This is a genomic window from Streptomyces sp. Root1310, from assembly GCF_001426425.1.
Taxonomy (GTDB): domain Bacteria; phylum Actinomycetota; class Actinomycetes; order Streptomycetales; family Streptomycetaceae; genus Streptomyces.
This window is the reverse complement of sequence record NZ_LMEQ01000001.1, coordinates 55274-283529: the sequence shown is the minus strand read 5'-3', so window position 1 is coordinate 283529 and position 228256 is coordinate 55274. Positions and strand designations below refer to the sequence as shown.

The window sequence follows — 228256 nt, the reverse complement described above, 5'->3', positions numbered from 1 at the left end:
TCGTCGTACTCGGTGCCGATGCCGTAGGTGAAGACGGTGAGGCCGAGGCCGAGGACGGCGACGATGATCAGGATCTCGGCGTAGGAGGGCAGGGTGCCGAGGGGGCGGGCGGTGCCGCCGGCGAAGGCTGCCTTGGTGGTGTCCCGGCCGGTGCGCAGGCGGTGGCGGACGAGGTCCCAGCCGGTGTCGTCCGGGTCGTGGGGTTCGGGTTCGGGGCGCTCGAAGGGGAGGGCGAGTGCGCCGAGGAAGGCGGCGAGGCTGGCGAGGGCGGCGATGTAGCCGCCGGGCTCGAGGTTGACGACGCCGCCGAGGTCGACGGTGATGGCGATGACCGTGTACCAGACGGTGGCGAAGGCGGCGAGGGCGGCGAATTTGATCGCGCCGTCGGAGCCGGCCGGGGTGAGCCAGCGCAGGCCCTTCACTCCGTAGGAGGAGAGGCCGAAGAGGGTGGTGAGGGCGCCGCCGATGAGGGCGAGGACCTGGAGGCCGCCGGGGTAGCCGTAGACGGTGAGGTCGCCGGGGAAGGCGGAGGTCCAGGTCCAGGCGAGGAAGGTGGAGACGACGGTGAGTGCGCCGCCGCCTGTGGCGAGGGCGCGGCCGAGGTGCGCCGGGATGCCGATGAGGCCGGTGGCCGGCCCGGAGGCGGGGGTGCTCGGGGTCTCGGGTGCGGTGGTCTGTGTGGTCATCGGTGTCACGCCCTGTCCGCGACGCGCTCGCCGAGCAGGCCTTGTGGCCTGAACAGCAGTACGAGGATGAGAAGTACGAAGGCCCAGACGTCGGCCCAGGACTGGCTGCCGAACTTGTCCATGCCGGGGATGTCGGCGATGTAGGCGGTGGCCAGGGTTTCGGCGATGCCGAGGACCACGCCGCCGATCATGGCGCCGTAGATGTTGCCGATGCCGCCGAGGACGGCCGCGGTGAAGGCCTTGAGGCCGAGGATGAAGCCCATGCGGTAGTCGATCTGGCCGTACTTGAGGCCGTAGGCGACACCGCCGATGGCGGCGAACACGGCGCCGAGGGCGAAGGCGATCACGATGATGCGGTCGGTGTTGACGCCCATGAGCTTGGCGGTGTCCGGGTCCTGCGCGGTGGCCTGCATGCCGCGTCCGGTGCGGGTCTTCATGACGAAGTAGGCGAGGACGGCCATGCTGATGGGGGCGGCGGCGAGGAGGAAGATGTCACCGGTCTGGATCGTGACGTCGCCGATGTGGAAGGGGCCGCCCTCGATCTGGGGGAAGGTGCGGGCCGAGGTGGCCTCGGGGTACCAGGCCCAGACCGCCTGCTGGAGGGCCAGGGAGAGGCCGATGGCGGTGATGAGGGGGGCGAGGCGGGGGGCGCCGCGCAGGGGGCGGTAGGCGAACCGTTCCGCTCCGATGGCGACGAGGACGGCGACCAGGATGGCGCCGATGAGCATGAGCGGCAGGGCTATCCACATGGTCGTGCCGTTCGGCAGTACCCAGAGGTAGACGGAGAGAGCCCCGAATGCGCCCGTCATGAAGATCTCGCCGTGGGCGAAGTTGATGAGCTGGACGATGCCGTAGACCATTGTGTAGCCAATGGCGACCAGCCCGTACATGGATCCCAGTAGCAGGCCGTTGACCAGCTGCTGCGGCAGTTCGTTCACCGCATGTCCTCCGAGACGTTCGGATAATTTCGACGTGTGTGTCCGGATGTGAGTTCGCGCGGGGCGCCAGTGGAACAGCGCCCCGCGCGGCTCGTGTGATGCGGGGTGGGTCAGCCGGAGTAGGTGCCGGACTTGACCGGCTTCCAGGCACCGTTCTCGACGGCGTAGACGGTGAGCTGCTTGTTGGTGGCGTCACCGAACTCGTCGAAGGAGACCTTGCCGGTCACACCGTCGAAGGAGACGTTCTGCATGGCGGCGGTGACCTTGGCGCGGGCGTCGTCGGGAAGCTTGCCGTCGTTGTCGGTGACGACCTTCTTCACGGCCTCGATGATCGCCCAGGCCGAGTCGTAGGAGTAGCCGCCGTAGGCCTCGTAGGCCTCCTTGTAGCCCTCGGTCTTGTAGTTGGCGACGAACTCCTTGGCGGAGGGGAGCTGCTCGACCGGCGCGCCGACGGAGGTGGCGAGGTCGCCGGTGGCGGTGGCGCCGGCGAGCTTGATGAAGTCGGCGCTGTAGATGCCGTCACCGCCGACCACGGGGATCTTGGCGCCGGCGGCCTTGATCTGCTTGCTGAGGGGGCCGGCCTGCGGGTATTCGCCGCCGTAGTAGACGACGTCGGCGCCGGAGTTCTTGACCTTGGTGGCGATGGCCGAGAAGTCCTTGCTGTCCGGGTTGATGTGCTCGGTGCCCGCCACGGTGCCGCCGAGCTTCTTGAACTCCTCGGTGAAGGTTCCGGCGAGGCCGGCGCCGTAGGTCTTCTTGTCGTCGATGACGAAGACCTTCTTCTTCTTGGCGTCGTTGATCAGGTACTGCGCGGCGAACGGGCCCTGGATGGCGTCCGTGGTCGCGGTGCGGAAGTACGACTTGTAGACGCGCTTCTTGGAGGTCGCCCAGTCGGTGCCCTGGGTGAGCGCCGGGTTGGTGTTGGCCGGGGAGACCTCGACGAGCTTGGCGTCGTCGAAGACCTTCTGCATCGACTCGGCGACGGAGGAGTTCAGCGGGCCGACGACGCCGAGGACGGACTTGTCGGCGACCAGCTTGGTGGCGTTCTGCTGGCCCGAGGACGGCTGGGCCTGGTCGTCGAGCGCCTCGATCTTGAAGGTGACGCCGTCGACGTACTTCTGCTTGTTGGCCGTCTTGGCGGCGAGGTCGACGGAGTTCTTGATGCCGAGGCCCAGCGCGGACAGGTCGCCGGTCAGCGGGGCGTCGATACCGATGGTGACGGTGGTGCCACCGCTGTCGGAGCCCTTGTCGTCGCTGTCGCGCGAACCGCAAGCGGTGAGGGTGAGTGCTCCTGCGGACAGCGCGGCGGTAATGGCGATGAGCGAACGTTGACGCACGTTCCAGTCCTTTCCCTGGGCGGCCCTCCCCCCTGGAAGAAGCCGAGTCGAGCGCTGGGCCGAAGGGGTATTCCAGCCGCGCGGTGACTGGGCGTGACTCTAAGCGGGTGAAGCTGACGTGGAGGAGGGTCTGACCGATGCTGTGACGCTCTTGTTATGACACGAGGTAATGCAGAGCGGTACTTGGTGGGTGGAACAGCTGAATTCAGGCCGATTCGCCCTGTCCGCATGGTGAGAACGTGCAGGACGAACCCGGGTACGTTCAGGTGTCTCAGGCGTTTTGGTGATGACCGGATTCGTTGCTACAGGCGACTTGTACGGCCGCGGACAGGTCGTGCGCATAGCGCGCGCCGAGGATGAAACTGTGGACTTGTATTGCGCGCGCATTACGTAGAGTTACGTCCACGAAAGGGAGTCCGACGTTCTTCGGCACTTTTCCGCATTCCGTTACCCGCATGGTGATGACGACCTTGCGGGCGGAACCCGCTTTTGTCCTGAAGGGCGCCCGGGGAGCGGAGGTCAGGGAAAGTCCGGTGTACGGCTGGGCGAGCCGGGTCACGGTGACCGGCGGGCCGGACTCCACGCCGAGCACGATGTCGAAGGCGAAGGTGAGAGGGCGGGCGCCGGGCGGTACGGCGACCTCGCCGAGGTAGCCGACGTCCACCACCTGGGACGGGAACGGCGGTGCGGAGGCCGCCGGTTGGGCCTCGTGCGGCCGCGTCGCCCAGAGGTAGCCGCCGCCCGCGAGGAGGACCGCCGCGGTGAGGACGGCCGACACCGCCCGGCGGTGCGCGGCAGGGAGGCGGCCGAGCCCACGGAGCAGGCGGGCGGCGGGAGTCGGGGCGGCCGCGCCGAGGGCTTCGGCGGGGCCGGGCGCGGCCGCGGTGCTGCGGCCGGCGTCGGGGGCCTCCCACGCGTGGGTGCCCTCGCCGGGCTCGACGGGGCCGACGCCGCTCACTGCCAGGGACCCTCGGTCGGGCCGCCGGAGCGGTACCGGTCCGCGCAGCCCTCGGCCGCCTCGCGGCCGATCAACTCGTCCGCCGCGTCGGCCCCTTGACGCTTCTTCACGGTCCGCGCGGCGTCCACGACGGTCCGCAGGATCTCGTACTGCCCGTTGGACAGCCCCATCGACTGGTAGTCCCCGTAGGCGGTGCTGTCCAGGACCTCGCGCGACCAGTGGGCGACGACACGGGTGCACAGTTCCTCGGGTGAGGCGGTGGACGTGGACGGCGACGGGGGTGCGGACGGCGACCGGGTGCCGCTCGCGCCGGCGCTCCCGGAAGCTCCGCAGGCGGTCGCGAGCAGGCCCGCCAGCAAGGCCGCCAGCGCGGCCGCCGCCGGTAACGCCGGTCCGGGCCGCCGCCCCGCCGCCCCCGCCCGGGGGGTTCCTCCCGTGGTCATGTCCCGACGCTAGGCCGCCGCGGTGGCGGTGGGCAACGGCCGCGCGCGGGTGACTCTCCGGAGCGTGCGCCTGCGGAGCGCCGGTACCGTCACTGAGCGGCGCGCGCCTGCGCGCCGTCGCCGGCCCGTACGTCCCGCAGCAGACAGGTGAGCCGCGCGGTGCACACGCGCCGCCCCTCCTCGTCGCTGATCACGATCTCGTACGTCGCCGTGGAGCGCCCCTGGTGCACGGGCGTGGCCACGCCGGTGACCAGGCCGGAGCGGACCCCGCGGTGGTGGGTGCAGTTCAGGTCGACACCGACGGCGATCTTGGTGCTGCCGCCGTGCAGCATGGACCCGACCGACCCGAGGGTCTCGGCGAGGACCGCGGAGGCGCCGCCGTGCAGCAGGCCGTAGGGCTGGGTGTTGCCCTCGACCGGCATGGTGCCGACGACCCGGTCGGCGGAGGCCTCGACGATCTCCACGCCCATGCGGTTGCCGAGGTGTCCGGCGGAGAACAGGGCCAGGATGTCGATGCCGAGGGCGTCGTACTCGTCGATGACCTCTTGCGGGAACTTCACGTGCTGCTGCTCGCCCATGGGGCCCGGCTCCGTTCGTCGATCACACGTCGGTGTGACTTAAGCAAACGCTCAGTCGGTTGCCGATTGTTCCAGACGGACGACGACGGACTTGCTGGCCGGGGTGTTGCTGGTGTCGGCGGTGGCGTCCAGCGGGACCAGGACGTTGGTCTCCGGGTAGTACGCGGCGGCGCAGCCCCGGCTGGTCGGGTACACCACGACCCGGAAGCCGGGCGCCCGGCGCTCCACACCGTCCCGCCACTCGCTCACCAGGTCCACGTACGAGCCCTCGGCGAGCCCGAGAGCGCGCGCGTCCTCGGCGTTGACCAGGACCACCCGGCGGCCGTTGCTGATGCCCCGGTAGCGGTCGTCGAGGCCGTAGATCGTGGTGTTGTACTGGTCGTGCGAGCGCAGCGTCTGCAGGAGCAGGCGGCCCTCGGGCAGCCGGGGGTACTCGACGGGGGCGGCGGTGAAGTTGGCCTTGCCGGTCGTCGTCGGGAAGCGGCGCTCGTCGCGCGGGGCGTGCGGCAGGGTGAAGCCCTCGGGGCGGGCCACGCGCGCGTTGAAGTCGTCGAAGCCGGGGATCACGCGCGCGATGCGGTCGCGGATCGTCGCGTAGTCCTTCTCGAACTCCTCCCACGGCACCTTGCTGTCCTCGCCGAGCACACGGCGCGCGAGGCGGCACACGATGGCGGGCTCGGACAGCAGGTGCGCGCTCGCGGGCGCGAGGCGGCCGCGTGAGGCGTGCACCATGCCCATGGAGTCCTCCACGGTCACGAACTGCTCGCCGCCGCCCTGGAGGTCGCGCTCGGTGCGGCCGAGCGTGGGCAGGATCAGGGCCCGCGCGCCCGTCACGACATGTGAACGGTTGAGCTTGGTCGACACGTGCACCGTCAGCCGGGCGCGCCGCATGGCCGCCTCGGTGACCTCGGTGTCCGGGGAGGCGGAGACGAAGTTGCCGCCCATCGCGAAGAACAGCTTCGCCTCGCCGTCGCGCAGCGCGCGGATGGCGCGGACGACGTCGAAGCCGTGCTCGCGCGGGGGCGCGAAGCCGAACTCCTTCTCCAGGGCGTCCAGGAAGGCCGGCGCGGGCCGTTCGAAGATGCCCATGGTGCGGTCGCCCTGCACGTTCGAGTGCCCGCGCACCGGGCACACGCCCGCGCCCGGACGGCCGATGTTGCCGCGCAGCAGAAGGAAGTTGACGACCTCGCGGATCGTCGGCACGGAGTGCTTGTGCTGGGTGAGGCCCATGGCCCAGCAGACGATGGTGCGCTCGGAGGCGAGCACCATGCGCAGGGTCTCCTCGATCTCCGCGCGCGTGAGGCCGGTCGCGGTGAGCGTCTCGTCCCAGTCCGCGGTGCGGGCCGCGTCGGCGAACTCCTCGAAGCCGTGGGTGTGTTCGGCGATGAACGCCTCGTCGAGCGCGCCGTCGGTGTCGAGGACGAGCTTGTTGAGGAGGCGGAAGAGGGCCTGGTCGCCGCCGATACGGATCTGGAGGAAGAGGTCGGTGAGCGAGGCGCCCGCGGTGAGGCCCTTGGCGGTCTGCGGGTTCTTGAAGCGCTCCAGGCCCGCCTCGGGCAGCGGGTTGACGCTGATGATCTTCGCGCCGCCCGCCTTGGCCTTCTCCAGGGCGGACAGCATGCGCGGGTGGTTGGTGCCCGGGTTCTGCCCGGCGACGATGATCAGGTCGGCCTGGTAGAGGTCCTCGAGCAGGACACTGCCCTTGCCGACGCCGATGGTCTCCGACAGGGCCGAGCCGGACGACTCGTGGCACATGTTCGAGCAGTCCGGCAGGTTGTTCGTGCCGAGTTCGCGGGCGAAGAGCTGGTAGAGGAACGCGGCCTCGTTGCTGGTGCGGCCCGAGGTGTAGAAGACGGCCTCGTCGGGGGAGGCGAGGGCGGCGGTCTCCTCGGCGATGATGTCGAAGGCGCGCTCCCAGGTCACCGGCTCGTAGCGCTCTCCGCCCTCGGGGAGGTACACGGGATGCGTGAGGCGGCCCTGCTGGCCGAGCCAGTAGCCGCTGCGGCCGGCGAGGTCGGCGACCGGGTGCGCGGCGAAGAACTCGGGGGTGACCCGGCGCAGGGTCGCCTCCTCGGCGACCGCCTTCGCACCGTTCTCACAGAACTCGGCGGTGTGCCGGTGCTCGGGTTCGGGCCAGGCGCAGCCGGGGCAGTCGAAGCCGTCCTTCTGGTTGACGCGCAGCAGGGTCAGAGCGGTGCGCCGCACCCCCATCTGCTGCTGGGCCATCCGCAGGGAGTGCCCGACGGCCGGCAGGCCCGCCGCCACGTGCTTCGGCTCGGCGACCTGCGGAGCGTCCTGGACCGGATCGGCCTTGGGCGGCTTCGTTGCCATCGCGCGCTCTCCTTCGCTCGCCTGTGCCACACACCTCCACCGATCCTCGCACGGGGCACCGGCACCGTTCACGTGCGGGCCGGTCGGCGGGCGGCAGCAAAGCTTGCGGCAGGCGGCGGACCGCCCGCGGAACCCCGTGCGCCGCGGCGGCCGGGACCGAGTGTCAGTGGGGCGTGGCAGGATCGGGGGCGTGGCAGAGACAGCAGCGAAGCAGACCGACACCCCCGCCGGCAGCCGGCCCCGCCTGATGCTCATGGACGGGCACTCGCTGGCCTACCGCGCGTTCTTCGCGCTGCCCGCGGAGAATTTCACCACCGCGACGGGCCAGCCGACGAACGCGATCTACGGCTTCGCGTCGATGCTGGCCAACACCCTGCGTGACGAGGCGCCCACGCACTTCGCGGTCGCGTTCGACGTGTCCCGCAAGACCTGGCGCTCCGAGGAGTTCACCGAGTACAAGGCGAACCGTTCCAAGACACCGGACGAGTTCAAGGGCCAGGTCGAGCTGATCGGCGAGCTGCTCGACGCGATGCACGTGTCCCGGTTCGCGGTGGACGGCTTCGAGGCGGACGACGTCATCGCCACCCTCGCCACCCAGGCCGAGGCCGCGGGCTTCGAGGTGCTGATCGTCACCGGCGACCGGGACTCCTTCCAGCTGGTGTCCGAGCACACCACGGTGCTCTATCCGACGAAGGGCGTCTCGGAGCTGACCCGGTTCACGCCGGAGAAGGTCGTCGAGAAGTACGGGTTGACGCCCGCCCAGTACCCCGACTTCGCGGCGCTGCGCGGCGACCCGTCCGACAACCTGCCGGGCATCCCCGGCGTCGGTGAGAAGACGGCCGCGAAGTGGATCAACCAGTTCGGTTCGTTCGCGGACCTCGTCGAGCGCGTCGAGGAGGTCAAGGGCAAGGCCGGGCAGAACCTGCGCGACCACCTGGAGGCCGTCAAGCTCAACCGCCGCCTCACCGAGATGGTCCGCACCGTCGAGCTGCCGAAGACGGTCGTCGACCTGGACCGCGCCCCGTACGACCGCACGGCCGTCGCGATGATCCTGGACACCCTGGAGATCAGGAACCCGTCCCTGCGCGAGCGGCTGTTCGCCGTCGACCCCGGCGGCGAGGAGGCCGAGGCGACGCCGGTGATCACCGGCGGGGTGGAGCTGGACGGCACGGTGCTGGGCACCGGCGAGCTGGCCGGCTGGCTCGCGGAGCACGGCACCGACACCCTCGGCGTCGCCACCGTCGACGCATGGGCACTGGGCGCCGGCTCGGTCGCCGAGATCGCGCTCGCCGCCGCCGCGGGAGCGGCCGCCTGGTTCGACCCCGCGGAGCTCGACGAGGCCGACGAGAACGCGTGGGCGGCGTGGATCGGCGCCGAGGACCGCCCCAAGGTCCTGCACAACGCCAAGGGCGTCATGCGGGTCTTCGCCGAGCACGGCTGGTCCGTCGCCGGCGTCGACATGGACACGGCGCTCGCCGCCTACCTCGTCAAGCCGGGCCGCCGCTCCTTCGACCTGGACGCGCTGTCGCTGGAGTACCTGGGCCGTGAGCTGGCCCCGGCCGCCGCGGCCGACGGCCAGCTCGCCTTCGGCGCGGACGACGGCGCCGAGGCCGAGGCCCTCATGCTGCAGGCCCGCACCATCGTCGACCTCGGCGAGGCGTTCCGCGGCCGGCTGGCGGAGGTCGGCGCGGCCGACCTGCTGCGCGACATGGAGCTGCCGACCTCCGCCCTCCTGGCCCGCCTGGAGCGGCACGGCATCGCCGCCGACCGCGCCCACCTGGAGGCCATGGAGCAGATGTTCGCGGGCGCCGTCCAGCAGGCCGTGAAGGAGGCGCACGCGGCGGCCGGGCACGAGTTCAACCTCGGCTCGCCCAAGCAGCTCCAGGAGGTCCTCTTCGGAGAACTGGGCCTGCCGAAGACGAAGAAGACCAAGACCGGCTACACCACCGACGCCGACGCCCTGGCCTGGCTCGCCGGCCAGACCGACAACGAGCTGCCGGTCATCATGCTCCGCCACCGCGAACAGGCGAAGCTGAGGGTCACCGTCGAGGGCCTGATCAAGACGATCGCCGCGGACGGCCGCATCCACACCACGTTCAACCAGACCGTCGCCGCGACCGGCCGGCTGTCCTCCACCGACCCGAACCTCCAGAACATCCCCGTCCGCACCGACGAGGGCCGGGCTATCCGCCGCGGCTTCGTCGTCGGCGAGGGCTTCGAGTCCCTGATGACGGCCGACTACAGCCAGATCGAGCTGCGCGTGATGGCCCACCTGTCGGAGGACGCGGGCCTCATCGAGGCGTTCACCTCCGGCGAGGACCTGCACACCACGGCCGCCTCCCAGGTGTTCGGCGTCGAGCCCGCCGCGGTGGACGCGGAGATGCGCCGCAAGATCAAGGCGATGTCCTACGGCCTCGCCTACGGCCTGTCGGCGTTCGGCCTCTCCCAGCAGCTGAACATCGACGCGGGCGAGGCCCGTGGCCTGATGGACGCCTACTTCGAGCGCTTCGGAGGAGTGCGGGACTACCTGCGCCGCGCCGTCGACGAGGCACGGGCGACCGGCTACACGGCGACGCTCTTCGGCCGCCGCCGCTATCTGCCCGACCTCAACAGCGACAACCGCCAGCGCCGCGAGGCGGCCGAGCGCATGGCCCTCAACGCGCCGATCCAGGGCACGGCGGCGGACATCGTCAAGATCGCCATGCTCAAGGTGGACGCCGCCCTGCGCGCGGCGGACCTCACGTCCCGCATGCTGCTCCAGGTCCACGACGAAATCGTCCTGGAGATCGCCCCCGGTGAGCGGGCGGCGGTCGAGGAGCTGCTCCGCCACGAGATGGCCCACGCCGTCCAGCTGAGGGCGCCGCTGGACGTGTCGGTCGGCGCGGGCGCGGACTGGGAGTCGGCGGCGCACTAGCCCCCGTGGGGGGACGCGGGCCCGCCGCTCTCGCGCAACGGCCGAAACGGCCGGAACAGCTGGTATGACCGGTACGGCCGGTATGGCTGGAACAGCTGAAGGGGCTCTGCCGAGACCGGCAGGGCCCCTTTTATGCCTTGCGGGAGCCGATCCCGTATACGAGCCGGTCCCTTCGCGAAGGCCCGGTCACCGGCGGTACGTCCCCCGAAGGGTCCTCACCCGCGTGGCCCCCGAGAACAGGCCCCTGCCGGGTCCGGGCCACCAGGATGCCGCCATGGGTATACGCATGCTCCACCGCCGGAAGGCCCACGCACGCGTTCAGGCCACGGCGGCCGCGGACACGCGGTCCGGGCCCGGCACGGCTTCCCGGCGACGGCCGCGTCCCGCCCTCGCGCCAGGCGCCGTCACCCCCCGCATCCCGTGGACCCCCGGCACGGCCCTGCGTGCGGCCGCCGTTCGGCTCCGCGGTCCGGGGCTCACCCGGTTCCCGCCCCGGATTCCGCTCCTGGTCCCGACCCGGTTCCTCGCCGGGTCCGTTCCCCGGGACGACGGCCGGCGGCGCCTGTGGGCCGAGGCGGTACGCGCTCACCTGGCGCGGGCGCTCGGCGTCCTCGGCCGGCTCCGCGGCCGCCGTACGGTCCGCCGCATCCCCCTCTTCGTCGCGACGGCGCCCCCGGTCACCGAACGCCCGGGCGACTCCGCCGCACACTGACCCCGTCTGCGTCTGCGTCTGCGTCTGCGTCCGCGTGTGCGTCCGCTTCCGCTCCCTGCTGCCCGGCACCGGCATCCCGGGTGAGGGCCGGATGAGCCGTGCGCGCCGGACGAGCCGGGCGCCACAGCCGCACGCCGACCGCGTACAGGAGCACCCCCAGCACCAGCCCCGCGCCCGCCCCGAAGCACAGGGTCGGGACGAGTTCCCAGGGCTTCGCGTCGCGCGCGCTCCAGTACTCCCACCATCGCGTCGCCCGCCGTACCGCCGCGACCAGTGCGCAACCGCCGATCACGGCACCCGCCCACCACCGGTCCCGCGCCGACAGCACCGCGACCCCCACCGGCTCGCCGGCCGGCGCCCGGCGCAGCGCGTACGTGACGAAGACGGCGAGCACGACCGCGGCCACGGCCGAACCCCCGTACTGGAGGTACCAGTACAGAGGTGAACCGGCGATGTCCTCGCCGAGGACGGGGAACAGCCGCATGCCCCAGCGGTCGAGGTGCGTGAACGCGTCCCACACCACATGGGTCAGCGCGCCGAGCGCCGCGGAGACGTACCACCACAAGGCGGTGGACGGCCGTACCCGCGCGTGTGGCGCACCGCAGCGGGTCAGCGTGGCCGTCCGGCCCTGCCGGGACCGCGGCAGCAGTGCCACCAGCGGCTCGCGCACCAGCAGCCAGAGCCCCACCAGCACCCAGGCGACGAGCACGTCCACCGTGAACACGCCGGGCAGGGAGTGGGTGACGTCGCCGAACTCCATGGCCCCGGACAGGACACTCGCCGCGTAGTAGGTCATGTCGGGAGCGAAGGAGCCCGCCACCAGGGCGCCCGGGACGAGTCGCCCGCGGCCGGTGCCGTCGGTGCGCACGACGGGCAGCACGGCCGCCGCGTGACTCAGCGTGAACGGCAACGGGGCTCCCGGGGGCGGACGTTGACGGGCCGGGCGGCCCGGTGATCTACGACGTCCAGTATGCGGGGCGCGGTTCCCGGCCGACGGTGCGTGGCGGGCTGGTGAAAACGGCACCCGAACGGGTGCCGGTGCAAAAGAAGTTGTCGTAGGGTCGCCTGGGTCGGCGTGCCCCCGGGCACGCCGAACAGCAGAGCAGAGCAGGGCAAACCGCCCATGAGTGCAACCGTCGGGGCGGGTTGATCGTCACACCGGTGACGGCGGCGGCACCGGCAACGGCCACAACCGTGGCAACAGCCGCAGCGGCAGGGTGCAGGCGAAAAGACGGGCGTAACGCGTCCACGGGAGGGTTTCACTTCATGTCGGCGCATTTCGGCACGAGGCTGCGCAAGGGAGCGGTCAACACGACCGTGGCCGCACTGGCGGTAGCGGCTCTGGCCGCGTCCCAGGCACCGGACGTCACGGCCGACGGCCACGGCAGACAGACCGCCGCCGACACCCCGTCCGCCGCCGACAACGGCAGCGGCATCGGTGACAGCGCCACCGGCAACTCGCCGTACTACACGGACCTGCCGCCGCTGAAGAGCCCGAACCCCGCGCCGAGCGAGAGCTCCGCCACCACCCCGGCCGCCACCGGCACCACGGAGTCGGGCATCCCGGCGACCGTCCTGGACGCCTACAAGAAGGCCGAGGCGGAGCTGGCGCGGTCCAAGCCGGGCTGCAACCTGCCCTGGCAACTCCTCGCCGCCATCGGCAAGGTCGAGTCGGGCCAGGCCCGCGGCGGCAACGTGACCGCCGACGGCACCACCGTCTCGCCGATCCTCGGCCCGGTCCTCAACGGCGTCGGCTTCGCGAACATCAGCGACACGGACAACGGCGCGTACGACGGCGACAGCACCTACGACCGTGCCGTGGGCCCCATGCAGTTCATCCCGTCCACCTGGGCGTGGGCGGGCCGTGACGGCAACGCCGACGGCAAGAAGGACCCCAACAACATCTACGACGCCGCGCTCGCCGCCGGCCACTACCTGTGCCGTTACGACTGGGACATGTCGGCCACGTCCGGGATGCGCAGCGCGATCCTCAGCTACAACAACTCGACGGACTACCTGAACACCGTCCTGTCGTGGCTGGAGTACTACCGCAAGGGCACGCACGAGATCCCCAACGGCACCGGCACGGTGCCGGACAACCGCAGCGACGACGGCACCGGCTACACGCCCACGTCGCCGTCCACCCCGTCGTCGCCCAGCACCCCCAGCACCCCCAGCACGCCCGCCACGCCGAGCAAGCCGTCGACGCCCGGCAAGCCCACCACTCCGTCGACGCCCGCCACCCCGACACCCACCCCGACGCCGACCGAGTCGGTCGGCCACCTCGAGGACGCGGGCACGGCGAGCCTCACCGCCATGGCGGGCGACACGTTCACCGAACGCATCGGCACCCGCGCGGAGACGGCGGCCGGGAAGGCCGTCGCCAAGGTCCGGATCCGTTTCACCGTCGTCGGCGACACCGACGCCACCTTCACGGGCGGCGAGCGCGTCGCCACGATCGTCACCGACGCCAAGGGCGTCGCCCTCGCGCCCGCCCTCCAGGCCGGCGAGAAGACCGGCGGTTTCACCGTCCGCGCCACGGTCCTCGGCCGCACGCTCTCCGCCCTCGACTACAAGGCCACGGTCACCGCCCGCGCCGCCGACGCCCTCGCCCGCACCAGCAGCACCGCGCTGACCTGCACCGCCGGCGGCGAGTTCGCCGACGGGGTCGAGGTGAAGGCCACCTACAAGGGTGCCGTCGCGGACAAGGTCGCGGCCACCGCCACCCTGATCAAGTCGGCCGACGACGCGACCGCGAACGACAAGGGCCCCTACTTCAAGGACGCCGCCGGCAACCCCGTCCGCACCCTGGACCTCCAGACGGACGCGAACGGCCTGCTGGCGCTGCCCAAGCTGTACGCGGACGACACCGCCGGCACCTATCTGCTCCGCATCACCACCACGGGCGGAGCGACCCTGACGGTCGAACTCACCGTCACGGCGGCCGAGACCTCGACGCCCAGCCCGACGCCCAGCGAGTCGGAGTCGGCGACCACCGGCTCGTAACCCCCTCCCGCGGCCTGCGAGCTCCACTCCGGCCTCCGAATCCCACTCCGGCCTCCGAGCTCCGGTCCGGACTCCGGTCGTAGCGCACGACGGCGGCGCTCCTGTCTCCACAGGGGCGCCGCCGTCGTGCGTTACGTGTTCTCATCTCGCCCGCCCGTTGCTACGGTGCCCGACCTGACGTCCCGTCAGCTCCAGGAGGACCGTATGCGTGCCCTGATCGCCGCCGCGACCGGTCTCGCCGTCGCGCTCGCCCTGGTCCTCACGCTCACCGCACTGGGCACACCGGCCGGCCGGACCTCCCCGAAGCCACTGCTGACGACGGTCCCCGCCCACCCCTAGCCCGCACCGCCCGCCGGTTCCGCCCGCGAAGGAGGCCGAGATGCGCCGCAAGGCCGCCCTGATTCTGCTCGCCCTCGCCGTGTTCTTCGCGGCGCTGTCCCCCCTCCTGCGCTGGTACGCCTACCCGCGCCTGGCCAAGATCCCGGCGAACGAATACCAGACCATGGTCCTGGAGGCGAAGAACGCCACCCTCCTCGACTACGGCAGCATGACCGCCCGCACCGTCCCCAAGGTCACCATCGTGCAGACCCTCAAGGGCGACGTGGAGGCCTCCGAGAAGATCGAGAAGACGGCCGGCCGGGACGTCGTCGTCTGGGACGGCCTGTCCTACGTCCAGGGGCCCGACGGAAAGATGGTCTCCAAGGTCCCCGAGCGGTACATCTTCGACGCCCACACCCAGGAGCCCGTGCACGCCACCGGCGAGATGGTCGACGGCGATCCGGTGCACCGGGAGGGCATCGAGTTCAAGTGGCCGTTCCTGACGGAGAAACGGGACTACGAGTACTTCGACGCGCAGACCCGCACCACGGCCCCCATCCACTACCAGGGCACCCGGACCTTCCGAGGCCTGGAGGTCTACTACTTCGAGCAGACCGTCCCCTGGACCAAGGTCGCCATGCCCAGGACGATGCCGGTCGCGGGCATCACCCCGCAGACCGTCGCCAAGACGGGCACCACCCGCTGGTACACCACGGTCCGCAAGTTCTGGGTCGAACCCGTCACCGGCGCGCCCGTCTACGGCGAGGAGATCCACCAGGAGGAACTCCGCGGCGGCACCCTGCTCGGCGGCCGCGCGAAGGTCACCGCCTTCGCCGGGCACGTGAAGATGCGCGAGGACTACATCGAGCACACCGTGTCCGTCATCAAGGCCAACCGCACCCTGGTCCTGCTGCTGACCGCCTACCTGCCCTGGGGCTTCCTCCTGCTCGGCGTCCTCCTGATGTGCCTGTCCCTCTACCTGGAGGCCCGCTCCCGCCGCCCGGACGGACCCACCGCCGCCGAGCCCGCCGCACCGCGGCCCGTCACCGCCTGAGCCGCGCGTTGGTGAACCGGGTCGGCTCGGCGGCGGCCGGATCCTCGGGCCAGGGGTGCTTCGGATACCGGCCGCGCAGCTCCGCCCGCACCCCCTTGTAGCCGTCCTTCCAGAAGGAGGCGAGGTCGGCGGTGACCGCCGCGGGCCGCCCGGCGGGCGACAGCAGATGCACCAGCAACGGCACCCCGGCGACCCGCGGCGACTCCTGGAGTCCGAACATCTCCTGCAGCTTCACCGCGAGGACCGGCCGCTCAGGGTCGGCGTAGTCGATCCGGATCCTGGACCCGCTCGGCACGGTGATCCGCTCCGGCGCCAGCTCCTCCAGCCGGGCCGCCTCGCCGGAGGCCCAGGGCAGCAGCCGTCCGAGCGCCTCCCCGGCGCCGATCCGCCCCAGATCGCTCCGCCGCCGGGCCCGGCTCAGCTCGGGTTCCAGCCACTCGTCCACGCGCGCGTGCAGCGACGTGTCGGAGACGTCGGGCCACGGCTCTCCCCGATGCCGTCGCAGGAACGCCAGCCGCTGCCGCAGGCCCTCCGCCTCGGGCGACCACCGCAGCAGCCGCAGCCCATCCTTCGCCAGCCCCTCTACCAGCGCACCGCGTACGAGCCCGGCGTCGGCGTCGCGGAGCGGACGCACCGCCAGCTCCACGGCCCCCAGCCGCTCCACCCGCCGTGCCACGACATCCCCGTCGGCCCAGTGGACCTCGTCCCGCTCGTCGAGCAGGGCGCCGGCCGCGAACCGGGCGACCTCCTCGTTCACGACCGCGGCGAGCTGCACGCGCGCGTGCCCCTTGCCCACCGGCCGGTCCGCGACGGCGACCGCGAGCCAGGGGGCCCCACGCAGATCCGTGCCCTCGCGGACCTCGGCCCGGGTGCCGGAGACCATCAGGTAGGAACCCCCGTCGGCCCTGGCGAGCCGCTCCGGGAAGGCGAGGGCGACGACGAGCCCGGCGAGGGCGTCCGAACCGGCAGCATCCCCGCCGCCGTCCCCTCGGCCGCTGTTCCCCCCGGTGCTGCTTCCGCGAGTGCCGTTCCCTCCGCCGCCGCTTCCGCGGGTGCGGGTTCCTCCGCCGCCGCTTCCGCGGGTGCGGGTTCCTCCGCCGCTGCTTCCCCGGGTGCTGTTTCCTCCGGTGGCGGGCCCGGTCGGGATCGAGCCCTCGGCGACGGCACGCAGCCGGCGCACCTCGGCCCGCCACCGCGCACCATAGGCGTCACCCCCACGCCGCGCCGACCGCAGAGCCGCGGCCAGATCGTCGCCGTACTCCCGCGGCGCCTCCTCGCTGAGCAGCGCGACCACCTCGACGGCCCGCTCCATCCCCACCGACGCGGCCCCGTCCAGCAGCGCCCGGCCCAACCGGGGATGCAGCCCCAGCCGGGCCAGCCGCAACCCCCGCTCGGTGGCCCGGCCGACGGAGTCCACCGCCCCGATCGCCGTCAGCAAAGACCTCGCCGCCGCCATCGCCCCACCCGGCGGCGGGTCCAGCAACGCCAGCCCGGAAGCGTCGGGATCCCCCCAGCACGCCGCCTGCAGGGCGAACGCCGTCAGGTCGGCCACCCTGATCTCCGGCGCCGGGAACGACGGCAGACGGGCGTCCTCCGCCTCCGCCCAGCACCGGTACACCGCACCCGGCGCCTCCCGCCCGGCCCGCCCCGCCCGCTGCCGGCCCGCCGCCTGCGAGGCACGCACCGTCGCCAGCGCGCTCAGCCCGCGCGCGTGGTCCACCCGCGGCTCCCGCGCCAGCCCCGAGTCGACGACCACCCGCACCCCCGGCACCGTCAGCGAGGACTCCGCGACGGAGGTCGCCAGGACCACCCGGCGCCGCTCCCCGGGAGCCAGCACCGCGTCCTGCACGGCCGCCGGCGCCCGCCCGTGCACCTGGAGCACGTCCACCCCGGCCGGCGTACCGAGGAGCCCCGCGACCCGCGCGATCTCCCCGACACCCGGCAGGAAGCACAGCACGTCCCCCGACCGCTCGGCCAGCGCCCGCCGCACCACCGACGCGACATGCGCCAACAACGCCGGATCCACCCGCATCCCGTGCGGCGGCCGCACCGGACGCGCCGGGGGCGCCCAGACCACCTCCACACCGAAGACGGAACCATGCGCCTCCACCACCGGGGCCCCGCCCAGCAGCCGCGCCCAGCCCGCCGTGTCCGTCGTCGCCGAGGCCGCCACCAGCCGCAGCTCGGGCCGCAGCGTCTCGCGCACGTCCCACAGGAAGGCCGCCGAGGTGTCCGCGTCGAGATGCCGCTCATGGCACTCGTCCAGCACCACCACGTCGACGCCCGACAGCTCCTGGTCGCGCTGAAGACGCTGGAGCAGCACACCGGTCGTCACGACCTCCACGCGCGTGTGCCGCCCGACGACCCGCTCCCCGCGCACGGTGTGGCCCACGTTCTCCCCGGGCCGCTCACCCAGCAGCCACGCCATCCGCCGGGCCGCCGCCCGCGCCGCGATCCGCCGCGGCTCGGCCACGAGCACCCGGCGCGCCGGACCCTCGCCCAGCAGCCCGGCCAGCGCGAGCGGCACCAGCGTCGTCTTGCCCGTGCCCGGTGGCGCGGCGAGGACGGCCGTGCCGTGCCCGTCCAGGGCGTCGTTCAGGGCGGGCAGGGCGGCCCGTACGGGCAGCGCGTCCAGGGCGTCGTCACGGGGGATCACGCACCCAGTGTCGTACGCCCACGAAAACCACCCCGCACGCGCGCGTGCGTGTGCGGGGTGGGAGGGGCGGGGCGGGCGGGAGCCGGCTAGTCCCGCTCGCAGACGAAGACGGCCGTACCCGGGATCAGGTTCCCGCGCAGCGGGGACCAGCCACCCCACTCCGAGGAGTTCCAGGCCGGCCACTCCGGCTCGACCAGGTCCACCAGCCGGAAACCGCCCGCCACGATGTCGCGGACCCGGTCGCCCAGCGTCCGGTGGTGCTCCACGTACACCGCCCGGCCCTGGTCGTCCTGCTCGACATAGGGAGTGCGGTCGAAATAGGACGAGGACACGGTCAGCCCCTCCGGGCCCGGCTCGTCCGGGAACGCCCAGCGGATCGGGTGGGTCACCGAGAACACGAAACGCCCCCCGGGGCGCAGGACCCGCCGCACCTCCTTCAGGACCAGCACCGGGTCGGCGACGAAGGGCAGCGCCCCGTACGCCGAGCAGGCCAGGTCGAAGGAGGCGTCCGCGAAGGGCAGCGCGCCCGCGTCGGCGCACACCAGCGGGAACGCGCCGCCGATGCGCAGCGCGTGCTGGAGCTGGCGGTGCGAGAGGTCCAGGGCGACCGGACGCGCGCCCTGCGCGGTCAGCCAGCGGGCGCACTGCGCCGCGCCGGCGCCGATCTCCAGGACCGACTTGCCCTTCAGCTCCTCCGGCGGGCCGAGCAGCTCCGCCTCCACCTCGTCCAGACCCTCGGGACCCCATACGAAGCGGTCGTCGCCGAGGAAGGTGCCGTGCTCGATCTGGTATTCGTCCGCGTTGCGGTCCCACCAGCCCCGGTTGGCCCGGGAGCTCTCGGTGACGTCGGCGTCACGCCGGGTGGCTTCCGGCTCGAAGACCGGCTCGGACGATTCAGGCTCTTGGATGATCGGCTCCCTCGTCGTACTCTTCCGTGCAACCCGCCCGTCGGTGCCACCCGAGGTGTCACCGGTGAGGCTTCCTGCGGCCTGCGTGACCTCAGGAGAAAGGTTGTGTGCCGGGTATGCGGCGATCCGCCCCGGGTGTGCGCCTTCGCGCATTGACCCCGCCCGGCTGCCCCCGTATGCTACAAGTTGCGCTGCGGGCCTGCGCACCTCAGACGTAGCAGGCTGCGCTCGCATCTGTTGTTGTCCCCTCGGTTCTCGAGGTGTCATCACCGGTTCTCCGGTGGGGCGCTTCCTAAGCTGTCCGGCTTCTTCAGAGCGATCACGGGCTCCCGGCGTAGCAGTACCTACGACTCACTGTCCGTACCGGAGCCCTTTCCCACATGACGAGCAGCACCGAGACCACCTCTACCACGCCGCAGGTAGCGGTCAACGACATCGGTAACGAGGAAGCCTTCCTCGCCGCGATCGACGAGACGATCAAGTACTTCAACGACGGCGACATCGTCGACGGCGTCATCGTGAAGGTCGACCGGGACGAGGTCCTGCTCGACATCGGTTACAAGACCGAAGGCGTTATCCCGAGCCGCGAGCTCTCCATCAAGCACGACGTCGACCCCAACGAGGTCGTCGCCGTCGGTGACGAGATCGAGGCCCTTGTTCTCCAGAAGGAGGACAAGGAAGGCCGCCTGATCCTCTCGAAGAAGCGCGCCCAGTACGAGCGCGCCTGGGGCACCATCGAGAAGATCAAGGAAGAAGACGGGATCGTCACCGGTACCGTCATCGAGGTCGTCAAGGGTGGTCTCATCCTCGACATCGGCCTCCGTGGCTTCCTCCCGGCGTCCCTCGTCGAGATGCGCCGCGTCCGCGACCTCCAGCCTTACGTGGGCAAGGAGCTCGAGGCCAAGATCATCGAGCTGGACAAGAACCGCAACAACGTGGTCCTGTCCCGCCGTGCCTGGCTCGAGCAGACCCAGTCCGAGGTCCGCCAGACGTTCCTCACGACCCTCCAGAAGGGTCAGGTCCGTTCCGGCGTCGTCTCCTCGATCGTCAACTTCGGTGCGTTCGTGGACCTGGGTGGCGTCGACGGTCTGGTTCACGTCTCCGAGCTTTCCTGGAAGCACATCGACCACCCCTCCGAGGTTGTCGAGGTCGGCCAGGAAGTCACCGTCGAGGTCCTCGACGTCGACATGGACCGCGAGCGTGTCTCCCTGTCGCTGAAGGCGACCCAGGAAGACCCGTGGCAGCAGTTCGCCCGCACGCACCAGATCGGGCAGGTTGTCCCCGGTAAGGTTACGAAGCTCGTTCCGTTCGGTGCGTTCGTGCGCGTCGACGAGGGCATCGAGGGTCTGGTCCACATCTCCGAGCTGGCCGAGCGCCACGTGGAGATCCCGGAGCAGGTCGTCCAGGTCAACGACGAGATCTTCGTCAAGGTCATCGACATCGACCTCGAGCGCCGCCGCATCAGCCTCTCGCTGAAGCAGGCCAACGAGTCCTTCGGTGCCGACCCGGCCTCGGTCGAGTTCGACCCGACCCTGTACGGCATGGCCGCGTCCTACGACGACCAGGGCAACTACATCTACCCCGAGGGCTTCGACCCCGAGACCAACGACTGGCTCGAGGGCTTCGAGTCGCAGCGTGAGGTCTGGGAGAACCAGTACGCCGAGGCGCAGACGCGCTTCGAGCAGCACCAGGCTCAGGTCATCAAGTCCCGCGAGGCGGACGAGAAGGCCGCTGCCGAGGGTGGCGACGCGGCTGGTGCCGCTCCGGCCGCGTCCGGTGGCGGTGGCGGTGGCTCCTACTCCTCCGAGGGTGCCGACACGTCCGGCGCGCTGGCCTCGGACGAGGCGCTCGCCGCTCTGCGCGAGAAGCTGGCCGGCGGCCAGAGCTGAACTCCCCCGGCGGGGGTGACCCCAGCCGCTGAGGTTTAGCAGTGTGTCGAGGGCCCGCACCTTTCGAGGTGCGGGCCCTCGGTGCTGCCCGGAAACGGGACCGGACCGCCGGACCGCCGTTCACCCCATGACCACCCGTGACCACCCTCGCGCGCCCCGACCCGGCCGGACCTCACCCGCTCCCGGCTCCCCTCACCCGTGAGAAACCCGCCCGAGTCATTTGATCAAGGCGCGTGGACCGGGAATGCCGACGGTCCGGCGGGCGTTGGACAGAAGGAACACGAGGGGAGCGGTCCAAGTGCTTGATCCGCAGGGTTTGTACGCATGGGAGCCGAAAGGCCTGGCAGTCGTCGACATGGCGCTGGCCCAGGAGTCGGCCGGACTTGTCATGCTCTACCACTTCGACGGATACATCGACGCGGGCGAGACCGGTGACCAGATCGTCGACCGGCTCCTCGACTCGCTGCCCCACCAGGTCGTCGCCCGCTTCGACCACGACCGGCTGGTCGACTACCGCGCCCGCCGCCCGCTGCTGACCTTCAAGCGCGACCGGTGGACCGAGTACGAGGAACCGACCATCGAGGTGCGGCTGGTGCAGGACACCACCGGAGCACCCTTCCTGCTGCTGTCCGGGCCCGAGCCGGACGTGGAATGGGAACGCTTCGCCGTCGCCGTCAGGCAGATCGTGGAGCGACTCGGCGTCCGCCTCTCGGTGAACTTCCACGGCATCCCCATGGGCGTCCCGCACACCCGCCCCGTGGGCCTCACCCCGCACGGCAACCGCACGGACCTCATGCCGGGCCACCGCAGCCCCTTCGACGAGGCCCAGGTCCCCGGCAGCGCCGAGGCGCTCGTCGAGTACCGCCTCATGGAGGCCGGACACGACATCCTGGGCGTCGCCGCACACGTCCCGCACTACATCGCCCGCTCGGCGTACCCGGACGCCGCCCTGACCGTCCTGGAAGCGATCACGGCGGCCACCGGCCTCGTCCTGCCGGGTATCGCGCACGCCCTGCGCACGGACGCCCACCGGACGCAGACCGAGATCGACCGTCAGATCCAGGAGGGCGACGAGGAACTCACCTCCCTCGTCCAGGGCCTGGAGCACCAGTACGACGCCGCGGCCGGCGCCGAGACCCGCGGCAACATGCTCGCCGAGCCCGTCGACATCCCGTCGGCGGACGAGATCGGGCAGGAGTTCGAGCGCTTCCTCGCCGAGCGCGAGGGCGAAGCCTGAGCACTCCACCCGGGCGTCGCGGCTCAGCAAGCCGAGCAGACAGGCAGACAGACAGCCGAGCAGTGCAGTCAGTCAGTCAGTCGGTCAGCACAGCCGAGCAGACAGCACACAGGGGCCTGTCGGGTGCATCGTCACCGGCAGGCCCTAAGCTTCCGCTCATGCTGACAGTGGGCCTGACCGGCGGGATCGGCGCCGGCAAGAGCGAGGTGTCACGGCTGCTCGTCGAGTGCGGGGCCGTACTGATCGACGCGGACCGCATCGCCCGCGAGGTCGTCGCCCCGGGCACCCCGGGACTCGCGGCGGTCGTGGACGCCTTCGGTGTGGACGTCCTCGCCCCGGACGGCAGCCTCGACCGCCCCCGCCTGGGCTCGGTCGTCTTCGCCGACCCCGCGAAACTGGCGCTCCTCAACTCGATCGTGCACCCCCTGGTCGGCGCCCGCTCCCGCGAACTCGAGGCGGCCGCCCCCGAGGACGCCGTCGTCGTCCACGACGTCCCCCTCCTCACCGAGAACGCCCTCGGCTCCCTCTACGACGTCGTGGTCGTCGTCGACGTGCCCCCCGAGACCCAGCTCGACCGGCTCGTCCGGCTCCGCGGCATGACGGAGAAGGACGCCCGCGCGCGGATGGCCGCACAGGCGACCCGCGACGAACGCCAGGAGATCGCCGACATCGTGATCGACAACGACGTACCGCTCGCGGAACTCCACCGGCGCGTGAAGGACGTCTGGGCCGACCTCACGCACAGAGCCCGCACGCCGCACGGGACCGCTCCGGAATAGCGGCCCTCGCTCCGCGCGTTGAACCCGTTGAGCAAGGGAAGGATTTTTCCGTGCCCGATACCAGCGGTTCGACCGGACGTACTCCGGAGACAGACGTCATCGACTTCCGTGCCGCGGAGCATCTGCTCGCCGCACGGGACCCGCGGGGCGCGGTGAAGTTGCTCGACGGAGTCATCGCCGCACACCCCGACAACACCGCCGCCCGGCTGCTGCGCGCGCGTGCCTTCTTCGCCGCCGCCCAACTACGGCCCGCCGAGCTGGAGTTCACCATCGTCCTGGAGCGCGAGCCGGACAACGCCTTCGCGCACTTCGCGCTCGGCCGCACCTATGAGCGGCAGGGCCGGGGCGACCAGGCCAAGCGCCACTTCCGCCTGGCCGCGGCACTGGACCCGAACCCGCAGTACCTCAAAGCGGCACGCTTCGAGAGCTGAGAACCGGCCGGCCACCGAGGCTCCGGACTGCCGGGCCTTCGGGCAGGCCTTCCGTGCGGGCCTTCGGGCCGCCGGGCTCGGGGCTGCCGGGCTCAGGGCTGCCGGGCTCGGGGCTGCCGGGCTCAGGGCTACCGGAGCTCAGGGCTGCCGGGCCTTTGCGTCGCTGGGGCACTGGGGTGCTGGGGTGCTGAGGCTTCGGGTCGCCCTGTGGCCGGGCCGTTGGACCTTCAAGCTTGTGGATCTCCCGGCACCTCCGGGCTTCCGGGCCTCCCGCCTCCGGGCTTCCGGGCCTCCTGGTCTCAAGGGTGGCGGTGCTCGGGCGGCAGGTAGGGCGGGATGTCGCGGCCCGGCTGGTAGTGGGGACCCTGGCGCCGATGCCTGAGGATCATCGTCAGATCGACCGTGATCACCAGCCACAGCACCCCGCACGCGAGCGCCCAGCCCGGACGCCCCACGACAGCGAACGCGACCGTCCCGAAGATCGCCCAGGCCAGACCCCACAGGGCCAGCCACAGACGCATCCGCAGCGCACTGCGCGCTGTCATCGGCTCACTGCCCGTACGCATCCCGATCACCGCTCCTCATTGCAACGTACTCCCTGGTCAGGACGTTCTCCAGGGGGCCAAGGTCCTCGCCTCCGACCCGGCTCGAACAGAGGGGTCATCGCTCGAACGGGTGAACCGACGGCGGTGGGGAACGGCCGTACGGGAACGGGCCGTTGAACTGGCATGAAGCTGAAAATGCGAGACGGACACAAGGGAACCGGTCCCGGTGCGATCACCCCGGACGGCTGCGCGGTCGAGCTCTACTCGCGCCTGCCCGTGGGGAACGAGCCGGAGGTCATCGCCGAGGCGGTGCCCCCTGGCACGCACATCCTCGAGCTGGGCAGCGGCGTCGGGCGGGTGACCCACGCCCTGCTGGAGCGCGGGTTCACGGTCACGGCGGTGGACGAGTCCGCCGAGATGCTGGAGCGCGTCCGCGGAGCTCGCACGATATGCAGCCCCATCGAGGATCTCGCCCTGGGCGAGACGTTCGACGTGGTGATGCTCGCGTCGTTCCTCGTGCACACGGCGGACGTCGAGTTACGCCGAAGAATGCTGCGGGCCTGCGCACGGCACCTGGCGAAGGGCGGCTGTCTGCTGATCCAACGGGAAGGAGAGGACTACCACTCGAACGTGCCGCGCGAGCGCGTCGACCCGAGCGGCTTCACGATCCGGATCGTGTCGACCGAGCCCGTCGGGGACGGCGTCCACTCCGTACGCGCGGAGTACGACTTCCCGGACGCCGCGTGGACCCAGACGTTCCGGTCCCGACCGCTGACCAAGGACCAGTTCGAGGAGGCCCTGGCGGAGGCGGGTCTGAGGGTGGAGCGGTATCTCACGGAGGACCGGATATGGGTGAAGGCGGTGGCGGTGGCGGAGTAGAGAACGGGCCGGAGAGGGGAGAGCGGCGGCGGTAGGACCGGAGCGGACCGTAGTTGGGAGGGAAGGGCGGCGGCGGGGGCGCTAAGGGAGCCAAGGACGGTAAAGCGGGGGTTCGAGAAAGCCCGGCGGGGCGCGATGAGTTCGCTGACGGAGGTCGGTCTACCTCCCTGACAGCACAACGGACCGCTCACCGCAGGAGACCCTCATGTCCGAGACCACGGCTTCCCTCGCCGCCACCACCGCGGCCGCGCCCCCGCCCGCATCCGCGATCGCCCGGGGCCGCCGCGCCCGGATCGCCCTGCGAGGCTTGCAGGTGCTGCTCGCGCTCTTCTACGGGATCGCCAGCGCGCTGCCGAAGCTGATCGCGCACCCGTCGGCCGCGGATGCCTTCGACGAGATGGGCTGGGGCAGCGTGGGCATGTACACCATCGGCGCGCTGGAACTCGCCGGCGCGATCGCCCTGCTGGTTCCGGTGCTCCAGTCCGTGGCGGCGGTGGCGCTGGGTGCGCTGATGGTGGGCGCGTTCGTCGTCCAGGTGGTCGTCTTCGACGGCCAGAACGCGGCGACGCCGCTCATCCTGCTCGTGCCACTGGCGCTCATAGCCTGGAAGCGGCGGGAGTCGAACGCGGAGCTGCTGCGATTGGCGCGGCGAGGGGCATGACCAGGGGCATGACGAGAGGCGTGACGAGTCGGGCGGGCAGGGGACGGGGGGAGGGGGGAGGGGGGAGGGGAGGGGGAGGGGCCCCTGATCCAGCCCCCTGTCCTCCACCCCTCCGGACCCAGTCGGCTCGGATGGCTACGGCGTGGTCCTACCGTGGAGGCATGGACGCCTCCACGGCCCCCTCCGCCTCCACGGCCCCCTCCGACTCCGCGGCCTCCGCCTCCGCCCTGGCCATGCTCGACCGGAGGGTCGGGGGCTGTCGGGCGTGTCCTCGGCTGGTGGACTGGCGTGAGGAGGTGGCGCGTACCAAGCGGGCGGCCTTCGCGGACTGGACGTACTGGGGTCGGCCGGTGCCCGGCTTCGGCCCGGCGGACGCCCGGCTGCTGATCGTCGGGCTGGCCCCGGCCGCGCACGGCGGGAACCGTACGGGGCGGATGTTCACCGGGGACCGTTCCGGCGATGTGCTGTACCAGGCGTTGTACGACGTGGGGCTGGCGTCGCAGCCCACCGCCGTCTCCGTCGACGACGGGCTGGAGCTGTACGGCGTGCGGATCACGTCGCCCGTGCACTGTGCGCCGCCCGCCAACAAGCCCACCCCGGGGGAGCGGGACACCTGCCGGCCCTGGCTCGTGCAGGAGCTGAGGCTGCTGCGGCCGACGTTGCGCGCGGTCGTCGTGCTCGGCGCCTTCGGTTGGCAGGCCGCGCTGCCCGCGTTCGCCGAGGCGGGCTGGACCGTGCCCCGGCCGCGACCCGCCTTCGGGCACGGGACCCGGCTGACGCTCGACGGCCCTGCCCGCCCGGACGACCCGGAGCCCCCGGAGCGCCCGGACGATCCGGAGCCCCCGCACCACCCGCATCACCCGCACGATCCGGACGGCCCGCGCGATCCGGACGGCCCGGATCACTCGGGTGGGTCGAGCGCCGCCGATGGCCTCGATGTCTTCGGCTGTTTCCACGTCAGTCAGCGGAACACCTTCACCGGCCGGCTCACCCCCGGGATGCTGCGTGATGTGCTGCGCACGGCCGCGGGGGTGGCGGGGCTGCCGTGAGTTCCGGTCAGACGATGCGTGCCGCGGTGACCGGCCGTGACGTGACGGGGTAGGCCTTGTCGCGGGCGGTGTTGACGCTCCAGCGGTAGCGGGAGAACTCTCCGGTGGTGCCGGCGGCGTAGAACATCATGTGGCCGATGCCGACGCCCTCGAACTGCTCCTCCGCGAGGAGGCCGACCATGCGGGTGTCGGGATACTTGGGGTAGTTGGTCAGGGCGTACACGCCGTGTGGCTCGGCCGTGCAGTCGACGACCTCGACGGCGTACTGGGTCTCGCCGGTGAAGTCGGCGACCCCGCTGAAGACGCCCTTGACGTCGCGGACCATGACGATGTGGCCGGTGTTGCCCTCGACCTGGCCGCTGTAGTCCACCGCGATCAGATCGCCGGGCCGGAGGTCGGCGACCTTGCGGATCTGCTGGAAGCGCGGGCCCGCGGTGCCTTGGGCGAACGCCTGGCGGTAGTCGGCGGCCTCGGGGATGCGGTCCTGGAAGTACTGGGTGAAGTAGGCGTCGGTGGCCCATCCGTAGGTGTGCTTCAGCACCCAGGTGACGAAGGACGAGCAGCGGGCCCGGGCGATCCAGCTCGGCAGGTCGTCGGGCGTGCCCCAGGTGACGGTCGACGGGGAGCCGATCAGATAGACGTTGTTGAGGCCTGCCGTGCGGCCGCTGATCAGGGAGATCTCGTCGGCGCTCAGGGCGCGGCCGTAGGCGCGCACATCGTCGACGGAGCCCTTGAAGTGGTTGACGTAGGCGCCGTTCCAGCGGGCCCGGCCTATGTTGAGGCCCTGGGTGGCGGCCCAGGACAGGGTGGCGTCGGCGGTGCCTTCCGGTACGCCGTTCACGTACAGGTGGACTCGGTTGCCGTCCCACACTCCGGTCAGGTGCGTCCATTTGCCGGGTACGGGGGCGGTGGTGGCGAGGGCGGAGATCTTGGCGCCCTGGTCCTCGGCGCGCACCTTGAACGCCCAGGCGCCGGCGGTGTCGTCGTACTGGAGCAGGAAGCGGCTGCAGCCGGTGCCGTCCTGGCTGACTGCCGTGTACATGTTGGTCAGGACGGCGTCGTCGGCGAGGCGTACCCAGGCGGAGACGGTGAACGGGGCCGTGGTGTCGAGCACGGAGGCCGTGGCGGCGTAGGACGCGTCCAGGGTCAGTTCGCCGCCGGCTCGCAGGGTGGTCCAGCTCGCGCCGGTGCCGAGGGTCAGGGGGTGGTCGTGGCCGGAGAGGTCGGCGCCGGAGCCGTCCAGCGGCCAGTGCCCCGTGAGGCCGGTGGGCAGGTAGCCGGCGGCCAGGAGGCGCTGGTACTGGACCATCTGCTCGGCCTGGGCGAGATGGGGTGCGGCGACCGGTGTGAACGGGGTGTCCAGTGGGGTGTCGGCGGCCGCGTTTGTGGCGGCGCCGAGTACGCCGGTCATCGCGCCCGCCCCCACGAGTGCGGCTCCGCTCAGCAGTCCACGTCTGCTCACCATGGTCGTTCTCCCCGTTCCGTTCGCTGTGTGTGCGCCTTCGGGCACCTGTCCGAAGGGTCAGGGGATTCTAGGCGGAGCATGATCGGGGGAGGGCGGTGCCTGCGGAGGGTTCGTCTCCCCGAACAGGTGCCGGACCGTGGAGCGGTAGTTGGCCTGGACGTGGTTCAGGGCGTGGGCGCGGGCGCGGGCCGGGTCGCCGGAGGCGATGGCGTCGTACAGGTCCTGGTGTTCGGTGAGGAGTTGGGGCCATTCCTCGTTGCGTCGGGTGAGCCATTGCAGGCGGCCGGCGACCGGTTCCATGACCGAGATCAACAGGGTGTTGCCGGCCATGGCGAGGAGCCGGTCGTGGAAGCGGGTGTTGATGTCGGTGATCGCCTCGGCGTCCCCGGCGGCGGTGGCGCTCGCCGCGCTCCTCAGGAGCTCCCGTAGTCCGGCGAGGTCCTCCGGGGTGGCCCGGGTGGCGGCCAGTCCGGCCGCGTACACCTCCAACGCCTCGCGCAGTTCGAAGAGTTCCTTGACGTCGGTGGGGCTCAGCGGCCGTACGACCGTCCGGCGCGGGGTCTCGAACAGGACGAAGCCCTCGGCGACGAGTGCCCGGATGGCTTCCCGGACCGGGACCCTGGAGACGCCGAACCGGTCGGCCAGTTCGCGCTCGACGAGCCGGTCGCCGGGACGCAGCCTGCCGGCGATGATCTCCTGCCGCAGGGACCCCAGGACGCGCTCGCGCACCGCTCCGAGGGGTTCGATCTTCGTCATGGGGCCATCCTCGCCGATGCGAGGGTGCTTTTACGGAGCCGTAACGGGACGGACATCGGTCGGAACGCTTGACGACGGGACCATGTCCGCAGTTTGGTATACCAAACGGTCCGGTCAGTAGTCCTCCTCCGTTCCCTCGCCCATGGAGGCCCCGTGTCCCTCGCCGACAGCGCCGAAGCCACCGGCGCACCAGCGTTCGTCCCCGACCCACGGCTCACCAACGAAGACCTCGCACCCGCCGAGAAGCGGAACTGGAAGGTCTTCGACCTCTTCGCGATGTGGATGTCGGACGTCCACAACCTCGGCAACTACACCTTCGCCGCCGGACTGCTGGTCCTCGGCATGAACGTGTGGCAGATCTTCACCTCCCTCCTCGTCGGCTTCGTGCTCATCTATGTCGGCATGAACTGGATGGGCCGGATCGGCCAGCGCCACGGGGTGCCCTTCCCGGTGGTCAGCCGCATCAGCTTCGGCGTCTGGGGAGCCAACATCCCGGCTCTCATACGGGCCGTGATCGCCATCATGTGGTACGGCATCCAGACCTACCTCGCCTCCGTCGCCGTCAACGTGATGCTGCTGGCGGCCTGGCCGGGCCTGGAGTCCTGGACGCACAACTCCTTCCTGGGCCTCGACGCACTGGGCTGGCTGTCCTTCGTGTCCCTGTGGCTGGTCCAGGCGATGATCATCAGTCAGGGCATGGAGTCCGTGCGCAAGTTCCAGGACTTCTGCGGCCCGGCGATCTGGCTGGTGATGATCGCGCTGGCGGTGTGGGTGCTGTCCAAGGCGGGCTGGACCATCTCGCTCACCTCCACCCCGCACCCGGTCTCCGTGGGGGAGCAGTGGCGGCAGTGGTTCGGTGCGATCGGTCTGATCCTCGCCACGTACGGCACGCTGATGCTGAACTTCTGCGACTTCTCCCGCTTCGCGCCCGACTACCGCACGGTCCGCCGCGGCAACTTCTGGGGGCTGCCCCTCAACTCGACGGCCTTCGTGGTCGTCTCCGTGATCGTCACCGCTGGGTCGCTCGAGGTGTTCGGCGAGGCCATCACCGACCCCGCGGAGCTGGTCGCGAAGGTCGGCAACACCTGGGTACTCGTCCTGGGCGCGCTCACCTTCGCCATCGCCACCATGGGCGTCAACATCGTCGCGAACTTCGTGTCGCCGGCGTACGACCTCGCCAACGTCTGGCCGCAGAAGATCACTTTCAAGGTCGGCGGCATGATCAGCACGGTCGCGGCGCTCGTGGTCACCCCGTGGAACCTGTTCTCCAACCCCACGGTCGTCAACTACTTCCTCGGCGGCCTCGGCGCCTTCCTCGGTCCGCTGTTCGGCGTGATCATGGTCGACTACTACTGGGTCAAGCGCGGTCGCGTCGACGTGAACGAGCTGTTCGACGCCACCCCCGGCTCCCGCTATCACTACCGCAAGGGCGTCAACCCGAAGGCGCTGTGGGCGTTCCTCCCCTCCGCGGCGGTCGCGGCGGTGCTCGCGCTGGTGAAGGCCTTCGGCGATGTGGCGCCGTACTCCTGGTTCATCGGGACGGCCCTGGGGGCCGGACTGTACGTGCTGCTGTGCCGTGCCGAGCGGGCCGCCGGGTCCGCGGTCGTCGCCGAGAAGCCCGTGGAGGTCTGAGGAGCGTGCGGAACGTACGGATCGTCGTCACCAACTGCAACACCACGCAGGAGATGACCGAGGAGATCGTGCGAGGTGCCCGGGCAGCGGCAGGCCCGGGCACCACCGTGACCGGACTGACCCCCGCCTGGGGCCCCGAGTCGGCCGAGGGCTGGCTCGACAGCCTTCTCTCCGCCGCGGCGGTCATGGACGCGCTGCGCACCTATGACGGGGCCCCCTACGACGCCGTCGTCATGGCCGGCTTCGGTGAGCACGGACGGGAGGGCGTACGGGAGCTGGTGGACGTGCCCGTGGTCGACATCACCGAGGCCGCGGCACATCTGGCGTGTCTGCTGGGGCGCCGGTACGGGGTCGTGACCACGCTGGAGCGGTCCTGCGGTCAGATCGAGGACAGCCTGGAGCTGGCCGGGGTGGGCCGCAACTGCGCCGCCGTCGTGGGCACCGGGCTCGGCGTCCTCGATCTGGGGGACCGCGGCCGCGCCGAGGCGGCCTTTCTGGCGGCCGCCGAGCGGGTCCGGGCGGCGGGGGCCGAGGTGCTGGTCCTGGGGTGTGCCGGGATGACGGGGCTGGAACGGATGGTGGGGGACAAGCTGGGCCTTCCGGTCGTCGACGGGGTGGGCGCTGCGGTGAAGCTGGCCGAGGGGCTGGTCGGGCTGGGGCTGACGACCAGCCGGGCGGGGAGTTACGCGAAGCCGGTGCCGAAGCGGAGGGTGTGGGGGGCCGGGTAGCCGGGCGGCGGGATTCCCGGGACGGCGAGGCCGCGGATCACGGGGTCTCCTCGGGGTCGCGTGTCCGTGGGGCGCGCCCTGTCCGCGACCCACCGACAATCGCCGTGTGGCCGATAACCGTTGGACAACCCCGGGCCGTACTCGCCACGCTGCTGCCCATGCGCAGCGAGCATCCGGGCCGATTCACGGCGGCGGACTCCTCAGGGCCTCGCCGGAGATTCCGGCGGCCCCCGGAGGTCTGCCATGTCCCGTACCGTCCATCACGTCCGCCTGCGCCACCGCGTCCGGCCCGATGACCGGCCGTCGCAGGGCCGGGGCTGGAGCACCGGCCACCGCATCGGCGAACTGCGGTACAGCGAAAGGGAGCTGGCCCGGGCGCGGCGCGAGCGGCGTCGGCCGGTACCCGTCCCGCTGGTGCGCGCGTTCCGCTCCTACACCTTTCCCCGGTCCCTGAACGCGCAGATCGACGGCCCGTACGAGTCCCGTGCGCGTGCCGCGCTGACCGTGTTCCGCGCCACCGCCCGCAACCGGCTCCGTGCCGTCCCGACGGGTGCGCTGCTCCTTGCGGCCGAGGAGCTGGACCATCCGCCGACCCGCCACCGTCACCAGAACGTGTGGGACTGCTGATCGGAACCCGCCCATGCCTCGCGACTCCGACTCCGCCGCCTCCTCCTCCTCCAACTCCTCTTCCACCGCATCGGGTTCCGCCATGTCATCCGCCGCCTCCGACTCCGCCGCCTCCGACTCCGCCCGCTCCTCCACCGCCGCCTCCTCCTCCGCCTCCGACTCCGCCCGCTCCTCCACCGCCGCCTCCGCCTCCTCCGCCGCCCCCGGCTCCTCCTCCGGCTCCCCTTCGCCCTCCGGTGACGACCGGGACTTTCTCGGGGATGTGACCTTCCGCCTCGCCGGTCTCCCGCACGTCCGCGCGGTCGCCCTCGGTGGTTCCCGTGCCCAGGGCACCCACCGGCCCGACAGCGACTGGGATCTGGCCGTCTACTACCGGGGCTCCTTCGATCCGGCCGGTCTGCGGGCGCTCGGCTGGGAGGGGGAGGTGTCGGAGGTCGGCGGCTGGGGCGGCGGGGTGTTCAACGGGGGCGCCTGGCTGACGATCGAGGGGCGGCGGGTCGATGTGCACTACCGGGATCTCGACGTCGTCGAACACGAGTGGGCGGAGGCGGCCGAGGGCCGGTTCCGGGTGGAGCCGTTGCTGTTCCATCTCGCGGGGATCCCGAGCTATCTCGTGGTCGCCGAGCTGGCGATCAACCAGGTGCTCAGCGGCGAACTCCCGCGCCCGGACGGCTATCCGGACGCACTGCGCCGCACGGCGGGCGAACGCTGGCACGGGACGGCCCGCGCCACCCTCGCCTACGCCCTGGCCCACCACGCCCCGGCCGGCCGTCTGGCGGAGGTCGCCGGCGCCCTCGTCACCGCCGCCGTGCAGGCGGGCCACGGTGTGCTCGCGGCCCGGGGGGAATGGGTGACGAACGAGAAGCGGCTGCTGGAGAGGGCCGGACTGCGAGGGGTCGACGACATCGTCGCCGGGCTGCGCGGATCCGATCCCGCCGCTCTGGAAGAGGCGTTGGGAAGGGCCGGCCGTCTCTTCGGTCGACAACCCTTCGGGGTGATGGTGCGGAAGCCATCGCCGGTTCGAGTCCGGCCCGCGCAGCTCGATGCGCGATGGTCCAGTGGCAGGACGCGACGGCATCCCGACTGACCTGGGTCCTCAAGTGCGCCGGTGCGCGACTTGGGTGGCTCCGCGGGGGCCGGGGCAGGCCACGCCCCGGCCCCGCTCCCGTTTCCGGCCTTGCGTTCATAAAGAACGCGGGATTCCGGCCAGGCGTCACCTGGCCGAAACGTAACCGCCCCCGTCTCTCCAAGACCGCGCAGTACCGTGGACACCACAGCTCACAGCTGACCAGCCCCGGCCACCGTCGCCCGAAGGCACACCCCCGCCCTCGCCCGACAGGAGCTCCGTGTTTCCGCGCCCGCACCTTCCCGCTCGCGCATTCCGCCCGCTCGCCGCTCTTCCGCCCTGGCTCGCCCATGCCCTGCGCGCCCAGCGCGGGCCCGTGCCGTGGAGCGCGGTCACACGGGGGGCGCTGGCCGCCGGGCCGCTGCTCCTCGTGTCCGTCCTCGTCGGCCGGACCTCTCTCGGGGTGGTCGCCGCCATCGCCGCGATGCTCGCCGGGATCAACGACCGGCCCGGCAGCAGGCGGACCGCGGTGAAGCGGCTCGGGGCGCCCGCCCTCGTGGGTGCGGGAGGGCTGCTCGTCGGGACCTATGTCGGGGATCACGTCGGGGCCGTCGCGCTGACGGCCGTCCTCACCGCGCTCGGGCTCCTCGCCGGCGGGATGAGCGCCATCGGTCCTGTCGCGTCCGGCGGCGGCACACAGCTGCTCGTCGCCTCGGCGATCGGGGCCGGGATGCCGGTCGCGGAGCCCGGATGGGCGCGGGCCCTCGCCTTCCTCGCCGGGGCCGGATGGCTGCTCGCGCTGCGGCTCGCCCTGCCCACGCCCGGCGCGATGACCGGCGACTTCCGGTTCGATGGCGAACGGGACGCGGTGGCCCGGGTGTACGACGCGGTCGCGGAGCTGCTCGACGCGACGGGGACCGAGCACGCCACCGCCCGGCGCGCCGCGCTCACCGCGGCCCTCGACCACGCCCAGGACGCCCTCGCCGGACCGCGGCTGCGGCGCTACGCCAGCTCCTCCTCCGAACGCCGGCTGCACGCCCAGTACGCCGCCGCCCTGCCCCTCGCCGAGGCGGCGACCGCCCTGGCCTGGGCCGCGGAGCCCCTCTCCGAACGGGCCTCGGCCGGGCCCCGGCGGCTCGCCGCCGCCGTCCGCGACAACACCCACACCGGGCCGTTGCCCGCGCCCGCCCGGTCCGCCCCCGCGCTGCGCGCCCTCGACGACGCCCTGCTGCACGCCGCCGACGCCTTCGACCAGGGCGGCGGCGGTGACCTGCACGCCCGCCGGCACGGCGTGCGGTACCTGCTGCGCACCGGGTTCGGCGCGGGCGGCCGCGAGTACGGGCTGCGGGTCGCGCTCTCCTTCGGGGCGAGCGCCGCCGTCGCGCAGGCCCTCTACCACTCCCAGTGGTACGGCCGGCACACCCACTGGTACTGGCTGCCCGCCACGGCCGTCTTCCTGGTGAAGCCCGATCTCGGGCCCCTGGTGTCCCGGGTGTTGTGCCGGGCCGCGGGGACCGTTCTCGGTGCGCTGCTCTTCGCGGGTTTCGCCGCCGTGCTGCCCCGCCCGGAGGGGCTGGTGGCGCTGGTGGCCCTGTGCGGAGCGCTCATCCCCGTGTCCACCCGGCACTTCGCCGCCCAGACGGCCGTCGTCACCGTCCTCGTGCTGTCGCTGGTGATGGTCGGCGGAGAGCCCCAGGCCTCGGCCGGCCGGATCGTCGAAACCCTGCTGGCCTGCGGGATCGTCCTGATCGTCGGGCATCTGCCGATGTCGGGGAAGCGCGGCGGCCAGGTGCGCGCCCGGCTCGCCGCCGCCGTGCGCGCGGCGGACGCCTATCTCACCCATGTGCTCGACGGCTCCGAGGACCGCGCCGCCCGCTGGGCCCTGCGCCGTGAGGCCTACCGCGCGCTCGCCGAGGCCCGCACGGCCATCGCCCTCGCCGCCCACGAACTGCCCGCGCTCGCCCGGCACACGGAGGGCACGGACGAGGTCGCCGCCGTCCTCGAACGGCTCGTCGACACGACCACCGCCTGCGCCGTCCACCTCGACGACACCGGACGGCTCACCGCACGGCACCGGGAGCGGCTCGCGGAACTCCTCGACGAACTCGCTGCGGGGCGCGACCGGGTGGGGCTGCAGGCGCCCGTGCCGGATCTGCCGGTGGCCGGGTAGCGCCGCCCCGCGCGTCAGTCGATCCGAACCCACACCGGGGCGTGGTCCGAACCCGGTTCGTTCCTGCGCGCCGCCGGATCGCCCCCCACCGACGGGAGGCGCGGCTCCTTCCGCGGCCCCGGTCCGGTATCCGTGCCCGTGCCCGCCGACGTCAGCCGGTGGACCAGGCGATGGCTCGTCAGTACGTGGTCGATCAGCTCGCGGCGACCGGAGTTGATCCGCGAGTAGCGGTGCTCGGCCGGGATCAGCGGGGCCACGTCCCACAGGCGGGCCGCGTCGCCCTGGTCGGGCGACTCGAACCCGCGGGTGCCGAGCTCCGAGCCGGGCGGGCCGAGCAGGATCTGCGTGGTCGCCGCCTGGACCTCGTCGTTCAGGTCGCCCAGCACCGCCACGTCCCGCTCGCGGCCGTCGCCGGCCAGGAGATCGTCGGCCAGGGCGCGCAGCGCCGTCGCCTCGGCGGCCCGCCGGTAGAGGGCGTAGGCGCCGTAGCGGGCCCGTTCGCCCTCGTCGCGCGGGAAGAAACGATCACCCGGGTACGACAGCAGCTTCGACTTCAGATGGGCCACCGCCACCCGCAGCGGCCCGGCCGGCGTGACCGTCTCCACCGCGAGGAAGCCACGGCCGGACCCGTCCGAGGTGGCCCCCGAGTCGTCCGCCTGCACGGGCCGCAGCCTCGCCGGGTACGCGCGCGTGTCGGCCAGTACCTCCAGAGGCGTACGGCTGATCACGCCGACCCGGATGCCCCGGCCGTCGGGGTGCGCGGACAGCGCCGCGTGCCAGGTGCCGCCCACCGACTCCAGGAGGTCCGCCAGCGCCTCGGGCTCCCCGACCTCCTGGACGCCGAGCACGTCCGGGTCGAGCGCGGTGACGACGGCGGCGAGCGCGGCGAGCTTCGCCTCGTAGGCGGCCTTGTCCCGCGGGCCGAACGGCCCTCCGGGCCGGTACAGGTTCTCGAGGTTCCAGGTGCCGAGGAGCATGCGGGGCCCCCTCCGGGGAGTGTCGTGGCGCCAGGGTGCCCGCCCGCCGGGCCCGGCGACAGCTTCGGGACAAGATGCGCGCCACGGCTCACTCGCGGGCACGACCCCGTCGTACGTTGACGCGATGACACCTTCTCGGCCGCCCTCCCCGGAGACCGGGCCCCTGGAGCCCCCGGAGCCCCAGGAGCCCGCAGAGCCCCCGGAGTCGTCCCGTACCGCCGATCTCGTCATCACCGGCTGCACCGTCCTCACGCACGACGCGGAGGAACGCGTCACGTTCCGGGAGGACGCGGCGATCGTCGTCCGCGACGGGGCCGTGGACGAGGTGACGAGCAGCGCCGGGGCGGCCGGGCTGTCCGCCCGCGAGCGCATCGACGCGCGCGGCCAGGTCGCGCTGCCCGGCCTCGTCAACTGCCATACGCACGCGCCGATGGTCGCCCTGCGCGGCCTCGCCGAGGACCTGCCCACCGAGGAGTGGTTCAACGACGTCGTCTGGCCGGTCGAGTCCAACCTCACCGAGCGGGATGTCGCTTCGGGCGCGCGACTGGCGTGCGCGGAGATGATCCGCGGCGGCGTCACCTGCTTCGCCGACCACTACTTCGCCATGGACGCGGTCGCCGCCGTCGTCACCGACTGCGGTGTCCGGGCGCACCTGGGGCAGGCCTACTTCTCCTCCCAGGGCAGCCGGGGCCGCGAGGAGTCACTGGGGTTCGCGCTGCGGCACCGCGGCGGCGCCGGCGGCCGGATCACCACCGCCCTCGCCCCGCATGCCCCCTACACCGTGACCGACGCGGACCTCGCCGCCACCGCCGAACTGGCCCGTGAGCACGGCCTGTCCGTCCATCTGCACGCCGCCGAGAACCGCGACCAGGCCGACACCAGCCTCGCCCGGCACGGAGTCACCCCGATCGAGGTCCTGGAACGCACCGGCATCCTCGACACCGACGTCCTGATCGCCCACGGCACCGGCATCCTCGAACGCGACCTGCCCGTCCTCGCACGCGCGCGGGGCCGCACGGCCGTGGCGAGCGCACCCCGCGGCTACCTCAAGTTCGCCTGGCCCACCACCACGCCCGTCCGGGCGCTGCGCGAGATCGGTGTCGCCGTCGGTCTCGCCACGGACGGGGCCGCCTCCAACAACTCCCTCGACGTGTGGGAGGCGATGGCGCTCACCGCCCTCGTCCAGAAGTCGGCCACCGGCGACCCCCGCTGGCTCACCTCGCGCCAGGCCCTCCACCACGCCACCCTGCAGAGCGCGCGGGCCGTCGGACTCGACGACCTGATCGGCCGCATCGCCCCCGGGCGGCGCGCCGACATCATCCTCGTCGACCTCACCGGACCGCACACCCAGCCCGTCCACGACCTCGCCGCCACCCTGGTGCACAGCGCCCGCTCCTCCGACGTGCGCACCACGATCGTCGACGGACGCGTCCTGATGCGCGACCGCGAGCTGCTGACGATCGACGTACCGGAGGCCGTACGGGAACTGGGCCGGCGGATGCCCGCGCTCCTCGACCGCAGCCACGGCAGACGCGTTCAGGAGTACGACACCTGACCTACGTTCCGCGCCGCCGATGAGTTCCGTGCCGCCCGCGAGTCACCCCTGTGACGGACCGTCGTACAGGAGGGGCAGCCATGGCGCATCCGGAGCTTCCGGAGATCGTCTCGCGCGAGGAGTGGCGCGCCGCGCGCGAAGAACTGCTGGTCAAGGAGGAGGCGGTGACCCGCGCGCGGGAGGCGCTGGGCGCCGAGCGGCGCGGACTGCCCATGGTCGAGGTCGGCAAGGAGTACGTCTTCGAGGGCGGTGCCGGCAAGGCCCGGCTCCTCGACCTCTTCGACGGCCGCCGGCAACTCGTCGTCCACCGCTTCATGTTCGCCCCCGAGTGGCGGACCGGCTGCCGCTGCTGCTCGGCCTTCCTCGACCAGGTCGGTCAGCTCGCGCACCTGAACGCCTGCGGCACCTCGTTCGCCGTGGTGTCCAGGGCGCCGTTCACGAGGATCCTGCCGTTCAAGGCGCGCATGGGCTGGACGGTGCCCTGGTACTCCTCGTACGACGACGACTTCAACGGCGACTTCGAAGCGACGGTGGGACAGTCCGGCGGATTCGCCGACCGGCCCGGGGTCAGCTGTTTCCTCCGGGAGGGTGACCGGGTCTTCCACACGTACTCGGTGTTCGACCGCGAGCTCGACCGGCTCGGCCCGGCGATGAGCTTTCTGGACCTAACGGCGCTGGGGCCGCCGACCCGTGTGCAGGTCCGCTACCACGACGAGTACGAGTTCTGACACGGAGCGTGCCGGATATGTTCGTAAGGTGACCGGTTTCTCACACTCCGCGTTGAACGCGTGTCAACTACGTCTCAGTCCCGCAACCAGTCGAGGCCTACTCCACCCCCAGAGCGTTAACTCCTACAAGTACGACGCTGAACGGAGGTGCGAGATGGTGAACGGGCGGACCGTGCTCGAGCGCTTTCCCGCGGGTGGGCCGCGGGGCTCGTGGCCGGCGGAGGAGTTCGCGCAGGCACGACGCATGGAGGGGCTGGCCGCCGAGGTCGTCATGGACCTCGCCACCGACACGTTCCTGGTGGTCGTGCGGGGCGGTGACACCGCGCGGTGAGCCGTCAGCCCGCCTGTGACGGGGCGGGCACCTGCGCCGTGAACTGCTCGGCCTGCAGCGTGTACAGCTCGGCGTAGACACCACCGCCCGCCAGCAGCTCGTCCGGGGTTCCGGACTCCACCAGCCGGCCCTGTTCCAGGACGTGCACCAGGTCCGCGTGCCGGACCGACGCCAGCCGGTGTGTGATCAGCACGACCGTCTGGCCGCTGCCTGCCAGCGCGCGGATCTTCTCGAAGACCTCCAGCTCGGCCCGGGCGTCCAGGGCCGCCGTCGGCTCGTCCACAATCAGGATGCGCCCGCGCCGGTACGCCGCCCGGGCGATGCCGAGGCGCTGCCACTGGCCGCCGGACAGCTCGTGACCGCCGCTGAAGTGCCGGGCCAGCAGGGTGTCCAGGCCCCTCGGCAGGTCCTCGACCACCTCCTGGGCGCCCGCCTCTGCGACCGACGTGGCCAGGCGTTCCTCGGTGAGCGGCGTGGCGGAACGGCCGATCGCGACGTTGACCCGGGCCGTGAACGGCCAGCGCTTGAAGTCCTGCGCCACCATCGCGACGCGCTCGGCCAGCTGGTGCCGGTCCGCGCCCGCCGCGTCCACGTCGTCCCACAGGATCCGCCCCCGGTCCGGCTTGTAGAGCCCCGCCAGCAGCTTCACCAGTGTCGTCTTGCCGGAGCCGTTCTCGCCGACGAGCGCGATGATCCGGCCGAGGGGGAGCGAGAGGCTGATGTCGTCGAGGGCCGGACGGGTCGACTCGCCCGGATAGCCGAACGTGACGTTCTCGAAGCGGATCTCGCGCGGCTCGTCCGGCAGGGCCGTGCCGCCCACCGGGATCGCCCGTTCGGCCGCCTCCACGTAGAGGCGCTGGAGGTCGCCCACGAACAAGGCCTCCTCGTGCAGCTGGTTGACCTCCAGGACGAGGGTGTTCAGGCTCGCGGAGCCGCTGCGGATCGCGATCACGGCCGTGCCCGCCACCGCCAGCGCCATCGTCCCGGTGAGCAGCAGCCCGCCCAGCGTGGCGTACGTCGCCAGCGTCGCCAGGCCCGTCCAGGTCGCCGCGAACAGCCCGGTGCGGGCCGCGAGCCGGGCCAGCCGGGCCTGCTCCGCCTCGGCCGTCTCCGACATCGCGCGGAAGTGCCGCAGCAGGAAGGGGCCGACGCCGTGGACGCGTATCTCGGGCGCGGCCGCGGGCTCGGTGAGGAGACCGGCGATCAGGTGACCCGCGCGCGCGTGCTGCACCCAGGTGTGGAAGGACTCGTAGCGGCGCCGGGCGTTGGTCAGGGCGCTCCAGGCGCTCGGCAGCGTCATCGTCACCAGCAGCGGCAGCAGGAGCGGGTGCAGCACGGTGAGGACGCCCGCCGACGCGGCCAGCGAGATCATCGCGTTCACCACGCGGGTGCCGTGACTGATCATGTAGCGGCTGGACCGGGCCCCGTACTGCGCGGTGTCCAGCAGTTTGTGGAAGGCGTGGTCCTCGATCGCGGCGAGCTCGACGGCGGCCGCCCGCTCCAGATACAGCTCGGTCGCCACCCGCTCCACCTTGGGCTCGAGCCGCCCGGTGGCGTACGTCGACGCGGCCCGCAGCAGCGCCCCGATCAGGAGGACGACGGCCATGGCGGCCAGGGCGGGGGCGGCGCCGCGCAGCCGGTCCTCGATCGGGCCGCCGGTGATGAGGCGGCCCAGCACGGCGTTCATCGCGAGCAGACCGATCGCCTGCGCCACGCCCCGGGCGATCTCGGCGGACAGCACGATCCGGGCGGCTTGCGGGTCGGCCTGCCGGGCCAGCCGGAGGCTGGTGCGCAGGAGGGACGGCAGCCGGGTGACCATGGCGCGGAAGTTCAGCTCCAGAAAGGCGTCCCGGTGCTGGTTCCAGCCCATGTCGTAGCGGAGCGGGCCGCCGAAGAGGAGCCGCTCCGACTCGGACACGTCACGCTCGTCGGGACCCTGCGGTTTCCGTGCCTTTCCCGCCTCCCGTGCCCTTTCCGCCCCCCGTGCCCTTTCCGCCCCCCGAGCCGTGCCCGGCCCCTGTGCCGTGCCCGCCTCTCGTGCCTCTCCCACCGTCGGCCTCCCCCGGTCGCGATAGTCGACGAACGGCCACTATCGCGGGGCGAGACGGGTGAGGGCAGGGCGCGGGGCGGGATGGCCGGGACGCGCGGGCGTGCGCCGGGACGGCCCCGGGACCGGCTCGCCCAGGGGCGGCGGGCTACGCGCTGATCGCCCGTGACCAGGTGGGCGTCGTGCCCGTGAGCCGGCACAGGGCGAGGTAGAGGGGGATCGGCGGGGTGTACGGAAGCGTGCCGTCCGGCAGGTGGATGAGGCCGGGCACGTGCGGGGAGTCCGGCAGGAGGGCGCCCGTGGCGTAGTGCGCGGGGGCGGGCCACTCCAGGGCGTAGTCGGAGTCGGAGGGCACCAGCCACCACCAGCGCGCCTCGTCGGCGTAGACGCAGCCCACGCGCGGCAGGCGCGGCATGAGCAGCGGGCCGAGTCGGGCGGGGACGGAGACGGCGTCGCAGCCCAGCGGGGCCGTCATGCCGTCGGGCACGGCCAGTCGGCGTGGCGGCTCGGGGGTGTGCGCACGGCCGGGCCCGCGCTTGAGGCGGACGAGCGTGTCGAGGGTCAGCAGGGGAGCCCGACCGGAGACCGCGCTCATGCCCTTCCCCGCTCGCGGCCGTGCTCGAGCGGGAAGACTCCGGCGGGGTGACCGGCCGGCCGGCCGTCGCGGCCGCTCTCGTATCCGCCGTGGCCGCCGGGAGCGTGACCGCCGGCAGCGCGGTGCCACTGCGGGGCGACGCGGGGGGCCAGACCGTCGGATGCGGATGCGGATGCGGATGCAGGTGAGGGTGCGGGCTTGGCGGAGGTCGTGGCGGGCGCGGTCGGCGGTGGCACGGGGTGTGGTCGTCGGGCGGCCCGGCCGGCCATGGCGCGGTACCACTGCTCGGCCTGCTCGTCCTCGTCGGCCGGACCGTCGGCCGGTCCCGGCTTCGGGCGGGAGCCCCAGCCGAGGTCGTTGCGGGGCACGGCCGGACCGGTGTGCGGCTCCGCGGGACCGTCGTGGAACTCGTCCAGCGTGTCGAGGAGCTCGCCCAGGTCGGCGTGGTGCGGCGCGGCCGCGTCCAGGCTGTTGCAGGGCTCGGCGGGGTCACGGGGAGCGTCGGCCTTGCGGGTCAGGTCGGCCCAGACCAGCAGGCCGGGCCCGTGCTCCTGGGCACCCCAGGCGTGACAGAGGGCTTCGACGAGGAGCAGTCCCCTCCCGTGCTCCTCCTCCGGACGCTGCGGGGAGGGATGGGGGTCACCCGGCGCGCACCCCTCGTCGCGCACGGCTATCCGGACCAGGTCGTCGCCGTCGTGCAGCTCGCAGACGACGACGTCGCTCGCGGTGTGCACGATCGCGTTGGTGACCAGCTCGGATATGACCAGGGCGGCGGTGTCGCAGGTGTCCTCGCACACCGACCAGCCGGTCAGCCGGGCCCTCGTCAGGCGTCTGGCCTGGGCGGGGGAACCCGGATGGGCGGCCAGTTCGAATCGGAACCGGCGCTCGGCAGCGGCCTGGTCGGGGCCTGCTCCCGCGCTGGCACCGAGACCCTGGGGGCGGCCTGCGGCGGCGTCTGTTCCTAAGGGCGCGGACGGAATCACGCTTGCCACTATCTCCCCGCCATGAACACTTGGCAAGTGTCACTCTGAAAAATGCAGAGTGCTGTGTGACGCGGTGGGGGGCCGTGGCACACTGCTCGCAACAGCACGTTGAACGGCGCCAATTGGGATCGGCGAAGATCCATACGTATGCGTACAGATCTTCGAACCGATCTTCGAGCGGCGCCGTAAGGCTGTCGGGATTCTTTTCGTGACCGGCCGGGTCGGGGCTCGTGCGGCCCCCCGCGTGACCGGCCGGCTCTTCGTGGAGGTGGAGCGTGAGCGAACCGCGGTCCGCACCGACGGTCGGACAGGTCGTCCTCGGTCGGCGCCTTCTGGACCTGCGGGAACGCGCCGGGCTCAAGCGCGAGGAAGCCGCCCGCATCCTGCGCGTCGCGCCCGCCACGGTCCGTCGTATGGAGATGGCCGAGGTCAGCCTCAAGATCCCGTACCTCCAGCTGCTGCTGAAGGCCTACGGGGTCACCGACGAGGAGGCCGAGGGCTTCGTCCGGCTCGCCGAGGACGCGAACAGACCGGGCTGGTGGCAGCGGTTCCACGACGTCCTGCCCGGCTGGTTCTCCATGCACGTCAGCCTCGAGGGCGCCGCAGCCCTGATCCGCCAGTACGAGCCGCACTTCGTGCCCGGCCTGCTCCAGACCAAGGAGTACGCGCGCGGTGTCCTGGAGTCCGGAGCCATCGGCCAGACCCGCCCGGAGGACATCGAGCGCCTCGTCGACCTGCGCATACAACGCCAGGACCTGCTCACCCGTCAGGACGCCCCCCGACTGTGGGTCGTGATGGACGAGACGGTGCTGCGTCGCCCGGTCGGCGGCCCGGAGGTGATGCGCGCGCAGATCGACACCCTGCTCGAGGCCGCGAAGCTGCCCAATGTGACGTTGCAGATCGCCCCGTTCGAGAACGGGCCGCATCCGGGCACGTACGGGCCCTTCGTGCTGTTCCGATTCGCCATGCCGGAGCTTCCGGACATGGTCTACAGCGAGTACCTGACCGGCGCCGTCTATCTCGACGCCCGCAGCGAGGTGGCGACCCACCTCGAGGTCATGGACCGCATGGCGGCGCAGGCCGCTACAGCACATCGCACGAAGGAGATCCTCCGGGATCTCCGCAAGGAGTTGTGAATGAATCACATCAGGACCCAGTCCAGGCCGAGGGTCCGCGCTCAGCGGATCTACAACGGCATGCCCGCCCGGGAACTGGGCAGCGAGGGCTGGCACAAGCCGTGGAGCGGCGGCAACGGAGGCAACTGCCTGGAAGCGATGAAGCTCGCCGACGGCCGGATCGCCGTCCGGCAGTCCACCGACCCCGACGGACCGGCGCTGATCTACACCTCCGACGAGATGACGGCCTTCATCGAGGGCGCCAAGGCGGGGGAGGCCGACTTCCTGCTGTCCTGAACGGACCTGTCTGGCACTTCTTGCTCACCTCACCCCCCACCCGTTTTCGTCCACCTGCCCTTGTCTTCGCTCGACTTCCTTAATTTGGTACTGACTTGAACATCATCCGCGTCTCATGCTTACGGAGTGCCTCATGACCGGGCAGGACCCCACCGGAGCCGTCGAGATCGACACCAGCAAGCCCCATCCCGCCCGGATGTACGACTGGTACCTCGGCGGGAAGGACAACTACCCCGTCGACGAGTGGGGGTACCGCCCACGTCCTTGAGGCAGTGGGGGAGGGCCGGCAGATGCTCGCCCTCGACCCGCGCGTGCCGGTGATGGCACGAGTCAACCGGGCCTTCATGCACCGCTCCACCCGCCGGCTGGCCGCGAACGGCGTACGGCAGTTCCTGGACGTCGGCACGGGCATCCCGACCGAGCCCAACCCGCACCAGGTCGCCCAGCGGATCGCGCCGGACGCCCGGGTGGTCTACTGCGACAACGACCCGATCGTCCTGGCCCACGCGGCCGCCCTGCTGCGCAGCACGTCGGAGGGCGTCACGGAGTACCTCCAGGCGGACGTCCGCGACCCGGACGCCATCATCGCGGGGGCCGGGAAGATCCTGGACCTCGACCGTCCGGTGGCGCTGTCCCTGGTCGCGCTGCTGCACTTCGTCTCCGACGAGGACGGCGCCCACGACCTGGTGGACCGGCTGCTCGCCGCGCTGCCCTCCGGCAGCTGTCTGATGATGACCCACGCCACCGCGGACTTCTGGAGGAGTCGGCGGCGGCCACGGCGAAACCGAAGGCGGCGGGCGTCACCCTCGCCCTGCGGTCCCGCGAGGAGTTCACCCGCTTCTTCGACGGACTCGACCTGGTCGAACCCGGCGTCGCGGTGGTGCCCGAGTGGCACCCCGAGCTCGGCGAACCGGTGCCGGGACAGGACGACGGCGTGATCCCGGGCTACGGGGCGGTGGGCCGCAAGCTCTGAGGCCACCGCCGCATCCGGGGACCCGCGCGCCGTGGGACGTCCGTGGGACGTCTCGCGGCGCGCCTTATCCGGGGGCGGGGCCGCGCCGCCCGTCCGGCGGCGGCAGGATCCGGCACAGGGCGTCCAGGGCCGCCGCGTAGGCGTGCTCCGGCGGTGTCGCGTAGCCGACGACGAGCCCGTCCTCCGGCGCCATGTCGGTCGCCGGATGCCGGAAGGCGGCCAGGCCGTCCAGGGCGACGCCCTGCCAGGCGGCCGCCTTGAGCGCGGACCGCTCGGTGCCGGGCGGCAGCCGCAGCACCGCGTGGAGACCGGCCGCGACTCCGGTGACCTCGACGTGCGGCGCCTGCGCGGAGAGCGCCTCGACCAGCCGGTCCCGGCGGGCGCGGTAACGCTGCCGCATGCGCCGTACATGGCGGTCGTACGCCCCGGACGCGATGAGGTCGGCCAGACTCAGCTGATCCGGGGCGCTCGCCCAGGCCTCCCGCTCGCCCTTGGCCGCGAGGACGCCGTCGACATACCGCTCGGGCAGCACCATCCAGCCCAGACGCAGCGCGGGCGACAGGCTCTTGCTGACCGAGCCGAGGTAGATCACCCGCTCGGGATCGAGCCCCTGGACGGCCCCGACGGGCTTGCGGTCGTAGCGGAACTCCCCGTCGTAGTCGTCCTCGAGCAGGACCCCGCCACGCGCGCGTGCCCAGTCGATCACGGCCGTCCGGCGGCTCGCGTGCAGGGGGCCACCGGTCGGGAACTGGTGCGCGGGGGTGAGCAGCACCGCCCGCTCGCGGTCCAGCCGCTCCACGAGCGCGCCGTCCGCGTCCAGGGGCAGCGGAGTCGTCCGCACGCCCGCCGCCGCCAGCAGCCCCCGGTGGAAGTCCAGGCCGTACGCCTCCACGGCCAGCGGACCGCGCGGGAGCCCGCTGCCCGGGCCGAACAGGAGCCGCAGCGCGTGCGCGAAGCCCGAGCAGATCACGATGCGCCCGGGCTCGGTGCGCACGCCACGCGCGCGTGCCAGGTACTCGGTGAGCGCCTCCCGCAGTTCCCGGCGGCCGGCCGGGTCGCCCGGACCGAACACCTCGTTGGGCGCCTGCTGGAGAGCCCGCCGGTAGGAGGCCAGCCAGGCCGCGCGCGGGAACGACGACGCGTCCGGGGTGCCCTGCCGCAGGTCGTGCCGGGGGCCACGCGCGCGTGACGGTGCCTTGACGGGGGTGCGCGCTGCGGGCCGCAGGGGTTCCGTCCGGTCGGCGACCCGCGTACCCGATCCCTGCCGGGCGGTCAGCCAGCCCTCCGCGACGAGCTCCGCGTAGACGTCGGCCACCGTGTTGCGGGCGACGCCCAGGTCGGCGGCGAGCGAACGGTACGGCGGCAGCCGGGTGCCCGGCGGCAGGCGCCCGCCGCGCACGGCCTCGCGCAGCGCCCGGATCAGCGCGGCCCGCCGGCCGCCCGGACCGGACAGCTCCACATGCAGGTCGGCGCCGATCCGCTCCGCGGAATTGACCCACGAATCCACCATGGAAATGCACCCTACAGGGGGTCTTTCCGACCCGTAGGTTGAGGGACATGACGCAAGACATGACAACGAGCGACGCGGGTACCGGCGAGGCGGCGGCGGTGGTCGGACGGCCCCGCCTCGACTTCGGGAAGACCGCGGGCAAGGCGTTCCGCGCCCTCATCGGCTTCGACGCCGCCGCCCGCGAGGGCCTCGACCCCGCGCTCGTCGAGCTGATCCAGATCCGCGCCTCGCACCTCAACCACTGCGCCTACTGCCTCCACATGCACACGAGCGACGCCCGCAAGGCCGGCGAGAGCGAGGAGCGGCTGCACATGGTCGCCGTCTGGCGCGAGGCCCGCCACTTCTTCACCGAGAAGGAGCAGGCGGCCCTGGCCCTCACGGAGGCCGTCACGCTGGTCGCCGACGGCGGCGTCCCGGACGACGTCTACACCGAGGCCGCCGCCCGCTTCGACGAGCGCGAGCTGGCCCAGGTGCTGGCCCTGATCTGCGCGATCAACACCTGGAACCGGGTCGCCCTGGCGACGGGCAAGGTGGCCGGGACGGACGGGCGCCGCTGAGACGGGCGCCGCCGACCCGGGCGCCGCCGAGACGGGGCTGCTTGAGACGGGGGCCGCCGAGACGGGCGCCGCTGGGCCGGGCCGTGCTGGGGCGGGCGCCGCCGTGGAAACGAGGGCCGTTCGAACGCGGGCCGCTGGAGCGAGGGCGGCTCAAACGGGGGCCGCTGAATCGAGGACGGCTGAATCGAGGACGGCTGAATCGAGGGCCGCTGAATCGAGGGCCGCTGAAACGATCCGGCCCAGGGTTGTCCCGGACGCGACGTGGGCGGGTGCCCTCTTCCGGACGTCCCGGTCTAGCTGCTCATCGGACGGTCGTACGGGCCGATCGGCGCCGGCAGCCGCGAACTTCCCGTCAGATGGCGGTCGACGGCCGACGCCACCGCCCGCCCCTCCGCGATGGCCCACACGATCAGCGACTGCCCGCGCGCCGCGTCCCCCGCGGCGAACACGCCGGGGACGTTCGTCGCGAAGTCGCCGTCCCGAGCGATCGTGCCGCGCGTCTCCAGCGTCAGCCCCAGCTGCTCGACGAGCCCGTCCTCCCGGTCGGGCCCGGAGAAGCCGAGGGCCAGCAGCACGAGGTCGGCGGGGAGCGCCCGCCCGGTGCCCTCCACCGGCCTGCGTCGCGCGTCGACCTCGACGAGGTGCAGCGACCGCACGTGTCCCGTGTCGTCACCGGTGAAGCGGAGCGTGGACGCCGCGAACAGCCGCGCGTCCGCGTCCGCCGCCGGCGCGGACTCCAGATCACGCGCCTCCTCGTGCGCCGCCGAGAGCCGGTAGATCTTCGGATACGTCGGCCAGGGGTCGGTGTCCTCGTCGCGCTCGGGGCCGGGCTGCGCGTAGATGTCCAGCTGGGTCACGGACGCGGCGCCCTCGCGCACCGCCGTGCCCAGGCAGTCGGCGCCCGTGTCACCCCCGCCGACGATGACGACGTGCTTGCCGGCGGCCGACATCGGGGACGACTCCAGGTCCCCCTCGCCCACCCGGTTGGCCAGCGGCAGATACTCCATCGCCTGCTGTATGCCGGTCAACTCACGCCCCGGAACATGCAGTTCACGCCATTCGGTCGCCCCGGTGGCGATCACCACGGCGTCGTAGCGGGCCCGCAGATCCGCGGCCATGACGTCCCGCCCGACCGTCGTCGAGGTGCGGAACTTCGTCCCCTCGGCCCGCATCTGCTCGATCCGCCGCTCCAGGTGGTGCTTCTCCATCTTGAAGGAGGGGATCCCGTACCGCATCAGTCCGCCGATCCGGTCGTCCTTCTCGTAGACGGCGACCGTGTGACCGGCCCGCGTCAACTGCTGTGCCGCGGCCAGCCCGGTGGGCCCGGAACCGATCACCGCGACCGTCTTGCCGGACAGCCGGTCCGGGGGACGCGGCGGCGTCAGGCCGTCCGCCCAGGCCCGGTCGGCGATGGCGGCCTCGACGTTCTTGATGGTGACGGCGGGCTGGTTGATGGCGAGGACGCACCCGGCCTCGCACGGGGCCGGGCACAACCGGCCGGTGAACTCGGGGAAGTTGTTCGTCGCGTGCAGCCGGTCGCTCGCCGCCCGCCAGTCCTCCCGGGACACGAGGTCGTTCCACTCGGGGATCAGGTTGCCGAGCGGACAGGCCTCGTGGCAGAACGGGACGCCGCAGTCCATACAGCGGTCGGCCTGCTTGCTGACGATGGGCAGCAGCGCTCCGGGGACGTACACCTCGTCCCAGTCCCGCACCCGCTCCTCGACCGGCCGCCGGGGCCAGTCCTCGCGGGGCGTGGTCATGAATCCCTTGGGATCGGCCATGGGCGTCTTCCTCGCGTACGCGTACGACAGGCCGAGCGTCATCGGGCGGCACTCTTTCGGCCACGATACGTCGCGTCGGGCACCCACGCAGAGTGGCGGACAGCGCTTTCCGCAGTGGGCGTCCGGTGCCCCGTCGCATGTCCGTGCGCGGTCAGGCCAGAGCCAGGACGTACACGACTGCCGAGACCCCGGACGCGACCGCGCGCACGTGGTTCCACCGCGTCCACTGACGCAGGTAGACCGGCCAGTACGTGACGGCCTCCGGCGTGCCCGGCTCCAGCTTCGCCAGGGCCTCGTTGCGCGGCACGTTGGCCGCCACGGTCACCCCGAACGCCCCGCACAGGTACAGCGCGCTGCCCAGCAGCAGGTGGACCGTCCCGTCGTCCGGCCACAGCACGAAGGTCACCACGGCGATCACCGCGCACACCACCGCCGCACCGAGGAACAGGACCATGAACGCCGGCGTCATCGCCGAGGAGTTGATCGCGTTCATCGCCGCGACACCCTGCGCGGGCGGCAGCGCGGCGAGACCCCGCATCACCAGGACCGAGAAGGCACAGAAGACCCCGGCCATCAGCCCCGTCGTCACCGTGCCCACCATCGCGAGCACCTCATAGGGTCCATCGATCATGACAACGTCAACTCCCACCCGTAGTGCGGAGATCTTGCCCGGGTCCGTCCCTCACCTCAAGTGAAATCCTGTTCATGATCGGTGACCATGGCCGAAACGCGCGAGGACATGCGCGGCCGTCCACCAGGCTGCCGTCCGCGCCCGGGGGCCGTCCCGTCCGTCCCGCCGGCTCCGTCCCGCCACCCCCGTGTCCGGGCCTCCACGTCCGGCGCGATCCGCCGGCGCGCCTCGTACCGGGGCACCCCGCTCATCAGCAGCCGGTCGTACGGCGTGTCCAGATGCCGTACGGACGCCACGACAGCGGAGACGACGGCCCCCTCGGACAACGCCCGCCCGGCGGCGCTGCGTCCCACCCGGCCACTGCCCCGCACGGAGGCATGCGCGGCGATCCCGCGCGCCCGCTCTCCCGGGCAGCCGGGGAACAGCCGCAGGATCTCCGCCGCGAACGCCTCCGCGAAGCGCTCGTCCTGTGCCGCCCTGCGCCGCGCGTCCCGGATCCGGCGCCGCTGCCGTGCCTCGGCGTCCGCCAGGCACCGTTCCTCGGCCCGGGTGAGCGCCACCTCCTCGACCAGCACACCCTGGCGTTCGTAACGCCCCTTGCGCCGGTTGAAGCGGACCACCACCGCCGACAGCCCGCTCTCCTCCCGCGACCTGCGGGTCAGCGCCGCGTCCCCGCGCGGCAGGAACACCAGGTGCCCGAGATCGGCGCAGTCGAGGCAGCGCGGCGCGGCGTCCTCCAGGACCAGCATCGGCAGCGGCCCGCGGCGGCACCCGGCGCAGTGCTTCCGCCTGAGCGGCTGGACGACGACGAACCCGGTGCGGGGCGCGGAAGCGGGGAGGGCTGCGGCTGCCATAGGGCCTTCATGCCCCCTGGCGGACGCGGTGGCACCTGGCCGCCGGCCCGTGGGCGGGAGGGACCTCCGCCGACGGGCTCGGCCCGCACCGGGGCCGGGCGGCCGGACCGGCGCCTGGCGCATCATGGGCCGTGTGCGACTCGAAGCGATCACCTGGGAACGGCTCGGCGACCTCCTCGCCGAGCGGCTGCTCGACCTGAAGCCCGACGACGGCATCCGTTGGCCGCGCATCGCCTTCGACGGGGCACCTGCGGCCCGTCCAGGAGACCTCGCCGAGCGGGTCGCCGAGGCCCTGCGCACCCGCGGCCGCCCCTCCCGCGTCGTGGACACGCACGGCTTCCTGCGCCCCGCCTCCCTCCGCCTGGAGTACGGCCGTCACGACGTGGACGCCTACTACGACGGCTGGTTCGACACCGGCGCCCTGTGGCGCGAGGTGTTCGATCCCCTCGAACCCGGCGGCGACGGACGGATCCTGCCCGATCTCCGGGACCCCGTCAGCGACCGCGCCACGCGCAGCCCCTACGTCCCGCTCCCGCCCGGCGGCTTCCTGCTGCTGCACGGCCCGTTCCTGCTGCGGCACTGGTTCCCCTTCGACCTGACCGTCCACGTCCTCCTCTCCCCGCCGGCCCTGCGCCGGCGCACCCCGGAACCCGACCACTGGACGCTGCCCGCCTTCGAGCGATACGTCCAGGAGACCGATCCGGCCGCCGCGGCCGACGTGCTCGTCCGCGCGGACGACCCCCGCCACCCGGCCTGGGGCGGCTGATCCCGCGCCGGGCCGGACGGCCCGAACCACGGGACGGCGCCGCGTACTTGCGCGGAGCGCCCCGGAACCCCGTGGAGCGCCCGGGGTGCTGTGCGACGGCGGGCCGGGCGGCGCGGTGGCGGGCCTGGCGTGCCGCACGCTCCGGGTGCGGGCCTCGGGTCACGCGGCAAGAATGTAGGGCGCCGGGACTAGCGGTGCCCCTTCCCGCGCCGCGCCGGCCGTCCGGCACCGGGAGGTACCGCATGACCACCGCCGGAGACATCATGCACCGGGGCGTCCAGTGGATCCCCGCCCACGAGACCCTCGACCGCGCCGCCCAGCTGATGCGCGAACTGAACGTCGGCGCGCTGCCCATCAGCGACGAGAACGAGCGGCTCTGCGGGATCCTCACGGACCGGGACATCGTCGTCGGCTGCGTGGCGATGGGGCACGATCCCGCCAAGGTCACCGCCGGCGAGATGGCCCAGGGCACACCGCGCTGGATCGACGCGGGCGCCGACGTCGGCGAGGTGCTCCACGAGATGCAGGAACACCAGATCCGCCGGCTGCCCGTCATCGAGAACAAGCGCCTGGTGGGCATGATCAGCGAGGCCGACCTCGCCCGGCACCTGCCCGAGGAGCAGATCGCCACCTGGGCCGAGACCGTCTACGCCAGGTCCGGACCCGCCCGGCACTAGAGCCCTGACAATTCTCAAAGCTCCGGACGGCTTCGGGCGGCTCCGGGCTGCCGTGGGCGTCCGCGGGCATCTCCGGCAGCTCTGAAAGTGCTGCCGGTCCTGGGCCCTGGGCAGTTCTGGTGGCGGCGGGAGAGGTTGCCGGGGCCGGGCCGGTGCGGTCGTTCAGAGCCAGCCGTTGCGGCGGAAGCCGCGGTACAGGACCCAACAGGCGACGGATATCACGCCGACGACCAGCGGGTAGCCGAACCTCCAGTGCAGTTCCGGCATGTGCTCGAAGTTCATGCCGTACACCCCGCACACCATCGTCGGCACGGCGATCACCGCGGCCCAGGCCGTGATCTTGCGCATGTCCTCGTTCTGCGCGACCGTGACCTGCGCCAGGTGCGCCTGAAGGATCGAGTTGAGCAGCTCGTCGAAGGCGGCGATCTGCTCCGTCGCGCGCAGCAGGTGGTCGGAGACGTCCCGGAAGTAGGCCTGTATCTCCGGATCGACCACCCGGACCGGCCGGTCCGCGAGGTCCAGGAGCGGACGACCGAGCGGCACCACCGCCCGCTTCAGTTCGAGGAGTTCACGCTTGAGCTGGTAGATGCGACCCGGATCCGCCCGTGCGCCGTTCGCCGCGAAGACATCCGTCTCGACCTTGTCGATGTCCTCCTGCACGGAGTCGATGACGTTGAGGTAGTCGTCCACCACATGGTCCGCGACCGCGTGCAGCACCGAGGACGGCCCCTTGGCCAGCTGAGTCGTGTCGGACTCCAGCTCCTCGCGCAACGGGCCAAGCGACCCGTGCCGGCCGTGCCGCACGGTGATCACGAAATCCCGGCCGACGAACACCATGATCTCGCCGGTGTTGACCACCTCGCTGGTCGCCGTGAGCTCCTCGTGCTCGACGTAGCAGACCGTCTTGAACACCGCGAACAAGGTCTCCCCGTACCGCTCGACCTTCGGCCGCTGATGGGCCTCGACGGCGTCCTCGACGGCCAGCGGATGCAGGTCGAAGAGCTCGGCGATACCCGCGAACTCGTCGTTCGTCGGCTCGTGCAGGCCGAGCCACACGAACCCGTGGCCCTGCTTGCGCACCCGCTCCACCGTCTCGACCAGATCGCCGCCGCGCGGTGCGCGGACACCGTCCCGGTACGCCACGCAGTTCACCACCGAGGAACCCAGCGGGGACCGCGCGGGGTGACTCAGGTCGACCCGCGGCCGCCGCCGGGCCAGCCGCGCCACCCTGCGCAGGCCGCCGACCCTTCCGAGGCCGGTCACCTTCCGCAGATTCCCCGCCATGGTCATCTGGGTCTCCTTGCGTGTATCTCTGCGAGCCGCGTTCCCGCGTCCTGGCGCGCCAGTCTGCCAGGCCCGCGCATGCCGCGGGTAAGCCTGTGGACAGGGCCGGTTCCGCTTTGTTCCCGCCTGTGGACGACGGATGCCCCGGCCCGCTCACGAGACCGGTGGGCCCCCGTTCCCGGTACGGGTTCCCGGCGTCGCCGACCGCGTCCGGGCCGGTGGTCCCGTCCCCGTCCCGGCCGCGTCGCCGACCTCCGGCGAGCGGGACAACTGGGATGATCGGGGCATGACGCGAACCGACGGGTACCTTCTCGACAACCGGCAGCCCGAGGCGGGGGAACGCTTCGACGCCCTTGCCGCCCTCTTCGATGCCACGACGCTCCGCCACTTCGAGGCGTTCGGGGTCGGGCCCGGCTGGCGCTGCTGGGAGGCCGGCGCCGGCGGTACCTCCGTGGTGTCCTGGCTGGCGAAGAAGGTCGGTCCGACGGGCAAGGTCCTCGCGACCGACATCGACACCTCCCGGCTGACGTCGGTCGCCCGCCCGCCGGTCGAGGTACGCGTCCACGACCTCGGCACCGAGGCACCGCCGATGGAGGGCTTCGACCTGGTGCACGCCCGGCTCGTGCTGGTCCACGTGCCGGACCGGGAGCGGGCGTTGCGGTCGATGGTCAAGGCGCTGCGACCGGGCGGACGGCTCCTGATCGAGGACGCCGACCCGGCCCTCCAGCCCCTGCTCTGCCCCGACGAGCACGGCCCCGAACAGCAGCTGGCGAACCGCCTGCGGCACGGCTTCCGCAAGCTCCTGGCCGGCCGGGGCGCCGACCTCTCCTACGGCCGCAGGCTCCCGCGTCTGCTCCGCGAGGCCGGGCTGCGCCGGGTCGAGGCCGACGCCTACTTCCCCGTCACCTCACCCGCCTGCGCGGTCCTGGAGTCCGCGACGGTCCGTCAGATCCGCGGCGAACTCGTCGGGGCGGGCCTCGCGACCGACGAGGACATCGACCAACACCTGGCGAACGTCGCCTCCGGAATCATGGACCTGGCCACGGCGCCGATGATCTCGGCGTGGGGACGGAAGGAGTAGCGGCGTGAGCGGGCGGGCGGCGGGAGCGGCACGCGGCGTGAGCGGCAGAAGGTGTCAGCGGTGGGCGGCGTGAGCGACAGGAGGCGTCAGCGGTGGCAGGGGTGGAGCACGTCCGCCCCGCGCCGGCGGCGCCGAGCGCGGCCGCCGACGCCGTCGCGGTGATCGGCAGGTCCTGGCGCCTGCCGGGAGCGGCCTCGCCCGAGGAGGCGGGAGCCCGCCCGGCGTGGTGTCCTCAGCCTGCGTGGGCGCGGTAGGTCGCCGCCGCCGCGCCGTCGCCCCGCGCGGGAGGTCTGCCGCCCACCCGTTCCACCGCCCGGGCCCCCGCCCGGCACCCCTCCGCCGCCGCGGCCCCGGCATCGGCGCCCGAGAGCAGCGCGGCGAGGAAGGCTCCGGTGAAGGCGTCACCGGCGCCCGTGGTGTCCAGGGGTGTCGCCGGAGCGGCGGGGACGCGGACGAGCACCGCGCCGTCACGGGCCACCAGCGCCCCGTCGGCCCCCTCCTTGGACACCACCAGCGGGACCAGACGGCTCAGCGCGGCGGCGGCGCCCGCCCCGTCACGCAGCCCGGTCAGCAGACAGGCCTCGGCACGGCTCGGCAGCAGCACGTCCACTCCCTCGACGAGGGACAGGAAGCGGTCGACGCCCAGGTCCACCAGGAAGCCCGCCGACGCGGGATCGAGACTCACCGGCACTCCGCGCGCGCGTGCCGCCGCCGACGCCGTGCCCACCAGCGCGCGCCCGGACTCCGAGAACAGCAGGTAGCCCGACAGGTGCAGCCGGCCGACCCCGTCCAGGAGGGCGTCCGACCAGTCGCCCGGGTCGAGCCGCAGGGACGCGCCGCTGTCGGTGAGGAACGTCCGCTCGGCCGAGGCACCGGTGTCGACCAGGCAGATCACCGTCCCGGTGGTCGCTTCCGGGTCGACGACGAGCCGTGGCCGCACCCCGCAGGCGGTCAGCTCCCGTTCGTGCCAGGCCGCCGAGTCCGCACCCACCCGGCCGAGGAGACGCACGTCCGCACACCCCCAATGCGCGGCCCAGCACGCCACGTTGGCGCCCGCGCCGCCGGGCAGGGTCCGGATCACCGAGACCGTGTCCGTACCGGAGGCCAGCGGGCCCCGATGGCGGGCGACGACATCCGTCACGACGTCCCCGACGACCAGCAGCGCCCCGCTTCCCGACCCGCCGACCCCGAAACCCCCGGGCACCCTCCCACCCGGCTCGCAACTCGTTCCCGTTCCCGGTCCCGACCCCGGTCCCGGCCTCGATCCCGTTCCCGACCTCGGTCCCGGCTCCCATCCCGGCCCCGGCCCCGGCCCTGATCCCGGCCTCGGCCCCGACCTTGATCCCGGTCCCTGCTCCGGCCCCGACCCCGGCTCGGAACTCGACGCCGGCCTCGTCCCCGGCCCGGATCCCGGCCTCGCCCCCGATCCCGCATCCCGGATCGGCTCGTCGGCGTCGTCCGGACCGCCGTCCGTCCGGACCGGTCGGGCGGTCATGCCTCGGCCCACGCCGTCGCGATCCGCGCCGCCAGCCGTACATTGCCGCGCACCGCCGCCAGATTGGCGCTCAGGGACGCGCCGTCGGTGTGCCGGACCAGGTAGTCGAGCAGGAACGGTGTGACGCCCTGGCCGGTGACGCCGGCCTCCTCGCACGCGTGCAGCGCGTCGGCGAGCACACGCGCGTGCAGCCCGGGATCGAGCTGCTCCTCCTCGGGAACCGGGTTGGCGACGATCAGCGCGGACTCCGGACCGCCGAGCGCGTCCTGGGCCCGCATCACGTCGGCCACCTCGCCCGGGGTCCGCACCGTCCAGTCCACGGGATGCCCCGAGTCGGACAGGTAGAACCCCGGAAAGCGCTCGGTGTCGTACCCGGCGACGGCGACGCCCAGAGTCTCCAGCCGCTGGAGGGTCGCCGGCACGTCCAGAATCGATTTCACTCCCGCGCACACCACCGTGATCCGGGTGCTCGCCAGCAGCCCCAGGTCGGCCGACTCGTCCTGGGTGACCGTCCACTCCCGGTGCACCCCGCCGAGCCCGCCCGTCGCGAACACCCGCACCCCCGCCAGCGCCGCCAGCAGGGCCGTGGCCGAGACGGTGGTCGCCCCGCTCGCCCCCGAGGCCACGGCGAGCGGCAGGTCGCGATGGCCCAGCTTGCGGAAGCCGTCCTCGTTGGCGACCCGCTCCAACTGCTGCTTGTCCAGGCCCACATGGGGCCGCCCGTCCAGCACGGCGATCGTCGCGGGTACGGCGCCCTCCGCGCGTACGACCTCCTCGAGCTCCAGCGCCACCTGGAGGTTGCGCGGGCGGGGCAGCCCGTGCGAGATGATCGTGGACTCCAGGGCCACCACGGGTCGACGCGCGTCGACCGCGTCCCGCACCTCTTCCGACACCACCAGCACCACGCGCCCGCCTCCTGTCCGTCGGTCTCCCCTCATCTCTGGCGGGCGGCGCGCCCGGTCAAACCCTTGCGGCCTGTGGAGCAGGACACCAGCCTGGGAGGTATGACGGACAACACGACACGTCTCGACCATGTGGTCCTGTGGGTACGCGACCCGATAGCCGCCGCCGACTTCTACGAGAAGGCCGTCGGCCTGGAGCCCGTACGGCTCGCCGAGTTCGCCGCCGGAGAGGAACCGTTTCCGTCCGTACGCGTCAACGCGGAGGCCATCCTCGACCTCATGCCGCTGTCGATGGCCGAGCGGATGAGGATGCTCCCGGGTGCCGCCGAGAGCGCGGGGCATCCCGTGAACCACGTCTGCCTCGCCCTGCCGCGGGGCGACTTCGACACGCTGCTGGCCCGCCTGGAGGAGCGCGCCGTCCCCGTGTCGGACGTCTCGCACGGCTCTTTCGGCGCCCGCGGCGAGGCCACGCGCAGCTTCTACTTCCGCGACCCGGACGGCAACGTCATCGAGGCACGACACTACGACTGACCTGGCCACCACTGGCGTACGCAGGCCGGCGTACCTACGACTGCCGTACCTACGACTGCCGTACGCCAGGCGGGCTGTCCTCCGCAGCCGTGCTGGAGCTGCCGTCGTTCCCCTTGCCGTTCCCGTTCCCGTTCCCGTTCTTGGTCCCGGTCCGGGTGAACAGCACCAAGGCGGCCAGCGGGACGAGCAGAGCCGCCGCGGCGGCATTGAGCCACGCGTAGCTCGCCTGCGCGACGATCAGCCCGGCGATCGCTCCGCCGAACCCCGCCGAGGTGTTCATGGTGAGATCGGAGATCCCCTGGGCGGCGGCGCGCGCGGACTGCGGCACCGAGTCCGTCAGCAGCGCGGAGCCCGACACGAGGCCGGCCGACCAGCCCAGCCCGAGCACGAAGAGCCCGGCGGCGGTCTGCCCGTGGTGCTCGCCCGCCGTCCCCGCCAGGAACATCGCGACGGCCAGCAGCCCGGCCGCGAGTCCCGCCACGGAGAGCCTCCCCACCCGGTCCGCCAGCCGTCCCATCAGCGGAGCGAACGCGTACATGCCCGCGATGTGCCCGCTGATGACCAGCCCGATCAGATCGATGCTCGCGCCGTGGTGGGTGAGGTCGAGCGGGGTCATCGACATGACCGAGACCATCGCCGTGTGCGACACGGCCACCGTCACGAGGGCGAGCCGCGCGCGGGGCGAGGCGGCGACGGCCGCCAGACCGGCACGCAGGGAACGGGCCTGCGGGGACCGCTCCTCCAGCGGCGCGAGCGCGCGGGCCGTCAGCAGCGGGTCGGGGCGCAGCAGAACGGCCACCAGAACCGCCGCCAGGACGAAGATCCCGGCGGCCCACAGGAAGGGGCCCGCGGCCTCGGGTATGCCGAGTCCGGCGACGCTCCGGCCGGCGGGCGCGGCGATGTTCGGGCCGAGGACCGCGCCGATGGTGGTCGCCCACACCACGTTCGAGATGGCCCGGGCACGCCGCTGCGGCTCGGCCAGGTCGGCGGCGGCGAACCGCGCCTGGAGGTTCGCGGAGGACGCCGCGCCGAACGCCGCCATGCCGCACAGCAGCAGCGGGTAGTTACCGGCCCGCGCCCCCACCACGACGACACAGGCGCCCAGGGCCCCCACCAGATAGGCCAGTACCAGCCCCGGCCGGCGCCCGCGCGCGGTCATCAGCGCGGCCATCGGCACGGACAGCACGGCCGTACCGGCGACGGTGGCGGTGGGCGCGAGGCCGGACAGCGCCTCGGTGCCGCTGACCTGCCGGGCCAGCACGGCGGACAGGGCGATGCCGGTGGCGACGCCGAGCCCGCCGAGGATCTGGCTCGCGACCAGCACCCCGGTCGTGCGGCGCCGCAGTGCGGGCAGGAGGGCGGCGTCGACGGGCGCGGACCCGGCGCGCTCGACGGCGGTCACGGCCCGCGCCGGACCGTCGCGCGGCCGTGGCGACGGCCGGGGGATGTGGTCACCGGCGCAGTGTCCCCTCAGAACAGCGGCTCGGGTAGTACCCCTTCCAGCGCGAGCAGCTTCCGCTTGGTCTCCAGACCGCCCCCGAAACCGCCGATGCCGCCGTTGCTCTCCACCACCCGGTGGCAGGGCACGACGACCGGCAGCGGATTGGCGCCCATCGCCACTCCGACCGCCTGCGCCGCCAGCGGCTGTCCCACCCGCCTGGCGAGATCGCCGTAGCCGACGACCGCCCCGTACGGGACGCCGGACTCGAGTTCGCGGAGCACCTGCCGGTTGAAGCCCGAGATCAGCGACCAGTCCAAGGGCAGCTCGAAGGCCCGTCGCTCACCGGCGAAGTAGGCCTTCACCTGGCGTATCGCCTCGGCCAGCAGCGGGGAGCCGGGTGCCTCGACGGGCTCGGTGCCCAGTCGGGCCGCGAGCCGGCCGAGCGCCTGGTCGCGTACCGCGTCGGTGGCGTGGAACACGACGTTGAGCAGGCCCTCACCGGTCGCGGCCAGCAACAGCGGACCGATGTCGGTGCCGACGACGGTCCATACGACCCGCTGCTCTTCCTGCCCGTGGCTGTCCATGCGCCCACCGTACGACCTGGCACCGACAACGCCCCGGGAGGTCGGCACGGCCCCCTCCGCACCGCGCCCCGGGGCTGCCGGCGTCAGTACCCGTACAGGGCCCGCCGCACCACGTCGGGCTTGTTGGTGATCACGCCGTCGACGTCGTACGCGGCGACGGCCTCGGCGGTCGCGGGGTCGTCGACGGTCCAGGCGAAGACCTTCATCGGCTTGCCGTGCGGACCGGTGAGCGCGTGCACGGCGGAGACGTACGCGGGGGAGAGGGCGGTGTACGACGGATTGATCAGGTCGGCGAAGCCCGCGAACCGGGGCAGGTCCGAGACGGCCGGCCTCCCGAGCAGACCGGTCCGCACCCCGGGCTTCAGGTCGTGGAGGGTCCGCAGGCTGTCGGCGCTGAAGCTCTGCACGATCAGCCGGTTCGTGAGGTGCCGCCGGTCCAGCCAGCCCTCGTTGGCCAGCAGCTTGAGGGTCTGCTGCTCGATCCCCGGATACAGTTCGGGGTTCTTGACCTCCAGGAGCAGCTTCTGGTGGTGCCGCTCGACCCGCTCGACGTACTCCTTCAGCGTCGGCACCCGCGTACCGGTGTACGCGGCGCCGAACCAGCTTCCCGCGTCGAGCCGGGCTATCTCGGCCGCCGTGAAGTCCCCCACCTTCCACGGGGCCCGGCCGGGGAAGACCTCCTCGGCGTCGGTCGTACGGTGCAGGGTGTCGTCGTGGATCACCACGAGCTCGCCGTCCTTGGTGCGCTGGACGTCGTTCTCCACCCACAGGATGCCCAGCGAGGCGGCCTCGTCGACGGCGTCCAGGGTGTTCTCGGGGGCGTGGGCGGAGGCGCCCCGGTGGGCGATCACCGCCGGCCGGAAGGCGCCGCCCGCGCGGGCGTCGTGAACGGGGAGCAGGAGGGCGACGATGCCCAGGACCGCGGTGGCGGTCGCGGCAACTACGCGCGCGTGCATGCGTACTCCTCGCGTCGGGCCATCACCTACAGCTCAACAGTGACAGCAGAGGGTCGACGCCGGAGGGGTACAGGATGACCACAGAACGAAGGGAGACCCCGGAGGCCGCTCACCGGTGCCGCACATGTGCGACAAGGGCGTGTTTCTTTGCCGGAAAATCGTTCGACCATTCCGGTGGGGGTCATACTCTCTCTCAGCCTTGACCGCGCTCAGCGGTCCCGGGGAGGGGCGAGTTTCAGAAGATCAAGCAACAGGGCGAAGGGCTACCGCGCATGCACGGCACGGTCGACGGTTTCAGCTACGGACTCGTCACACCGCTGGTGGCCTACCTCATGGCCTGCCTCGGCGGGGCTCTCGGTCTGCGCTGCACCACGAGAGCCCTGCTCGTCGCCCAGTCCTGGCGCCCGGGATGGCTCGCCCTCGGCTCGGCGGCGATCGGTTCCGGCATCTGGACCATGCACTTCATCGCGATGATCGGCTTCACCGTCGACGGCGCCCCGATCCACTACGACAAACCGATGACCTACGCGAGCCTGGGCGTCGCCATCGTCATGGTGGGCGTGGGGATCTTCATAGTCGGCTACCGGGGAGCGAGCGGAACGGCGCTGTTCACCGGGGGCACCATCACCGGCCTGGGCATCGCGTCGATGCACTACCTGGGCATGGCCGGAATGCGCTTCAACGGCACCTTCGAGTACAACACGCTCACCGTCGCCACCTCCGTCGCCATCGCCATGGCGGCCGCCACCGCCGCCCTGTGGGCCGCCGGACAGGTCAGGGGCTTCCTGTGGAGCGTGGGCGCCAGCCTGGTCATGGGGCTGGCCGTGACCGGCATGCACTACACCGGGATGGCCGCCCTGAGCGTCCATCTGCACACGGGCGCCCCGACCGCGGGTGACTCTCCCGCCGCCCTCCTCGCGCCGATGCTGATCGGTCCCCTCGCCTTCCTCTGCCTCGCGGGCGTGGTCGTGATGTTCGATCCGCTGATGGTCATGGGCAAGCCCGACTGGACCCCCGCCGAGCACAAACCCGGCGTCCCGGCGCACCCACCGGCCCCGCACCCGACGCGGCGCTCCCAGCTCCGCAGCCGCCGGAAGGTGCCGCACCGCGAGTCCCGGACCCCGCAGAACCGCTGACTCCCGCACCCGCGGGCCCACGGGGGCCGGCCCTCGCGAAACCGCTGATCGGACCCCGTTGTCAGTGGGGGGTCGTACGGTGGATGGCATGCGGCCCGTTTCTCACATCGAACGCACGGTGGCGCCTTTCGAGGTCGTCAGTCCCTACCAGCCCAGCGGCGACCAGCCGGCGGCCATCGCCGAGCTGGCCAAGCGCGTCGAGGCAGGTGAGAAGGACGTCGTCCTGCTCGGCGCGACCGGCACCGGAAAGTCCGCGACCACGGCGTGGATGATCGAGAAGCTCCAGCGCCCCACCCTGGTGATGGCGCCGAACAAGACCCTGGCCGCCCAGCTGGCGAACGAGTTCCGCGAACTGCTGCCGAACAACGCGGTGGAGTACTTCGTCTCGTACTACGACTACTACCAGCCCGAGGCGTACGTCCCGCAGTCGGACACCTACATCGAGAAGGACTCCTCGATCAACGAGGAGGTCGAGCGTCTGCGCCACTCCGCGACCAACTCGCTGCTCACCCGCCGTGACGTCGTCGTGGTCGCCTCCGTCTCCTGCATCTACGGCCTCGGCACCCCGCAGGAGTACGTGGACCGCATGGTCCCGCTCCGGGTCGGCGACGAGGTCGACCGGGACCAGCTGCTGCGCCGCTTCGTCGACATCCAGTACACGCGCAACGACCTGGCGTTCAGCCGTGGCACCTTCCGGGTGCGCGGCGACACCATCGAGATCTTCCCGGTCTACGAGGAGCTCGCCGTCCGCATCGAGATGTTCGGCGACGAGATCGAGGCCCTGTCCACGCTGCACCCGCTCACCGGCGAGATCATCAGCGACGACCAGCAGTTGTACATCTTCCCGGCCACGCACTACGTGGCGGGCCCCGAACGCCTGGAGCGGGCCGCCAACGACATCGAGAAGGAGCTGGGCGAGCGCCTGGCCGACCTGGAGAAGCAGGGCAAGCTCCTGGAGGCCCAGCGGCTGCGCATGCGCACCACGTACGACCTGGAGATGCTCCGCCAGATCGGTTCCTGCTCGGGCGTCGAGAACTACTCGATGCACTTCGACGGCCGTTCGCCGGGCTCCCCGCCGAACACCCTGCTCGACTACTTCCCGGACGACTTCCTGCTCGTCATCGACGAGTCCCATGTCACCGTCCCGCAGATCGGCGCCATGTACGAGGGGGACGCCTCCCGTAAGCGCACCCTCGTCGACCACGGCTTCCGGCTGCCCTCCGCCCTGGACAACCGCCCGCTGAAGTGGGAGGAGTTCCAGGAGCGCATCGGGCAGACCGTCTACCTGTCGGCGACCCCCGGCAAGTACGAGCTCTCCCGCGGGGACGGCACCGTCGAGCAGATCATCCGTCCCACCGGTCTGATCGACCCGGAGGTCGTCGTCAAGCCGACCGAGGGTCAGATCGACGACCTGGTGCACGAGATCCGCACGCGCGTGGAGAAGGACGAGCGTGTCCTGGTCACCACGCTCACCAAGAAGATGGCCGAGGACCTCACGGACTACTTCCTGGAACTCGGCATCCAGGTGCGCTACCTGCACAGTGACGTCGACACGCTGCGCCGGATCGAGCTGCTGCGTGAGCTGCGGGCCGGCGAGTTCGACGTCCTGGTCGGCATCAACCTCCTGCGGGAGGGACTCGACCTGCCCGAGGTGTCCCTGGTGGCGATCCTCGACGCCGACAAGGAGGGCTTCCTGCGCTCCGGCACCTCGCTGATCCAGACCATCGGCCGCGCGGCGCGCAACGTCTCCGGTCAGGTCCACATGTACGCCGACAAGATCACGCCGGGCATGGAACGGGCCATCGAGGAGACCAACCGCCGCCGGGAGAAGCAGGTCGCCTACAACACCGCGAACGGCATCGACCCGCAGCCGCTCCGCAAGAAGATCAACGACATCGTCGCCCAGATCTCCCGCGAGGAGGTCGACACGGAGCAGCTGCTCGGCTCCGGCTACCGCGCGAAGAAGGACGGGCGGGGAACCAAGGCCCCGGTGCCCTCCCTCGGCGGCAAGGCGGCCAAGGGCACCAAGTCCAAGGCGGCCAAGGGCAGGTCCGAGGAGACGGTGCCGACGGACCGTCCCGCGGCCGAACTCGCCGGGCAGATCGAGGAGATGACGGAGCGGATGCGGGCCGCCGCCGCCGACCTCCAGTTCGAGGTCGCTGCCCGGATCCGCGACGAGGTCTCCGAGATGAAGAAGGAACTGCGCCAGATGAGGGAGGCGGGTCTGGCCTGACGGACGCCTGCGGTCGTCGTGCCCCGCCCCGCACGCCCTGTGTTGCAAGACCGACACAAAGTGCGGGCCTGGGTACGGCACCGTCAGTGCCTTTGCGTAGGGTTTCCGTCAACCGCGGGCTCGCGGCAACAGGGGACAGCTCGAGAGGGGAATCAGCGCGTGACCGTCAACATGACCAAGGGTCAGGCCATCAGTCTTCAGAAGAACGACGGGGGCAGCCTGACCGCGGTGCGCATGGGTCTCGGCTGGCAGGCGGCGCCGCGGCGCGGCCTGTTCGGCTCCCGGACGCGGGAGATCGACCTCGACGCCTCCGCGGTCCTGTTCGCCGACAAGCAGCCGGTCGACGTCGTCTTCTTCCGTCACCTGGTGAGTGACGACGGCTCGGTCCGTCACACCGGTGACAACCTCGTCGGCGGTGTCGGCCAGGGCGGCGACGACGAGGCGATCCTCGTCGACCTCGCGCGCGTGCCGGTCCACATCGACCAGATCATCTTCACGGTGAACTCCTTCACCGGGCAGACGTTCCAGGAAGTGCAGAACGCCTTCTGCCGTCTGGTCGACGAGACCAACGGCCAGGAGCTCGCGCGCTACACGCTGGCGGGCGGCGGCGCCTACACCGCCCAGATCATGGCGAAGGTGCACCGGGTGGGCGGGGGCTGGAACATGACGGCCCTCGGCGCTCCGGCCAACGGCCGCACCTTCCAGGACCTGATGCCCGCGATCCTGCCCGCGCTGTAGGGCGGAGAGCGGCACCCGAGACAACACCACACGCGACGCAGGGGGACGACAGGCGATGACGGCCGAGCTGGTGCGGGGGCAGAACCACCCGCTCTCCCAGGTCCGCCTCGAGATCCGGGTCTCGGCCGGCAGGCCGGTCATGGCGGTTGCCACACTCGGTGACGAGAGCGGCAAGGTCCCCGGCGTCGAGTGGGTGGCCCACCCCGGCGTACCCACACTGCCCGGCCTGGAGGTCTCCCGGCAGGCGGCCGCCGACCACCGTCTCGCGGTGGACCTGGACGCCGTGTCGGCGGCCGTGCACCGGGTCAGTGTGCTGCTCGCGCTGCCCACGGGCGTCGGCGGGCCGGTCAGCTTCGGCTCGGTCGCGGCCCCCTTCGTAGCGGTCACCGGTCTCGACGGCACGGAGGTCGCCACCTACACCATCACCGGTCTGGACGCGGAGTCGGCGGTCATCGCGCTGGAGCTGTACCGGCGGCAGGGCGCCTGGAAGGTGCGCGCCGTCGGCCAGGGCTATGCGGGCGGCCTCGCCGAACTCCTCACCGACCAGGGTCTGACGCAGGCGCACCGCCTCGCGGCCGGCATCAACGACGCCGTGGTCCAGGGACTGGCCCGCTCGGTGCAGGCGCCGCCGCGTACCGCCGACGGCGACCGCTCCCGGCAGGCGGCCGCGTCCGCCCTCGGCCCGGACCAGAGCGGCTCGCCGTACGGCACCCAGGGCACCCAGGGCGGTGCCGGCCCGTACGGGGCGACCCAGAACCCGCAGGGCCCCTCGGCCCCGGGCTACCCGGCGGGCGCCACACCGGCGGACCCCGACGCCACCCAGCCGACGCCACCCACGGCCGGTGGCCCGATCGACTACAGCCATCCGCGTCGGCAGAACGCCGCTCCGCCCCCGCCTCCGCCCACCGCGCCTCCGGCCCGGCCCGGAGAGCCCGCCCGGCCCGTCGCCGGAGACGCGACCGGCTGGTCCATGGAGGAGCGGCTCTACAACCAGGTCTGGGGGATGTTCGAGGACCTGGCCCGCAGCACGGCCGCGTACCGCAGCGCCGTCGACTTCGCCGACACGCGGATGGAGAAGGAGCTGGACCAGGTCCTGTCCGATCCGCGCAGCAGGATGGGCGGCCAGGGCGACGCGGCCCGCGAGGCGGCCCAGGCCAAGCACGTCCAGCTCGTCGACCAGGCCCGGGAGGCTCTGGACCGGGATCTCGTCCAGCTCGGCGCCGAGGCCGATGTGGTCGAACCGGCGCTGCCCGCGGCGTACGCGCGCTGGGACAACCCCGTCTGGCACGCCTACCGCGTCCCCATGGAGATGCCCATGGCCGTGCGCCTGGGCGATCTGCACCTTCCCGAGAGCGACCCGCTGCGCATCCCGATGCTGGTGAGGCTCCCGCTCGAGCGCGGTCTGTGGATCGACAGCGGGCGGTCGGGCCTGTCCGACGGGTCGTTCGCCGACTCCCACGAGCTGCGCCGCCTGGCCATGGAGTCGGCCGTGGCGCACACGGCCCGGCTGCTGGCGGTGCATCCGGCGGACGAGTTCACCGTGCACGTGGTCGATCCGGCCGGTTCGGGTGCCCGAGAACTCGCGCCACTGGTGCAGAGCGGCGTGCTCGCGGCCCCGCCCGCGGTCGGCGCGGCCGGAGTCGCGGCGGTTCTGGGACGGCTCACCGAGCGGGTCGACCTGGTGCAGATGGCCGTGCGCGGCGGGATGGCCGACTCGTTGCCGCCCGGCTTCGACACGGCCCAGCAGCTCCTGGTCGTCAACGACTTCCCGCACGGCTTCGACGACCGTGCCGTGACCCAGCTGCGCTACCTCGCGGACGAGGGACCCGGCGTCGGTGTCCACCTGATGATGGTCGCGGACCGGGAGGACGCCGACAGTTACGGTCCGTTGCTGGATCCGCTGTGGCGTGCGCTGCTGCGGCTGACACCGGTGGCCGAGGATCACCTCGCCGACCCCTGGGTGGGGCATGCCTGGACGTACGAGCCGAGCCTTGTGCCGCCCGGCAGCCAGGTGCTGCAGCAGGTCCTCGCGCAGGTCGCGGCAGCCCGCGCCAAGTACTAGTAAAGTCCTCTGACCAGGAGATTTGGCTTTTCTTTTACCAATCGCTTTACCTTCTCTTGGTGGTTGGGGTACTGTTTTCCTCACGGAGGGGAGTACTCCTGCTGCGGCGTACCCGTCAATACGGATCAGACATGATCCCGGGGCGCCGGCCCGTTCAGGGTGGAAGAGACCTCCGGCAGCGCAACGACGCTGATTACCTGCCGTTACGTACTGTCGGAGGCGCAGTGAATGTTTCCCTGGCCCTGTGGGTCCTCACCATCGTGGGTCTTGCCGCCCTGATCGCGGTCGACTTCTTCATCGGCCGTAAGCCGCACGACGTGTCGATCAAGGAAGCGGGCATCTGGACCGTCGTCTGGATCGCTCTGGCCGGGCTCTTCGGAGTCGGGCTGCTCGTCTTCGGCGGCGGTGAGCCGGCCGGCGAGTTCTTCGCGGGCTTCATCACCGAGAAGTCGCTCAGTGTCGACAACCTCTTCGTCTTCGTCCTGATCATGGCGAAGTTCTCGGTGCCGTCCCAGTACCAGCAGCGGGTCCTGCTCATCGGTGTCCTCATAGCCCTGGTCCTGCGGGCGATCTTCATCGCGGCGGGCGCCGCGATCCTCGCCAGCTTCGCGTGGGTGTTCTACCTTTTCGGCGCCTTCCTGATCTGGACCGCCTGGAAGCTCATCCAGGAGGCCCGTGCCGACGAGGAGGACGAGGAGTTCGAGGAGAACAAGCTGCTCAAGGCCGTGGAGAAGCGGTTCGGCGTCGCCGACCGCTATCACGGCACGAAGCTGTGGATCGAGCAGAACGGCAAGCGGGTCATGACCCCGATGCTGGTCGTGATGCTCGCGATCGGCACCACCGACGTGCTCTTCGCCCTCGACTCGATCCCCGCGATCTTCGGCCTGACGCAGGACCCGTACATCGTCTTCACCGCCAACGCGTTCGCGCTGATGGGTCTGCGACAGCTCTACTTCCTCATCGGCGGCCTGCTGAGGAAGCTGGTCCACCTCAGCTACGGCCTGTCGGTCATCCTCGGATTCATCGGCGTGAAGCTGGTGCTGCACGCCCTGCACGAGTCCGGGGTCCACGTGCCCGAGATCAGCATCCCGGTCTCGCTCGGTGTCATCTGCTCCGTGCTGATCGTCACCACGATCACCAGTTTGCTGGCTTCGAAGAAGCGGGCGGCGGCCGAGGCGGCGCGTACCGAGAGCGAAGGCGCTCCGAAGGACAGCATCGAGGCCTGACCACGGAGGACGTAGGAACAACCATCCCCGGGAGCGGTGCGCGGCGAATTGCCGAGCACCGCTCCCGGTGCTTCGTTGGAGCGGGGCGTCTCCACCCGGGGACGCCGGTTCCGGGTGGAGGCACGATGGGCACATCGCAGAGGTTCGTCCAGATCCTCGAGTTCGAGACCGACCGCATCGACGAGATGCGCGCGCTGGCCGAAGAAGGGGACCAGCGCATCACGGGCCGGGCCGACGGCCCGACGCGCCGCCTCGTCCTCAAGGACCGCAACCAGCCGAACCGCTACCTCGTGGTGATCGAGTTCGACTCCCACGAGGAGGCCATGCGCAACAGCGACGACCCGGAGACGGGCAAGTTCGCCGAGCGGATGGCCGCCCTCTGCACCCGGCCCCCGTCCTTCACCGACTGCGACGTCCAGGACACGACCGAGTTCAGGTGACGTCAGCCGCGCACCCGCCCGTCCTGCCCGTCCTGCCCGCACGGGCAGGACGGGCACGACGGGGCCGCACGCGGGCGGGACGGGCCGGAATGCGGAGCCCGTACGCCTCTGCGACGATCACTGCATGATCGCTCGGCTCAGGTCGGTCACGACCCGGTGGACAGCGCTCGTGCCGGTGCTGGCGGTCGTCCTGCTGGCCCTGACCTGGGGACGCGACCTGCCCGGCGCGGTCGTCGTCGTGGTGACGCTGGTCCTCGCCGGAGCGGTTCTGGCCGCCGTGCACCACGCGGAGGTCGTCGCCCACCGGGTCGGTGAACCCTTCGGATCCCTCGTTCTCGCCGTCGCCGTGACGATCATCGAGGTCGCCCTGATCGTCACCCTGATGGCGGACGGCGGGGACAAGAGCTCGACCCTGGCCCGGGACACGGTCTTCGCGGCCGTGATGATCACCTGCAACGGCATCGTCGGCCTCTCCCTCCTGGTCGCCTCGCTGCGCCACGGCACGGCGATCTTCAACCCGGAGGGCACCGGCGCGGCGCTCGCGACCGTCGCCACCCTGGCCACGCTCAGCCTGGTCCTGCCGACCTTCACCACCAGCAAACCGGGCCCGGAGTTCTCCGCCGTCCAGCTCACCTTCGCCGCCCTGTCCTCCCTGGTCCTGTACGGCCTCTTCGTGGCGACACAGACCGTCCGGCACCGCGACTACTTCCTGCCGGTCACCCGGCAGGGAGACGTGATCACCGCCGACGACCACGCCGGAGTCCCCACGGCCCGGACCGCCATGATCAGCCTGGGGATGCTCGGCCTGGCCCTGATCGGTGTGGTGGGCCTCGCCAAGGGCGTTTCGCCCACGATCGAGTCCGGAGTGGAGGCCGCGGGACTGCCCCAAGCGGTGGTCGGTGTGATCATCGCGCTGCTCGTACTGCTCCCCGAGACGATCGCCGCGCTGCGCTCCGCCCGCCGCGACCGGGTGCAGACCAGCCTCAACCTCGCGCTCGGCTCCGCGATGGCCAGCATCGGCCTCACCATCCCCGCGGTGGCCCTGGCCTCCCTCTGGCTCTCGGGACCGCTCGTCCTCGGGCTCGGCCCCACCCATATGGTGCTGCTCGCGCTGACCGTCGTGGTCAGCTCGCTGACGGTGGTCCCCGGACGGGCCACGCCGTTGCAGGGCGGCGTCCACCTCGTGCTGTTCGCCGCCTACCTGGAGCTGGCGGTCAATCCGTAGCCGGCCGCACGGCGGCCACCCGCACCGGCCGGGTGTCCGGCAGCAGCGCGAAGCAGCCCAGACTGAGCAGCGCGATCCCCGTCAGATAGGCGCCCACACCCCACGGGACCCGCCCCGAGCGCTCGGCGAGGGCGGTCGCCACGATCGGCGTGAGCGCACCCCCGAGGACACCGCCCAGGTTGTAGCCGACCGCCGCACCGGTGCAGCGCACCCGCGGCGCGTAGAGCTCCGGCAGATACGCCGAGATCACCGCGAACATCGTGACGAAGGCGAGGAGCGCTCCCAGAAATCCGAGGAACATCGGCAGCGGCTCGCCGGTCGAGAGCAGCGCGACCAGCGGGAACATCCACAGCGCGGCCGCCGCGCAGCCCACGAGGCACAACGGCCGGCGGCCGAGGCGGTCGCCGAGCATCGCCATCACGGGAGTCAGCGAACCCTTCACCACCACGGCGGCCATGATGCAGACCAGCATGACCGTGCGGCTGACCCCGAGCCGTTCCGTCGCGTACGCCAGGGACCAGGTCGTCACGGCATAGAAGATCGCGTACCCGGCGGCGAGCGCCCCGGCGGTCAGCAGGACGAGCCGCCAGTGGTCGCGCACGACCTCGACGAGCGGCACCCGCGCGTGGTCGTCGATCTCCAGGAACCGGGGGCTCTCGGGCAGCGACGACCGCAGCCACAGCCCGAGCACGGCGAGTGCCCCGGCCGCCCAGAAGGGCACCCGCCACCCCCACCGCGCGAACTGCGCCTCCGTCAGCGCCACCGACAGGACCAGCACCACCCCGTTGGCGAGCACGAAGCCCACCGCGGGCCCGATCTGCGGGAAACTCGACCACAGCCCGCGCCGCTCGGCGGGCGCGTGCTCCGCGGTCAGCAGAACCGCGCCGCCCCACTCCCCGCCGAGCCCCAGCCCCTGGAGGAAACGCAGGACGAGCAGCGACAGGGGAGCGGCCACCCCGATCGTGTCGTACGTCGGCACGCAGCCCACCGCGACCGTCGAGGCACCCGTCAGCAGCAGGGAGACGACCAGGACCGGCCGGCGCCCGCGCCGGTCCCCGAGGTGCCCGAACAGCACCGAGCCCAGCGGCCGCGCCACGAATCCCACGCCGAACGTCGCGAACGCGGCCAGTGTCCCCGCCAGCGGCGAGAACGTCGGGAAGAACAGCGGCCCCAGGACCAGCGCGGCCGCCGTCCCGTAGACGAAGAAGTCGTAGAACTCGATGGCCGTCCCGGCGAGCGAGGCGGCCGCGAGCCGCGGCATGGAGGGCGCCTTCACGGTGTGTACGTCGTGCATGCCGCGTCAACTACCCACAGTGACCGCGGGTTACGGGGGCGTGCGGGGGCGCGGACCGCCGTGCGGGGGCTCAGTAGGTCACGGTGATGCGCCGCGCGGGACCGTCGACGCGGATCGTGCCGCCGTAGGGGACGACGAGCTGTGGGTCGGTGTGGCCGAAGTCCACGTCGAAGACGGCCAGGGTGTCGGGCGCGTACACCCGCAGCGCGCGTTCCACCGCCGCGCGCTGCTCGGCCGCGTAACGGGCGGCCTCCTCAGGGCTGTTGGGGCGCTCGAAGGACCAGCTCTTGGCGCGGGCCATCAGCAGCGCGGGGAAGCGCCGCAGCAGACCGCGCTCGCCCATGTTGCGCAGGATGCGGAAGACCTCCGTGGCGCTCGGCAGTTCCTCCGACGTCTCAAGGATCAGCACCCCGCCGTCGTACGCCGCGGGGTCGCGGGCGATCTCGCGGTCGGCCATCAGCAGCCAGGAGAGGATCTCCAGGTTGCCGCCCCAACTGCGGCCCTCGACCACGCGGTCGGCGTTGACCCAGCTCCAGCCGGCGCCGGGCCGGCTGCCGGGCTCCGAAGCGAAGGTCGCCGGGTCGCCCCAGTCGCCGCCGACGTCGTTCCACCGCTCGGCGGGCCGCAGCTCGTAGGGGCCCGAGGTGAACAGCGCGGCGCGCAGCGAGTCGGCGGTCAGCGGGTGCATGGCTCCGGGGCGTCCCAGCTCGCACATCACGCTCGCGCCGTGATAGGCGACGACACCGGAGTTGTACAGGAACGCCAGCAGGTTGGTGTTGTCGCTCCACCCGAAGAACGGCTTCGGGTCGGCGCGCAGCAACTCCCGGTCCAGCAGCGGCAGTACGGTGATCTGGTCCTCGCCCCCGATCGACGCGATGACCGCCCGCACACTCGGGTCGGCGAACGCGGCGTGGATGTCGTCGGCGCGCTCCTGCGGCGTCGCCCCCATCCTGCGTGTCGTCGGGTACTCGACGGGCTCCAGACCGAACTCCTCGCGCAGCCGCTCCAGACCCAGCTCGTACGGGCGCGGGAAGAGCCCGGGCAGGCCCGCGGAGGGCGAGACGACGGCTATGCGGTCACCGGGCGACGGCTTCGGGGGATAAGAGGGCGGGATCATGCCGGGAGGGTACGGCCTGCTGCCCTGCGGTTTCACCGTGATAAACCGGTATGAGCGGTGGCCTTGGACGGGCCGCCCACGAACGGACCGGAGGAACCGTGCCCCGCAGCCTGGCCAACGCCCCGATCATGATCCTGAACGGCCCCAACCTGAACCTCCTGGGCCAGCGGCAGCCGGAGATCTACGGTTCCGACACGCTCGCCGACGTCGAGGCGCTGTGCGTCAAGGCGGCGGCCGCGCACGGCGGCACCGTGGACTTCCGGCAGTCCAACCACGAGGGGCAGCTGGTCGACTGGATCCACGAGGCGCGGCTGGGCCACTGCGGCATCGTGATCAACCCGGGCGCCTACTCGCACACGTCGGTCGCGATCCTGGACGCCCTCAACACCTGTGACGGTCTGCCGGTGCTGGAGGTCCACATCTCCAACATCCACCAGCGCGAGTCCTTCCGGCACCACAGTTACGTCTCGCTGCGCGCCGACGGCGTCATCGCGGGCTGCGGGGTGCAGGGATACGTGTTCGGCGTGGAGCGCGTGGCCTCGCTCGCGGGGTCGGGCAAGGCGGACGCGTAAGCGCCACCCTTCAGGCGGGCGCCCCTTACCGCACCTCTCAGAGGCGGCCCGCCTCCACGATCCGCCGCAGGAAGCGCCGGGTGCGTTCCTGCTGCGGGTCGCCGAAGAGCTGCTCGGCGGTGCCCCGTTCCAGCACGACGCCTCCGTCCAGGAAACAGACCTGATCGGCGACCTCGCGCGCGAAGCCCATCTCATGGGTGGCGAGCACCATGGTCATGCCGTCCGCCTTCAGGTCGCGGACGACGTTCAGGACCTCGCCCACCAGCTCGGGGTCGAGGGCCGCCGTGATCTCGTCGAGCAGCAGCAGCCGGGGACGCACGGCCAGCGCGCGCACGATCGCGACCCGCTGCTGCTGGCCACCGCTGAGCCGGTCGGGATACTCGCCGGCCTTGCCGGCCAGCCCGAGCCGCTCCAGCAGCTCCCCGGCGTGCTTCTCGGCCTGCGCGCGGGAGACGCCGTGCACGCGTCGCGGGGCGAGCGTGATGTTCTCCAGCACCGTCATGTGCGGGAACAGGTTGTACGCCTGGAAGACCACGCCGATCCGGCGCCGTACCTCGTCCTGGTCGACGCGCGGGTCGGTGATCTCCTCGCCGTCCAGCCAGATCGCGCCGTCGTCGATCTCCTCCAGCAGGTTGGCGCACCGCAGCAGCGTGGACTTGCCGGAGCCGGAGGCGCCGATCAGCGCCGTCACCGTGTGCGGGGCGACCTCCAGGTCGACGTCCCGAAGGACGACGGACCCGCCGAAGGTCTTGCGGACGGACTCCATCCGCAGCACCGGAGCCGGGGGTGCCGGAGTCCGCGGTGCCGGAGTGTCGCTCATGTCGTTCCTCCCTGGGCCCGCTGACGGTCCATCCGGGCCGTCACCCAGTCCGTGAAGCGGGTCATCGGGATGGTCAGGGCCACGAAGACCAGTCCCGCGACGACGTACGGCGTGTAGTTCAGGCTGCGGCCCACGATGATGTCCGCCGCGCGGACGGCGTCGATCGCGCCGCCGATCGAGACGAGGCCGGTGTCCTTCTGGAGCGACACCAGGTCGTTCAGCAGCGGTGGCACCTGACGGCGCACGGCCTGCGGGAGGACGACGTAACGCAGCGCCTGCCGGTTGTTCAGGCCCAGCGAGCGGGCCGCGGCGCGCTGGGAGGGGTGTACGGACTCGATGCCCGCGCGGAACACCTCGGCGACGTAAGCCGAGTACGTCAGGGTCAGTGCCGTGCCGCCCAGCAGCACGGGGTCGACGGTCACGCCCTGGAGCCGCAGCGCGGGGACGCCCAGTACCACGATCATCAGGTTGATGATCAGCGGCAGGCCGCGGAAGAAGTCCGTGTACGCCGCCGCCAGCACCCGCAGCGGGAAGAACACCGGCCCGCGCAGGGTGCGGGCCACGGCGATGAGCATGCCGAGGACGAGCACGGCGGCACCGCAGACCAGCAGCAGTCTGACGTTCAGCCAGAGCCCTTCGAGGACCTTGGGGAACGCCTCGCGCGCGTACTGCCCGTCGAAGAAGGTCTCCTTGGCGCGCGGCCAGCCGGGCGCGCCGACGACGATTAGGTAGAGGACGGCGCCGGTGACCAGGGTCGACAGCGCGGCGATCGCGGTGGCGCGGCGGGCACGCCCGCGCCGGTGGCGCTCGCGCTCCAGCCGCCGCGGTGAAGGGACGTAGCCGTCGTCGGGGGCGCCCCTGCCGCCCCCGGACCTGCCCCCGCCGCCCGGTTCGTCCGCGCCTTCCCGGCCGGACTCGTCCTGGGTGAGCGTCACTTGAGCACCGGCGCGTCGACGGCGTCGGAGAGCCACCGCTGCTCGATCTCGGCCAGGGTGCCGTTCTCGCGGAGCGCGTCCACGGCGCCGGTCACGCAGGAGGTCAGCGCGCTGCCCTTGTCGAGGACCAGCCCGAACTGCTCCGGTGTGCCGCCCTGGTTCTCGAACTGGCCGACGATCTCGGCGTCCGTGACCTCGGCGGCCGTGATGTAGAAGGCGGTCGGCAGGTCGGTGACGATGGCGTCGACCTGCCCGTTCTTCAGCGCGGACTTGGCCTGGTCGTTCTTGGCGTAGACGGCCGCGTCCGCGGTCGGCTTCACCACGTCGTCGATGTAGTCGAGGCTGGTCGTGCCGACCTGGGCGCCCAGCTTGAGGCCCTTGAGGTCCGCGATGCTCGTCGCCGCGGCCGCCTTCGTGCCCTTCAGGGCGATGACGGCCTGGCGCACGTCGTAGTAGCCGGACGAGAAGTCCACGGCCTTCTTGCGCTCGTCGCTGATCGACACCTGGTTGATGTCGAAGTCGAAGGTCTTCTCGCCGGGCGCGTAGGCCTTGTTGAACGGCACGCTCTGCCAGACCACGGCGCTCTTGGCGTAGCCGAGCTGCTCCGCCACGGCGTAGGCCACCGCCGACTCGAAGCCCTCGCCGTTGGCGGGCTTGTCGTCCTTGAACCACGGCTCGTACGCGGGCTCGTCGGTCGCGATCGTCAGCTTGCCGGAGGTCTCGGTGGCCAGTTCGCCCTTGGCGCAGGTGCCCGCGCTCGAACCGGAGGGCGTCGACGCCGCCTTGTCCTCCGGCTGCGGGGCACAGCCGACAGCGGTCGCGAGGAGGGCGACGGTGGCGCCGGCGACGGCGCGGCGCAGTACACGAGGGGCGAGGTGCATGGCCGGAGAGTGGCAGCGAAAACCCCGGTTTGTCGAGGTCACACCATGAGTTGTCCGCATACTGGGAACGGGTGTTGCGTTCTCGTGAACAGGCTCTGCGGACCCGCCTGGGCCGCCGGCCGAGGGCGGGGATCGTAGACCGGCGGCCCGATCCGCGCCGGAGCCGTCATCCCGCGCGGAACTGCTGCCAGTTGACCGCGCAACCACGAGTGCGGGGAGCGCGCGTGAGGAATCGGCGCGTGCGCGCGATTCACACGGGGCGCGCGTTCGACGACGCGCGCCCCGCCCGGTGAGAACTCACCACCCGCGCGCGTGCCACTCCGGAAGGTGCGGCCGCTCCGCGCCCAGCGTGGTGTCGTCGCCGTGCCCCGGATGGACCCAGGTCTCGTCCGGCAGCACGTCGAAGATCTTCGTCTCGACGTCGCGGATCAGACTGGCGAACGCCTCCGGGTCCTTGCGGGTGTTGCCCACACCGCCGGGAAACACCACAGCACGCGCCAACACACGAGGTCACGGCGGCGCGTAAACCTACCGGCCGTGCCTCCGCGATGTCGAAGTGGGGGACCGCATCAGATGCCTGTGCAATGAGGCCTGCCGTGCCCTTGTCAGTGGTGGCGCGGGCGAGGCAGCAAGGCGAACGCGGTCTCCGCGATCGAGGTCAGGCGGTCGGGACTGTGGCCGTACGCGCCTACGACATCGGTCCCGCGGATGATGGTCAGCATGAGGTAGGCGAGGTCGTCGGGGTCCGCGTCGGGGTCGATGTCGCCATTGCGCTGGGCCGCTCGTACGCACTCGGCCACCGCCGTGCGGACTACGGAGAAGCAGTCGCTGGCCAGGCGTTTGACCTCGGGGTCGGAGGCGCCGATCTCCAGGGCCATTTTGGCGGCGAAGCAGGCTGCGGCCGTCCGGTCGGGGGCGGGAGGTACGTCGGGGGCGAGTGGCACTCCGTGGACGGCGCGGAGCAAGTAGGCGTGCAGTCGTTCCAGGGCGCCCTCGTCCGGTCCGGCGAGCATCTTCCGCGGACCCTGCGCCAGCCGGGCGAAGTAGCCGGCCATGGCCTGCAGCAGCACGCCGTGCTTGCCGTCGAACGCGGCGTAGAGGCTGCCGCGGCCCAGGCCGGTGGCGGCGCTGATGTCGTCGACGCTCGTGCCGTTGTAGCCCGAAGTGCGGAACTGCCGCTCGGCGGCGTGGAGGACGTGGTCGGGGTCGAAGCTTCGTGGTCGCGCCATGCATCGAAGGTAAAGCCGACCCAACGTATTTGACAACCCAGTACAGAACCGCCTAGGTTTCTGACTGTTCAGTACACAACGGTCCTGGGCTCACCGGACAGGCTGCGTGCACGCCTGGCGCGATTGAGGGCAACCCATGCCTTTGAACTCCTCCGCGCCGCCCGGCGTTGCGACGCCTTCCAGGCCTGCAAGGCCCGGTCTGACCCTCGCGATCCTGGCGACGGCGAGTTTCATCGCCGGACTGGATCTGTACATCACGGACGTCGGGCTGTCCTCGGCGCGGGGCACTTCCTGCACCTCGAACAGCTCAAAACGGTCGCCGATCACATCCTGGGCTTCCTGAACGCCTGACCCCTGCAACCACCCGGAACTCGAAGGGCTGACCGAACCATGACTGACAAGGAAAGGCAGGAGGCCATGGCTGTGGCGACTCCTGCGTACGCGAGCGACGCACTGGCCGAGGGGACCGTCGACGCGGTGGTGATCGGCGGGGGTGCCGCGGGGCTGAACGGTGCACTGATCCTCGCCCGCTCTCGCCGCTCGGTCGTCGTGATCGACAGCGGCTCCCCGCGCAACGCGCCTGCGGAGGCCATGCACGGCTTCATCGTCCTGGACGGCACCCCGCCCTCCGTCATCCTTCGACGGGGCCGGGAGCAGGTGCGCCAGTACGGTGGACGCGTCGTGTTCGGCCAGGTGGTCTCGGCCGAGTCCGCCGCCCCGTCGGCGGACGGGGACCTGCGGTTCACCGTCACCCTGGCCGACGGCCGCAGCATCACCGCCCGCCGCATCCTGGTGGCCACCGGCCTCACGGATGTGCTGCCACAGGTACCCGGGCTCGCCGAGCACTGGGGGCACAGTGTGGTGCACTGCCCGTACTGCCACGGCTGGGAGATGCGCGACGAGCCCATCGGCATCCTCGCCACCGGCCCGGCCTCCATCGGCCACGCGTATCTGTTCCGCCAGCTGACCGAGGACCTGACCTACTTCACCCACGGCACCGACCTGGACGAGGACAGCCGCGCCCGCTTCGCCGCCCGCGGCATCCGCATCATCGACATCCCTGTCGCCGAGGTCGTCAACGACGAGGCCGGTGCCCTCGCCGGGGTGCGCCTGGCCGACGGTCAGGTCGTGGCCCGCCGCGTCCTCGCGGTCACCCCGCAGATGCAGGCCCGCACCCAGGGCCTGGAAGGTCTGGGCCTGCCGGTGCAGGACCTGCCGAACAACATGGGCCGCGGTTTCGCCTCCGGCACGGCCGGCACCACCGAGGTGCAGGGTGTGTGGGTGGCCGGCAACGCCACCGATCCGGTTGCCCAGGTCGGGGCCTCCGCAGCGGCCGGCGCACTGGCCGGCGACTACATCAACAGGATGCTGGCCACCGCGGACACCGACGCGGCCCTCCAGGGGATCGCCGAGGCAAGCCCACACCGGGCCACAGGATGATCTCGAAGCCCTGAGATCTCAGCCCGTCGCCCGCTCCCCTCACTGGCAATTAAGTGATTCCGCTCGTCCGCCCCGTCCCTCTCAGGAGCTACTGATGCCCTTCCTTGCACATACCCCCGTGGAGAAGATGACCGGGCCTTACGCGCGGCGCTGGTGGGCGCTGCTCGTGCTGTGCCTGAGCCTGCTGATCACGGTGATGGCGAACACGTCGCTGATCGTCGCCGCCCCCGACATGACCACCGACCTGGGCCTGAGCAGCAGTGATCTGCAGTGGGTCGTCGACTCCTACACCGTTCCGTACGCGGCGCTGATGCTGGTGCTGGGCGCGATCGGCGACAAGTACAGCCGGCGTGGCGCGCTGGTGCTGGGTCTGCTGATCTTCGCCGGCGGTTCGGTGATGGGGAGCATGGTCGACGAGACCTCGCTGGTCATCGTGGCCCGCGCGATCATGGGTGTCGGTGCCGCGGTCGTGATGCCGGCCACGCTGTCTCTGGTGGTCGCGACCTTCCCCCGCAGCGAGCGGGCCAAGGCCATCACCGCCTGGGCCGCGACCTCCGGGGTGGCGGTGGCCGTCGGCCCGCTGGTCTCCGGCTGGCTGCTTGAGGACCACGCCTGGGGCTCGACCTTCCTGATCAACGTGCCGATCGCCGTCCTCGCCGTGTTCGGCGCGCTCGCCCTGGTACCGCCGTCCAAGGCGCAGGGCATGGGCCGGATCGACTATGTCGGTGGTCTGCTGTCGATCGTCACGGTCGGCTCCCTGATCTACGCCGCCATCGAGGGCCCGCACGCCGGCTGGGGCGCCGGCCCCGTCACCGCCGCCGTGGTCGCCGGTGTCGGTCTGGTCGCCTTCGTCGCCTGGGAGCTGCGGCACCCGCACCCGATGCTGGACGTCCGAAAGTTCGCGCTGCGGCCCTTCAGCGGCTCGATGCTCGCGGTGATGTTCTTCTTCTTCGGCATGTTCGCAGTGATCTACTACTCGACGCAGTTCCTGCAGTTCGTCCTCGGCTACGGCGCCCTGGACACGGGTGTACGGCTGCTGCCGCTGGGCGGTGCGGTGTTCCTCGGGTCCGCGGTGACCGGGGTGCTCGCCCCGAAGCTGGGGGTGAGGGTGATGGCCGTGACCGGCCTGGCCATCGGCACGGCGGGCATGTTCCTGCTCACCCAGATCGACAAGGGGTCGACGTACGGGGACTTCCTGGCGCCGCTGATGATGCTGGGCCTCGCGCTCGGACTGGCCATCTCCCCGGCGACCGACACGATCATGGGCTCCTTCCCCGAGTCCGAGCTGGGCGTCGGCGGCGGTGTCAACGACACCGCGCTGGAGCTGGGCGGGGCGCTGGGCATCGCGGTGCTGGGCTCGCTGCTGGGCACGGCCTACCGGGACGAGCTGACCGACCTGGTGGGCAACCGGCTCCCGGCGGAGGCGATGGAGACCGCCAAGGACTCGGTCGGCGCCGGCCTGGCCGTCGCGCAGCGGGTCGCGCAGGATCCCTCCGCCGGGCCCCAGCAGGCCCAGGCCGCCGTGGACGCCGTCCACCAGGCCTTCGCCCACGGAGTCGCCCAGACCAGCCTGATCGGCGGGATCATCATGGCCGCCGGAACACTGATCGTCCTCGCGGTCCTGCCGGGCCGGCGCGGCTTCGCGAAGCAGAGCGCCGAGCCGGGGGCCGGGACGACGGCGAGCGAGGCGGCGACTGCGCGGGAGCACACCGGGTCCACCCACTAGTGGGAGGTTCCGCTGCCTGCCAGGTGAACCCGGCCCGCCAGACCGCAGCCCATGCAACAGTCCCCCTGATCATGGCGGTCACCGCTGCCGGCGTCGGTGACGGTGCTCTGGAGGCCACCGTCCGTGGGGCATGACCCTCCCGAGCGCGGAACGGGCCTGAATGCGCGACCGCCCCCGCTTCGGTTCGAAACAGGGGCGGTCGGCGTTGGACGGTTACCAGCCTCGTGCGCGCCACTCCGCGAGGTGGGGCCGCTCCGTGCCGATGGTGGTGTCGTTGCCGTGGCCGGGATAGATCCAGGTCTCGTCCGGAAGGACATCGAACAGCTTGGTCTCCAGGCCGTTCATCAGGGAGTTGAACTCTGCGGCCTGTGTTGTCCGGCCAGGGCCCCCCGGGAAGAGGCAGTCGCCGGTGAACACGTGGGGGTGGCCGTGCGGGTCGTCGTAGACCAGGGCGATCGAGCCGGGCGTGTGCCCCACCAGATGGCGCGCGGTGAGCTCGACGTTCCCCACCCGGATGACGTCACCGTCGTCGACCGGGACGTCGGTCGGCACGGGGATGCCCTCCGCGTCCTCCCGGCCGGCGTAGGTACGCGCGTGCGTGGCCGCCACGACCTCGGCGAGCGCCTGCCAGTGGTCGCCGTGCTGGTGCGTGGTGACGACGGACGCGATGCCGTCGTCTCCGATCGTGCCGAGCAGGGCGTGCGCGTCGTTGGCCGCGTCGATCAGCAACTGCTCGTCCGTGGCCCGGCAGCGCAGCAGATAGGCGTTGTTGTTCATCGGCCCGACCGCGATCTTGGTGATCATCAGGTCCTTGAGCTCGTGCACGTCCGCCGGTCCGCCGACCGTCACCTCACCGCTGTACGTCATGACGGCAGCCTATAGCGGCGGAAGGGCCGGCAGCGGGCCACCGTCCGCCGTCAGTCCGGAACCGTCGCGACGCCCGGCCAGCCAGCCCAGGAGGTCCGCGGGGGAGCCGGTGACGGTCACCTCGGGCCGCTCGGCCGCGCGGCCCGTGTGCCACGCGCGCGTGCCGTCCGTCAGGCGCGTCGGCGGCACGTCGGGCCGCCCGGTGAACCGCTCCGCGAGGAACTCGATCTCCCGCGCGGTGAACTCCTCCGGCAGGTCCTCCAGCTCGTAGCCGATGCCGAGGTCCACGGCGTGCAGCTCCACCTCCACCCACCGCCGGAACGGCACGCGGGCCGCCGCGTCCACGACCCCGTTGCGCAGCTCCACCGTGCGGGACCAGTCCGCCGGCGCGGCCCCCGTCGCCTGGAAGCGGGCCGCGCTCTCCCGTACGTCCGTGAGCTGGACGTCCAGGGGGCGCGGGGCGTCCCGCTCGATGTCGGCGTCGCGCACGTGTGCGTCGGCGTACATGGGGCGGCCCTCGAGGACGTTCACGAGGGCGTCCGCGTTGCGCGCGATGTGAGCCAGGACATGTCCGCGGCTCCAGCCGGGCAGGCGTGACGGCTCGGCCACCGACGCGTTGTCCAGTTCGGCGACTGCGCTGAGGAGCCGCTCGGTCGCTTCGCGTACAGACTCCAGGTCATGAGCGTGATCAATCATGGTGCTGACCCTAGCCCCGCCATCCCTTCGGGTGAAGGTGGTCGACCGAGCCCGCAAATCGAATGCACGTGCTATATGGTCGGTGGCGGCGTCGGGCATGCTGGAAGGCCGGGGATTGTTGTGAACCGGTGAATCCCGACCGGCGTTGTCAGTGGCTCGCCCTAGTCTGAGAAAGACGGGGGCCCCGCCCCTGTCATCTCTCTCAAGAAAGGTGCGGACCGGCGTGGCCGACCGTCTCATCGTCCGTGGCGCGCGCGAGCACAACCTCAAGAATGTCTCGCTCGACCTGCCACGCGACTCGCTCATCGTCTTCACGGGCCTGTCGGGGTCGGGCAAGTCCTCGCTGGCCTTCGACACCATCTTCGCCGAGGGCCAGCGGCGCTACGTCGAGTCCCTCTCCTCGTACGCCCGGCAGTTCCTCGGCCAGATGGACAAGCCGGACGTCGATTTCATCGAGGGCCTCTCCCCGGCTGTCTCCATCGACCAGAAGTCGACCTCGCGCAACCCGCGCTCCACGGTCGGCACCATCACCGAGGTCTACGACTACCTGCGCCTGCTCTTCGCGCGCATCGGCAAGCCGCACTGCCCCGAGTGCTCCCGGCCGATCACGCGCCAGTCGCCGCAGGCCATCGTCGACAGGGTCCTGGAGCTGCCCGAGGGAAGCCGCTTCCAGGTGCTGTCGCCGCTGGTGCGCGAGCGCAAGGGAGAGTTCGTCGACCTCTTCGCCGACCTCCAGACCAAGGGCTACTCCCGCGCGCGCGTCGACGGCGAGACGATCCAGCTGTCCAGCCCGCCCACGCTGAAGAAGCAGGAGAAGCACACCATCGAGGTGGTCATCGACCGCCTCACGGTGAAGGATTCCGCCAAGCGCCGGCTCACCGACTCGGTGGAGACCGCGCTCGGCCTCGCCGGCGGCATGGTCGTGCTCGACTTCGTCGACCTCCCCGAGGACGACCCCGAGCGCGAGCGGATGTACTCGGAGCACCTGTACTGCCCGTACGACGACCTGTCCTTCGAGGAGCTGGAGCCCCGCTCCTTCTCCTTCAACTCGCCCTTCGGCGCCTGCCCCGAGTGCTCCGGCATCGGCACGCGCATGGAGGTCGACCCCGAGCTGATCGTCCCGGACGAGGACAAGTCGCTCGACGAGGGCGCCATCCACCCCTGGTCGCACGGCCACACCAAGGACTACTTCGGCCGGCTGATCGGCGCCCTCGCGGACGCGCTCGGCTTCCGCACCGACATCCCCTTCGCGGGGCTGCCGCTGCGCGCCAGGAAGGCCCTGCTGCACGGCCACAAGACGCAGATCGAGGTCCGCTACCGCAACAGGTACGGGCGCGAGCGCGTCTACACCACCCCCTTCGAGGGCGCCCTCCCGTTCGTGAAGCGCCGGCACGGCGAGGCCGAGAGCGACGCCAGCCGGGAGCGCTTCGAGGGCTACATGCGCGAGGTGCCCTGCCCCACCTGTGAGGGCACGCGCCTCAAGCCGCTCGTCCTCGCGGTCACGGTCATGGGGAAGTCCATCGCCGAGGTCTCCGGGATGTCGATCAGCGACTGCGCGGACTTCCTGGGCGAGCTGAAGCTCGACGCCCGCGACAAGAAGATCGCCGAGCGGGTCCTGAAGGAGGTCAACGAGCGGCTGCGGTTCCTCGTCGACGTCGGTCTGGACTACCTCTCGCTCAACCGCGCGGCCGGCACCCTCTCCGGCGGCGAGGCCCAGCGCATCCGCCTGGCCACCCAGATCGGCTCCGGCCTCGTCGGCGTCCTGTACGTCCTCGACGAGCCGTCCATCGGCCTGCACCAGCGTGACAACCACCGGCTGATCGAGACCCTGGTCCGGCTGCGGGACATGGGCAACACGCTGATCGTCGTCGAGCACGACGAGGACACCATCAAGGTCGCCGACTGGATCGTCGACATCGGTCCCGGCGCCGGTGAGCACGGCGGCAAGGTCGTGCACAGCGGCGGCCTGAAGGAACTGCTCGCCAACACCGAGTCGCAGACCGGGCAGTACCTGTCCGGCAAGAAGGCGATCCCGGTGCCCGACATCCGGCGCCCGCAGGACCCGTCCCGCCGGCTCACCGTGCACGGCGCCCGCGAGAACAACCTCCAGGACATCGACGTCTCCTTCCCGCTGGGCGTGTTCACGGCGGTCACCGGCGTCTCCGGCTCCGGCAAGTCGACGCTGGTCAACGACATCCTGTACACGCACCTGGCCCGCGAACTGAACGGCGCGAGGAACGTGCCCGGTCGGCACACGCGCGTGGACGGCGACGACCTCGTCGACAAGGTCGTGCACGTCGACCAGTCGCCCATCGGCCGCACCCCGCGGTCCAACCCGGCCACGTACACCGGTGTCTTCGACCACGTCCGCAAGCTGTTCGCGGAGACCACCGAGGCGAAGGTCCGCGGCTACATGCCGGGCCGCTTCTCCTTCAACGTCAAGGGCGGCCGCTGCGAGAACTGCGCGGGCGACGGCACCATCAAGATCGAGATGAACTTCCTCCCGGACGTCTACGTCCCGTGCGAGGTCTGCCACGGCGCCCGCTACAACCGGGAGACCCTGGAGGTCCACTACAAGGGCAAGTCCATCGCCGACGTCCTGAACATGCCGATCGAGGAGGCGACGGAGTTCTTCGAGGCCGTCCCCGCGATCGCCCGCCACCTCAACACCCTGAAGGACGTCGGCCTCGGCTACGTCCGGCTCGGCCAGTCCGCGACCACCCTGTCCGGCGGTGAGGCACAGCGTGTGAAGCTCGCCAGCGAGCTCCAGCGCCGCTCCACCGGCCGCACGGTCTACGTCCTGGACGAGCCGACCACGGGCCTGCACTTCGAGGACATCAGCAAGCTGCTGAAGGTGCTCGCCGGCCTGGTCGACAAGGGCAACACGGTCATCGTCATCGAGCACAACCTCGACGTGATCAAGACCGCCGACTGGGTCGTCGACATGGGCCCCGAGGGCGGCGCCGGCGGTGGCCTCGTCATCGCCGAGGGCACGCCGGAGGAGATCGCCGGAGTGTCGACCAGCCACACCGGCAAGTTCCTGCGGGAGGTGCTCGGCGCCGACCGGATCAGCGACGCCGCTCCGGTGAAGGCCCCGCGCAAGACGGCGGCGAAGAAGACGGTCGCGGCGAAGACGACCGGTCGCAAGACCGCGACCACCAAGACGACGACCGCCAAGACGGCCACCACCCGGACGACCGCCGTGAACAACACGGCGGCCAAGAAGGCCGCCGGGGCGACCACGAAGGCGACCCCCGCGAAGAAGACCACGCGGGCCCGCAAGGCCTGAACCGACACAGGCCTCGCTGCCCGGCTCAAGAGCCGGGCAGCGAGGCCCGGCGACCCGGGTGAAAGGGACGGCGCCCCGCGGGAACTCCCCGCGAGGCGCCGTCCGTCGTCACCCCGGCAGCTCCCCGGCAGCTCCCCGGCAGCTCCCCGGCAGCTCCCCGGCAGCTCCCCGGCAGCTCCCCGGCAGCTCCCCGGCTGTTCGGCAGCTCCTAGGACGGGTCGGGGAAGCCGTCCAGTTCCGAGGCGTACGGCGGCTCCGCGCCGGCCCGGGAGCAGGTGATCGCCGCCGCGCGGGCCGCGAACCGCAGCAACCGCTCCCAGCCGTCGGCGCCCAGCCCCGTGAGGCCCGCGGGGGAGAGGGCGTCCCGTACCGAGAGGCCGTGCAGCAGGGCCGCGTTCACGGTGTCCCCGGCGCCGATCGTGTCCACGACGTCCACCCGCTCGCCGGGCACCGAGTACACGGCCCCGCCCTGGGTGAACGCGGTCAGCCCGTCGCCGCCCTGGGTGATCACGACGGCCGAGGGCCCGGCGGACAGCCACTCGCGCGGGGTGCCGCCCAGCCACGCGGCGTCCTCCTCGGAGAGCTTGAGCAGGGACACCGAGGGCAGCCAGCTCTTGAAGCGGGCCCGGTATGCGTCGGCGTCGGGGATCAGCCCGGCCCGGATGTTCGGATCGAGCGCCGTGAACAGTCCCTGCGCGGCGGCGGTCCGCATCAGCTCCTCGTACGCGCTCGCACCCGGTTCGAGGATCAGGGAGCAGGTCCCGAAGGACACCGCGCGCGTGCCCGCGGGCAGGGCGGCCGGGGCCGTGAACAGGCGGTCGGCGGTGCCGTCGACGTAGAAGGAGTAGGCGGCCGAACCGTTCCCGTCGAGGGTGGCGACCGCCAGCGTGGTGGGCTCCGTGCCGCGCTGCACCGCGGCCACGTCCACGCCCGAGTCCCGCAGCCCGGCGAGCAGCGCCTCGCCGAAGGCGTCCCGCGAGGTGCGGGAGCAGAAGGCCGTGGGGGAGCCCAGGCGGCCGAGGGCGACGGCCGTGTTGTAGGGGCCGCCGCCGAGTGCCGGCCGGAGACCCGCGAGGGCGCCCGCGCCCTGCGGTACCAGGTCGATCAGGGCCTCACCGGCGACGACGATCACGGGGCGGTTCCTCTCTCTGACTGTCCGCGGCTGCCCGGACCGTGCCCGCGGGGCGGCCGCACCGGGTGCGACGCGCGCGGGAGCAGGTGAGCCGCAGGCCGGGAAGCTACCCCATCGCGGAGCCGCGCGTAAAAGCGTGCGCCGCTCACTCCCAGTCCCAGCCGATGCCGACCATGCCCGACCGCACCCGGGGCTCGACCAGGTGCACCGAACGGTGCCGGCCGCTGAGCGGCAGCTCCTGGCGGCCGCCGCGCGGGGCCGCCGCCGAGTTCTGGGTGAACCGGTGGCAGCGCACCGGCACGGCGTTCTCGGCGAAGCGGATCTGGAGGGCGTACTGGCCGCCCGCCGCGCCGAAGCCGCGGACGTACTCACGGGACACGTCGGCGGTGCCGTCCTCGACGGCGTAGCGGAAGAGGAAGGTGTCGCCGGCCCTCAGCCGGGTGTCGAAGTGCAGTTCCGCCACGAGCACGCCGGTGTCGTGGTGGCTGCGGACCCGGCCGGCCCGGCAGTTCTCCAGGGCGTGCACCATCATCCGTTCCGGCGAGCAGCCGGGGTCACCGTGGTGGACGGCCACGAAGCGGTCGACGCCGTCGCGGTGCGCGCGCACGATGTGCTGCGACTCGCGCCCCAGCAGCTCACGACGCGACCCGATGCGGACCCGCTCGTGGTGTCCCAGGATGTGCAGCCCCCCGTCGAGAGGGCACTCCAGTTCGCCGAGCAGCTGTTCGAGAATGCCGGAGGCCTGCAGCAGCGAGCGGTAGGAGCGGCCCGCGGACTGTCCGGTCACCGCGCCGCCGTCCCCGCCGTGGGGATCCGCGAGCAGCCGGATCAGGGACTCGTCGGGCAGGTGCAGGATCTCCTCCAGGGCGCGCACGGCGCGCAGCGACTCGGGGCGCTGCGGCCGCCGGGCGCCCTGCTGCCAGTAGCTCAGACTGGTCACGCCCACCTTCACCCCGTACCGCGACAGATGGTGCTGGACGCGTTGCAGGGGCAGGCCACGGGCGGCGATCGCGGCACGCAACGCCACATGGAAGGGACCGCCTCGCAGGGCCGTGTCCAGTTCCGCTGAGGCGGCGTCGGCGGCGGCGTCCGCGTGCTGTGTGGCGTGCGGCATGCAGGAGCCTCTCTGTGAATGCTCACGACGGCTGGTCGGACCGTTCGTGTGGGTGGTCGGGGCCTTTCCGGGGTCGCCGGAGCTCCTTCACATCCGTAGGGCGGCCTTCAGGGCCCGAGTCCCCCCGCATTGAAGCGTGTTGACCAAGTCCCGACAACACCTGATGCCCGAGTGGCACATGCGTGTGGCCGAGTCGATGCCTTCGGGTCCCGCCCTCGGCACCCCGCTTGTCCACAGGCCCGTCGGACACCCTGCCGTCGTCCACAGCCCACCGGAGTGTCACCCCGCGCCAGTAGGGTGTGAGACATGGCCGACCCCTCCAGTTACCGCCCCAAGCCGGGACAGATCCCGGACTCCCCCGGGGTGTACCGATTCCGCGACGAGCACCGCCGGGTGATCTACGTCGGAAAGGCGAAGAGCCTGCGTCAGCGCCTGGCGAACTACTTCCAGGATCTGTCCGGTCTTCACCCGCGCACCCGCACGATGGTCACCACGGCCGCGTCGGTGGAGTGGACGGTGGTGTCCACGGAGGTCGAGGCGCTCCAGCTGGAGTACTCCTGGATCAAGGAGTACGACCCCCGGTTCAACGTCAAGTACCGCGACGACAAGAGCTATCCCTACCTCGCGGTGACGATGAACGAGGAGTTCCCGCGCGTCCAGGTGATGCGCGGCCACAAGAAGAAGGGCGTCAGGTATTTCGGGCCGTACGCGCACGCGTGGGCGATCCGGGACACCGTCGACCTGCTCCTGCGGGTCTTCCCCGTGCGCACCTGCTCCGCGGGCGTCTTCAAGAACGCCGCCCGCACCGGCCGGCCCTGTCTGCTCGGCTACATCGGCAAGTGCTCCGCGCCGTGCGTCGGCCGGGTCTCCGCCGAGGAGCACGGCGAACTCTCCGAGGAGTTCTGCGACTTCATGGCCGGCCGCACCGGTACGTACCTCCGCCGGCTGGAGAAGCAGATGATGGAGGCGGCCGAGGACATGGAGTACGAGCGGGCCGCCCGCCTGCGCGACGACATCGGGGCCCTGAAGAAGGCCATGGAGAAGAACGCGGTCGTGCTCGCGGACGCGACCGACGCCGATCTGATCGCGGTCGCCGAGGACGAGCTGGAGGCGGCCGTCCAGATCTTCCACGTGCGCGGCGGACGCGTCCGCGGCCAGCGCGGCTGGGTGACCGACAAGGTCGAGGACGTCACGACGGGCGCCCTCGTCGAGCACGCCCTTCAGCAGCTGTACGGCGAGGAGCGGGGCGACTCGGTGCCCAAGGAGGTCCTGGTCCCGGCGCTGCCCGAGCCTGTCGAACCCGTCCAGGAGTGGCTGACCGAGCGCCGCGGGTCCAACGTCTCGCTGCGCATCCCGCAGCGGGGCGACAAGAAGGCCCTGATGGAGACCGTCGAGCGCAACGCGCAGCAGGCGCTCGTCCTGCACAAGACCAGGCGCGCCTCCGACCTGACCACGCGCTCGCGCGCCCTGGAGGAGATCGCCGAGGCCCTCGACCTGGACAGCGCGCCGCTCCGCATCGAGTGCTACGACATCTCGCACCTCCAGGGCGACGACGTGGTGGCCTCCATGGTCGTCTTCGAGGACGGCCTGCAGCGCAAGAGCGAGTACCGCCGCTTCCAGATCAAGGGCTTCGAGGGCCAGGACGACGTCCGCTCCATGCACGAGGTGATCACCCGCCGCTTCAGGCGCTACCTCGCCGAGAAGGAGCGGACGGGGGAGTGGACCGACGGCGAGGACCCGCTCGCCGACACCGACGGGACGCCTCTGACCGACGCCGGCGAAGCGCCCCTCACCAGCAGCCTCAAGGACGACGACGGCCGCCCCAAGCGCTTCGCCTACCCGCCTCAGCTCGTCGTCGTCGACGGCGGACAGCCGCAGGTCGCGGCGGCCAAGCGGGCGCTGGACGAGCTCGGCATCGACGACATCGCCGTCTGCGGCCTGGCCAAGCGCCTGGAAGAGGTCTGGGTCCCGGACGACGACGACCCGGTCGTGCTGCCCCGCAGCAGCGAGGGTCTCTATCTGCTGCAGCGCGTCCGCGACGAGGCCCACCGCTTCGCCATCACCTACCAGCGCACCAAGCGGGCCAAGCGCTTCCGGGCCGGTCCCCTGGACGAGGTGCCCGGCCTCGGCGAGACGCGCAAGCAGGCACTGATCAAGCACTTCGGCTCGGTGAAGAGGCTCCGGGCCGCGACGATCGAACAGATCTGCGAGGTTCCGGGGATAGGCCGCAAGACGGCCGAGACCATCGCCGCGGCCCTCGCCCGGGCGGCTTCGCCCGCCCCCGCCGTGAACACGGCGACCGGAGAGATCATTGATGATGAGGAACCCGATACGACGGCGGGTTCCCCCGGGGACCCCGTGACGACGGGCGCCCCGGAAGAACGACGGGGGCAGGAGACATGACCGAGCACGAGAACGACCCACACCCCACAGCGGATCAGGAACAGGCGCCCACTACTGTGCCCACAGCCGCGCCCCAGCAGGCACCCAGGGAACCGGGCGAGGATGCCACCACGCACTCCGCGGTCCCCGACAGCCCTCAGCAAGAAGTACGCCAGGAAGACGGAGCACAGGTGAGTACGGACGTCACGCCGCCCGGGATCCCCGACGCGGCCATCCCCGAGCTGGTGATCATCTCCGGCATGTCCGGGGCCGGTCGCTCGACAGCGGCCAAGTGTCTGGAGGACCTCGGCTGGTTCGTCGTCGACAACCTCCCGCCCGCCCTGATCCCCACCATGGTGGAGCTGGGCGCCCGCTCCCAGGGCAACGTGGCGCGGATCGCGGTCGTCGTCGACGTCCGCGGCCGGCGCTTCTTCGACAACCTCCGAGAGTCCCTCGCCGACCTGGAGGCGAAGGGGGTCACCCGGCGGATCGTCTTCCTGGAGTCCTCCGACGACGCCCTGGTGCGCCGCTTCGAGTCCGTACGCCGTCCGCACCCCCTCCAGGGCGACGGCCGCATCGTCGACGGCATCGACGCCGAGCGCGAGCTGCTGCGTGAGCTGCGCGGCGACGCCGACCTGGTGATCGACACCTCCAGCCTCAACGTGCACGAACTGCGCGCCAAGATGGACGCCCAGTTCGCCGGCGACGAGGAGCCCGAGCTGCGGGCCACCGTGATGTCCTTCGGCTTCAAGTACGGTCTGCCGGTCGACGCCGACCTGGTCGTGGACATGCGCTTCCTGCCCAACCCGCACTGGGTGCCGGAGCTGCGCCCCTACACCGGCCTCAACGAGGAGGTGTCGGCGTACGTCCTCAACCAGCCCGGCGCCAAGGAGTTCCTCGACCGGTACGCCGAGCTCCTCCAGCTGGTCGCCGCGGGCTACCGCCGGGAGGGCAAGCGCTATGTGACCATCGCGGTCGGCTGTACGGGCGGCAAGCACCGCTCGGTGGCCATGTCGGAGAAGCTCGCCGCGCGCCTCGCGGCCGAGGGCGTGGAGACGGTGGTCGTGCACCGGGACATGGGACGGGAATGACAGGACGTTCTCCACGGCTCGGCCGCCTGCGCCGCAGCGCCTCCGACGGGCGCGTGATACGGCCGGTCGAGGCACGCGGCGGCAAACCGCGCCGCCGCGGCACCCAGCCCAAGGTCGTCGCCCTCGGCGGCGGCATGGGACTGTCCGCCTCGCTCACCGCGCTGCGCCGGATCACCGGCGACCTCACCGGTGTCGTCACGGTCGCCGACGACGGTGGTTCCAGCGGACGGCTGCGTGAGGAGCTGGGCGTACTGCCGCCCGGTGACCTGCGCAAGGCGCTGGCCGCGCTGTGCGGTGACGACGACTGGGGCCAGACCTGGGCCCGGGTCATCCAGCACCGCTTCCAGTCGCAGGGCGAGATCAACGGCCACGCGGTGGGCAATCTGCTGATCGTCGCCCTGTGGGAGCAGCTCGGCGACCACGTCCAGGCTCTGGACCTGGTCGGCAAGCTGCTGGGTGCCCAGGGGCGCGTACTGCCCATGTCCGCCGTACCGCTGGAGCTCCAGGCGCTGGTCAAGGGCCACGATCCGGAGCGGCCGGACGACGTCGACACGGTCCGGGGGCAGGCGACCGTGGCGTTGACGCCCGGCGAGGTGCAGTCGGTGCACCTGGTGCCGCACGACCCGCCGGCCGTCCCGGAGGCGGTCGAGGCCGTCCTGGACGCCGACTGGGTGGTGCTCGGGCCCGGTTCCTGGTTCTCCTCGGTCATGCCGCACCTGCTGGTGCCCGATCTGCTGGACGCCCTCATGGAGACGAAGGCGCGCCGGGTGCTCTCCCTGAACCTCGCCCCGCAGCCCGGAGAAACCGACGGCTTCTCCCCGCAGCGTCATTTGGAGGTTTTGGGACGACACGCCCCTAAACTCGCCCTGGACGTGGTGCTGGCCGACGTGGCCGCCGTGCTCGACCGCGACTCGCTGACCGACGCCGCCAAAAGGTTCGGGGCCGCGGTCGAGCTGGCGCCGGTGGCCCGGCCCGACGGAACCCCGAGGCATGACCCGGAGCTGTTGGCTGCCGCGTACGACCGTATTTTTCGGATGCATGGAAGGATCGGCCCATGGCGATGACGGCAGCGGTGAAGGACGAGATCTCCCGGCTCCCCGTCACCCGGACCTGCTGTAGAAAGGCGGAGGTCTCCGCAGTTCTGCGGTTCGCCGGCGGCCTCCACCTGGTGAGCGGGCGGATCGTGATCGAGGCGGAGCTGGACACCGCGATGGCGGCCCGCCGGCTCAAGCGGGACATCCTGGAGATCTTCGGCCACAGCTCGGAGCTGATCGTGATGGCCCCGGGCGGTCTGCGCCGCGGCTCGCGCTATGTGGTGCGGGTGGTCGCGGGCGGTGACCAGCTGGCCCGGCAGACGGGCCTCGTCGACGGCCGTGGCCGCCCGATCCGGGGGCTGCCCCCGCAGGTGGTCTCCGGCGCGACCTGTGACGCGGAGGCGGCCTGGCGCGGGGCCTTCCTGGCGCACGGCTCCCTCACCGAGCCCGGCCGCTCGTCCTCCCTGGAGGTGACCTGCCCGGGCCCGGAGGCCGCGCTCGCGCTGGTCGGCGCCGCCCGCCGGCTGTCCATCGCCGCGAAGGCCCGTGAGGTGCGCGGGGTCGACCGGGTCGTGGTCCGGGACGGCGACGCGATCGGTGCGCTGCTCACCCGGCTGGGCGCGCACGAGTCGGTGCTGGCCTGGGAGGAGCGCCGGATGCGCCGCGAGGTGCGGGCCACGGCGAACCGTCTCGCCAACTTCGACGACGCCAATCTGCGCCGCTCGGCGCGTGCGGCGGTCGCCGCCGGGGCCCGGGTCCAGCGTGCTCTGGAGATCCTCGGTGACGAGGTGCCCGAGCACCTCGCGGCGGCCGGCCGGCTCCGTATGGACCACAAGCAGGCCTCGCTGGAGGAGCTGGGCGCGCTCGCCGACCCGCCGCTGACGAAGGACGCGGTCGCCGGTCGGATCCGCCGGCTGCTGGCGATGGCCGACAAGCGGGCCTCCGACCTCGGCATCGCGGGCACGGACGCCAACCTCAGCGACGAGCTGGCCGACAACCTGGTCGGCTGACCCGCTGCTCTGCTGACGTTTCCTCAGAACGCCGGTGGTGTCGCCCTTTCGGGTGACACCACCGGCGTTTGCGTGGCTTCGAGGCGCTCTTGACTGGATCATCAACTGTCATGAGCCTGGCAGAGTTCGCTGCTGGGGCGAACTCAGGCTAGGGGGGTTCATGAGACGAAGAGCGAGATCGATCCTCGCTGTCGGCGCGCTGCTGCTCGGCGGAGCGGCACTCGCACCCATCGCCCAGGCACAGCCCGGCACCACACCGAAACCCGACGCGGACGAGGTCAAGGTCTTCCGCGCCGAGGTCACCAAGCAGCAGGTACCCCTGCTGCTGGCGGCCGGCCAGGACGGTCACGAACTCAGCGAGCAGGCGCCCGAGAAGGGCACCGCGACGGTCGAGGTCTACCTCACCGACAAGCAGGCGACGAAGCTCGAGAAGCAGGGCGTCGCCCTCACCGAGCACACACTTTCGGCCAAGGCGGAGAACCGCGTGGAGGCCGCCGCCGACGGTGTGTTCCGGCCGTACAGCGGCAGCGGCGGTCTCCGGGAGGAGATCCTCCGCACCGCGCGGGAGAACCCGGGCCTCACCAAGGTCGTCTCCCTCGGCAAGACGGTCAGGGGCCAGGACATCCTCGCGCTCAAACTGACCAAGAACGCGAAGAAGTCCGCGGACGGCTCCAAGCCCTCGGTCCTCTACATGTCCAACCAGCACGCGCGGGAGTGGATCACCCCGGAGATGACCCGGCGGCTGATGCACTACTACCTGGACACCTACAAGACCGACCGGCGCGTCAAGAAGATCGTCGACTCCAGTGAGCTGTGGTTCGTCCTGTCGGCCAACCCCGACGGCTACGACTACACCTTCGAGAACACCGACAACCGCCTCTGGCGCAAGAACCTGCGGGACGTCAACGGCGACGGCGCGATCTCCACCGGCGACGGCGTCGACCTCAACCGCAACTTCCCCTACAAGTGGGGCTACGACGACGAGGGTTCGTCCCCGAACCCCACCAGCCAGACCTACCGCGGCGCCACCCCCGGCTCCGAACCCGAGACCAAGGCGCTCGACGCCTTCGAGAAGCGGATCGGGTTCACGTACGGCATCAACTACCACTCCGCCGCCGAACTGCTGCTCTACGGCGTCGGCTGGCAGGTCGCGACCGACACCCCGGACGACGTCGTCTACAAGGCGCTCGCCGGAACCCCCGACAACTCCGCGGTCCCGGGCTACCACCCGCAGGTCTCCTCGGAGTTGTACACGACCAACGGCGAGGCCGACGGGCACGCGGCGAACGTCAACGGCACGGCGATGTTCACCCCCGAGATGTCGACCTGCCAGACCGCTTCCGGCATCGACCCGAACGACCAGTGGAACGCCTCCGACTGCCAGTCGGTCTTCAACTTCCCGGACGACGAGAAGCTGATCCAGCAGGAGTTCGCCAAGAACGTCCCGTTCGCGCTCTCCGTCGCGGAGTCCGCGGCGCAACCGGACCAGCCGAAGTCCTCGGTCGGTCTGTCCGCCGCCGACTTCACCCCGGCGCCGTTCACCACCTCGTACGGGCGCGGCGCCGACCAGGAGGTCTCCGTCGTCGTACGCAAGGCGATCCGCGACAAGGAGCTCAAGTACCGCGTCAACGGCGGCCGTACCCGGGACCAGGCGCTCAAGGCCTGGAAGGGCGGCGAGACCTTCGGCGGTGACGACAACCTCTACTACGACGAGTACCGGGCCAAGGTGCGCGACGGCGCACCCGGCGACAAGGTCGAGGTCTGGTTCACCGGCCAGTCCAGGAACGGCAAGAAGGTCTCCAGCGCCCACTTCACCTACACGATCGCCGCGCGGCCCAAGGCCGACACCCTCGTCGTGGCCGAGGAGGGCACGGCCGCCACACAGGCGCAGACCTACGTCGACGCGCTGAGGGCCAACGGGCGCAGGGCGATCGTCTGGGACGTCGCCACCCAGGGCGCACCCGACGCGCTCGGCGTGCTGAGCCACTTCGAGACGGTCGTCCACTACACGGGCGCGAGCGTCCCCGGCAATCCGACCCAGCTCGAACTGCGTGCCTTCCTCAACGAGGGCGGCAAGCTGATCGAGGCGGGCGAGCTGGCCGGCGGCAACGTCGACCTCGGTGACGGCACCCCGTCGAACGACTTCAGCCAGTACTACCTGGGCGCCTACTCCCGTACGTCCACTCCGGGCGCCACGGGCTTCACCGGTTCCGGCGGGCTCGCGGGCGCCGGCGGGGCCCTCGGCCCGGCCACCGGCAACCCGCTCGACAGGGCGGGCACCTACGGCGTCACCTCGGACGAGCTGCCCGCCGCCGCGTACCCGCAGTTCGCCAGCGCGGGAGCCGGCCAGTTCGCCGGGACGGTCAACCCGTACGGGCCGTTCACGGGCTCGTACATGGCCGCCGCCGTGCACACCGACGACGCCTACAAGCGCCTCACCCGCACCATCGACCTCACCGGTGTCGGCGCGGCGAGCAAGCCGGCCCTGCGCGCCCAGCTGCTGTGGGACACCGAGCCCGGCTACGACAACGCGATCGTCGAGATCCACACGGTCGGCGCCGACGACTGGACGACGCTCCCCGAGGCGGGCGGCGCCACCAGCACCGCCGTCCCCGCGGAGTGCGGCGGCGGCTTCTACATCGGCGAGCACCCCTGGCTGCGGCACTACCTCACGCTCGGTGCGGGTGACTGCACCGCGACCGGCGGCACCGGCTCCTGGAACGCCCTCACCGGCGCCTCCAGCGGCTGGCAGCAGGTGAACTTCGACCTGAGCGCCTACGCGGGCAAGCAGGTCGAGGTCTCGATCGCCTACGTCACCGACCCCGGCAGCGGCGGCCACGGCGTCCTCGCGGACGACACCTCGCTGGTCGTCGGCGGCACCGCCACCGGGACCGAGGGCTTCGAGACCTCGCTCGGCGCCTGGCGGGTCGCGGGTCCGCCCGCGGGCAGCCCGGCCGTACTGAAGGACTGGACGCGCACCGGCGCCCTGTTCCAGACGTACGGAGCGGTCACCACCGACGACACGGTGTTGCTGGGCTTCGGCCTGGAGCACGTCACCGCGGCGGCCGACCGGGTCGCGCTCATCGGGAAGGCGCTCGCCTCACTTGAGAGCTGAAGGACGGTTGTCAACTCGGTGTGACAGTTCGTAACCACATCGAGCGATCGGGTCTTCCGGTCCGGGGCGGTCCGTACCCCTACTGGCGGGTACGGACCGCCCTGCCGTGTATGGGCGAAGTCGATGTCACTCCGGCGGCCTCGGAGAGGTAGGGTCGTGGGTGGTCGGGGACATCCCAAATACAGCTCGCCGGCACCGCATAGCCGGCGTACCAACGAGGAGATCGGTTCGTGACGATCCGCGTAGGCATCAACGGCTTTGGCCGCATCGGTCGTAACTACTTCCGCGCGCTGCTGGAGCAGGGTGCTGACATCGAGATCGTGGCTGTCAACGACCTGGGTGACACCGCGACCACCGCACATCTGCTCAAGTACGACACCATCCTGGGCCGCCTCAAGGCCGAGGTGTCGCACACCGCCGACACGATCACCGTCGACGGTCACACCATCAAGGTGCTGTCCGAGCGCAACCCGGCGGACATCCCGTGGGGTGACCTGGGCGTCGACATCGTGATCGAGTCGACCGGCATCTTCACCAAGAAGGCCGACGCCGAGAAGCACATCGCCGGCGGCGCCAAGAAGGTCCTCATCTCGGCTCCGGCCAAGGACGAGGACATCACCATCGTGATGGGCGTCAACCAGGACAAGTACGACGCGGCCAACCACCACGTCATCTCCAACGCCTCCTGCACCACCAACTGTGTGGCGCCGATGGCCAAGGTCCTCGACGAGAACTTCGGCATCGTCAAGGGTCTGATGACGACGGTCCACGCGTACACCAACGACCAGCGCATCCTGGACTTCCCGCACTCGGACCTGCGTCGCGCCCGCGCCGCCGCCGAGAACATCATCCCGACCACGACGGGTGCCGCCAAGGCCACCGCCCTGGTCCTCCCGCAGCTCAAGGGCAAGCTGGACGGCATCGCCATGCGCGTCCCGGTCCCGACCGGCTCGGCCACCGACCTGGTCGTGACGCTCCAGCGCGAGGTCACCAAGGACGAGGTCAACGCTGCGTTCAAGAAGGCCTCCGAGGACGGCGACCTCAAGGGCTACCTGGCCTACACCGAGGACCCGATCGTCTCCTCGGACATCGTCAGCGACCCGGCCTCCTGCACCTTCGACTCCTCCCTGACCATGGTCCAGGAGGGCAACTCGGTGAAGATCCTCGGCTGGTACGACAACGAGTGGGGCTACTCCAACCGCCTCGTCGACCTGACGGTCTTCGTCGGCAACCAGCTCTGATCGTAGGATCGGGCACCCCGATGTGAGTGCAGGGCTCGGGCGGCGCAGGGACGCGCCGCCCGAGCCCTGACGCACGTACGGATCAGCCTTCCTCACGGTCGCCGGCGACCACGAGTGATCACGAGTACCACGAGCCCTCTTCAGGAGCCCCCGTAATGAAGACGATCGACGAACTTCTCGCCGAAGGCGTCGCAGGCAAGCGGGTCTTCGTCCGCGCCGACCTCAACGTGCCGCTCGACGGCGGCACCATCACCGACGACGGCCGCATCCGCGCCGTCCTGCCCACCGTCAAGGCCCTCGCGGACGCGGGCGCCAAGGTGGTCGTCGCCTCGCACCTGGGCCGCCCCAAGGGCGCGCCGGACCCCGCCTTCTCCCTCGCCCCCGCCGCCGACCGGCTGGGCGAACTCCTCGGCTCCGCCGTGGCCTTCGCGACCGACACGGTCGGCGATTCCGCCCGGTCCACGGTCGCCGGCCTCACCGACGGCCAGGTCGCCGTCATCGAGAACCTGCGCTTCAACGCGGGCGAGACCAGCAAGGACGACGCCGAGCGCGGCGCCTTCGCCGACCTGCTCGCCGAACTCGCCGACCTCTACGTCGGCGACGGGTTCGGGGCGGTGCACCGCAAGCACGCCTCCGTCTACGACCTCCCGGCCCGGCTGCCGCACGCCGCCGGCTTCCTGATCGCCACCGAGGTCGGCGTCCTGAAGCAGCTCACCGAGGACGTCAAGCGGCCCTATGTCGTCGCCCTCGGCGGCTCCAAGGTCTCCGACAAGCTCGCCGTCATCGACCAGCTGCTCGGCAAGGCCGACCGCATCCTCATCGGCGGCGGCATGGCCTTCACCTTCCTCAAGGCGAAGGGGTACGAGATCGGTGCCTCCCTCGTCCAGGACGATCAGCTGCCCGTCGTCACCGAGTACGTCGAGCGCGCCGAGAAGAACGGCGTCGAGCTGGTCGTGCCCGTCGACGTCGTGGCCGCGGCCCGGTTCCCGGACCTGAAGACCAAGGCCCCGTCCGACCCCGTCACCGTCGCCGCGGACGCGATCCCCGCCGACCTGATGGGCCTCGACATCGGTCCCGAGACCGGTGCCCTGTACGCCTCGAAGCTCGCCGACGCCGGAACCGTCTTCTGGAACGGCCCCATGGGCGTCTTCGAGCACCCCGACTACGCCGAGGGCACCAAGGCGGTCGCCCAGGCCCTCATCGATTCCCCGGCCTTCACGGTCGTCGGCGGTGGCGACTCCGCCGCTGCCGTCCGCATCCTGGGCTTCGACGAGAACGCATTCGGCCACATCTCGACCGGTGGTGGCGCCTCCCTCGAATACCTCGAGGGCAAGACGCTCCCCGGCCTCGCCGCACTGGAGGGCTGACCCCGCATGACCACTCGCACGCCGCTGATGGCGGGCAACTGGAAGATGAACCTCAACCACCTCGAGGCCATCGCCCACACCCAGAAGCTCGCCTTCGCCCTGGCCGACAAGGACTACGAGGCCGTCGAGGTCGCCGTCCTGCCGCCCTTCACCGACCTGCGCTCCGTGCAGACCCTGGTCGACGGCGACAAGCTGAAGATCAAGTACGGCGCCCAGGACATCTCGGCGCACGACTCCGGCGCCTACACCGGCGAGATCTCCGGTTCGATGCTGGCCAAGCTGAAGTGCACGTTCGTGGCGATCGGCCACTCCGAGCGCCGCCAGTACCACAACGAGACCGACGAACTGGTGAACGCCAAGGTCAAGGCCGCCTACAAGCACGGCCTGACCCCGATCCTGTGTGTCGGTGAGGAGCTGGACGTCCGCGAGGCGGGCAACCACGTCTCCCACACCCTCACCCAGGTCGAGGGCGGCCTGAAGGACCTCCCGGCCGAGCAGGCCGAGACCATCGTGATCGCCTACGAGCCCGTCTGGGCCATCGGCACCGGCAAGGTCTGCGGTGCCGAGGACGCGCAGGAGGTCTGCGCCGCCATCCGCGGCAAGATCGCCGAGCTCTACACCCAGGAGCTGGCCGACAAGGTCCGCATCCAGTACGGCGGCTCCGTGAAGTCCGGCAACGTCGCCGAGATCATGGCGCAGGCCGACATCGACGGCGCGCTGGTCGGCGGTGCCTCGCTGGACGCCGACGAGTTCGTCAAGATCGTGCGCTTCCGCGACCAGTGATCCGAGCTGTGTGTATGCGGTAGCGGCGATCCGTCGTACCCTTGCGGGGGCATAGCGGTTGTCGCTATGCCCCCGTCGTTCGTCCGAGTCGTTATCCGAATCCGAGGAAGTTGGTCCAGCCGTGGTTTTGGGGTTCTCGATCGCCCTGATCGTCTTCAGCCTGCTGCTGATGCTGCTGGTGCTGATGCACAAGGGGAAGGGCGGCGGCCTCTCCGACATGTTCGGTGGCGGCATGCAGTCCTCCGTCGGCGGCTCCTCGGTCGCCGAGCGCAACCTCGACCGCATCACCGTCGTGATCGGTCTGCTGTGGTTCGCCTGCATCATCGTTCTCGGCATCGTCATGAAGACGAACAGCTGATCAGCTTCGCACAGTCACGCACATTCCGGTACGTAAGGCCCCATGTTCGGTACGCGCAGCTGAGCGCGGCCTATCATGGGGCTTGCGTCTAGGTGTGGAAGCTGTAACTCCAATCACTGGACGCGCGTTGGGCCTTACGTAGACTGAGGCGCTCGCAGCGAAGCGAAACGCCGACTCGCTTTGCGGCACCATCACGCAGGGAGTTACGACCGTGGCAAGTGGCAACGCGATCCGAGGAAGCCGGGTCGGGGCGGGGCCGATGGGCGAGGCCGAGCGGGGCGAGTCCGCGCCGCGTCTGCGCATCTCCTTCTGGTGCTCCAACGGACACGAAACGGTGCCCAGCTTCGCCAGCGACGCGCAGGTTCCCGACACCTGGGACTGCCCGCGCTGCGGCTTTCCCGCCGGGCAGGACCGGGACAACCCCCCGGACCCGCCGCGAACCGAGCCCTACAAGACACACCTCGCCTATGTGCGGGAGCGGCGCAGCGACGCGGACGGCGAGGCGATCCTCGCCGAGGCGCTCGCCAAACTGCGGGGCGAGATCTGACGAACCGAGACCGGCCGGGTGCCCGAGGGTGCCTGGCCGGAGGTGTTTCGCGCGCGCATGTCCACCCGCGGGCCGTCTGACGACAGTAGGCGCCCTTCACGCGCCCCTGCGGCGCGCCCTGGTGGACATCGAGGCCCTCGGCGGGGCCCACGCCTGCCTGACGACCGGTCACCCAGCCGGCCGGCGCACTGCCGGTCGGCCTGTTCGTGTGCGCCGGCACGGCGACGCGGGCTCCGCCCCGTGATGCGCACCCGCCGTCGCCGCGTTGATACCCGGGGGCCGGGCGGACGTATCTGTTGTTGTCCCGTACGACCGTGGCCCGTCCGCTCACCCGACGCGCTGATCAACTAGGTTGGAACCGGCGGGGCAAGGCGTGCGCAGCACGGACAGATGAGGAAAGAGGGCTGAAGTCCGACATGAACGCAGACGGCCGTACGAGGCTCAACCAGACGCCCGAGTGGACCGCTCTGGCCAAACACCGCGAGGAACTCGGCGAGGTGCGGCTGCGGGAGCTGTTCGCCGCCGACCCCGAGCGCGGTGCGGGATACACGCTACGGGTCGGTGACCTGCACATCGACTACTCCAAGCACCTCGTCACCGACGAGACGCTGCGGCACCTGCGTGAACTGGCCGTCGCCACCGATGTCTTCGGCCTCAGGGACGCGATGTTCCGCGGCGAGAAGATCAACACCACCGAGGGCCGCGCCGTCCTGCACACCGCCCTGCGCGCCCCGCGCGACGCGGTGATCGAGGTCGACGGGGAGAACGTCGTCCCGGCGGTGCACGCGGTCCTCGACAAGATGGCCGGCTTCGCCGACCGCGTCCGCTCCGGTGCCTGGACCGGCCACACCGGCCGGCGCATCCGCAACGTGGTGAACATCGGCATCGGCGGCTCCGACCTGGGTCCGGCGATGGCCTACGAGGTGCTGCGCGGCTACACCGACCGCGATCTCACGGTCCGTTTCGTGTCCAACGTGGACGGCGCCGACCTGCACGAGGCCACCCGCGACCTGGACCCGGCGGAGACGCTGTTCATCATCGCGTCGAAGACCTTCACCACCATCGAGACGATCACCAACGCGACCTCGGCCCGCAGCTGGCTGCTGGACGCGCTCGGCGGCGACGACACGGCCGTGGCCCAGCACTTCGTCGCCCTGTCGACGAACGCCGAGAGGCATCGACACGGCCAACATGTTCGAGTTCTGGGACTGGGTCGGCGGTCGCTACTCCTTCGACTCGGCGATCGGCCTGTCGCTGATGATCGCCATCGGACCGGACCGGTTCCGCGAGATGCTCGACGGCTTCCACCTCGTCGACGAGCACTTCAGGACCGCGCCCGCCGAGTCCAACGTGCCGCTGCTGCTGGGCCTGCTGGGCATCTGGTACGGCAACTTCCACGACGCGCAGTCGCATGCCGTGCTGCCCTACAGCCACTATCTGTCCAAGTTCGCCGCCTACCTCCAGCAGCTGGACATGGAGTCCAACGGCAAGTCCGTCGGCCGGGACGGCAGGCAGGTCGACTGGCAGACCGGGCCGATCGTCTGGGGCACGCCGGGCACCAACGGGCAGCACGCCTACTACCAGCTCATCCACCAGGGCACCAAGCTCGTCCCCGCCGACTTCATCGGCTTCGCCGAGCCGGCCGCCGAGCTGAGCGACGAACTCAAGGCCCAGCACGACCTGCTGATGGCCAACTTCTTCGCGCAGACCCAGGCACTGGCCTTCGGCAAGACGCCCGAGGAGGTGCGCGCGGAGGGCGTGCCGGAGGAGCTGGTGGCCCACAAGACGTTCCGGGGCGACCACCCGACGACCACGATCCTCGCCCGCGAGCTGACCCCCTCGGTACTCGGCCAGCTCGTCGCGCTCTACGAGCACAAGGTGTTCGTACAGGGCGCGGTGTGGGACATCGACTCCTTCGACCAGTGGGGCGTGGAGCTCGGCAAGGTGCTCGCCAAGCGCGTCGAACCCGCCCTCACCGAGGGCGCCGAGGTTCCCGGCCTGGACGCGTCCACCAAGGCCCTGGTCGCCAGGTACCGGGAGCTGCGCGGCCGGTAGCGGTCGCCCGTACGGAGGAAACGGGAAGCGGGCGGCGGGCGGTCGGCCGCTTCCCGTAGACTCCCCGGCGATCATGAGTCCGATCTCTCGGGGGAGAGCAACGTGGCCGGTGCACGCAGGAGTTGGACGGACGGCTCGCTGTCCCGCCGCTCGTTCCTGAAGCCCCACAAGGCGGCGTGGGCGGTGTTCCATCCGGCGTGGATACCCCCGGCGCTCGATCCGACGGTGGAGCGGCTCAAGCGCGGCAGGGTCATCGCCGGGGCGGTGGCGGCCGTCGGCGTGTACACCTTCGTCGAGGGCGGGTTCGCCTTCGAGGAGATGCTGGAGAACACGGCGATCGCCTCCGCCGTGCTGTTCTTCCTCACCCCGGTGACGGTCGGCGTGATGCTCTTCGTCTGGCGGCGCACCGGCACCGTCCGGCAGTTGAAGAGGCCGCTCCTCGACTCGCTCAAGCTGCTGCTGCTCTTCATCGGCTGTGTCATGACGACCGTGGGGATCTTCCGGTCGAGCGAGATGTTCGGGCTGGTCCCGCGGATGCTGCTCACCCTCGTGGGCCTCTGGATGGCCTTCTTCGTGATGGCCGGCGCCGTCCGGCTCTCCGGGAACTTCTTCGGTTCCGCCGCCGTGCACCGCTGTCTGCCGCCGCTGCTCGCCACGGTGACGACCTGGCTGATGGCCCTTCCCGATCTGGTCACCGGTGACCTGCACGGCCTCAGCCTCACCATGGGCATCGTCTTCATCCTGGGCGCGCCGGTGACGGTCACCGCGATCGCGCTGCTGGAGATGCGCCGCCTCAAGCGTCGTTACGGCATCCGGCTGGCGGCCCACCCGGCCACCCTGCCGCCCGCACCCGCCGGGGTGCCGCCCCAGGTCCCGCCCCAGGTCCCGCCGCAGGTCCCGCCGCAGGGAAATCCCTACGGGCATCCGTACGGGCATCCGTACGGGCACCCGCACGGCCAGTGGCACGGACAGCAGCCCGGAAACCCGAACGGCCGGCCGTACGCACCGGGCCCGGGGCAGCCGTATCCCCGGGGCGGCAACCCGTACGGGTCCTACGGGGCCCACAACGGGCAGAACCCGTACGGCGGTTGACCGTACGGGTTCTGTGGAGCGGTGACCGCGTCAGGCGGACGCGGGAGGGTACAGCGACCTCGGGAGCCGGGAGGCCGCCGCCGCGTCCAGCAGCCACAGGGTGCGGGAGCGGCCCCGGGCGCCCGCCGCGGGGGCCTGGATCTCGCCCGCGCCGGACAGGGCGATCGCCGCGGCCTGCGCCTTGTCCTCGCCGGCGGCGAGCAGCCACACCTCACGGGCCGCCCGGATCGCCGGGAGGGTGAGGGTGACCCGGGTCGGCGGGGGCTTGGGCGCGCCGCGCACGCCCACCACCGTGCGCTCGGTCTCCCGCACGGCGGGCAGCTCGGGGAAGAGCGAGGCCACGTGGGTGTCCGGGCCGACGCCCAGCATCAGGACGTCGAAGGCGGGCACGTCGCCGTGGTTCTCGGGGCCGGCCGCGCGGGCCAGCTCCTCCGCGTAGGCGGCCGCGGCCGCCTCCACGTCGGCGCCGTACGGACCGTCGGACGCGGGCATGGCGTGCACGCGCTTCGGGTCCACCGGGACGGAGTCCAGCAGGGCCTCACGGGCCTGCGTGACATTGCGCTCCGGGTCGCCCTCGGGCACGAAACGCTCGTCGCCCCACCACAGGTCCAGCCGGGCCCAGTCGACGGCGTCACGGGCGGGCGCGGCGGCCAGCGCGGCCAGCAGACCGTTGCCGTTGCGGCCGCCGGTGAGGACCACGGACGCCTGGCCCCGGGAGGCCTGGGCGTCCACGATCTTCGTGATGAGACGGGCCGCGGCGGCCTGCGCCATCAGTTCCTTGTCGTGGTGCACGACCAGCTGGGGAGTGCTCACTGCGGATCCGCTTTCCTGACCGGGGGCATCTGCGCCGGAGTCGGCCGGTCGGCGTCGCCGTGGGCCGCCGGGGCGGCGGGCTGCGGAGCCGACGCGGAGTCACGGTCCGCGGCCGCCGGGTCCGCCACGGCGCGGACCGGGAGGGACGGCGCGGGCCGGCCGGCGGCCGCGGACCGCTCGGCCTCCCGCTCCGCGGCCGACTGGATCCCGCCCAGCCGGTCCACGCCGAACCGCAGGGCGGACGCGTAGGTGTCGTCGGGGTCGAGCCTGCGCAGCTCCTCCGCGAGCAACTCGGACGTTTCGCGGCGCTTGAGCGCCACCGCGCGGTCGGGCTGGCCCGGCAGCGCCAGCGTGGCCATCGCGCCGTCCGACCGGTGCAGGGTGATCGGACCGCCGGTCGTCTCCATCCGGACCTGGGTCAGACCGGGACCGGCCGAGATCGCGCGGCGGACGTGCACATGGAGCCGGTCGGCGAGCCACATGGCGAGCAGCTCGACACTCGGGTTGGCCTCCTCGCCCGCCACTTCGGCGGAGACGATCTCGCAGCTGACCTGGTCGAGGGCGGCGGCCAGCATCGAGCGCCACGGGGTGATCCGGGCCCACGCCAGGTCGGTGTCGCCCGGCTCGTAGCTCTCGGCACGCGCCCGCAGTTCGTTGATGGGCTTCTCGGCCGCGTAGCTGTCGGTGACGCGGCGCTGGCCCAGGGCGCCCAGCGGGTCGCCCGCCGGGTCGCGCGGGGCGTCCACCGACCACCAGACGACCACCGGCGCGTCCGGCAGCAGCAGCGGCAGGACGACGGACTGGGCGTGGTCGGAGACCTCGCCGTACAGCCGGAGGATCACCGTCTCGCCGCTGCCCGCGTCCGCGCCCAGCCGTACCTCGGCGTCGAGGCGGGACTGGGTGCGGCCCCGGGGGGACCGCGAGACGCGCTTGATGACCACGAGCGTGCGCGAGGGGTGCTCGTGCGACGCGTCGTTGGCGGCCTTCAGGGCGTCGTAGGCGTTCTCCTCGTCCGTGACGACGACGAGGGTGAGCACCATGCCGACGGCGGGGGTGCCTATCGCGCGCCTGCCCTGCACCAACGCCTTATTGATCTTGCTGGCAGTGGTGTCCGTGAGGTCTGTCTTCATGGCCGGCGCCAGCTCCGTCCGTCTCGCTCGAGCATCTCGTCGGCCTCGACGGGCCCCCACGTGCCCGACGGGTACTGCGCGGGCTTGCCGTTCTTGTCCCAGAACTGCTCGATCGGGTCGAGGATCTTCCAGGACAGCTCCACCTCTTCCGTGCGGGGGAAGAGGTTCGAGTCGCCCAGCAGCACGTCGAGGATGAGGCGCTCGTAGGCCTCGGGCGAGGACTCCGTGAAGGACTCGCCGTAGGCGAAGTCCATCGACACGTCCCGGATCTCCATCGAGGTGCCGGGCACCTTCGAGCCGAAGCGGACCGTGATGCCCTCGTCGGGCTGGACGCGGATGACGATCGCGTTCGCGCCGAGCTCCTCGGTCGCCGTGGAGTCGAAGGGGGAGTGCGGGGCGCGCTGGAAGACCACCGCGATCTCGGTGACCCGGCGGCCCAGGCGCTTGCCGGTGCGCAGATAGAAGGGGACGCCCGCCCAGCGGCGGTTGTCGACCTCGAGCTTGACGGCCGCGTAGGTGTCGGTCTTCGACTTGGGGTCGATGCCGTCCTCTTCGAGGTAGCCGACGGCCTTCTCGCCGCCCTGCCACCCGGCCGCGTACTGTGCGCGCACGGTGGCGAGGCCCAGGTCCTTCGGCAGCCGCACGGCGCCGAGCACCTTGGTCTTCTCGGCGGCCAGCGCGTCCGCGTCGAAGGAGGCCGGCTCCTCCATGGCCGTGAGGGTGGTTCTGGATGACGTCACGGGCGGCGCCGATGCCGTCGTAGTAGCCGGCCCGGCCGCCGATGCCGATGTCCTCGGCCATCGTGATCTGCACGTGGTCCACGAAGGACCGGTTCCAGATCGGCTCGAACATCGTGTTGGCGAAGCGCAGCGCCATGATGTTCTGGACGGTCTCCTTGCCCAGGTAGTGGTCGATGCGGAAGACCTGGTCCGAGCCGAAGACCTCGTGGACGACCTTGTTGAGCTCCTCGGCCGAGGCGAGGTCGTGGCCGAAGGGCTTCTCGATGACCGCGCGCCGCCAGGAGCCGCTCGTCTGGTCGGCCAGTCCGTGCTTCTTCAGCTGCTGGATGACCACCGGGAAGGACCGCGGCGGCACGGACAGGTAGAAGGCGAAGTTGCCGCCCGTGCCCTGCGCCTTGTCGAGTTCCTCGATCGTGCTGCGCAGCCGCTCGAAGGCGTCGTCGTCGTCGAAGGTGCCCTGCACGAAGCGCATGCCCTGGACGAGCTGCTGCCAGACCTCCTCGCGGAAGGGCGTGCGGGCGTGCTCCTTGACCGCGTCGTGGACCTCCTGTGCGAAGTCCTCGTGCTCCCACTCGCGGCGGGCGAAGCCGACCAGCGAGAAGCCCGGCGGCAGCAGACCCCGGTTGGCGAGGTCGTACACGGCGGGCATGAGCTTCTTCCGGGACAAATCGCCCGTGACGCCGAAGATGACCAGGCCCGACGGCCCCGCGATACGCGGGAGCCGTCGGTCTGCGGGGTCACGCAGCGGGTTGCTGCTCGACAGAGTTCAGCCCTCCGAGGGGGCGAGGCGCTGGAGCTCCGCCTCGGTCGACTTGAGCAGGTCGTTCCAGGACGCCTCGAACTTGTCGACGCCCTCGTCCTCGAGGAGCTGGACCACCTCGTCGTAGGAGATGCCGAGCTTCTCGACGGCGTCGATCTCGGCGCGGGCCTGCTCGTAGGTGCCGGCGACGGTGTTGCCGGTGATCGAGCCGTGGTCCTCGGCGGCGAACAGGGTCGCCTCCGGCATGGTGTTCACCGTGTTCGGCGCCACCAGGTCGTCCACGTACAGGGTGTCCTTGTAGGCGGGGTCCTTCACACCGGTGGAGGCCCACAGCGGACGCTGCTTGTTGGCGCCCGCCTTCTCCAGCGCGGCCCAGCGCTCGCCGGCGAAGACCTCCTCGTACGCCTGGTAGGCGAGCCGGGCGTTGGCGAGGCCCGCCTTGCCGCGGGCGGCCTTGGCCTCGTCGGTGCCGAGCGCGTCGAGCCGCTTGTCGATCTCGGTGTCCACGCGGGACACGAAGAAGGACGCCACGGAGTGGATCTTCGACAGGTCCAGGCCGCGCTCCTTGGCCTGCTCCAGGCCGGCCAGGTAGGCGTCCATGACCTGGCGGTAGCGCTCCAGCGAGAAGATCAGCGTGACGTTGACGCTGATGCCGAGGCCGATGACCTCGGTGATCGCCGGGAGGCCGCCCATCGTGGCCGGGATCTTGATGAGCGTGTTGGGGCGGTCGACCAGCCAGGCGAGCTGCTTGGCCTCGGCGACCGTCGGCTTGGTGTGGTGCGCCAGGCGCGGGTCGACCTCGATCGAGACCCGGCCGTCCTGGCCGCCGGTGGCGTCGAAGACCGGGCGCAGGATGTCGGCGGCGTCGCGGACGTCCGCCGTCGTGATCATGCGGATGGCCTCTTCGACGGTGACCTTGCGGGCGGCGAGGTCGGCGAGCTGCAGGTCGTAGCCGTCGCCCTGCGAGATCGCCTTCTGGAAGATCGACGGGTTGGTGGTGACGCCCACGACGTGCTGCTGGTCGATCAGTTCGGCCAGGTTGCCGGACGTGATCCGCTTGCGCGACAGGTCGTCCAGCCAGATCGCGACGCCTTCTTCGGAGAGGCGCTTGAGTGCGTCTGTCATGGAATTACATCTCCTACGTGTCGTATGTGAGCGTCAGCGCTGGGCGGCGGCGAGGGATTCCCGTGCCTTGGCGGCCACGTTCTCCGCAGTGAAGCCGTACTCCTGGAAGAGGACCTTGCCATCGGCGGAAGCACCGAAGTGCTCCAGGGAAACGATGCGGCCGGCGTCCCCGACGTACTTGTGCCAGGTGAGACCGATACCCGCCTCGACCGAGACGCGGGCCTTGACGGAGGGGGGCAGGACGCTGTCCCGGTACCCCTGGTCCTGCTCCTCGAACCACTCCACGGACGGCATGGACACCACGCGGGTGGGCACACCCTCGGCCTCCAGCCGCTCGCGCGCCTCGACGGCGACGTGCACCTCGGAGCCGGTCGCGATGAGGAGCACCTCGGGCGTCCCCGTGGAGGCCTCGAACAGGACGTACCCGCCCTTGGCCGCGTTCTCGTCGGGCTCGTAGGTCGGCACGCCCTGGCGGGTGAGGACCAGACCGTGCGGGGCGCCCTTGCCGAAGACCTTCGTCCAGCGCTTGAGGATCTCGCGCCAGGCGATCGCCGTCTCGTTGGCGTCGGCCGGGCGGACGACGTTCAGGCCCGGGATGGCGCGCAGCGAGGCCAGGTGCTCGACCGGCTGGTGCGTCGGGCCGTCCTCGCCGAGGCCGATGGAGTCGTGCGTCCACACGTACGTGACCGGCACGTGCATCAGCGCCGACAGGCGTACGGCGTTGCGCATGTAGTCGGAGAACACGAGGAACGTGCCGCCGTAGATACGGGTGTTGCCGTGCAGCGCGATGCCGTTCATCTCCGCGGCCATGGAGTGCTCGCGGATACCGAAGTGCACCGTGCGGCCGTACGGGCTCGCCTCCGGCAGCGGGTTGCCCTCGGGCAGGAACGACGACGTCTTGTCGATCGTCGTGTTGTTGGAACCCGCGAGGTCGGCGGAGCCGCCCCACAGCTCGGGGATGACCGCGCCGAGCGCCTGGAGCACCTTGCCGGACGCGGCACGGGTGGCGACGCCCTTGCCGGGCTCGAAGACCGGGAGCTTCTCCTCCCAGCCGGTGGGCAGCTCGCCCGCGGCGACGCGCTCGTACTCGGCGGCGCGGTCGGGGTTGTTGTCCCGCCACTGCTGGAAGGACTTCTCCCACACGGCGCGGGCCGCCTGGCCGCGCTCCAGGGCGCCCCTGGTGTGGGCGATGACCTCGTCCGCGACCTCGAAGGACTGCTCCGGGTCGAAGCCGAGGACGCGCTTGGTGGCCGCGACCTCGTCGTCGCCGAGCGCCGAGCCGTGGGCGGCCTCGGTGTTCTGCGCGTTCGGCGCGGGCCAGGCGATGATCGAGCGCATCGCGATGAAGGACGGCTTGTCCGTCACCTGCTTCGCGGCCTCGATCGCGTCGTAGAGGGCGTGCGGGTCCAGGTCGCCGTCCGGCTTGGGGGCGACGCGCTGCACATGCCAGCCGTACGCCTCGTAGCGCTTGACGGTGTCCTCGGAGACGGCCGTCTCGGTGTCGCCCTCGATCGAGATGTGGTTGTCGTCCCACAGCAGGATCAGGTTGCCGAGCTTCTGGTGACCGGCCATGGAGGACGCCTCGGCGGAGATGCCCTCCTGGAGGCAGCCGTCACCGGCGATCGCGTAGACGAAGTGGTCGAACGGCGACTCGCCGACCGGGGTCTCCGGGTCGAACAGACCGCGCTCGTAGCGGGCGGCCATCGCCATGCCCACGGCGTTCGCGACGCCCTGGCCCAGCGGGCCGGTCGTCGTCTCGACGCCCGTGGTGTGGCCGTACTCCGGGTGACCCGGCGTCTTCGAACCCCAGGTGCGGAACGCCTTCAGGTCGTCCAGCTCCAGGCCGAAGCCGGCCAGGTACAGCTGGGTGTAGAGCGTCAGGGACGAGTGGCCCGCGGACAGCACGAAGCGGTCGCGGCCGACCCAGTCGGCGTCCGCCGGGTCGTGCCGCATCACCTTCTGGAAGAGGGTGTACGCGGCAGGCGCCAGGCTCATCGCCGTACCGGGATGGCCGTTGCCGACCTTCTGTACGGCGTCGGCGGCCAGGACGCGGGCGGTGTCCACGGCCCGCTGGTCCAACTCGGTCCACTCGAGGTCTGTGGTGGTCGGCTTGGTGCTCACCCTGGGTCAGGGCTCCTCTCCACATGTCACGCATGTCGAATGCCGGTGCACGCGGCGCCCACCGGCCGTTGTCGAGCCTACCCCCGTGAGAACGTGCATTTTTTCGAGTCATTCCAGACTGCCGGGAGACTTGGTGATCCGCCTGCCGACCGGTGTGTTCCCTGTTCGGCAAGTGAATACGGAGCCGCTCGTACGAGTGCTCAACAGAGTGGCCCCCGGCTCTTCCGCAGGTGCTGTCCAACACGACCCCACCCCCGCGAATGTCGGGGTCTGGGCAACGTCTACAGTGGCGTGGTACGCGCGAGCCTTTACCCCGCATTCACACGGGGAGGCTTGCTGGGAGTCTCTGTCAGGGGTGTGCGTGACGGCCGTTGAATCCCGTCCAGTGGGGATTGTCGGGGCGAGTCAGAGCCCGAGCCGGCGGCCGTTCGGGGCCCGGGCGAAGGCGTTCGTGGCGCTGACCAAGCCGCGGATCATCGAGCTGCTGCTGATCACCACCGTCCCGGTGATGTTCCTGGCGCAGCAGGGCGTTCCGGACCTGGGTCTGGTGGTGCTGACCTGCCTCGGCGGTTATCTGTCCGCAGGCGGCGCCAACGCGCTGAACATGTACATCGACCGCGACATCGACGCGCTGATGGACCGCACCTCGCAGCGCCCGCTGGTCACCGGAATGGTCAGCCCGCGTGAATGCCTCGCCTTCGGCATCACCCTCGCGGTGGTCTCCACACTCCTGTTCGGTCTGACCGTCAACTGGCTGTCGGCCTGGCTCGCCCTCGGGGCGCTCCTCTTCTACGTCGTCGTCTACACGATGATCCTCAAGCGCCGTACCTCGCAGAACATCGTGTGGGGCGGCATCGCCGGCTGCATGCCGGTGCTGATCGGCTGGTCGGCCGTGACGAACTCGGTGTCCTGGGCACCGGTCGTGCTCTTCCTCGTCATGTTCTTCTGGACGCCGCCGCACTACTGGCCGCTGTCCATGAAGGTCAGGGACGACTACGCGCGCGTGGGCGTGCCGATGCTGCCGGTCGTCGCCTCCAACAAGACCGTCGCCAAGCAGATCGTCCTCTACAGCTGGGTGATGGTCGCCGTCTCGCTGCTGCTGACCCCGCTGGGCTACACCGGGTGGTTCTACACCTCGGTCGCGCTGGTGGCGGGCGGCTGGTGGCTGTGGGAGGCGCACGCGCTCCAGAGCCGCGCGAAGGCGGAGGCGACGGGCGGGAAGCTGAAGGAGATGCGGCTGTTCCACTGGTCCATCACCTATGTGTCGCTGCTGTTCGTGGCGGTCGCCGTGGACCCCTTCCTGCGCTGACCCCTCCACGTTCCCGTCGCAGAATCGACGAACGGCCGGGGTGCGTGGTCAACACCACGCACCCCGGCCGTCGCCGTTCGATCTACCCGTCGGTAGCATCCTGGACATGGCAGACACCAAGCAGGCTGACGAGACCGCAGACGCCAAGCAGGCCGCGAAGGCCGAGCGCAGGGCGGCCCGGCTCGCCAAGCAGATCAGCGCCTTCGCCAAGCAGCACGGCGGGGCCGAGGGCCAGATCGCGTACATCGGCGAGCGCGGCGCCCGTATCGTCCTGGTCGGCGACGACGGCGGCTGGGGCGACCTCGTGGCCCCCTCGGTCGCCGTGGCCGAGCTGGCCGTCGGGAAGGCCGGCGTCACCGTCCACGAGACCTTCGACGGCGAGTTCGCGGCGAAGGTGAAGACGGGGCCGTACGAGTGGACCCGGATGGCCGGAATCCAGGTCGGCGGACCGAAGAACGGCTGAGCAGCAACAACCTGACACCCCGGTCACCCGTTAGGACCCGTAGGAACTACGTGGTCCGTCCCCGGGGAGTCCGGATGATCGAAACGCCGTCCTTGGTGGACCAGTACTGCCACGGCATCCTGAGAACGGAGCTGGGTCTCGGTACCTTCGAGGCCCAGTTGGCCCGCACCGAGGGCCCGCCGGCCCCGGGCACGACGCTGTTCGACACCCAGACCGGGTTCGCGGTACGCCGCTGGTGCCCCCCGCTCCTCGGTCTGGAACCGCACGCGCCGCCCGCCCGATATCTCGCCCGCCGTCGGGAACTCGGCGTACTGGAAGCGGGCCGCCGGCTGCTGCGCGGCAGCGGCATCACGACGTACCTGGTCGACACGGGCCTGCCCGGTGACCTCACCGGACCGGGCGAGCTCGCCTCGGCCGGCGCCGCCGAGGCGCGGGAGATCGTGCGCCTGGAGCCCCTCGCCGAGCAGGTCGCCGACACCTCCGGCACGGTCGAGTCCTTCCTGGCCAACCTCGCCGAGTCGGTCCACGGGGCCGCCGCGAACGCCGTGGCCTTCGCCTCCGTCGCGGGGGTCCGGCACGGCCTCGCCCTCGCGCCCGAGCCGCCCGGACCGGGGGAGGTGCGGGGCGCGGCGAGCCGCTGGCTGGCGGGCCGCAGGGTCGGCGGCGAGCTGAGCGACCCGGTGCTGCTGCGCCACCTGCTGTGGATCGCCGTCGCCTCGGGGCTGCCCCTCCAGCTGCACGCGGGACTCGGCGAGCCGGGGGCGCGCGTCGACCGCACGGATCCGGTGCTGCTGACGGACTTCGTGCGGGCCACGGCCGGCCTCGGCACCGACCTCGTCCTGCTGCACGGCTACCCCTACCACCGGCACGCCGCCCACCTCGCGGGCGTCTTCCCGCATGTGTACGCCGACTCCGGCGCCGCCCTCGTACGGACCGGCGCGCGAGCCGCGACGATCCTGGCGGAGATCCTGGAGCTGGCTCCCTTCGGCAAGATCCTCTTCTCCAGCGGGGCCGGCGGGCTGCCCGAGCTGCACGTGGTCGGGGCGCGGCTGTTCCGCGAGGCACTGGCCCGGGTGCTCGGCGGCTGGGTCGTGGAGGGCGCGTGGTCGCCGGCGGACGCGCAACGGGTGGCGGGACTGATCGCGGCGGGCAACGCGCGCCGGGTGTACGGGCTCGGCTGAGGTGGACAGACTGGGCGCATGACCAGCCGCACGGAAGCATTACTGGACCGTTTTCTCTTCGGCCTGCAGGCCCTGGACCCCGTCGCCGTGTGGGCCCACGGCTCGCTCGCCGGAGGCGACTACCAGGAGGGCCGCAGCGACCTGGACCTCATCGCGGTCCTGACGGGGCCCGTCACCCCGCGCGCGGTGTGGCGGCTGGGCCGGCTGCACGCCCGCCTGCGCAACGAGCCGCTCGCCCCGCTGCTGCACTGCACCTATCTGACCCCCGACCGGGCGGCCGATCCGGAGCGGCGGCACCTGACCTGGGCGCACAGCCGGCTGTTCCGGCGGACGGTCACCCCGGTGACGCGGCGCGAGCTGCACACGTTCGGCCGGGTGCTGTACGGGAAGCCGCCCGGCGCGCTCCTGCCGCCGGTGCCGGACCGCGCACTCGGCGAATTCGTCGTCCGTGACCAGCGGGACTTCTGGCGGCCCGCCGTCGACAAGGCCCACCTGTGGCGCGAGAACGTCTGGGTCGACCTGGGGCTGCTGACCTTCGCGCGGGCCACGGTGACCGTGCGGGACGGCCGGCTGATCTCCAAGCGCGAGGCCCTCGACGAGCTGCCCGCGCTGGGGGCGCCCTCGGAGGTCGTGGCGGACATCGCGCGCCGACGCTACGACGAGGGGGACGGGCCGGCCGACGAGACGTGGCCCGCCCGACGCGCCGAGCTGGCCCGGGACTACCTGGGGCCGGCGATCGACGCGCTGGTCACCTCGTACGCGTGAGACCCGGATGACTCACGCGCGCGTGCCGACCGTCGCCTCGGCCGCCGGGCCCGGCAGGTCGATCGTCGTTGCGGGGCGCTCGCGCAGCGCCAGCAGCACGCGCAGCACCGCGATCCACACCAGGCAGGAGCCGAGCATGTGCAGCCCGACCAGGGCCTCGGGAAGATCCGTGAAGTACTGGACGTAGCCGATGAGACCCTGCCCGAGCAGCACCGGGAACAGGTCCCGGGTGCGGTCCAGCGGGTTCTTCGGCGCGTCCACCGCCCGGAGGATGAACCACAGGGCGAAGGTCAGCGTCACGACGATCCAGGCGAGCACGGCGTGCAGCTTGGCGACCGTCTCCCAGTCCAGCGGCATCCGCTCGACCTCGCTGGAGTCACCGGCGTGCGGGCCCGCGCCGGTCACCACCGTGCCGACGCCGATCAGCAGCGTCGAGGCGGCGACCAGGAACCACACCAGCTGCTGCACGGGCTTGCCGACCAGCGGCCGGGGCTCCCCGTCGCCCTCCCGGGCGCGCTGCCACATCACCGCGGCGACCGCGAGCAGCGCCGTGGCGGCCAGGAAGTGCGCCGCGACCGTGTACGGGTTGAGGCCGACCAGCACCACGATCCCGCCGAGCACGGCGTTGCTCATCACCAGCCAGAACTGCGCCCAGCCCAGCCGGGTCAGGCTCCGCCGGTACGGCTTCTCGGAGCGCGCGGCGATGATCGCCCAGCCGACGGCCGCGCACAGCACGTACGTCAGCATGCGGTTGCCGAACTCGATGGCGCCGTGGAAGCCCATCGCGCCGGTCGCGGTCAGCGAGTCGTCGGTGCACTTCGGCCAGGTCGGGCAGCCCAGGCCGGAGCCCGTGAGCCGGACGGCACCGCCGGTGACCACGATGACCACCGACATCACGAGCGGGTACAGCGCCGCCCGCTGAACGGTCCGGCGGGTGGGGGTCCAGCGTTCGGCGATGAAGGCGAGCGGGTTGCGCACGGCGGCTACGGCGTCGGCACGGGTCACGTTTGGCACGCGCCCCATCGTAGGCGCCCGCTTGTGCACGCGTTCACGAGGGTCCCCCGGTCCGGGCGCCCCGCTACTCCCAGCGGAAGAACCGGCCGGCCGCCGCGAGTCCCACGACGGCCCACACCGCGAGGATCCCCAGGTCGCCCCAGGGCATGCCCGCGCCGTGCTGGAGCACGTCCCGCAGTCCGTCCGAGAGGGCCGAGACGGGCAGCAGACCGAGCACGTCCTGGGCGCCGGGCGGGAACTTGTCGAGCGGGACGATCACCCCGCCCCCCACCAGCAGCAGCAGGAAGACCAGGTTGGCCGCGGCCAGCGTCGCCTCCGCCTTCAGGGTGCCCGCCATCAGCAGGCCGAGGCCCGAGAAGGCGGCCGTGCCGAGGATCAGGAGCAGCAGGACGGCCGCCGGGTTGCCGTGCGGGTTCCAGCCGAGGGCGAAGGCGATCGCCGTCAGGAGGATCACCTGGAGGATCTCCGTGACCAGCACCGACAGCGTCTTCGCCGCCATCAGGCCCCAGCGGGGCAGGGGAGAGGCGGCGAGCCGCTTCAGCACCCCGTAGCGGCGTTCGAAGCCGGTCGCGATGGCCTGGCCGGTGAAGGCCGTCGACACCACGGCGAGCGCGAGGATGCCGGGCGCGAGGAAGTCCACCGCCTCGCCCGCGCCGGTGTCGATGATGTCCACGCTGCTGAACAGCACCAGCAGCAGGGTGGGGATCACGACGGTGAGCAGCAGCTGCTCGCCGTTGCGCAGGAGCATCTTCGTCTCCAGCACCGCCTGTGCCGCGATCATGCGGGGCAGCGGAGCCGCGCCGGGCCGGGGGGTGTAGGTACCCGTGGCGGTCATCAGCGCAGCTCCTTGCCGGTCAGTTCCAGGAAGACGTCCTCCAGGGTGTGCCGTTCGACCGAGATCCGGTCCGGCATCACCCCGTGCTGCGCGCACCACGAGGTGACCGTCGCCAGCAGCTGGGGGTCGACCTTGCCCGTCACCCGGTAGGACCCGGGGGTGAGCTCGGCGGCCGAGCTGTCGGCGGGCAGGGCCTTGAGCAGGGAGGTCACGTCGAGGCCGGGCCGGCCGGTGAAGCGCAGGGTGTTCTCGGCGCCGCCGCGGCACAGCTCCTCGGGGGAGCCCTGGGCGATGACCCGGCCCGCGTCGATGATCGCGACGTCGTCGGCGAGCTGCTCGGCCTCGTCCATGTGGTGGGTGGTCAGGATGACGGAGACGCCGTCCGTCCGCAGGTCCCGCACGAGGTCCCAGGTGGCACGGCGGGCCTGCGGGTCGAGGCCGGCCGTCGGCTCGTCGAGGAACACCAGCTCCGGGCGGCCGACGACGGCCATCGCCAGCGCGAGCCGCTGCTGCTGGCCGCCGGAGAGACGGCGGTACGTCGTCCGGCCGCAGGATCCGAGGCCGAGACGCTCGACGAGGGCGTCGACGTCCAGGGGGTGGGCGTGCAGCCCGGCCACGTGCCGGAGCATCTCGTCGGCCCGGGCGCCGGAGTACACGCCTCCCGACTGGAGCATCACGCCGATCCGGGGGCGCAGGTCGGAGGCCTGTCTCTGCGGATCGAGGCCGAGGACGCGCACCGTGCCGGCGTCCGGCCTGCGGTACCCCTCGCAGGTCTCGACGGTGGTCGACTTGCCGGCGCCGTTGGGTCCGAGGACGGCGGTGACGCCCGCCCGGGCCGTCAGGTCGAGGCCGTTCACCGCGGTCTTGGTCCCGTACCGCTTCACCAGGGCCTCGACCCGGACGACAGGCTCACTTCGCATGGCTCAAGAGTCTAGGTTCGCGGTCGGGGGCTCGGACCGGGGGGTGCGGGAACCGGCCGGACGCGACGGCGGCGCAGGCCCGCGAAGGGCGCACCGCTTCAGAGTTCCTCCTCGCGGGAGCGGTGCAGCGGCAGCCACCGCTGTGCGTAGGCCACCGCGTCCGCGACCGGAAACAGCCGTACGTCGGCCGCCCCGACGGTGCCCCGTACGACGTCACGGTCGCGTTCGAAGTCATGGCCCAGCTCGTCGAAGCGGTCGGAGTCGATGGACACCTCGGTCACCCTCTCCCACGTCCCGCCCGGCCCCGGCCGGCCCACCTCGACGAGCGGGGCCGGGATCCGGTACTCGGCCAGATGGAAGCTGGTGCAGGTGGCGTAGCCGGCGCCGAGCAGCAGGACCCGTGCCCCCGCCTTCTCCAGCCGGGCCAGCGGGCTGCGCTCGCCGAGCCGGCAGTCCGGGGCGTGCCCCTCGACCAGTTCCGCGGCCCGGGCCCCGAGCGCCGCGAACGAGGTCTGCGGGTGGGCGCTGCGCAGCGCGCCGGGCCAGGTGCGGACCGTCTCCGGGATCACGCCCACCCCCAGTGCGGGAGTGATGAGGGGGTCGTAGGCGGGCATGGTCGCCCGTATCCGCTCCCACCACTGCGCGGGGACCGGCGGATTGCTCCACAGGGCCGGGTCGGACAGGTCGCCGGACTGGGTGGGGACCACGAGTGTGCCGTCCGGGCCGATCGCGTCGAGCAGTCCCCGGACGACCGCGACGGCGCCCCCGCAGACCCAGCCGAGCGAACTGAGCGAGGAGTGCACGAGGAGGATTTCTCCGGGTTCGACACCCAGTGCGCGAAGCTCCGCGGCGAGGGTGTCACGGGTGACAAGTGGGCCGGTGGGAGGGGGTGTGGGCATGGTTCGGCAGTGTCCTGGACGGGGGCTCCGCAGGCCAGTGCTTTTATCGCGACGCAGGCTTCCCCGGATCGGCCGGAGATCGTTTTCGCAGGTCAGATTAGGTTTACCTAAGTGACGCAGGGCACCGCCCGTCGATCCGGACGCGGGTTGCCTGTGTCTGAGGAATTACGCAACAATGGCGTTGTGAAAAACGTCGGCGAGGCTCGGGAGACCCCCACGGGGACCCCCCAGGAGGAGATCGCGACCGGTGAGCGCTCGACGCGCAACCGGGTCGCGCGGTCCATCCTGGACCACGGGCCGTCGACCGTCGCCGAGCTGGCCGGCCGGCTGGGCCTCACCCAGGCCGCCGTACGCCGGCATCTCGACGCGCTGGTCGCCGACGACGTCGTGGCAGCCCGTGAGCAGCGGGTGTACGGAGCACGGACGCGCGGGCGCCCCGCCAAGGCCTTCGCCCTCACCGACTGCGGCCGTGACGCCTTCGACCAGTCCTACGACAAGCTCGCCGCGGACGCCCTGAGCTGGATCCAGGAGCGCTTCGGCGGGGACGAGGCCGTCGTCGCCTTCGCCCGCGCGCGGATCGCCGAACAGGCCGCCGGGTACCGCGCGGCCATCGAGGCGGCCGCTCCGGAAGAGCGGACCGAAGCCCTGGCCAAGGCCCTGAGCGCGGACGGGTACGCTGCTACGGCGCGCAGCGCACCGGTCGGCGAGCAGCTGTGCCAGCACCACTGCCCCGTCGCCCATGTCGCCGAGAAGTTCCCGCAGCTCTGCGAGGCGGAGACCGAGATCTTCTCCCAGCTGCTCGGGACGCACGTCCAGCGACTGGCGACCATCGCCCACGGCGACGGCGTGTGCACGACGTTCATCCCCAAAGTTTCCACAGCCACTCACAACGCATCTGCAAGCACGGCCGGGAGGAACCCCGCATGACTCTCCCCACGGAGACTGCCCACCCCGAACTCGAGGGCCTGGGTAAGTACGAATACGGCTGGGCCGACTCCGACACGGCCGGCGCCTCTGCGAAGCGCGGCATCAACGAGGACGTCGTCCGCGACATCTCGGCCAAGAAGTCCGAGCCGGAGTGGATGACCAAGCTGCGCCTCAAGGGCCTGCGGCTCTTCGGCAAGAAGCCCATGCCCAACTGGGGCTCGGACCTGTCGGGCATCGACTTCGACAACATCAAGTACTTCGTGCGCTCCACGGAGAAGCAGGCGGAGTCCTGGGAGGACCTGCCCGAGGACATCAAGAACACGTACGACAAGCTCGGCATCCCGGAGGCGGAGAAGCAGCGCCTCGTCGCCGGTGTCGCGGCCCAGTACGAGTCGGAGGTCGTCTACCACCAGATCCGTGAGGACCTGGAGGAGCAGGGCGTCATCTTCCTCGACACCGACACCGCGCTGAAGGAGCACCCGGAGCTCTTCAAGGAGTACTTCGGCACCGTCATCCCGGTCGGCGACAACAAGTTCGCGTCGCTGAACACCGCGGTGTGGTCCGGCGGATCCTTCATCTACGTGCCGAAGGGCGTGCACGTGGAGATCCCGCTCCAGGCCTACTTCCGTATCAACACGGAGAACATGGGCCAGTTCGAGCGGACCCTGATCATCGTCGACGAGGGCGCCTACGTGCACTACGTCGAGGGTTGTACGGCCCCGATCTACAAGTCGGACTCGCTGCACAGCGCCGTGGTCGAGATCATCGTCAAGAAGAACGCCCGCTGCCGTTACACGACCATCCAGAACTGGTCGAACAACGTCTACAACCTGGTCACCAAGCGCGCCGTGGCGTACGAGGGCGCGACCATGGAGTGGATCGACGGCAACATCGGCTCCAAGGTGACGATGAAGTACCCGGCCGTCTACCTGATGGGCGAGCACGCCAAGGGCGAGACCCTCTCCATCGCCTTCGCCGGCGAGGGCCAGCACCAGGACGCCGGCTCCAAGATGGTCCACATGGCGCCGAACACCTCGTCCAACATCGTGTCGAAGTCCGTCGCGCGCGGTGGCGGCCGGACGTCCTACCGCGGTCTCGTCGAGATCGGCGAGGGCGCCCACGGCTCCAAGTCCAACGTGCTGTGCGACGCGCTGCTCGTCGACACCATCTCCCGCTCCGACACGTACCCCTACGTGGACGTCCGTGAGGACGACGTGTCCATGGGCCACGAGGCCACCGTCTCCAAGGTCAGCGACGACCAGCTCTTCTACCTGATGAGCCGGGGCATGACCGAGTTCGAGGCGATGGCGATGATCGTGCGCGGCTTCGTCGAGCCCATCGCGAAGGAGCTGCCCATGGAGTACGCCCTCGAGCTCAACCGGCTGATCGAGCTGCAGATGGAAGGCGCGGTCGGTTAAGACCGGCACCCATAAGCAGCCAGCGAAACCTGACGTAGGAAGAGAGCAGACCGACAGCCATGGCTGAGGCTCAGAACGCCCCCAATCTCGAATCCACTCGACCGGGGGGACCCCCACCTGTGGGCTCCACCACCGCGGGCCAGATCGCGGTGGCCGCCGAGTCGACCGTCGCCACGCGCATGAGCGCGCCCGCCTCCTTCGACGTGGCGGACTTCCCGGTCCCGCACGGTCGCGAGGAGGAGTGGCGGTTCACGCCGCTGGAGCGGCTGCGCGGGCTGCACGACGGCACCGCCGTCGCGACCGGCGACGCCGTGAAGGTCGCCGTCGAGGCGCCCGAGGGCGTCACCGTCGAACTCGTGGACCGCGACGACCCGCGCCTCGGGAAGGCAGGCACCCCGGTGGACCGGGTCGCCGCCCAGGCGTACTCCGCGTTCGAGAAGGCCGGCGTGGTCACCGTCCCCAAGGAGACGGTGCTTACCGAGCCGATCCGTATCGCGGTGCACGGTGAGGGCGGGGTCTCCTTCGGCCACCAGGTCATCGAGCTGGGTGCCTTCGCCGAGGCCGTCGTCGTCATCGACCACACCGGTGACGCCGTGCTCGCCGCCAACGTCGACTACGTCCTCGGGGACGGCGCGAAGCTGACCGTCGTCTCCGTCCAGGACTGGGACGACAAGGCCGTGCACGTGGCCCAGCACAACGCCCTCGTCGGCCGCGACGCGACCTTCAAGTCGGTCGTGGTGACCTTCGGCGGCGACCTCGTCCGTCTCCACCCGCGCGTGGCGTACGCCGGCCCCGGAGCCGAGGCCGAGCTGTTCGGTCTGTACTTCACGGACGCAGGTCAGCACCAGGAGCACCGCCTCCTGGTCGACCACAACGTCCCGCACTGCAAGTCCAACGTCGTCTACAAGGGCGCCCTCCAGGGCGACGGCGCGCACGCCGTGTGGATCGGCGACGTGCTCATCGAGGCCAAGGCCGAGGGCACGGACACCTACGAGATGAACCGCAACCTGGTCCTCACGGACGGCGCGCGGGTCGACTCGGTGCCCAACCTGGAGATCGAGACCGGCGAGATCGTCGGTGCCGGACACGCCTCCGCCACCGGCCGTTTCGACGACGAGCAGCTCTTCTACCTGATGGCCCGCGGCATCCCGGCCGACGAGGCCCGTCGCCTGGTGGTCCGCGGCTTCTTCGCCGAGCTGGTCCAGCAGATCGGTGTCGACGACATCGAGGAGCGCCTGATCGCCAGGATCGAGACCGAGCTGGAGGCCACGGTCTGATGACGGCCTTCGTACGCGCCTGCGGGCTGAGCGAGCTGGAGGAGGACACCCCGAAACGGGTGGAACTCGACGGCACGCCGGTCTCGGTCGTACAGACCGAGGGGGAGGTGTTCGCCATCCACGACATCTGCTCCCACGCGAACGTCTCGCTCTCCGAGGGCGAGGTGGAGGACTGTCAGATCGAGTGCTGGCTGCACGGCTCCAGCTTCGACCTCCGCACCGGCAAGCCGTCCGGCCTTCCCGCGACGCGCCCCGTCCCCGTATACCCCGTAAAGATCGAAGGGGACGACGTGCTCGTCTCCCTCACCCAGGAGTCCTGAGGCACCCATGGCAACGCTTGAAATCCGAGACCTGCACGTCACCGTCGAGGCCGACAACGCCACGAAGGAGATCCTCAAGGGCGTCGACCTCACCGTGAAGCAGGGCGAGACGCACGCCATCATGGGCCCGAACGGCTCCGGCAAGTCGACGCTCGCCTACTCCCTCGCGGGCCACCCGAAGTACACGATCACCGGCGGCACCGTGCTGCTCGACGGCGAGGACGTCCTGGAGATGTCCGTCGACGAGCGCGCCCGCGCGGGCCTGTTCCTCGCCATGCAGTACCCGGTCGAGGTCCCCGGCGTCTCCGTGTCGAACTTCCTGCGCACCTCCGCCACCGCCATCCGCGGCGAGGCCCCCAAGCTGCGCACCTGGGTGAAGGAGGTCAAGGAGGCCATGGAGCGTCTCCACATGGACACCTCCTTCGCCGAGCGCAACGTCAACGAGGGCTTCTCCGGCGGCGAGAAGAAGCGCCACGAGATCCTCCAGCTGGAGCTGCTCCGGCCCAAGGTCGCGATCCTCGACGAGACGGACTCCGGTCTGGACGTCGACGCCCTTCGCATCGTCTCCGAGGGCGTCAACCGGGTCCGCGAGACCGGTGAGGTCGGCACCCTGCTGATCACGCACTACACGCGCATCCTGCGCTACATCAAGCCCGACTTCGTCCATGTCTTCTCGGCCGGCCGCATCGTCGAGTCCGGCGGCGCCGAGCTCGCCGACAAGCTGGAGAACGAGGGCTACGAGGCATACACGAAGGGTGGCGTATCCGCGTGACACAGCTGCCGGGCCTCCTCGACACCGAGGCGATCCGCAAGGACTTCCCCATCCTGGACCGGCAGGTCCACGACGGCAGGAAGCTCGTGTACCTGGACAACGCGGCGACCTCGCAGAAGCCGCGCCAGGTACTGGACGCCCTGAACGAGTACTACGAGCGCTACAACGCCAACGTCCACCGCGGTGTGCATGTGCTCGCCGAGGAGGCCACGGCGCTGTACGAGGGCGCGCGCGACAAGGTCGCCGCGTTCATCAACGCGCCGAGCCGCGACGAGGTGATCTTCACCAAGAACGCCTCCGAGTCGCTCAACCTCGTGGCGAACATGCTGGGCTGGGCCGACGAGCCCTACCGCGTGGACCACGAGACCGAGATCGTCATCACCGAGATGGAGCACCACTCCAACATCGTTCCGTGGCAGCTGCTGTCGCAGCGCACCGGCGCGAAGCTGAAGTGGTTCGGCCTGACCGACGACGGCCGGCTCGACCTCTCCAACATCGACGAGATCATCACCGAGAAGACGAAGATCGTCTCCTTCGTGCTGGTGTCGAACATCCTCGGCACCGTGAACCCGGTCGAGGCGATAGTGCGCCGTGCGCAGGAGGTCGGGGCCCTGGTCCTGATCGACGCCTCGCAGGCCGCGCCGCACATGCCGATGGACGTGCAGGCCCTCCAGGCCGACTTCGTGGCCTTCACCGGCCACAAGATGTGCGGCCCGACCGGCATCGGCGTCCTCTGGGGCCGCCAGGAGCTGCTCGAGGACCTCCCCCCGTTCCTCGGTGGCGGCGAGATGATCGAGACGGTGTCGATGCACTCGTCGACATACGCCCCGGCGCCGCACAAGTTCGAGGCGGGCACCCCGCCGATCGCGCAGGCGGTCGGTCTGGGGGCGGCCATCGACTACCTGTCCGCGATCGGCATGGACAAGATCCTCGCCCATGAGCACGCGATCACCGAGTACGCGGTGCGGCGCCTGACCGAGGTCCCCGACCTGCGGATCATCGGCCCGGCGACGGCCGAGGACCGCGGTGCGGCGATCTCCTTCACGCTCGGCGACATCCACCCGCACGACGTGGGCCAGGTGCTGGACGAGCAGGGCATCGCGGTCCGGGTGGGTCACCACTGCGCCCGGCCCGTCTGCCTGCGCTACGGAATTCCCGCGACCACGCGAGCGTCGTTCTATCTGTACTCCACGCCGGCCGAGATCGATGCTCTGGTCGACGGTCTGGAGCATGTACGGAACTTCTTCGGCTGAGGGGCGTGAGCTGAGACCGTGAAGCTGGACTCGATGTACCAGGAAGTCATCCTGGATCACTACAAGCACCCGCACGGGCGTGGTCTGCGCGACGGCGACGCCGAGGTGCACCATGTGAACCCGACCTGCGGCGACGAGATCACCCTCCGTGTGAAGTACGACGGCACGAAGATCGAGGACGTCAGTTACGAGGGCCAGGGCTGCTCGATCAGCCAGGCCAGCGCGTCCGTCCTGAACGACCTGCTGGTCGGCAAGGATCTCGCGGAGGCGCAGAAGATCCAGGAGACCTTCCTGGAGCTGATGCAGTCCAAGGGCAGGATCGAGCCCGACGACGCGATGGAGGAGGTGCTGGAGGACGCGGTCGCGTTCGCCGGCGTCTCCAAGTACCCGGCCCGGGTCAAGTGCGCCCTCCTGAGCTGGATGGCGTGGAAGGACGCGACGGCCCAAGCCCTGGGCGGAGCCGACGCCGAAAGGAAGACGGCATGAGCGAGACCCTTGAGATGAAGCCGGCCTCCGAAGAGGAAGTCCGCGAGGCGCTGTACGACGTCGTCGACCCCGAACTGGGCATCGACGTCGTCAACCTCGGGCTGATCTACGGCATCCACATCGACGACGCGAACATCGCGACGATCGACATGACCCTGACCTCGGCGGCCTGTCCGCTGACGGACGTGATCGAGGACCAGGCGAAGTCCGCCACGGACGGTCTGGTCAACGAGCTGCGCATCAACTGGGTCTGGATGCCGCCGTGGGGCCCGGACAAGATCACGGACGACGGCCGCGAGCAGCTTCGCGCGCTCGGCTTCAACGTCTGAGATTCCGGCCGGGTCGCCCGAGACCCGCCTGGCATCTCTTGCCTCCCGCACACGAGAGCGGCGGCACCCACCGGGTGCCGCCGCTCTCGTGTGCGCTCAGGCCAGCCCGTCCACCAGGTTGAACGAGAAGTCCTCGCGATGGTTGGAGCCGTAGCCGTACGCGTCCAGGCGCAGTGCGAAGTTCTTGTGGCGCAGGAAACGTCCGGGGTAGTTCACCGACTCCAGCATCACCGCGCCGGAGGCGTAGGAGGAGGGGACGGCGCAGAAGGTGGCGTCCTGCTTGAAGAGGGCCGAGCCGTCGTTGCGCTCGGCGCGCAGGACGAAGTCGCGGTGCCGCAGGTACGTGCCGTCCGCCGTGACGAAGGTGACGCAGGAACTGTCCGCCAGGCCTTTCACCACGGTGAAGGTGGAGTCCGCACGGGACTCCGACCCGCCGACCTGATCGAGTTTCACCAGACCGCCGCTCACATGCCAGTAGCGGTCGGGGTAGTTGACCGAGCGGACCGAGCGCCGGACAACGGCCGGCTCGGGGGCGGACGGCTTGGTCGTCGACGACGCGGACGGCGCGGCCGGGGCGTGTGGCGTCGAACTGCCCTGCGCCTCGGGGGAGGAGGAGGTCTTCGGCGACGCGGACGCGGTCGTGCTCTGCTTCCCCGTCGGGGTCGGCGACCCGCTCGCGGAGGGGGTGGCGAAGGAGATCAGGCCGCCCTCCGTCTCCTCGTCCGACAGCGTCTGTCCCTGACGGGCCTGCGACTTGTCGTCAACGGGCTTGTCGTTCAAGGCGATTGCGGTCACGCACGCCACGATGGTGGCGACGGCGAGACCGCCGGCCAGCCAGAGGCGCCGTGTTCCGGGTGCCCGGGAGGTGTCCGGGGCCCAGCCGTTCTCCCAGGGCTGTTCCTGAGAGGGCCGGGACTTGTTGTCTGGCATGCGCTGTTCCTCCAGCGGCGTTCCCTGACGGCGGCCGCGGCTGCGATGACCCGGTGTGTGAACGGTGAAACAGTAGTGGAACCGGTGGCTCAGGTTCATCCGTTTGGGTGAGCGCTTTCCATAACGCTTTCGACTCCGCATCGACAACGCTTCCCGCTTCGCGGCGACTTGGGTCGACTTGGGATGGGGGTGGCGGCCGGTCGCGCGTCCGGCGGGGTCCGGAGTGCGGCGAGCGGGAGCCAGCGGGGGCCCCGGCGTGCGGCGAGCGGGAGTCGGTCGGGCGGGGGTCCGGCGTGCGTCGCCCGGGAGTCGTTCGGGAGTCCGGCGGGCAGCGATGTGTACGGTCGTACGCATCACTGTGTACGCTTGTACACATGGGATACCTGACGCTCGCCGGCGCCATCGCCGCCGAGGTGGCCGCGACGACCGCCATGAAGTACAGCGACGGCTTCAGCAGGCTCTGGCCCTCGCTGCTGACGGCGTCCGGCTACGTCGTCTCCTTTCTGCTCCTCGCCCAGACCCTCAAGACCGTCGGCATCGGCACGGCGTACGCGATCTGGGCCGGGGTCGGCACCGCGGCCATCGCCGTCATAGGGCTGGCCCTGTTCGGGGAGTCCCTGACGCCCACCAAGGCCGTCGGCATCCTGCTGATCGTCGGGGGCGTGGTCGTACTGAACCTGGGAGGTGCGCACTGATGCCCCGGCGTCACGACCCCGAGCGGCGGCAGCGCATCATCGACGCGGCGATCCGGGTCGTCGGGGCGAAGGGGCTGGCCGGACTGACTCACCGCTCGGTCGCCGCCGAGGCGGACGTGCCCCTCGGCTCCACCACCTACCACTTCGCCACCCTCGACGAACTGATGATCGCCGCCCTGCGGCAGGCCAACGAGGGCTTCGCCAAGGCCGTCGCGGCGCACGGGGGGCTGACGGACACCCGCCTCGACCTGCCCGCCGAACTGGCCGGAATGCTCGGCGAATGGCTGGCCGGCGAGCGTACCGGTGTCGAGCTGGAGTACGAGCTGTACCTGGCCGCGCTGCGACGGCCCGCGCTGCGTCCCGTGGCCGCCGAGTGGGCCGAGGACCTCGCCACCCTCCTCGCCGGGCACGTCGATCCCCTCACCGCACGCGCGTTGGTCGCGCTGATGGACGGGATCTGCCTCCAGGTACTGCTGACGGACGCGCCCTACGACGAGGAGTACGCGAGGGAGGCGCTGACCCGGCTCATCCCGAAACGCTGACCCGGCCCGTCCCCGTCCCCGCCGCCGATCCCTCCGCTCCCGTGGTCTCTCCGCTCCTGGGTCTCTCGGCTCCCGTGCGCCCCTCTACTCCCGTGCGCCCTTCCGCTCCTGTGGGTCCCTCGCTCCCGTGGGTTCCTCAGGTGTCGCTCCGGGGGTTTCCTCGCCCAGGCGCCGGACGACGCCGAGCGCCTCCTCCACGCTCCCCGCCACGTCCGTCACCGGGTACTGCACATGCCGGACGACCCGCTCCCGGTCCACGACCAGGGTCAGCCGTTTCAGCCGGCTCGCCCCCGCCGCCCGGAACGTCGGCAGCCGCAGCGCGGTGATCAACGTCAGCTCGGCGTCGGACAGCAGCGGAAAGCCCAGCCGCTCCTCCCGCGCGAACGCGCGCTGCTCGTCCGGGCGTTGGGTGGACACCCCGTGCACCGCCGCGCCCGCCGCGCGGAACCCGGCGAGCCCGTCGCGGTAGGTGCGGGACTCCAGCGTGCAGCCAGGAGCGCCCGGGATCTCCGCCCAGCCCGGTGGGTAGGCCTCGGGGCGGGCGTAGGCGCCGGGGAAGCAGTAGAGAACGGTGTGGAGCGCGTCGTCGGCGACCGGATCGCGCGGCGAGCCCTGGTCGTCGACCAGCCGGAGCGCGGGCAGCCGGGTGCCCGTCAGCGCGTGCACCCGCCGGGCCTCCGCGGACGCCTGTTCGGCCGTGGCCGTGGTGCTGCCGTCGCCCAGGACCCAGGCATCGCCCCAGTCCTGGAGGGCGACCAGGACGGGCAACAGGGCCCGGCCGCGCGGGGTGAGGCGGTACTCGTGGCGCACCGGGCGCTCCTGGTACGGCACCCGCGCGAGTACCCCGGCCTCGACGAGCAGCCGCAGCCGCTCGGTCAACACCTTGCGGGACAGGCCGAGTTCGCGCTGGAGCTCGTCGAAGCGGTGCACTCCGCGGGCGGTGTCGCGGACGATCAGCAGGGTCCACCAGTCGCCGACGACGTCCAGCGCCTGCGCGATGGCGCAGCCGGAATCCTCCAGGCTCGTCCTGCGGGCCATGGGCCTCCTCCCGTCGCTGACGGCCATGCTGGCACAGTTGGTTCCCAAGAGAAACTCACCAGGTCGGCGGGGCGCGCGGCCCGCGTCCTGAGACACCGCTGTGCGGGTTGGCCTCTGCGGCCCCCTGCCGGTTAGGTTGCCCTCATGACCGACACGACTGTTCCCCGCACCACCGGCGCCGCGGCCGCCGGCCTCGCCACGATCGCCGCTGACGGCACTGTTCTCGACACCTGGTTCCCCGCGCCCGCGCTCGTCGCCGAGCCCGGCCCGTCCGGCACCGAGCGCCTGTCCGCGGAGAAGGCCGTGGAACTGCTCGGCGAGGGTGCGGCGAAGGCGGTCGGTCCGGACGCCCGCCGGGGCGTCGAGGTGGTCGCGGTCCGCACGGTCATCGTCTCGCTCGACGACAAGCCGCTCGACGCCCACGACGTCTACCTGCGCCTGCACCTGCTCTCCCACCGGCTCGTGAAGCCGCACGGGCAGAGCCTGGACGGCATGTTCGGCCACCTCGCGAACGTCGCCTGGACCTCGCTCGGCCCGGTAGCCGTGGACGACGTCGAGAAGGTCCGTCTGAACGCCCGCGCGGAGGGTCTGCACCTCCAGGTCACGTCCATCGACAAGTTCCCGCGCATGACGGACTACGTCGCGCCGAAGGGCGTCCGGATCGCCGACGCCGACCGGGTCCGCCTCGGCGCCCACCTCGCCGAGGGCACCACGGTCATGCACGAGGGCTTCGTCAACTTCAACGCGGGCACGCTCGGCACCTCGATGGTCGAGGGCCGCATCTCCGCGGGCGTCATCGTCGGCGACGGCTCGGACATCGGCGGCGGCGCCTCCACGATGGGCACGCTGTCCGGCGGCGGCAACGTGATCATCTCCATCGGTGAGCGCTGCCTCATCGGCGCCGAGGCGGGCGTCGGCATCGCCCTCGGCGACGAGTGCGTGGTCGAGGCCGGCCTCTACGTCACCGCGGGTACCCGGGTCACCATGCCCGACGGCCAGATCGTCAAGGCCCGCGACCTCTCCGGCGCCTCGAACATCCTCTTCCGCCGCAACTCGGTCACCGGCGCGGTCGAGGCCCGCCCGAACAACGCGGTATGGGGCGGCCTGAACGAGATCCTGCACAGCCACAACTGATCACCGGCGGCCGCGACCTGCGGCCGTCCCCACGATCAACGTCCTGACCTGCTGCCGAGCTGCCGGCAGCCGTCGGCACCGGTCACCATCGAGCGCCCTTCCACGGCCCCAGGACGGCCCGGGAGGGCGCTCGTGCGGCGCGTGGGCAACCGTCAGCGGCGAAGGAGCCTCCGTCCGGGGGCTGTCGGGCGCCGTGACCGTCGATGCCGTCGGTGCCGTCGGTCGACAGACGACCGATCGACCGAAGACGTCCCGCGGCAAGGCGCCTTTCTGCCATCGTTGACCAAGACACAGCGGGAGGTCGAACCTGCTGGTCGCGCGGGGGCATGGGGCATCCGAGGGGGGATCGTGCCGTTCTTCATCCCAATCGTTCTCATTGGTGTCGGTGTGGCGACCGGCGGTAGCGGGGTCGCCCTGGGCGGCAAAGGCGCCCACGACCTCAAGCGTTCGAAGGACCGGGTCAAGGAGGCGGGCCAGGAGTACGAGCGACGCCTGGCCCGGGCCGAGGAGGCGCGGGCGGCGACGAACACGGTCCTCGCCGCACTGGGGGAGCAGCAGCGGCAGGCGCTCATCGATGTCGTCGTACGCATGGGCGACTTCCTGCGCCGCCATGAGCGACAGGTGCGCGAGAGCGAGCGGCTGCTGGTGGAGGGCATCGACGTCACCATGGCCCAGATGCCCGGGCTGCGCGGCCTCGATGTCGACGCCGTGGCATGGATGGGCGGGGTTCTCGGCTCCGCGGCGGCGGGCGCGGGCGCGGGCGCCGGGATCGCGGCGGCGGCGAGCAGCTTCGGAGTCGCGAGCACCGGAGCGGCGATCTCCGGGTTGACGGGTGCCGCGGCGGAAAGCGCGACCCTCGCCTTCCTGGGCGGGGGGTCGCTCGTATCGGGTGGCGGCGGGATGGCCCTGGGGGCCACGGCGCTCAACTTCGTCACCATCGGTCCCGCGCTGCTCGTCGGTGGACTGGTCGTCAAGGGCCGAGGTACGAAGGCGATGACCCGGGCGAGGGAGGTCGAGGCGGAGATCGCCGTGGCCATCGCCGGGCTGGACGAGACGGACGCTCACCTGAAGGGCGTCGAGGCGCGCGCCGCGGAACTGCGCGAGCTTCTCACGGACCTCACCTTCCGAGCGCTTGAGGCGCTGGAGTGCCTGGAGTCCGAGCCGTTCGATCCGCCGAGGCACGCCGATCGCTTCCAACGGGCCATGATGCTGGTCATGGCGGTCCGCGACGTGGCGTCGACTCCGATCGTGGACGCCGAAGGCGAGTTGGACGAGCGCATCGGGAACCTCACCATCAGGTACGGACGATCGACCGAGGAGACGCAAAATGCCTGACCAGCCCAAGGTGCATGTAGGAAGGGTCGTCGACGCGGCCAGGGGTTCGGTCTGGGCGATGGACGGCTTCGCCGCGCTGAACCAGATCGTCGAAGCCGCCCGTGAGTGCATCCACATCCACGAGGTGGAGAGCACCAAGAGAGCCCGGATCGAGGCCTACGAAGCTACGGAGGTCGCTCGGATCCGGGCCGCTGAAGCCGTCCTCAAGGACTACTTCGCCCAGGCATTCGCGGAGCGCCGCAGCCTCTACGAGGAGATGTTCACCCGGCTGGACAGGGCACTCGACGAGGGAAACGGCGAAGTGCTGCAGACCGTCGTCCGGGGGATCGTCGACATCGCCAAGAGCTCGCCGCTCGCGAACATCGGTGACCTCTCACAGGTCCGGGCGGCACTGGACGACCCGGATCAGGTGTGGGATCTCTGATCGAGGCCTAGAACCGGCCTGGCCACCAGGGCACTTCCAGGCTCTCGGCGGGGATGACCTTGGCCCTCGTCAGAACCTTCCTGTCGAGGGCCCACACGAGGGCGCGCAACTCGCGCGCGCTCTTTCTGGGCAGTGCGTGAAGCACGGCTTCGAGGTGCCCGCGGAAGCCGGCGCCATAGCACCCGCACCGGGGGACACCGCAATCAGAACCCGTGTGCGGGTCTACGAGTTGCCGGAGAGGGCCGTGGGCGAGGGCCTTCCAGTGCCAGAAGGCCTCTTCGGTGGCTTCGGGCCCGAAACGGGTCCGCTCCAGCCGACGCAGGTCGGCTGTGCAGGAGCCCGAAAGGCGGTCGATGATCGGATACCGTCGCGGCCCCCGAGGGCGGACGGGGAGGTCGGCCCGCAGGGCCGAGGGGCGCCTACGCGGCATTGCCCCTTTGCTTGTCGGTCATGGGGGCAACGTACAGAGCCACGCGGCGGGTGGCTACCGCATTTCCAGGAACCGTGAGTCACCGAACTGCTGGAGGGTATCCGTGTCGCCGGTTGCCTCCCAGACGGGTCGGGCGGTTTCCCGCATGGAGGCGATGCGCGCTGATCGTTCCGCGTCGAAGCTCATGAGGAGCGCCTCTCCAGGGTGGTTCGCGGGCTGTCGGCGCGTTGTCAGTGGCTGCGGCTATGGTCGCGAGCGCGCGGTCGGCTTCCGGGGGTTCCAGCTCTGAAGGGAATGGTTGCATCCCCGTCCTGTCCGGGGGCGGCCCGGAATCATGTCCGGGACCCAACCGACGGTCGGGCTTCGTCGATGGCCACGCAGGTGACCTGCCAGCGCCGACCGCGCGTCACACCCACCGAGCTCGACCGTGCGTGGGTGTCCCGGAAAAAGGGGGGGGGCTTCCTCATGCCTGCAGTGCTGCCGCGCATTCCGCCAGGGTGGTGAAGTCCTCCTCGCGCAGGCCGAGTCGGGGATCCACGTGGTGCAGGAGAGCAGGTGCCGGGTGGTGGGTGGTGACGTACGCCGTGTCGGCGGGGGACTGTTCGTCGTCCACCCAGGCGAAGGGGCGGCCCGCCGCGTGGGTGACGATCGCCTCCGTCTTCCAGTGGACCCCGTCGGCCCGGTGGGCGAAGAGCGCCTCGCCGAAGTCGACGTACGGAAGCTCGGGCAGTCCCACCACCGGCGCGATCCAGCGGTTGGCCTCGGCCATCCAGGTCGTCGCCCAGCACAGGTCGTAGGGCAGGCGGAGCAGCGCGGCGCCGTGCCCGGGGTGCAGCCAGACCCGCAGAGGGCGCTCACGGCCCACGAACGCCCTGATGGTCGTATAGCCCGCCGGCCGCTGCGAAGGCTTGGCGGCGTACGGGTTGAGGGGACCGTCGACGTCGAGGTACAGCAGCGGCCGACTCATGCACTCACCGTACGTGGGCACGTCCGCGGGGCCGGAGGAATTTCACGGGGGTCCCGACGCAGGGGCGGGGCGTCCGTGTCGCGAGAGGTGCAGGCCGACCGTCGCCGGGGACTCAGGAATCCGGCCGGGCGACGACCCGCTCGTAGGCCACGACCGGCTCTCGGGCCTCGGCCCGCTTGTGGGCCGCGGGCCGTTCGTAGGCCGCGGGCCGTTCTCAGGCCATGAGCCGTTCGTAGGCCGCGGGCCGTTCTCAGGCCATGAGCCGTTCGTAGGCCGCGCGCAGGCCGTCGACCGTCTCGCGGTCGGCGGGTCGCAGCGGTGCCCGGACCGGGCCGGCCGGCAGGCCCAGGTCGCCCAGGAGTCCCTTGGCGGTGACGGTTCCGGGCAGGCCGGAGGCCATCATCGCCTCCACCAGTTCCATGGCCTGGTGCTGGAGCCTCGCGGCCCGGGAGGTGTCGCCCGCGTCGAACGCGTCCAGGACGCAGCGGAGCCGGTCCGGCACCACGTTCGCGACCGTGCTGACGTAACCGGCCCCGCCCACCGCGTACAGGGCGAGGTGGTGCTCCTCGCAGCCCGCGTAGTAGGCCAACTCGGTGCGGGAGAGCACCTTCTGGGCGCCGAGGAAGTCGTAGGAACAGTCCTTGACCGCGACGATCCGGGGGTGCTCGGCGAGCCGGAGCATGGTGTCCGGCTCGATCCGGGTGCCCGTGCGGCCGGGGATGTCGTACAGCATCACCGGCAGCCCGGAGGCGTCCGCGACCTCCCGGAAGTGCGCCTCCAGGGCGTCCTGCGGAGGCCTGCTGTAGTACGGGCTGACGACGAGCACCCCGTCCGCGCCGGCCTTCTCGGCGGCCCGGGCGAGTTCGACGGTGTGGCGGGTGTCGGAGGTGCCCACCCCGGCCACGATCGACGCCCGGTCGCCCACCGCCTCCCGTACCGCGGCCACCAGTTCCGCCTTCTCGGCGTCCGAGGTGGTCGGCGACTCGCCCGTCGTGCCGGAGAGCACCAGTCCGTCGCAGCCGGCGGACACCAGCCGGTCGGCGAGCAGCCGCGCACCGTCGCGATCCAGTGCGCCGGTCCCGGTGAACGGCGTGATCATCGCGCAGAGCGCACGGCCGAAGACCGGGGCGGGGCGTGGGGCGGGGGCAGAAGACGGGGCAGGGGACCGGGCAGCGGACTGGGCAGCGGACCGAGTGGGAGCCGGACTCGGACTCGGGGGCGTGGGGCGAGCTGTCGTCATACGGGTAGTCTCTTGCGCATCAAGGTGAAGCTCTACTTAATTCTTCTACGGTATACAGGTAAGCATTCCTGTATCGATGTTCCGGCGTCGAGGGTCGCCGTGGGGATAGCGGGGGTCGGCCGGGGGTACCCGGATGTTCCGGAACCGAGAGGAGGCGGAACGCCGTGACCGGGACCACGGACATCCGGCCCATCCGCAGCGAACACCACAGCGGCCAACGCCACAGCAACGGGCACCACGGCAACGGGCATCACAGTGACGGGCGCACCGTAGGCGAACTCGTCAACCGGGCCACCGAACAGCTCTCCCTGCTCGTACGGCAGGAACTGGCCCTGGCCAAGCACGAGTTCACCGAGAAGGGGCGTCGTGCCGGGCGCGGCGGAGGCCTGCTCGGCGCCGCGGGCGCGTTCGCGTACGCCGGGCTCCTGGCGCTCGCGGGCACCGGCGTCGCCGCCCTCTCGCTGACGCTGCCCGTCTGGGCGGCCGCGCTCATCGTGACGGCGGTGCTCTTCGTGATCGCCGGCGTGCTGGCCGCGGTCGGCCGTGGCCAACTGCGCCGGGCCGCGCCGCCCACCCCCGAGGAGACCCTCGGCAGCGTCCGGGCCGACGTCGAGGAGATCAGGGAAAGGGCACACCGATGACGGACAGGACAACGGCCGACCTGCGTCGGCAGATCGAGCGGACCAGGCACCGGCTCGGGGCCACGGTCGAGGAGTTGGCGGCCCGGGCGGACGTCCGCGGTCGCACCCGGGCCCGCGCCGCCGACCTCATGGACCGGGCCGGCGCGATGACCGTACAACTGCGCAGCACGGCGTCCCAGGCGAGCTATCACATGCACGAACGCGCCGAGCGTGCGGGACACGCCGTTCAGGAACGGGCCGGGCGTGCGGGACATGCCGTTCAGGAGCGGGCGGGGCGTGCGGGACACGCCGTTCAGGAAAGGGCGGGTCATTCGGCCCAGGGGCGAGGGGGTCGTGCGAGGCACGCCGTGCAGGACGCCGCGGCCCGCGTCGGCCACACCGCCCAGGAACACGCGCTTCACATTCGCCATGAACTCGGCGACAACGCGGCCCGCGCGGGTCGCGCGGCGGAGCGCTCCGCGCCCGCTCCGGTCCGGGTACCCGTACGGTTCGCCCTCCGGCACCCGTGGCCGGTGGTGATCGTGGGCACGGCGGCGGTGGCAGTGGTGGCGGCCGGGGTGATCGGCCGACGCAACGCGAAGCAGCAGTAGCGGTCGGAGCGGTGGGCGCCCAGGCGGGAGCCTCGTAGAGGTGGTCGTCGTAGCTGTAGTCGCCGTAGCGGTAGGGATCGGAGCGGTAGGGATCGGAGCGCTAGGTGTCTAGGCAGTAGGCATCCAAGCAGTAGCCGTCGAAGCGGCAGGCATCGAAGCGGCAGGCATCGAAGCGGTAGGTGTGCCGGTCGCGAGCGTTGGACCACGCTCGTGACCGGCACGTTCGGTGTTCGGGGGCCGGTCGGGACGGCGGGGCGCCGGTACCCCGGGCCGCTCGCCGCCGACTCACCGAACATTCGATTCGCCTGGACAAAAAAAGTGTTCGGTGAGACGGTGGACGCATGCTGGACGTGACCGTGATCGAGGACCCCGAGGCCGCCGCCGTCTCCCTGGACCCCATACGGGCCAGGCTGCTCGCCGAGCTGGCGGCCGGACCCGCGTCGGCGGCGATGCTGGCCGGCAAGGTCGGGCTGCCGCGGCAGAAGGTGAACTACCACCTCAAGGCGTTGGAGCGGCACGGCCTGGTCGAGCTGGCCGGAGAGCGCCGCAAGGGCAATGTCACCGAGCGGCTGATGCGGGCCACCGCGGCGTCGTACGTGATCTCGCCGCTCGCGCTCGCCCCGGTGCAGCCGGATCCGGACCGCTTCCGGGACCAGCTGTCCGCGCGCTGGCTGCTCGCGCTCGGGGCCCGGCTGGTGCGCGATGTCGGCTCGCTGCTCACCGGTGCCGCGAAGGCACGCAAGGGCCTGGCGACCTACGCGCTGGACGGCGAGGTGCGCTTCGCCTCGGCCGCGGACCGGGCCGCGTTCGTCCAGGAGCTGACGGCGGGTGTCAGCGCGCTCATCCGCAAGTACGACGCCCCCGAAGCCGAAGGCGGCCGCGACCACCGGATCGTCGTGGCCGTCCATCCCGCGGTCAAGCCCCGGGCCGAGCCCGCGGTCGAGCCCCGGGCCGAGCCCGCGGTCGAGCCCCGGGCCGAGCCCGCGGTCGAGCCCGGGGCCGAGGTGCGGAGCCAGGCCCGGAACACGGAATCAGACAGTGAGTGATCAGGAGCCAACCATGTCCAAGGAATTCGAGATCGCCCGCGAGTTCGAGGTCGACGCCACGCCGCAGCAGGTGTGGGACGCCTTCACCGCGGGGACCGGCGGCTGGCTGTGGCCGATGGAGGCGCCGGAGCCGCGCGAGGGCGGCAAGGGGCCCTTCGGGTCCACGGTCACCGTCTGGGACCCGCCCCACCGCTACACCAACCGGGTCGAGAACGTCGACGGCATCTCCGAGCAGACCCTCAACCAACTCGACTACACCGTCGAGCCCCGCGACGAGGGCCGGCGCGCGTGGGTGCGCTACGTGCACAGCGGTATCTTCGTCGACGACTGGGACAACCAGTACGACGCGGCCGGCCGGCACACCGACTTCTACCTGCACACACTGCGCCAGTACCTGACGCACTTCGACGGCCGCCCGGTCGCCTTCGTCACCTTCGACGGGCCCGACGCGTCCAAGGCGCCCGACGCCCTCGCCGCGGTGGCGCGGGCGCTCGGCCTCGCGGACGACGCGGCCGACGGCGCGCGCGTCCGGGTCGGCGGCCCCGAGAAGCGGCTCCTCGAGGCCGTGGTCGACTTCAGCAGCCCCTACTTCATCGGGCTGCGCGGCGACACCTCCCTCGTCCGCTTCTTCGGCCGGAACCACTGGGGTTACCCGGTCGGCGTCAGCGTCCACGACTTCGCGCCGGACGCCGACGCCGAGGCGAACGAGACCGCGTGGCGGGGCTGGCTGGACGGAGTGTTCAGCCGGCCCCGGTGACCGCGGCCGGAGGTGTCACGGCTGGAAGCGCAGCACCTGCGGGTCGTGGTCGCTGATCTGGTCGTGGAACTCCGAGTTGATGTGCACGCTGTCGTACTCGAGGCCGCAGCCGCGCCTGATCGACGGGCTGACCAGTATCTGGTCCAGGACCTGCTGGTTGCCCTGGTAGTCGTAGGTGTAACGCTCGCTCTTCGGCAGCGACTTGATCGCCGACCACAGCTCTCCGTCGCCCTCGAGGAGCTGCGCGGTCCCGGAGAACTCGAAGTCGTTGATGTCGCCCAGCGCGATGACGTCCGCGTTCTTCTGCGTGTCGAGGATGTCCTTGACGAACGCGTTGACCAGCGTCGCCTGCTGGTGGCGCTGGGTCTCCGAACTGCGCACCACCGGCTGGTACTGCGCGGTCAGGCCCTGGTCGCCGCCCTTCGAGTTGAAGTGGTTGGCGATCACGAACACCGTGCGGCCGCGGAAGACGAACTCGCCGACCAGCGGCTTGCGGCTGCTCGCCCAGGCCGTGGCGGCCGGCTCGATGCGGCCGGGGGAGGCGGTCAGCTGTGCCTTGCCGTGCACCTTGGTGACCCCGACGGCCGTGCTCGCGTCGCCGCCCGCGCGGTCGGTGAAGGAGACCCGCTCCGGGTTGAACAGGAACACCTGACGGATGTTCCCGCCCGGCTCGCCGCCGTCGGTGTTGTTCGCCGGGTCGATCGAGCGCCAGTCGTACTTCGGGCCGCCCGCGGCCACGATCGCGTCGATCAGCGTGCCGACCGTGACATCGGCGGCGACGGTACCGTCGTTGGTCGCGCCGTTGTTGTCCTGGATCTCCTCCAGGGACACGATGTCGGGCGACTTCAGGTTGTTCACGATCGCGGAGGCGTGCTCCTCGAACGTGGCGTCGGACGGGTCGAGGTTCTCGACGTTGTACGTCGCGACCGCGAGCTCGCCCTTCTTCTGCTTCTGCGTCGTCTCCCGCTCCAGGCCGCCGCTCTTCAGCGTGCCGAGCCGGTTCGCGACGAGGGTGTAGCCGCCGAACTGGTTGTAGTCGAGCGGGCCCGCGGTGACGCCGGTGAGGGAGTCGCCGACGTTCGCGACGGGGAAGTCCGCCGTCGCGCCCAGCGACTGGATCTGGAGCCGGCCGGTGTTCTGCGAGGTGTAGGAGCCGTACAGCGCACCCCCGCGGCTGCTGGTGTTCTCGCGCGGCTTCACCGTGACCCACAGTTCGGTGTACGGGTCGGTGGCGGTGACCACGCGGGCGTCGGCGACCTGGACGTTCATGCCCTCGAGGGACTCGTAGTAGTCCAGGGCGTACGTGCCGGGCCGCAGGGTGAGGCCGTTGACCGAGTTGCTCGCGGCGGCGTCGCCGGCCGGGGTGTAGGCGGCCGGGACCGACTTCGCGTTCACGACCGTCGCGGCCGGGACCGCGTTGCCGCTGGAGACGACCGTCACCGTCGGCTTGGTGATCTCCGTGACGGTCTGGTTGCCGGTCGAGGCACCGCCCGGGACGAACTCCGAGACCGTGCCGGTGACGGTGACGGAGTCACCGACGGCGACCTTCGGCGTGGAGCTGGTGAAGACGAAGACGCCCTCGCTGGTGGCCGGGTCGGCGTCCGGGTTCGGATCCTGGATCCAGAAGCCCCTGGACGACCCGTAGGTGCGCACACCGGTGACGATTCCGGCCACACCCGTGACCGCCTGGCCGGCGTACGGCGACATCCGGGTCGTGCCCTGGATGTAGTGGATGGCCACCGTCTCCGCGTGCGCGGGCGCGGACAGGGCGACGGTGGAGGCCGCGGAACAGACGGCGGCGACGGTGAGCGCGGCGAGACGCGCGGACTTCTTGCTCGGCAACGGAAATCCCTCCGGGGACGTACATGAGCGCCGGGACGAGGGTGGAACTGGAACGAGGGTGCAGTGTGGAGCGTGGAACGAGGGTGGAGCGTGAAACGTGGAACGAGGGTGGAGCGTGAAACGTGGAACGAGGGTGGAGCGTGGTACCGGGGCCGCGGTCCGCGGGGCGGACGCGACGCGCGTAGAAAATACAGTGAACAGATGTCCATCGGATTTCTACGCGCGTCAATCTCCTGCCTGGTCACGCCACTTGTCAAGGTTTCGGCCATGTACGCCGCCCGGCGGGGAGATGAACCGGGCGGCATGGGTCCATACCCGTCTAGGCTGAGTGGCCCAGTGCCCCCAGCGGGCCGGTGGCACCACGCGCCCTAGGAGAACCAGCCGATGTCAGACAGCTCCCCCCTCCCGCCGGTGCGGCTGCACCCCGAAGCGGAGCTGGCGCGCGACGCGCTGTCCACGCCGTTGCTCTCCCGGGCCGCCCGGCTCGCCCGCTGGGCCGGCCCCGACACCCGGGTCGACGCCGGGGGCGGACTCGTCGAGGACCAGCTGGCACCCGCCGCCGAGGTGCTGGGGCTGACCGGGGACGACGCCGCCGCCTACGCGAGCGAGGCCTGGCGGGTCGCCGTGGACGCCGGACTCGTGGAGGTCGTCGACGAAGAGGCCGGCACCGTCACGGCCGGTGAGGACCTGGCCCTGCTGACCGGCGGTTCCCCGCAGGACATCCTCGCCGTCTGGCTCGGCGCCCTGGAGACCGTGCTCGCCGACGCGTCCGTCCCCGACCTGGACGAGCTGATGGAGGTCATGGACGAGGGCGGCGAGGTCGACTTCTCCCGGCTCGACTGGAACCCCGAGGCCGAGGCCGAGTTCCTCGACGGTGTCCTCGGCAACCTCTACCTGCTCACCGCCAGCGAGGAGGGCCCCGGCGACGCCCCCGTGCCGCTGCCCGCCCTCGCCGCGTCGATGATCATCCCCGGTGACATGGACGAGCCCACCAACGACGTCCTGGAGCAGGTCTCCGACGCGATGATGCGGCTGGACGACCAGTTCCGGCTCCTGGAGCCGATCGGGATCGTCGCCTACCGGCCCGTCGACGAGGACCTGATGGCGGACCCGGAGGAGGAGCCCTCCGCCTCCTTCGACGAGGCCGACGTCTCCCGCTACGGGATGGTCCGGCTCACCCCCCTCGGCGTGTACGGGATGCGGGCCCGGCTGCTGGAGGCCGGTTTCGACGCCCCGGCCGTCGGCGACCTCGCCGACAAGGGCGCCGACGTCCTGCTCGACGGCAGCTCCGGCTACGGCTCGGGCGCCGCCCTAGCCGAGACCGAGCAGTGGCTGGTCCGCCGTGAACCCCTCGACGCCGCACGGGAGTTGCTGGCCGCCGCCCGCGGCTCGGACCCCGGCGCCCCGCTGCGCCGGCTGCGCTGCCAGCAGGCCCTCTCGCTCGTCGGCGGCCAGGCCGAACCCGCCGTCCGCGAGGTCCTCGACGACGCCGAACTCGGCGGCCTCGCCCGCGTCTGGCTCAGCGAGCTGGGCGCGACGGACGTACCGGCGCCCTCCGAGGACCTGGTCTTCTGGCTCACCATCGACACGGTGGCGGCGCAGCTCGCCGCAGAGGGCAACTCCGAGGAGCTGCAGGCCCTCGTCGAGGGGCTGGCCCAGCAGCACAGCGGGTTCTTCTCGGCGGCCTGGAGGGTCGACCACCCGGCGACCCCGGACGTCCTGGAGGCGATGGGACGGCTGCATCCGGACAAGCGCATCGCGAAGGAAGCACGCAAGGCGGCGTTCAAGGCGAGGTCGCAGCAGGGCGGATGAGTCTCCCGCGGCGCGGAGGCCCTGGAGCTCCCGTGGCCTGATCCGTACGGATTCACGGAACGGGGTCCCCTGAGGTCGCCCCCCGTTCAACTCCCGTTCAGGCATGGGCGGGACGGTGACGCCGAACCGAGGTCCGCCACCCTCCACGGCCTTCCACCGCGTCTCAGGAGACACCATGTCGCTCACCCGCAGGGACTTCGCCAGAAAATCCGCGATCACCGGTGCCGGGGTCGCGCTGGCGGGCAGCGTAGGCGCCCTCGCCACCGCGCCGAACGCCCTCGCGTCCACGGAGACCGAGTCCGCGCCGGACACCGGGGACGCGAAGGGAACGTCGGCCGCCGGGCACCACGGGGTCGGCTACGGACCGCTGCTGCCCGACCCCGACGGCATCCTCGCGCTGCCCGCCGGATTCAAGTACCGCGTCATCACCTACAGCGGCAGGACCAAGCTGGAGTCCGGCGAGATCACGCCGTCCAACCACGACGGCACCGCCACCTTCTGCGGCCCGCGCGGCGCGACCCTGCTCGTCAACAACCACGAGCTGAAGGGCCCGCGCGCGAGCTGGCCGTACCCGGTCCCGCTCACCGAGGGCCTGGTCTACGACCCGGCGGCGGCCGGCGGCTGCACCGTCGTCGAGGTGCGCCCCGGCGGCCATGTCGCCGAGTGGGTCGGCATCGCCGGCACCTCCACCAACTGCGCCGGCGGCAGCACCCCCTGGGGCACCTGGCTCAGCGGCGAGGAGACCGAGGACAAGGCCGGCCAGAACGGCATGACCAAGGACCACGGCTACATCTTCGAGGTCGACCCCGAGGACCGCCGGGCCAACCGCGACCCCAAGCCGATCAAGGCGTTCGGCCGGTACGCGCACGAGGCGGTCGTCATCGACCCCAAGCGCGGCCACGCCTACCTCACCGAGGACGCCTCGGGCCCCAACGGCCTGCTCTTCCGCTGGACCCCGCCGGCGGGCTTCCGCCACGGCCGGGGCAAACTGCGCACCCTCGCCGACGACGCCGGCGTCCTGCAGGCCTTCAAGTGCTTCGACTCGGGCGGCAAGTTCGTCGACGACCTCTCCCGGGCCACGAAGATCGGCACGGTCTACGGCGTCGACTGGATCGACGTCCCCGACCGCGACGCCAGGTCGGTGTCCGTCCGCAAGCAGTTCACCGACGGCCAGGTCACCCGCGCCCGCAAGCTGGAGGGCATGTGGTGGGGCGACGGCGGCACCTACATCGTCTCCTCCTACGCCCGTGACGAGAGCCCCGTCCAGCACGACGGCGCCGTCTGGTTCTACGACCCCAAGCGCCGCACCCTGACCCTGAAGGTGCTGCTCGGCGTGAACCCCGACCCCTCCGTCGACGGCGCCTTCGACGGCCCCGACAACATCACCGTCTCCCCGTACGGCGGTCTCGTCATCGCCGAGGACGGCGAGGGCGTCCAGCACCTGTTCGGCGCCACCGACAGCGGCCGCACCTACCCCATCGCCCGCAACGAGCTGAACATCGGCACCGCGGACGAGCCGGAATACAGCGAGTTCACCGGCGTCACCTTCTCGCCCGACGGCCACACCCTGTTCGCCAACATCCAGACCCCGGGAATCATGCTCGCCATCACGGGGCCGTGGAAGCGCCAGAAGCGCTGAGCACCGAACGGTAGTTAATTCACTCGCTCGATCCGCGGCCGCCCTCCTAAAGTGGTGCACGTCCAGGTGCGAAGGCAGGACCTACTTCCACTGATAATGGGGCGGCCGCGGGTTCGAGTCCCGCCACCGGCACAACGCGCCGGTGTAGCTCAGGGGTTAGAGCACCTTGTCGGTTCCGCCGGCTTCGATCTCTGGACACCACAATTTCACAGCACCTCCCGGTGCGCGGGCTGCGGCTACTTCTTTGCAACAGAAATCCTGGCCGCCGCCGACTTTATCTCGGGAGGCGCAGCATGTGGTGGGTGCCCGGTGCGCAGGCAACGGTTACTTCATTGGATCGGACGGTCGCGGGTTCGAGTCCCGTCATCGGCTTCAGGTCGGTGTAGCTCAGTCGGTAGAGCATCTGGCTAAGTCCGTCGCCGACCCCTGATCTCGGGCACCTTCCTTTTGCTGCGCCTCTCCCGATGCACGACTGAATGAACAATGAATTCGGGGGAATTCACCATGGCGCGCTTCAATTTCCGTGCCCGTAAGCCGCAGCCCGTATCGCCCGTGACCACCACGGGCCGGGTGCTCCGTACCCACCAGGGCGGCCGAGGCCATGAGCGGGACGCCCGCTCCGAGCTGTTCCTGCTGGCGATCGCCAACTTCGTCTCCCAGCAGACCTTCTACGAGACCGGCGCGGCCCGCGACGACCGCTTCACGAAGCTGGTGCGCGAACTCGCCGTCGACGACCCGTCCTGGACGGCCGGCCTGCTCGGCTGGCTGCGCGGCGAGGGCAACATCCGCACCGCCGCGATCGTGGGCGCCGCCGAGTACGTGCACGCCCGTCTGACGGCGGGCGCCACCGACGGTCCCTCGAACCGGCAGGTCGTGGACTCCGTGCTCCAGCGGCCGGACGAGCCCGGCGAGCTGCTCGCGTACTGGACGGCGACGTACGGCCGCAACATCCCCAAGCCCGTCAAGCGCGGTGTCGCCGACGCCGTGCGGCGGCTCTACAACGGCAAGTCGCTGCTGAAGTACGACACGGCCTCGAAGGGCTACCGCTTCGGCGACATCCTCAACCTGGTGCACGCCGCGCCGGACCCGGCCAAGCCGTGGCAGGGCGAGCTGTTCCGGTACGCCCTCGACCGCCGGCACAACCCCGACACGGCCGTGGTGCCCAGGTCGCTGCCCGTGCTCGCGGCGCACCGCGACCTGATGGCGCTGCGGCCCGCCAAGCGGCGCAGGGTCGTGACCGGAGCGGGCGGCGCACGGCGCCTTGCCGAGGCGGGCATGACCTGGGAGGCGCTGGCGGGCTGGCTCCAGGGGCCGATGGACAAGGCGGCCTGGGAGGCGGTCATTCCGACGATGGGGGCGATGGCCCTGACGCGGAACCTGCGCAACTTCGACGAGGCGGGAGTCTCCGACGAGGTCGCGGCGCGGGTGGCGGCGAAGATCAGCGACCCGGCGGAGGTCGCGCGCTCGCGGCAGTTCCCCTTCCGGTACCTCGCCGCGTACCAGCACGCGCCGTCGCTGCGCTGGGCGTACCCGCTGGAGCGGGCGCTCGGCCACTCGCTGGCCAACGTGCCGGCGCTGCCCGGCCGGACGCTGGTGCTCGTCGACCGGTCCGGTTCGATGTTCTACGCACGGCTGTCCGACCGTTCCGAGCTCAACCGGGCCGACGCGGCGGCGATCTTCGGCACGGCGCTCGCACTGCGGGCGGCCGACGCCGACCTCGTCGAGTTCGGCACCACCAGCAACAAGATCAAGTTCCGTGAGGAGGAGTCGATGCTGAAGATTCTGGAGCGCTTCGGAGACCTCGGTGGCACGGACACCACCGAGGCCGTGCGCCGGCACTACCGCGGCCACGACCGGGTGCTGATCGTCACCGACGAGCAGTACGCGGCGAGCCGCCACGGCGACCCGACCGACCAGGTCCCGGCGCACGTGCCGGTGTACACCTGGAACCTGGCCGGTCACCGGGCGGGCCACGGCCCGTCCGGCAAGGGGAACCGCCACACCTTCGGCGGACTGTCGGACGCCGCCTTCCGGATGGTGCCGCTGCTCGAGGCCGCCGACGACACCCGGTGGCCGTGGGCGGCCTGAGCGCCGGCGAGGGCTAGCCGAGCCGTGAGACCTGGTAGTGGCCGATGCGCCACTCGTCGTCCTCGCGCCTCAGCAGAACACCGAGGTACACGGCGATCGTGGGCCGGTCGGTGAACGAGAACTCCACGTTCAGGTAGCCGAGGACGAGGTCGTCGGCGAGGTGCCTGGTCTCGAGGAACCGGTAGTCGGCCGTCATGCCCAGGGGCTGGGAGTCGTAGTAGTCCGCGACTCCCGGCCTCCCCGTGCTGTAGGGGTGCAGCCCCTGGAAGATCGCGTCCTCGGTGAAGAGGGCGGCGACCCGCCCGGGTTCGTGCGCGTCGACCGCGGCCTTCCACCGGTCCAGGACGCCGCGCAGGACCGCTTCGTCGTCCGTCGTACCGCTGCTCATGGCTGTGCTCCTGTCCGCCGGTCAGTGGCCGGCGCTCATGCCGCCGTCGACGTGCAGGATCTCGCCGGTGACGAACGGGGCGTTCTCCAAGTAGACGACCGCGTCGACGATGTCGCTCTGCTCGCCCATCCGGCCGACGGGGTGCAGGGCGGCGAGGAACGCGTGCGTCTCCTCGGCGTGCATCGGCGTCTTGATGGTGCCCGGCGAGACGGCGTTGGCCCGGATGCCGCGGGTGGCGTACTCGATGGCGAGGGACTTGGTGGCGGACTGCAGACCGCCCTTGGTCAGCGAGGCCAGCACGGAGGGCACGTTGGCGTCCGCGTTGTCGACCAGGCTGGTGGTGATGTTGACGATGTGCCCGCCGCCCTGGGCCAGCATCCGCTCGACGGCGAGCCGGGTGAGGTGGAAGAACCCGGCCAGGTTCACGCCGGTCACGGTGGCGTAGTCGTCCTGGGTGTAGTCGGTGAAGGGCTTCGCGACGAACACGCCCGCGTTGTTGACCAGCGTGTCGATCCGGCCGAACCGTTCCATGGCAGCCGCGACGACGCGTTCGGCGGTGGCGGGGTCGGCGATGTCGCCCCGGACGGTGACGAGGTCGAGGTCGTCGGCGGGGGCGATGGTGCGTGAGGTGGCGACGACGGCGTAGCCGAGCTTGCGGTAGGCCTCGACCAGCCCGGCGCCGATGCCCTGCGACGCGCCGGTGACGACGGCGACCTTCTGCTGCTGAACGCTCATGGTGATCTTCTCCGGGGGGACGCGATGACCGGTTACTAGCCGACCGGTCGACTATTCAGAACGTAGGCCGGTCGTCGGTGGGCGTCAAAGGGCGGGAGGGTGCTGCCCGGGACCTGTTTCCTCCGGCCTGGGAGGAACAGGCTCCCACCGCAGGTCAGCGCAGGTCAGCGCAGGTCGGTGCAAGTCAGTGCCGGTCTGCGGGGGGCGTGCGGGTCGGCGGAGGTCAGCGGGGGAGCGCGTGCGGGTCGTCGGCGGGCAGCCAGGCGTCCGGGGCGTGGATCCCGAGGTCGTCGGCGTCGACGCCGTCGCAGAGCGCGTCGACGACGGCCAGGACCCCGGCACGCTCCTCGGTCTCGCGCCGCACGAGGGACCAGGTCCAGTACACCTTCGGCGCGACGACCTCGCGGCGGACCAGGTCGGACGGCAGCGGAGTCGTCTGCCCCTTGGGCGAGTTGAGGACGGGACGGCGGCAGCGCCGGACGTGGTCGAAGAAGGCGGGGCCGGTCACGGCACCGTCGGAGATGCGCACCGCGCGGGCACCGGTGGTCCGCGTCAGCTCTTCGGCGTACTCGTTCCAGGACGCCCAGGAGGTGACGTCGTCGTCGATCAGGACGTCGGTGTCCCCGACGGAACCAACGGACACGGCGGGTGCGGCGGATGGGGCGGGTGCGGCGGACGGTTCGCCGGTGTCGGTGCTCCTGGCGACGGCGTACAGCCGGTCGGCGCCGAGGAGCCGGGCCCGCAGTCCGTACCGCTTCAGGTCCTCGTTCCGTACCCAGCACACGGCGAGGTCGAGGCTGCCGTCGGCAACCCGGGCGGCCTGGGTGTGCGAGGGCGCGACCCACGCGTCGACATGGACCCGGGCCACCGCGGCGGTGCGCCGGGTCAGGTCCGCCGGGAGCCAGTTGACGTACCCGAGGCGTACCGGCTGCGAGCCGGACAGCCGGCGGGCCCGGCCGCGGAGGTCGTCGGCCCGCTCCAGCAGGGCGCGCGTGTGCGGGAGCAGGTCGGCGCCGGCCGCGGTGAGCGAGACCGACCGGCGGTCGCGGTCGAAGAGGCGTACACCGAGATCGCGCTCCAGCGCCTTGATCTGCTGGGACAGGGACGGACCGGCGATCAGGAGCCGCGCGGCGGCCCGTCCGAAGTTCAGTTCCTCGGCGACCGCGACGAAATACCGCAGCTGGCGCAGCTCCACGCCCGCCATGCTACGTCCGGGGCGGGCCGGTAGGAGGCTGTTCCTCTCAGCAGGGAGGAAGGCGGACGTGGTCGCCCGCGCGGCGGCGGGCGGACGATGGAGGCGGGCGAGCGCGACGGCGTCCGGCCGCCGCGATCCGCCACGAATCGATCCTCAGCGAGCGGAGCGGGACCATGCGAGAGTTCCTGGTCGAGATCACCACGACCGTGCCCGAGGGCACCGGACAGGACGAGATCGACGAACGGCGCGCCGCCGAAGCCGTCCGAGCCCGCGAACTGGCCGCCTCCGGTCATCTGGCCCGGCTGTGGCGGCCGGTCGGCGAACTGCGCAGCATCGGTGTCTGGCGCGCCGCCGACGAGGCGGAACTCCACGAGAAGGTGCTCGGGACACTGCCCCTGCGCCCGTGGATGACCCTCACCGTCACCGCGCTCCAGCCCCACCCCAACGACCCGGGCCCGGACCACGCCGACGGCACGCCGTGACGGCTCCCTGGAACCCCCGTTCCGGGAGTCGGCGAAGGGAGGGGGACGAGGTACTGCCTGAGGCGCCGGTGGCCCGGAGTTCCGTCAGGCGCCGACCGCGCCGACCGCGCCAACCGCGCCGGGCCGCGGCGCGGGGGCGCCCAGCAGCGCCAGGCAGTTCGTCCACAGAGGGCCGAGCCGGTCGGTGTCGTTGTAGAGCTTGGCGAACATGACCTGCCCCTCGAGCTGCGCGACCACGGCCCGCGCGGCCGCCCGCGTGTCGGTCACGGAGACCTCACCGCGCCCGAGGGCCTCGGCGACGACCGACTCGACCATCTCGACCTGCGCCTCGAAGATCCCCTGGAGGCGGTCGCGGACGGCCTCGGTCTGATTGCTCAGCTCCAGCGTGAGGTTCCCGAACAGGCACCCCGCCACGGTGCCGCAGCTCTGCTGTCCCGCGCGCTGCCCGGCCTCGGTCTCCTCGAACAGCAGGCGCAGCCGGGACAGCGGTGCCCCCTCGGCGTGCAGCACCCGCTCCCACGCGCGCCGCTGCCCGGCCCACTGCTCGTCGACGACGGTCAGGGCGAGTGCTTCCTTGGACTCGAAGAAGTAGTAGAAGCTGCCCTTCGGCACCCCGGCCGTCTTGCAGATCTCGGCCACGCCCAGCGCCGAGTAGCCGCGCAGCTCGATCAGTGACCGTGCGGCGCTGAGGATCTTCTCGCGGGCATCGCTGGTCCGTCCCATGAAGCCGAGTGTACGACCGGTGGACGACCGGTCGTCTATCTTCCCGTCCACGTCGGAGCCTTGCGCGCCCGGCAAACTGATATCTAACATTTCAGTTCATGGAGGCTGTGCCACGCACTCTGCTCAGGGACCGCGCCTACGCGGCGATCCGGGACGCCATCGTGGCCGGGGACATCGCCCCCGGCGCGGTCGTGCGCGACGCCGATCTCGCCGAGCGGCTCGGGCTGTCACGGGCGCCGGTGCGGGAGGCGTTCGCCCGGCTGGTCGACGAGGGGCTGCTGGAGAGCAAGCCGCAGAGCTACACGCGGGTGACCCCGGTGGTGGCCGCCGACGTACGGGACGCGGCGGCCGTGGTCGGCGCGATGCACGAGCTGGCCACCCGGGTGGCGGTGCCCCGGCTGTTCGCCGCGGACGTCGAGGGGATGCGCGCGGCCAACGAGCGGTTCGCCGCCGCGGTACGGGCCGGGGACGTGGACGCCGCCCTGCGCGCCGACGACGCGCTGCACGACGTACTCGTCCGTGCCGCCGGCAACCGCGCGGCCGCCGCCACCATCGCCCGCTACACCCCCCTCATCCGGCGGCTGGAGCGACGGCGCTTCGGCGAGGGCGGCACCTGCCGTTCGGCCGGACTGCACGGCCGGCTGATCGAGGCCTGCGCCGACGGTGACGTCGACGAGGCGGTCCGCGTCACTGCGGAGATCTGGCGCACCCTCGCGGACCTCGCCGACTCCGACGACCCGGCGGCCGAGTGACCGGGCGGCGGAGTGGCCGGGCGGCAGAGTGGCCGGGCGGCGGATCAGGCGAATAGCCAGTAATCGAAGAACCGAAGAACCGAGTAGCCGAGTGGCCGAGTGGCCGAGTGATCGATCGACTCTCTGCTCCAGGGGACCCGCCCGCCCGCTGGCCCGCTCGACCCCCTCGGCCCGCTCGACCCGCTCGACCCACCGCTTCAGGAGGCCCCATGTCCATCTCCTCGTACGCGCGTTACCCCCTCCTCTTCGGGCCCTCCCCGGTGCACCCGATGGAACGGCTCACCGCCCACCTCGGCGGCGCCGCCCTCTGGGCGAAGCGGGAGGACTGCAACTCCGGGATCGCGTACGGCGGGAACAAGACCCGCAAACTGGAGTACCTGGTCGCCGACGCCCTCGCGCAGGGCTGCGACACGCTCGTGTCGATCGGCGGGGTGCAGTCCAACCACACCCGTCAGGTCGCGGCCGTCGCGGCCCGCGCCGGACTGAAGTGCGTGCTGGTGCAGGAGAGCTGGGTGGAGTGGCCCGACTCCGTGTACGACAAGGTCGGCAACATCCTCATCAGCCGGCTGGCCGGGGCCGATGTGCGCCTGGTCCGGGCCGGGTTCGGGATCGGCTTCAAGGAGAGCTGGGAGCTGGCGCTCAGGGAGGTCGAGGAGTCGGGCGGGAAGCCGTACGCCATCCCCGCCGGGGCCTCCGACCATCCGCTCGGCGGCCTGGGCTTCGCCGGGTGGGCGTACGAGGTCGCCGAGCAGGAGCGGGAGTCGGGCGTCTTCTTCGACACCGTGATCGTCTGCTCGGTGACCGGGTCGACCCAGGCGGGCATGGTCGCCGGGTTCGCCGCGCTGGAGGAGGCGGGCGCGCGGTCCCGGCGCGTCATCGGGATCGACGCCTCGGCCAAGCCCACCGAGACCCGTGGGCAGATCGCCCGCATCGCGCATCGCACCGGGCAACTCATAGGACTCCAGCGTGAGTTGACCATCGAGGACATCGAGCTGGACGAGCGGTACCACGCCGGCGTCTACGGCGTGCCGGACGAGACGACCCTGGAGGCGATGCGGCTCGCCGCGCGGACCGAGGGCATGGTCACCGACCCCGTCTACGAGGGGAAGTCGATGGCCGGACTCGTCGACCTGGTCGCACGCGGCGAGATCGACCGCGACTCCACCGTGCTGTACGCGCACCTGGGCGGCCAGCCGGCCCTGAACGCGTACAGCGCGCTCTTCTGAGGACCCGGAGGTCATCGGGGGCCTTCAGGAGGCCGGCCCCGGACCGGATCGGTAACCGGTGTCCTGCGGCAGCCCCCGGGGCACACCCCGCTCCGCCTCGGGTGGCGCTCGTCGGACCAGAGGATGAGCCGCCGATGACGCCGTCAGCGTGATGTACGGCCGGGACCGCAACCGGCGCGGGCTCCGCACGCTTCCTGTCCGGCAGAACCGTAAGAAGCCGGTGAGGAGAGCAACGTGACGACCACCGCCCCCGAACACAGCGACCCCCGCGCCTTCGTCGACCCCCACGCCTTCGTCGACCCCTATGCCGTCGATGCGGCCGACGCCCGCTGGCCCGACACGGCCGACGTCCACTGGCCGGACCCGGCCGACGTCCGCTGGCCGGACCCGGTCGACTCGGACCAGGGCATGGATCACCTGATGCCGCCGAATCCCGCCGAGCGCCTCGAGCTCGCCATCGGTCCGCGCGACCGGCGACGCATCGACCTGCACGCCGCGCTGACCGCGGCCGGAATCCCGCCGTACCCCGAGGACCGCGACGCCATCGACCAGCTCAGCGCGCTGTCCGGCAGCGTCAACGCCGCACTCCAGCGCTGGCTGCACCACCCCAGGTGACCCCGGGCCCGGGTCACCTCGGTGCACGCCGGTGCCCGGGCCGCCACGGCATGGTCGCGGTGGGCGCGCTCGCCCGCGTCAGCCGCTTCCGGCCGGGATCCTCCGCCTGCCCCTGATCGCGAGGGCCGCCGTCAGCAGGGCCGCCAGTGCGATCAGGGTGGCCGCCCCGAACGCCCGGGTGGCGCCGTGGGTGAGGATCTCGGCCGGGCTGCCCACCGCGTGCCGGGTGGCCGTGCCGTACACCGTGACCAGCACCGACAGGCCGAGCGTGCCGCCGAGCCACTGCAGGCTCTGGAGGAGGCCGGAGGCGGCCCCGGCCTCCTCGGGTCCGACCTTGGCCAGAATGGCGGCGTTCAGCGGCATCAGGGCCAGGCCGACGCCGACGCCCAACAGCAGCAGCGGGCCGAGCAGACCCGTCACGTAGCCGTCGTCGGGACCGAGCCGCCACAGCCGGCAGGCGGAACCGGCGAGCAGTGTCATGCCGGTCAGGATCAGCGGCTTGGCACCGAGGCGGGCCAGCAGCCGCGGCACGAACCGCACGGTCGTGAACATCACCGCCGTCATGGGCAGGAACGCGAGACCGGCGCGCAACGGACTGTAGTGCAGCACCTCCTGACTGATGAGGGTGAGGAAGTAGAAGGCGCCGAACATGCCCGCGGGCAGCATCAGGACGCCGAGGTAGGCGCCCGCCCGGTCGCGGTCGGCGAAGAGCCCGAGCGGCATGATCGGCTGTTCGGCGCGGGTCTCGATCAGGGCGAAACCGACGAGCAGGGCGGCCGCGCCGGTGAAGCCGAGCAGCGCCAGGGTGTCGCTCCACCCCTCCTGCGAGACCCGGATGAACGCGTACACCAGCGAGGTGGTCCCGGCGGTGCCGGTCAGGGCGCCCGCCGCGTCGAACCGGCCCGCGTGGCGCGGGGTCTCGGTGACGAAGCGGGGCAGGGCGAGGGCGACCGCGATCCCGATGGGCACGTTGATCAGCAGGGCCCAGCGCCAGGAGGCCCAGGCGGTGAGCATGCCGCCGAGGACCAGGCCGATGGAGGCGCCGATCCCGGCCATGGAGGAGTAGACGCCGAGAGCGTGGTGACGGCGGGGGCCCTCGGGGAAGTTGGTGGTGATCAGGGCGAGGGTGCTGGGCGCGGTGAGGGCGGCGCCCGCTCCCTGGAGGGCGCGGGCGGCGAGCAGCCAGCCGCCGTCGCCTGCCAGGCCGCCGAGCAGCGAGGAGCCGGCGAACAGCAGGACGCCGAGGGTGAGCGTGCGGCGGCGGCCCAGGAGGTCGCCGACGCGTCCGCCGAGCAGCAGCAGTCCACCGAAGGCGAGGGTGTACGCGTTCAGTACCCAGGACAGTCCTGTGGGGGAGAAGCCGAGGTCACGCCGTATGTCGGGGAGGGCGACATTGACGACCGTGGAGTCGACTCCGACCATGAGATAGGCGGTGACGATCACGAGCAGGACGGCGCCCGGCCGGGCGGCCGGTCCGGGTGGCGCGGGTGGAGGGAATGAGGCGGCCGAGGCGGAACCGGCCGAGGCGTCGGCGGCCGAGGTGCCGGTGGTCGGCCCACCGGTGGTCGAAGGACCGGCGGCCGAGGCGGAAGGGGACGGCGTGGACATGGGGTGCTCCCTGTCTGGTGTCCCCGCGGGAAGTGGTGGAACATGCGGGCAGCACGAAGAGACCCTGGTCGTGGACCCGCAGAGACGAGCGCAGTAAGCGGGGACTGTCTCCGTTTAGTGTCTGCCAAAATACGGAGAGAGTCCCCGGTTTGCAAGGAGTAACTGGATGACGCAGGTCAGGCCCATGCGTGCGGACGCTCGCCGTAACTACGAGCGCTTGCTCAAGGTGGCGGCGGAGGCATTCGCCGAGCATGGGGAGGGCGCCTCCCTCGACGACATCGCCAAGCGGGCGGGCGTCGGGTCCGGCACGCTGTACCGGCACTTCCCGACGCGCCAGGCGCTGCTGGAGGCGGCCTACGTCGACCGGATCGAGGCGCTGGCCGTGCGGGCCGACGAACTCGGCGGCGAACTCCCGCCGGGTGAGGCACTGGTGGAATGGCTCAACGAGCTGTGCGTCGGCACGATCCAGGTCCGCGGAATGAAGTCCCTGCTGGGCTCCGCCGTCACGGACGGCAGCGCGGCCGCGGTCACCGCCTGCGGTACGAACATGAAGGCGGCGGCGGCCCGGCTGGTGGAGGCGGCGCAGCGGGAGGGCACCCTGCGGCCGGACGTCGAGCCGATCGACGTACTGCGCCTCGCGCACGGGGTGGCGACGGCGTCGGAGCTGGCGAAGGGCGACCGCAGCGCCATCCGCCGTTATGTGTCGCTGCTGACGGAGGGGCTGCGGCCCGCGCGCTGACGGCGGCGGGCGCCCCCGTGGTGGCGGGCGCCCGTGGCTGAGCGACTACTGCGGGGCCGGGGCGGGCCCGGGCACGGCTACAGGGCCTGGGCGCCCGGCTTCACCATGTTCCGCACGGTGCGGGCCTTCACGAAGTCGCCCACGGCGGTCATCTCCCACTCGCCGGAGAACTGCTTGATCAGCTTGGCCATCAGCACGCCCGTCTGCGGTTCGGCGCCGGTCAGGTCGAAGCGGACGAGCTCCTCGCCGGTCGAGGCGTCCAGCAGACGGCAGTAGGCCTTGGCGACCTCCGTGAACTTCTGGCCCGAGAAGGAGTTCACCGTGAAGACCAGTCCGGTCACCTCCTGGGGCAGACGGCCGAGGTCGACGACGATCACCTCGTCGTCCCCGCCGCCCTCGCCGGTGAGGTTGTCGCCGGAGTGCTTGATCGCGCCGTTCACGATGGAGAGCTTGCCGAAGTAGCAGCTGTCGATGTGGTTGCGCTGGGGGCCGTAGGCGATGACCGAGGCGTCCAGGTCGATGTCCTTGCCGCGGAACGCGGGCTCCCAGCCCAGGCCCATCTTGACCTGCGAGAGCAGCGGACGGCCGCCCTTGACGAGGGAGACGGTCTGGTTCTTCTGGAGGCTGACCCGGCCCTTGTCCAGGTTGATCTTCCCGGTGGCGGCGGGGGGCGCGGCGGGCGGGGCCGGGGGCATCGGCGGGGCCGCCGGCGTCATCGGGGACTGCGGCACGGGCGGCGGCGGGGCCGTCTGCCGAGGTGCGGCGGCCGGCGCGGGTTCCTCCACCGTCACCCCGAAGTCGGTGGCGATGCCGGCCAGGCCGTTGGCGTACCCCTGCCCGACCGCGCGGGCCTTCCAGACGCCGTTGCGGAGATAGATCTCCACGACGACGAGGGCCGTCTCCGAACCGAGCTGCGGGGGCGTGAAGGTGGCCAGCACGCCGTTGTCGTCCGCGCTGCGGATCGTCGCCGTCGGTTCGACGCCCTGGAACGTCTGCCCCGCGGCGTCCGGGCTGGCGGTGACGACGATCTTCTCGATGCCCGGCGGGACGGCGGCCGTGTCGACGACGATCGCGTCGGGGGCGGCGCCGCCCCCGGAGCGGTAGGTCACGCCGGGGCCGCTCGGCTGGTTGTAGAAGATGAAGTCGTCGTCGGAGCGCACCTTGCCGTCGGCGGTGAGCAGCAGGCCCGAAACGTCGAGCCGCACCGGAGCGGCGACGTCCACCGTCACGCGGGCGGTGGAGAGAGGGATGTTCGAGCCGGGGGTCATAGCTGTCATGCCGGGTGAACGAGCGAGACCACTTTGCCGTTCCCTTACCCGGACCCGAACGGGCCCGGGCGGGGACATGGCGGCCCTCCGGGCCTACGGCACCACCACGATCTTGCGGCCGACGCCCGCCGCGAACTGTTCCAGCGCCCGCGGGTACTCCTCCAGGGGCAGCCGGTCGCTGATGAAGACCTCCGGGTCCAGCACCCCGTTCGCGAAGAGTTCGGCGGCCCGCTCGAAGCTGTGCAGGACGGCCATCGAGCCGGTGACGGTGATCTCCTGGTTGTAGATCCGGTACGGGTCGATCGTGACCCGGGTCGCGTAGTCGGCGACGCCGAACTGCAGGAACGTCCCCGCCTTCGCCACCCGGCCCAGACCGTCCTGGATCGCCGCCGCGTTGCCCGTCGCGTCCACGACCAGGTCCCAGCCCCGCGGCCGCTCCAGTTCGTCCGCGTTCGCCGCCGCCCCGGAGACGCCCAGTCGGCGGGCGGTCTCCAGCCGCGCCGGATTGAGGTCCACCACGTCCACGCTCGCCGCGCCGGTGCGCTTCGCCAGCTCCAGCATCATCAGCCCCATCGTCCCGGAGCCGTAGATCAGCACATGCGCGCCCAGCCGCGAGCGGAGCACGTCGTAGCCGCGCACCGCGCACGACAGCGGCTCGATCAGCGCCGCGTCCTGGGTGCGGATGTGCTCGGGCAGCCGTACGCAGTTGGCCACCGGCGCCACCGCGTACTGTGCCGCGCCCCCCGCCGTGGTGACGCCGATCGCGGCCCAGCGCTCGCACAGGTTGTTGTGCCCGGTACGGCAGTAGCGGCACTCGTGGCAGTACAGGGAGGGGTCCACCGCCACCCGGTCGCCCACCGACACCTCCGTGACCTGTGTGCCGACCCCCACGACCGCGCCCGCGAACTCGTGCCCCGGCACGATGGGCAGCTTCGGCGCGAACTCGCCCTGGAGGATGTGCAGATCGGTGCCGCACAGTCCGCAGGCGGCGACCTCCACGACCACCTCGCGCGGCCCTGGCGTCGGGTCGGGGACCTCGGTGACGACGGCGCGGCCCACGGACTCGATGACGGCGGCCTTCATTTCACGGCTCCCAAGGACAGGCCCTGGACCAGTTTGTCCTGGGCGGCGAACCCCGCGGCGAGCACCGGCAGGGAGATGACGAGCGAAGCGGCGCACACCTTCGCCAGGAACAGGCCCTGGCTGGTGATGAAGCCGGTCAGGAAGACGGGGGCGGTCTCCGCGACCACGCCCGTGAGCACCCGGGCGAACAGCAGTTCGTTCCAGCTGAAGATGAAGCAGATCAGGGCCGTCGCCGCGATGCCGGGCAGCGCGATCGGGGCGACCACGCGCGCGAGGATCGTCGGCAGCCGCGCCCCGTCCACCCGCGCGGCCTCGATGATCGCCACCGGCACCTCGGCCAGGAACGACTGCATCATCCACACCGCGATCGGCAGGTTCATCGAGGTGTAGAGGATGACCAGCAGCCAGATGTTGTCCAGCATCCCCGCGTTCTTCGCGAACAGGTAGATCGGCAGCAGGCCCGCCACCACCGGCAGCATCTTGGTCGACAGGAAGAAGAACAGGACGTCCGTCCACTTCTTCACCGGCCGGATCGACAGCGCGTAGGCCGCCGGGAGGGCGAGGAGCAGGACGAACAGGGTCGACGCGACCGACGCCACCACCGAGTTGACCAGCGCGGGCCAGGGGCTCGCGCCGCCGCCGGTGCCGAAGAACTCGCGGTAGCCGTCGAGGGTGAGGGCGGCGGTGAAGGACGGTGGGTTGGTGGCCGCGTCCTGCTCCGAGTGGAAGGAGGTCAGGGCCATCCAGGCGACCGGCAGGAAGAACACGATCCCGGTCACCCAGGCCAGCAGCCCGAGGCCGCCTCTGCGTACGACGTTCATGCGCGGGACACCTCCTCACGGAACAGGGACGAGACGACCCGCAGGGCGAAGGTCGCGATGACGATCGAGCCGATGACCACCAGGACGCCCGCGGCCGAGGCGAGGCCGTTCTCATGGGCCTGGTAGAAGCTCTGGTAGACGGTGTAGGGGAGGTTCGCCGTGCCCAGTCCTCCCGAGGTGATGGTGAAGACCGCGTCGAAGTTCTGGACGATGTAGATCGAGCCGAGCAGGGCGCCCAGCTCCAGGTACCGGCGCAGGTGCGGCAGGGTCAGATGGCGGAAGATCTGCCAGTCGCTGGCGCCGTCGACCCGGGCCGCCTCGATCTGCTGCTGGTCCCGGCTCTGCAGGCCTGCCAGCAGGATCAGCATCATGAACGGCGTCCACTGCCAGACCAGGGAGGCCTCCACGGCGAGCAGCGGGGTGTCGGAGATCCAGTCCGGCTGGGGGCCGCCCACGTAGTGCAACAGGCCGTTGAGCAGGCCGTACTCAGGGTTGTAGAGGACGTGCTTCCAGAGCAGGGCCGCCGCCACCGGCACCACCAGGAAGGGCGCGATCAGCAGTGTGCGGACCACGCCCCGGCCCCGGAACCGACGGTCCAGGAGCAAGGCCAGGGCCAGCCCCAGCACCAGGCTGACCAGCACCACGGTCGCCGTCAGCAGGACGGTCGTCCACACCGAGTGGCGCAGGTCGGCGTCGGTCAGGACCTGGTGGTAGTTGTCGAACCCGGTGAAGCGGCGGGCCTTGGGGTAGAGGGCGTTCCAGTCGAAGAAGGAGATCACCACCGTGGCCACGAACGGGAGCTGGGTGACCACGATCATGAAGACCAGGGCGGGGAGGAGCGGGGCCCGGGTCGCCCAGGCGCGCAGCCTGGCGTTCGGCCCGTGGCGGGTGGGTGCGGGAGGTGCGGCCACGGGGGCCGTCGTCGTCGCGGTCATCGTCCCTCGTACTCCTCGGAGATCCGCTCGGCGAGCGCTTGCGACTTCTTCAGGGCCGACTCGACGGACTGGCGTCCGGCGATGGCCGCGCTGATCTCCTGGGAGACCTTGGTGCCGAGGTCGGTGAACTCGGGGATGCCGACGAACTGGATGCCGGGCGCGGGCCGCGGCTGCACTCCCGGGTCGTTGGGCTTCGCCGCCTCGATGGCCTGCTTCGTCATGTCCTGGAAGGCGGACGCCTCTTCGCGGTAGTCCGCGTTCTCGTACGTCGACGCCCGTTTGCCGGCCGGGACGTTCGACCAGCCGATCTCCTCGCCGACCAGCTGCTCGTACTGCTTGCTCGACGCCCAGGAGACGAACTTCCAGGCCTTGTCGGCATTGCGGGAGGCCTTCTGGATGCCCCAGGCCCAGGTGTAGAGCCAGCCGGAGGAGCCGGTGCGCTCCACGGGGGCCGGGGCGTAGCCCATCTTGCCCTTGACCGGGGACTTCGCCGCCTCCAGGGAACCGGCCGCGGAGGTGGCGTCGTACCACATGGCGACCTTGCCCTGGGTCATGTTGTTCAGGCACTCGGCGAAGCCGGACTGGGCGGCTCCGGACTCGCCGTGGTCGCGGACGAGGTCGACGTAGAACTTCGTCGCCTTCCCGAAGGCTGGCGAGTCGAGTTGCGCCTTCCAGTTCTGGTCGAACCAGGTGCCGCCGAAGGTGTTCACGACGGTCGTCAGGGGCGCCATCACCTCGCCCCAGCCGGGCAGTCCGCGCAGGCAGATGCCCTTCATGCCGGGCTCGGCCCCGTCCGTCTTCGCCGCGAGGTCGGCCACCTGCTGCCAGGTGGGGTGGGCGGGCATGGTCAGACCCTTCGCGGCGAACACGTCCTTGCGGTACATGAGGAAGGACGACTCGCCGTAGAAGGGCTGGCCGTAGAGCTTTCCGTCGTCCCCGGTGAGGGACTCGCGCATCGGCTTCAGGACGTCCTTCTCGTCGTAGGCGGGGTCCGCCGCCACGTACGAGTCCATCGCGTGCAGCCAGCCGTTGCGGGCGTAGATCGGTATCTCGTAGTTGGACAGGGTCGCCACGTCGTACTGGCCCGCCTGGTTGGCGAAGTCCTGGCTGATCTTGTCGCGGACGTCGTTCTCCGGCAGCAGCGTGAAGCTGACCTTGATGCCGGTCTCCTCGGTGAAGTGGGCGGCGGTGAGCTTCTGCAGCTCGGCCATCTGGGGGTTGTTGACCATGAGGACGTTGAGGGAGTCGCCGCCGGAACCCGCCCCGCCGGCTCCGGCCCAGCAGCCGGAGAGCAGCGGGGCGAGCAGCGTCCCTGCGGCGACCGCGGCGAGCGTGGCTCGCGGCCTCCGTCGGCTCTGGGTGCGCATCGATCGCTCCTGGGCATAGGGGGATGTTTCGGGCAGCCCGAGGCGTGGCGGTGCCCTCGGGGGTGGGTGGTTCAGGGGTTCAGACCCGGATGACCTGAGGCCCCAGCAGTGAGTACCGGTGGGCCTCGGCCGCCGGCAGCAGCGTGCTCGTCACGATCGTCTCCAGTGCGCCCACCTCGGCGAACCGGCAGAAGCTGACCGCCCCGAACTTGGAGTGCACACCGGTGAAGACCACGCGCCGGGCCGCCCGCACGGCCTGCGTCTTGACCTCGCCGACGGCCGGGTCCGGGGTGGTCAGACCGTGTTCCCGGGAGATGCCGTTGGCGCCGATGTAGGCGAGGTCGACGACGAAGCCGGCCAGCATCTTCGTCGTCCAGTGGTCGACGGTGGCCAGCGTGCCGGAGCGGACCCGGCCGCCGAGCAGCAGCACGGACGTGTTCTCGGTCTCGGCGAGCGCGCCCGCGACCGGCAGGGACGCGGTGACCACGGTCAGCGGCCGGTCCCTGGGCAGCGCCTCGGCGATGAGCTGCGGGGTGAAGCCCTCGTCGACGAAGACCGTCTCGGCGTCCCCGAGCAGTCCGGCCGCCGCCGCGGCGATCCGGCGTTTCTCGGGCACGTGGCTGGTGGCGCGGAAGGCCAGTGTCGTCTCGAAGCCGGCGCTCTCCACGGGATAGGCGCCGCCGTGCGTACGGCGCACCAGGCCGTGGTCCTCCAGGGCGCGCAGGTCCCGCCGTACGGTCTCCCTGGCCACGCCCAGTTCGGCGGCGAGCGTGGCGACGTCGACCGCGCCGGTGGCGCGCGCGGCGCGCACGATCTCGCGCTGGCGCTCCTCCGCCGTTCTCGGCGTCATGTCCTCACCTCGCTCATCCGCCGTCCTGCCCGTTCGGGCCCGGTGAGGCCCATGGGGGAAGTTCTACAGCGGGTGCGCGGCACTGACCAGGCCTGTTGCGGGCCCGATACTGCCCGGGTGGGCCCGTTTGCGGCGCGGCCTGCCCGGCTCGGACCTGCGGGGCAGCCGGGCGGCGGGTGGGATCGGGCACGGCGCATGCCCGGATACGGCGGCGGGCGGGCCCGTTCGGTGCCCGCCCGCCGCCGGTGAGGTCCGTTTCCCGGTCAGTACGGCCAGATCGGCGGGTCGCTGACGAAGTGGCCGCCCAGGTAGGCGTGGGCGATGTTCTCCGGGTCCAGCTCGCCCTGCTCGGCGATCAGCTTCTCGGCGTACGGCTCGGAGTCGTCCTGCGGCTCGTAGCCGAGCGCCCGCGCGGTGCCGAGGTCCCACCACAGCCGGGTGTTGGCGGAGGAGCCGTAGACGACGGTGTGGCCGACGTTCTCGGCGGTCAGGGCCGCGTGGAAGAGGCGGGCGCCGTCGGCGGGGCTCATCCACAGCGACAGCATGCGCACGCTGGTGGGCTCGGCGAAGCAGGAGCCGATGCGTACCGACACGCTCTCCAGGCCGTGCTTGTCCCAGTAGAGCTGGGCGAGGTCCTCGCCGAAGGACTTGGACAGGCCGTAGAAGGTGTCCGGGCGGCGCGGGGTGTCGATCGGGATCAGTTCGCCCTCGTCGGGCGACCCGCCGTCCCGGGGGCGGGGGGTGAAGCCGACCGCGTGGTTGGAGGAGGCGAAGACGACGCGCTGTACGCCCTCCTCGCGGGCCGCCTCGTACAGGTTGTACGTGCCCGCGATGTTCGCGCCGAGGATCTTCTCGAAGGGAGCTTCCAGCGAGATGCCGGCGAGGTGGACGATCGCGTCGACGCCCCGCACGGCCTCCCGGACCGCGTCCTTGTCGGCCAGATCCGCGACGATCGCCTGCGGCTCGCCCTCGATCGGGCGCAGGTCGAGCAGGCGCAGTTCGTAGCCGTAGGCGGGCAGCAGGTCCCGCATCAGGGTGCCGAGGCCGCCGGCGGCGCCGGTGAGCAGGACGGTGCGCGGAGCGGGCATCCTCGGGTCTCCTTGGATCACGGGAAGAGTGGACGCATGTGTGGCCACGGTTCACATGCATGGACACGCTAAGGAGCGGTGGCGGCGCCCGTCAAGTGTCCTACAGGAGTGACGAAACTGCTGGTGTCTCGGGGGTTGCCACGCTTGACCCGGCTCGATCGGGCACCCTAGCGTGAGGTCGTTCAGGAATATGGACGCTGCTCAAGAATATGGACCCGTTATGGACCCGGGAGAGCCCGTGACGTCAGCCCCGCTCGCCGACCGCCTCCGCGTCCCCAGCGGACCACTGTTCTTCCCCGTCACCGCCTACGGCCCCGACGGCGCCCTCGACCTCGGCACCTACCGCGCGCACGTCCGGCGCGGCGTCGAAGCGGGTGCCGCCGCCGTCTTCGCGGCCTGCGGGACCGGCGAGTTCCACGCGCTCGTCCCTGAGGAGTTCGAGGCCTGTGTACGGGCGGCCGTGACCGAGACCGCCGGGCGGGTGCCGGTCGTCGCGGGCGCCGGCTACGGGACCGCGCTCGCCGTGCGCTACGCGAGGCTGGCCGAGTCGGCCGGGGCGGACGGCCTGCTCGCCATGCCGCCCTATCTCGTCGTCGCCGCCCAGGAGGGACTGCTGCGCCACTACCGGGAGGTGGCGGCCGCGACCGCCCTTCCGGTCGTCGTCTACCAGCGCGACAACGCCGTCTTCACCCCCGAGACCGTCGTCGCACTCGCCCGCACCGAGGGGATCATCGGCCTCAAGGACGGCCTCGGCGACCTCGACCTGATGCAGCGGACCGTCAGCGCCGTCCGCACCGAGGCCCCCGGCGACTTCCTCTACTTCAACGGTCTGCCGACCGCCGAACAGACCCAGCTCGCCTACCGAGCCCTCGGCGTCACCCTCTACTCCTCGGCCGTGTTCTGCTTCGCCCCCGAGATCGCCCTCGCCTTCCACCGGGCCCTCACCACCGGCGACGACACCGCCGTCCACCGTCTCCTCGACGGCTTCTACCGGCCGTTCGTCGAACTGCGGGCCCAGGGCCGCGGATACGCCGTCTCCCTGGTCAAGGCCGGGGTCCGGCTGCGCGGCCTCGACGTGGGCGAAGTGCGCCCGCCGCTGCACGAACCGAGCGAGGACCATGTCAAGCAGCTCGCCCAGGTGATCGAGCGCGGCTACGCGCTGCTGGAGGAGGACAGGTAAGTGAAGGCGTCGACGTTCGTCTACCCCTGGGACATCAACGGCGACCCCGGGGCTGCGGCCCGGATCGCCGCGCTCGGCGTGGAACAGGTGACCCTCGCCGCCGCCTACCACTCCACCCGCGCCCTCACCCCCCGCCACCCGCGCCACCGCATCGTCACCGCCGAGCACGCCGCCGTGCTGTACCCGACGGATCCGGCCGGCGACCGCTGGAAGGGCCGCACCCTGCGCCCGTATCCGGCCGGTGACTGGGCCCCCGGCGACGCCTACGGCGAGGCCGCCGAAGCGCTCGCGGGGGCCGGCCTCGACGTGCACACCTGGGTGGTCCTCGCGCACAACTCCCGGCTGGGCGCCGAGCATCCCGGCACCTCGGTCGTCAACGCCTACGGCGACCGCTACCCGTGGGCCCCCTGCATCGCCCAGCCCGCCACGCGCGCCTATCTCGTCGACCTCGCCGCCGAGGCCGCCGTACGCCCCGGCGCGGGCGGCACCGAACTGGAATCCCTCGGCTGGTACGGACTCCAGCACCTGCACGCCCACGACAAGACCGGTGGGGTCGGCCTCGGGGACGCCGGCCAGTACCTGATGGCGCTCTGCTTCTGTCCCGCCTGCCGGGCCGGCTACGGAGGGCAGGGCCTGGACGCCGACGCGCTCGCCGCCGCCGTACGGAAGGCGCTGGAGCCGCTGTGGCAGGGGGCGCCGGACGGCGGGGGAGGCTGGGCGGAGATCGAGAAGCTGCTCGGGGAGGAGACGGCGGCGGCCACGCGCGCGTGGCGCGACGAGACCGCCCGCACGCTCCAGGAGACCGCCGTGCGGGCGGTACGGGACGCCGCGCCCGGCGGCTTCCAGGTCCTGCTGCACGCCGACCCCGTGACGTACCACGTCGGCGCCAACCCGGGCGTCGACCCCGGCCACATCCTGTCCGTCGCGGACGGCGTCGTCGTGCCCTGCGCGGGCGGGACCGGCCTGCTGGCCCCCTTCGCCGGGCAGGGCCGCGAGGGCACGGTCGTCGCCGCCAACCTCGGCGTCGTCTCCGGCATGGGCGGCAGCCCGGGGACACTCGCCGCCGACCTGGCGCGGGCGCGCGCACGGGGGGCGACCGAACTGCGGCTGTATCACGCGGGATTGGCATCGGACGGGGACCTGGCGTCCGTACGCGAGGCGCTGGCCGCCCGCTGAGGGCCGCGCAGCAGCGGCAGGACCGCCAGCCGGGCCAGGGCCAGCAGCACCAGCAGTGGCCGGTACGGCACGAGTGCGACCAGGCCCGCGCCCGCCGCGAGGCCGACGGCGGTCGGCGCGTACATCAGGGTGCCGGCCGTTGCGGTGACCCGGCCGAGCAGCGCGTCCGGTGTCTCCCGCTGCACGGCCGTTAGCGCGGCGATCAGCACACAGGGCAGCCCCGTCCCGATCGCCGCGCCGCACACCAGGGCCACGGATTCCGAGGAGGCGGCGGCCTGCGCGGCGACCGCGACGGCCGTGAGGACGATCCCGTACGCGGCGAACCGGCGTTCCCCCAGCCGCCGCAGGGCGGGCCCCGAGAGCAGCCCCACCACGACCGAACCGGCGCCCTGGGCGGCGTAGAGCGTGCCCGCGAAGGCGGGGGAGCGCCCGAGGCCCTCGACGACGGCGTAGACCAGCGGGCCGCCGAGACCCGAGAGCAGCAGCGCCGCGCCTCCCGCCAGGACCAGCGGGCGCAGCCCGGGGTGGCCCCACAGGAAGCGGGCGCCCTCGGCGGTCTGCGCACGCCAGGAGGCGGTGGACGGCCGCGGGCGCTCCTCACGGACCCGCACGCACGCGTACAGCGCCGCCGCGCACCCGAAGGTGGCCGCGTCCAGGAGCGCCACCGCGGGGCCTCCGTAGGCCGCGTAGACGCCCGCGCCGGCCAGCGGGGCGACCAGCTTCATGCCCTCGGTGGTGGTCATGCGCAGCCCGTTGAAGTCGCCCAGCAGCTCCGGCGCGACGGCGGCGGCGACGAGCGCGGACTCCGCCGCGTCGGCGACCACCGAGGCGGCGCCGTACAGGAACAGCACCGCCCACAGCAGCCACAGCCGGCCGGCGGAGTCGACGGCGAGGAGGGTGAGCAGCAGCGCCGCCGGGCCCAGGTTGAGCGCGACGAGCAGCGGCTTGCGACGGCCGAGGTCGGCCAGGGTGCCCAACGGCGGCCCGAGCAGGGTGGGCACCCACAGGGCGAGCGCGCACAGCGCCGCGAGCCCGTTCGAGCCGGTGAGGTCCTTGACCCACACACCGGACGCCAGCCAGAGCGCCGAGGTGCCGAAACCGGAGACCGTCGACGCGGCCAGATAGAGCGCCGCGTCGCGGTCCCGCAGGACACGCGCCACGGACCAGTTCTTCGTCATGCCTGGTCATCGTGGAGCTGAGGGGGCCGCCCTGGCATCGGGCAGATGCCCCGTACGCGCCGCCCGCCCCACGGGAATCCGTGCGGCCCCGTCGGTCATGTCCCCGGGGCGCCTAAGGCGCCGGGCCCGGCGCCGGGCCCGGTGAACCACGTCCCCGGCGCGCCGGGGCCCGGCGCGGACGGAACGGAATCGCCCGGCGGTACACCGATGAGTTCGCGCGCCGCCACCGGTCCACCCCGTATGACCGACACGACAGCCGCACCCCCCTTCGACCTCGGCCCGCAGACCCTCATCGTGGCGCGCCTCGCGGACGGTGTCCGCGACGAGCAGCTCGCGGACGGGACACCCTGCCCGGGTTGCGCCGTCCGCAACATGCTCGGGCACCTCACCGGCCTCGCGGTCGCCTTCCGGGACGCGGCCCGCAAGGATCTGGGCCCCATGACCGACACCCCTCCGGACGCCGCCGCGCCGGAGATCGGCCCCGGCTGGCGCGAGGAACTCGCCAAGGCCCTCGACGAGCTCGCCGACGCCTGGCGCGATCCGGCCGCCTGGACCGGCATGACCCGTGCGGGCGGTGTGGACCTGCCCGGCGAGGTCGCGGGCGCCGTCGTCGCCGACGAACTGGTGATCCACGGCTGGGACCTGGCGCGGGCCACCGGCCAGGCGTACACGCCCGACCCGGCCGCGCTGGCGGCGGCGCACGGGTTCCTCGCCGCCGCCGCGGCCCGGGGCGAGCCCGGGAGCGGTGTCTTCGGCCCCGTGGTCCCCGTCCCGGACGACGCCCCGCTGCTCGACCGGGCGGTCGGACTGAGCGGCCGTGACCCGGGGTGGACCCGCGGCTGAGCCCTGCCGCCCGGCCGGCCGTACGCCGTGCTCCAGGTGAAGCACGGGCCGACGGACTTCCCGGTGCGTGAGCCGGTCCCGCCGGTACGGGGAGCCCGGCCGCGCACCCGGGTCGCCGTGGAGGTGCGAGCGGGCCGGTCGGGAATCCACCGGGCGGCAACGGCAATGTGTGTGCTGCCCGGGCCCCTGGGGAGCGGGGCACGGTTTCCTGCGGTCGCCGTGGACAAACGGAATCACAGCGCGTCCCGCGGGCCCGAAACGTACGCTCCCCACCATGCCCCTGAGCCTCACCGTCCTCGGTACCGCCTCCCCGCACCCGGGGCCGGGCCGCCCCTGCTCCGGCTATCTGCTGCGCGGAGCGGGGGCGGAGGTGTGGGTGGACGCGGGACCCGGGACGTTCGCCGAGTTGCAGCGGCACACGGATCCCGACCGGCTCACGGCGATCTGGATCTCGCACCTCCACGCCGACCACAGCGCCGATCTCCTCGCCGCCGCCTACGCCCTCGCCTACGGCGGGATGACCCCGCCGGCCCCGATCCCGGTCTACGCGCCGCTCGACTGCGCCCGGCGTCTCGCGGGCTTCTTCGGCCGCCCGGACGTCCGCTTCCTGAGCGGGGTCTTCGACTTCAGGGCCCTGTTCGACGGGCACACCGTGCGGCACTGGAACCTGCGCCTCAGCTCGCGCGCGGTGGTGCACGACACCGAGGCCTACGGGCTGCGGGCCGAGTGCCAGGGGAGCGTCCTCGCGTACTCGGGCGACACCGGGCCGTGCGAGGCCCTCACCGAACTCGCCTCCGGCGCCGATCTGTTCCTGTGCGAGGCGGACATCGACAGCCATCGCGAAGGCGAACGCGAGCAGCAGGTGCATCTCACGCCGGAGGAGGCCGGCGAGGCCGCCCGCAGGGCCGGGGTGCGCGAGCTGTACATCACCCATGTCGGGCCCACGCTGACCCGGGAGGCCGCGACCGCCCGGGCCTCCGTCGCCTTCGGAGCCCCCGCCCGGACCGCCCGCGAGGGCGAGACCCTCCCCTTCTGACGCCGCTCGGGGCACTCCGGCCCCGCCGGCCCCACCTCGGCAACCTCAACTTCCTTTGTCGGAAGCATTGACGAAACACGGGGCCGCTCCTACCTTCAACGCGTCGTACTTCGTACGTCATATATGAGACGCGATACACGAGATCCGAGATCAGACACGCGACATCCGAGAGGCGCGCATGACCTCTGTGCCCACGCCGATCCCGTCCCGCACGCAGTACGTGCTGGAGGAGATCAAACGCCGCATCCTCACAGGCCGGCTGACGCCCGGCCAGGCCCTGGTCGAGACCGAGCTCGCCGCGCAGTTCGGGGTCTCCAAGACCCCGGTGCGCGAGGCGCTCAAGACCCTGGCCGGCACCGGACTGGTCGTCATGAGCCAGTACAAGGGCGTCACGGTGCGCATGGTGGACGCGGACATGGCGCGCGAGGTCTACGACGTACGCCTGCTCCTCGAACCCGAGGCGCTGCGGCGGGCCGTACGGCGAGGCGCTTCGCTCGACGCCGCGCGCCAGGCCCTGACCAGGGCCGACGAGGCGACCGACACCGCCGAACGGTCGCTGGCCAACCGCGAGTTCCACCGTGCCCTGTACCTGCCGTGCGGCAACCCGCTGCTCGGCCGGATGCTCGACGAGGTGCGCGACCAGGCCGCCCTGGTCTCGGCCGTCGCCTGGGCCGCCTCTCCCTCCTGGGAACGGGAGGCGGGCGAGCACCGCGAGATCCTGCGGCTCGCCCTGGACGGCGACTCCGACGGAGCCGCCCGCGCCCTGCACGCCCACATCGCGTCGTTCGTGCACCGGGCGTTCCCCGAGACCGCCCAGGAGGCCCATGAGGGGCCCCGGGCAGAGAAAGGTCAGGAATGAGCAGCGTGGCGTTCGAGACCCAGCGTGCGGCCCTGGCCGACGTGGTGGCCATCCCGGTGACCCCGTTCGCCGAGGACGGCTCCGTCGACGGCGAAGCACACCGGGCCCTGCTGCGCCGGCTGCTCGACGGCGGGATCACCACCCTCACCCCGAACGGCAACACCGGTGAGTTCTACGCACTCACCCCCGAAGAGCGCCGCCTGGTCACGGAGGTGACCGTCGAGGTGGCCGGCGGCCGGGCGGCCATCCTGGTCGGCGTCGGACACGACGTACCGACCGCCGTCGCCTCCGCCCGGCACGCCCGCGAGCTGGGCGCGCAGATGGTGATGGTCCATCAGCCCGTCCACCCGTACGTGTCGCAGAGCGGCTGGGTCGACTACCACCGGGAGATCGCGGCGGCGGTGCCCGAGTTGGGTGTCGTCCCGTACATCCGCAACGCGCAGCTGCGCGGCGACCGTCTCGCCGAGCTCGCCGACGCCTGTCCGAACGTCATCGGCGTCAAGTACGCCGTCCCTGACGCCTCGCGCTTCGCCGCGTTCGCGCGGGACGCGGGCCTGGAGCGCTTCGTCTGGGTGGCCGGCCTCGCCGAGCCGTACGCCCCGTCCTACTTCTCCGCGGGCGCCACCGGCTTCACCTCCGGGCTCGTGAACGTCGCCCCTGCCGTTTCGCTGAACATGATCGAAGCGCTTCGATCAGGGGACTATCCGGCCGCGATGAAGGTGTGGGAACAGATCAGGCGCTTCGAGGAGCTCCGCGCCGCCAACGGTTCCGCCAACAACGTCACCGTCGTCAAGGAAGCCCTTTCCTCCCTCGGCCTGTGCCGCCGTGAGGTGCGCCCGCCGAGCCGGCCGCTGCCCGAGGACGAGCGTGCCGAGGTCGCCGCCATAGTGGCCGGATGGTCCATATGAAGCGCTTCGACGATCAAGCGCGCAAACGCCCGGAGGACCTCCGGAGCCACCAGTGGTACGGCGCCGAGGGCCTGCGCTCCTTCAGCCACCGGGCCCGCACCCGCCAGCTCGGCTACCTCCCCGAGGAACACCTCGGCAAGCCGGTCGTCGCGATCCTCAACACCTGGTCGGACATCAACCCCTGCCACGTCCACCTGCGCGACCGCGCGCAGGCCGTGAAGCGGGGCGTGTGGCAGGCGGGCGGGTTCCCGCTGGAGTTCCCCGTCTCCACGCTCAGCGAGACCTTCCAGAAGCCGACCCCGATGCTCTACCGCAACCTGCTCGCGATGGAGACCGAGGAACTGCTGCGCTCCTATCCCGTCGACGGGGCCGTGCTGATGGGCGGCTGCGACAAGACGACACCCGCGCTGCTCATGGGCGCGGCCAGCGTCGACCTGCCGACGGTCTTCGTCCCGGCCGGGCCCATGCTGCCGGGACACTGGCGCAACGAGGTCCTCGGCTCGGGCACCGACATGTGGAAGTACTGGGACGACAGGCGGGCCGGCCTCATCGGCGACTGCGAGCTGGCCGAGCTGGAGAGCGGCCTCGCGCGCTCGCCGGGCCACTGCATGACGATGGGTACGGCGTCCACGCTGACGGCCGCCGCGGAGGCGCTGGGCGTGACGGTTCCGGGCGCGTCGAGCATCCCGGCCGTGGACTCCGGGCACGACCGGATGGCGGCCGCCGCGGGCCTGCGCATCGTCGAACTGGTCCACCGGGACCGCAGGCTGAGCGAGATCCTCACCGCGGACGCGTTCGAGGACGCGGTGACGACCGTCCTCGGCCTCGGCGGTTCGACGAACGCCGTGATCCACCTCATCGCCATGGCGGGCCGCGCGGGCGTCAAGCTCACCCTCGACGACTTCGACCGGATCGCCCGGACGGTTCCCGTGCTCGCCAACGTGCGGCCCGGCGGCCAGAAGTACCTCATGGAGGACTTCCACTTCGCGGGCGGGCTCCCCGGCTTCCTCTCCCGGATCCCGGACCTGCTCCACCTGGAACGCCCGACGGTCTCCCACGACACGATGCGTGAGCAGCTCGCCGGCGCGCAGGTGCACGACGAGGACGTCATCCGGCCCCGGCACGACCCGGTCGCGAGCGAGGGCGGGGTCGCCGTCCTGCGCGGCAACCTCTGCCCGGACGGCGCCGTCATCAAGCACATCTCCGCCGAGCCGCACCTGCTCCGGCACACCGGCCCCGCGGTCGTCTTCGACGACTACCGGACCATGCAGCGCACCATCAACGACCCGGAGCTGGGAATCACCGCCGACACCGTCCTGGTGCTGCGGGGTTCCGGTCCCAAGGGCGGCCCGGGCATGCCCGAGTACGGCATGCTGCCCATCCCCGACCATCTGCTCAAGCAGGGGGTGCGGGACATGGTGCGGATCTCCGACGCCCGGATGAGCGGGACGAGTTACGGCGCGTGCGTCCTGCACGTGGCGCCCGAGTCGTACGTCGGCGGACCGCTCGCCCTGGTCCGCACGGGGGACTCGATCACCCTCGACGTGGAGGCCCGTTCCCTCCGGCTCGACGTGGACGACGAGGAGCTGGAGCGGCGCAGGGCGGAGTGGACGCCGCCGCCCGTCCGGTACGAGCGCGGCTACGGCGCGCTCTACAACGAGCAGATCACCCAGGCCGACACCGGCTGCGACTTCGAGTTCCTGGCCCGTCCGGGCAAGGTCGCGGACCCGTACGCGGGCTGACCGCACCGGCACGGCAGGGCCCACCCCTGTGCAGGGAGAAAGCGCTTCACCCGCACGAAAGCACGACGCACGCGAAAGCACGACGCACGCGAAAGCACGACGCACGCGAAAGCACGACGCACGCGAAAGCACGACGCACGCGAAAGCACGACGCACGCGAACGCACGACGCACATGAACGCACGACGCACCGAGAGACGTACCGAGAACGGAGAACAGTCATGGCCCAAGCCGCAGCCGTGGCGAAGCCGCCCGCGCCACCCCGGCGGCGCCGTGCCTCCGCCACGCCCCGCAGACTGCCGTACCTGCTGATCGCGCCGGCGGCCCTGCTGATGCTGGGCTTCATCGCCTACCCGGTCATCAGCGTCTTCTACTACAGTCTGCAGAACTACAACCCCACCAAACCGTGGCGCAACGGCTTCGCGGGCTTCGACAACTTCGTCCACGCCTTCACCGACGACCCGCAGTTCTGGGACACGCTGACCTTCAGCGCCAAGTGGGTCTTCGTCGAGGTCGGACTCCAGCTGCTGTTCGGTCTGGCCCTCGCGCTGATCGTCAACCAGACCTTCGTGGGGCGCTCCCTCGGCCGGGCGCTGGTCTTCTCCCCGTGGGCCGTCTCCGGAGTGCTGACCTCCGCGATCTGGGTGCTGCTCTACAACTCCCAGACCGGCATCACCCGTTACCTCGCGGACATGGGAATCGGCGAGTACGGCACCAGCTGGCTGTCGGACACCTCCACCGTCTTCCCGGCGGCGGTCATCGCCGACCTGTGGCGCGGTGTCCCCTTCTTCGCGATCCTCATCCTCGCCGACCTCCAGTCCGTCTCCAAGGACCTGTACGAGGCCGCCGAGGTCGACGGCGCGAGCCGGATCAAGCAGTTCTGGCACATCACCCTGCCCCACCTGAAGGACGCCATCGTCCTGTCCACCCTGCTGCGCGCGGTGTGGGAGTTCAACAACGTCGACCTGCTCTACACGCTCACCGGCGGTGGCCCGGCGGGGGAGACCACCACCCTCCCGCTCTACATCGCCAACACCAGCGTCGACGCACACAACTTCGGCTACGCGTCCGCCCTCACCACGGTCGCGTTCGTGATCCTGCTCTTCTGCTCGATGGTCTATCTGCGGCTGAGCAAGTTCGGAGGAGGCGACAAGTGATCACCAAGGAGGCCACCGAGGTCACACCCGTCCCCGTGCGCGTGACCGACGCGCCCGACCGGCGCCCGTCCCGGCAGAGGCGCGCCTGGGACGAGGCCCCCCGCTGGCAGATCTACCTCCCGCTGTCGATCTACCTGGTCTTCACCCTCGTCCCCTTCTACTGGATCCTGCTCTTCGCGCTGCGCCCGGCCGGCTCGACCTCGCTCGTGCCCTGGCCGATGACCTTCGACCACTTCGAGAAGGTCTGGAACGAGCGGGACTTCGCCGTCTACTTCCAGAACAGCGTGCTCACCGGAGTGGCGACCCTGCTGCTCACCACCGGCGTCGCCCTGGCGGGCGGCTACGCCCTGGCCCGCTTCGACTTCAGGATCAAGCGCGGCTTCATGCTCGCCCTGCTGTGCACCCAGTTCGTGCCGGGCGCGCTGCTCCTCGTGCCGCTCTTCCAGATCTTCGCCGAGCTCAAGATGATCAACTCGCTCGGCAGTGTCATCATCGCCGAGACGGTCTTCCAGCTGCCGCTGTCGATGATCCTGATCAGCGGCTTCATCCGGAACGTGCCGTACTCCCTGGAGGAGGCCGCCTGGGTCGACGGGTGCAACCGGCTCACCGCCTTCCGGATCGTCGTCCTCCCCCTGCTGCGGCCCGGGCTGATCGCCGTCGGTTCCTTCGCCTTCGTGCACGCCTGGAACCACTTCCTGTTCGCCCTGATGTTCCTGTCCGACCAGACCAAGCAGACGATCCCCGTCGGCCTCAACACCCTGATGAGCGCGGACAGTGTCGACCTGGGCGCGCTGGCCGCGGGCGGCATCATCGCCGCCGTCCCCGTGGTGCTCGTCTTCGCCTTCATCCAGAAGTGGCTGATCACCGGCTTCAGCGCGGGGGCGGTGAAGGGATGAGCATCCGGCAGATCACGGTGAAGGCAGCGTCGTCGGGGCTGCTCCGCGTGCCCGCGCGGGCCGGTGCCCGGGACGCCTCCCGGGACACCCTCGCCGCCGGCGACGGCCGGGCGGCCCACGGCTCCGGCACCACCGGGGGAGACGCCCACGTCACCACCGTCACCGACAGCGCCGGAGCCGACCGCGCCGGAGCCGACCGCGCCCTCGGCGGCGGCGAACGCGACCTCACGGCGGACGTCGGCCGGGCGCCTACCCTGCACACAAAGATCGACAGCGCCGCGGTGGCCGACCGCGAGCCGGCACGCGGCGCGGGCGCAGGGAGGATCCCATGAGCACCGCCGAACCGATGAGCAGCCCGGTCCCGATCGTCCTCGCGGGCGCGCGCGGCCACGGCCGCTGGCACCTGGACAACATCCGCCGGCTCCAGGACAAGGGCATCGTCCGCCTGGCGGGCGTCTGCGAGCTGACCCCGCTGACCCCGGCGGAGATCCCCGAGGGCCTCGGCACGCCCGAGCAGTCCGCCGACTTCGGCGCGCTGCTGGACACGACCGGTGCCCGGATCGCCGTCATCTGCACCCCGATCCCCACGCACACCGACCTGGCCCTGATCGCGGCCCGCAAGGGGGTGCACCTGCTTCTGGAGAAGCCGCCCGCGCCCTCCTACGCCGAGTTCCGCCGGATGGCGGACGGGGTCGCCGAGGCGGGCGTGGTCTGCCAGATCGGCTTCCAGTCACTGGGCTCGCACGCCGTGCCCGCGATCCGCGGGATGATCGACGACGGGGTGATCGGCGAGATCGCCGGGGTCGGCGGCGCCGGCGCCTGGGCCCGGCCCGAGTCGTACTACCGGCGCGCTCCCTGGGCGGGCAGGCGACGGCTGAACGGCGTCGACGTGATCGACGGGGCGCTCACCAACCCGCTCGCGCACGCCGTCGCCACCGCCCTCGCGCTGGCCGGCGCCACCCGCGCCACCGACGTCACCGGCATCGAGACCGAGCTGGCGCACGCCAACGCCATCGAGTCCGACGACACCTCCTGCGTCCGCGTCCGCACCGCCGACGGCCGCGAGATCGTCGTCGCGGCCACGCTGTGCGCCGAGGACCCCGACGACCCGTACGTCGTCGTGCACGGCAGCCGTGGCCGGATCACGTACTGGTACAAGCAGGACCGCGTCCTGCTGCAGCGGGCCGGCCACGGCCCCGAGGAGTCCGAGTACGGCCGCACGGACCTGCTGGAGAACCTCGTCGAGCACCTCACCGACGGAACGGAACTGCTGGTCCCGCCCGCCGTGACCGAGTCGTTCATGCGGGTCGTCGAGGCGATCCGGGTCGCCCCCGACCCGGTCCGGGTGCCCGACGACGCCTGGCGCCTGCTGCCCGGCGAGGAGCGGCGGGTCGTCCCCGGCATCGACGGACTCGTCGCGGCCGCCGCCGACACCCTCGCCCTCTACTCCGAACTGGGCGCCCCCTGGGCGTTCACGACCGCGCATCCGAAAGAGGTGAGCCCCTGATGACCGCAACCGCACCCGACGCACCGGTCGTCCTGCGTGTCGCCGGCCGCCCGGTCGCCCGCTACGTGACCCGGCCCGAGCTGCCCGCCCGGCTCTCCCCGCGGCCGTATCTGCACCCCGTCACCACCCTGGCCGGCACGGCGGTCACCGAACTGAGCCCGGCCGACCACACACACCACCTCGGCGTCGGTGTAGCCGTACCCGACGTCGAGGGGCACAACTTCTGGGGCGGGCGCACCTACGTCCGCGACCGGGGCCCGGCCGAGCTCGACAACCACGGTGCCCAGCGGCACGGTTCCTTCCAGCTCCGCGACCCGGACGGCTTCGTGGAGGAGCTGCGCTGGGTCGCCGCGGGAACCGAGCTGCTGCGCGAGCGCCGTACGGTCGCGGCCACCGAACTCACCGACACCGCCTGGGCGCTGGACTTCACCTTCTCCCTGACCAACGTCACCGCGGGAACGCTGTCCATCGGCAGCCCGGCGACGAACGGGCGCCCCGGAGCGGCCTACGGCGGCTTCTTCTGGCGGGCCCGCAAGGAGGACGCGGCCCCCGAGGTCTTCACCGCCGGCACGGAGGGCGAGGCGTCCGTCCACGGTGCCCGCGCCGACTGGCTCGCCCTGGCCGGCGCCCGATGGACCCTGGTCTTCGCCGGGGCCACCGCCGCCACCCGCCGCGACCCCTGGTTCGTCCGCACCGCCGAGTACCCGGGCGTCGGCTCCTCGCTCGCCTCCGCGCAGAGGCTGCGGGTTCCGCCGGGCGAGACGGCCGTACGCCGCATCGTCACCGTCGTCGCCGACGGCCGCCTGGACCGGCACGAGGCGGCGGCACTGGTGCGGAAGGCGGTCAGCCAGTGACGCACGAGACGTACACCAACCCCGTACTGAACGCCGACTGGTCCGACCCGGACGTCGTGCGGGTCGGCGACGACTTCTACCTCACCGCCTCCAGCTTCGGCCGCGCCCCCGGCCTGCCCCTGCTGCACTCGCGCGATCTGGTCAACTGGACGCTCATCGGCCATGCCCTCGAACGCCTCGAACCAGCCGCCGAGTTCCGGTCCCCGCGGCACGACTGCGGAGTGTGGGCGCCGTCCCTGAGGCACCACGACGACCGCTTCTGGATCTTCTGGGGCGATCCCGACCAGGGCATCTTCCAGGTCAACGCCCCGCAGATCAGGGGCCCCTGGTCGCGGCCGCACCTGGTGAAGGAGGGCAAGGGGCTCATCGACCCCTGCCCTCTCTGGGACGAGGAGACGGGCGAGGCCTATCTGGTCCACGCCTGGGCCAAGTCCCGTGCGGGCGTCAAGAACCGGCTCACCGGCCACCGGATGCACCCGGAGGGGACGGCCGTCCTCGACGAGGGCAAGGTGATCGTCGACGGGGACCGGATCCCCGGCTGGTTCACCCTCGAAGGGCCGAAGCTGTACCGGCACGACGGCTGGTTCTGGATCCTCGCGCCCGCCGGGGGAGTGGAGACCGGCTGGCAGGGCGCCTTCCGGGCCCGGGACTTCTTCGGCCCGTACGAGGAGCGGATCGTCCTGGAGCAGAAGGACACCGAGGTCAACGGCCCCCACCAGGGCGGCTGGGTGCGCACCCGGTCCGGCGAGGACTGGTTCCTGCACTTCCAGCAGCGCGGCGCGTACGGCCGGGTCGTCCACCTCCAGCCGATGCGCTGGGCTCCGGACACCTGGCCGGTGATCGGCGACGAGGGCGCGCCCGTGCTCGAGCACCGGCGTCCCGACCTGCCCGCGGGGCCGCCCGCAGCGCCCGCCACCGACGACGACTTCCCCGGCGGACGCTTCGGCCGCCAGTGGTCGTGGACCGCCAACCCGCAGGACGGCCTCGCCACCCAGCACTCCGCCGACGGACTGCGCCTGACCTGCGTGCGGACGGCCGACGCACACGACCTGCGCAGGCTGCCGAGCGTCCTGACGCAACGGCTCCCCGGGCTCCCGTCCGTCGTGGAGGTGGAGCTGGAGCTGCACAGCGAGGAGCCGGGTGCCGCCGCCGGGCTCGCGGTCCTCGGGGACGCCTTCGGCTGGATAGGGCTCCAGCGGGGTACCGACGGGGCCGTCCACCTCGTGCACCGGTTCGCCGAACCGGTGGCCGAGCGAGAGCGGGACGCGGCCCACCCGCGGCCGGCCCCCCGGGGACGGGCACGCCTGCGGATCGAGGTCGGTACCGGAGCACGTTGCCGTTTCGCGTACGACATCGGTGACGGCCTGCGCTGGTCGGGGCCCGTGTTCGCCGCCACGCCCTGGCGCTGGGTCGGTGCGCTGCTGGGCCTCTTCGCCCTGGCGCCACCCGGAACCGGGCACGCGGGAGCGGCCTCGTTCGACGAGTTCCGGATCAGAACGCTCTGACCCACCTGTTCCGTAAGCCTGTTGGGAGACGCAATGACGCACCTCCGTAGCAAGCGCTTGCCGCGGCCGGCCGTGGTCCTGGCGGCCGTCGCCGGTCTGGTGGCGGCTCTGGGCCTCGGTGCCGTCGGCGAGGCGAAGGCCGCCGGTGAGCCGGGGACGGCCGCCACCTCCGCCCCGTCGGGGTCCCGCTGGACCGACACCGCCCATGGCTTCGCCTCGCTCGCCGGCGGCACCACCGGAGGCGCGGGCGGCGAGGTCGTCACCGTCACCGACCAGGCCTCGCTCGCGCGGTACGCGGCGGCCGAGGAGCCGTACGTCATCCGGGTCGAGGGCGCGGTGGCGGTCGAGCCCTTCGGCTCCGACATCGTCGTGACCTCGAACAAGACGATCATCGGCGCCGGCGACACCGGCGAGATCGTGCACGGGGAGCTGCACCTGAATCCCGGTACGCACAACGTGATCATCCGCAATCTGACGATCCGGGACTCGTACGTCGAGGGCGACTGGGACGGCAAGACGACCGACTTCGACGCCATCCAGATGGACACCGCCGACCACGTGTGGATCGACCACAACCGGTTCACGCACATGGGCGACGGGCTGCTCGACATCCGCAAGGACAGCCGGTACGTCACCGTCTCCGCCAACCGGTTCGACACCCACAACAAGGCGTTCGGCATCGGCTGGACGACGAACGTCCTGACCGAGATCACCATCGACCACAACTGGTTCACGGGGACGAAGCAGCGCAACCCGTCCGCGGACAACTGCGCCTATGCCCACCTCTACAACAACTACCTCTCGGCGCAGGTGGGCGACGGGGACCCGGTGTGGACGTACGGGAACTGGTCGCGCGGCCACACGAAGATGGTCATCGAGAACAGCTACTTCGACGGCGTCCAGCACCCCTACCAGGCCGACGCCACCGCCGAGCTGGTGCAGCGCGGGTCGATCCTGAGGAACACGAGCGGGCGGACCGACGCGTGGGGCACCGCCTTCGACCCGCGGGACTTCTACGCCTACCGGCTGGATCCCGCGGCCGCCGTGCCCGCGCTGGTCACCCGGTTCTCCGGGCCGCAGAGGCAGATCGGCGCCCCGCCGCGCCCGCGCACCGGCACCACCCACTGACCCCCCACAACTTCATATCTCCGTTGGGATCCAGAAGAAGAGAGCCGACCACATGAAGAGCAGCATCCGCAGAAGCAGGCGCGCCGTCCTGGCCGTCGCCCTGGGCTCCGTGCTCGCGCTGACCGCCACCGCCTGCGGCGACGACGGCAGCGGCGGCGCGGGGGACAAGGGAGGCGAGGGCTCCGGCAAGGGGGAGATCACCTTCTGGGACAACAACGGCGGTGTGCGTACCGACGTCTGGAAGGAGATCATCGCCGACTTCGAGAAGGCGAACCCCGACATCAAGGTCAACTACGTCGGTGTGCCGGCCGACAGCGTCCAGTCCAAGTACGACACCGCCATCCAGGGCGGCGGGCTGCCCGACGTCGGCGGCGTCGGCACCGCGATGCTCGCCGAGGTCGCCGCGCAGGGCGCCCTCGAACCGCTGGACAGCCGGATCTCCGCGAGCGCGCTGAACGGCAAGCTCAACGAGAAGTTCCTGGACGGCGTCAAGGCGGCCGGGATCGACGGCAAGACGTACTCGGTGCCGACCTCCGCGAACAACGGCACCCTCTGGTACCGCACCGACCTGTTCCAGCAGGCCGGTCTCGACGCGCCCACCACCTGGACGAAGTTCTACGCGGCCGCCGACAAGCTCACGAACAAGAAGAAGAACGCGTTCGGGTACACCATCCGCGGTGGCGCGGGGTCCATCGCCCAGGCGCTGGACGCCACCTACGGGCAGAGCGGGATCACCGAGTTCTGGAACGGCGACAAGACCACGGTCAACGACCCGAAGAACGTGGCCGCCCTGGAGAAGTACGTCGGCCTGTTCAAGAAGAACACCCCGTCCGCCGACGTCAACAACGACTTCACCAAGATGGTCGCCCAGTGGGACTCCGGGACCATCGGCATGCTGAGCCACAACCTGGGCTCCTACGGGGACCACGAGAAGGCGCTGGCCGGCAAGTTCAAGGGCATCCCGGCGCCCACGCAGGACGACGGCACGCGGGTGCAGGTGTCCAACCCGGTCGACGGGCTCGGCCTGTTCAAGGCGAGCAAGAACAAGACCGCCGCCTGGAAGTTCATCGAGTTCGCCGCGTCGCACGCCTCCAACAGCAAGTGGAACGAGACGGCCGGTCAGGTGCCGGCGAACAACGAGGCCGCGCAGGACGCCTGGGTGCAGGAGTCGGAGCCGACGAAGCTGGCCGCCGAGGCGCTGGCGGGCACCACTACCAAGATTGTGCAGCTGCCCTACTACCTGCCCGACTGGAACACCATCTCCAAGGCGGACAACGAGCCCAACTTCCAGAAGGTGCTGCTCGGGAAGCTGAGCCCGAAGGACTTCCTGGACACGCTGGCCGAGCAGCTGAACACGGCACAGGCCGACTGGAAGAAGAACCACTCGTAGTCCGCGCGGTGTCGTCCGCGGGGAACTGCGGGCCCGTCGCGGCCGCTCGCGCAGTTCCCCGCGCCCCTGAAAGACCTTCACTCGCCCCTGTTGAGAGGTGCACCCCGTGTCCCTTACCCGCAGACAGGTCACTTCGGCGGCGTTCGCCGCCGTACCGCTCGGCGCGGTGGCGGCCGGCCCCGCCCGGGCCGGGGCCCGGCGGCCCCGCACGCTGTTCATCGCCGGTGATTCCACCGCCGCCCAGAAGTACTCCGACGCGGCACCCGAGACCGGTTGGGGAATGGCGCTCCCCTTCTTCCTGCACAAGGACCGGCCCGTCGCCAACCACGCGGTGAACGGGCGCAGTTCGAAGAGCTTCATCGACGAGGGCCGGCTCGACGCCGTCCTCGCCGCGATCCGGCCGGGGGACCTGCTCCTCGTCCAGTTCGCGCACAACGACGAGAAGACCACCGATCCGACCCGCTACACCGAGCCCTGGACCACCTACCAGGACCATCTGCGGATGTACCTGGACGGCGCCCGTGCGAAGGGCGCCGTGCCGGTGTTCGCCACGCCCGTCGAACGCCGCAGGTTCGACGCCGACGGGAACGCCGTACCGACGCACGGCGAGTACCCGGCCGCCATGCGCGCGCTCGCCGAGGCGGAGCGGGTGGCGCTGCTCGACGTCCAGGCGCTGTCGCTGGCGCTGTGGCAGCGGCTCGGCGTCGAGGAGACGAAGACGTACTTCAACTGGACCGCGTCCGAGCAGGACAACACGCACTTCAATCCGCCGGGCGCGATCGCCGTCGCGCGGCTCGTCGTGGGGGAGTTGCTGCGGACGCGGGTGCTCGGGCCGCGTGACGTGGTCCGGCTGCACGACGAGATCCCCACGTCCTGGATCACCTGGCCCGCACCGCTCGCGTAGGACCCGCACCGCTCGCGCAGGACCCGCACGCCCTTCCGTACAAGAGGAGACCCGTACAGTGCGCACACAGGTATGTCATGCACGTGTCACAGCTGCCCTGGTGGGCTGCACCGCGCTGGTGCTGTCCGTCACCGGCACGGCGTCCGCCCAGGCCGACGCCCACGCCCGCTCCGCGTCCCGCGACCTCGGCCGCCAGGTCCTGGGCGCGAACGACGGCTGGGCCTCCTACGGGACGGGAACCACGGGCGGATCGGCCGCCGACGCCGACCACGTGTACACCGTCACCACCTGGGCCGAGTTCAAGGCCGCCCTCGCCGCGGGCGGCAGCGCGCCGAAGATCATCAAGGTGAAGGGCGTCATCGACGCCGTCGCCGAGGGCTGCGACGCCTTCGCCGTGCCCGGCTACGACTTCGACGCGTACCTCGCCGCGTACGCGCCCGAGACCTGGGGCCTCGACACCGACCTGAGCGCCGAGCCCGCCGACAGCCCGGAAGGGCTGCGGCGCGCCTCCGCCGCCGCCCAGGACACGGCCATCAAGGCGAACGTCCCCGCCAACACCACCATCGTCGGCATCGGGAAGAACGCCGGCTTCAAGGGCGTCAGCCTTCAGATCAAGGCCGTCGACAACGTGATCATCCGGAACCTGGCCTTCGAGTCGCCCATCGACTGCTTCCCGCAGTGGGACCCGACCGACGGCACCAACGGCAACTGGAACTCCGAGTACGACACGGCCGTCGTCTACGGCTCCACGCACGTGTGGCTCGACCACAACACGTTCACCGACGGATCGCACCCGGACAGCGCCGCGCCGACCTACTTCGGCATGCTGTACCAGCAGCACGACGGCGAGCTGGACATCGTGCGGGGCGCCGACTACGTCACCGCCTCCTGGAACGTCTTCACCGACCACGACAAGACGATCCTCATCGGCAACAGCGACAGCGAGTCGACGGCCGTCGGCGACCGGGGGCACCTGAAGGTGACCTTCCATCACAACCAGTTCTCGAACCTGGTCGAACGCGCTCCCCGGGTCCGCTTCGGGCAGGTCGACTCGTACAACAACCACTTCGTCGCCGACGACGCCTTCTCCTACAGCTTCGGCATCGGCAAGGAGTCCCGACTCGTCGCCCAGCACAACGCGTTCACGCTGCCGGCGGGGGTCAGCGCGGCCAAGGTGCTGAAGCGGTGGAACGTCGCGCCGCTCACCGCCGACGACAACTACGTCAACGGCAGGCTCACGGATCTGATCGCCGTGCACAACGCGGAGATCCCGGCCGAGGTCCTGGAGTCCGGCGCGGGCTGGACGCCGACCCTGCGCACCAAGGTCGACCCGGCGAAGGCGGTCCCCCGCATCGTCGACTGCGGCGCGGGCGCCGGACGCCTGGGCTGACCCCTCCTACGACGGCCGGGGCGGGCGGCGCCCGTCGCCGCCCCGGCCCCCTCCGCAGAGCCGCACTGCCAAGGAGCACCCGCATGTCCTCGCCCCGACACCCCCGCACCCCCCGACTCCCGCTCTCCAGAAGAGGATTCCTGACGGCGACCGCCGGTACGGCCGCCGCCCTCGGCCTCACCGCCGTACCCGCGCGGGCAGCCGCCGCGCGACGCGGACCGTTCGGCCGCCATGGCTCGCCGGCCGATCGGCTCACCCCGCGGACCCTGTACGTCGACCCGCTGGGCCGGGGCGACTTCACCGGCGTCCGGGACGCCGTCGCCGCCACCACCGGCAGCGGCTGGACCCTGGTCCTCGCCCCCGGCACCTACCGCGAGACCGTCGCCCTCGACGTCACCCGCACCGAGGCCACCTGGATCGGCGCCTCCGAGAATCCGCGTGACGTCGTGATCGTCTACGACAACGCGGCCGGCACCGCCAAGCCCGGCGGCGGCACCTACGGCACCACCGGGTCGGCCACCACCACCGTGCAGGCCGACGGCTTCACCGCCCGCTGGATCACCTTCGCCAACGACTGGCTGCGCGCCGACCACCCCGACATCACCGGCACCCAGGCGGTCGCCCTCAAGGTCCAGGGCGACCGCTCCGCCTTCCACCACTGCCGTTTCCTCGGTCACCAGGACACCCTGTACGCCGACTCCCTCGCCCTCACCGCCTTCGCCCGGCAGTACTACGCGCATTGCTACGTCGAGGGAGACGTCGACTTCGTCTTCGGCCGGGCGACGGCCGTCTACGAGCACTGCCACTTCCGCACCCTGAATCGCACCGACCTGGCCGCCGCCCCCTACGGCTTCGTCTTCGCCCCCTCGACGGCGGGCGCCAACCCGCTCGGCTACCTGGTCGTCCGGGGCCGGATCAGCAGCGAGGCGCCCGACGCCTTCTACAAACTGGCCCGCCCCTGGGTCCCCAGCTCCGACCCCACCGCCCGCCCGAGCCTCACCGTCCGCGACACCCGACTGGACGCCGGGATCGACGCCGTCGCGCCCTACACCGACATGTCGGCCTCCTTCCCGTGGCAGAGCCAGCGGTTCGCCGAGTACCGCAACAGCGGGCCGGGAGCGCGGATCACCGTCCCCGAGAACCGCCCCCAACTCACCGCCGAACAGGCCAGGTCGGCGACGCGTGCGGCCTATCTGGGCGACTGGGAGCCCTGGCGGGGGGAGTGCTGAGATGCTGCGCCGACGCACCCTCCTCGCGGGTATCACGGGTGCCGCCCTGATCACCGCGACCCCGGCCCACGCCCGGTCCCGCCAGATCCTGCACGTCCGCCCCGGCGACTCCCTCCAGGCCGCGGTGGACGCCGTCGACGGCCCCGGCGGGACGATCGTCGTGCACCCGGGCACCTACCGGGAGGTCGTCGATGTGCCCGCGGACAAGGGCGAGCTGACGATACGCGGCGCCTCCCGCGACCCGCGCGCCGCCGTGCTCGTGTACGACAACGCCAACGGGACCGCCAGGCCCGACGGATCAGGAACCTACGGCACCGCGGGCTCCGCCACCTTCACCTCCGCCGCACCCGGTCTCACCGTCCGCGACCTCACCCTCGCCAACGACTGGCTGCGCGCCGACCACCCGGAGATCACCGGCACCCAGGCGGTGGCCGCCTACGTCACCGGCGACCGCACACACTTCGAGAACGTGCGCCTGCTGGCCCACCAGGACACCCTGTTCGCCGACACCACCGCGCTGGACGCCTTCGACCGGCAGTACTTCCACCGCTGCTACATCGAGGGAGACGTCGACTTCGTCTTCGGGCGGGGCCGGGCCGTCTTCGACGCCTGCCGGTTCCACACCCTTCGGCGGGACGTGGGCTTCACCCCCAAGGGCATGGTCTTCGCCCCCGCCACCGCCCGGGCCAACCCCTACGGCTTCCTCGCCCTGCGCGGCCGGATCACCTCCGGCGCCGAGGACGCCGCGTACAAGATCGCCCGCCCCTGGGTGCCCTCGTACGAGACGACCGCCTGGCCCTCGCTGGTCGTACGGGACACCTGGATCGGCCCCGGTATCGACGCGGTCGCCCCGTACACCAACATGCGTGACGCCTACCCCTGGCAGACCATGCGCTTCCGCGAACACGCCAACTCCGGCCCCGGCGCGGCGATCCCGGTGCCGGAGAACCGGCCGCAGCTGACCGCCGAGGAGGCGGCCGGCCACACCCGGCGGACCTACCTCGGGGACTGGAGGCCGTATGGGCGCCCGTGACCCGGGGGTGGGGCGGCGGGCCTTCGTGGCCGGCACCGGAGCCGCGCTCCTGACCGGCACCGGAGCCGCGCTCCTGACCGGGGCCGTCGCCCCCGCCGACGCGCGGGCGGCCGTCGCGGACGGACCGGCGGCCGTCGTGGACGGACCGGCGGCCGTCGTGGAGGGTCCGGCGGCCGTCGTGGAGGGTCCGCTGCCGGACTTCCACCCCGCGCTCAGGGCCGAGCTGACCTTCCCCCTGGCCTGGGGAAATTCCCCGATCCGCGACTTCGGCGCCTGGCGGCGGACCGCCCGCGCCAAGGTCGAGGAGCTGCTGATCGTCGGATCACAGGAGCGGACCCCGTACGCCCCCGAGTTCACCGACCGGCGCCGACAGGACGGCTACACGAGCGAGTTGGTGACACTCGCCCTCACCCGCCACGAACGCGTCCGCGCCGCGCTCCTCACCCCGGACGGCCCCGGCCCGTTCCCGGCCGTACTGCTCCTGCACGACCACGGGGCGAAGTTCGACATCGGGAAGGAGAAACTGGTCCGGCCCTGGTACGACGACATCCGGCTCGCCTCCGCGCAGGGCTGGTCGCAGCGGTACTTCAGCGGACGGTTCGTCGGCGACGAGCTGGCGCGGCGAGGGTATGTCGTGCTGTGCGCGGACGCCCTCGGCTGGGGCGACCGCGGGCCCCTGGCCTACGACCAGCAGCAGGCCCTCGCCTCCAACTTCTTCAACCTCGGCTCCTCGCTCGCCGGGCTCATGGCCCGCGAGGACGCCCGGGCCGCCGGGTTCCTGGCCGGCCTCGACCGCGTCGACCGGGGCCGGGTCGCGGCCGTCGGGTTCTCCATGGGCGCCTTCCGCGCCTGGCAGGCGGCCGCGCTCAGCGACGACCTCGCCGCCGCGGCGGCCGTCTGCTGGATGACCGGCCTGAAGGACATGATGGTGCCCGGCGACAACACCCTGCGCGGGCAGTCCTCGTACTACATGCTCCACCCCGGGCTTCCCCGGTTCCTCGACTTCCCCGACGTGGCGGGCATCGCCGCACCCAGGCCGATGCTGTTCTTCGACGGCGGGCTCGACCCGCTGTTCCCCGCCGACGGCGTCCGCGCGGCCCACGACCGGCTGCGCGCCGTCTGGCGCTCCCGTCACGCCGAGGAGCGGTTGCACCTGAAGAGCTGGCCCGAGCTCGGCCATGTCTTCGTCGACCGCATGCAGGACGAGGTCTTCAGCTGGCTCGACACCGTCCTGTGAACCGCTCCCTCGCCCCATCCCCCTGAACGACGGAAAGGACCCGCACTCCATGTCTCGTCGTACCGCTCTCACGACCGTCGCCGCCCTCACCCTGGGCGCCGGACTCGCCGTCCTCCCCACCCAGGCGCAGGCCGCCACCGTGGTGGTCAGCAACTCCACCGACCTGTCCAACGCCATCAAGAACGCCACCGCGGGCACGGTCATCCAGGTCCGCGCCGGCACCTACTACCCGACGGCCACCCTCCAGTCCACGGCCAACGGCACCTCCTCGTCGCCCGTCACGCTCACGGCGTACGGCTCGGAGACCGTGAAGATCGACGGCTCCTCGCTGCCCGACGGGGACTGGATCTTCAAGCTGACCGCCGACTACTGGAACGTCTCCAACATCACCTTCCAGAACTCCCCGGACAGCGCGGTCGTCTGCCAGTCCTGCACCGGCACCAACTGGAACAACATCAAGACCATCAACGGCGGCGACTCCGGCTTCACCCTCACCGGAGACGGCACGGTCAACAACACCGTCAGGAACATCGACTCCTACGGCCACTACGACGCCGCCAACCACGGGGAGAACGCCGACGGTGTCGCCGTGAAGTACGGCTCCGGCACCGGCAACCTCATCACCGGCGCCCGCCTCTACAACAACTCGGACGACGGCATCGACTTCTGGTCCTTCTCCTCGCCCGTCACCATCGAGCACACCTGGTCCTTCGGCAACGGCGTCAACCGCTGGTCCGACTCGGCCTTCGCGGGCGACGGCAACGGCTACAAGCTGGGCGGGGACGGCGAGGTGGTCGCGCACGTCGTCAACAACTCGGCCGCCTGGGGCAACGCCGGAAACGGGTTCACCGAGAACTCCAACAAGGGTGCCATCGTGATCAACCGCACCACCGCCTACGCCAACAGCAAGTGGGGCTACTACTTCGCCACCGGCGCCGCCAAGCTCGGCAAGAACCTGGCGGTGAGCAACGGCGGCGGCGCGGTCAGCAAGAGCTCGTCGGTCACCTCGGCCGGCAACAACTGGGACTCCGGCATCTCCACGCCCGCCTTCAGGTCCACCGACGCGAGCTCCACGTACAACGCGCGCAGCTCGAGCGGCACGCTGCCCACGACCACGTTCCTGACGACCGGTTCGACGACCATCGGAGCGACGATGGACTGACCGTGCGGGCGACGCCGGGCCGTCCGGGCGCCCGACCCGACCGTCCGCCTCGCTCGCTTGACCCGATTTTTGCCCATGGACGGGTATCGATCGGGCAACGGGTCTCGCGCTCGGACGCGTGACGCGCGTAGAAAACGTGTCATGCATAAGCCACTGCGTATCGCGGCCGTCGCCGCTGCCTGCGCCGTCGCCGGCGCCGCCCTGTACGGCGCCGGCGCGGCCACGGCCGGCCAGTCCACGGCCAACTCCACCCACGAGCCCTACAACATCGGGCTCCTGGTGAAGGACCTCGACACCTACTACGGCACCGCGCCGGACGCGAACGGCGTGTACCAGGCGTCGCCGACCAGCCCGTACGCCAAGGACCTCGCGAGCATCGACAAGGCCGCGCGGAAGTACATCGACCAGGCCGCCCGCAAGGCGGTCAGGAAGGGCGAGAAGCCCGCGGTCGTCTTCGACATCGACGACACGCTGCTGCTCAGCCTCGACTACGAGAAGCGGTACAACTACACCTACAACTCCGTCACTTGGGCGGCCTATGTGAACAAGGCCGACCGTCCGGCGGTGTTCGGCAGCCCCGAACTCGTGCAGTACGCCGAGAAGAAGGGCGTCGAGGTCTTCTACAACTCGGGCCTCGCCGAGGCGCAGCGCTCCGCCGCCGTGGAGAACCTGAAGAAGGTCGGCGCCGACATCAACCTCGACGCCGACCACATGTTCCTCAAGAACGCGGCCGCCCCGCCGTCGTACCTGAGCGGCTGCGCCACCCCGGGCGCCTGGACCTGCACGACCGTCCAGTACAAGTCCGGTACCCGCAAGCACATCGAGCACGACCTCGGCTACGAGATCATCGCTAACTTCGGCGACCAGTACTCCGACCTCGAGGGCGGCTACGCCGACCGGACGTACAAGCTGCCGAACCCGACGTACTACGTGAGCTGACGCAACTTTTTCGATCCCTTTCGGTGGCGCGGCAACCTGCTGCGGCCACGGTGACGACTGAGGAGCGGTAACGGGCCGGGGCGGCCCCTCCGGCCCGTTACCGCTCTCACTCGCTCACCGAAAGGAACGCCCCGTGCGCATGAGCACCGGACGCCACCGCAGGACCCGAACCCTCTCGATCGCCGCCGCGGTGGCGGTCTCGGCGGGGGCGGGCGGCGTCTACCTCGGCCTGTCCGACGGCGGTGCCGAAGCCGCCTCGTCGACGGTCACCGTCTCCACCACCGCCCAGCTGGAGACGGCCGTGCGCAACGCGGTCGCCGGCACCGTCATCCAGGTCCGCGGCGGCACGTACTACCCGACGGCAACCCTCAAGTCGACCGCCAGCGGCACGAGTTCGGCCAGGATCACGCTGCAGGCGTACGGCACCGAGAAGGTGAGGATCGACGGCTCCAGGTTGCCCGCCGGTTCCTGGCTCGCCGGGATCTACGGCAGCTACTGGACCGTGCAGAACCTCACCTTCCAGTCCTCCCCGGCCCAGGGCTTCGTCGTCACCTCGTCGACCGGCGGCGTCTTCAAGAACCTGGTCACGGGCAACAACGGCGACTCCGGCTTCACCCTGCGCGGCGACAACACGGTGAACAACCTCGTGCAGAACCTGGACAGTTTCGGCAACTACGACGCCGCAGGGCACGGTCAGAACGCGGACGGTATCGCCGTCAAGTTCGGCTCCGGGACGGGCAACAGGATCACCGGCGCCCGGCTGTACAACAACTCGGACGACGGCCTCGACCTGTGGCAGTTCTCCACGGCGGTCACCATCGAGCACTCGTGGGCCTTCGGCAACGGCAGGAACCGCTGGAGCGACACCGCGTTCGAGGGCAACGGCAACGGGTTCAAGCTGGGCGGCGGGGGTGTGGCCGTCGCGCATGCCGTCAACAACAACGCGGCCTGGGACAACACGCTGAACGGGTTCACCGAGAACTCCAACACCGGGGCGATCGCGCTGAACCGCAACACCGCCTACGCCAACACCGAGGCGGGCTTCTACTTCGCCACCGGCAAGGCCAGGCTGGCCCGGAATCTCGCGGTGGGCAACAAGGGCGGGGCCGGCAAGCTGGGTTCGCCGGCCGTCTCCGCGGCGAACAGCTGGGACGGCGGGGTGTCCACGCCGGCCTTCATCTCGACGGACGCGACTACGGCGTACGGCGCCCGGAAGGCGGACGGCTCACTGCCCGCGACGGCCTTCCTGACGACGGGCTCGACCACCGTCGGATCGACGATGAACTAAACCGGGCCGGGCCCCGGTGGTCAGGAGTCGCCTTCGCCGTCCTCGGCGGAGGCGAAGCCGCCTCCCACGGAGCCCTGTTGCCGATCCGACCGGCCGGTGACCGCGTAGGTGTCGTCCTTGGCGTCGCGGCCGCCGCGGTCGTGGTCGTACTGCCCGGCGAACACCCACTCGCCCTCGGCGACCGTGCGGCCCTCCTTGAGCACCCAGGTGTAGACCAGGAAGCCGTCCCGCTCGGCCACCGAGAACGTGAAGTCGTCCTCGGGCAGCGAGCGCCAGGCGCCCGCCGACGAGACCCCGCCGGTCTGAGCGACCTTCAACTGCACGGTCAGTACGGTGAGCGCCTCGGACGTCTTGATCGTGACGTTGCTCTGCGCCCAGAAGTCGTTGCTGTGCGGGTCGACCGAACCGTCCGACCACAGCGGGCCGTCCTCGTCGTCGGTCGTCGCCGGCAGCAGCGTGGCCGCGGGCGCCGAGGGCTTCGCCGCGGAGCTCCGCGACGGGGAGGTGCTCGGCTTCGCAGGGTCCTTCGAGCCGCCGCCGGAGCTCGGCGTGGCCTTCGGCGAGGCCGGCGGGCGGCTCGTCGCGTCCGGGGACTCCACCGGCTGCGGGGAGACGGAGACCGTCTGCTGCGCCGGGGTGTCGTCCTTCACGGCGGACGCCACCGCGTAGCCGCCGACCGCGAGCATGCCCGCGACCGCCGCCGTGGCGCCCACGATCCGGGCCCAGCCCCACAGGACCGGGCGGCTCGCCCGGTGATCGGACCGCTCCGGTGTATGGCTCTGTCCCGCCATGCCCCGCTCGACGCGGGCCAGGATGTGCGCCCGGTCGGGTTCGTGTGCCTCGGCCGCCTCGTGCAGCCGGGCGCGCAGATCGTCGTGCACGTCCCGCCGCATCGTCATCGGTCCCTTCCTGAGGCCGAGGCCTCACCGGTGCGCACCATGGCAGGCATCTTGAGCGGAGCCCCCTTGGCGCCGAGCAGTTTCTGGAGCTCGGCCATTCCCTTCGAGGTCTGGCTCTTCACCGTACCGACCGAGACCCCCAGGGCGAGCGCCGTGTCCTTCTCCGACAGGTCGAAGGCGTGCCGCAGCACCACGCAGGCCCGTTTGCGGAACGGCAGTCTACGCAGCGCCGACTGGACGTCCACCACGCCCGCGATGTCGGGATTCTCCGTCTTCTCCTCGCGCTGCGACCAGAACAGCGCGATCCTGCGGCGCTCCCGGACGGCGCTGCGGATACGCGTGCGCGCGAGGTTGGCGACGACACCGCGGGCGTACGCCACCGGATGGTCGGCCGCGCGCACCCGGTCCCAGCGGTTCCACAGCGCGAGCAGCGCGTCCGCCGCGAGATCGTCGGCGGCGTCCGCCTCGCCGGTCAGCAGGTGGGCGAGACGGGACAGTTCGGCGTAGTGGCGGTCGAAGAAGGCATGGAACTCCACGGAGGCGGCGTCGTCGACGACTGTGCCCACGGGTGACCTCTTCTCGGAACGACTGGTGTGCCTGTGTGTGTCATGTGAATGACATGCGGATGCCCCGAGGAGGTGGCCGGGGCGAGATCGGGAAGCGTAGCAGTGATCGACTACTCGTTCTGGTACGGGGGTTCGAACATCATGTGGCGGGCCGAACGACTCCGGAGTCCGATTCCGTAACACGACGAAAACCTGAAGACGGTTCAACGCGGGAACAATCCAGCCAGCATCCGCACCCAGATCATTCAGGCACCGAGGAGCACCAGCCATGTCCGAGACGCAAGTGACGGCCGACCGGCCAGGTACCGCGCCACCCGCGGCGAACAGCGTCGACCGGTACTTCAGGATCTCCGAGCGGGGGTCCACCTTCGGCCGGGAGATACGCGGCGGCTTCGCCACGTTCTTCACCATGGCCTACATCCTTGTCCTGAATCCCATCATTCTGGGCAGCGCCAAGGACAAGTTCGGGCACCAGCTCGACGCCGTCCAACTCACCACCGCCACCGCCCTGGTGGCCGCGGTGATGACGATCATCATGGGCGTCGGCGGCAACCTGCCCCTCGCCCTCGCCGCGGGCCTCGGCCTGAACGCGGTCGTCGCCTTCCAGATCGCCCCGCTGATGAGCTGGGACGACGCGATGGGCCTCATCGTGCTCGAAGGCCTGCTGATCTGTGTGCTGGTGGTGACCGGTCTGCGCGAGGCCGTCATGCACGCCATCCCGCAACCGCTGAAGCAGGCGATCAGTGTCGGCATCGGCCTGTTCATCGCCTTCATCGGCTTCGTCGACGCCGGCTTCGTCAGCCGCATCCCCGACGTCGCGAACACGACCGTTCCCGTGCAGCTCGGCGGCACCGGCACCCTCACCGGCTGGCCGGTGCTCGTCTTCTGCCTCGGTGTGCTGCTGACGATCGCTCTGCTGGCCCGCAAGGTCAAGGGCGCGATCCTGATCAGCATCGTGACGATGACGGTCCTCGCGATCGTCATCAACTCGATGGCCGACATCAAGTCCTGGGGCCTGACCACGCCCTCGTGGCCCGACAAGATCGTTGACACCCCCGACTTCGGGCTGGTCGGTCACTTCAGCCTGTTCGGCGCCTTCGGCGAGACCAGCGTCATCACCGTCGTCCTGCTCGTCTTCACGCTGATCCTGTCCGACTTCTTCGACACCATGGGCACCGTCGTCGGCATCAGCGCGGAAGCCGGACTGCTGGACGAGAAGGGCGACGTGCCGGGCCTCGGCCGGGTGCTGCTCATCGACGGCGCGGCGGCGGTCGCGGGCGGCGCGGCCTCGTCGTCCTCCGCGACCTCCTACATCGAGTCGGCCGCCGGCGTCGGCGAGGGGTCACGCACCGGCTTCTCCAACCTGGTCACCGGCGGACTGTTCGCGTGCGCCCTGTTCCTGACGCCGCTCCTGACGATCGTCCCGCTCCAGGCGGCCGCCCCTGCCCTGGTCGCCGTCGGCTTCCTGATGATGACCCAGGTCAAGAGCATCGACTGGGACAAGTACGAGATCGCCATCCCGGCGTTCCTCACCATCGCCGTGATGCCGTTCACCTACTCGATCACCAACGGCATCGGCGCGGGCTTCCTCGCGTACGTCGTCATCAAGACGGTGCTCGGCAGGGCGAAGGAGGTCCACTGGCTGCTGTGGGGGGCCTCGGCGCTGTTCGTCGTGTACTTCGCGATCGACCCCATCGAGCAGGTGCTGGGCGTGTAGTCCCCGGATCCCCGGCCGGGAGCGAGTCCCGGCCGGGGAGGTGGTCGCTCAGCCCCGCAGCGCCGCTTCCATCATCGCCTTCGCGACCGGCGCGGCCAGCCCGTTCCCGCTGACCTCGGACCGCGCGGCGTCGGACTGCTCGACCACGACCGCCACGGCGACCTGCTTGCCGGAGGAGTCGGACTTCCCGTACGACGTGAACCAGGCGTACGGCGCCTTGCTGTTGTTCTCGCCGTTCTGGGCCGTGCCGGTCTTGCCGCCCACGGTGACGCCGTCGATGAGCGCGTTCGTGCCGGTGCCCTTCTCGACGACCGTCTGCATCGCCGACCGGAGCTGCTCGGCGGTGGAGGAGCTGACGATCTGCGTGGTCGACGCCTCGTCGTCGTAGTCCTTGAGGACGTCGCCGCCGCCGTCGGTGATCTGCGAGACCATGTGCGGCGAGACGAGCTTGCCGCCGTTGGCGATCGCGGCCGACACCATGGCCATCTGCAACGGGGTCGCGGTCACGTCGAACTGGCCGATGCCGGTCAGGGCGGTGGACGACTCGTCCATGTCGGACGGGTACACACTCGGGTACGCCCGCACCGGCACGTCCTGGCCGTCGTCGTTGAAGCCGAACTTCTCGGCCGTCGCCCTCAGCTTGTCCTGTCCGAGCTGGACGGCCATGTGCGCGAACACGTTGTTGCAGGAGTACTGCAACGCGACCCGGATCGTGGCGTTCTCGCAGGGCGCGGACGTGTTCTCGTTCTTCAGGACCGTGCGCGTCCCCGGCAGGGTGTACGGGTCCTCGCTCTCGGTCTTCTCGTCCACCGACGAGTACAGCCCCTCCTCCAGCGCGGCCGCCGCCACGACCAGCTTGAACGTCGAGCCCGGCGCCAGCGGCTGCCGCAGCGCCCGGTTGGTCAGCGGCTTGTCGGAGTCCGCGTTGAGCTTCTTCCAGGCCGTCCCTGCGGTGTTGGCGTCGGTCAGCGTCGACGGGTCGTACGAGGGGGTCGACACCACCGCGAGGATCTGGCCGGTCGCCGGGTCGACCGCGACCGCCGCGCCCTTCTTGTCGCCGAGCGCGTCGTACGCCGCCTTCTGCACGTCCGGGTCGATCGTGGTGATCACGTTGCCCGGGTCCGCCCGCTTGTTCGTGACCGTGTCCAGCGCGGTCTTCAGGCGGGTGTCCGTGCCGTTGAGCAGGTCCGCGTAGATGCCCTCCAGCTGGGTGGGGGCGTAGCTCTGCGAGGCGTAGCCCGTCACCGCCGCGTACAGCTCGCCGTCCGTGTACGTGCGCTTGTATCTGAGGTCGCCGCCCGTGGTGACGGCCGAGCCGGTGATTGCCTTTCCGGCCACGATGATGTTCCCGAGCGGCTCCGCGTACGTCTCGATCGCGTTGCGCCGGTTGTCCTTGTCGTCCGCGAGTGCCCGGCCCTCGTAGAACTGCACCCAGGTCGCCCGGAGCAGCAGGGCGAACACCAGCAGCAGCGCGAAGACCGAGGCGCGCCTGATCGTCTTGTTCATTGCGCACGGAAGGACGAGCGGGAGGGAGACAATCGTTCCCATCCGCCCGTTTTCTCATCGACCGTTCATCTGAGGCCGGCTCGGCCGGGCCGGTTCACCCGGGGCCGGTTCACCCGCGCCCGTCCGCTCCGGCCGGGCTCAGGTCTCCAGCCGCAGCACGATCTCCTCGATCTCCCCGCCCCGCGCGTTCGCGTAGCCGGTGGCCCGGGCGGTGGACCGGAAGCCGCACTTCTCCAGAACGCGCAGGGAGCCCGCGTTGTCGGCCGCGGCCCGCGCGAACAGCGGCCGTTCCGGGACCTCGGACACCAGCGCCCGCAGTGCCTCGGTGGCGATGCCCCGGCCCCAGTAGGCGCGGTCCACCCAGTACGTCACCTCGCGCTCGCCGGGCTCCCCGTACACCGCCGCGCTGCCGACGACGTCCCCGTCGGCCAGGATCGTGCGCTGCACGGCGGACGAGGCGCGGATCCTCGCCCAGTGGGCGTCGAACGCGTCCCGGTCGGCCGGATCCTTCGCCGTGAACGCGGCCATCCGCAGGGACTCGGGGTCGTTCATCTGCCGGAAGAACACCGGCAGATCGCTGTCGTGGACCTGGCGCAGGGAGATCAGCATGCCTCAGAGCCTACGGGTGGCCAGGGTGAGCCGGTCGCGTGCGTCGAACAGCGCGTCCTTCACCAGCTGCTCGTGCGCGGGGGTGAGCCTCGCCACCGGCACCGAGCAGCTGATCGCGTCCCGGGCCGGCGTGCGGTACGGGATCGCCACGCCGAAGCAGCGCAGGCCCAAGGTGTTCTCCTCGCGGTCCACCGAGAAGCCCTGCTCACGGATCTGGTGCAGCTCCTCGATGAGCTTCTCGCGGTCCGTGATCGTGTGCTCGGTCAGCGCGGGCAGCGTCTCCGGCAGCAGCTTGCGGACCTGCTCGTCGGTGTAGGTGCTCAGCAGCGCCTTGCCCAGCGAGGTGGAGTGGGCGGGGAGACGGCGCCCGACCCGGGTGAACGGGCGCAGGTAGTGCTGGGACTGGCGGGTGGCGAGGTACACGACGTTCGTGCCGTCGAGCCGGGCCAGGTGGATGGTCTCGGTGGTGTCGTCCGAGAGCCGGTCCAGGGTGGGGCGGGCGGCCGCGACCACCTCGTCGCCGTCGATGTAGGACGTGCCGACGAGCAGCGCCCGTACCCCGATGCCGTACCGCGTGCCCGTCGCGTCCGTCTCCACCCAGCCCAGCTCCACCAGCGTGCGCAGCAGCATGTAGAGACTGGACTTGGGATAGCCGACGGCCTCCTGGACCGACGCCAGAGAGTGCATTCCTGGGCGGCCGGCGAAGTATTCCAGCAGCTCAACCGTCCGCACCGCGGACTTGACCTGCGCTCCGCCCCCCGTCTCGCCAGCCGACATCGCCCTTGACCCCTTCGTTCGACGGGAAATACGCTCCGACAGCATATTCATCATCAGAGACAGCGTTCAGTATATCGAACGAGCCTGATGCGTGAGCCAGTACCAAACGTGGTCAGAACCAAGCGTGGAGGGACCCGCGGTGGCAGCAGCACCAGTCTGGAGTGTCGACCCCCGAACCGGGAAGCAGCGTGAACAGGTTGCGGTGGAGGCCACGGCCCAGGAGGTCGACGCCGTCGTCCGCGCCGCCCATGAGGCGCGCGGCTTCCTCGCCGACCGTAGCGTCCGCTCCGCCTTCCTGCGTTCCGCGGCCGACCGGCTCCAGGCGGCGAAGGACACGCTCGTGGAGGTGGCCGACGCGGAGACCGCGCTCGGCCCGGTCCGGCTGACCGGAGAGCTCGCCCGCACCTGCTACCAGCTGCGCGCGTTCGCCGACATCGTCAACGAGGGCGCGTTCCTCGACGTCGTCATCAGCCACCCCGACGACACCGCCACCCCGCCCATTCCCGACCTGCGCCGCTACAAGGTGCCGCTCGGGGTGGTGGCCGTGTACTCGGCGTCCAACTTCCCCTTCGCCTTCTCCGTCGCCGGCGGTGACACCGCCAGCGCGCTCGCGGCGGGCAACCCGGTCGTCGTCAAGTCCCACCCCGACCACCCGGGCCTGTCCGAGCTGGTCGCCAAGGTGGTGCGCACGGCCGCGGCCGAGCACGGCATCCCGGCGGGTGTGCTGGGCCTGCTCCACGGCTTCGAGGCCGGCGTCGAGCTGATCAAGCACCCGCTGGTCGCCGCGGCCGGTTTCACCGGATCGATCCGGGGCGGACGCGCGCTGTTCGACGCGGCGGCGGCCCGTCCGGTGCCGATCCCGTTCCACGGCGAGCTGGGGTCGCTGAACCCGGTCGTGGTGACCGAGGCGGCCGCGGCCGAGCGGGCCGAGGCGATCGGCACCGGCCTCGCCGGGTCCATGACGCTGGGTGTCGGCCAGTTCTGCGTGAAGCCGGGGCTGGTCCTGGTGCCGTCCGGCGCGGCCGGCGACGGCCTGGTCAAGTCGCTCACGGACGCGGTGAGCGACACCGACGCGGGCGTGCTGCTGGACCACCGGATGCGCGACAACTTCATCGCCGGGGTCGCCGAGCGGGCCGAGCTGCCCGACGTGGAGTCGCCGGTGACGCCCGGCGCCGGCGGGGAGCACACCGTCAGCGCGGGCTTCCTGACCGTGCCGGCCTCCCGGCTGGCCGCCGAGGGCGCGCACGACCTGCTGCTCGAAGAGTGCTTCGGGCCGGTCACCGTCGTGGTCCGCTACGACGACGAGGGCGAGGTCAAGGCGGTGCTGTCGCGCCTGCCCGGAAACCTCACGGCGACCGTCCAGCTGTCCGAGGGAGAGGCCGCGGGCGAGGGCAGGGGCGGCGAGATCCTCGCGGAGCTGACCCCGCTGGCCGGGCGCGTGCTGGTGAACGGCTGGCCCACGGGCGTCGCCGTCGCGCCGGCCCAGCATCACGGCGGCCCGTACCCGGCCACCACCTCCACGTCCACCTCGGTCGGCGGGACCGCCATCGAGCGGTGGCTGCGGCCGGTCGCCTACCAGAACGCTCCCGCGGCGCTGCTGCCCGTGGAGCTGCGGGACGAGAACGAGCTGGGGCTGCCTCGCCGGTTCAACGGGCGTCTGGAGCGGTAGCGCTCCGCGCGGGCGGCGTCGAGTGGCGCGGTGGACCGTGCGCGGTGGATCATCGGGCGCAGCCTTCCGGTGGCTTGTCGCGCCCGTCCCCCGCGCCTCTCGGTTTCTCCGCTCCCTGAGATGATGAGGTCATGGACGTCTCGCTTCCCGAACTGCCCTTTCCCCTGCGTACTTACGGGCCCGACGGGCACTGGTCCCACGAGAACGGGGTGCTCACCGGGTGGGCCGGGGCCCGGCAGGACCGGTTCGTGCCGCCCACCGGCGACGGGGTGGAATCCGCCGCCGACGCGCCCCGGCTGCTGGGGGCGCCGGAGGGTGACTTCCAGCTCATCGCCCGCGTGACCGTCGGATTCAACTGGGCCTTCGACGCGGGCGTGTTGTACGTCCACGTCGGTGAGCGGGCCTGGGCCAAGCTGTGCCTGGAGTACTCCCCGGACGTGGCCACCGTCTGCACGGTGGTCACCCGAGGACACTCCGACGACGCCAACTCCTTCACCGTGGAGGGCAGTTCGGTCTGGCTCCGGGTGAGCAGGACCGGCCGTGCCTTCGCCTTCCACGCCTCCCGGGACGGCAAGAGGTGGACCTTCGTCCGCCTGTTCACACTGGGCGAGGAGAAGGAGACCGGCGCGGCCCTGGTCGGCTTCATGACGCAGTCACCGATGGGCGAGGGGTGCGTCGTGACCTACGACCATCTCGAGTTCAGGACCGAGTGGCCGGACGACCTGCGGGACGGAAGCTAGTGCCGTGCCGGGCGTCGCGAGCCGGTGAACCTTTCCGGTCGCAGCACTAGCCGGCCGGAACCGGCGCGAGAGCCCTTTCGTCCTCACCTGCATGATCGAAGAACGTGTCAGGGGAAACCGGGTGATCCGCACCGCCGTTCCCGCCGAGGCGGAGAGGGTCGCCGCGCTGCACGCGCGCGCCCGGGCCACGTACTACCCCGACGGGGTCCCGCAGGACGGCACCGACTGGCTCGCCGCCTGGCGCGCGGCCATCGAGCGGCCCGACGGCCATGTGCTGTGCGTCGTCGAGCAGGGGCGGCTCGTCGGTCTGGCCTCCTTCCGCACGCCGGAGGGCGCGCCCGCGCACACGGTCAAGCTGTTCCAGTTCCACGTCGACCCCGACCACTGGCGTTCGGGGATCGGTACGGACCTGCACACGGCCTGCGTCGAGCAGTGGCGCGCGGACGGGCGGCGCACGGCCGTGCTCGACGTGCACGTCGACAACCGGCGGGCCCAGGCGTTCTACGCCCGGCAGGGCTGGAGCCCGGACCCGGAGAACCCGCCCGGCGAGGGCGAGCACCACCTCTGGCTGAGGTACGCCGTGACCAGGGAGCGGCCGGGGGAGTGACCGGGGAGCGGCGGGGGGAGTGACCGCGAGCAGCCCGGGGAGCGGCCGGGGAATGAAACGTCCTGCTTGAACGTTCATGCACTCGCCGGAGGGAACCTCCGTGCGGATCTCCCGCGGGGGAGCTCCGTACCCAGCCGCACGACCTGGAGAGAGCCGAGACATGCGCGTCGAGATCTGGAGCGACATCGCCTGCCCCTGGTGCTACGTGGGCAAGGCCCGCTTCGAGAAGGCGCTCGCGGCCTTCCCGCACCGTGACCAGGTCGAGGTGGTGCACCGCTCCTTCGAGCTGGACCCGGGCCGCGCGAAGGGCGACGTCCAGCCCGTACTGGCCATGCTCACCAAGAAGTACGGGATGAGCGAGGCGCAGGCGCAGTCCGGCGAGGAGAACCTGGGCGCCCAGGCCGCCGCCGAGGGCCTCGACTACCGCACCCGGGACCGCGACCACGGCAACACCTTCGACATGCACCGCCTGCTGCACTTCGCCAAGGAACACGGCCGGCAGGACGAGCTGATCCAGCTCCTCTACCGGGCGAACTTCGCCGAGGAGCGGTCCGTCTTCTCCGAGGGCGACGAGCGGCTCGTGGAACTGGCCGCCGAGGCCGGTCTGGACGCCGAGGCCGCCCGCGCGGTCCTCGCCGACCCGGCCCGCTACGCCGACGAGGTCCGCGCCGACGAGCGCGAGGCCGCTCAGCTCGGGGCGAACGGCGTGCCCTTCTTCGTCCTCGACCGCGCCTACGGTGTCTCCGGGGCCCAGCCCGCAGAGGTCTTCAGCCAGGCCCTCACGCAGGCCTGGGGCGACCGTTCCCCGCTGAAGCTGATCGACGACGGCGGCGCACAGGCCTGCGGCCCGGACGGGTGCGCGGTCCCGCAGCAGTGAAACCCGCAGGTGAGAGCCGATCTATAAGCTCTCCTTAGTGGAATCACGTAAAAATCGGCAATGGACGAGGGGGTCCCGGGGTCCCACAGTGGACGCATGGAGACCTTCGAGAGCCTCGTCCGCGCCGAGTTCACCCCGAAGACCACGTACCTGAACACGGCGAGCAACGGCCTGCTGCCGGCCCGTACCGTCGCCGCCCTGCACGAGGCGGCGGTGCTGCGCGCCGAGGGCAGGCCGCTCACCCCGCTGCACGAGGACGTGGAGGCCTGCCGGGCCGCGTACGCCCGGCTGGCCGGCGTCCCGGTCACCCGGGTGGCGCTGGGCGCCTCGGTCGCCGCGCACACCGGCGTGATCGCCGCCTCGCTCCCCGCGGGCGCGGAAGTGCTCACCGCCGAGGACGACTTCACCTCCGTACTCAACCCGTTCCACGTCCGCGGGGACCTCAAGGTCCGCGCCGTCCCGCTGGAGCGGATCGCCGAGTCCGTCCGCCCCGGCACGGCACTGGTCGCGGTGAGCGCCGCCCAGTCCGCCGACGGCCGGATCGCCGACCTCCCCGCCCTGCGCGAGGCGGCCAGGACGCACGGCGCCCGTACCTACGTCGACTTCTCGCAGTCGGCCGGCTGGCTTGCGACGGACGCCGACGCCCATGACTTCTCCGCCGCCGTCTCCTTCAAGTGGCTGCTCGGCCCGCACGGTGCGGCCTTCCTGGTGGTACCGGAGGACTTCGGCGGGCTGTCACCGGTCCTCGCCGGATGGGTGGCCGGCGAGCGGCCCTGGGACAGCTGCTACGGACCGGTGGCCGAACTCGCCCGCTCGGCCCGGCGGTTCGACCTGACGCACGCCCTGTTCACCTACGCCGGACTGCGCCGTTCCCTCGAACTGGTGGAGGAACTCGGCGTGGCGGCGATCGGCGCCCACGACCTCGCCCTGGCCGACCGCTTCCGCGCGGGACTCGCCGGGCTGGGCCACCGGCCCGTCGCGGCGCCCGGCTCCGCGATCGTCTCGGTGCCCGGACTCGGCTTCCGTCAGCCCGAGCTGGCCGCCGCCGGGATCCAGGTCTCCGATCGCTCGGGCCATCTGCGCGCTTCCTTCCACCTGTTCAACACGCCCGCGGACGTCGACCGGCTGCTCGACGCCCTCGCGGCCTGAGGATCCGACGCGCGGCAGGCCCGGAAGCACGGCGGCCCCGACGCACGGCAGGCCCGGACGCCGCCACCCGATCCGGGTGGGGGCGTCCGGGCCTGCCGGCGCAGCCTGCGGGAACCGGTTCAGCGCACCGGCGTGAAGTCCCGCGCGCCGATGTACTCCGGCCGGCGGACCGGTGCCGCGAACGGCTCCACGGCCGTGTTCTCCACGCTGTTGAACACGATGAACACGTTGCTGCGCGGGAACGGCGTGATGTTGTCGCCGGACCCGTGCATGCAGTTGCAGTCGAACCAGGTCGCCGAACCGGCCTTGCCCGTGAACAACTTGATGCCGTAGTCGCCGGCCATCGCGGTCAGCGCCTCGTCCGAGGGGGTGCCCGCGTCCTGCATCTGGAGCGACTTCTTGTAGTTGTCCTCGGGCGTCGCCCCGGCGCAGCCGAGGAACGTCCGGTGCGAGCCCGGCATGATCATGAGCCCGCCGTTGGTGTCGAGGTTCTCGGTCAGCGCGATCGACACGGACACCGTCCGCATGTTCGGCAGACCGTCCTCGGCGTGCCAGGTCTCGAAGTCGGAGTGCCAGTAGAAGCCCCCGGCCCCGAAGCCCGGCTTGACGTTGATCCGCGACTGGTGCACGTACACGTCCGAGCCCAGGATCTGCCGGGCGCGCCCCACGACCCGCTCGTCGCGGACGAGCGCGGCGAACACGGGACTGAGCTTGTGCACCTCGAAGACGGAGCGGATCTCCTTGGACTTCGGCTCGACGATCGAGCGCCCGTCGGCCCGGATCTCCGGGTCGGCGACCAGCCGCTCCAGCTCCCGTCGGCAGACGGTGACCTCGTCGTCGCTGATCAACCGGTCGACGGCGAGGAAGCCGTCGCGCTCGTACTCCTGGAGGCCGGCCGCCGGGATGGGGCCCGGCGCGTCGGGGGAGCCCCAGACGACGGGGTCCTTGCGGGGTACGGACACCTCGGTGGTGCCACGGGTGGGGTAGAGATCGGTGAGGGTGGTCACGATGCTTACACCTCCTCGGGCTCGGTCAGCAGGGGGTACACGCCGTTCTCGTCGTGGTCCTCCCGCCCCGTGACGGGCGGGTTGAACACGCAGATGCAGCGGAAGTCCTCCTTGACGCGCAGCGTGTGCCGCTCGTGCCCGTCGAGGAGGTACATGGTGCCGGGCGTGATGCTGTGCGTCCGCCCGGTCTCGTGGTCGGTCAGTTCGGCCGCGCCCTCGACGCAGACGACGGCCTCGATGTGGTTCGCGTACCACATCGACGTCTCGGTACCCGCGTACAGAATCGTTTCGTGCAGCGAGAACCCGACCCGTTCCTGAGCGAGCACGATGCGCTTGCTCTCCCAGGTGCCGGACGCCGCCCGCACATGCCGGTCGGTGCCTTCGATGTCCTTGAACGAACGGACGATCACGGTGGTGCGATGCCTCCTAGGTAGGGGATACGGGGTCCGAGGACGTCAGACGGTCTCCCGTACGGCGCGGGCGATGACACTGAGGCCCTCGTCCAGTTCCTCGGGGGTGATGGTCAGGGCCGGCAGCAGTTTGACGACCTCGCTCTCCGGACCGGACGTCTCGATCAGCAGCCCGAGCTCGAAGGCCCGCTTCGCGACCCGCCCGGCCCGCGCCTTCTCGTGGAACTCCAGGCCCCACACCAGGCCGCGGCCCCGGTACTCCTTGACGTCGGCGAGGTTCTCCTCGGTGATCGAGATGAGCCCCTGCTCGATCTGTTCGCCCCGCGTCCGGGTCTGCTTCTCCATCGCGGACCCGTCGGCCCAGTACGTCTCCAGGGCGGCGGTGGCGGTGACGAAGGCCGGGTTGTTGCCGCGGAAGGTGCCGTTGTGCTCACCCGGCTCCCACACGTCCAGCTCGGGCTTGAACAGGCAGAGCGACATGGGCAGTCCGTAGCCGCTGATCGACTTGGAGACGGTCACGATGTCGGGGACGATCCCGGCCTCCTCGAAGGAGAAGAAGGCCCCGGTGCGCCCGCATCCCATCTGGATGTCGTCGACGATCAGCAGCATGTCCTGGCGTTCGCACAGGTCCTTGAGCGCCCGCAGCCACTCCGGACGCGCGACGTTGATGCCGCCCTCGCCCTGCACGGTCTCGACGATCACGGCGGCCGGCTTGTTGAGCCCGGATCCCTGGTCCTCGAGCAGCCGCTCGAACCAGAGGAAGTCGGGTACCTGGCCCTCGAAGTAGTTGTCGAACGGCATGGGCGTACCGTGCACCAGCGGTACCCCGGCACCGGCCCGCTTGAAGGCGTTGCCGGTCACGGCGAGCGACCCGAGGGACATCCCGTGGAAGGCGTTGGTGAACGAGACGATGGCCTCGCGTCCCTTCACCTTCCGCGCCAGCTTCAGGGCCGACTCCACGGCGTTGGTGCCGGTCGGGCCCGGGAACATGACCTTGTAGGGCAGGTCACGCGGCCGCAGCACCAGATCCTGGAAGGTCTGCAGGAAGGTCCGCTTGGCCACGGTCGACATGTCGAGCCCGTGCGTGACGCCGTCCCGCATCAGGTAGTCGATCAACGCCCGTTTCAGCACAGGGTTGTTGTGGCCGTAGTTGAGGGATCCGGCACCGGCGAAGAAGTCCAGGTAGCGGTGACCGTCCTCGTCGTACATCCGGCTGCCCTGCGCGCGGTCGAAGACGGCGGGCCAGCTGCGGCAGTAGCTGCGCACCTCGGACTCGAGGGTCTCGAACACGCTGAGGTCGGGCTGGGTGATGGTCACGACGAAACGCTCCTCGGAGTGGGGGTCGGAAGGAGAGGCGGGCGGACGCGGGGCGCGCGGGTCAGAAGGCGAGGGGGCCGATCCGGTACAGGACCTCGGGGTCGTGCGGGCCGTCGGGGAACAGACCGGCGCCGAACAGCACCTCACGGGTGACGGTCGCCCCGTGCCGGTCGGCGAACGAGGTGAACAGCCGCTCGGAGGCGGTGTTGCCCGGCGTGATCGTGGTCTCCACGGCCGTGAGCGGGCGTTCGGCGGCGACCCGTGCGGTCAGCCCGTCCAGCAGGGCGGCGGCGAGGCCGCGACCACGGTGCGCGGCGTCGACGGCCACCTGCCAGACCAGCAGGGTCCGCGGGTCCTCCGGCCGGACGTACCCGGTGACGAACCCGACCGGCTCGCCGTTCTCCGCGCGGGCCACCGCCGAGGTGGCGGCGAAGTCGCGACACCACAGCAGATAGCTGTAGGACGAGTTCAGGTCGAGGGTTCCGGATTCCTTCGCGAGACGCCAGAGCGCTGCGCCGTCTTCCACCGACGGGCTGTCGATACGTAGGTCTGCTTGTGCGGCAGTCATGCGGATTGAACTTACCCAGGGAAATTCAATAACGCATGGAGAGGCCGTGGTGATTCCGTGATGCCGCCGGGACAGATGGACGTTTCGTCCGCTTTTGCACCGCGCGAAAAGGGCATATCGCCTCGCTTGTGCAATGCGTCACGCACTCGAAACCTGCCTGAAATTCCCCGCGTTTAGGTGCGGGGAATCGGGGCAGAAGAACTCAGGAAACCTATCGTCGAGAAAGGGGAGCGAGAAGGGGACGGGAAAGGGGCCGACGGGAATTCGTGAATTACCTTGAATTCAGGCTCCGGTAACCCCGTCGATACGCTCCCGGAGAATGTCCGCGTGGCCGTTGTGCCGGGCGTACTCCTCGATCATGTGGATGAGCACCCAGCGCAGGCTGACCTCGAGCCCGGCCATCGGCCCGTCGGCGATCCGCCCGGTGGCCTCGAGCGGCCGCCCGGCGATCAGCTCACGTCCGCGCGCGATCTCCCGCCGCCAGGCGGCCAGCGCCGCGTCGAGGTCCCGCCCGGCCTCGAGGGCGTACCCGGTCCCCTCCTCGAAGACGGGCGGCACGTCCAGCCCGGCGAACGCCCGCTGGAACCAGTTGCGTTCCACCTCCGCGAGATGCTGGACGAGACCGAGCAGGGTCAACTCGGAGGGCGCTGCCGAGGGTTGCCGCAGCTGCTCGTCGTCCAGCCCCGCGCACTTCAGCTCGAGCGTGGCCCGGTGGAATGCCAACCAGCTCTCCAGCATGGGGAGTTCGTCACCGGTCAGCAGGGGGACGGGCCGGCCGTCGGGGAGGATGAGGGGAGTGTCGGAGGTCATGGGGGCAGCATGGCAGGCGGCACCGACAGCGGGATGTCGCCGGTCCGGCCGACGCCGGTCCGGCCGACGCCGGTCCGGCCGACGCCGGTCCGGCCGACGCCGGTCCGGCCGACGGTGATCCGACGGCCGGTGATCCGGCCCGGCGGCGCCTACCGCCAGGCGCCCTCCGCGGCCCGCCGGGCCCCTGCCGGATCGACGTCCAGCCCCTTCTCCGCCAGCGCGGCACCCAGCGCCGCCAGGCATCCCTGCACCACGCCGGCGGTCGCGTCGCCCCCATAGTGGTTGACCCGGATCATCTCCCCGGCCAGCGCGCCCCCGCCCGCGGCCAGCGGCAGCCCGGGGTCGCTCGCCAGCGCCCGCGCCACCAGCTCCGACGCCACCACCCCCGACGGCGTCCGCAGCGTCGTGGCGACGGGCGCCGCCTCCGCCGCGTCGCGCACGTACGGCTCCAGCCCGCCGCCCAGCGCGAGCGCGCCCGCGCGCGTCGCGGCGGCGGCCAACGCGTGCCGGGCCATCACCGTCTCCGGCCGCTCCGCCTCGATCCGCTCGACACACGCCTCCAGCGCCAGCATCTCCAGCTGCGCCGGCGCGTGCAGCAGCGCCTTGCGACCGCCGTCGACCCAGCGCTCCTTCCAGTCCAGCAGGGACAGGTACGACCGGCGCGGCGCCTTCGGGTTCGCGGCCATCCGCGCCCACGCCCGCTCGCTCACCGACACCGCCGACACGCCCGCCGGGCCGCCCATCGCCTTCTGCGCGCCGATCACGCACAGGTCCACGCCCCACGCGTCCGGCAGCACCGGCTCGGCGCCGATCGAGGCGACCGCGTCCAGGTAGAACAGCGCGCCGTGCTCCCGCACCACCTCGCCGATCGCCGCGACCGGGTTGGTGTTGCCGGTCGCCGCCTCCGCGTGCACCAGCGACACGAAGTCGATCCCGGGGTGCTCCGCGAACGCCTCCCGGATCTGCTCGGCCGTCACCGCCGTGTGGAAGGGCACGGCCAGATCGATCACCGTGGCGCCGCAGTCCCGCAGCCAGTCCCCGAAGGTCTGCCCGTACGGACCGGTGATCACGTTCAGTGCGACCGTGCCCGGACCGGCCGTGCCGCGGATCGCGCCCTCCAGCGGCAGCAGCGCCTCGCCCTGCATGATCACGACGTCCTGCCGGGTGTCCAGCAGCCGCGCCACGCGGTCCTCGATCGAGGCGAAATGTGCGGCGGTCAGCGGGGCAAGATCCAGGAACGGGTGTGTCACGGCGGTGCTCTCTTCACTCACTGGGTAGAGGTGACGAGACTAACCGGCACGCCCCCCCACCCCTCCCGCCCTCCCCACCGGTCACTTCGCAGGTCGCGCGGCCCGGTGACCATCGGTTTGATTTGAGAGCCTCAAACATCTCCTTATAATCGGAACCCACAGTTCCCTTACAGGAAGGCCCGCCGTGAACACCCTCCCCGGCCGCCGGACCCGCGTCCTGGCCGCCACCACCGTGACGGCCGGGCTGATGCTCGTCGCCGCCTGCACCTCCACCGATGACGGCGGCAGCGGCTCCAAGACCGCCGCCGGCGGGGTCGAGCTCGTCAAGGCGGGCCAGCTCACCACCTGCACCCACCTGCCCTACCCGCCCTTCCAGTCGGAGATCGACGGCAAGGTGCAGGGCTTCGACGTGTCCCTGATCGACCTGGCCGCCAAGAACCTGGGCGTGAAGCAGGAGATCCTCGACACGCCGTTCGAGAACTTCAAGACCGGCGCCTTCCTGAACTCCGGCGAGTGCGATCTGGCCGCGGCCGGCATGACCATCACCGACGAGCGCAAGAAGAACGTCGACTTCTCCGACCCGTACTTCGAGGCCACCCAGGCCGTCCTGGTCGACAAGGGCGCGGGTGTCACCTCGCTCGCCGACGTGAAGTCCAAGGGCGTCAAGCTCGGCGCCCAGGCGCAGACCACCGGCGAGGACTACGCCAAGAAGCAGGGCTTCGACCCGGTCTCCTTCGAGTCCTCCGACGCCGTCCTCAACGGTCTGCGCACCGGCCAGGTCAAGGCCGTCATCATCGACTTCCCGGTCGTCCAGGGCTGGCTGAAGGACAAGGCCAACGCCGACGCCTTCAAGGTCGTCGACAACCTCAACACCGGTGAGCAGTACGGCTTCACGGTGAAGAAGGGCAACACCAAGCTGGTCGCCGCGATCAACAAGGCGCTGGCGGACGCGAAGGCCGACGGCACCTACAAGAAGCTGTACGAGAAGTGGATCGGGCCGTACGACGAGTCGGCCGCGTCCCCGTCCGCCGCCGCCTCGGCCTCCTGACCCCATGGCCGACAGCGACGTACGACTCCAACCGAAGAAGAAGGGCCTGACCCGGCGGCAGAAGCGCAGCCTCTCGCGCGGCGCGCAGTACGTCGTGTTCGTCGCCGCCGTGATCGTCTTCGCGGTCACGGCGGACTGGGGCCGACTGAAGAACCAGTTCGCCCAGTGGGACATCGCGAAGGAGATGTTCCCGGACGTCATCACGCTGGCGCTGAAGAACACCGTGCTGTACACGGTGTCCGGCTTCGTCCTCGGCCTGCTGCTCGGCCTGGTCATCGCCCTGATGCGGCTGTCCTCCGTCGGCCCGTACCGCTGGCTGGCCGGCGTCTACATCGAGATCTTCCGCGGTCTGCCCGCCCTGCTGATCTTCGTGTTCATCGGCGTGGCCGTGCCGCTGGCCTTCCCCGGCACGGAGATCGTCGGCGGCACCTACGGCAAGGCGGCCCTCGGGCTCGGCCTGATCGGGGCCGCCTACATGGCGGAGACCTTCCGCGCGGGCATCCAGGCCGTGCCCAAGGGACAGCTGGAGGCGGCCCGGTCGCTGGGCTTCTCGCCCGGACGTGCGATGGTCTCGGTGATCATCCCGCAGGCGTTCCGGATCATCCTCCCGCCGCTCACCAACGAACTGATCATGCTCTTCAAGGACTCCTCCCTGGTGCTGCTCCTCGGGGTGACGCTGGAGGAGCGCGAACTGTCCAAGTACGGCCGTGACCTGGCCAGCACGACCGCCAACTCCACGCCGATCCTGGTCGCCGGCCTGTGCTACCTGCTGGTGACCATCCCGCTCGGCTTCGTCGTGCGGCGCATGGAGGCCAAGGCCCAGGAGGCCGTGAAATGAGCCGACCGGAGATCGAAGTCCGTGACCTGCACAAGTCGTTCGGCACCAACGAGGTGCTGCGCGGCATCGACCTGGAGATCGGCCAGGGCGAGGTCGTCTGTGTGATCGGCCCGTCCGGCTCCGGCAAGTCGACACTGCTGCGCTGTGTGAACCTGCTGGAGGAGCCCACCAAGGGCCAGGTCTTCGTCGGCGGCACCGAACTCACCGACCCCGACGTCGACATCGACGCCGTACGGCGCCGTATCGGGATGGTCTTCCAGCAGTTCAACCTCTTCCCGCACCTGACGGTGACCGAGAACCTCACGCTGCCGCAGCGCCGGGTGCTGCGGCGCGGCAAGGCGGAGGCGGCGAAGGTGGCCGCCGAGAACCTGGAGCGGGTGGGCCTGTCGGAGAAGGCGGACGCCTACCCCGCCTCCCTCTCCGGCGGCCAGCAGCAGCGCGTCGCGATCGCCCGAGCGCTGGCCATGGGCCCCGAGGTGATGCTGTTCGACGAGCCGACCTCCGCGCTCGACCCGGAGCTGGTCGGCGATGTCCTCGCGGTCATGCGGATGCTCGCCGACGAGGGCATGACGATGATGGTCGTCACGCACGAGATGACCTTCGCCCGCGAGGTCGCCGACCGGGTGGTCTTCATGGACGGCGGCGTGATCGTGGAGGACGGCACCCCGGCCGAGGTCATCGGCAACCCCACCCACGAGCGCACCCGCCACTTCCTCTCCCGCCTCCTCGACCCGGCGATGGCCCAGGTCGAGGAGGAGACCTCCGACCGGCTGGGCAAGGGAGACTAGTCGGTCACTAAGGTGCGGTGCATGAGCGATCACTCGGTGCTGCACGTGAAGGGCCGGGTCCTTGCCGGGCCCGACGATGTCCGCGACGGGCTGTGGGTCGTCGACGGCCGGATCACCTACGACCGTCCCGTCGGCGCCCGCGACGTGCGGACCGTCGAGGGCTGGGCGCTGCCCGGCCTGGTCGACGCCCACTGCCATGTGGGCCTGGGCGCGCACGGCCCCGTCGAGGCGGACGTCGCCGAGAAGCAGGCGCTGACCGACCGCGAGGCGGGCGCCCTGCTGATCCGCGACGCGGGCTCGCCCTCGGACACCCGCTGGGTCGACGACCGCGAGGACCTCCCGAAGATCATCCGGGCGGGCCGGCACCTCGCCCGCACCCGCCGCTACATCCGCGGCTACGCGCACGAGATCGAGCCCGAGGACCTGGTCGCGTACGTCGCGCGGGAGGCCCGGCGCGGCGACGGCTGGGTCAAGCTTGTCGGCGACTGGATCGACCGCGAGGTGGGCGACCTGGCCCCCAGCTGGCCGCGGGAGGCGGCCGAGGCGGCCATCGCGGAGGCCCACCGCCTGGGCGCGCGGGTGACGGCGCACTGCTTCGCCGAGAACTCGCTCCGCGACCTGGTCGAGTCGGGCATCGACTGCGTCGAGCACGCGACGGGCCTGACCGACGAGCTGATCCCGCTGTTCGCGTCACGAGGCGTGGCGATCGTGCCGACCCTCGTCAACATCGCCACCTTCCCGGCCCTCGCCGCCGGCGGCGAGTCCAAGTTCCCGCGCTGGTCGGCCCATATGCGCCGGCTGCACGAGCGCCGCTACGACACCGTCCGCTCCGCCTACGACGCCGGCATCCCGGTCTTCGTCGGCACGGACGCCGGTGGCACGCTGCCGCACGGTCTGGTGGCCGCGGAGGTCGCGGAACTGGTGACGGCGGGCATCCCGCCGCTGGCGGCGCTCTCGGCGACGACCTGGGGCGCGCGCGAATGGCTCGGACGACCCGGTCTGGTCGAGGGCGCTCCGGCCGACCTGGTGGTCTACGAGAGCGACCCGCGCGACGACGTACGGGTGCTCGCGGCACCGCGCCGGGTGGTACTGAACGGCACGGTCGTGAGCTGAGAGCGCCGTGCCCCGGGCGGTCGTGGAGAACGTGCGTGCCGGTGGATTCGAAGACACGCACGGAAAACTCACGTTGGAGTGAACTCGCGTCACCTTGCTGACCGTTCACCCCTCGTACGTAATTCTTGCGGGGTCCCGAAGCATTTCTCTTCTGGGGGTCCCACCCTTGAACGGCAACAACTTCCCGCTGCCCGCATGCGCCCGGCGTGCCGCCACCGTCGTCGCGGTCACGGCCCTGGCCGCGGGTCCCGCGGCCCTGGCCGGCGCGGGCACCGCCCACGCTACGTCCGGCCAGGGCCGGGCGAGCGCGTCCGTCCTGCGCACCGGCCTCGACGTGGCCCTGCTCGACAAGACCGTCGACATCCCGCTCGCCGTCTCCCTCAACGAGGTGCAGGCTCCGCACAGCGCCGAGAAGACCGCGCTGACGGCCGAGTTGAACGGCGTCGACGGCGGAAAACCCTTCAGCGTCCTGCGCGCGGACGTCGCCGAGGCGAAGGCGACCGTCGACGGAACCAGGGCCGAGGCCTCCACCCGCCTCGCCCACGCCAAGCTGCACGTGCCCGGCCTCCCGCTGCTCTCCCTCGTCGAGGTCGGCACGGTCACCTCCAGGGCGACCTGCGAGGCCGGGAAGACGCCGGTCGCGGTCTCCAACCTGCTCGGCTCGGTGACGGTTCTGGGCAAGAAGGTGTCGGTCAGCACCGGCGGCACGACCGACGTGAAGGTGCCGGGCGTGGGTGAGGTCCGCCTGGACCTGTCGAAGCGCGAGACCACCTCCCGCACGGCGGCCGCCACCGCCCTCGAACTCACCGTCTCCGTGAACCCGTTGAGCCTCAACGTCGCCGAGGTGACAGGCACCCTGACCCTCGCGAAGGCGACCTGCGAAGCCCCCGCAGGGCGGGAGCGGGAACAGGAACAGGAAGAGGGCAAGGACGAGGAGCAGGGAAAGGGGGAGGAGCAGGGGCCGGGCGAGGCGCAGGAGCAGGGGCAGGAGCAGGCCGCCGAGCCGAGCGCCGCCCCGGCCGGTGACGTCAAGGCCCAGGCCGCGCCCGCCCGGGCCGACCTGGCGCAGACCGGCGGCGGCTCGACGACCCCGTACATCGCGGGCGGCGCCGTGGCGCTGCTGGCGGCGGGCGGGGGAGCGGTGGTCCTGGCCCGCCGTCGCGGCTGACCGGGCGGAGCACGCAGCACGGAGCGCCGCGTACGGAGCGCCGCGTACGGAGCGCCGCGTACGGAGGCAGAGGTACGGAGGTGAGGGGTACGGATTTGGGTCGTCCCGCCCGGGTCCGTACCCCGCCGTCCTTACCCCGCCGTCATCCCCGGGTCAGGGCCAGAGCCTGGTCCAGCGCCTGGAGGAAACGGTTCACCGTCGCCCGGTTCCGTACCGCCAGCCGCAGCCACTCCTCGTCCAGCCCCGGGAAGGTGTCCCCGCGCCGGACCGCGAACCCCAGGGTGCGCAGCCGCCGGCGGACGGCGTCGGCCCCGGGCAGCCGCACCAGGACGAACGGCCCCTCCGCCGGCCCGACGACCCGCACCCCCTCGGCGGCGAACTCCTCGAGGCCGGCCACGAGATGCGCCCGGTCCGCTGCCACGCGATGGGCGGCGTGGGCGGCCTCCGCCAGTGCCTGCGCCCCCATGCACGCCTCGGCCGCCACCAGTGCCGGCGTGGACACCGGCCACAGCGGCTGGGCCCGCTCCAGATCGGCGATCGTCTCCGGCGCGGCGAGCACGTAGCCGATCCGCAGCCCGGCCAGCCCCCAGGTCTTGGTCAGGCTGCGCAGCACCACCAGGCCGGGCACGTCGGTGTGTCCGGCGAGGGCCTCCCGCTCGCCCGGCACCGCGTCCATGAACGCCTCGTCGACCACCAGCGTCCGGCCGGGCCGGGCCAGCCGCCGGATCGTCTCCGCCGGGTGCAGCACCGACGTGGGGTTCGTCGGATTGCCGACGACCACCAGGTCGGCCGTCTCGGGGACGGCCGCCGGGTCCAGCCGGAAGCCGTCCTCGGCGCGCAGCACCACCCGGTCCACGCTGTGCCCCGCGTCCCGCAGCGCCGCCTCCGGCTCCGTGAACTGCGGGTGCACGACGACGGGCCGCCGCACCTTCAGGGCCCGTGCCAGCAGCACGAAGGCCTCCGCCGCGCCCGCCGTCAGCAGCACCCGCTCCACGGGCAGCCCGTGCCGCGCCGCGACCGCCGCCCGCGCGGCCCGCCCGTCCGGGTAGGCCGCCAGGCCGCCCAGGGACGCGGCGACCCGCTCCCGCAACCAGCGCGGAGGGGTGTCCGCGCGGACGTTCACCGCGAGGTCGACCAGCGCCGAGCCGTCGTCGCGCACCTCGGCGTCCCCGTGGTGGCGCAGGTCGTGGCCGCCGGAGCGACCCTCGGCCGGTCCCTCGGCCGGTCCCTCAGTGCGCATGGGAGTGCGTGTGGCCGTGATGGTGGTGGCCGTCGTGGTGGTGGCCCTCGTCGTCCGGGTGGAAGTGCGGCTGCTGCGGCGTGCCCACCTTGTCCTCGAAGCCCGGCAGCGCGATCCGGTACACGCACGAGTCGCAGTTCATCCGAAGGTCGCCCTTGACGGCCTCCTCGTACCGCTCCATCACCAGGTCCAGCAGCTCCGGCTCGGGACCGATGACGTCCGCCGACCGCACCTCGACCTCCGGATGCGCGGCCGCCCAGCCCTCGGTCTGGTGCCGGACCCGCTCGGGGAGGATCCCGGTGAACAGGAAGTACGGGAGCACGACGATCCGCTTCGCCCCCAGCCGCACACAGCGGTCGAGCCCGCTCGGCACGTCGGGCGCGGCCAGCGACACGAACGCGGTCTCCACACCCGCGTACCCGCGTCCCTCCCACAGCAGCCGCGCCGCCTTGTACACCTCGGCGTTGGCGTCCGGGTCCGTCGAACCGCGCCCCACCAGCAGCACGGTCACGTCGGCCAGGTCCTCGGGGGTGCGCCCCGCGGTGCCCAGCGCCTCGTCCAGCCGCCGCTCCAGCACGTTCAGCAGCGCCGGGTGCGGGCCCAGCGGACGCCCGTACGTGTAGGAGATCCCCGGGTGCCGCTCCTTCTCGCGGGACAGCGCCGCGGGGATGTCACCCTTGGCGTGCCCGGCGGACACCAGCATCAGCGGGACGGCGGCGAACCGCCGTACGCCACGTTCCACCAGCTCCGTCACCGCCTCGCCCAGCGGCGGCGGGGACAGCTCGATGAAACCGCCCGCGACGGGCAGTTCGGGGTGGCGGCGGCCCAACTCCCGTACGAAGTCACGGAACGCCTCGGCTCCGGCCTCGTCCCGGGTGCCATGGCCGGCGATGAGCAGGGCGGGCGGCGGGGTGGTCACTGTTTCTCCTCGGAGGGCGAAGCGGGGGACGAAAGGGGGGTGTACAGCAGGGCGTTGAGGGCGGCGGCGGCGACCGCCGACCCGCCCTTCTCGGACACGTTGCTGACGGCGGGCAGGCCGCTCTCGCGGAGCGCGGCCTTCGACTCGGCCGCCCCGACGAAGCCGACGGGCAGGCCGATGACCAGCGCGGGGGAGGCGTCCAGCGTCAGCAGCTCCTCCAGGGCGGTCGGCGCGCAGCCGATCACCCAGAGGGCGCCGGGCCCGACCTCCTCGTACGCCAGCCGGATCGCGTGGGCGGACCGGGTCAGCCCGGGTCCGGACGTGGCGTCCCGGAGACGGCAGACGGTCTCCCGCCGGGTGATCCCCGCGGCCACCATCTCCACGTCGACGACGACGGGCGCCCCGGCGTGCAGCGCGGCGTGCGCCTTGGCCAACTCGCCCTCGTCCAGCACGAGATCGTGTGCGTACTCCAGATCGGCGGCGGAGTGGACGACCCGCTCCACCACCGCCCGGCTCAGCGGCGCGAAGTGCGAGGTGTCCAGGCGGGCACGCAGCCGCCGGAAGGACTCCTGCTCGATCGGATGGACCACACGGTTCACAGGGCGCCCTCCAGGGAGTCGTCCCGGGAGCCTTCCGGGGAGTTCTCCTGCCAGCGGTAGCCGCGGGGCGTCACCATGCGCCCCGCGATGTTCCGGGTCGCCGTGTTCCCCACGGTCACGACCGTCATCATGTCGACCCAGGCCGGGTCGAGTCCGGCGAGCGTCGTCAGCCGCGCGGTGCCGTCCGGGCGCGAGGCGTTGCGCACCACGCCCACCGGCGTCGTCGGCTCCCGGTGCTCGGCGAGGATCGACAGCGCCTTGGGGAGCTGCCAGTCGCGGCCCCGGGAACGGGGGTTGTAGAAGGTGACGACGATGTCCGCCTCGGCCGCCGCCCGCACCCGTCGCTCGATGACCTCCCACGGCGTGTGCAGATCGGACAGGCTGATCGACACATGGTCGTGGCCGAGCGGCGCGCCGAGGATCGCGCCGGCCGCGAGCGCGGCGGTCACCCCCGGCACCCCGACCACGTCGATGTCGTCGGACGCCTCGGCGAGCGCGGGGGAGGCCATGGCGTACACGCCCGCGTCCCCGCTGCCGATCAGCGCGACGGCTTGCCCGCGCCGGGCCTCCTCGACGGCCGTCCGGGCCCGCTCCTCCTCGGCGCCGAGCCCCGACTCCAGGATCCGGGTGCCGGGCCGCAGCAGGTCGCGGATCTGGTCGACGTACTGGTCCAGGCCGACGAGCACCGAGGCCCGCTCCAGCTCCGCCTTCGCCCGCGGCGTGAGCAGGTCCCGGGCGCCCGGCCCGAGCCCGACGACCGCGAGCCGCCCGCGCGCGGGGCGCCGTACGACGGCACAGGTGGCCATCGCGGGCCGCCCGTCCGCCCGCTCCGACTTCCGCTTGGGGACGAGGAGTTCACCCCCGCCGATCAGCGCCGCCGCCTCCGCCACCGACGGCGTGCCGACGGCGGCGAGCGGCGCGTCGGACGGGTTCGGCACCCCGACGCCCGCCAGCTCCGCGGCGGAGTACGTCACCAGGGGCACACCGAGCCGCCGGGCGGTCTCGACGATGCCCGGCTCGTCGGCCTTGGCGTCGACGGTGGCGAGCTCGGCGAGACTGCGGGCGGACAGCCCCGCCTCCCGCAGTACGCCCTCGACCAGGCCGAGCACCTCGTCGGCCGGGGCGCCGCCGGACGCGCCGACCCCGACGACGAGGGACGGCGGACGCAGCAGCACCTCCCCGGACCCGGGTTCGACCGCACGGTCCGTCAGCCGCACGGTGTACGACCCCCGCTCCGCGAACGGCACCGGCGGCAGCGGCCACGCCACCTCGGCGGCGAGCGCGACCGGCTCGCCGTCCAGCAGCGCCCGCGTCACACCGGCCACATCGCCCTCCACGGGCAGGCCGAGCGTGTCGAGACCGGGGATGCCGACGGCGTCCGTGGCCGTGGTCACCACCGGCTGCGCACCCAGCAACTCACCCACGGCCACCGCGAGTTCGTTGGCTCCGCCGGCGTGCCCGCCGACCACCGGGACGGCGAACCGCCCGGCCTCGTCGACGCACACCACACCCGGGTCGGACGTCTTGTCGGACAGCAGGGGCGCGACCAGGCGGACGACCGCCCCCGTCGCCAGGAAGCACACGAGCTGCTCGCACTCGGCGAACGCCCGCCGGACGGCGTCCCCGACCGGGCCGTCGTACACGCGCGTGCGGTCCGGCCAGGCGGCGGCCAGCCGGTCGCGTGCCGCCGCCCCCGCCGCGGTGGCGGAAATGAGGCCGATCACAGGGCTACTCCTTCTCGGTGAACAGGGTGCGCGCCGACGGCGTCTCTGACACCCCACAGCAGGAAAACGGGATTGGTCGCGGCCAGCCGGGTCACATCACCCGGCAGCGGCGCGAGCCGTGAGGAGTGCAGCAGCACACCGTCGCAGTCGAACCCGGCGTCGCGGAGCGCGGCGCGCACCGCCGGGACCCGGTCCAGCGCGGCCATCGCGACGACCACGGTCCGCCGGGCCCGCCGCGCGCACCCGCCGACGATGCCGGGCAGCTCGCGCCCGCCACCGCCGACGAACACGGCGTCGGGATCGTCGAGTCCGGCCAGCGCGTCGGGCGCGCTGCCGTGCACCACGTGCACGTCGACGCCGTGTGCCGCGGCGTTGGCGCGGATCCGGGCCACCCCGTCCGCCGCCTTCTCGACGGCGCTGACGGCGGCGCCGAGCCGTGCGCACTCCACGGCCACGGACCCCGACCCGGAACCCACGTCCCAGACGAGGTCGCCGGGGCGCGGCCCGAGCCGGGCCAGGGCCAGCGCCCGCACCTCGAACTTGGTGATCATCGAGTCGCGGTGGGCGAAGCCGCCCTCGTCCAGCGCCCACCCGGCGGGCCGGACAGCGGGCCCGGCCACCGTCCGCACCGGACCGAGCGTGCGCGTCTCGTCCAGGCACAGGACGACACTCACCGCCGTACCCCAGTCGCGTCCGGCGGCCTCGCCGGGGGAGACGCGCTCCACGCGCTCGTTCGCCGGGTCGCCCAGCGCGGAGGCCACGACGAGCACCCGGCCGGGCGCGCTGCGCGCGAGCGCGGCGCCCAGCTCGGCGGGCCCGGCGCCCGGCCCGGTCAGGACGGCCACCTTCGGGTGTGCCCGGCAGACGTTGACGGCGGTGCGCGGATCCCGCCCGTGCGCGCTCACGACGACGGCGTCGTCCCAGGTCAGCCCGAGCCGAGCGAAGGCGGTGGCCACGGAGGAGACACCGGGCCGGACGTCCAGCCGGTGCGCCCCGAACCGTTCGGCCAGCGCCCGCACGATCCCGAAGAAGCCGGGGTCGCCGGAGGCCAGCACGACCACGCGGCGGTCCTTCCCGACGTACTCCTGCATGGCGTCGAGGGCCGGCGCGAGCGGACCGAGCTCGATCCGCTCGACGGACGCGGGCAGCGCCACGGCGTCCAGATGGCGCCGCCCGCCCACGACGAGCTCGGCGCCGGCGAGGACCTCCCCGCCGGGCGCCGTCCCGGTCCCCGTGCCGACGACGGTGATCAGCCGGCTCACGTACCGGCACCCCGCGAGCGCAGCGCCCGGCGGGCCTCCGGGTCGGCCTTGCGATAGCCGTGGAAGTGACCGGGGTGGTACAGGTGCGAGCGGGTGCCGTGCGCGTCGAGGGCCGGGCCGACCAGGAAGAGCGTGTGCTTCCAGAGCTTGTGCTCCTTGACGGTCTCCTCCAGCGTCTCGATCGTGCACTTCACGACCAGCTCCTCCGGCCAGGTCGCCTGGTAGGCGATGACCACCGGGGTGGCCGTCGGGTAGCCGCCCTCCAGCAGTTCGCGCACCAGCTGACCGCTGCGCGCGGCCGACAGGAAGATCGCCATGGTCGTGCCGTGCTTCGCGAACTCCCGCACCTCCTCGCCGGGCGGCATCGGCGTCTTGCCGCCGCCGAGCCGGGTCAGGACGACCGACTGGGCGACCTCGGGGATCGTCAGCTCGCGCCGGGCGAGCGCGGCGACGGCCGAGAAGGAGGACACCCCGGGCACGATCTCGGTCTCGACGCCGATCTCCTCGCACCGGTCGAGCTGCTCCTGCGTACCGCCCCAGAGTGCGGGGTCGCCGGAGTGGATGCGGGCGACCCTCAGCCCCTCCCGGCGGGCCCGCTCGTACACGGTGACGACGTCCTCCAGGGACATGGTCGCCGAGTCGAGGATCTCCGCGCCCTCGCGCGCGTGCTCGAGAACCTCCGCCTGGACCAGGCTCGCGGCCCAGATCACGACGTCGGCGTCGGCGATGGCACGCGCGGCGCGGAACGTCAGCAGGTCGGCGGCGCCGGGGCCGGCACCGACGAAGGTCACCTTGCCGGTGGGGGCATCGGCCATGGGTTCGGGTCCTCTCATAGCGGGCTTTGTCCGTGCGTCACGGACGTTTTGCGGCGTCGGCGGACGGCGCGGATGTGCGCGATCGGGGGTTGATCGGATAGCAAGGGCCTATGGCGGTCTTCGTCGCGCTCGGCGCGTTCCTCATGACGCTGGCCGGCGGCTGGACGGCACAGCGCGTGACCGACCGCCGCCACCTGGTGCTGGGCCTGGCCGGCGGCCTGATGCTGGGCGTCGTCGGCCTCGATCTGCTGCCGGAGGCACTGGAGGCGGCCGGTACGGAGGTCTTCGGCGTCCCGGCCGCGCTGCTGCTCTTCGTGGCGGGCTTCCTGCTGGCCCATCTGGTCGAACGACTGCTGGCGGTACGGCAGGCCGCGCACGGTGCCGAGGAGCACGACGGCCGGGCCCCCGAGGTCGGCCTGACGGCGGCCGCGGCGATGGTCGGCCACAGCGCCATGGACGGCGTGGCGATCGGCGCGGCCTTCCAGGTGGGCGGCGGCATGGGCATCGCCGTCGCCCTGGCGGTCATCGCCCACGACTTCGCGGACGGCTTCAACACCTACACGATCACGAGCCTGTACGGGAACGACCGCCGCAAGGCCCTGGCCATGCTGTTCGCGGACGCGGCGGCACCGGTCGTCGGCGCGGCCTCGACGTCCTTCGTCACCATCCCCGAGCAGCTGCTCGGCGCCTATCTGGGCTTCTTCGGCGGTGCGCTCCTCTACCTGGCGGCCGCCGAGATCCTCCCCGAGGCGCACCACGAACACCCCGCCCGCTCGACCGTGCTGTGCACGATCGCGGGCGCGGCCTTCATCTGGCTGGTGGTGGGCCTGGCCTCGTGACCAGGTGGCGGACGGACTCACAGCTTGCCGCCCCGGCCGCCCTCGCGCCGCGCGGGAGCGATGAGCGTGGAGAGATACGGCAGCGGCTCGCCGTCCAGCTCCCCGGCGGGCCGGATGGACTCCTCCGCGAGACCGAGCGCCGACCCCCACACGGCGTCCCCGATCCGCCCGGTCTCCCGCAGCGCCTCGGCGACCTCGGCGGCCTGCCGTCCGAACTTGTAGGCCACGACGGTCCCCGGCCCGGCGAGCGCGTCCTTCAGCACGGCCGAACCCGCCGTCACCGGCACCAGCGTCAACGGCTCGGTGCCCTCGGTCAGCACGGCACCCGACCGCGCCGCGAGATCCTGCATGGCGGTGATCCCCGGGACGGTCTCGATCACCACGCCCGGCACCGACTCCACGATGGTCTGCGCGAGATAGGTGAAGGTGGAGTACACGTTGGGATCGCCGATGGTCGCGAAGGCGACGCCGCCGTGCTGCCGCAGCAACTCGGCAACCCGCCCCCCGGCCGCGTCCCAGGCGGCCTCCCGCCGCGCCCGGTCGGTCCGCTCGTTGAGCGCGAAGACGACCCGGACGATCCGCTCCGCCGGCACGTAGTGCAGCACGGTGGCCTCGGCCCGCCCGCGCTCCCCGCTGTCCATCACGGGCACGACGACGACCTCGGCGGCCCGCAGCGCGTTGACGCCCTTGACGGTCACCAGCTCCGGATCCCCGGGACCCACCCCGACCCCGACCAGCTTGCTGCTCATGACGTCCGGCACCTCTCCACGAACCGACGGGCCACACCGGGCTCGGACGCCCAGTGCGTGTGCAGATAACTCGCGTGCACACCGCGCTCCACAAAACCTTCGACCCGCCGCGGGGCCAGTACGCCCCAGGCGGGAGCCGCCCCCGAGCCGGGCTCGACGACGGTCCGGTGGAACTCGTGTCCGCGCATCCGCGTCCCGGCCACGGCCAGCACGCTGTCGCTCACGGCCACGGCGTCCCGGTACCCGAGCGTGAGCCGCCCGCTCATCCGCGCGGTGGCGTCAAGCACCCCGCACATGGGCCGCCCGTCCAGCTCCCGGCACAGGTACAGCAGCCCGGCACACTCCGCGGCGACCGGCGCACCGGACTCCGCGAGCGCGGCGACCTCCTTGCGCAGCGCCTCGTTCCCGGACAGCTCGGCGGCGTACACCTCGGGAAACCCGCCCCCGACGACCAGCCCGCGGGTCCCTTCCGGCAGCCCTTCGTCCCGCAGCGGATCGAACACGACGACCTCGGCCCCGGCGGCGGCGAGCAACTCCGCATGCTCGGCGTAGGAGAAGGTGAACGCGGCCCCACCCGCGACGGCGACCCGCACCCTGCCGCCCGGGCCGCTCTTTCTCGGCCCGTCCGGCGCTTGAGGACCAGGCCGTTCAGGCCGGGAGCGGGGGTCTGGGGGCGCAGCCCCCAGGGTCGGGACGGGAAGGGGCGGCGGGAGCGAGGAATCAAGCGCCTCGGCCGCGTCCCAGGCCGCACAGGACAACGCCCCCGCACTACGCGCCAGCGCGACCAACGCCTCCAGATCGCACCCTTGGGAAACCTGCGCCGCCATGGCCGCGACGGAATCGACCGCGGCGGCCCGCCGCTCGGCGACCGGCACCAACCCCAGATGCCGGGACGGCGTCTCCACCTGAGCCACCCGCCGCAGCACCCCCAGCACCGGCACCCCGGCCGAGTCGAGCGCGTCCCGCAACAACTCCTCGTGCCGGTCGGACGCGACCTTGTTCAAGATCACGCCCCCGATCCGCACCTCCGGATCCCAGGAGGCGAACCCGTGCACGAGCGCGGCCACCGACCGCGACTGCGACGACGCGTCGACCACGAGCACGACCGGTGCCCGCAGCAGCTTCGCCACCTGGGCGGTGGACGCCAGCTCACCCTCCCCGGCGGCCCCGTCGAACATCCCCATGACCCCTTCGACCACGGCGATGTCACACCCGCGCGCACCGTGCGCGAACAGCGGCCCCACCAGAGCGGGCCCGCACAGATACGCGTCGAGGTTGCGCCCCGTCCGCCCGGTCGCGAGCGAGTGGTACCCGGGGTCGATGTAGTCCGGCCCCACCTTGTGCGGGGACACGGCGAGCCCCCGCGCGGTGAGCGCGGCCATCAGCCCGGTGGCGACGGTGGTCTTGCCGCTGCCCGAGGAGGGCGCGGCGACGACCAGCCGGGGGACGCGGGACGGGGAATTCAGCACGGCGTCACCACTCGATACCCCGCTGGCCCTTCTGGCCCGCGTCCATCGGATGCTTGACCTTGGACATGTCGGTGACGAGGTCGGCGACGTCGACGAGCTTCTCCGGCGCGTTCCGCCCGGTGATCACGACGTGCTGGGTGCCCGGCCGGTGCCGCAGCACGTCGACGACCTCGTCCGTGTCGACCCAGCCCCAGTGCATCGGGTACGCGAACTCGTCGAGCACGTACAGCTTGTACGTCTCGGCGGCGAGATCCCGCTTGACCTGCTCCCAGCCCTCGCGAGCCTTCTCCTCGTTGTCCATCTGGGAGTCCCGCTGGACCCAGGACCACCCCTCGCCCATCTTGTGCCAGTCGACGGAACCGCCCTCACCGGACGCCCCCAGCACGCGCAGCGCGTTCTCCTCGCCGACCTTCCACTTCGCCGACTTGACGAACTGGAACACCCCGATGGGCCACCCCTGGTTCCAGGCCCGCAGCGCGAGCCCGAAGGCGGCGGTCGACTTGCCCTTGCCGACCCCCGTGTGCACGACGACCAGCGGCCGGTTGCGCCGCTGACGTGTGGTCAGCCCGTCGTCCGGCACCACACTCGGCTGTCCCTGAGGCATTACGCGGCCCTCCTCGAAGTCCCCTGCACATCCCTGACCAGCCCGGCGATGGAGTCGGCCCGCAGCTCGTCCAGCGTCACGGCGGTACCCCCCAGCTCGCCCGCGAGCTGCCCCGCGAGCCCCAGCCGCACGGGCCCCGACTCGCAGTCGACGACCACCGACGCGATCCCCTCGGCGGCGAACAACCGGGCCGCCCGCCCGGCGAGGGCGACCGGCTCCGGGCCGCCGGTGGCCCGTCCGTCCGTCACCACGACCACCAGCGCCCGCCGGGCCGGATCCCGCAGCCGCTCGACCCGCAGCACGTCGTGCGCCTTGAGCAGCCCGGCGGCGAGCGGCGTCCGCCCGCCGGTGGGCAGCGACTCCAGCCGTACGGCGGCGGCGTCCACCGACGAGGTGGGCGGCAGCGCGAGGTCCGCCGCCGTCCCCCGGAAGCTGACGAGCCCCACCTTGTCGCGCCGCTGGTAGGCGTCGAGCAGCAGCGACAGCACGGCGCCCTTCACCGCGCTCATCCGCTGCCGGGCCGCCATCGACCCGGACGCGTCCACGACGAACAGCACGAGGTTGCCCTCCCGGCCCTCCCGGGTCGCCTGCCGCAGATCGTCCCGGCGCACGACGAGCCCGCGCCCGGAGCGACCCCGCTCCCGCTGGTGCGGGGCGGCGGCCATCACCGTGGCGGCCAGGTGCAGCTTGGTCAGCGTCCCGCGGGGCCGCCGCGCACCCGTCGTGCGCCCGTGCTCGGTCCGCGCCCGTGAGCGCCGTCCGGCGGCGCCCTCGCCGATCCCGGGCACGCTCAGCACCTTCGTGCGGAACGGCTCGGCGGCCCGTACGGCGGACTGCTCCCCGGCACCGGAACCGGCGGGCTGCGGCTCCCCGCCCTCGCCGCTCTCCGTGCTCGCCGGAGTCTCCTCCGCCTCGGGACCGGCGGCGGTGTCGTCGCCCCGCGGACCGTCACCGTCGGACTGCGGCGGCTCCCCGCCGTCCCCGCCACCGGGCCCGTCCGGGTCCGGGTCGGGATCCTCGTCGTCCGGGCCGGCGAACTCCTCCAGCGTCTCGTCGAGCTTGTCCTCGTCGATGCCCGGGGCGTCGAAGGGGTTGCGGCGACGGCGGTGCGGCAGCGCCAGCAGCGCCGCCTGCCGGACGTCCTCCGCGAGGACGTCCGTGCGCCCGGCCCAGGCGGCCAGCGCGGTGGCCGTCCGCGCCATCACGATGTCGGCCCGCATGCCGTCCACCTCGAAGGCGGCGCAGGTCGCCGCGATCTGCCGCAGTGCTCCGTCGCCCAGCCGCACCGAGGGCAGCAGCTTCCGCGCGGCCACGATCCGCCCGCGTACGGCGCTCTCCTCGTCCGCCCACCGCTCGGCGAAGGCGGCCGGATCGTCGTCGTGGGCGAGCCTGCGCCGGACGACCTCCACCCGCTGGTCGGGCTCGCGCGAGGCGGCCACCTCCACCGTCAGCCCGAACCGGTCGAGCAACTGCGGCCGCAGCTCGCCCTCTTCGGGGTTCATCGTCCCGACCAGCAGGAACCGCGCGGCGTGGCGCACGGAGACACCCTCGCGCTCCACGTACGAGGCGCCCATCGCGGCCGCGTCGAGCAGCAGGTCGACCAGGTGGTCGTGCAGAAGGTTGACCTCGTCGACGTACAGGATCCCGCGGTGCGCGTCCGCGAGGAGCCCCGGTTCGAAGGCCTTGACGCCCTCGGCGAGCGCCCGCTCGATGTCGAGGGCGCCGACCAGCCGGTCCTCGGAGGCGCCGACGGGCAGTTCGACCATCCGGGCCGGCCGGGTCTCGAAGGCCCCCGGCTCGTGCGGCCCGTCCGGGCAGGCGGGGTCGGGGGAGTCGGGGTCGCAGGAGAACCGGCAGCCGACGACCACGTCCAGGGCGGGCATGAGCGCCGCGAGGGCGCGCACGGCCGTGGACTTGGCGGTGCCCTTCTCCCCACGGACCAGCACCCCGCCCACCGCCGGCGAGACGGCGTTCAGCAGCAGCGCGAGCCGCAGGTCGTCCTGGCCGACGACGGCCGTGAACGGGAAAGGAGTACTCACTTCTCGTCGCCCTCCAAGTCGCCTTCCAGCTCCAGGTAGGTGGCGCGCAGCCGCTCGATCGTCTCGGCGTCCGGCTCGGCCCACAGCCCGCGGTCGGCGGCTTCCAGCAGCCGCTCGGTGATGCCCCGCAGGGCCCACGGGTTGGACTTCTTCATGAAGTCCCGGTTCTCCGCGTCGAAGACGTACTCGGCGCTGAGTTTCTCGTACATCCAGTCGTCGACGACTCCGGCGGTGGCGTCGTACCCGAAGAGGTAGTCGACGGTCGCCGCCATCTCGAAGGCGCCCTTGTAACCGTGCCGGCGCATGGCCGCCATCCAGCGCGGGTTGACGACCCGGGCCCGGAACACGCGATGCGTCTCCTCGCCGAGCGTGCGCGTCCGCACCTGGTCCGGTGTCGCGGAATCGCCCACGTACGCCTCGGGGTTGGCACCCGTCAGATGCCGCACCATGGCGACCATGCCGCCGTGGTACTGGAAGTAGTCGTCGGCGTCGACGAGGTCGTGCTCACGCGTGTCCACGTTCTTGGCCGCGACGGCGATCCGCTTGAACGCCGTCTCCATGTCCCCGCGCGCCGCCCGCCCTTCGAGCCCGCGCCCGTAGGCGTATCCGCCCCAGACGGCGTACACCTCGGCGAGGTCCGCGTCCGAGCGCCAGTTGCGGGCGTCGATCAGCGGCAGCAGTCCCGCCCCGTAGGCCCCCGGCTTGGAGCCGAAGATACGGGCCGTCGCACGTCGCCGGTCGCCGTGCGCGGCGGCGTCCTCGTCGACGTGGGCGCGTACGAAGTTGGACTCGGCGGGCTCGGCCAGCTCGGCCACCGCCCGCACCGCGTCGTCGATCAGCCCCACCACGTGCGGGAACGCGTCCCGGAAGAACCCGGAGATGCGGACCGTGACGTCGATGCGCGGCCGGCCCAGCTCGTCCAGGGGCACGACCTCGAAACCCGTCACCCGGCGCGAGGCGTCGTCCCACACGGGTCGGCAGCCGAGCAGCGCCAGGATCTCGGCGATGTCGTCGCCCTGGGTGCGCATCGCGGAGGTGCCCCAGACCGTGAGGCCGACGGACTTCGGGTACGCGCCCGTGTCCTGGAGGTACCGCTGTACGAGGGAGTCCGCGAGCGACTGTCCGACCTCCCAGCTCAGCCTGGACGGAATGGCCTTGGGGTCGACCGAGTAGAAGTTCCGGCCGGTCGGCAGGACGTTGACCAGCCCGCGCGTCGGAGAGCCCGACGGACCGGCCGGGACGTAGCCGCCGTCCAGGGCCTTGAGGATGTGCCCGATCTCGTCGGTGGTCCGCTCCAGCCGCGGCACGACCTCCGTGCACGCGAACTCCAGCACCGCGACGGCGTCCGGGAGTTCGGTGCCCAGGACCTCACGGACCAGGTCCCGGCTCCCGGCGACCGCCCACCCGCGCTCCTCGGCGCCCTCCGCGATCCGCCGGCACAACTGCTCCAGCAGGTCGACGGCGTCGGCGCCGGTACGGGCGGGGCCCTCGACGAGATCCGTCAGCTCGACCGGCACCTTCACCGGCGCACCCGGCTCGGCGAGCAGCTCCTTCTCCACCAGCCCGAAATGAGCGGCCAGCGCGGCCCGCAGGCCCGGCAGCGCGTTCGCCCGCCCGCCCCACACCTGCGAGGCGCGCAGCACGGCCAGCACGAGGTTCACCCGCGCCTCGCCGACCGGCCCGCCGCCGAGGATGTGCAGCCCGTCCCTGATCTGGACGTCCTTGATCTCGCACAGATAGCCGTCGATGTGCATGACGAACTCGTCGAACGCGTCGTCGTCCGGCTGGTCGTCGACGTGCAGGTCGTGGTGCAGCTCGGCCGCCTTCACCAGCGTCCAGATCTGCGCGCGCACGGCCGGCGCCTTCGTCGGATCCAGGTCGGAGACGAGCGCGTACTCGTCGAGGAGCTGCTCCAGCTTGGCCAGGTCGCCGTAGGTGTCGGCGCGTGCCATCGGCGGCACGAGATGGTCGACGACGGTGGCGTGCCCGCGCCGCTTGGCCTGTGTGCCCTCGCCGGGGTCGTTGACGATGAACGGGTAGACGAGCGGCAGATCCCCGAGGACGGCGTCCGGCGCGCAGCCCCCGCTCAGCCCGAGGCCCTTGCCCGGCAGCCACTCCATCGTGCCGTGCTTGCCCATGTGCACGACGGCGTCGGCGCCGAAGCTGTTCTCCAGCCACCGGTAGGCCGCCATGTAGTGGTGCGACGGCGGCATGTCGGGGTCGTGGTAGATCGCGATCGGGTTCTCGCCGAAGCCGCGCGGCGGCTGGATCATCACGACGACGTTCCCGAACTGCAGGGAGGCCAGCACGATGTCGTCCCCGTCGACGTACAGCGAACCCGGCGGCTCGCCCCACGCCTCCAGCATGCCGTCGCGCAGCCCGGGGTCGAGCCGGTCGAACCACGCCCGGTAGTCGGCCAGCGGAACCCGGGCGGGCGCGGCGGCCAGCTGCTCCTCGGTGAGCCATTCGACGTCGTGGCCACCGGCGTTGATGAGCCGGTGGATCAGCTCGTCGCCGTCGTCCGGATGCCCCTGGACCCCGTACCCGGCGTCCCGCAGCGCGTCCAGGACCCGGACGGCGGAGGCGGGCGTGTCCAGGCCGACCGCGTTGCCGACCCGCGAGTGCTTGGTCGGGTAGGCGGTGAAGACGAGCGCGAGCTTCTTCTCGCCGTTCGGCTTGTGCCGGAGCCGGGCGTGCCGTACGGCGATCCCGGCGACGCGTCCCGCCCGCTCGGGGTCGGCGACGTACACCGGCACGTCGTCCGGGCCCTGCTCCTTGAAGGAGAAGGGGACCGTGATGATCCGCCCGTCGAACTCCGGGATGGCGACCTGCATCGCCGCGTCCATGGGGGACAGGGCCGCGTCGGACGCCTCCCAGGCGCTCTTCGACGAGGTGAGGCACAGCCCCTGGAGCACGGGGACGTCGAGCTCGGCGAGCGCGCCGATGTCCCAGGCCTCCTCGTCCCCGCCCGCCGAGGCCTGCGAGGCGTGCGCGCCGCCGGCGGCGAGCACCGTGGCGACGAGGGTGTCGGTCCGCCCGAGGATCTCGTACAGCCCCGGGTCCGCCCCGCGCAGCGAACCGCAGTACACGGGCAGGGCGTTGGCGCCGCGTGCCTCGACGGCCTCGCACAGCGTGTCCACGAAGGCGGTGTTGCCGCTCAGTTCGTGCGCCCGGTAGAAGAGCACCCCGATGGTCGGCCGGCCCTCGACGAAGGCACGCTCGCCGTGGACGCCGTACTCGGGCATCTTCTGCGGCTCGACGAACCCCTCACCGGTCAGCAGCACGGTGTCGGAGAGGAACCGGGCCAGCTCGGTCAGGTTGGCCGGGCCGCCCTCGACGAGATACCGCAGCGCCTCCGCCACCACACCGGCGGGCACCGACGACTCGGCCATCAGCTCCGCGTCGGGCACGGTCTCGCCGCCCAGCAGCACGGTCGGCACGCCGGACGCCTTGAGCGCGGCAAGGCCGTCCTCCCAGGCCCGCTTGCCGCCGAGCAGCCGGACGACCGCGATGTCGGCGCCGTCGAGAAGCGCGGGGAGTTCCCCGGCGACATCCACCCGGGTCGGGTTGCCGATCCGGTACGAGGCGCCGGAAGCGGCCCGGGCCGCCAGCAGATCCGTGTCGGCGGTCGACAACAACAACACTGTGCTCATGCGGGCGCTCCCGGTGGAATGAAAGGCAGTCCTTGCGGCGCGCCCGACTCGATGAGCCGCCAGAGCGCGTCGGTGTCCGCGTGCTGTTCGATCAGGTCGCCGAGCCGGTCGAGCTGCTCCTCGCGCAGCCCGGCGAAAGAGGTGTCGGCGGCGGGCACGAAGCGACGGCCCGCGGCGGCCGCCACCTCGCGCAGGAAGGCCCGCCGGAATCCGTCCGACTCCAGCGAGCCGTGCCAGTGCGTGCCCCAGGTCTGGCCGACCCGGCAGCCGTCCAGGCCGTGTCCGCGGCCGTCGGAGATGAACGCCTCGCCCCCCTGGACGTCGGCGACCCCGTGATGGATCTCGTACCCCTCGACCCGCTCGCCGAGGGCTTCCCCCACCGGCCGGGTGAGGGTCTTCTCGCGGGCGAACCGCACCCGGACCGGGAGGACGCCGAGGCCCTCCACCTGTCCGAGCCGGCTCTCGACCTCGTCCTCGATGTGCTCGCCGAGGAGCTGGTAGCCACCGCAGATGCCGAGGACGGGCCGCCCTTCGGCCGCCCTGCGCAGGACGGCCTCGGCCAGCCCCCGCTCGCGCAGCCACTCCAGGGCGCGCACGGTCCCCCGGGTGCCCGGGATCACCACCAGGTCGGCGTCGGCCAGTTCCTCGGGCCGGTCGACGAACCGCACGACGACGCCGGGTTCGGCGGCCAGCGCGTCCACGTCCGTGAAGTTGGACATGAGCGGGACGGCGCAGACGGCGACCCGCAGCACGTCCTCGCCGACGGGCGCGGCGGTGTTCGACTCCCGCACGGTCCCGCGCAGCGACACCCTCAGGCCGTCCTCCTCGTCGATCCCCAACCCGTGCCGGAACGGCAGTACGCCGTACGTCCGCCGGCCGGTGAGCCCGTGCAGCATGTCCAGGCCCGGCTCCAGCAGGGAGACGTCCCCCCGGAACTTGTTGACCAGGAACCCGGCGACCAGCTCCTGGTCCTCGGGCGAGAGCAGGGCGACGGTGCCGAAGAAGGAGGCGAAGACGCCCCCGCGGTCGATGTCGCCGACGACGAGCACGGGCAGCCGCGCGCCTCGCGCGATCCCCATGTTCACGATGTCGGTCCGCCGCAGATTGATCTCGGCCGGACTGCCCGCCCCCTCACAGATCACCGCGTCATACGTGCCCCGCAACTCGGCGAGGCAGTCGAGAACGGTTCCGAGGAGTTTCTGCTGCCGCCCCCCGTGGTATCCCCGGGCGCTCATCTCGCCCACCGGCTTGCCGAGGAGCACGACCTGACTGCTCTGCTCCCCGCCCGGCTTGAGCAGCACCGGGTTCATCAGCGCGGTCGGCTCCACCCGGCAGGCCTGGGCCTGCATGGCCTGGGCCCGCCCGATCTCGGCGCCCTCCGTCGTCACGAACGAGTTGAGGGACATGTTCTGCGCCTTGAACGGCGCGACCTTCACCCCCTGCCGCACCAGCCACCGGCAGATCCCTGCCGTGACGACGCTCTTGCCGGCGTCGGAGGTGGTGCCGGCGACGAGGAGACCCCCGCTCATGTCGTACGCCCCTTCGGCTGGTTGCTCTGGCTGCTCTGGTTTCTCCGCGTCCCCGCGACGATGCTCGTGGCGGCGACGCGCGCGGCGACGGTGACGCCGAGCGCGAGCAGACCGACACGGCGGGAGAGCCGCGCGGCCCGTTCGATGTCCGGGGCGACGACGGGCCGCCCGGCCGCGCCGTTCAGCACGGGCCGGTGCTCGACCCGCCCGGCGTACGACAGGGTCCCGCCCAGCCGCACCCCGAGGGCGCCGGCGAACGACGCCTCCACCGGCCCGGCGTTGGGGCTCGGATGCCGGTGGGCGTCGGCCCGCCAGGCCCGCACGGCGCCCCGCGGATCGTCCCCCGCGAGGGCGGCGAGCACGGCGGTCAGCCGGGCTCCCGGCCATCCGGCGACGTCGTCGAGACGGGCGGCGGCCCAGCCGTAGCGCAGATACCGCGGCGACCGGTGACCGACCATGGCGTCCAGGGTGTTGACGGCCCGGAACCCGACCAGGCCCGGCACCCCGCCCACGGCCCCCCACACCAGGGCCCCCACGACGGCGTCGGAGGTGTTCTCGGCGACGGACTCCACGACCGCGCGGGCGATCCCGTCGGCGTCCAGCGCCTGCGGATCCCGCCCGCACAGATGCGGCAGCCGCTCCCGGGCGGCCTCGACGTTCCCCGCTTCGAGCGCCCGGCCGATGGCCCGGGCCTCCCGGACCAGCGAACTGCCCCCGACCACCGCCCAGGTGGCGGCGGAGACGAGAGCGACGGTGGCGGCGGGGGAGCGGCGTACGGCCCGTTCGGCGGCGGCTCCCAGCGCCACGGCCCCACCGGCGCACACGACGGCGTGCAGGGCACCGCGCCCCCGGTGGTCCCGCCACAGCAGCCGCTCGACGGCACCGGCGGCCCGCCCGAACGCGGCGACGGGATGCCCTCGGCGGGGATCGCCGAGCAGCAGGTCGCCCAGGAGGCCGGTGGCGGCGCCGTACGCGTAGAGGCGATCGGCACGCATCGGCTCAGCCGGCCGTGGGGTCGGGCAGCGACCTGGTGCTGTACCTCAACGGCCGAGCGAGCATGGCGATATGTCCTCACTCAGGGTGTCCACGCCCTGGTTCGACGAGACCGGCGGCGAGAGTTCCTGGCTCCCGGGGGTTCCTACCCCGGTCACAGTGGCGGGACCGCGCCGGATTCACACCGGCTTCCTCTTCTGCTGCCGTACATGGCTCGGGCAGTCCACCACGGCCCGCAAGAGCCGTCAACTTGCCTTTGACCTGCGAGGCTCGAGTGTGCAGAACCCCACACAGGGCCGGTGGGCGGGGCCGCGAACGACAAGAGGTGCGGGACGGTGATCCGTCCCGCACCTCAGGGGTGTTCGGGTGCCGCGTGTCCGGGTGCCGCGTGTGCGGACGGGGTGTCAGGCGACGATCAGTGAGATCCCGTACGCCACCGCCGCCGCGCAGGCCGCGAAGCACGCGTACGCGCCGGTCACCGCGAGGGTGGCCGAGCCGCCCTGCGCCGACGCGCGTTCCTGTCGCGACAGGCCCATGATGCCGAGGGTGAACAGGGCGACGAGGCCCACGGTGACCACGAGGCTGACGCCGAAGACAGAGCCCAGGGCTGCCCAGTCGATCTTCATGCTGCTTCTCTTCCTTCGTGCCGGGTGCGCGGGCTCAGACGGCCGCGGCCGGGGGAGCGGCGGGGGTCGCGGGCTCTGCCGCCGGGCCGGGGATCGTGGCCGTCAGGTCCGTGAGGTCCTCGGCCAGGGTGCCCGCGGGCGGCGGGGTGACGGCGGCGATCGCCGTCGTGACGACGCCTGCCGGCTCGTCGGGCTCGTTGACGTTCGAGGCGTCGACGACCTCGCGCCGGGAGATCTTCCAGATGGCCGCGCTGGAGGCGATCAGGAAGACCGCGACGAGGGCCGTGCCCCAGTCGCCCAGGCCGGTGACGGACTCGGCGAGCGCGCCCACCAGGGCCGCGGCCGGGAGCGTCAGGCCCCACGCGACGAACATCCGGGTCGCGGTCGACCAGCGGACCACACCGCCCTTGCGGCCCAGCCCCGCGCCCATCACCGCACCGGAGACCGAGTGGGTGGTGGAGAGGGAGAAGCCGAGGTGCGAGGAGGCCAGGATGACCGTGGCCGCGCTGGTCTGGGCGGCGAAGCCCTGCTGCGGCTGGAGGTCGGTCAGGCCCTTGCCCATGGTGCGGATGATGCGCCAGCCGCCGAGGTAGGTGCCGAGCGCGATCGCCAGGCCGGCGGAGAGGATGACCCAGGTGGGCGGGTCGGAGTCGGGGGCCACGGCACCGCCGGCCACCAGGGCCAGGGTGATGATGCCCATCGTCTTCTGCGCGTCGTTGGTGCCGTGGGCGAGGGAGACCAGGCCGGCCGAGGCGATCTGGCCCGCGCGGTAGCCCTTGGCGGCCGCCTTGCCGTCGGCCTTCTTGCCGAGGGTGTAGGAGAGCCGGGTCGCGAGCATCGCCGCGACGCCCGCGACGATCGGTGCCGCGATCGCCGGGATCAGCACCTTGGTGACCAGCGCGTCACCGTGCACCGCGCCCATACCGGCCGAGGCGATGGTGGCGCCGATCAGACCGCCCATCAGGGCGTGCGAGGAACTGGAGGGCAGGCCCACCAGCCAGGTCAGGAGGTTCCAGAGGATCGCGCCGACCAGGGCGGCGAAGATGACCTCGGGACGGATGCCGGTCTCGTCGACGAGACCCTTGGAGATCGTGTTGGCGACCTCCACCGAGAGGAAAGCTCCCACAAGGTTGAGCGCGGCGGACATGGCCACCGCAACCTTGGGCTTGAGTGCACCGGTCGAGATGGTGGTGGCCATCGCGTTGGCGGTGTCGTGGAAACCGTTCGTGAAATCGAACGCGAGTGCGGTGACGACCACAATCGCGAGGATCAGCGAGAAGTTTTCCATTTACCCAGGCAATCGTTCGAAGTCATTGGCGCGTTGACCGTAAGCAATCTGGGTGAACGGAAGATGAACTGAGAAGGGCATTCGGGTGTCTGTGCAAGGGGGGTGCGGCGGTCTCCCGCCGCGGCGCCGTCGCCGGGGTCAAGCGCCGTACGGTCACCCGTCCTTGGCGAGCCTGCGCGGCCGGGTCCCGGAGCCCTGAAAGAGATTCCGGTCACCCTGCGGGCAACCGCTGTCGGCGTACCGTCAGACGGCCCCCGTCGGCCGTCCGACCGGCGGTGTCCCGGCGCCCGACAGCCCGTGACGGGCGACCCACAGGGCGTGATCCGCGAGATCGTCCGGGCCCCGGTCGGGCCCCGGTCGGGCGGTGGCATCGGCCCTCTGTCACAGGGACGGCACAGGCAGTCCTGTCGCGGGGACGGCACCGACGGCCGAGCGCGGGCGGCGGGGCCCGGCCGTGGGCGCGCCGGCCGCCGCCATTGTGTACGAAACGCGCGGCCGGCTCCTGCGGCCCGCCCCTCGCCCGAGCCCACGTCGGCAGGGCTACGGGTACGCGCCGCCGAACGGCCCGGCGGCGGCGGCCCCCGGTGCCGCCTGGCAGGATCACGGCATGGCTGAGCAGCGACGCGAGCAGGCGGACGCCCGGGGTCACCGGGACGGCGTACGGAACGTGGCGGAGCGGCGGGGGAGGCATGCGGTCCTCGAGGAGGCGCGGGCCTGGGAGGCGCTCGTGACGGCGGCCCGCCGCACGGTGACCGACGGGCTGGTCGTCGGCACCTCCGGCAACGTCTCCGTACGCGTCGGCGACACCGTGCTGGTCACCCCGTCGGGCGTGCCCTACGAGCGGCTCACCCCGGACGACGTCACGGGCGTCGACCTGACCGGCCGGCAGGTGCTCGGCACCCTGCGCCCCACGAGCGAGCTGCCCATGCACCTCGCCGTCTACCGCACCACGGACGCCGGGGCGGTCGTCCACACCCACGCCGTGCACGCGACCGCCGTCTCGACCCTCGTCACCGAGCTTCCCCGCGTCCACTACATGGCGGGCGCGCTCGGCGGATCCGTCCGGGTCGCCCCCTACGCGGCCTACGGCACCGAGGAGTTGGCCGAGAACATGCTCCGGGCCCTCGTCGGCCGCAGCGGTTGCCTCCTGCAGAACCACGGCACCCTCACCCACGGCACCACCCTCGACCAGGCCTACGACCGTACGGCCCAACTGGAGTGGATGTGCCGCCTGTGGCTGACGGCCTCGTCCGTGCCCGGCCTGAACCCCACGCTCCTGACGGAGGAACAGGTCGCGGAGGCGGGCGAGCGACTGCGCGGGTACGGGCAGCCGGAGTGAGCGGCCGTCCCCCGGCCGGCTCCACCACTGGCCGGGAGGGAGGCGGGCCAGGACACTGGACGGGTGCGCACTGTCAAAGCGACGGCCGCCGCCGTCACCACAGCCCTGGCCGCCGCCGCCGTCAGTGTCGCCGCCGGCCGGCTGGCCAGCGACGCCGCGCTGAAGGCGCCGCCCGGCCGGCCCCTGCCCACCGAACCCCGGCTCACCGTGCACGGCACGGCCGCCGGCCAGATCACCCTCACCCGTGACCTGGCCGCACTGCGCCCCGGCACCTACGGCCTCTCCGGCAACGGCTCCCACGCGGTCGTGGGCCCCGTCCTGCCCACCGCCCCGCGCTCCGCCGACACCGTCGTGCGCCGCCTGGAGCGGGTCACCCACGGCACCCTGAGCGCCGGCGACGCGGTCTGGCTCACCCCCAACCTGTATGTCGGCGACCCCTCCAGCGCCCTCGGCCTCGACCATGCCGACATCGACATCCCCGGCGAGCTGGGCAACCTGCCCGCCTGGTTCGTGCCCGGCGCGCGCCGCACCTGGGTGATCGCCGTGCACGGCCTGGGCACCACCCGGGAACACGCCCTGAACCTCATGGGCTTCCTGCACCGCCGCCGCTTCCCCGTCCTCGCCCTCGCCCATCGCGGCGACCTCGGCGCACCCCGCTCCCCGGACGGCCTGAACCACCTCGGCGAGACCGAGTGGCGCGACCTGGACGCGGCGATGCGGTACGCCGTGCGGTACGGCGCCGAACGTGTCGTCCTGTTCGGCTGGTCCACCGGCGCGACCATGGCCCTGCGCGCCGCCGCCGACTCGGGGCTGCGCGATCTCGTCTCCGGGCTGGTGCTGGACTCCCCGGTGCTGGACTGGCGGACGACGGTGCGCGCCCTGGCCGCCGCCCGGCACACCCCGGGCGCGCTGCTGCCGCTCGCCGTCCGCGCCGCCGAGGGCCGCACCGGTCTGCACGCCGGGCCCGGCGGCCACGGCGGCGCGGCCGCCGATCCGGACCGGCTGAGGGTCCCGACCCTGATCCTGCACGGCCCCGACGACACCGTCGCCCCCTGGGGCGCCT

General features: G+C 71.7%; 203 protein-coding genes, 1 tRNA gene, 7 pseudogenes and 1 riboswitch (2 of these 212 cut by a window edge). Of the genes and pseudogenes, 119 read left to right on the top strand and 92 right to left on the bottom strand.

Features of this window, described 5'->3' with window-relative positions; translation table 11 throughout:
• The 7 genes from ASD48_RS01315 to ASD48_RS01285 all read right to left on the bottom strand — a co-directional run.
• On the bottom strand, positions 1-686 hold the start of the coding sequence (locus ASD48_RS01315; protein ID WP_057599472.1) for a branched-chain amino acid ABC transporter permease. The gene continues 1141 nt to the left of window position 1, outside the view; 686 of the gene's 1827 nt are visible here — the first part of the coding sequence; its start codon is at positions 684-686; its stop codon lies beyond the left edge, outside the window.
• 5 nt (positions 687-691) lie between these two features.
• Positions 692-1624, bottom strand: a complete 933-nt coding sequence (locus ASD48_RS01310; protein WP_020131828.1) for a branched-chain amino acid ABC transporter permease — start codon at positions 1622-1624, stop codon at positions 692-694.
• Positions 1625-1734: 110 nt separating this feature from the next.
• The gene (locus ASD48_RS01305; protein WP_057599471.1) at positions 1735-2961 is read right to left on the bottom strand and encodes a branched-chain amino acid ABC transporter substrate-binding protein; all 1227 of its coding nucleotides are present in this window, start codon (positions 2959-2961) and stop codon (positions 1735-1737) included.
• Positions 2962-3232: 271 nt separating this feature from the next.
• On the bottom strand, positions 3233-3919 hold the full coding sequence (locus ASD48_RS01300) for a hypothetical protein (RefSeq protein ID WP_057599470.1): 687 nt from the start codon (positions 3917-3919) through the stop codon (positions 3233-3235).
• Positions 3916-4362: a hypothetical protein gene (locus tag ASD48_RS01295; RefSeq protein WP_242432481.1), complete on the bottom strand. Its 447-nt coding sequence runs from the start codon at positions 4360-4362 to the stop codon at positions 3916-3918. The genes ASD48_RS01300 and ASD48_RS01295 overlap by 4 nt, the downstream gene beginning before the upstream one ends.
• Positions 4363-4451: 89 nt before the next feature.
• Entirely contained in the window at positions 4452-4940 is a 489-nt protein-coding gene (locus ASD48_RS01290; protein ID WP_057599469.1) for a hotdog fold thioesterase, read from the bottom strand.
• Between the two features lie 51 nt (positions 4941-4991).
• Positions 4992-7271 (bottom strand): FdhF/YdeP family oxidoreductase, encoded by a 2280-nt coding sequence (locus ASD48_RS01285; protein ID WP_057599468.1) that lies wholly within the window; start codon positions 7269-7271, stop codon positions 4992-4994.
• A gap of 190 nt (positions 7272-7461) precedes the next feature.
• Here ASD48_RS01285 and polA point away from each other — a divergent pair, with 190 nt between their 5' ends.
• Together polA and ASD48_RS01275 are read left to right on the top strand one after the other, a co-directional pair.
• Positions 7462-10185, top strand: coding sequence for a DNA polymerase I (polA, locus tag ASD48_RS01280; RefSeq protein WP_057599467.1), 2724 nt, complete (start codon positions 7462-7464; stop codon positions 10183-10185).
• 274 nt (positions 10186-10459) lie between these two features.
• Positions 10460-10897, top strand: coding sequence for a hypothetical protein (locus tag ASD48_RS01275; protein WP_057599466.1), 438 nt, complete (start codon positions 10460-10462; stop codon positions 10895-10897).
• Here the strand turns inward: ASD48_RS01275 and ASD48_RS01270 are convergent.
• On the bottom strand, positions 10863-11807 hold the full coding sequence (locus ASD48_RS01270) for a DUF4184 family protein (RefSeq protein ID WP_057599465.1): 945 nt from the start codon (positions 11805-11807) through the stop codon (positions 10863-10865). The two genes, ASD48_RS01275 and ASD48_RS01270, sit on opposite strands and share 35 nt — an antisense overlap.
• A gap of 356 nt (positions 11808-12163) precedes the next feature.
• Between ASD48_RS01270 and ASD48_RS01265 the strand changes: the two genes are divergently transcribed.
• The 3 genes from ASD48_RS01265 to ASD48_RS01260 all read left to right on the top strand — a co-directional run bounded on the left by ASD48_RS01265 (position 12164) and on the right by ASD48_RS01260 (position 15275).
• Positions 12164-13903 carry a lytic transglycosylase domain-containing protein gene (locus ASD48_RS01265; protein ID WP_057599464.1) on the top strand — a complete coding sequence of 580 codons (1740 nt, stop codon included), beginning with the start codon at positions 12164-12166 and terminating at the stop codon, positions 13901-13903.
• Positions 13904-14107: 204 nt separating this feature from the next.
• Positions 14108-14242: an SPW_0924 family protein gene (locus ASD48_RS43030; protein ID WP_107104203.1), complete on the top strand. Its 135-nt coding sequence runs from the start codon at positions 14108-14110 to the stop codon at positions 14240-14242.
• 40 nt (positions 14243-14282) lie between these two features.
• The gene (locus ASD48_RS01260; protein WP_057599463.1) at positions 14283-15275 is read left to right on the top strand and encodes a DUF3068 domain-containing protein; all 993 of its coding nucleotides are present in this window, start codon (positions 14283-14285) and stop codon (positions 15273-15275) included.
• On the opposite strand, the gene ASD48_RS01255 is transcribed toward ASD48_RS01260, so the two are convergent.
• Together ASD48_RS01255 and ASD48_RS01250 are read right to left on the bottom strand one after the other, a co-directional pair.
• Complete coding sequence (locus tag ASD48_RS01255; protein ID WP_057600941.1) at positions 15265-17928, bottom strand: ATP-dependent helicase C-terminal domain-containing protein; 2664 nt, start codon at positions 17926-17928, stop codon at positions 15265-15267. The two genes, ASD48_RS01260 and ASD48_RS01255, sit on opposite strands and share 11 nt — an antisense overlap.
• A gap of 89 nt (positions 17929-18017) precedes the next feature.
• The gene (locus ASD48_RS01250) at positions 18018-18839 is read right to left on the bottom strand and encodes a class I SAM-dependent methyltransferase (RefSeq protein ID WP_057600940.1); all 822 of its coding nucleotides are present in this window, start codon (positions 18837-18839) and stop codon (positions 18018-18020) included.
• A gap of 380 nt (positions 18840-19219) precedes the next feature.
• Here ASD48_RS01250 and rpsA point away from each other — a divergent pair, with 380 nt between their 5' ends.
• The 4 genes from rpsA to ASD48_RS01230 all read left to right on the top strand — a co-directional run bounded on the left by rpsA (position 19220) and on the right by ASD48_RS01230 (position 23175).
• The gene (gene rpsA / locus ASD48_RS01245; RefSeq protein WP_057599462.1) at positions 19220-20728 is read left to right on the top strand and encodes a 30S ribosomal protein S1; all 1509 of its coding nucleotides are present in this window, start codon (positions 19220-19222) and stop codon (positions 20726-20728) included.
• Positions 20729-21026: 298 nt separating this feature from the next.
• Entirely contained in the window at positions 21027-21965 is a 939-nt protein-coding gene (locus tag ASD48_RS01240) for a PAC2 family protein (protein ID WP_057599461.1), read from the top strand.
• Between the two features lie 158 nt (positions 21966-22123).
• On the top strand, positions 22124-22744 hold the full coding sequence (gene coaE / locus ASD48_RS01235) for a dephospho-CoA kinase (RefSeq protein WP_057599460.1): 621 nt from the start codon (positions 22124-22126) through the stop codon (positions 22742-22744).
• Positions 22745-22794: 50 nt separating this feature from the next.
• Positions 22795-23175 carry a tetratricopeptide repeat protein gene (locus ASD48_RS01230; protein ID WP_057599459.1) on the top strand — a complete coding sequence of 127 codons (381 nt, stop codon included), beginning with the start codon at positions 22795-22797 and terminating at the stop codon, positions 23173-23175.
• A 299-nt stretch (positions 23176-23474) separates the two neighbouring features.
• Here ASD48_RS01230 and ASD48_RS01225 read toward each other — a convergent pair whose 3' ends face one another.
• Positions 23475-23741 (bottom strand): DUF6343 family protein, encoded by a 267-nt coding sequence (locus tag ASD48_RS01225; RefSeq protein WP_057600939.1) that lies wholly within the window; start codon positions 23739-23741, stop codon positions 23475-23477.
• 174 nt (positions 23742-23915) lie between these two features.
• On the opposite strand from ASD48_RS01225, the gene ASD48_RS01220 reads away from it, so the two are divergent.
• The 3 genes from ASD48_RS01220 to ASD48_RS01210 all read left to right on the top strand — a co-directional run bounded on the left by ASD48_RS01220 (position 23916) and on the right by ASD48_RS01210 (position 26309).
• Positions 23916-24599, top strand: a complete 684-nt coding sequence (locus tag ASD48_RS01220; protein WP_079073558.1) for a class I SAM-dependent methyltransferase — start codon at positions 23916-23918, stop codon at positions 24597-24599.
• A 205-nt stretch (positions 24600-24804) separates the two neighbouring features.
• Positions 24805-25260 carry a DoxX family protein gene (locus ASD48_RS01215; RefSeq protein ID WP_057599457.1) on the top strand — a complete coding sequence of 152 codons (456 nt, stop codon included), beginning with the start codon at positions 24805-24807 and terminating at the stop codon, positions 25258-25260.
• A gap of 233 nt (positions 25261-25493) precedes the next feature.
• Positions 25494-26309 (top strand): uracil-DNA glycosylase, encoded by an 816-nt coding sequence (locus ASD48_RS01210; RefSeq protein WP_057600938.1) that lies wholly within the window; start codon positions 25494-25496, stop codon positions 26307-26309.
• A 7-nt stretch (positions 26310-26316) separates the two neighbouring features.
• Here the strand turns inward: ASD48_RS01210 and ASD48_RS01205 are convergent, their stop codons facing one another.
• Complete coding sequence (locus ASD48_RS01205; protein ID WP_057599456.1) at positions 26317-27774, bottom strand: LamG domain-containing protein; 1458 nt, start codon at positions 27772-27774, stop codon at positions 26317-26319.
• Positions 27775-27831: 57 nt separating this feature from the next.
• Positions 27832-28530, bottom strand: coding sequence for a GntR family transcriptional regulator (locus ASD48_RS01200; protein WP_057599455.1), 699 nt, complete (start codon positions 28528-28530; stop codon positions 27832-27834).
• A 153-nt stretch (positions 28531-28683) separates the two neighbouring features.
• On the opposite strand from ASD48_RS01200, the gene ASD48_RS01195 reads away from it, so the two are divergent.
• The 5 genes and pseudogenes from ASD48_RS01195 (at position 28684) to ASD48_RS01175 (ending at position 34753) form a co-directional block, all read left to right on the top strand.
• Positions 28684-30162 carry an NCS1 family nucleobase:cation symporter-1 gene (locus ASD48_RS01195; RefSeq protein WP_057599454.1) on the top strand — a complete coding sequence of 493 codons (1479 nt, stop codon included), beginning with the start codon at positions 28684-28686 and terminating at the stop codon, positions 30160-30162.
• A 5-nt stretch (positions 30163-30167) separates the two neighbouring features.
• On the top strand, positions 30168-30890 hold the full coding sequence (locus tag ASD48_RS01190) for an aspartate/glutamate racemase family protein (protein WP_282438167.1): 723 nt from the start codon (positions 30168-30170) through the stop codon (positions 30888-30890).
• A gap of 243 nt (positions 30891-31133) precedes the next feature.
• Positions 31134-31517 carry a hypothetical protein gene (locus ASD48_RS01185; RefSeq protein WP_057599453.1) on the top strand — a complete coding sequence of 128 codons (384 nt, stop codon included), beginning with the start codon at positions 31134-31136 and terminating at the stop codon, positions 31515-31517.
• A gap of 262 nt (positions 31518-31779) precedes the next feature.
• A pseudogene (locus ASD48_RS01180) lies at positions 31780-32439 on the top strand (nucleotidyltransferase domain-containing protein); the annotation flags it as partial.
• Between the two features lie 424 nt (positions 32440-32863).
• A complete protein-coding gene (locus tag ASD48_RS01175; RefSeq protein WP_057599452.1) occupies positions 32864-34753 on the top strand; it encodes an FUSC family protein in 1890 nt (629 codons plus the stop codon).
• A gap of 14 nt (positions 34754-34767) precedes the next feature.
• Here ASD48_RS01175 and ASD48_RS01170 read toward each other — a convergent pair whose 3' ends face one another.
• On the bottom strand, positions 34768-35730 hold the full coding sequence (locus ASD48_RS01170; protein ID WP_057599451.1) for an endonuclease/exonuclease/phosphatase family protein: 963 nt from the start codon (positions 35728-35730) through the stop codon (positions 34768-34770).
• A 124-nt stretch (positions 35731-35854) separates the two neighbouring features.
• Here ASD48_RS01170 and ASD48_RS01165 point away from each other — a divergent pair, with 124 nt between their 5' ends.
• The 3 genes from ASD48_RS01165 to ASD48_RS44640 all read left to right on the top strand — a co-directional run bounded on the left by ASD48_RS01165 (position 35855) and on the right by ASD48_RS44640 (position 38344).
• A complete protein-coding gene (locus ASD48_RS01165; RefSeq protein ID WP_079073557.1) occupies positions 35855-37285 on the top strand; it encodes an amidohydrolase in 1431 nt (476 codons plus the stop codon).
• An 80-nt stretch (positions 37286-37365) separates the two neighbouring features.
• Positions 37366-38013: a DUF899 domain-containing protein gene (locus tag ASD48_RS01160; protein WP_057599450.1), complete on the top strand. Its 648-nt coding sequence runs from the start codon at positions 37366-37368 to the stop codon at positions 38011-38013.
• A 154-nt stretch (positions 38014-38167) separates the two neighbouring features.
• Positions 38168-38344 (top strand): hypothetical protein, encoded by a 177-nt coding sequence (locus tag ASD48_RS44640; RefSeq protein WP_199875608.1) that lies wholly within the window; start codon positions 38168-38170, stop codon positions 38342-38344.
• A gap of 4 nt (positions 38345-38348) precedes the next feature.
• Here ASD48_RS44640 and ASD48_RS01155 read toward each other — a convergent pair whose 3' ends face one another.
• The 3 genes from ASD48_RS01155 to ASD48_RS01145 all read right to left on the bottom strand — a co-directional run bounded on the left by ASD48_RS01155 (position 38349) and on the right by ASD48_RS01145 (position 41969).
• Complete coding sequence (locus tag ASD48_RS01155) at positions 38349-40214, bottom strand: ABC transporter ATP-binding protein (RefSeq protein ID WP_242432539.1); 1866 nt, start codon at positions 40212-40214, stop codon at positions 38349-38351.
• Positions 40215-40539: 325 nt separating this feature from the next.
• A complete protein-coding gene (locus tag ASD48_RS01150; protein WP_057599448.1) occupies positions 40540-40986 on the bottom strand; it encodes a hypothetical protein in 447 nt (148 codons plus the stop codon).
• Positions 40983-41969 (bottom strand): ATP-binding protein, encoded by a 987-nt coding sequence (locus ASD48_RS01145; RefSeq protein ID WP_242432478.1) that lies wholly within the window; start codon positions 41967-41969, stop codon positions 40983-40985. The genes ASD48_RS01150 and ASD48_RS01145 overlap by 4 nt, the downstream gene beginning before the upstream one ends.
• A gap of 275 nt (positions 41970-42244) precedes the next feature.
• Between ASD48_RS01145 and ASD48_RS01140 the strand changes: the two genes are divergently transcribed.
• The 3 genes and pseudogenes from ASD48_RS01140 to ASD48_RS01130 all read left to right on the top strand — a co-directional run bounded on the left by ASD48_RS01140 (position 42245) and on the right by ASD48_RS01130 (position 44354).
• Complete coding sequence (locus ASD48_RS01140; RefSeq protein WP_057599446.1) at positions 42245-43105, top strand: helix-turn-helix transcriptional regulator; 861 nt, start codon at positions 42245-42247, stop codon at positions 43103-43105.
• Positions 43106-43381, top strand: coding sequence for a DUF397 domain-containing protein (locus tag ASD48_RS01135; RefSeq protein ID WP_020131864.1), 276 nt, complete (start codon positions 43106-43108; stop codon positions 43379-43381).
• 133 nt (positions 43382-43514) lie between these two features.
• Positions 43515-44354 (top strand): annotated as a pseudogene (locus ASD48_RS01130) (SAM-dependent methyltransferase).
• A gap of 64 nt (positions 44355-44418) precedes the next feature.
• On the opposite strand, the gene ASD48_RS01125 reads toward ASD48_RS01130, so the two are convergent.
• Positions 44419-45864 carry a PLP-dependent aminotransferase family protein gene (locus ASD48_RS01125; protein ID WP_057599445.1) on the bottom strand — a complete coding sequence of 482 codons (1446 nt, stop codon included), beginning with the start codon at positions 45862-45864 and terminating at the stop codon, positions 44419-44421.
• Between the two features lie 59 nt (positions 45865-45923).
• On the opposite strand from ASD48_RS01125, the gene ASD48_RS01120 reads away from it, so the two are divergent.
• Entirely contained in the window at positions 45924-46421 is a 498-nt protein-coding gene (locus ASD48_RS01120; protein ID WP_057599444.1) for a carboxymuconolactone decarboxylase family protein, read from the top strand.
• Between the two features lie 293 nt (positions 46422-46714).
• On the opposite strand, the gene ASD48_RS01115 is transcribed toward ASD48_RS01120, so the two are convergent.
• The 3 genes from ASD48_RS01115 to ASD48_RS01105 form a co-directional block, all read right to left on the bottom strand.
• Positions 46715-48202 (bottom strand): glutamate synthase subunit beta, encoded by a 1488-nt coding sequence (locus ASD48_RS01115; RefSeq protein WP_057600935.1) that lies wholly within the window; start codon positions 48200-48202, stop codon positions 46715-46717.
• Positions 48203-48353: 151 nt separating this feature from the next.
• Positions 48354-48833, bottom strand: a complete 480-nt coding sequence (locus ASD48_RS01110; protein ID WP_057599442.1) for an anthrone oxygenase family protein — start codon at positions 48831-48833, stop codon at positions 48354-48356.
• A gap of 56 nt (positions 48834-48889) precedes the next feature.
• Positions 48890-49687: a DUF2293 domain-containing protein gene (locus ASD48_RS01105; RefSeq protein ID WP_199875606.1), complete on the bottom strand. Its 798-nt coding sequence runs from the start codon at positions 49685-49687 to the stop codon at positions 48890-48892.
• Between the two features lie 124 nt (positions 49688-49811).
• Between ASD48_RS01105 and ASD48_RS01100 the strand changes: the two genes are divergently transcribed.
• Together ASD48_RS01100 and ASD48_RS01095 are read left to right on the top strand one after the other, a co-directional pair.
• Entirely contained in the window at positions 49812-50453 is a 642-nt protein-coding gene (locus ASD48_RS01100) for a uridine kinase (protein WP_199875604.1), read from the top strand.
• A gap of 242 nt (positions 50454-50695) precedes the next feature.
• A complete protein-coding gene (locus tag ASD48_RS01095) occupies positions 50696-51130 on the top strand; it encodes a CBS domain-containing protein (protein WP_057599440.1) in 435 nt (144 codons plus the stop codon).
• Positions 51131-51292: 162 nt separating this feature from the next.
• On the opposite strand, the gene ASD48_RS01090 is transcribed toward ASD48_RS01095, so the two are convergent.
• Positions 51293-52420 (bottom strand): magnesium and cobalt transport protein CorA, encoded by a 1128-nt coding sequence (locus tag ASD48_RS01090; RefSeq protein WP_057599439.1) that lies wholly within the window; start codon positions 52418-52420, stop codon positions 51293-51295.
• A 280-nt stretch (positions 52421-52700) separates the two neighbouring features.
• Between ASD48_RS01090 and ASD48_RS01085 the strand changes: the two genes are divergently transcribed.
• Positions 52701-53495, top strand: coding sequence for a methyltransferase (locus ASD48_RS01085; RefSeq protein ID WP_057600933.1), 795 nt, complete (start codon positions 52701-52703; stop codon positions 53493-53495).
• Positions 53496-53727: 232 nt separating this feature from the next.
• On the opposite strand, the gene ASD48_RS01080 is transcribed toward ASD48_RS01085, so the two are convergent.
• Positions 53728-54699: a PfkB family carbohydrate kinase gene (locus tag ASD48_RS01080; RefSeq protein ID WP_057599437.1), complete on the bottom strand. Its 972-nt coding sequence runs from the start codon at positions 54697-54699 to the stop codon at positions 53728-53730.
• Between the two features lie 287 nt (positions 54700-54986).
• Positions 54987-55895 (bottom strand): pseudouridine-5'-phosphate glycosidase, encoded by a 909-nt coding sequence (locus ASD48_RS01075; RefSeq protein ID WP_057599435.1) that lies wholly within the window; start codon positions 55893-55895, stop codon positions 54987-54989.
• A 99-nt stretch (positions 55896-55994) separates the two neighbouring features.
• On the opposite strand from ASD48_RS01075, the gene ASD48_RS01070 reads away from it, so the two are divergent.
• Positions 55995-56423, top strand: a complete 429-nt coding sequence (locus ASD48_RS01070; RefSeq protein ID WP_057599432.1) for a VOC family protein — start codon at positions 55995-55997, stop codon at positions 56421-56423.
• 49 nt (positions 56424-56472) lie between these two features.
• Here the strand turns inward: ASD48_RS01070 and ASD48_RS01065 are convergent, their stop codons facing one another.
• The 3 genes from ASD48_RS01065 to ASD48_RS01055 form a co-directional block, all read right to left on the bottom strand.
• Positions 56473-57825 (bottom strand): MFS transporter, encoded by a 1353-nt coding sequence (locus tag ASD48_RS01065; protein ID WP_057599431.1) that lies wholly within the window; start codon positions 57823-57825, stop codon positions 56473-56475.
• A gap of 68 nt (positions 57826-57893) precedes the next feature.
• Positions 57894-58448 carry a methylated-DNA--[protein]-cysteine S-methyltransferase gene (locus ASD48_RS01060; RefSeq protein ID WP_057599428.1) on the bottom strand — a complete coding sequence of 185 codons (555 nt, stop codon included), beginning with the start codon at positions 58446-58448 and terminating at the stop codon, positions 57894-57896.
• 83 nt (positions 58449-58531) lie between these two features.
• Positions 58532-59404 carry a glycerophosphodiester phosphodiesterase family protein gene (locus tag ASD48_RS01055; RefSeq protein WP_057599427.1) on the bottom strand — a complete coding sequence of 291 codons (873 nt, stop codon included), beginning with the start codon at positions 59402-59404 and terminating at the stop codon, positions 58532-58534.
• Between the two features lie 272 nt (positions 59405-59676).
• Here ASD48_RS01055 and ASD48_RS01050 point away from each other — a divergent pair, with 272 nt between their 5' ends.
• The 7 genes from ASD48_RS01050 to ASD48_RS01020 all read left to right on the top strand — a co-directional run bounded on the left by ASD48_RS01050 (position 59677) and on the right by ASD48_RS01020 (position 68464).
• Positions 59677-60540 (top strand): MHYT domain-containing protein, encoded by an 864-nt coding sequence (locus tag ASD48_RS01050; RefSeq protein ID WP_057599425.1) that lies wholly within the window; start codon positions 59677-59679, stop codon positions 60538-60540.
• Positions 60541-60628: 88 nt separating this feature from the next.
• Positions 60629-62773 carry an excinuclease ABC subunit UvrB gene (gene uvrB / locus ASD48_RS01045; RefSeq protein WP_057599423.1) on the top strand — a complete coding sequence of 715 codons (2145 nt, stop codon included), beginning with the start codon at positions 60629-60631 and terminating at the stop codon, positions 62771-62773.
• A 159-nt stretch (positions 62774-62932) separates the two neighbouring features.
• Positions 62933-63511, top strand: coding sequence for a TerD family protein (locus ASD48_RS01040; RefSeq protein ID WP_057599421.1), 579 nt, complete (start codon positions 62933-62935; stop codon positions 63509-63511).
• 55 nt (positions 63512-63566) lie between these two features.
• Positions 63567-65573 (top strand): TerD family protein, encoded by a 2007-nt coding sequence (locus tag ASD48_RS01035; protein ID WP_057599420.1) that lies wholly within the window; start codon positions 63567-63569, stop codon positions 65571-65573.
• A 224-nt stretch (positions 65574-65797) separates the two neighbouring features.
• Positions 65798-66799 carry a TerC/Alx family metal homeostasis membrane protein gene (locus ASD48_RS01030; protein WP_107104198.1) on the top strand — a complete coding sequence of 334 codons (1002 nt, stop codon included), beginning with the start codon at positions 65798-65800 and terminating at the stop codon, positions 66797-66799.
• 125 nt (positions 66800-66924) lie between these two features.
• Positions 66925-67239 (top strand): hypothetical protein, encoded by a 315-nt coding sequence (locus ASD48_RS01025; RefSeq protein ID WP_057599418.1) that lies wholly within the window; start codon positions 66925-66927, stop codon positions 67237-67239.
• Between the two features lie 124 nt (positions 67240-67363).
• A complete protein-coding gene (locus ASD48_RS01020) occupies positions 67364-68464 on the top strand; it encodes an ionic transporter y4hA (RefSeq protein WP_057599416.1) in 1101 nt (366 codons plus the stop codon).
• Here ASD48_RS01020 and ASD48_RS01015 read toward each other — a convergent pair.
• Together ASD48_RS01015 and ASD48_RS01010 are read right to left on the bottom strand one after the other, a co-directional pair.
• Positions 68454-69758 carry an MFS transporter gene (locus ASD48_RS01015; protein WP_242432477.1) on the bottom strand — a complete coding sequence of 435 codons (1305 nt, stop codon included), beginning with the start codon at positions 69756-69758 and terminating at the stop codon, positions 68454-68456. The two genes, ASD48_RS01020 and ASD48_RS01015, sit on opposite strands and share 11 nt — an antisense overlap.
• Before the next feature lie 70 nt (positions 69759-69828).
• The gene (locus ASD48_RS01010; protein ID WP_057599414.1) at positions 69829-70875 is read right to left on the bottom strand and encodes a S66 peptidase family protein; all 1047 of its coding nucleotides are present in this window, start codon (positions 70873-70875) and stop codon (positions 69829-69831) included.
• Between the two features lie 98 nt (positions 70876-70973).
• Between ASD48_RS01010 and aroQ the strand changes: the two genes are divergently transcribed.
• Complete coding sequence (gene aroQ / locus ASD48_RS01005) at positions 70974-71447, top strand: type II 3-dehydroquinate dehydratase (protein WP_057599412.1); 474 nt, start codon at positions 70974-70976, stop codon at positions 71445-71447.
• Positions 71448-71484: 37 nt separating this feature from the next.
• Here the strand turns inward: aroQ and ASD48_RS01000 are convergent, their stop codons facing one another.
• The 6 genes and pseudogenes from ASD48_RS01000 to ASD48_RS00980 all read right to left on the bottom strand — a co-directional run bounded on the left by ASD48_RS01000 (position 71485) and on the right by ASD48_RS00980 (position 75639).
• Positions 71485-72267 carry an amino acid ABC transporter ATP-binding protein gene (locus ASD48_RS01000; protein WP_282438166.1) on the bottom strand — a complete coding sequence of 261 codons (783 nt, stop codon included), beginning with the start codon at positions 72265-72267 and terminating at the stop codon, positions 71485-71487.
• Complete coding sequence (locus ASD48_RS00995) at positions 72264-73202, bottom strand: amino acid ABC transporter permease (protein ID WP_057599409.1); 939 nt, start codon at positions 73200-73202, stop codon at positions 72264-72266. The genes ASD48_RS01000 and ASD48_RS00995 overlap by 4 nt, the downstream gene beginning before the upstream one ends.
• The gene (locus ASD48_RS00990; RefSeq protein WP_057599406.1) at positions 73199-74083 is read right to left on the bottom strand and encodes an ABC transporter substrate-binding protein; all 885 of its coding nucleotides are present in this window, start codon (positions 74081-74083) and stop codon (positions 73199-73201) included. The genes ASD48_RS00995 and ASD48_RS00990 overlap by 4 nt, the downstream gene beginning before the upstream one ends.
• A gap of 297 nt (positions 74084-74380) precedes the next feature.
• Positions 74381-74569: pseudogene (locus ASD48_RS41415) on the bottom strand (MBL fold metallo-hydrolase); the annotation flags it as partial.
• A gap of 119 nt (positions 74570-74688) precedes the next feature.
• Positions 74689-75312, bottom strand: a complete 624-nt coding sequence (locus ASD48_RS00985; protein ID WP_057599404.1) for a TetR/AcrR family transcriptional regulator — start codon at positions 75310-75312, stop codon at positions 74689-74691.
• A 90-nt stretch (positions 75313-75402) separates the two neighbouring features.
• On the bottom strand, positions 75403-75639 hold the full coding sequence (locus ASD48_RS00980; RefSeq protein WP_057599403.1) for a hypothetical protein: 237 nt from the start codon (positions 75637-75639) through the stop codon (positions 75403-75405).
• Positions 75640-75729: 90 nt separating this feature from the next.
• Here ASD48_RS00980 and ASD48_RS00975 point away from each other — a divergent pair, with 90 nt between their 5' ends.
• Together ASD48_RS00975 and ASD48_RS00970 are read left to right on the top strand one after the other, a co-directional pair.
• Entirely contained in the window at positions 75730-76752 is a 1023-nt protein-coding gene (locus tag ASD48_RS00975; RefSeq protein WP_057599401.1) for an NAD(P)/FAD-dependent oxidoreductase, read from the top strand.
• Between the two features lie 94 nt (positions 76753-76846).
• On the top strand, positions 76847-78478 hold the full coding sequence (locus ASD48_RS00970; RefSeq protein WP_057599399.1) for an MFS transporter: 1632 nt from the start codon (positions 76847-76849) through the stop codon (positions 78476-78478).
• A gap of 213 nt (positions 78479-78691) precedes the next feature.
• Here the strand turns inward: ASD48_RS00970 and ASD48_RS00965 are convergent, their stop codons facing one another.
• Together ASD48_RS00965 and ASD48_RS00960 are read right to left on the bottom strand one after the other, a co-directional pair.
• Positions 78692-79345 (bottom strand): MBL fold metallo-hydrolase, encoded by a 654-nt coding sequence (locus tag ASD48_RS00965; protein WP_057599397.1) that lies wholly within the window; start codon positions 79343-79345, stop codon positions 78692-78694.
• A gap of 9 nt (positions 79346-79354) precedes the next feature.
• Complete coding sequence (locus tag ASD48_RS00960) at positions 79355-80041, bottom strand: maleylpyruvate isomerase family mycothiol-dependent enzyme (protein WP_057599396.1); 687 nt, start codon at positions 80039-80041, stop codon at positions 79355-79357.
• 223 nt (positions 80042-80264) lie between these two features.
• Between ASD48_RS00960 and uvrA the strand changes: the two genes are divergently transcribed.
• Positions 80265-83330 (top strand): excinuclease ABC subunit UvrA, encoded by a 3066-nt coding sequence (uvrA, locus tag ASD48_RS00955; RefSeq protein WP_057599393.1) that lies wholly within the window; start codon positions 80265-80267, stop codon positions 83328-83330.
• 208 nt (positions 83331-83538) lie between these two features.
• Here the strand turns inward: uvrA and ASD48_RS00950 are convergent, their stop codons facing one another.
• Both ASD48_RS00950 and ASD48_RS00945 read right to left on the bottom strand, forming a co-directional pair.
• Positions 83539-84462, bottom strand: a complete 924-nt coding sequence (locus tag ASD48_RS00950; RefSeq protein WP_057599392.1) for a carbohydrate kinase — start codon at positions 84460-84462, stop codon at positions 83539-83541.
• Positions 84463-84607: 145 nt separating this feature from the next.
• Entirely contained in the window at positions 84608-85576 is a 969-nt protein-coding gene (locus ASD48_RS00945; protein WP_057599391.1) for a hypothetical protein, read from the bottom strand.
• 306 nt (positions 85577-85882) lie between these two features.
• On the opposite strand from ASD48_RS00945, the gene uvrC reads away from it, so the two are divergent.
• From uvrC to ASD48_RS00885, 12 genes and pseudogenes are all read left to right on the top strand, one after another.
• Complete coding sequence (uvrC, locus tag ASD48_RS00940) at positions 85883-87979, top strand: excinuclease ABC subunit UvrC (RefSeq protein WP_057599390.1); 2097 nt, start codon at positions 85883-85885, stop codon at positions 87977-87979.
• Complete coding sequence (gene rapZ, locus ASD48_RS00935) at positions 87976-89049, top strand: RNase adapter RapZ (protein WP_057599388.1); 1074 nt, start codon at positions 87976-87978, stop codon at positions 89047-89049. The genes uvrC and rapZ overlap by 4 nt, the downstream gene beginning before the upstream one ends.
• Complete coding sequence (gene yvcK, locus ASD48_RS00930; protein WP_057599387.1) at positions 89046-90113, top strand: uridine diphosphate-N-acetylglucosamine-binding protein YvcK; 1068 nt, start codon at positions 89046-89048, stop codon at positions 90111-90113. The genes rapZ and yvcK overlap by 4 nt, the downstream gene beginning before the upstream one ends.
• Positions 90104-91093, top strand: a complete 990-nt coding sequence (gene whiA, locus ASD48_RS00925) for a DNA-binding protein WhiA (RefSeq protein ID WP_020131902.1) — start codon at positions 90104-90106, stop codon at positions 91091-91093. Before yvcK ends, whiA begins: the two co-directional genes overlap by 10 nt.
• A 160-nt stretch (positions 91094-91253) precedes the next feature.
• Positions 91254-94208: a M14 family metallopeptidase gene (locus tag ASD48_RS00920; RefSeq protein ID WP_057599385.1), complete on the top strand. Its 2955-nt coding sequence runs from the start codon at positions 91254-91256 to the stop codon at positions 94206-94208.
• Positions 94209-94438: 230 nt separating this feature from the next.
• Entirely contained in the window at positions 94439-95449 is a 1011-nt protein-coding gene (gap, locus tag ASD48_RS00915) for a type I glyceraldehyde-3-phosphate dehydrogenase (RefSeq protein ID WP_057580303.1), read from the top strand.
• 155 nt (positions 95450-95604) lie between these two features.
• Positions 95605-96816: a phosphoglycerate kinase gene (locus ASD48_RS44990; RefSeq protein ID WP_057599383.1), complete on the top strand. Its 1212-nt coding sequence runs from the start codon at positions 95605-95607 to the stop codon at positions 96814-96816.
• Between the two features lie 6 nt (positions 96817-96822).
• Positions 96823-97599 carry a triose-phosphate isomerase gene (tpiA, locus tag ASD48_RS44985; RefSeq protein WP_057599382.1) on the top strand — a complete coding sequence of 259 codons (777 nt, stop codon included), beginning with the start codon at positions 96823-96825 and terminating at the stop codon, positions 97597-97599.
• Positions 97600-97726: 127 nt separating this feature from the next.
• Positions 97727-97957: a preprotein translocase subunit SecG gene (gene secG, locus ASD48_RS00900; RefSeq protein ID WP_020131907.1), complete on the top strand. Its 231-nt coding sequence runs from the start codon at positions 97727-97729 to the stop codon at positions 97955-97957.
• A gap of 211 nt (positions 97958-98168) precedes the next feature.
• Positions 98169-98504: an RNA polymerase-binding protein RbpA gene (locus ASD48_RS00895; protein WP_078077905.1), complete on the top strand. Its 336-nt coding sequence runs from the start codon at positions 98169-98171 to the stop codon at positions 98502-98504.
• Positions 98505-98920: 416 nt separating this feature from the next.
• Positions 98921-100559, top strand: a pseudogene (gene pgi / locus ASD48_RS00890) (glucose-6-phosphate isomerase).
• A gap of 102 nt (positions 100560-100661) precedes the next feature.
• A complete protein-coding gene (locus ASD48_RS00885; RefSeq protein WP_057599381.1) occupies positions 100662-101651 on the top strand; it encodes a hypothetical protein in 990 nt (329 codons plus the stop codon).
• Positions 101652-101681: 30 nt separating this feature from the next.
• Here the strand turns inward: ASD48_RS00885 and pgl are convergent, their stop codons facing one another.
• The 5 genes and pseudogenes from pgl to tkt all read right to left on the bottom strand — a co-directional run bounded on the left by pgl (position 101682) and on the right by tkt (position 108340).
• On the bottom strand, positions 101682-102464 hold the full coding sequence (gene pgl / locus ASD48_RS00880; protein ID WP_057599380.1) for a 6-phosphogluconolactonase: 783 nt from the start codon (positions 102462-102464) through the stop codon (positions 101682-101684).
• Complete coding sequence (gene opcA / locus ASD48_RS00875; RefSeq protein WP_057599379.1) at positions 102461-103594, bottom strand: glucose-6-phosphate dehydrogenase assembly protein OpcA; 1134 nt, start codon at positions 103592-103594, stop codon at positions 102461-102463. Before opcA ends, pgl begins: the two co-directional genes overlap by 4 nt.
• Positions 103591-105097: pseudogene (zwf, locus tag ASD48_RS00870) on the bottom strand (glucose-6-phosphate dehydrogenase). Before zwf ends, opcA begins: the two are co-directional and overlap by 4 nt.
• Positions 105098-105100: 3 nt before the next feature.
• A complete protein-coding gene (tal, locus tag ASD48_RS00865; protein ID WP_057599378.1) occupies positions 105101-106219 on the bottom strand; it encodes a transaldolase in 1119 nt (372 codons plus the stop codon).
• Positions 106220-106252: 33 nt separating this feature from the next.
• Entirely contained in the window at positions 106253-108340 is a 2088-nt protein-coding gene (tkt, locus tag ASD48_RS00860; protein WP_057599377.1) for a transketolase, read from the bottom strand.
• 355 nt (positions 108341-108695) lie between these two features.
• On the opposite strand from tkt, the gene ASD48_RS00855 reads away from it, so the two are divergent.
• The 4 genes from ASD48_RS00855 to ASD48_RS00840 all read left to right on the top strand — a co-directional run bounded on the left by ASD48_RS00855 (position 108696) and on the right by ASD48_RS00840 (position 112058).
• Positions 108696-109649 (top strand): heme o synthase, encoded by a 954-nt coding sequence (locus tag ASD48_RS00855; RefSeq protein WP_057599376.1) that lies wholly within the window; start codon positions 108696-108698, stop codon positions 109647-109649.
• Between the two features lie 106 nt (positions 109650-109755).
• Positions 109756-110112 (top strand): hypothetical protein, encoded by a 357-nt coding sequence (locus ASD48_RS00850; protein ID WP_057599375.1) that lies wholly within the window; start codon positions 109756-109758, stop codon positions 110110-110112.
• 74 nt (positions 110113-110186) lie between these two features.
• On the top strand, positions 110187-111293 hold the full coding sequence (locus ASD48_RS00845; protein ID WP_057599374.1) for an amidohydrolase family protein: 1107 nt from the start codon (positions 110187-110189) through the stop codon (positions 111291-111293).
• Positions 111294-111311: 18 nt separating this feature from the next.
• Positions 111312-112058 carry a hypothetical protein gene (locus ASD48_RS00840; protein ID WP_057599373.1) on the top strand — a complete coding sequence of 249 codons (747 nt, stop codon included), beginning with the start codon at positions 111312-111314 and terminating at the stop codon, positions 112056-112058.
• A gap of 12 nt (positions 112059-112070) precedes the next feature.
• Here the strand turns inward: ASD48_RS00840 and ASD48_RS00835 are convergent, their stop codons facing one another.
• The 4 genes from ASD48_RS00835 to ASD48_RS00820 form a co-directional block, all read right to left on the bottom strand.
• Positions 112071-113081 carry a COX15/CtaA family protein gene (locus tag ASD48_RS00835; RefSeq protein ID WP_057599372.1) on the bottom strand — a complete coding sequence of 337 codons (1011 nt, stop codon included), beginning with the start codon at positions 113079-113081 and terminating at the stop codon, positions 112071-112073.
• A 55-nt stretch (positions 113082-113136) separates the two neighbouring features.
• Positions 113137-113907, bottom strand: a complete 771-nt coding sequence (locus ASD48_RS00830; RefSeq protein ID WP_063887397.1) for an ABC transporter permease — start codon at positions 113905-113907, stop codon at positions 113137-113139.
• A complete protein-coding gene (locus ASD48_RS00825; protein ID WP_057599371.1) occupies positions 113907-114827 on the bottom strand; it encodes an ABC transporter ATP-binding protein in 921 nt (306 codons plus the stop codon). Before ASD48_RS00825 ends, ASD48_RS00830 begins: the two co-directional genes overlap by 1 nt.
• 98 nt (positions 114828-114925) lie before the next feature.
• Positions 114926-115726 carry an AAC(3) family N-acetyltransferase gene (locus tag ASD48_RS00820; RefSeq protein ID WP_057599370.1) on the bottom strand — a complete coding sequence of 267 codons (801 nt, stop codon included), beginning with the start codon at positions 115724-115726 and terminating at the stop codon, positions 114926-114928.
• A gap of 183 nt (positions 115727-115909) precedes the next feature.
• Between ASD48_RS00820 and ASD48_RS00815 the strand changes: the two genes are divergently transcribed.
• Genes ASD48_RS00815 through ASD48_RS00780 form a run of 8 tightly spaced genes read left to right on the top strand, consistent with a single transcriptional unit; the run spans position 115910 to position 122508 of the window.
• The gene (locus tag ASD48_RS00815; protein ID WP_054239144.1) at positions 115910-116653 is read left to right on the top strand and encodes a metalloregulator ArsR/SmtB family transcription factor; all 744 of its coding nucleotides are present in this window, start codon (positions 115910-115912) and stop codon (positions 116651-116653) included.
• Positions 116650-118071: a Fe-S cluster assembly protein SufB gene (gene sufB, locus ASD48_RS00810; RefSeq protein WP_020130536.1), complete on the top strand. Its 1422-nt coding sequence runs from the start codon at positions 116650-116652 to the stop codon at positions 118069-118071. The genes ASD48_RS00815 and sufB overlap by 4 nt, the downstream gene beginning before the upstream one ends.
• A gap of 59 nt (positions 118072-118130) precedes the next feature.
• Entirely contained in the window at positions 118131-119348 is a 1218-nt protein-coding gene (gene sufD / locus ASD48_RS00805; protein ID WP_057599369.1) for a Fe-S cluster assembly protein SufD, read from the top strand.
• On the top strand, positions 119348-119668 hold the full coding sequence (locus tag ASD48_RS00800) for a non-heme iron oxygenase ferredoxin subunit (protein ID WP_057599368.1): 321 nt from the start codon (positions 119348-119350) through the stop codon (positions 119666-119668). Before sufD ends, ASD48_RS00800 begins: the two co-directional genes overlap by 1 nt.
• Positions 119669-119675: 7 nt before the next feature.
• Positions 119676-120440, top strand: coding sequence for a Fe-S cluster assembly ATPase SufC (gene sufC, locus ASD48_RS00795; protein WP_020130533.1), 765 nt, complete (start codon positions 119676-119678; stop codon positions 120438-120440).
• Positions 120437-121693: a cysteine desulfurase gene (locus ASD48_RS00790; RefSeq protein WP_020130532.1), complete on the top strand. Its 1257-nt coding sequence runs from the start codon at positions 120437-120439 to the stop codon at positions 121691-121693. The genes sufC and ASD48_RS00790 overlap by 4 nt, the downstream gene beginning before the upstream one ends.
• An 18-nt stretch (positions 121694-121711) precedes the next feature.
• Positions 121712-122179 carry a Fe-S cluster assembly sulfur transfer protein SufU gene (gene sufU, locus ASD48_RS00785; protein ID WP_054239147.1) on the top strand — a complete coding sequence of 156 codons (468 nt, stop codon included), beginning with the start codon at positions 121712-121714 and terminating at the stop codon, positions 122177-122179.
• The gene (locus ASD48_RS00780; protein ID WP_020130530.1) at positions 122176-122508 is read left to right on the top strand and encodes a metal-sulfur cluster assembly factor; all 333 of its coding nucleotides are present in this window, start codon (positions 122176-122178) and stop codon (positions 122506-122508) included. The genes sufU and ASD48_RS00780 overlap by 4 nt, the downstream gene beginning before the upstream one ends.
• A 96-nt stretch (positions 122509-122604) precedes the next feature.
• On the opposite strand, the gene ASD48_RS00775 is transcribed toward ASD48_RS00780, so the two are convergent.
• A complete protein-coding gene (locus tag ASD48_RS00775) occupies positions 122605-123438 on the bottom strand; it encodes an AbfB domain-containing protein (protein ID WP_057599367.1) in 834 nt (277 codons plus the stop codon).
• Between the two features lie 374 nt (positions 123439-123812).
• On the opposite strand from ASD48_RS00775, the gene ASD48_RS00770 reads away from it, so the two are divergent.
• Both ASD48_RS00770 and ASD48_RS00765 read left to right on the top strand, forming a co-directional pair.
• Entirely contained in the window at positions 123813-124133 is a 321-nt protein-coding gene (locus ASD48_RS00770) for a multidrug efflux SMR transporter (RefSeq protein ID WP_057599366.1), read from the top strand.
• Positions 124133-124675 (top strand): TetR family transcriptional regulator C-terminal domain-containing protein, encoded by a 543-nt coding sequence (locus tag ASD48_RS00765; protein WP_057599365.1) that lies wholly within the window; start codon positions 124133-124135, stop codon positions 124673-124675. The genes ASD48_RS00770 and ASD48_RS00765 overlap by 1 nt, the downstream gene beginning before the upstream one ends.
• Positions 124676-124759: 84 nt before the next feature.
• Here ASD48_RS00765 and ASD48_RS00760 read toward each other — a convergent pair whose 3' ends face one another.
• Positions 124760-125713, bottom strand: a complete 954-nt coding sequence (locus tag ASD48_RS00760; protein ID WP_057599364.1) for a winged helix-turn-helix transcriptional regulator — start codon at positions 125711-125713, stop codon at positions 124760-124762.
• Between the two features lie 144 nt (positions 125714-125857).
• Here ASD48_RS00760 and dapD point away from each other — a divergent pair, with 144 nt between their 5' ends.
• From dapD to ASD48_RS00745, 3 genes are all read left to right on the top strand, one after another.
• On the top strand, positions 125858-126847 hold the full coding sequence (gene dapD, locus ASD48_RS00755; protein WP_057599363.1) for a 2,3,4,5-tetrahydropyridine-2,6-dicarboxylate N-succinyltransferase: 990 nt from the start codon (positions 125858-125860) through the stop codon (positions 126845-126847).
• 387 nt (positions 126848-127234) lie between these two features.
• Positions 127235-128182: a hypothetical protein gene (locus ASD48_RS00750; RefSeq protein WP_242432476.1), complete on the top strand. Its 948-nt coding sequence runs from the start codon at positions 127235-127237 to the stop codon at positions 128180-128182.
• Positions 128175-128606, top strand: a complete 432-nt coding sequence (locus tag ASD48_RS00745) for a hypothetical protein (protein WP_057599362.1) — start codon at positions 128175-128177, stop codon at positions 128604-128606. Before ASD48_RS00750 ends, ASD48_RS00745 begins: the two co-directional genes overlap by 8 nt.
• A gap of 893 nt (positions 128607-129499) precedes the next feature.
• Here ASD48_RS00745 and ASD48_RS00735 read toward each other — a convergent pair.
• Positions 129500-130003 carry a hypothetical protein gene (locus ASD48_RS00735; RefSeq protein WP_057599360.1) on the bottom strand — a complete coding sequence of 168 codons (504 nt, stop codon included), beginning with the start codon at positions 130001-130003 and terminating at the stop codon, positions 129500-129502.
• 250 nt (positions 130004-130253) lie between these two features.
• Positions 130254-131243 carry a 4-hydroxy-tetrahydrodipicolinate synthase gene (gene dapA, locus ASD48_RS00730; RefSeq protein WP_079073556.1) on the bottom strand — a complete coding sequence of 330 codons (990 nt, stop codon included), beginning with the start codon at positions 131241-131243 and terminating at the stop codon, positions 130254-130256.
• A gap of 164 nt (positions 131244-131407) precedes the next feature.
• Between dapA and ASD48_RS00725 the strand changes: the two genes are divergently transcribed.
• The 4 genes from ASD48_RS00725 to ASD48_RS00710 all read left to right on the top strand — a co-directional run bounded on the left by ASD48_RS00725 (position 131408) and on the right by ASD48_RS00710 (position 134277).
• On the top strand, positions 131408-131884 hold the full coding sequence (locus ASD48_RS00725; RefSeq protein WP_057599358.1) for a phage holin family protein: 477 nt from the start codon (positions 131408-131410) through the stop codon (positions 131882-131884).
• Complete coding sequence (locus ASD48_RS00720) at positions 131881-132474, top strand: DUF3618 domain-containing protein (protein ID WP_057599357.1); 594 nt, start codon at positions 131881-131883, stop codon at positions 132472-132474. Before ASD48_RS00725 ends, ASD48_RS00720 begins: the two co-directional genes overlap by 4 nt.
• 341 nt (positions 132475-132815) lie before the next feature.
• Complete coding sequence (locus tag ASD48_RS00715) at positions 132816-133520, top strand: winged helix-turn-helix domain-containing protein (protein WP_079073555.1); 705 nt, start codon at positions 132816-132818, stop codon at positions 133518-133520.
• A 13-nt stretch (positions 133521-133533) separates the two neighbouring features.
• Positions 133534-134277, top strand: coding sequence for a hypothetical protein (locus tag ASD48_RS00710; protein ID WP_057599356.1), 744 nt, complete (start codon positions 133534-133536; stop codon positions 134275-134277).
• Positions 134278-134292: 15 nt separating this feature from the next.
• On the opposite strand, the gene ASD48_RS00705 is transcribed toward ASD48_RS00710, so the two are convergent.
• A complete protein-coding gene (locus tag ASD48_RS00705; protein WP_057599355.1) occupies positions 134293-136119 on the bottom strand; it encodes an endonuclease/exonuclease/phosphatase family protein in 1827 nt (608 codons plus the stop codon).
• A gap of 384 nt (positions 136120-136503) precedes the next feature.
• On the opposite strand from ASD48_RS00705, the gene ASD48_RS00700 reads away from it, so the two are divergent.
• From ASD48_RS00700 to ASD48_RS00690, 4 genes are all read left to right on the top strand, one after another.
• Positions 136504-137931 carry a hypothetical protein gene (locus ASD48_RS00700; protein ID WP_057599354.1) on the top strand — a complete coding sequence of 476 codons (1428 nt, stop codon included), beginning with the start codon at positions 136504-136506 and terminating at the stop codon, positions 137929-137931.
• A 175-nt stretch (positions 137932-138106) separates the two neighbouring features.
• Positions 138107-139570: an alkaline phosphatase PhoX gene (locus ASD48_RS00695; RefSeq protein WP_057599353.1), complete on the top strand. Its 1464-nt coding sequence runs from the start codon at positions 138107-138109 to the stop codon at positions 139568-139570.
• Positions 139571-139629: 59 nt separating this feature from the next.
• A tRNA-Ile gene (locus ASD48_RS44050) sits at positions 139630-139699 on the top strand.
• 375 nt (positions 139700-140074) lie between these two features.
• On the top strand, positions 140075-141658 hold the full coding sequence (locus ASD48_RS00690) for a TROVE domain-containing protein (protein ID WP_057599352.1): 1584 nt from the start codon (positions 140075-140077) through the stop codon (positions 141656-141658).
• A 13-nt stretch (positions 141659-141671) separates the two neighbouring features.
• Here ASD48_RS00690 and ASD48_RS00685 read toward each other — a convergent pair whose 3' ends face one another.
• The 3 genes from ASD48_RS00685 to ASD48_RS00675 all read right to left on the bottom strand — a co-directional run bounded on the left by ASD48_RS00685 (position 141672) and on the right by ASD48_RS00675 (position 143985).
• Complete coding sequence (locus ASD48_RS00685) at positions 141672-142046, bottom strand: SgcJ/EcaC family oxidoreductase (RefSeq protein ID WP_057599351.1); 375 nt, start codon at positions 142044-142046, stop codon at positions 141672-141674.
• Positions 142047-142067: 21 nt separating this feature from the next.
• Positions 142068-142781 carry an SDR family oxidoreductase gene (locus tag ASD48_RS00680; RefSeq protein ID WP_057599350.1) on the bottom strand — a complete coding sequence of 238 codons (714 nt, stop codon included), beginning with the start codon at positions 142779-142781 and terminating at the stop codon, positions 142068-142070.
• Between the two features lie 223 nt (positions 142782-143004).
• Positions 143005-143985 carry a LysR family transcriptional regulator gene (locus tag ASD48_RS00675; RefSeq protein ID WP_057599349.1) on the bottom strand — a complete coding sequence of 327 codons (981 nt, stop codon included), beginning with the start codon at positions 143983-143985 and terminating at the stop codon, positions 143005-143007.
• Positions 143986-144149: 164 nt separating this feature from the next.
• Here ASD48_RS00675 and ASD48_RS00670 point away from each other — a divergent pair, with 164 nt between their 5' ends.
• Entirely contained in the window at positions 144150-144458 is a 309-nt protein-coding gene (locus tag ASD48_RS00670) for a muconolactone Delta-isomerase family protein (RefSeq protein ID WP_057599348.1), read from the top strand.
• Positions 144459-144542: 84 nt separating this feature from the next.
• Here the strand turns inward: ASD48_RS00670 and ASD48_RS00665 are convergent, their stop codons facing one another.
• Positions 144543-145181, bottom strand: coding sequence for a TetR/AcrR family transcriptional regulator (locus ASD48_RS00665; protein WP_057600928.1), 639 nt, complete (start codon positions 145179-145181; stop codon positions 144543-144545).
• Positions 145182-145279: 98 nt separating this feature from the next.
• Here ASD48_RS00665 and ASD48_RS00660 point away from each other — a divergent pair, with 98 nt between their 5' ends.
• From ASD48_RS00660 to ASD48_RS00650, 3 genes are all read left to right on the top strand, one after another.
• A complete protein-coding gene (locus ASD48_RS00660) occupies positions 145280-145933 on the top strand; it encodes a GntR family transcriptional regulator (RefSeq protein ID WP_057599347.1) in 654 nt (217 codons plus the stop codon).
• A 209-nt stretch (positions 145934-146142) separates the two neighbouring features.
• Positions 146143-147159 carry a 1-aminocyclopropane-1-carboxylate deaminase gene (locus ASD48_RS00655; protein WP_057599346.1) on the top strand — a complete coding sequence of 339 codons (1017 nt, stop codon included), beginning with the start codon at positions 146143-146145 and terminating at the stop codon, positions 147157-147159.
• 234 nt (positions 147160-147393) lie between these two features.
• The gene (locus ASD48_RS00650) at positions 147394-147774 is read left to right on the top strand and encodes a hypothetical protein (protein WP_057599345.1); all 381 of its coding nucleotides are present in this window, start codon (positions 147394-147396) and stop codon (positions 147772-147774) included.
• 78 nt (positions 147775-147852) lie between these two features.
• Here the strand turns inward: ASD48_RS00650 and ASD48_RS00645 are convergent, their stop codons facing one another.
• The gene (locus ASD48_RS00645) at positions 147853-149382 is read right to left on the bottom strand and encodes an MFS transporter (RefSeq protein WP_057599344.1); all 1530 of its coding nucleotides are present in this window, start codon (positions 149380-149382) and stop codon (positions 147853-147855) included.
• Between the two features lie 166 nt (positions 149383-149548).
• On the opposite strand from ASD48_RS00645, the gene ASD48_RS00640 reads away from it, so the two are divergent.
• Entirely contained in the window at positions 149549-150121 is a 573-nt protein-coding gene (locus tag ASD48_RS00640) for a TetR/AcrR family transcriptional regulator (RefSeq protein ID WP_057599343.1), read from the top strand.
• A 77-nt stretch (positions 150122-150198) separates the two neighbouring features.
• On the opposite strand, the gene ASD48_RS00635 is transcribed toward ASD48_RS00640, so the two are convergent.
• From ASD48_RS00635 to ASD48_RS00605, 7 genes are all read right to left on the bottom strand, one after another.
• Positions 150199-151389, bottom strand: a complete 1191-nt coding sequence (locus tag ASD48_RS00635) for a TerD family protein (protein ID WP_057599342.1) — start codon at positions 151387-151389, stop codon at positions 150199-150201.
• A 93-nt stretch (positions 151390-151482) separates the two neighbouring features.
• Positions 151483-152472, bottom strand: a complete 990-nt coding sequence (locus ASD48_RS00630; protein ID WP_057599341.1) for a zinc-dependent alcohol dehydrogenase family protein — start codon at positions 152470-152472, stop codon at positions 151483-151485.
• A complete protein-coding gene (locus ASD48_RS00625) occupies positions 152469-153293 on the bottom strand; it encodes a carbohydrate ABC transporter permease (RefSeq protein ID WP_020130505.1) in 825 nt (274 codons plus the stop codon). Before ASD48_RS00625 ends, ASD48_RS00630 begins: the two co-directional genes overlap by 4 nt.
• Positions 153290-154228 carry a sugar ABC transporter permease gene (locus ASD48_RS00620; RefSeq protein ID WP_057599340.1) on the bottom strand — a complete coding sequence of 313 codons (939 nt, stop codon included), beginning with the start codon at positions 154226-154228 and terminating at the stop codon, positions 153290-153292. The genes ASD48_RS00625 and ASD48_RS00620 overlap by 4 nt, the downstream gene beginning before the upstream one ends.
• Positions 154225-155595, bottom strand: a complete 1371-nt coding sequence (locus ASD48_RS00615; RefSeq protein WP_057599339.1) for a sugar ABC transporter substrate-binding protein — start codon at positions 155593-155595, stop codon at positions 154225-154227. Before ASD48_RS00615 ends, ASD48_RS00620 begins: the two co-directional genes overlap by 4 nt.
• A gap of 79 nt (positions 155596-155674) precedes the next feature.
• Positions 155675-156445 (bottom strand): DeoR/GlpR family DNA-binding transcription regulator, encoded by a 771-nt coding sequence (locus ASD48_RS00610; protein ID WP_057599338.1) that lies wholly within the window; start codon positions 156443-156445, stop codon positions 155675-155677.
• A gap of 263 nt (positions 156446-156708) precedes the next feature.
• Positions 156709-157533 carry an NAD(P)-dependent oxidoreductase gene (locus ASD48_RS00605; protein WP_057599337.1) on the bottom strand — a complete coding sequence of 275 codons (825 nt, stop codon included), beginning with the start codon at positions 157531-157533 and terminating at the stop codon, positions 156709-156711.
• 238 nt (positions 157534-157771) lie between these two features.
• On the opposite strand from ASD48_RS00605, the gene ASD48_RS00600 reads away from it, so the two are divergent.
• Together ASD48_RS00600 and ASD48_RS00595 are read left to right on the top strand one after the other, a co-directional pair.
• Positions 157772-158713 (top strand): 5-dehydro-4-deoxyglucarate dehydratase, encoded by a 942-nt coding sequence (locus tag ASD48_RS00600; protein ID WP_242432474.1) that lies wholly within the window; start codon positions 157772-157774, stop codon positions 158711-158713.
• The gene (locus ASD48_RS00595; RefSeq protein ID WP_057599335.1) at positions 158714-159889 is read left to right on the top strand and encodes a hypothetical protein; all 1176 of its coding nucleotides are present in this window, start codon (positions 158714-158716) and stop codon (positions 159887-159889) included. It begins immediately after the preceding gene.
• On the opposite strand, the gene ASD48_RS00590 is transcribed toward ASD48_RS00595, so the two are convergent.
• On the bottom strand, positions 159826-161067 hold the full coding sequence (locus tag ASD48_RS00590; RefSeq protein WP_057599334.1) for an MFS transporter: 1242 nt from the start codon (positions 161065-161067) through the stop codon (positions 159826-159828). The two genes, ASD48_RS00595 and ASD48_RS00590, sit on opposite strands and share 64 nt — an antisense overlap.
• 240 nt (positions 161068-161307) lie before the next feature.
• Here ASD48_RS00590 and ASD48_RS00585 point away from each other — a divergent pair, with 240 nt between their 5' ends.
• The 22 genes and pseudogenes from ASD48_RS00585 to ASD48_RS00485 all read left to right on the top strand — a co-directional run bounded on the left by ASD48_RS00585 (position 161308) and on the right by ASD48_RS00485 (position 184073).
• Positions 161308-161910 (top strand): TIGR03086 family metal-binding protein, encoded by a 603-nt coding sequence (locus tag ASD48_RS00585; protein ID WP_057599333.1) that lies wholly within the window; start codon positions 161308-161310, stop codon positions 161908-161910.
• A gap of 27 nt (positions 161911-161937) precedes the next feature.
• Positions 161938-161991 (top strand): annotated as a pseudogene (locus ASD48_RS46115) (hypothetical protein); the annotation flags it as partial.
• A 193-nt stretch (positions 161992-162184) separates the two neighbouring features.
• Positions 162185-162946 carry an MBL fold metallo-hydrolase gene (locus ASD48_RS00580; protein WP_057599332.1) on the top strand — a complete coding sequence of 254 codons (762 nt, stop codon included), beginning with the start codon at positions 162185-162187 and terminating at the stop codon, positions 162944-162946.
• 178 nt (positions 162947-163124) lie between these two features.
• The gene (locus ASD48_RS00575; RefSeq protein ID WP_028806956.1) at positions 163125-163805 is read left to right on the top strand and encodes a GntR family transcriptional regulator; all 681 of its coding nucleotides are present in this window, start codon (positions 163125-163127) and stop codon (positions 163803-163805) included.
• Complete coding sequence (locus ASD48_RS00570) at positions 163802-164713, top strand: dihydrodipicolinate synthase family protein (RefSeq protein ID WP_057599331.1); 912 nt, start codon at positions 163802-163804, stop codon at positions 164711-164713. Before ASD48_RS00575 ends, ASD48_RS00570 begins: the two co-directional genes overlap by 4 nt.
• A complete protein-coding gene (gene araD, locus ASD48_RS00565) occupies positions 164710-166455 on the top strand; it encodes an L-arabinonate dehydratase (protein ID WP_057599330.1) in 1746 nt (581 codons plus the stop codon). The genes ASD48_RS00570 and araD overlap by 4 nt, the downstream gene beginning before the upstream one ends.
• 220 nt (positions 166456-166675) lie before the next feature.
• A complete protein-coding gene (locus ASD48_RS00560) occupies positions 166676-167611 on the top strand; it encodes a sugar ABC transporter permease (protein WP_057599329.1) in 936 nt (311 codons plus the stop codon).
• Positions 167612-167646: 35 nt separating this feature from the next.
• Entirely contained in the window at positions 167647-168507 is an 861-nt protein-coding gene (locus tag ASD48_RS00555) for a carbohydrate ABC transporter permease (RefSeq protein ID WP_242432538.1), read from the top strand.
• On the top strand, positions 168504-168839 hold the full coding sequence (locus ASD48_RS00550) for a hypothetical protein (RefSeq protein WP_057599327.1): 336 nt from the start codon (positions 168504-168506) through the stop codon (positions 168837-168839). Before ASD48_RS00555 ends, ASD48_RS00550 begins: the two co-directional genes overlap by 4 nt.
• The gene (locus ASD48_RS00545; protein WP_057599326.1) at positions 168836-170014 is read left to right on the top strand and encodes a Gfo/Idh/MocA family oxidoreductase; all 1179 of its coding nucleotides are present in this window, start codon (positions 168836-168838) and stop codon (positions 170012-170014) included. Before ASD48_RS00550 ends, ASD48_RS00545 begins: the two co-directional genes overlap by 4 nt.
• Positions 170014-170868: a PmoA family protein gene (locus ASD48_RS00540; RefSeq protein ID WP_057599325.1), complete on the top strand. Its 855-nt coding sequence runs from the start codon at positions 170014-170016 to the stop codon at positions 170866-170868. The genes ASD48_RS00545 and ASD48_RS00540 overlap by 1 nt, the downstream gene beginning before the upstream one ends.
• A complete protein-coding gene (locus ASD48_RS00535; RefSeq protein WP_057599324.1) occupies positions 170865-172373 on the top strand; it encodes a glycoside hydrolase 43 family protein in 1509 nt (502 codons plus the stop codon). The genes ASD48_RS00540 and ASD48_RS00535 overlap by 4 nt, the downstream gene beginning before the upstream one ends.
• 33 nt (positions 172374-172406) lie before the next feature.
• Positions 172407-173465: pseudogene (locus ASD48_RS00530) on the top strand (right-handed parallel beta-helix repeat-containing protein); the annotation flags it as partial.
• Positions 173466-173553: 88 nt separating this feature from the next.
• Complete coding sequence (locus ASD48_RS00525) at positions 173554-174891, top strand: sugar ABC transporter substrate-binding protein (RefSeq protein WP_057599322.1); 1338 nt, start codon at positions 173554-173556, stop codon at positions 174889-174891.
• A 106-nt stretch (positions 174892-174997) separates the two neighbouring features.
• On the top strand, positions 174998-175795 hold the full coding sequence (locus tag ASD48_RS00520) for a rhamnogalacturonan acetylesterase (protein ID WP_057599321.1): 798 nt from the start codon (positions 174998-175000) through the stop codon (positions 175793-175795).
• A 58-nt stretch (positions 175796-175853) separates the two neighbouring features.
• Complete coding sequence (locus tag ASD48_RS00515; RefSeq protein WP_057599320.1) at positions 175854-177185, top strand: pectate lyase; 1332 nt, start codon at positions 175854-175856, stop codon at positions 177183-177185.
• Between the two features lie 83 nt (positions 177186-177268).
• Positions 177269-178414, top strand: coding sequence for a pectinesterase family protein (locus tag ASD48_RS00510; RefSeq protein WP_057599319.1), 1146 nt, complete (start codon positions 177269-177271; stop codon positions 178412-178414).
• 4 nt (positions 178415-178418) lie between these two features.
• Entirely contained in the window at positions 178419-179447 is a 1029-nt protein-coding gene (locus ASD48_RS00505; RefSeq protein WP_057600927.1) for a pectinesterase family protein, read from the top strand.
• The gene (locus ASD48_RS00500) at positions 179434-180684 is read left to right on the top strand and encodes a dienelactone hydrolase family protein (RefSeq protein ID WP_057599318.1); all 1251 of its coding nucleotides are present in this window, start codon (positions 179434-179436) and stop codon (positions 180682-180684) included. The genes ASD48_RS00505 and ASD48_RS00500 overlap by 14 nt, the downstream gene beginning before the upstream one ends.
• Positions 180685-180733: 49 nt before the next feature.
• On the top strand, positions 180734-181846 hold the full coding sequence (locus tag ASD48_RS00495; RefSeq protein ID WP_057599317.1) for a chondroitinase-B domain-containing protein: 1113 nt from the start codon (positions 180734-180736) through the stop codon (positions 181844-181846).
• 141 nt (positions 181847-181987) lie between these two features.
• The gene (locus ASD48_RS00490) at positions 181988-182785 is read left to right on the top strand and encodes an HAD family acid phosphatase (protein WP_057599316.1); all 798 of its coding nucleotides are present in this window, start codon (positions 181988-181990) and stop codon (positions 182783-182785) included.
• A 133-nt stretch (positions 182786-182918) separates the two neighbouring features.
• Positions 182919-184073: a right-handed parallel beta-helix repeat-containing protein gene (locus ASD48_RS00485; protein ID WP_057599315.1), complete on the top strand. Its 1155-nt coding sequence runs from the start codon at positions 182919-182921 to the stop codon at positions 184071-184073.
• 20 nt (positions 184074-184093) lie between these two features.
• Here ASD48_RS00485 and ASD48_RS00480 read toward each other — a convergent pair whose 3' ends face one another.
• Positions 184094-184972 carry a hypothetical protein gene (locus ASD48_RS00480; RefSeq protein ID WP_057599314.1) on the bottom strand — a complete coding sequence of 293 codons (879 nt, stop codon included), beginning with the start codon at positions 184970-184972 and terminating at the stop codon, positions 184094-184096.
• Positions 184969-185538 carry a SigE family RNA polymerase sigma factor gene (locus tag ASD48_RS00475; RefSeq protein ID WP_054239212.1) on the bottom strand — a complete coding sequence of 190 codons (570 nt, stop codon included), beginning with the start codon at positions 185536-185538 and terminating at the stop codon, positions 184969-184971. Before ASD48_RS00475 ends, ASD48_RS00480 begins: the two co-directional genes overlap by 4 nt.
• A 268-nt stretch (positions 185539-185806) precedes the next feature.
• On the opposite strand from ASD48_RS00475, the gene ASD48_RS00470 reads away from it, so the two are divergent.
• Complete coding sequence (locus tag ASD48_RS00470) at positions 185807-187255, top strand: NCS2 family permease (protein ID WP_057599313.1); 1449 nt, start codon at positions 185807-185809, stop codon at positions 187253-187255.
• Between the two features lie 48 nt (positions 187256-187303).
• On the opposite strand, the gene ASD48_RS00465 is transcribed toward ASD48_RS00470, so the two are convergent.
• From ASD48_RS00465 to ASD48_RS00455, 3 genes are all read right to left on the bottom strand, one after another.
• Positions 187304-188761, bottom strand: a complete 1458-nt coding sequence (locus ASD48_RS00465; RefSeq protein WP_057599312.1) for a penicillin-binding transpeptidase domain-containing protein — start codon at positions 188759-188761, stop codon at positions 187304-187306.
• Positions 188762-188899: 138 nt separating this feature from the next.
• Positions 188900-189370 carry a GNAT family N-acetyltransferase gene (locus tag ASD48_RS00460; RefSeq protein ID WP_057599311.1) on the bottom strand — a complete coding sequence of 157 codons (471 nt, stop codon included), beginning with the start codon at positions 189368-189370 and terminating at the stop codon, positions 188900-188902.
• A 3-nt stretch (positions 189371-189373) separates the two neighbouring features.
• Complete coding sequence (locus tag ASD48_RS00455) at positions 189374-190147, bottom strand: IclR family transcriptional regulator (RefSeq protein ID WP_020130471.1); 774 nt, start codon at positions 190145-190147, stop codon at positions 189374-189376.
• 139 nt (positions 190148-190286) lie between these two features.
• Here ASD48_RS00455 and ASD48_RS00450 point away from each other — a divergent pair, with 139 nt between their 5' ends.
• From ASD48_RS00450 to ASD48_RS00430, 5 genes are all read left to right on the top strand, one after another.
• The gene (locus tag ASD48_RS00450; RefSeq protein ID WP_079073554.1) at positions 190287-191816 is read left to right on the top strand and encodes an aldehyde dehydrogenase (NADP(+)); all 1530 of its coding nucleotides are present in this window, start codon (positions 190287-190289) and stop codon (positions 191814-191816) included.
• Between the two features lie 131 nt (positions 191817-191947).
• Complete coding sequence (locus ASD48_RS00445) at positions 191948-192556, top strand: DUF1349 domain-containing protein (protein ID WP_057599309.1); 609 nt, start codon at positions 191948-191950, stop codon at positions 192554-192556.
• Positions 192557-192647: 91 nt separating this feature from the next.
• Complete coding sequence (locus ASD48_RS00440; protein ID WP_199875602.1) at positions 192648-193163, top strand: GNAT family N-acetyltransferase; 516 nt, start codon at positions 192648-192650, stop codon at positions 193161-193163.
• A gap of 160 nt (positions 193164-193323) precedes the next feature.
• Positions 193324-194040 (top strand): DsbA family oxidoreductase, encoded by a 717-nt coding sequence (locus ASD48_RS00435; protein WP_057599308.1) that lies wholly within the window; start codon positions 193324-193326, stop codon positions 194038-194040.
• A 96-nt stretch (positions 194041-194136) separates the two neighbouring features.
• Complete coding sequence (locus ASD48_RS00430) at positions 194137-195189, top strand: aminotransferase class V-fold PLP-dependent enzyme (protein WP_057599307.1); 1053 nt, start codon at positions 194137-194139, stop codon at positions 195187-195189.
• 119 nt (positions 195190-195308) lie between these two features.
• Here ASD48_RS00430 and thpD read toward each other — a convergent pair whose 3' ends face one another.
• The 6 genes from thpD to ASD48_RS00400 all read right to left on the bottom strand — a co-directional run bounded on the left by thpD (position 195309) and on the right by ASD48_RS00400 (position 200551).
• Positions 195309-196196 (bottom strand): ectoine hydroxylase, encoded by an 888-nt coding sequence (thpD, locus tag ASD48_RS00425; RefSeq protein WP_057599306.1) that lies wholly within the window; start codon positions 196194-196196, stop codon positions 195309-195311.
• A 5-nt stretch (positions 196197-196201) separates the two neighbouring features.
• The gene (locus ASD48_RS00420; protein ID WP_057599305.1) at positions 196202-196606 is read right to left on the bottom strand and encodes an ectoine synthase; all 405 of its coding nucleotides are present in this window, start codon (positions 196604-196606) and stop codon (positions 196202-196204) included.
• Positions 196607-196651: 45 nt separating this feature from the next.
• Positions 196652-197923 (bottom strand): diaminobutyrate--2-oxoglutarate transaminase, encoded by a 1272-nt coding sequence (ectB, locus tag ASD48_RS00415; RefSeq protein WP_057599304.1) that lies wholly within the window; start codon positions 197921-197923, stop codon positions 196652-196654.
• Positions 197924-197984: 61 nt separating this feature from the next.
• The gene (gene ectA / locus ASD48_RS00410; RefSeq protein ID WP_057599303.1) at positions 197985-198491 is read right to left on the bottom strand and encodes a diaminobutyrate acetyltransferase; all 507 of its coding nucleotides are present in this window, start codon (positions 198489-198491) and stop codon (positions 197985-197987) included.
• 282 nt (positions 198492-198773) lie between these two features.
• Complete coding sequence (locus ASD48_RS00405; protein ID WP_057599302.1) at positions 198774-199301, bottom strand: DinB family protein; 528 nt, start codon at positions 199299-199301, stop codon at positions 198774-198776.
• 149 nt (positions 199302-199450) lie between these two features.
• Positions 199451-200551, bottom strand: coding sequence for an aminotransferase class V-fold PLP-dependent enzyme (locus ASD48_RS00400; RefSeq protein ID WP_057599301.1), 1101 nt, complete (start codon positions 200549-200551; stop codon positions 199451-199453).
• 184 nt (positions 200552-200735) lie between these two features.
• Here ASD48_RS00400 and ASD48_RS00395 point away from each other — a divergent pair, with 184 nt between their 5' ends.
• The 5 genes from ASD48_RS00395 to ASD48_RS00375 all read left to right on the top strand — a co-directional run bounded on the left by ASD48_RS00395 (position 200736) and on the right by ASD48_RS00375 (position 205506).
• Positions 200736-201599 (top strand): transporter substrate-binding domain-containing protein, encoded by an 864-nt coding sequence (locus ASD48_RS00395; RefSeq protein ID WP_057599300.1) that lies wholly within the window; start codon positions 200736-200738, stop codon positions 201597-201599.
• A 4-nt stretch (positions 201600-201603) separates the two neighbouring features.
• Positions 201604-202437, top strand: a complete 834-nt coding sequence (locus tag ASD48_RS00390) for an amino acid ABC transporter permease (protein ID WP_057599299.1) — start codon at positions 201604-201606, stop codon at positions 202435-202437.
• Entirely contained in the window at positions 202434-203225 is a 792-nt protein-coding gene (locus tag ASD48_RS00385; RefSeq protein ID WP_057599298.1) for an amino acid ABC transporter ATP-binding protein, read from the top strand. The genes ASD48_RS00390 and ASD48_RS00385 overlap by 4 nt, the downstream gene beginning before the upstream one ends.
• Before the next feature lie 21 nt (positions 203226-203246).
• A complete protein-coding gene (locus ASD48_RS00380; protein WP_057599297.1) occupies positions 203247-204338 on the top strand; it encodes an amidohydrolase family protein in 1092 nt (363 codons plus the stop codon).
• 166 nt (positions 204339-204504) lie between these two features.
• Positions 204505-205506: an SCO1860 family LAETG-anchored protein gene (locus tag ASD48_RS00375; RefSeq protein ID WP_057599296.1), complete on the top strand. Its 1002-nt coding sequence runs from the start codon at positions 204505-204507 to the stop codon at positions 205504-205506.
• 142 nt (positions 205507-205648) lie between these two features.
• Here the strand turns inward: ASD48_RS00375 and cobC are convergent, their stop codons facing one another.
• The 6 genes from cobC to cobM are packed head-to-tail and all read right to left on the bottom strand — an operon-like array spanning position 205649 to position 212065.
• Positions 205649-206746 carry an Rv2231c family pyridoxal phosphate-dependent protein CobC gene (gene cobC / locus ASD48_RS00370; RefSeq protein ID WP_057599295.1) on the bottom strand — a complete coding sequence of 366 codons (1098 nt, stop codon included), beginning with the start codon at positions 206744-206746 and terminating at the stop codon, positions 205649-205651.
• Positions 206736-207665 (bottom strand): sirohydrochlorin chelatase, encoded by a 930-nt coding sequence (locus tag ASD48_RS00365; RefSeq protein ID WP_057599294.1) that lies wholly within the window; start codon positions 207663-207665, stop codon positions 206736-206738. Before ASD48_RS00365 ends, cobC begins: the two co-directional genes overlap by 11 nt.
• Entirely contained in the window at positions 207662-208264 is a 603-nt protein-coding gene (locus ASD48_RS00360; protein WP_057599293.1) for a precorrin-8X methylmutase, read from the bottom strand. Before ASD48_RS00360 ends, ASD48_RS00365 begins: the two co-directional genes overlap by 4 nt.
• The gene (cobJ, locus tag ASD48_RS00355; RefSeq protein WP_057599292.1) at positions 208261-209988 is read right to left on the bottom strand and encodes a precorrin-3B C(17)-methyltransferase; all 1728 of its coding nucleotides are present in this window, start codon (positions 209986-209988) and stop codon (positions 208261-208263) included. Before cobJ ends, ASD48_RS00360 begins: the two co-directional genes overlap by 4 nt.
• Positions 209985-211241 carry a bifunctional cobalt-precorrin-7 (C(5))-methyltransferase/cobalt-precorrin-6B (C(15))-methyltransferase gene (locus ASD48_RS00350; protein WP_057600925.1) on the bottom strand — a complete coding sequence of 419 codons (1257 nt, stop codon included), beginning with the start codon at positions 211239-211241 and terminating at the stop codon, positions 209985-209987. The genes cobJ and ASD48_RS00350 overlap by 4 nt, the downstream gene beginning before the upstream one ends.
• Positions 211242-211246: 5 nt before the next feature.
• On the bottom strand, positions 211247-212065 hold the full coding sequence (cobM, locus tag ASD48_RS00345; RefSeq protein ID WP_057599291.1) for a precorrin-4 C(11)-methyltransferase: 819 nt from the start codon (positions 212063-212065) through the stop codon (positions 211247-211249).
• A 110-nt stretch (positions 212066-212175) separates the two neighbouring features.
• Between cobM and ASD48_RS00340 the strand changes: the two genes are divergently transcribed.
• A complete protein-coding gene (locus tag ASD48_RS00340; protein ID WP_020130448.1) occupies positions 212176-212904 on the top strand; it encodes a ZIP family metal transporter in 729 nt (242 codons plus the stop codon).
• 17 nt (positions 212905-212921) lie between these two features.
• Here the strand turns inward: ASD48_RS00340 and cobI are convergent, their stop codons facing one another.
• The 9 genes from cobI to ASD48_RS00295 all read right to left on the bottom strand — a co-directional run bounded on the left by cobI (position 212922) and on the right by ASD48_RS00295 (position 225854).
• Positions 212922-213653 (bottom strand): precorrin-2 C(20)-methyltransferase, encoded by a 732-nt coding sequence (gene cobI / locus ASD48_RS00335; RefSeq protein ID WP_107104254.1) that lies wholly within the window; start codon positions 213651-213653, stop codon positions 212922-212924.
• The gene (locus ASD48_RS00330) at positions 213650-215122 is read right to left on the bottom strand and encodes a cobyrinate a,c-diamide synthase (protein WP_107104195.1); all 1473 of its coding nucleotides are present in this window, start codon (positions 215120-215122) and stop codon (positions 213650-213652) included. The genes cobI and ASD48_RS00330 overlap by 4 nt, the downstream gene beginning before the upstream one ends.
• A 4-nt stretch (positions 215123-215126) precedes the next feature.
• The gene (gene cobO, locus ASD48_RS00325; protein WP_057599288.1) at positions 215127-215726 is read right to left on the bottom strand and encodes a cob(I)yrinic acid a,c-diamide adenosyltransferase; all 600 of its coding nucleotides are present in this window, start codon (positions 215724-215726) and stop codon (positions 215127-215129) included.
• On the bottom strand, positions 215726-217765 hold the full coding sequence (locus ASD48_RS00320; RefSeq protein ID WP_057599287.1) for a putative cobaltochelatase: 2040 nt from the start codon (positions 217763-217765) through the stop codon (positions 215726-215728). The genes cobO and ASD48_RS00320 overlap by 1 nt, the downstream gene beginning before the upstream one ends.
• A complete protein-coding gene (gene cobN / locus ASD48_RS00315) occupies positions 217762-221418 on the bottom strand; it encodes a cobaltochelatase subunit CobN (RefSeq protein WP_057599286.1) in 3657 nt (1218 codons plus the stop codon). Before cobN ends, ASD48_RS00320 begins: the two co-directional genes overlap by 4 nt.
• Complete coding sequence (locus tag ASD48_RS00310) at positions 221415-222947, bottom strand: cobyric acid synthase (protein WP_057599285.1); 1533 nt, start codon at positions 222945-222947, stop codon at positions 221415-221417. Before ASD48_RS00310 ends, cobN begins: the two co-directional genes overlap by 4 nt.
• Positions 222944-223942 (bottom strand): cobalamin biosynthesis protein, encoded by a 999-nt coding sequence (locus ASD48_RS00305; protein WP_057599284.1) that lies wholly within the window; start codon positions 223940-223942, stop codon positions 222944-222946. Before ASD48_RS00305 ends, ASD48_RS00310 begins: the two co-directional genes overlap by 4 nt.
• Positions 223943-224041: 99 nt before the next feature.
• Positions 224042-224184: riboswitch (cobalamin riboswitch) on the bottom strand.
• 160 nt (positions 224185-224344) lie between these two features.
• Positions 224345-224566 (bottom strand): hypothetical protein, encoded by a 222-nt coding sequence (locus ASD48_RS00300; protein WP_057599283.1) that lies wholly within the window; start codon positions 224564-224566, stop codon positions 224345-224347.
• Positions 224567-224600: 34 nt separating this feature from the next.
• Positions 224601-225854: an inorganic phosphate transporter gene (locus ASD48_RS00295; RefSeq protein ID WP_057599282.1), complete on the bottom strand. Its 1254-nt coding sequence runs from the start codon at positions 225852-225854 to the stop codon at positions 224601-224603.
• Between the two features lie 607 nt (positions 225855-226461).
• Here ASD48_RS00295 and ASD48_RS00290 point away from each other — a divergent pair.
• On the top strand, positions 226462-227193 hold the full coding sequence (locus ASD48_RS00290) for a class II aldolase/adducin family protein (protein WP_057599281.1): 732 nt from the start codon (positions 226462-226464) through the stop codon (positions 227191-227193).
• 63 nt (positions 227194-227256) lie between these two features.
• A protein-coding gene (locus ASD48_RS00285; protein WP_057599280.1) for an alpha/beta fold hydrolase crosses the window boundary here: on the top strand, positions 227257-228256 show its 5' portion. Its footprint extends 137 nt past the window's final position; only the first 1000 of its 1137 coding nucleotides appear in the window; its start codon is at positions 227257-227259; its stop codon lies beyond the right edge, outside the window.

What these genes read in the sequence shown, in the direction of transcription:
- ASD48_RS00830 (WP_063887397.1), bottom strand. Translation starts at nt 113,907, where the DNA reads ATGACCGCCACGGGTACCTACACCCCCCGGCCCGGCGCGGCTCCGCTG.
- ASD48_RS01290 (WP_057599469.1), bottom strand. Translation starts at nt 4,940, where the DNA reads ATGGGCGAGCAGCAGCACGTGAAGTTCCCGCAAGAGGTCATCGACGAG.
- ASD48_RS01110 (WP_057599442.1), bottom strand. Translation starts at nt 48,833, where the DNA reads ATGATCGATGGACCCTATGAGGTGCTCGCGATGGTGGGCACGGTGACG.
- ASD48_RS00635 (WP_057599342.1), bottom strand. Translation starts at nt 151,389, where the DNA reads ATGACCCCCGGCTCGAACATCCCTCTCTCCACCGCCCGCGTGACGGTG.
- ASD48_RS01170 (WP_057599451.1), bottom strand. Translation starts at nt 35,730, where the DNA reads ATGCTCCTCGGCACCTGGAACCTCGAGAACCTGTACCGGCCCGGAGGG.
- ASD48_RS01165 (WP_079073557.1), top strand. Translation starts at nt 35,855, where the DNA reads ATGACACCTTCTCGGCCGCCCTCCCCGGAGACCGGGCCCCTGGAGCCC.
- ASD48_RS00605 (WP_057599337.1), bottom strand. Translation starts at nt 157,533, where the DNA reads ATGCCCGCTCCGCGCACCGTCCTGCTCACCGGCGCCGCCGGCGGCCTC.
- ASD48_RS44990 (WP_057599383.1), top strand. Translation starts at nt 95,605, where the DNA reads ATGAAGACGATCGACGAACTTCTCGCCGAAGGCGTCGCAGGCAAGCGG.
- ASD48_RS01000 (WP_282438166.1), bottom strand. Translation starts at nt 72,267, where the DNA reads ATGAGCGACACTCCGGCACCGCGGACTCCGGCACCCCCGGCTCCGGTG.
- ASD48_RS00625 (WP_020130505.1), bottom strand. Translation starts at nt 153,293, where the DNA reads ATGAACGTCGTACGCAGAGGCGGCCTCGGGCTGCTGGCCTGGGTGACC.
- ASD48_RS00970 (WP_057599399.1), top strand. Translation starts at nt 76,847, where the DNA reads ATGCCCTTCCTTGCACATACCCCCGTGGAGAAGATGACCGGGCCTTAC.
- tal (WP_057599378.1), bottom strand. Translation starts at nt 106,219, where the DNA reads ATGACAGACGCACTCAAGCGCCTCTCCGAAGAAGGCGTCGCGATCTGG.
- ASD48_RS01215 (WP_057599457.1), top strand. Translation starts at nt 24,805, where the DNA reads ATGTCCGAGACCACGGCTTCCCTCGCCGCCACCACCGCGGCCGCGCCC.
- ASD48_RS01055 (WP_057599427.1), bottom strand. Translation starts at nt 59,404, where the DNA reads ATGCACGCGCGCGTAGTTGCCGCGACCGCCACCGCGGTCCTGGGCATC.
- ASD48_RS01095 (WP_057599440.1), top strand. Translation starts at nt 50,696, where the DNA reads ATGACCACCGCCGGAGACATCATGCACCGGGGCGTCCAGTGGATCCCC.
- ASD48_RS00390 (WP_057599299.1), top strand. Translation starts at nt 201,604, where the DNA reads ATGGCCGACAGCGACGTACGACTCCAACCGAAGAAGAAGGGCCTGACC.
- ASD48_RS00585 (WP_057599333.1), top strand. Translation starts at nt 161,308, where the DNA reads ATGACCGACACGACAGCCGCACCCCCCTTCGACCTCGGCCCGCAGACC.
- ASD48_RS00295 (WP_057599282.1), bottom strand. Translation starts at nt 225,854, where the DNA reads ATGGAAAACTTCTCGCTGATCCTCGCGATTGTGGTCGTCACCGCACTC.
- ASD48_RS00775 (WP_057599367.1), bottom strand. Translation starts at nt 123,438, where the DNA reads ATGCCAGACAACAAGTCCCGGCCCTCTCAGGAACAGCCCTGGGAGAAC.
- yvcK (WP_057599387.1), top strand. Translation starts at nt 89,046, where the DNA reads ATGACAGGACGTTCTCCACGGCTCGGCCGCCTGCGCCGCAGCGCCTCC.
- ASD48_RS00975 (WP_057599401.1), top strand. Translation starts at nt 75,730, where the DNA reads ATGGCTGTGGCGACTCCTGCGTACGCGAGCGACGCACTGGCCGAGGGG.
- ASD48_RS00405 (WP_057599302.1), bottom strand. Translation starts at nt 199,301, where the DNA reads ATGACCTCCGACACTCCCCTCATCCTCCCCGACGGCCGGCCCGTCCCC.
- ASD48_RS01025 (WP_057599418.1), top strand. Translation starts at nt 66,925, where the DNA reads ATGGGCACATCGCAGAGGTTCGTCCAGATCCTCGAGTTCGAGACCGAC.
- ASD48_RS00495 (WP_057599317.1), top strand. Translation starts at nt 180,734, where the DNA reads ATGTCTCGTCGTACCGCTCTCACGACCGTCGCCGCCCTCACCCTGGGC.
- ASD48_RS00615 (WP_057599339.1), bottom strand. Translation starts at nt 155,595, where the DNA reads ATGCGCACCCAGAGCCGACGGAGGCCGCGAGCCACGCTCGCCGCGGTC.
- ASD48_RS01155 (WP_242432539.1), bottom strand. Translation starts at nt 40,214, where the DNA reads ATGGGCTGGAACCAGCACCGGGACGCCTTTCTGGAGCTGAACTTCCGC.
- ASD48_RS00445 (WP_057599309.1), top strand. Translation starts at nt 191,948, where the DNA reads ATGGACGTCTCGCTTCCCGAACTGCCCTTTCCCCTGCGTACTTACGGG.
- ASD48_RS00550 (WP_057599327.1), top strand. Translation starts at nt 168,504, where the DNA reads ATGAGCATCCGGCAGATCACGGTGAAGGCAGCGTCGTCGGGGCTGCTC.
- ASD48_RS00630 (WP_057599341.1), bottom strand. Translation starts at nt 152,472, where the DNA reads ATGAAGGCCGCCGTCATCGAGTCCGTGGGCCGCGCCGTCGTCACCGAG.
- ASD48_RS01265 (WP_057599464.1), top strand. Translation starts at nt 12,164, where the DNA reads ATGTCGGCGCATTTCGGCACGAGGCTGCGCAAGGGAGCGGTCAACACG.
- ASD48_RS00655 (WP_057599346.1), top strand. Translation starts at nt 146,143, where the DNA reads ATGTCCATCTCCTCGTACGCGCGTTACCCCCTCCTCTTCGGGCCCTCC.
- cobN (WP_057599286.1), bottom strand. Translation starts at nt 221,418, where the DNA reads ATGAGCACAGTGTTGTTGTTGTCGACCGCCGACACGGATCTGCTGGCG.
- ASD48_RS00525 (WP_057599322.1), top strand. Translation starts at nt 173,554, where the DNA reads ATGAAGAGCAGCATCCGCAGAAGCAGGCGCGCCGTCCTGGCCGTCGCC.
- ASD48_RS01090 (WP_057599439.1), bottom strand. Translation starts at nt 52,420, where the DNA reads ATGACCATGGCGGGGAATCTGCGGAAGGTGACCGGCCTCGGAAGGGTC.
- ASD48_RS00570 (WP_057599331.1), top strand. Translation starts at nt 163,802, where the DNA reads ATGAGCAGCGTGGCGTTCGAGACCCAGCGTGCGGCCCTGGCCGACGTG.
- ASD48_RS00480 (WP_057599314.1), bottom strand. Translation starts at nt 184,972, where the DNA reads ATGACGATGCGGCGGGACGTGCACGACGATCTGCGCGCCCGGCTGCAC.
- ASD48_RS00340 (WP_020130448.1), top strand. Translation starts at nt 212,176, where the DNA reads ATGGCGGTCTTCGTCGCGCTCGGCGCGTTCCTCATGACGCTGGCCGGC.
- ASD48_RS01275 (WP_057599466.1), top strand. Translation starts at nt 10,460, where the DNA reads ATGGGTATACGCATGCTCCACCGCCGGAAGGCCCACGCACGCGTTCAG.
- ASD48_RS00700 (WP_057599354.1), top strand. Translation starts at nt 136,504, where the DNA reads ATGTCAGACAGCTCCCCCCTCCCGCCGGTGCGGCTGCACCCCGAAGCG.
- ASD48_RS01125 (WP_057599445.1), bottom strand. Translation starts at nt 45,864, where the DNA reads ATGGTGGATTCGTGGGTCAATTCCGCGGAGCGGATCGGCGCCGACCTG.
- ASD48_RS00675 (WP_057599349.1), bottom strand. Translation starts at nt 143,985, where the DNA reads ATGGCGGGCGTGGAGCTGCGCCAGCTGCGGTATTTCGTCGCGGTCGCC.
- ASD48_RS00470 (WP_057599313.1), top strand. Translation starts at nt 185,807, where the DNA reads ATGTCCGAGACGCAAGTGACGGCCGACCGGCCAGGTACCGCGCCACCC.
- ASD48_RS01205 (WP_057599456.1), bottom strand. Translation starts at nt 27,774, where the DNA reads ATGGTGAGCAGACGTGGACTGCTGAGCGGAGCCGCACTCGTGGGGGCG.
- ASD48_RS00965 (WP_057599397.1), bottom strand. Translation starts at nt 79,345, where the DNA reads ATGACGTACAGCGGTGAGGTGACGGTCGGCGGACCGGCGGACGTGCAC.
- ASD48_RS00765 (WP_057599365.1), top strand. Translation starts at nt 124,133, where the DNA reads ATGCCCCGGCGTCACGACCCCGAGCGGCGGCAGCGCATCATCGACGCG.
- ASD48_RS01135 (WP_020131864.1), top strand. Translation starts at nt 43,106, where the DNA reads ATGAATCACATCAGGACCCAGTCCAGGCCGAGGGTCCGCGCTCAGCGG.
- cobO (WP_057599288.1), bottom strand. Translation starts at nt 215,726, where the DNA reads ATGCCTCAGGGACAGCCGAGTGTGGTGCCGGACGACGGGCTGACCACA.
- ASD48_RS01060 (WP_057599428.1), bottom strand. Translation starts at nt 58,448, where the DNA reads ATGGACAGCCACGGGCAGGAAGAGCAGCGGGTCGTATGGACCGTCGTC.
- ASD48_RS01035 (WP_057599420.1), top strand. Translation starts at nt 63,567, where the DNA reads ATGACGGCCGAGCTGGTGCGGGGGCAGAACCACCCGCTCTCCCAGGTC.
- ASD48_RS00985 (WP_057599404.1), bottom strand. Translation starts at nt 75,312, where the DNA reads ATGGCGCGACCACGAAGCTTCGACCCCGACCACGTCCTCCACGCCGCC.
- ASD48_RS00690 (WP_057599352.1), top strand. Translation starts at nt 140,075, where the DNA reads ATGGCGCGCTTCAATTTCCGTGCCCGTAAGCCGCAGCCCGTATCGCCC.
- ASD48_RS00670 (WP_057599348.1), top strand. Translation starts at nt 144,150, where the DNA reads ATGCGAGAGTTCCTGGTCGAGATCACCACGACCGTGCCCGAGGGCACC.
- ASD48_RS00575 (WP_028806956.1), top strand. Translation starts at nt 163,125, where the DNA reads ATGACCTCTGTGCCCACGCCGATCCCGTCCCGCACGCAGTACGTGCTG.
- ASD48_RS00945 (WP_057599391.1), bottom strand. Translation starts at nt 85,576, where the DNA reads ATGCCGCACGCCACACAGCACGCGGACGCCGCCGCCGACGCCGCCTCA.
- ASD48_RS00720 (WP_057599357.1), top strand. Translation starts at nt 131,881, where the DNA reads ATGACGGACAGGACAACGGCCGACCTGCGTCGGCAGATCGAGCGGACC.
- cobM (WP_057599291.1), bottom strand. Translation starts at nt 212,065, where the DNA reads ATGGCCGATGCCCCCACCGGCAAGGTGACCTTCGTCGGTGCCGGCCCC.
- ASD48_RS00305 (WP_057599284.1), bottom strand. Translation starts at nt 223,942, where the DNA reads ATGCGTGCCGATCGCCTCTACGCGTACGGCGCCGCCACCGGCCTCCTG.
- uvrC (WP_057599390.1), top strand. Translation starts at nt 85,883, where the DNA reads ATGGCCGACCCCTCCAGTTACCGCCCCAAGCCGGGACAGATCCCGGAC.
- ASD48_RS00460 (WP_057599311.1), bottom strand. Translation starts at nt 189,370, where the DNA reads ATGCTGATCTCCCTGCGCCAGGTCCACGACAGCGATCTGCCGGTGTTC.
- cobI (WP_107104254.1), bottom strand. Translation starts at nt 213,653, where the DNA reads ATGAGCAGCAAGCTGGTCGGGGTCGGGGTGGGTCCCGGGGATCCGGAG.
- sufC (WP_020130533.1), top strand. Translation starts at nt 119,676, where the DNA reads ATGGCAACGCTTGAAATCCGAGACCTGCACGTCACCGTCGAGGCCGAC.
- ASD48_RS01085 (WP_057600933.1), top strand. Translation starts at nt 52,701, where the DNA reads ATGACGCGAACCGACGGGTACCTTCTCGACAACCGGCAGCCCGAGGCG.
- ASD48_RS44640 (WP_199875608.1), top strand. Translation starts at nt 38,168, where the DNA reads ATGGTGAACGGGCGGACCGTGCTCGAGCGCTTTCCCGCGGGTGGGCCG.
- ASD48_RS01285 (WP_057599468.1), bottom strand. Translation starts at nt 7,271, where the DNA reads ATGGCAACGAAGCCGCCCAAGGCCGATCCGGTCCAGGACGCTCCGCAG.
- ASD48_RS00590 (WP_057599334.1), bottom strand. Translation starts at nt 161,067, where the DNA reads ATGACGAAGAACTGGTCCGTGGCGCGTGTCCTGCGGGACCGCGACGCG.
- ASD48_RS00465 (WP_057599312.1), bottom strand. Translation starts at nt 188,761, where the DNA reads ATGAACAAGACGATCAGGCGCGCCTCGGTCTTCGCGCTGCTGCTGGTG.
- ASD48_RS00840 (WP_057599373.1), top strand. Translation starts at nt 111,312, where the DNA reads ATGACCAGCCGCACGGAAGCATTACTGGACCGTTTTCTCTTCGGCCTG.
- coaE (WP_057599460.1), top strand. Translation starts at nt 22,124, where the DNA reads ATGCTGACAGTGGGCCTGACCGGCGGGATCGGCGCCGGCAAGAGCGAG.
- ASD48_RS01260 (WP_057599463.1), top strand. Translation starts at nt 14,283, where the DNA reads ATGCGCCGCAAGGCCGCCCTGATTCTGCTCGCCCTCGCCGTGTTCTTC.
- ASD48_RS01150 (WP_057599448.1), bottom strand. Translation starts at nt 40,986, where the DNA reads ATGAGCGCGGTCTCCGGTCGGGCTCCCCTGCTGACCCTCGACACGCTC.
- ASD48_RS00300 (WP_057599283.1), bottom strand. Translation starts at nt 224,566, where the DNA reads ATGAAGATCGACTGGGCAGCCCTGGGCTCTGTCTTCGGCGTCAGCCTC.
- ASD48_RS00780 (WP_020130530.1), top strand. Translation starts at nt 122,176, where the DNA reads ATGAGCGAGACCCTTGAGATGAAGCCGGCCTCCGAAGAGGAAGTCCGC.
- ASD48_RS00735 (WP_057599360.1), bottom strand. Translation starts at nt 130,003, where the DNA reads ATGAGTCGGCCGCTGCTGTACCTCGACGTCGACGGTCCCCTCAACCCG.
- ASD48_RS00665 (WP_057600928.1), bottom strand. Translation starts at nt 145,181, where the DNA reads ATGGGACGGACCAGCGATGCCCGCGAGAAGATCCTCAGCGCCGCACGG.
- ASD48_RS01185 (WP_057599453.1), top strand. Translation starts at nt 31,134, where the DNA reads ATGTCCCGTACCGTCCATCACGTCCGCCTGCGCCACCGCGTCCGGCCC.
- ASD48_RS00490 (WP_057599316.1), top strand. Translation starts at nt 181,988, where the DNA reads ATGCATAAGCCACTGCGTATCGCGGCCGTCGCCGCTGCCTGCGCCGTC.
- ASD48_RS01020 (WP_057599416.1), top strand. Translation starts at nt 67,364, where the DNA reads ATGATCGCTCGGCTCAGGTCGGTCACGACCCGGTGGACAGCGCTCGTG.
- sufD (WP_057599369.1), top strand. Translation starts at nt 118,131, where the DNA reads ATGGCTGAGGCTCAGAACGCCCCCAATCTCGAATCCACTCGACCGGGG.
- sufB (WP_020130536.1), top strand. Translation starts at nt 116,650, where the DNA reads ATGACTCTCCCCACGGAGACTGCCCACCCCGAACTCGAGGGCCTGGGT.
- ASD48_RS00770 (WP_057599366.1), top strand. Translation starts at nt 123,813, where the DNA reads ATGGGATACCTGACGCTCGCCGGCGCCATCGCCGCCGAGGTGGCCGCG.
- ASD48_RS00850 (WP_057599375.1), top strand. Translation starts at nt 109,756, where the DNA reads ATGGCAGACACCAAGCAGGCTGACGAGACCGCAGACGCCAAGCAGGCC.
- ASD48_RS00435 (WP_057599308.1), top strand. Translation starts at nt 193,324, where the DNA reads ATGCGCGTCGAGATCTGGAGCGACATCGCCTGCCCCTGGTGCTACGTG.
- ASD48_RS00820 (WP_057599370.1), bottom strand. Translation starts at nt 115,726, where the DNA reads ATGCCCACACCCCCTCCCACCGGCCCACTTGTCACCCGTGACACCCTC.
- dapD (WP_057599363.1), top strand. Translation starts at nt 125,858, where the DNA reads ATGACCGACACGACTGTTCCCCGCACCACCGGCGCCGCGGCCGCCGGC.
- ASD48_RS00990 (WP_057599406.1), bottom strand. Translation starts at nt 74,083, where the DNA reads ATGCACCTCGCCCCTCGTGTACTGCGCCGCGCCGTCGCCGGCGCCACC.
- ASD48_RS00685 (WP_057599351.1), bottom strand. Translation starts at nt 142,046, where the DNA reads ATGAGCAGCGGTACGACGGACGACGAAGCGGTCCTGCGCGGCGTCCTG.
- ASD48_RS01115 (WP_057600935.1), bottom strand. Translation starts at nt 48,202, where the DNA reads ATGGCCGATCCCAAGGGATTCATGACCACGCCCCGCGAGGACTGGCCC.
- araD (WP_057599330.1), top strand. Translation starts at nt 164,710, where the DNA reads ATGAAGCGCTTCGACGATCAAGCGCGCAAACGCCCGGAGGACCTCCGG.
- ASD48_RS00385 (WP_057599298.1), top strand. Translation starts at nt 202,434, where the DNA reads ATGAGCCGACCGGAGATCGAAGTCCGTGACCTGCACAAGTCGTTCGGC.
- ASD48_RS00310 (WP_057599285.1), bottom strand. Translation starts at nt 222,947, where the DNA reads ATGAGCGGGGGTCTCCTCGTCGCCGGCACCACCTCCGACGCCGGCAAG.
- tpiA (WP_057599382.1), top strand. Translation starts at nt 96,823, where the DNA reads ATGACCACTCGCACGCCGCTGATGGCGGGCAACTGGAAGATGAACCTC.
- ASD48_RS00645 (WP_057599344.1), bottom strand. Translation starts at nt 149,382, where the DNA reads ATGTCCACGCCGTCCCCTTCCGCCTCGGCCGCCGGTCCTTCGACCACC.
- ASD48_RS00745 (WP_057599362.1), top strand. Translation starts at nt 128,175, where the DNA reads ATGCCTGACCAGCCCAAGGTGCATGTAGGAAGGGTCGTCGACGCGGCC.
- ASD48_RS00455 (WP_020130471.1), bottom strand. Translation starts at nt 190,147, where the DNA reads ATGTCGGCTGGCGAGACGGGGGGCGGAGCGCAGGTCAAGTCCGCGGTG.
- ASD48_RS00825 (WP_057599371.1), bottom strand. Translation starts at nt 114,827, where the DNA reads ATGCGAAGTGAGCCTGTCGTCCGGGTCGAGGCCCTGGTGAAGCGGTAC.
- ASD48_RS00540 (WP_057599325.1), top strand. Translation starts at nt 170,014, where the DNA reads ATGACCGCAACCGCACCCGACGCACCGGTCGTCCTGCGTGTCGCCGGC.
- ASD48_RS01010 (WP_057599414.1), bottom strand. Translation starts at nt 70,875, where the DNA reads ATGATCCCGCCCTCTTATCCCCCGAAGCCGTCGCCCGGTGACCGCATA.
- ASD48_RS00760 (WP_057599364.1), bottom strand. Translation starts at nt 125,713, where the DNA reads ATGGCCCGCAGGACGAGCCTGGAGGATTCCGGCTGCGCCATCGCGCAG.
- ASD48_RS00695 (WP_057599353.1), top strand. Translation starts at nt 138,107, where the DNA reads ATGTCGCTCACCCGCAGGGACTTCGCCAGAAAATCCGCGATCACCGGT.
- ASD48_RS01210 (WP_057600938.1), top strand. Translation starts at nt 25,494, where the DNA reads ATGCTCGACCGGAGGGTCGGGGGCTGTCGGGCGTGTCCTCGGCTGGTG.
- opcA (WP_057599379.1), bottom strand. Translation starts at nt 103,594, where the DNA reads ATGAAGACAGACCTCACGGACACCACTGCCAGCAAGATCAATAAGGCG.
- ASD48_RS01015 (WP_242432477.1), bottom strand. Translation starts at nt 69,758, where the DNA reads ATGCACGACGTACACACCGTGAAGGCGCCCTCCATGCCGCGGCTCGCG.
- ASD48_RS00380 (WP_057599297.1), top strand. Translation starts at nt 203,247, where the DNA reads ATGAGCGATCACTCGGTGCTGCACGTGAAGGGCCGGGTCCTTGCCGGG.
- ASD48_RS00510 (WP_057599319.1), top strand. Translation starts at nt 177,269, where the DNA reads ATGTCCTCGCCCCGACACCCCCGCACCCCCCGACTCCCGCTCTCCAGA.
- ASD48_RS01100 (WP_199875604.1), top strand. Translation starts at nt 49,812, where the DNA reads ATGGGCCGTGTGCGACTCGAAGCGATCACCTGGGAACGGCTCGGCGAC.
- ASD48_RS01160 (WP_057599450.1), top strand. Translation starts at nt 37,366, where the DNA reads ATGGCGCATCCGGAGCTTCCGGAGATCGTCTCGCGCGAGGAGTGGCGC.
- ASD48_RS00560 (WP_057599329.1), top strand. Translation starts at nt 166,676, where the DNA reads ATGGCCCAAGCCGCAGCCGTGGCGAAGCCGCCCGCGCCACCCCGGCGG.
- ASD48_RS01220 (WP_079073558.1), top strand. Translation starts at nt 23,916, where the DNA reads ATGCGAGACGGACACAAGGGAACCGGTCCCGGTGCGATCACCCCGGAC.
- ASD48_RS00835 (WP_057599372.1), bottom strand. Translation starts at nt 113,081, where the DNA reads ATGGGGCGCGTGCCAAACGTGACCCGTGCCGACGCCGTAGCCGCCGTG.
- ASD48_RS00430 (WP_057599307.1), top strand. Translation starts at nt 194,137, where the DNA reads ATGGAGACCTTCGAGAGCCTCGTCCGCGCCGAGTTCACCCCGAAGACC.
- ASD48_RS00545 (WP_057599326.1), top strand. Translation starts at nt 168,836, where the DNA reads ATGAGCACCGCCGAACCGATGAGCAGCCCGGTCCCGATCGTCCTCGCG.
- ASD48_RS00845 (WP_057599374.1), top strand. Translation starts at nt 110,187, where the DNA reads ATGATCGAAACGCCGTCCTTGGTGGACCAGTACTGCCACGGCATCCTG.
- ASD48_RS01225 (WP_057600939.1), bottom strand. Translation starts at nt 23,741, where the DNA reads ATGCGTACGGGCAGTGAGCCGATGACAGCGCGCAGTGCGCTGCGGATG.
- ASD48_RS00660 (WP_057599347.1), top strand. Translation starts at nt 145,280, where the DNA reads ATGGAGGCTGTGCCACGCACTCTGCTCAGGGACCGCGCCTACGCGGCG.
- ASD48_RS43030 (WP_107104203.1), top strand. Translation starts at nt 14,108, where the DNA reads ATGCGTGCCCTGATCGCCGCCGCGACCGGTCTCGCCGTCGCGCTCGCC.
- whiA (WP_020131902.1), top strand. Translation starts at nt 90,104, where the DNA reads ATGGCGATGACGGCAGCGGTGAAGGACGAGATCTCCCGGCTCCCCGTC.
- ASD48_RS00800 (WP_057599368.1), top strand. Translation starts at nt 119,348, where the DNA reads ATGACGGCCTTCGTACGCGCCTGCGGGCTGAGCGAGCTGGAGGAGGAC.
- ASD48_RS00500 (WP_057599318.1), top strand. Translation starts at nt 179,434, where the DNA reads ATGGGCGCCCGTGACCCGGGGGTGGGGCGGCGGGCCTTCGTGGCCGGC.
- ASD48_RS00960 (WP_057599396.1), bottom strand. Translation starts at nt 80,041, where the DNA reads ATGATTGATCACGCTCATGACCTGGAGTCTGTACGCGAAGCGACCGAG.
- ASD48_RS00610 (WP_057599338.1), bottom strand. Translation starts at nt 156,445, where the DNA reads ATGACGCCGAGAACGGCGGAGGAGCGCCAGCGCGAGATCGTGCGCGCC.
- rpsA (WP_057599462.1), top strand. Translation starts at nt 19,220, where the DNA reads ATGACGAGCAGCACCGAGACCACCTCTACCACGCCGCAGGTAGCGGTC.
- cobC (WP_057599295.1), bottom strand. Translation starts at nt 206,746, where the DNA reads ATGCGCACTGAGGGACCGGCCGAGGGACCGGCCGAGGGTCGCTCCGGC.
- ASD48_RS00440 (WP_199875602.1), top strand. Translation starts at nt 192,648, where the DNA reads ATGATCGAAGAACGTGTCAGGGGAAACCGGGTGATCCGCACCGCCGTT.
- ASD48_RS01070 (WP_057599432.1), top strand. Translation starts at nt 55,995, where the DNA reads ATGACGGACAACACGACACGTCTCGACCATGTGGTCCTGTGGGTACGC.
- ASD48_RS00710 (WP_057599356.1), top strand. Translation starts at nt 133,534, where the DNA reads ATGTCCAAGGAATTCGAGATCGCCCGCGAGTTCGAGGTCGACGCCACG.
- ASD48_RS00640 (WP_057599343.1), top strand. Translation starts at nt 149,549, where the DNA reads ATGACGCAGGTCAGGCCCATGCGTGCGGACGCTCGCCGTAACTACGAG.
- rapZ (WP_057599388.1), top strand. Translation starts at nt 87,976, where the DNA reads ATGACCGAGCACGAGAACGACCCACACCCCACAGCGGATCAGGAACAG.
- ASD48_RS01120 (WP_057599444.1), top strand. Translation starts at nt 45,924, where the DNA reads ATGACAACGAGCGACGCGGGTACCGGCGAGGCGGCGGCGGTGGTCGGA.
- ASD48_RS01105 (WP_199875606.1), bottom strand. Translation starts at nt 49,687, where the DNA reads ATGGCAGCCGCAGCCCTCCCCGCTTCCGCGCCCCGCACCGGGTTCGTC.
- ASD48_RS00920 (WP_057599385.1), top strand. Translation starts at nt 91,254, where the DNA reads ATGAGACGAAGAGCGAGATCGATCCTCGCTGTCGGCGCGCTGCTGCTC.
- ASD48_RS00290 (WP_057599281.1), top strand. Translation starts at nt 226,462, where the DNA reads ATGGCTGAGCAGCGACGCGAGCAGGCGGACGCCCGGGGTCACCGGGAC.
- ASD48_RS01200 (WP_057599455.1), bottom strand. Translation starts at nt 28,530, where the DNA reads ATGACGAAGATCGAACCCCTCGGAGCGGTGCGCGAGCGCGTCCTGGGG.
- ASD48_RS00620 (WP_057599340.1), bottom strand. Translation starts at nt 154,228, where the DNA reads ATGACCGCGACGACGACGGCCCCCGTGGCCGCACCTCCCGCACCCACC.
- uvrB (WP_057599423.1), top strand. Translation starts at nt 60,629, where the DNA reads ATGCGGCCCGTTTCTCACATCGAACGCACGGTGGCGCCTTTCGAGGTC.
- ASD48_RS00715 (WP_079073555.1), top strand. Translation starts at nt 132,816, where the DNA reads ATGCTGGACGTGACCGTGATCGAGGACCCCGAGGCCGCCGCCGTCTCC.
- dapA (WP_079073556.1), bottom strand. Translation starts at nt 131,243, where the DNA reads ATGACGACAGCTCGCCCCACGCCCCCGAGTCCGAGTCCGGCTCCCACT.
- ASD48_RS00580 (WP_057599332.1), top strand. Translation starts at nt 162,185, where the DNA reads ATGCCCCTGAGCCTCACCGTCCTCGGTACCGCCTCCCCGCACCCGGGG.
- ASD48_RS00680 (WP_057599350.1), bottom strand. Translation starts at nt 142,781, where the DNA reads ATGAGCGTTCAGCAGCAGAAGGTCGCCGTCGTCACCGGCGCGTCGCAG.
- ASD48_RS01295 (WP_242432481.1), bottom strand. Translation starts at nt 4,362, where the DNA reads ATGACCACGGGAGGAACCCCCCGGGCGGGGGCGGCGGGGCGGCGGCCC.
- ASD48_RS01050 (WP_057599425.1), top strand. Translation starts at nt 59,677, where the DNA reads ATGCACGGCACGGTCGACGGTTTCAGCTACGGACTCGTCACACCGCTG.
- ectA (WP_057599303.1), bottom strand. Translation starts at nt 198,491, where the DNA reads ATGACTGCCGCACAAGCAGACCTACGTATCGACAGCCCGTCGGTGGAA.